Raw genomic sequence first — 230,686 nt, 5'->3', positions numbered from 1 at the left:
GAACTGCACAAAAGTTTTAGCCCGCTGTTCCGTCCGGATACGCCGGAAGAGTACAAAACCATTGCTCGTGCGCAGCTGGAGAAAAAGTATCAGCAGGTGAATGAGGCGTTGCAGGATAAACAGTGGCTGCTGGGATTACGCTTTACCGTTGCCGATGTGTATCTGTTCGTGGTGACGCGCTGGGCTAAAGCCATCAAGCTGGATTCAGCGGGGCTGGATGCGCTGGAAGCCTGGTTTAATCGGGTTGCAGAGCGCCCAGCGGTGCAAGCGGCATTGAAGGCGGAAGGTTTGGTTTAATCCGGCGCTATTCTTCGTCGGGTCGCTATCAGTGCGTACGCCCCAGATCGTTGGATCGTCATTCATGGTGAGCTGAATGGCAGGTGCGCAGGACTGCGCACCTCACGGGGAATTTACAGCTTTTCAGCGGCGAAATGCTGTGTCGGCTTGGCAATCGCATCCTGCGCGGCCACCAACTGCAATTCGTACTCGCCCATTTCGTGGGTTTTCAGCATCACTTCATAAACCGCCGCGGTGATGTGCTCGAGCGCATCCTGCAGCGACTTGCCGTGCAGCAGATCGACCAGCAGCAGACCGCTGGTGAGATCGCCCACGCCAACCGGCTGACGCACGCCAAAGTCCACCAGCGGACGGCTGATGTGCCAGCACTCATCGGCGGTCAACAGCAGCATCTCAAAACGATCGCTACGACGTCCGGCACGCGCCAGATGTTTCACCAGCACCACTTTCGGGCCTTTGCTAATCAGTTCTCGTGCCGCAACCACCGCTTGCTCGACGTTGGCCACTTCATGGCCGCTGAGCATCTCCAGCTCCAGCAGGTTCGGGGCGATGATGTCACTGGCGGGCAACGCCATTTTACAGTGAAACTCCGCCACGCCCGGCGCCACGATGCAGCCTTTCTCCGGATGGCCCATCACCGGATCGCAGAAGAACCACGCATGCGGATTGGCTTCTTTCACCAGACGCACGATCTCCAGAATCTGTTCGCCCTGCTCTGCCGATCCCAAATAGCCGCTCAGCACCGCATCACAGGTTTTCAGGCGGTCAACTGCCGCAATGCCTTTAACGATGTCGGTCAAATGCGTGGCGGGCATTACGGTGCCGGTCCAGTGTCCATATTGGGTGTGATTAGAAAATTGCACGGTATTCAGCGGCCAAACGTTTGCGCCCATGCGGCGCATCGGGAATTCGGCAGCGCTGTTACCGGCGTGTCCGTAAACAACGTGAGATTGAATTGCGAGAATATTTTTCATTTTGCCCTGTACTGCTGTCTTGCCATAAAAAAGGGCCGGAAGCCGGCCCTGAACGCTTACTGCCAGTTAATCAGGCAGTAATGTTTTTTACCGCGACGCAACAACGTGAAACGTCCAAACAGTTTATCGCTGTCGCTGAAACGGTACTCCGCATCTGACTGTTTTTCGCCATTCAGCGATACCGCGTTAGAACCGATCATGGTGCGTGCCTGGCCGCGTGATGGCACCAGCTCAGCGGCCACCAGCGCCTGCTGCAGATCGTCTTCTGCCGTCAGCGTGATAGTTGGCATGCCGTCCTGCGCCAGCTGCTCGAAGTCCGCTTCGGTCATCGCGCTCAGGCTGCCGGAGAACAGGCTCTCGGTGATGCGTTTTGCCGCAGTCAAGCCGCTTTCGCCGTGCACCAGACGCGTCACCTGCTCAGCCAGCACGTATTGCGCGCGGGGCGCTGTGCCGCTGTTTTTGTCTTCTTCTTCCAGCGCATTGATCTCTTCAATGCTCATGAAGGTGAAGAACTTCAGGAAGCGATATACGTCGGCATCCGCAGTGTTGATCCAGAACTGGTAGAACTTGTATGGACTGGTTTTCTTCGCATCCAGCCACACTGCGCCACCTTCAGTTTTACCGAACTTGGTGCCGTCAGACTTGGTGATCAGCGGTACGGTCAAGCCCCACGCCTGCTGCTGATGCAGACGACGCGTCAGATCGATACCGGAGGTGATGTTGCCCCACTGATCGGAACCGCCAATCTGTAACACCACATCGTGACGCTTGTTCAGCTCCGCAAAGTCATAACCCTGCAGCAGGTTGTAGGAGAACTCAGTGTAAGAGATGCCCTGATCTTCGCGGTTCAGACGCTGTTTCACCGCTTCGCGGTTGATCATCTGATTCACAGAGAAGTGCTTACCGATGTCGCGCAGGAAGGTCAGCACGTTCATGCCGCCAAACCAGTCGTAGTTGTTCGCGGCAATCGCGCTGTTGTCGCCGCAATCGAAGCTGAGGAAAGGCGCGACCTGGTTGCGGATCTTATCCACCCACTCGCCAACGGTTTCAGCGGTGTTAAGTTTACGTTCTGCTGCTTTAAAGCTGGGATCGCCAATCAGACCGGTGGCACCACCCACCAGCGCGACCGGCTTGTGTCCGGCATCCTGAAAACGTTTCAGGCAGAGCAGCGGCACCAGATGGCCCAAATGCAAGCTATCAGCGGTAGGATCGAAGCCGCAATAGAGTGCAATTGGCCCTTGCGCCAGTCGCTCTGCTAACGCTTCTTCATCCGTTACCTGGGCGACTAAGCCCCTTTCTTGCAATTGTTGTATCAGGTTACTGCTGGTCATCACTGACTCCAAATTGATCAGACTGCACCTAGGCTGGTACACAGCTTTCCGCTGACGTGCGGAGACGAAAAAAATGAGGGCTATAGCATAAAGCGCTGACGCCAACTGCGCCAGCGTTGAAAGGGGATAAAACGCAGTTTTACGGGGCTAAACGGTCAATCGACCAGCCATTGTCATTACGCTGGTAGAGGAAGCGATCGTGCAGACGATGTTCGCCGCCCTGCCAGAACTCCACGGTGTGGAATCTGACACGGTAGCCGCCCCAGAAACTCGGCAGCGGCACGTCGCCCTGCTGGAATTTCTGTTTGAGTTCGAGGAACTTGCCTTCCAGCACGCCGCGCGCCGAGATGCGGCTTGATTGCTTCGACACCCATGCGCCAATCTGGCTATCACGCGGGCGGCTGCTGAAGTACTTCAGTACCTCCAGCGGCGACAGTTTTTCCACTTCGCCCAGCACCATCACCTGACGCTCAAGGAAGTGCCATGGAAAGTGCAGCGAAATACGCGGATTCTCTGCCAGCTGCAGCGCCTTGCGGCTGCCGAGATTGGTATAGAACACCATGCCTTGCTCGTCGTAATGCTTCAGCAGCACGATGCGCTGATAAGGTTGGCCGCTGCTGTCAACGGTGGCGACCGTCATTGCCGTCGGATCCGGCAACTGCGCGGTGCAGGCCTGCTGCAGCCACTGCTCAAACAGCGCCAAAGGGTTATCGGGCAGATCTTTACGTCGCAGCCCGCCGCGGGTGTATTCACGACGCAGATGGGCAATATGTTGCAAGCTGTCACTGTCGCTCATGCTGTTTCTCTTTCTCACGTTTACTGAACGGAGGTATCCGCGTTCTGCAATTCACAATCATTAATCACGATTTTGTTATTACGTTCAACAAAAGCGCCATTGCCTTTTGACCAGAAGACGTAAGTGCCGTCGCTGTAGCGCGCGCCAGAGGCCGACACCGTTTGTGCCAGCGTCAGGGGCTTACCATCCAGAATAAAGCTCACCTGCTGCTTCGCGTTATCCTGAGTGACCGTCAGCGGCAAAGTCCCGCACTGATAGCGCAGCTGTTGCGGTGCCTCTTCCTGCTTATGCATCATGCCGCAGCCACTTAATAGCGCCACGCTGCTCAGTATCATCATTATGTTTTTCATTTTTACCTCTTAACGACCAAGTCGGGGATTGGCGGGGTAAATTGCGCCCAATACGCTCATGTCCCGCGCGCCCGTTACCGCCGGCAGGTTGCCCGGTAACCCATTTAATGTGCGAAACGCCAGCCACGCAAAGGCCAGCGCTTCCATATCATCACCGCTGATGCCCGCTTCGTCGGTGGTACCGACTTCCGTTCCCGACAGATGCGTGGCCAGCCGCGCCATCAGCAGTGGATTTCGGCTGCCTCCGCCGCAGACCAACAGACGATCGCAACCGTCGTTGAGCTGCACCTGCTGCGCAATGGTTAACGCCGTCAGCTCGGTCAGCGTGGCCTGTACATCCTGTGGTGCCAGCGCCGGGAAGCGCTGCAGCTGCTGCTCGATCCAGCTGAGATTAAAATATTCGCGCCCGGTGCTTTTTGGCGGCGGCAGGGCAAACCACGGATCGCTGAGCATCAACTCCAGTAGCGCTGGAACCACCTGACCGCTGCGCGCCCAGGCAGCATCTTTGTCGTACGGCAAACCTTTATTGCGCCAAATCCACGCATCGATCAGCATATTGCCCGGCCCGGTATCAAAACCGCGTACCGGCTGGCCGGGGATCAGCAGTGACAGATTAGCGATGCCGCCGATGTTCAGCACCATGCGGCGCTCAACGCTGTCCATCAACAGCGCCTGATGGAAAGCCGGCACCAGCGGCGCGCCCTGGCCGCCGAGCGCCATGTCGCGGCGTCGAAAGTCCCCAATCACCGTGACGCCGGTTGCCGCCGCGATCTGGTTGTTATCGCCAATTTGCAGTGTATTCGGCGCATCACTTTGCGGCTCATGCCACACCGTTTGTCCGTGGCAGCCAATCGCCATGATGTCGCTGGCCTCCAGCGACTGCTGGTGCATCAAGGTTAAAACCGCCTCGGCGAACAGCTTGCCCAGCCGCGTATCCAGGTGCCCGAGCTGCGACAGCGTCAAGGTTTGCCCCTGACAAATGGCCAGCACCTGCTGGCGCAATTCCTGCGGGATGGGATGACAATAGCTGGCCTGCTGCGCCACCATTTGACCATCAATGGCCGCCAGTACCACGTCCACGCCATCAAGGCTGGTGCCGGACATCACGCCAATATAGCGTCCTGATTTCATAGCGGTTCACTCCCTTAACATCGTCTGGCTTAAGCCTGGCAAATTACCGGGTCTAATTCTATGATAAAATTCCGCTTTTCAGCGTCACTGCACAGTGCATTCCAGCTCAGCAATATTTTCGTTGGGCGATTGAATTTTTGTTGAGGGACGATGGTCTATGCTTCGCCCCAGCCGCGTTTTATACGGACTTAGCGTCATTTGCCAGTTTTCTGTCTTATACTCTGTGCAGTACAGGATGAGAAATATGGCGTTTTTTTGCATTAAGGAGCGTTCTGATGATTAAGCGTTTTGTAGCCGTGGCGTTGACCGGCTTAACTCTGGCAGGTTGTGCCAACGACAGCACCCTTTCCGGTGACGTTTACAGCGCCAGCGAAGCTAAACAAGTACAAAGTGTTTCCTATGGCACGCTGGTTTCTGTTCGTCCGGTGAAAATCCAGGGCGGCGATGAAAACAACGTGATTGGCGCAATTGGTGGTGCAGTACTGGGCGGTTTCCTCGGTAACACCATTGGCGGCGGCAGCGGTCGCAGTCTGGCAACCGCTGGCGGTGCGGTACTCGGTGGCGTAGCCGGTCAGGGCGTTCAGGGTGCGGTCAACAAATCTGACGGTGTCGAGCTGGAAATCCGCAAGGATGATGGTAACACCATCATGGTGGTGCAGAAGCAAGCTGCCACCCGCTACTCGGTTGGCCAGCGCGTCGTGATGGCGTCAAACGGCAGCCAGGTTACCGTTTCGCCTCGTTAAGCGGACAGATAAAAAAAACCGACGCCTGGCGTCGGTTTTTTTATTTCTCGCGGTTATGAAACTCAAGAATGTTTTTTTCCAGCCGCGCAATCAGCGTCACCATCTGATTGATCTCCTCCAGGCTGATGCCGGAAAGGATGTCATCGCGCGTGGCATCAATCACATTCTCAACCTGCTCGATAATCGGCTCAGCCTGCTTGGTCAACTTGATGCGCTTGGCGCGACGATCGTTGGCGCAGGTCGCGCGGGTGATCAATCCTTTCTCTTCCAGCTGATCCAGCGTGCGCACCAATGAAGGCTGCTCAATGCCGATCGCTTTGGCCAGCTGAATTTGAGACTGCTCTGGCGGGAGTTGATGAATATTGTGTAGCGTCACCCAGTGTGTTTGTGTCAACTCAAGCGGTTTCAAGCGCTGATCGATTAACGCGCGCCAAATGCGCACCAGACGAGACAGATCGGTTCCCAAGGGCGTATCCATTGCATCTCCTTATAATTAGCTTGCTAGCTATTAAGCCAGATTTTACACTATTCTGCGAGTTTACCTGGCAAATTACAAATACCAGGCCTGCATATACGCTTGCCGTCTACGCGCTATTTAGATGATTCCCGGTCAAAAAGGATGATGACACGTGTCCCTAACCGCCTTTTCCCCCAGCGCCCCGCTTACCGACCTGGTGTTCGGTGCGTCGCTGTTTTTTCCGCCGCTGTTTAAAGCGGTGTTACTCGGTTTCTTTTTCTGGTTGTTGATTCACCCGCTGATACGCGGCTGGATCTACTCTGGCGATGTCTGGCATCCCACCTTGATGGACCTTTCCCTGTTTGTACTGTGCGTCGCTGGCGCATTGTGGTTACTGAGCCTCGGATAAATCACTATGAAATTCAACCCTTTTAAATATTTTTCAACCCTGGTGATTTTTGCGCTGGCCCTGCTTGCCGGAGGGTGGATGTGGAATTACTACATGCAATCGCCATGGACGCGTGACGGCAAAGTGCGCGCCGAGCTGGTGGATATCACGCCGGAAGTGTCCGGTCGCATCATCGCTCTGGAAGTGCGCGACAATCAGTTTGTGCATAAAGGCGACGTGCTGCTGAAGCTCGATCCGGTGCCGTGGCAAATTGCGCAGGCCAATGCCGAAGCCCAACTGGCTAAAGCGCAGGCCGATCTGGCCAAAGCGCAGCATGAAGCCAATCGCCGCGCCAGCCTGCCGCGCAACGTTATTTCAGCGGAAGATATGGATGCCGCCCGCTTAACCGCCAATGCCGCCGCAGCGACGGCAAAAGCGGCGCAGGCTAGCCTCGATCAGGCACGCTGGAATCTTGAGCAAACCACCATTACCGCGCCCACCGATGGCTGGATCAGCAACCTGACGCTGCGCACCGGCAACTATGCCAGCGCCGGTACGCCGCTGTTTGCCCTGGTCGACAGCCACTCTTATTACGTGATGGGCTATTTCGAAGAGACCAAGCTGCGCCATATTCAGCCCGGCGCTGCCGCGCAAATTGTGTTGTACAGCAACGGCGCGCACTTGCAGGGTTCAGTGGAAAGTATCGGACGCGCCATTTATGACCAAAGCGTCGCCAGCGATGGCGGGCTGGTGCCCGATATCAAGCCTAACGTGCCTTGGGTGCGCCTGGCGCAGCGCGTGCCGGTGCGTATTCGCTTAGACGCGTTGCCGGAAGGTGTGCCGCTGGTGGCAGGCACCACCTGCACCATCTCCATCGCCCACTGAGGTTGTGATGAATTTTCAGTGGCTGGCCTGGCAAAATCTGCCGTGGATAAAAGCAAGTTGGGGCGAGTGGCGCTACGCGCTGCGTAATGGCATCGCGATGTGTCTCGCCTTGACCATCGCCTATGCGCTGCAACTCGATCAACCTTACTGGGCCATGACCTCGGCGGCGGTGGTGAGTTTTCCCACCGTCGGCGGCGCCATCAGTAAAAGTCTGGGGCGCATCGTTGGCAGTTTGCTCGGTGCCAGCGCCGCGCTGCTGATCGCCGGACACACGCTGAACGAACCCTGGCTGTTTGCCTTTTTCATGGCCGGGTGGCTGGCGTTCTGTACCTGGATCGCCAATCACTACCAAAATAACGTGGCCTACGCGTTTTCGCTGGCGGGTTATACCGCCGCCATCATCGCTTTTAGCAGCGTCAACATCACCGATGTCACTCAGCTGTGGGATATCGCCCAGGCGCGCGTGTGCGAAGTGATCTCCGGCATCCTGTGTGCCGGATTGATGATGATGATTCTGCCCAGCACCTCAGATGGCAACGCGCTGATGAGTTCACTGCGTCAGATGCACGCGCGTTTGCTGGATCATGCGGTGTTATTACTGCAGCAAAGCAGCACTGATAACGTGCGCACCGCCCATGAGAATGTCATTAGCCAGATTCTCACCATGAACCTGCTGCGCATTCAGGCATTCTGGAGCCACTATCGCTTCCGCCGCCAGAACAACGTGCTGAACTATGTGCTGCACCAGCAGCTGCGTCTCACCAGCGTACTCTCCAGCCTGCGCCGCATGTTGCTGAACTGGCCCGATGCGCCACCCGAACTTTACGACGCCATGGCCAAACTGTTGCAGGAACTGGCGCAGCCGCAGTGCGACAAATACCGTTTGGCGCTGATTATGCGTGGCATCACGCCATCAGCAACCGGTGATTACCGTCAACGCGCCTTCGTCCAGCGACTGCGTTATTTCTGCTGGGTGTATCTCAATGTGAATCGCTGGATTCGCCTGATTGAACGCGCCGATGCCGATACCCGTTTTCAGCCGCCATATGCGCCCTCGCTGGCGCGCGAAAGCGACAGTGCTGAAGCCGGCTGGAGCGCGCTGCGCACCTTCAGCGTCATCATGCTGGGCTGCGCCTTTTGGATCACCACGCAATGGGATTCCGGTGCCGCCGCCCTGACGCTTACCGCCATCGCCTGCGTGCTATACTCCTCCGCGCCCTCGCCCAGTGGCAGCGTCTCGCTGTTGCTGAAAACCTTGCTGTGGCTGTCGCTGTTTAGCTTTGTGCTGCAGTTTGGTTTGATGGTGCAAATCAGCGCGCTGTGGCAGTTTTTACTGGTGCTATTCCCGCTGCTGCTCACCTTGCAGTTGTTCAAACTGCAGCAGAAGAAACGCGCCGGGATGTGGGGGCAATTCATTGTTTTTATGGGATCCTTTATCGCCGTCACCAATCCGCCGGACTGGGATTATCAAAGCTTCCTCAATGATAATATCGCCAAGGTGTGCGGCGTAATGCTAGCGTGGCTGGCGTTTCAGGTGCTGCGTCCCAGTTCCGATGCGCGTCGCAGTCGTCGGCATATTCGTGCCCTGCGCCATGCGTTTCTCGATCAGCTTCGCCGCCATCCGCGCCTGAGTGAAAGCCACTTTGAATCGCAGATTTATCATCACATCAGTCAGCTCAGTAACAGTCGTGACGAGCAGGCGCGTGTCTGGCTGCTGCGCTGGGGCGTGGTGTTACTGAACTGTTCCCACATTGTCTGGCAGCTGCGCGAATGGCAGCCGACGTCGGCTACGCTCAGGCAAATGCGTGATAGCAGCCTGCAGGATCTGCAACGAATTATAAGTCTGCGCGGCGTGCATCACACCGCGCTGCAGGCCACGCTGGATGAGCTGGAAACCCTGATTGAGCAACTGCAGCAACAGGAGAGCGAAGCCAATACGCTGGCGGGCATTTTGTGGCGCCTGCGCTGCTCACTGGCCCAGTTAGTACAGGCGGTACCGGATTGATTACTGACAATATTGCGTGGTCTGACGATTAAAATCATCCTGCAACTGCTGCAGCGATTTCTGTCCTTCAAAGCGGGTTTTATCCTGATCGGACATCGGTTCAATCACCAGCGCCTTCTCCTCTGAAGAGTAGATAAAGCGGCGAGACAAAGTGGTGCCGGTGAAACTTTTGCCCTGAATACCGCCGCACACCACTGTCATCGCATGACGATAAGTTTCGCTGTGGGTGAAGTTGGTTTCGGTGGCGCTGCGCAAAACATTTTCGCAGCCATTGGCTTCGAGCCGATGAAGGGTGTGCTGGGTCAGCCATTCACGGCCACGCGCAATCTTCTCACAGCCGACGCGCAGCGGATTGGTATCAATGGTGCGTTGCAGTTGTCGACTGGCATCTAAACGCAGCTGTGTGTCGTTGGGTTGATCGCATCCCACCAGCAATAAACATAACAACATCATCCCACGCGCTTTCATTTCTGCCCCTGAAGGTTTTATTCCTGAATCAATATCATAGGATGGAAAAACCGCGGAGAGTAGCAAGAAAATGGGTCAACTTTTTTCAGCGTGAGGAAAGGGGGGCGACAAGCTGCTGCCGCCCAAAGCATTAAATTACGCCGCAGGCAAAACGCGCCCCGCCGCCGCCAAGCGGTTGCGGATGGTCGGCATGATTATCGCCGCCCACATGCACCATCAAGGCTTTACCTTTGATTTCACTCAGGGATTTGATGCGTGGCGCAACGACCGGATACGTCGCCTTGCCATCTTCTGTGACAAACAGCGCGGGTAAGTCGCCAAGGTGACCATCGGCATACGGGCCAAGATGCTTGCCGGTTTTTTGCGGATCGAGATGTCCGCCCGCCGCACCGGCCGCCACCGTTTTACCGTCCGACTCGCCCGGTTCACAGCTGCCTTTAGCATGGACGTGGAAACCATGAATGCCGGGTTTCAGGCCGCTTAACGCTGGGGTAAATTGCACACCGTATGGCGTTTCGCTAAGCGTGACGGTGCCAATCGCTGCCCCGATGCCTTGCGCCGTGGTTTCATGCAACGTGACTTCTTCTGACGCCGCCTGCGCACCCGCCGCGCAGGCCAGAGCCAGCATAACAATGAGGGTTTTCTTCATAACGTCTCCTTACGGTTAGATTCCCTCTAAGCCTGGACTGCTTTCATCCAGGCTGCCGTAATTTGACGCAGCTTTACGCTTTAGGGCACATCGTAGCCGATGGCGGCTTTACGGATGCGGAACCATTGCTGGCGATCCAGCGTCAATTGGCACGCGCCAACCGCCTCTTTAACACGTTCGATTTTACCTGATCCAATAATCGGCAGCGGACGGCTTGGCAGTTTCATCACCCATGCATACACCACCTGCTCGATATTGCTGGCGCCGATCTCCTGCTTAACCTGCTCCAGCTCATCGCGCAGCGGCTGATAATGCGGATCGTTAAACAGGCGACCGCCGCCGAGGCATGACCACGCCATTGGGCGAATGCGATTTTGCTGGCACTGATCGAGTGAGCCATCCAGCAGCGACGTTTGCTCCAGCGGAGAGATCTCCAGTTGATTGGTGACCAGACTGAACGGCAAACGCGATTGCAGCAGCGTGAACTGCGAGGCGGTGAAGTTGGAGACGCCAAAATGGCGTACTTTGCCGCTCTGATGCAGCGCCGTAAAGGCTTCGGCAATCTCATCCGCGTCCATCAACGGATCCGGGCGATGAATCAATAGCAAATCGAGGTAATCGGTATGGAAATGGCGCAGCGAATTTTCGGCGCTGTGCAGAATATGGCTGGCTTCGGTGATGTAGTGACCAATGCGGTGTTCAGGCTTTGCGCGCGTCGCAATGCCGCATTTGGTGACGATTTGCAGCTTCTCACGCAACCCTGGCGCGAGGCGCAGCGCGGCACCAAAGGCGGCTTCACATTGGTAATCGCCGTAGATGTCGGCGTGATCGACGGTGGTGATGCCCAGCGCTAAATGGTGCTCAATAAATTGCACCACTTGCTGCGGCGTCATGCCCCACTCCATTAAACGCCAGTAACCGGCGATCAGCGGTGAAAATGAGGGTCCCTGCGGTGCAATAGCCTGCGCTTGTAACATGGTTAAACTCCCAAAACACGGTTCCAGATGACGAAAGCGGGAGTATAACGGAAAGGCAAATCATCGTTTTCTTAAAACAGTTCCGGTTGTTGTGGATCATGATCTTCATCCACTTTTTGCTGCCGCTGCAGGCGCAAAAAGCGTTGCCGGCACAAGCGCAGCACATCGCGCTTTTGCGCATCGCTGAATTTCATCCAGTTAAAGCGCTCTTCCCGGCTACGTAAACAGCCACGACAATAGCCACGCGCGTCACTCTGGCAAATACCACGACACGGGCTGGGAACGGGGAAGAACTCAAGTTGCTCGGCCACATCCACTCCGCAATTAACATCTCATATCATATTGATAACAGCTTAATGACATTGTGCAAAGCGTAGACGCCCATTGTGCATAATCAAGCCATTACGCTGTCTGGTTACGCCTGTTTACCAAATAGCCAGCATTTATCGGATTTGGATGGTTTATGTTTACTCTTGGTTAAGGTTTTCCTCAGCTTGTCTTCATACGATTGTCACACGACTTCTTACCGTTGAGTTTTCATGAGATTCCCGACCACCCTGCAGTGCGGCACCAGCGGATTTAACCTTATCGCAGCGCTGTTCTTCACATTAGTTTTGAATGCCCTGTTCTTGCTGCGTGCCTGGGAAATGATTCCTTACGATCATCCCCACGATTATCTGTTCGCCGCCAGTATTCCGCTGGTGCTGGCCTCGGCTTTCTATTTTATTTTCTCACTTGCTGCCTGGCCTTATCTGCGCAAGCCGTTGCTGATTGTGCTGGTGTTCGTCAGCGCCGCCGCCAATTACTTCATGCACAGTTTTGGCACGGTGATCGACACCAATATGATGCAAAACGTCTTCGAATCCGACCCGCAGGAAGCCTCAGCGTTGTTTAGCAGCCGCTATCTACTCTGGATGCTATTGATGGGAATGGTGCCGGTGGCGTTGATTTGCGGCGTGCGTATTCGTCGTGGACCGCGCTGGTGGTGGAATCTGCTGCAACGCCTGACGGGCGCACTGGGCGCAATATTGGTGATACTGCTGATGGCGGCGCTGTTTTACAAAGATTACGCCTCGCTGATTCGCAATAATAAAAACCTGATCAAGATGATTACTCCGGCCAATATCGTCAGCGGCACCGGCCACTATGTCGATCAACGCTATCTGCAAGGTAGCCAGGCGCTGGTGAAAATCGGTGAAGATGCTCATAAAGGTGCGTTAATCTCCGCCGCAACCCGTAAAACGCTGGTGGTGTTAGTGGTAGGCGAAACGGCGCGCGCCGAGAACTTCTCGTTGGGTGGTTACGCGCGAGATACCAATCCAGAACTAAAAAAACAGCAGGTGATTTACTATCCCAACGCCAGTTCCTGTGGCACAGAAACCGCCATCTCGGTGCCCTGTATGTTCTCGAATATGCCTCGCATGCATTACGACGCCAATCTGGCGCACCACCAGGAAGGCGTACTCGACATCCTCGCCCATGCGGGCGTAAGCGTACTGTGGCGCGAAAATGATGGTGGCTGTAAAGGCGCCTGTGACCGCGTGCCGCACACCGATATGACGCAGTGGAAACTGCCGCAATATTGTCACGATGGTTTTTGCCAGGATGAGGTGTTGCTGCATCGTCTTGATAACTATGTTGCCAGCCTGCACAACGACGGCATTATCGTGCTGCATCAGATGGGCAGCCACGGCCCAGCCTATTATCAGCGTTATCCGGCTGAGTTCCGCCGTTTCACGCCCACCTGCGACAGCAAGCAGATTCAGGATTGCGATCATCAGGCGCTGGTGAATACTTACGATAACTCGCTGCTGTATAGCGACGACATGCTGAGCCGCACCATCGATAAGCTTAAAGGCCTAAGCGATCGCTTCAATGTGGCGCTGGTTTATCTCTCCGATCACGGCGAATCGCTTGGCGAGCGCGGGATGTATCTGCACGGCGCGCCTTACCTGTTTGCGCCTGCGCAGCAAACACACATTCCTCTGCTGATGTGGATGTCACCTGGATACGCGGCGGCGTACCACATCAATGATACCTGTTTACGCCAGCAAGCGGCTGACGCCAAGGTTTCGCAAGATAATCTTTTCCATACGGTTTTAGGCATGTTCAATATCCAGACGCAGCAGTATCAGCCGCAGCTAGACATGATCAGATCGTGCCAAACTGCCGCCTGAGGGTTGCGTTAGACTGACTGGTCTAATAACCTGCCCCCCATGAATAAGACTCTGCAACGCAACGATACCCGTGAACACCTGCTCGCTATTGGCGAGCAGGTTTGTTTACAGCGCGGCTTTACCGGCATGGGTTTGATCGAGATGCTGGCGCTGGCGGAAGTCACTAAAGGCTCGTTCTACCACTATTTTGGTTCAAAAGAGGCCTTTGGTGTGGCGCTGATTGAGCGCTACTTCAGCCATTTCCAGCAGCAGATTGATCAGCAGTTGAGTCTGCCCGATTTAACGCCGACCGAGCGCCTGTTAGCGCATTTCCGCTATGGCGAACGGCTGTTTATCGAGCAAGGTCATATTGTTGGCTGTCTTGGCGTAAAGTTGTCAGCCGAAGTGTGCGATCTCTCTGAGCCGATGCGCGATGCACTGCAACAGGGTGCCAACGCCATTATCGCTGCCTACACGCGCTGTTTGAATGAGGTGGCGGCTGAGCAGCCGCTGCCGTTTGGGCAAACGCCGCAGCAGCTGGCGCAGCGCTGCTACTTGCTGTGGCTCGGAGCCAGTTTGCAGAGCAAAATTTCCCGAGAGCCGGGCCCGATTAGCCTGGCACTCGACACCATCGAACAGTGGCTGATAAGTCACTGATTTTTAAAACCCCATTGACTAGACGACCGGTCTTCCTGGAGCAATCAATATGGCGAGTAAGCAGCTGTTCTCCCCACTTAAAGTGGGCGCGATTACCGTACCGAACCGCATTTTCATGGCCCCGTTGACGCGTCTGCGCAGCATTGAGCCGGGCGATATCCCTACGCCGCTGATGGCAGAATATTATCAACAGCGCGCCAGTGCCGGTTTGATCATCACCGAAGCCACCCAGATCTCTTTCCAGGCGAAAGGCTATGCCGGTGCGCCGGGTCTGCACACACAGCAGCAAATTGCCGCGTGGAAAGTGATTAACGAAGGCATTCATGCCGCCAACGGTCACAGCGCTGTACAACTGTGGCACACCGGCCGCATATCTCATAACAGCGTGCAGCCCGAAGGCAAAGCGCCGGTCGCCCCATCCCCACTGGCGGCAGGTACGCGCACGTCCCTGCGCGCCGCGGATGGTTCTGTTTATCGTGAAGACACCTCCGTGCCACGCGAGTTGTCAGTGGCTGAAATTCAGCAAATCGTAAAAGATTTTGGTCAGGCCGCCGCCAATGCGCGCGAAGCCGATTTCGACCTGCTGGAGCTGCACTCCGCGCACGGCTATCTGATGCACCAGTTCCTCGCACCAGGTTCAAACCAGCGTACCGATGAGTACGGCGGTTCGATTGAAAAGCGTGGCCGTTTCGCGCTGGAAGTGGTGGATGCGGCGATTGCCAACTGGTCTGCCGATCGTATTGGTATCCGCGTTTCGCCAATCGGTGCTTTCCAGAATCTGGACAATGGCCCGGAAGAAGAAAAAGCGGCGCTGTGGTATATCGCCGAGCTGGGCAAACGCAGCATCGCCTATCTGCACCTTTCTGAGCCAGACTGGGCGGGCGGACAGCCTTACAGCGATGCATTCCGTGAAAAAGTGCGTGCCCTGTTCCCAGGCGTGATCATCGGTGCCGGTGCTTACACCGTTGAGAAAGCCGACGATCTGATTGCGCGTGGCCTGATTGACGCCGTAGCCTTTGGTCGCGACTTTATCGCCAACCCGGATCTGGTTGCCCGTCTGCAGCAGGATGCGCCACTCAATCCGCAGCGTCCTGAGAGTTTTTACGGTGGCGGCGCGGAAGGTTATACCGATTATCCAACCCTGTAAGAAAATGGCTGCCGCGGCGGATAGGCGGCAGCGTTATTTCATCAGTGTGTATACTAAGTTGCTTGTCATGCACTGATGACGTTTTAAAAAAAGAGGATGTTATGCGTTTACTTCACACCATGTTACGCGTTGGCGATTTACAACGTTCAATCGATTTCTACACCCGCGTGCTCGGCATGCGCGTACTGCGTCAAAGCGAAAACACCGAGTATAAGTACACCCTGGCATTCGTTGGCTACACCGAAGAGAGCGAGGGCGCGGTGATTGAGCTGACTTACAACTGGGGCGTGGATAAATACGATCTCGGCAACGCTTACGGCCATATCGCGCTGGGCGTGGACAATGTCGCTGACACCTGCGAACGCATTCGCAGCGCGGGCGGCAACGTAACGCGTGAAGCGGGCCCGGTAAAAGGCGGTTCGACTATTATTGCGTTTGTTGAAGATCCAGACGGTTACAAAATCGAGCTGATTGAAAACAAACATGCCGGTCACGGCTTAGGCAACTAAGGTTGCCCGTCAGCCTGCTATTTGCAGGCTGACTTCCCTCTCCTGCTGCACCCTCCTGCGATTTTTGCCATAATGCGCGCTGCCCTATTTATTGCCATGAGATCCTGATGTCTGAATCGAACGCTTTAAACGCTCTCCACCAACGCTTCCGCGGTTTTTATCCTGTTGTGATCGACGTTGAAACCGCGGGTTTCAATGCACAAACCGATGCACTGCTGGAAATTGCAGCCACCACGCTGAAAATGGATGAAGACGGCTGGTTGCACCGTGATGAAACGCTGCACTTCCATGTGGAACCGTTTGAAGGCGCCATTCTGAATCCTGCGGCGCTGGCGTTTACCGGCATCGATCCCACCAATCCGCTGCGCGGTGCGGTAAGCGAATATGAAGCCCTGCATGCGATTTTTAAAATGGTGCGCAAAGGCACCAAAGATAGCGGCTGCAATCGTGCCATTATCGTGGCGCACAATGCCACTTTCGATCTCAACTTCGTGATGGCGGCCGCCGAGCGCACCAGCCTGAAGCGCAATCCGTTTCACCCGTTTGCCACTTTTGATACCGCGGCACTGAGCGGTTTAGTGCTGGGGCAAACCGTGTTGGCGAAAGCCTGTAAAGCGGCGGGAATGGAGTTTGATAGCACGCAGGCGCATTCGGCACTGTATGACACCGAGCAAACCGCGACGCTGTTCTGTGAGTTGGTGAACCGCTGGAAACGCCTGGGCGGCTGGCCGCTGGCTTTCAGTGAAAAATCCGCAGACGAGGCGTCTGCCGGGTAACTAAAGAAAAGGCCGACATGTGTCGGCCTTCTGCATTATTCCGCTTCTTTATACTTCTCAGCGGTCTCTTTCAGCAGTGGCTGAAGTTCACCGCGCTGGAACATCTCAACGATGATGTCGCAGCCGCCGACCAGTTCACCGTCGACCCACAGCTGCGGGAAGGTTGGCCAGTTAGCGTATTTTGGCATTTCAGCGCGAATATCCGGGTTCTGCAGAATGTCCACGTAAGCGAAACGCTCGCCACACGCAGAAAGCGCCTGCACGGCTTGCGCCGAGAAACCGCAGCTTGGCAGCTTCGGCGAACCTTTCATGTACAGCAGAATCGGGTTTTCTGCGATCTGACGCTGAATTTTTTCAACAGTACTCATTATTGCCTTCCTTAATCTTCTACTTCGTGTTTGTTTATTGTAGCGATTTCGCTCCCGGACTGAAAACGGGATTTTGCCTTTGCACTGGCTAATCGCCATGTTTGTTAAGTTAACGCATGACAAATAACATTTTCATATCATTAATTGGCATTAATAAATTAATAATTAGCAATAATTTCGCTGTGTTAACCAGCTGAAATCGCTCATTTTTGCTACAGAATCAATCTGGTAACATATTAATAGAAAAAGGCCTTACCTTTTGTAAAAAAAGTGGATTAGAATTGCCTCGGCGCTGGTCACTTGATCAGATTTCTCTCACTTTTACGCAGTCTGCTTTGATTCAGCCTGCTTAACCTGTAACCGGATTATGCGTCTACTAATTACGCTTTTCATACTGGCTTTTGCCCAACTGTTCTTTAATGTGGCCGCTGCATCTCCGCATGCGCCCGTTAACGCCAGTTCGCTTAAAGCAGAGAAAAAGAGCGCACGTGAAGACGAGCGCCGCAAACGACGTCCGGTAAAAACCACCACCACCAAAAAATCGCGTCTGACCGCTGTTCAAAAATTCAAACTCAAAAAACAGAGCAAAACAGACATCGCGCTGCACAAAACCACCAGCAAAAAATCCCCACTGAAACTCTCTGCTAAGAAATACGGTCATCAACGTTTAGCGAAGAAAACGCCCGAGATCGCCGTCGATGATGAAGCGTTAGCGCTGACCGGCATCAAAATGAGTAAAGCGCACCGTCAGCGTTATCAAAAAGCGCGTGAAACGGCGATGACCAAATTAATGGGTCAACTCGGCAAACCTTATCAGTGGGGCGGCGCTTCGCCACACACCGGTTTCGATTGCAGCGGCCTGGTGTGGTACGCCTATAAAGATCTGGTGAAATTCAAACTGCCACGCACCGCCAATGAGATGTATCACCTGCGTGATGCGGCACCGATTAAGCGTGAAATGCTGGAGAAAGGCGATCTGGTGTTCTTCCGCATCAACAATCGCGGTACCGCCGACCATGTGGGCGTTTATCTTGGCAATGGCAAATTCATTCAGTCGCCGCGTACCGGCAAAGATATTCAGATTAGCGCATTGGGTGAGGATTACTGGCAGAAACACTATGTGGGCGCGCGTCGTATGATGACGCCAAAAACCATTCGCTAGTTGTTGCGCAACAGACATGAAAAAGCCGGATGCTGTTCTCAGCTCCGGCTTTTTTGTTAATGCATGATCGCGGTAAAGCTGAAGGCGATAATCATCAACAGTGCGCCAACAGTGGTCATTAGCGCCAGCTTCAGGTCGGTATTCATCACAACTCCTTAGTCACACAATTATTAGGGTTAAGACGATTTTCGCATAGCAATAGGCAAAAATCTCGTGTTATCCGCGCCAGCTTGCTAGAATCGCCGCCTTTCGTTGCGCAACAGATTTTGCGCAGGCTGTATTTACAGCGTGATGAAGTGATTTTGCCTGCTTGAACATGCCGTTTTGCCCGCTTTTTTGGGCTGTAAAAGCATTAGCAGACGCAAACGTTTAACAATATACTTATCAGTAAGTTGCGATAAGCCCAGGAGCACCATTTTCATGGCAACAATTAAAGATGTCGCAAAACGCGCGGGGGTCTCAACCACCACGGTTTCGCATGTCATCAACAAAACGCGTTTCGTTGCGGAAGAGACGCGTAACGCCGTATGGGAAGCGATCAAAGAATTACACTACTCGCCAAGTGCCGTGGCGCGTAGTCTTAAAGTTAATCACACCAAAACCTTGGGTCTGCTGGCGACCTCCAGCGAAGCGCCCTACTTCGCTGAAATTATCGAAGCGGTGGAGAACCGCTGCTTCGAACGCGGCTATACGCTGATTCTCGGCAATGCGCACAACGATCTGCAAAAGCAGCGCGCTTACCTGTCAATGATGGCGCAAAAGCGCGTCGATGGTCTGCTGGTGATGTGTTCGGAATATCCAGACGATTTGCTGCAGATGCTGGAAGAGAACCGCAATATCCCCATGGTGGTGATGGATTGGGGCGCGTCACGCGGTGATTTCACCGATACCGTGCAGGACAATGCATTTCAGGGCGGCTATCTCGCCGGGCGTTATCTGATTGAACGTGGCCATCGCGATATCGGTGCCATTCCTGGCCAAATGGAGCGCAACACCGGCGGTGGACGTCATGCTGGCTTCCTGCAGGCAATGAACGAAGCGGGCATTACAGTGCGTCCGGAGTGGGTGGTTCAGGGCGACTTTGAGCCTGAATCGGGCTATCAGGCGATGCAACAGATCTTAAATCAGAAACAGCGTCCAACCGCGGTGTTCTGCGGTGGCGATATCATGGCGATGGGCGCGATTTGCGCTGCTGATGAGATGGGTTTGCGCGTACCGCAGGATATCTCGGTGATTGGCTACGATAACGTGCGCAACGCGCGCTATTTCACACCAGCGCTCACCACCGTGCACCAGCCGAAAGCTGAACTGGGTGAAAAAGCGCTGGAAATGCTGCTGGATCGCATCACCAGCAAGCGCGAAGATCCGCAAACTATCGAAGTCCAGCCAACGCTGATTGAACGCCGTTCGGTGGCGTACGGTCCGTTCCGCGACTACCGCCGCTAAGCCGACACTTCGCTGAGCCATTCGTGGTTCAGCGTTTCCGCATCCCCGAGATAAGCCAGTAACCACGCCAGCGCCGGTGACGCGCGCTGTTCTGACCAGCTGACGCAGCACGGACTGTCCGGAAACGCCTGCGGTAGCGCCAGCTCGACCAGTTTTTGGCTGTCCAGCAGTGGACGCGCCAAATGGCCAGGCACCATGCCGACGCATAATCCTGCCAGCAAACAATCCATCCCGGTTTCCCACTCTGGCACCACCAACCGCCGCTGATTATCCAGCGTCCATGTCATACGGCGCGGCAACGCACGCGAGGTATCTTCCAGCACCAGCGATGGCCACGCCCGCAAGGTTTCATCATCCAGCTCCTTGCTGTTAACCAGCGGATGATCGGGACTCACCACACAACGCCAGTTCAGCGCGCCCATATCCTGAAAGGCAAAACGTCCGCCCACCGGGATGGCCTGAGTTGCGCCAATCGCCACATCCACCCGACCATCAGCCAACGCATCCCACACGCCGTTGAACACTTCGTAGCTGATAATCAGCTCCATGTCGGGAAAATGGCGGTAGAAGTCTTTCACTAACTGTCGCGTACGCTGCGGTTTTACAATGCAGTCGACCGCGATGCTCAACTCGCCGCGCCAGCCATTTGCCAGTTGCTGACACTGTCGGCGAGTTGCCAGCATTTTTTTGATAACAGAACGGCCTTCCCGCACAAAATGCTCGCCCGCCGCTGTCATCACCACTTCCCGATGCTGGCGCTCAAACAGCGGCACCGCCAGCCAGTTTTCCAGCTGGCGCACAGTGTAACTGACGGCAGAGGGCACGCGATGCAGCTCCTGCGCTGCCGCGCTAAAACTGCCGGTGCGCGCTACTGCATCCACCACTTCAAGCGCATATTCTGACCACATAATTTTGCCTTCAAAAATTTTAACAGCATCATGCAAATATTAGCGTTTCACAAAGCGCGCTGCATCCTTTTACACTCCCCGGCGTTTACCCTGCCCAAAAGAGAATCAACATGTTGTCGTCTAAAGCATTTATGCCTTATCTCGCCGTGCTCAGCATGCTCGGCTTTCTTGCCACGGATATGTATTTACCCGCCTTTGGCGATATGCAGCGTGATTTTGCTAGCGCACCCGGCACCATCAGCGCCAGCCTGAGTCTGTTTCTCGGCGGTTTTGCCTGTGCCCAGGTATTTTGGGGACCGCTATCAGATCGTTATGGACGTAAGCCGATTTTGCTGGCGGGCCTGGCCATCTTCGCCCTCGGTTGTCTGGGAATGCTGTGGGTGACCGATGTCCGCCTGATGCTGGCGCTGCGTTTTGTGCAGGCGATTGGCGTGTGTGCGGCTGCCGTAAGCTGGCAGGCGCTGGTGGTGGATCACTATCCAAAAGCAAAAGCTAATAAAGTGTTTGCAACGATTATGCCGCTGGTTGCGCTGTCTCCGGCGCTGGCACCGCTGCTCGGCGCCTGGCTGATCGGCCACTTCCACTGGCGCAGCATCTTTATCACGCTGACGCTGGTTGCCGTGGTGTTGCTGATCGGTACGCTGCAGTTAACCTCACCTAAGCGCGAGAAAGTCGCCTCAGGCAAACAACCCGGCTGGTTGACTTTGCTAGGCACCCGCGTCTACAGCGGTAACGTCTTAATCTATTCGGCATGTTCGGCGAGCTTTTTCGCGTGGCTGACGGGCTCACCTTTCATTCTCGCCGCAGCTGGCCTGACGCCGGGCGATATTGGCCTGAGCTATATTCCGCAGACCATTGCGTTTCTGATTGGCGGCTTTGGCTGCCGCGCGCTGTTAAATCGTTATCAGGGCGCGCAACTGCTGCCGTGGTTGCTGGTGCTGTATAGTCTGAGCATCCTAAGTCTGTTTGTCATCGCCCTGATGCCTTCAGCGCCGCTGTTTGTGCTGCTGATGCCCTTCTGCGGCATGGCGCTGGCCAATGGCGCGATCTATCCGATTGTGGTGGCCAGCGCATTAGCGCCCTTCCCGCACGCCACCGGTAAAGCGGCAGGATTACAGAATTTATTCCAGTTAGGATTGTGCTTTGTCGCCAGCCTGCTGGTCTCCGCCGGCCTTGACCAGGCGCTGTTCAACACCACATTAGTGATGGTGGTCACCGTGGTACTGGCGTGGGCGGGCTTTGTCTGCCAGCGATCGGCAAACGCACAAAGTGATATTGCCCACACTTCCCGTCCCTGCGAAGATAATCTCTAAGCCAACGCTTTTCGTTAGCAAACTAACGATAACCCGTTGAATATTGACCCACGTGAGCATATACTCAGTGGGTCAGTAATTCTGTATTAAATCAATAATATAAATGTAATACCTTTAGCGACTCTGTCGCGGGATGGCGTCTGCACGGTACTCCAGTGTTGCGTCCAACTTTTCTATTCAAATTCATGCCTCTGTAAAACGTCGGATTTCTGGCGCACGGATTTTCCGTGAGTTCTCTCACAGGTCTTGGGAAATTGGCTATTCTTTTTCTCAGGTTCAGATCGGAAGGTGATGGAGAAGCTATGAGTTCATCTGTTATAGAAGAAGTGAGCCTTGAAGAAAACCACTGGTTTCGGATCGTCAATGAACTGCTAGAGCGTGCTGATATTGCAGTTAATGGCACTCGTCCCTGGGATATTCAGGTAAAGCATCCAGATTTTTTTAAACGCGTGCTCGAGGAAGGATCGCTCGGATTAGGTGAAAGTTACATGGATGGTTGGTGGGAGTGCGAACAGCTTGATATGTTCTTCCATCGCGTTTTAAAACACCATCTGGATAAACAATTACCGCGGCATTTTAAAGATACGTTGCGAATCGCCGCCGCGCGTCTTACTAATTTGCAATCGAAAAAACGCGCCTGGATTGTGGGTAAAGAGCATTACGACCTGGGTAATGATCTATTCTCACTGATGCTTGACCCCTATATGCAATATTCCTGCGGCTACTGGAAAGATGCTGATACGTTGGAAAGCGCGCAGCAGGCCAAACTGGATATGATTTGCCGCAAGTTACAACTTGAACCGGGCTTGACGCTGTTGGATATCGGTTGTGGCTGGGGCGGACTGGCGGAATATGCCGCACGCCATTATGGCGTCACGGTGCATGGCGTCACTATTTCTGCAGAGCAACAAAAACTGGCACAACAACGCTGTGAAGGACTGGATGTCACTATTTTACTGCAGGACTATCGCGACCTGAATAATCAATATGATCGCATTGTTTCTGTCGGAATGTTTGAACATGTCGGGCCGAAAAACTATGCCACTTATTTTGATGTTGCTGACCGCAATCTCAAACCAGACGGCATATTTTTACTGCACACCATTGGTGCCCTCACAACGGATATGAATGTCGATCCGTGGATTGATAAATATATCTTCCCGAACGGTTGTCTGCCGTCGGTCCGTCAAATCGCTGATGCCAGTGAGCCACATTTCGTCATGGAAGATTGGCACAACTTTGGCGCAGATTACGATACGACGTTAATGGCATGGTATGAACGTTTTCAGGCGGCGTGGCCGCAGCTGGCTGAGAAATATGGCGAACGTTTTAAACGAATGTTCGACTATTATCTCAACGCCTGCGCCGGTGCGTTTCGCGCCCGTGATATTCAGCTGTGGCAGGTGGTATTCAGTCGTGGCAAGGATGGCGGATTACGCGTAGCGCGTTAATGAGCTTGCAGAAATAAATCAAGGCGCCGCAGGGCGCCTTTTTTAGCGCCATTATTCTGCGCTGGCAATCTGCGCCAGTGCAGCGGCTTCACGCTGCGCTAATACGCGTTCAACGGTTTCCACAATGGCCTGCGTATGAGGATCAATCTCAATATTGACCTTCTGACCAAACTTCTTCGCGCCTAACGTGGTGCGCTCGAGGGTTTCCGGAATCAGATGCACACAGAACTTGCTTTTGGTAACGTCGCCAACGGTCAAACTAATTCCGTCGATACCCACAAAACCTTTATGCAGAATATATTTGATCTGCGTGGCATCCTGTAATTTAAACCAGATTTCGCGGTTGTTTTCTGACTGGATGATTTTGCAGATTTCCGCCGTGGTCATAATATGGCCAGACATCAAATGGCCGCCAATTTCATCACAGAACTTCGCTGCACGCTCAATATTCACCACATCCCCGACCTGTAATTCACCCAGGTTGGTAATGCGCAATGTTTCTTTAATCAAATCGAAGCTAACCCGATCGCCATTAATCTCAGTCACAGTCAGGCAGCAGCCGTTGTGGGCTACCGATGCGCCTAGCGCCAGTCCCGGTAACAGCTCATCCGGTAAGCGCACAATATGGGTACGAAACAGATCTTTCTCTTCAATGCCGACAATTTCTGCCGTGCCTTGCACAATTCCAGTAAACATAATCTTAGCCTCTGCAAAGTTTGCGTCAGTTTATCACAGCTTGTCGGCGGCAGCTTAATTTGGCGGAGTTCAAACTTTACACAAATTGCTAAACAAAATGCGATCAACGTTTGGCGGAAGCCAGCGCTGCCGCTACACTGTGCGCGCATTCTTTGGGGATTTCGCCCCGCTCTCTTCATTAATTAAGCAGGTGTAACGTGCAGAAGTATTTTACCGAAGCGCGTCAATTGCTGGCCCTCGCGATCCCGGTCATCCTTGCTCAGGTGGCCCAGACTGCGATGGGATTTGTAGATACTGTTATGGCCGGTGCGGTAAGCGCCACGGATATGGCCGCCGTCGCTGTCGGCACCTCTATCTGGCTTCCCGCCATTCTGTTTGGTCATGGTCTTCTACTGGCTTTGACGCCTACCGTTGCGCAACTCAACGGTTCAGGACGACGCGAACGTATCGCGGAACAAGTGCGCCAGGGATACTGGATGGCAATCGGTGTTGCACTCCTGATTATGGTGGTGCTGTGGAACGCCGGTTATCTGATTAACACCATGCATGATATCGATCCTGAATTGGCCGCCAAAGCTGAAGGATACCTGCATGCATTGCTGTGGGGCGCACCGGGTTACCTGCTGTTCCAGGTGATGCGCAACCAATGCGAAGGTTTGTCGAAAACCAAACCGGCGATGCTGCTCGGCTTCCTCGGCCTGATGGTGAATATTCCGCTCAACTATGTGTTCATTTACGGCCATTTTGGTATGCCGGCCTTAGGCGGCGTCGGCTGCGGCGTGGCGACGGCATCGGTCTATTGGGTGATGTTCCTGGTGATGCGCTTCTGGGTGAAACGAATGGCAAGCATGCGCGACATCCGTATGAAAACGCGCTGGTCTGCACCGTCACGTACGATTTTGTCACGCCTGTTCACGCTGGGTTTGCCGGTGGCATTGGCGCTGTTCTTTGAGGTGACGCTGTTTGCCGTGGTGGCGCTGTTGGTATCACCGCTCGGTATCGTGAAAGTGGCCGGACACCAGATTGCACTCAACTTCAGCTCGCTGATGTTCGTGTTGCCGCTGTCGCTCGGCGTCGCCACTACCATTCGCGTTGGCTATCGGCTGGGACAAGGTTCGGCCGAACAAGCGCGCGTTGCTGCGTGGACCGGGCAAGGCGTCGGCATCAGCATGGCGGCCATCACCGCACTGTTTACCGTGATTTTCCGTCACGATATCGCCGGCCTGTACACGGCAAATCCAGAAGTCATTACCCTTGCGGCACAGCTGATGTTGCTGGCGGCGATTTATCAGTTCTCAGATTCGATTCAGGTGATCGGCAGCGGTATCTTGCGCGGTTATAAAGACACGCGCTCGATCTTCTTCATCACCTTTATCGCCTACTGGGTGCTGGGTTTGCCGGTGGGTTATGTACTGGCGATGACGGATTGGGTCTTGCCGAAGTTGGGTCCCGCCGGCTTCTGGTGTGGCTTTATTATCGGCCTGACCTCCGCAGCGGTGATGATGATTTGGCGCATCCGTCGTTTGCAGCGCCTGCCTGCGCAGGTCATCCTGGCGCGCGCCGCGCGCTAAGTGGCTGGTAACGGCGAAAAAAACGACGCATAGCACAGTTGCTGGTCAGTCGTAGGGTAAAAACACTTTTTCCCCTTGCCAGCATCACGGCCTGCCGTTAATATTCGTCCCCGCTGTCGCCCTGACAGCGTGTTGCGCTCTTAGCTCAGTTGGTTAGAGCACCACCTTGACATGGTGGGGGTCGATGGTTCGAGTCCATTAGAGCGCACCAAGTGCGTCCGTAGCTCAGTTGGTTAGAGCACCACCTTGACATGGTGGGGGTCGGTGGTTCGAGTCCACTCGGACGCACCAATTTGTGAATTTCCTCAATGCGCTCTTAGCTCAGTTGGTTAGAGCACCACCTTGACATGGTGGGGGTCGATGGTTCGAGTCCATTAGAGCGCACCACTTTGGTTTTGTCTCCTTGCGCAACACCTTTTTCTTGATCTGCATCGTCTATATCGCGCCGCTTTTATATTGGTTTTCGCATACTTAGCGACTATACTATGCCGCGTTGTTCCACCTGAAAGGTTTCAGCGCTAACGTGCCTATGCAAACAACTCCAATGATTTGCGCAACACTGATCACTCAGTTCCCTCGCGTACTGCATAACTTCTCTGCACGCTTTGCTTTCGTCTCCTATTCTTATTTCTGTGAAATCCGATCCAACACCATAAATATTCTCACTTCGGTGCCGTGCGCATCGAATCCCGACCTTTATCATCCATCACAACTTATAGAAAACCTGACATGAAAAAGACCAAAATCGTTTGTACTATCGGTCCAAAAACCGAATCCGAAGAAATGCTGACCCAACTGCTGGAAGCGGGCATGAACGTGATGCGCCTTAACTTCTCGCACGGGGATTACGCTGAACATGGCCAACGCATTACCAACATGCGTGCCGTTATGGAAAAAACCGGTCGTCAGGCCGCTATTCTGCTGGACACCAAAGGTCCGGAAATTCGTACCATGAAACTGGAAGGCGGCAACGATGTGTCGTTGAAAGCCGGCCAGACCTTCACCTTCACCACCGATCAGTCAGTCATTGGTAACAGTGAACGCGTTGCTGTGACTTATGCCGGTTTCACTGAAGACCTGAAAATCGGTAATACCGTTCTGGTCGACGATGGTTTGATCGGTATGCAAGTGACTGAAGTCACCGAAAACAGCGTGGTATGTAACGTACTGAACAATGGTGACCTGGGCGAGAACAAAGGCGTTAACCTGCCAGGTGTCTCCATTCAGCTTCCAGCACTGGCCGAAAAAGATAAGCGCGACCTGATCTTTGGTTGCGAGCAGAACGTTGATTTCGTCGCCGCTTCGTTTATCCGTAAGCGTTCTGACGTGCTGGAAATCCGTGAGCACCTGAAAGCGCATGGCGGCGAGCATATTCAGATCATCTCGAAAATCGAGAACCAGGAAGGCCTGAACAACTTCGACGAGATCCTCGAAGCCTCAGACGGCATCATGGTTGCTCGTGGCGACCTCGGCGTTGAGATCCCGGTTGAGGAAGTGATCTTCGCGCAGAAGATGATGATTAAGAAATGTAATAAAGCACGCAAAGTGGTCATCACCGCGACGCAGATGCTGGATTCCATGATCAAGAACCCACGCCCTACCCGCGCGGAAGCCGGCGACGTGGCGAACGCCATCCTCGATGGTACCGATGCGGTCATGCTGTCTGGTGAGAGTGCTAAAGGTCGTTATCCACTGGAGTCGGTCACCATCATGGCGACCATCTGTGAGCGTACCGATCGCGTGATGAAATCGCGCATTGACTCGCTGCAGGACTCACGCAAGCTGCGCATCACCGAAGCGGTATGCCGCGGTGCCGTTGAGACTGCAGAGAAGCTGGAAGCACCACTGATTGTTGTAGCCACCGAAGGTGGTAAATCTGCTAAAGCTATCCGTAAGTATTTCCCGGATGCCACCATTCTGGCGCTCACCACCAACGAAACCACCGCTCGTCAGCTGATTCTGAGCAAAGGTATCGAAACTCATCTGGTGAGAGAAATTGCCTCAACTGATGATTTCTACCGCATTGGTAAAGAAATGGCGCTGGAAAGCGGATATGCGCAGAAAGGCGATGTGGTGGTAATGGTTTCAGGTGCATTAGTACCAAGCGGAACGACAAACACCGCGTCTGTACATGTAATCTGATTAGCAACTGAATTTTTATTTAAAAGCGCCTTTTAAAGGCGCTTTTTTTATTGCAGAGGTAATACAAAAGCCAGAAATTTCCAATCGAAATTAACTATTCAAAATCTCGTATGATTAAGGTTAGTCCGATTAAATCTCTCTGTTTTAGCTAATTATTTTCATCATCTTCTGTTAAATGCTGTTTCTTTGAGCGAACGATCAAATTTAAGCATGTTCTCATCAAAAATTTATTCTCAACTCAAAAAGCTTTGTGTAATACTTGTAACGCTACATGGAGATTAACTCAATCTAGAGGGTATAAAGAATGAATCGCACTAAACTGGTACTGGGCGCTGTAATCCTGGCTTCAACTATGCTGGCTGGTTGCTCAAGCAACGCTAAAATCGACCAACTGTCTTCAGACGTTCAGACTCTGAACGCTAAAGTTGATCAGCTGAGCAACGACGTGAACGCAATCCGTTCTGACGTTCAGGCTGCTAAAGATGACGCAGCTCGTGCTAACCAGCGTCTGGACAACCAGGCTCACTCTTACCGTAAGTAAGAGTTCTGGTTTGAAAAATGGTGCCCATGTGGCACCATTTTTTTTGTCCTGATTCTGCGATTCTCTGGTCCGAATTCAGGGCTGCGCTACAGCTTCACCACGCTGCTCCGTTGGTACTGCGCTTTCATCTGTAACCGGCTCACCGCTGCTCACTAATACCGGCATCCCGGAACGTCGGGCTATCGCTTCCTTGATCAACGCCGTATCACTCTTCTCGCTCTTCGAGAAGGCTTTCAGCTGCGCTGACTGCGCAATCGGCATGGTTTGCGGATCGTCCTTATCATTACGTGATAACGGCTGATGCACTTCAACGTAGCGCTTACCGTCGGGTTCAATCGCATATTTGATGGGCTGATTGATCACCTGCACCCGCGTCCCTTTCGGCACGCTATTGAACAGCGCTTCAATATCATCCGGTCGCAGGCGAATGCAGCCGGAACTCACGCGCATGCCAATACCAAAGTCAGCATTGGTGCCGTGAATCAAATACTGACCGGTCCCACGCGCCAGACGCATCGCAAACAGCCCCATTGGGTTATCAGGCCCGGCTGGCACCACGCCCGGCAAGGTAATGCCCTCTTTGGCGTAGCGCTTGCGGATATTGGTGGTTGGCGTCCAGGTAGGATTCGGGATTTTCTGGCTGATGCTGGTGACCATGGTTGGCGTCATGGCGCCTAACTGACCGATCCCGATCGGATAGACGACCACACGATCTTCACCTTTCGGATAATAGTAAAGTCGCAGTTCCGCGAGGTTGATCACGATACCTTCCCGTGGCGCATCGGGTAGCAGCATCTGCAGTGGCACGGTTAATTGTGTGCCAGCCTTGGGCAGCCAGGGATCAACGCCTGGATTAGCTTCAAGCATGCCGAGCATGCCTATCTTATAACGTGCGGCAATGCTCTCCAGCGGCCGCTTGTCATCCGGCACGGTGGTCAGGGTATTTTCGCCAATCAAACGGCTGTTATCGGCCGGTAGGGGATATTCCGTAGCAAATGCAGGTGCAGAGAGTCCGCAACAGGACAACAGCAATGCACCGGCTAAACGTAAGGCTGGTTTCATGCAATTTTCTCTTTGTCGGATAGAACAGACCCCGGTCAAGCCGGGGTCTGGAGAGTGTAACTTAGCTGAGGGTCTGAGCGTTATGCCGGATCGCGCGAATCATCGCTTCCAGCCCCTGCGAACGCGAGGGAGTGAGATGTGAGGTCAGCGCCAATTCGCCGAACCAGTGACGCACATCGAGATCGAGAATCTCTGACGCCTTAAGCCCTTGATACAGGCTAAATACCACTGCAATCAACCCTTTAACGATGGCGGCATCGCTGTCGCCTTCGAGGGTGATGGTGCCATCGGCCTGCGGGGTCATGCGTATCCACACCTGGCTCTGACAACCTGAAATCACGTGTTCCGGCTGCTGTAAGCTTTCGGAGGATTCTGGTAATTTCCCACCGAGTTCAATGATGTAGAGGTACTTCTCTTCCCAGTTTGCGCAACGATTGAAGTTACGCACTAATCTCTCTTTATCTGGCAAATTCGCCATGAATCACTCCTGAAGTCTGCTCAACCGCCCAGCAGACGATGAATACGGGTCAAACCTGCGGCCAGACGATCGGCTTCTTCTTCGGTGTTGTACAGTGCGAAGGAGGCACGACACATGGCCGGCACCGCATAATGACGCATCAGCGGCATCGCACAGTGATGGCCGGTGCGGATCGCAATACCGTATTGATCAAGGAAACTACCGACATCAAAGGCGTGATGGTTGCCGAGGTTGAAGGCCACCACGCCGCTGCGGCTTTCCGGACCGTAAATCACCAGATCCGGCACCGAAGCCAGTTTGTCCAGCGCATAACGCATCAGCATCGATTCGCGCTGATGAATCACGTCCAGGCCCAGTTCGCTGATCCACGTTAACGCCGCACCCAAACCAATGATGCCGCCGGTATTCGGCGTGCCCGCTTCGAAACGCCATGGCGTAGTGTTAAAGGTGGTGCCGGTTGGCAGCACAACCTCCGAAATCATCGAACCGCCGCCTTCCCAGGGTGGCATGATCTCCTGCAACGCTTTACGCGCATACAGCACACCAATGCCAGTTGGACCATAAATTTTATGGCCAGAGAAAGCGTAGAAGTCGCAGTTGATATCCTGCACATCCACCGTGTGATGCATCACCGCCTGCGCGCCATCCACCAACGTAATCACACCAGCGGCTTTCGCTTGAGCCACGATAGCTTTTACGGGATTGACGGTGCCGAGCACGTTAGAAACGTGGGTGACCGCCAGCAAACGGGTGCGGCTATCGATCAAACCACTCAGCTGTTCCAGCGCCAGCTCGCCCTGCGCATTCAGCGGCAAAACGCGAATTTCTGCGCCAGTGCGCTGCGCCACCATCTGCCACGGCACGATGTTAGCGTGATGCTCCATCTCGGTGACGATGATGTTGTCGCCCGGCTGCAACTGACTGCCGCCCCAACTGTTCGCCACCAGATTGATGGCTTCCGTGGTGCCTTTGACGAAAATAATCTCTTCTGGCGAAGCGGCGTTAAGAAAACGCGCGGCCTGATGACGTACGTTCTCCATGTCGGTGGTCGCCTGCGCGCTCAACGAATGGATACCACGGTGCACGGCCGCATAGCCGTGCTGGTAGAAATAACTTTCCGCATTGATGACCGCGAGCGGGCGCTGTGCGCTGGCCGCGCTATCAAGGTAGGCCAGCGGATGTCCGTTGACCTCACGTTTCAGAATCGGAAATTCCGCTCTGATGCGTTCGAGATCGAAACTCATGACTCAACTCCCGGGATACGCGCGGCAATGCGCTGCAGCACCACCTGACGCAGTACCGGATTCTCCAGCGTTTCGGTGAGTTCAGCGGCAAAGGCATGGATGATCATACGCTGTGCGGCAGTCTCATCGATGCCGCGTGAGCGCAGGTAGAACATCTGCTCTTCATCAATACGACCAATGGTCGCACCGTGGCTGCACTTCACGTCATCCGCATAGATTTCCAGCTGCGGCTTGGTGTCCACTTCAGCCAGACGGCCCAGCAACAGGTTGTTGTTGGTCATCTGTCCGTCGGTTTTCAGCGCGTGCTGCGCCACTTTGATCATGCCGTTGAACACCGCACGACCTTTATCGCGCGCGATGACTTTATGCATCTGACGGCTGGTGCAGTAGCCTTTGTTGTGTTCCAGATAGCTGCGGGTATCGCACACTTCCTGATTCACCGGCAACGACAAGCTGTTGATCGCCAGATTGGTATTTTCGCCATTCAGCTGCGCGCTGGTGTTATGACGCGATAAGCCCGCACCCAGCAGGAAGCTGGTAGTGGCCACATTTGCATCGCGGCCCATCACCACATCATTGTGCGCGAAGTGGTAAGCCTTCTCGCTCTCAAATGACAGTTTGATGTGCTGCAGTTTGGCATTGTCGGCCACGTCGAAAGTGAAACGCGCGCCGGTAAAGTGCGCCACGTCATTCAGCGTGACATAGTGCTCAATCACTTCCGCTTCTGCGCTGGCTTCCAGCTGCAGATGGTGGCGATGGTGCACGGTGTTGGTGCCCGCATCCTGACCGCTGGTGATGTGCAACAGATAAAGCGGTTTAGCCGCTGATTTGCCACGCGCCAGACGAATTGTCGTGGCTTCTTCTGCCAGACTTTCAGTCAGATGCAGGAACACTTCTGGCTGAATCGGTGCCGGTAGCGGACGACGCTCAGAAGCCTGCGCATGCTGAATTTCAAACAGGCCGGTATCACGGCTGCTCAATTCAGCCTGAAAACGGCCGTCAACAAACACCAGACGCACCGCATCAACCGGCAGCGCCAGCGCTTCAACTTGTTCCGCGCTCACTTCCTGCGGCTGCGGCAGCACAAACTGCTGCGCCAACAGGCCATCAAGCGGCGTGTATTTCCAGTTTTCATGCTTACGCGTCGGCAGGCCGACACGCATCAGTTGCTGCCAGTGCTGCTGCGCCTGCAAAGAACGCACGTCACCGCGCGATTCAAACAGATGATGCCACTGCTGCAGGGCGTTATCACTCTTGGTCGGTAAGCCAGCCATAGCCTTGCTCCTCCAACTGTTTCACCAACGAGAAGTCGCCAGATTTAACGATCTTGCCCTGATACAGCACATGTACGTGGTCCGGCTTGATGTAATCCAGAATACGCTGGTAGTGCGTCACGATGATGAATGAACGCTTACCGTCGCGCAGGCTGTTTACGCCTTCTGCCACGATTTTCAGCGCATCGATATCCAGACCGGAGTCGGTTTCATCAAGGATGCACAGCTCAGGTTCCAGTGCCGCCATCTGCAGGATGTCGTTACGCTTCTTCTCACCACCGGAGAAGCCCACGTTCACTGAACGGGTCAGCAAATCTTCTGGCATCTTCAGCAGCTGGATTTTATCTTCGATGAAATCCTGGAAGTCGAAACGGTCCAGCGGCTCCTGCTCACGGTATTTACGTACCGCGTTGACCGAGGTCTGCAGGAAAAACTGGTTGCTGACGCCCGGAATTTCTACCGGATACTGGAACGCCATGAAAATGCCTTCACCGGCACGCTCTTCTGGCTCAAGCTCCAGCAGGTCTTTGCCCTTAAAGGTGACAGAACCGCCAGTGACTTCGTAATCTTCACGACCAGCCAGCGTTGCAGACAGGGTACTTTTACCTGAACCATTCGGTCCCATGATGGCGTGGACTTCGCCCGGTTTCACTTCAAGGTTCAGACCGCGCAAAATCTCTTTGTCTTCAACGCTAACCTGCAAATCTTTAATGCTTAACATACTCTTTCCTTCACATTGCTTCCGGCAACGGGCATCAGCCCACACTGTGCTCAAGGCTGATAGCTAACAATTTTTGCGCTTCCACGGCGAATTCCAGTGGCAGCTCGGAGAAAACGTCTTTGCAGAAGCCGTTGACGATCATTGAGATCGCATCTTCTTCGCTGATGCCACGCTGCAGGCAGTAGAACATCTGATCTTCACCGATGCGCGAGGTGGTGGCTTCGTGCTCCAGATGGGCGGTGTTGTTGCGCGTTTCCACATACGGGAAGGTGTGCGCACCGCACTCGGCACCAATCAGCATCGAGTCACACTGGGTGAAGTTACGCGCGTTGGTCGCGGTTGGCATAATTTTCACCAGGCCACGATAGGTGTTCTGACTCTTACCGGCAGAGATACCTTTGGAGATGATGGTCGACTTGGTGTTTTTACCAATGTGAATCATCTTGGTACCGGTATCCGCCTGCTGGCGGCCTGCGGTCAGTGCGACCGAGTAGAACTCACCGATCGAGTAATCACCGCGCAGAATGCAGCTTGGATATTTCCAGGTGATCGCCGAACCGGTCTCAGACTGCGTCCAGGACATCTTGCTGTGATCGCCTTCGCACAGGGCACGTTTGGTCACGAAGTTGAGGATACCGCCCTCGCCTTCGCCGCCTGGGAACCAGTTCTGTACAGTGGAATATTTCACTTCAGCGTTTTTATGGATGATCACTTCTACCACTGCGGCGTGCAGCTGATAGGTGTCACGCACAGGCGCAGAGCAACCTTCGATGTAGCTGACGTAGCTGTCTTCATCGGCGATCAAAATGGTGCGCTCGAACTGACCGGTTTTTGCCGCGTTGATGCGGAAATAGGTCGACAGCTCCATCGGGCAACGTACGCCTTTCGGGATATAAACGAAGGTACCGTCAGAGGCCACAGCGGAGTTCAGCGCAGCGAAGAAGTTATCGTTTGGCGGCACGACGGTGCCGAGATACTTCTGCACCAGCTCAGGGTGATCGTGAATCGCTTCGCCGAACGAGCAGAAGATGATGCCCTGCTCCGCCAGCTTGCCGCGATAGGTGGTTGAAACGGAGACGGAGTCGAAAATCGCATCCACCGCCACTTCACGACCTTCACGCACCGGAACGCCTAACTGGTTGAACGCGTCTTCCACTTCCTTCGTCAGGTAGTCACTGGACGCGACGCTGCCGGAGGTTTGCGTGGCACCGGGTTCAGAAGCACAGCTGTCATCACAGTTGCCGCAGGACGGCGCGGAATAGTAGCTGTAATCCTGATAATCCAGTTTCTCGTAATGCGCTTTCAGCCAGTGCGGCTCTTCCATTTGCTCCCAGGCGCGGAACGCCTTGAGACGGAATTCAAGCATCCATTCAGGTTCGTTACGTTTAGCCGAAATGGCGCGCACCACATCTTCATTGATGCCGTGGGCAAATTCTTCAGTTTGTAACTGGGTAAAGAAGCCCTCTTTATAGTTGAGCTTACCTTCCCACATTTGTACATCGTCAGATGCTTCGCTGTGTCGTGACATATTTCACTTACTCGACGCCAAAGCTTTCACCGCACCCGCAGGCGTGTTGAGCTTTAGGGTTGTTGAATTTAAAAATCTGGTTAAGACCTTCGCGGACATAATCCAGCTCGGTACCGTCAACAAACGGCATCGCCTGAAGTGGCACAAACAGTTTTGCGCCGAATTGCTCAAACTGCAGGTCGTCATCGGCAGGATCTTTCACCAGGTCCATAACGTACCCAAAACCGGCACAGCCGGACGTTTTCACACCCAGTTTCAAGCCCTTGACTTCAGGGTCTTGTTCTACCAGGTTAAGAATCTGTTTCGCTGCCGATTCGGTCAGCGTGAGCCCTTTCCAGACGAAATCTTCGGGTGAAAAAGAGTCGGCATTTACTGATGACATTGTGCTACCTCGTATGTCTGGGCCTTTTCAGGCTATCCCCCTATGGTAGTGATATCAGATATCACTTCAACCTCTTGTTTTGCAGGGATAATCATCTCGTGCTGTTTTTTACTGCTGCTTTATTAAGCATAGTCGCTTCAAAGCAGATTGACGGCTGCATTCCCGTGCGCGCCTGACCAACGTAACCCGTTAAATTGTCGTAAAATTTCCAAAATCAATTTTACGTTTCCATCCTGATTGATAGGTTACGCCTTTCCACTATGTAAAGAAATTGTTATTACCGATTTTAGTAACAGGCAGAGGAAATCAATAAAATTTCACAGCGGGAATTGCATTCCTGACGCGGTTTAATATGATAATGATTATCATTAACCTAAAAAGGTGGCGATATGACGCTTACCGTCTCAGCCTGGTTACAACATAAAATCGATGAATATAAGTTTTCGGTGCGTGATATCACCGTTGACTTCTACATGGCTCAGGCAAAGCTCAACCGCACTGATTGCACGCTCGACCAACTGCGTCGCTTTAACGACACCTGCCTGGATATGGCAGAAATCTGCGAACTCAACGGCGACGATCACAGCTTTCTGCATGCCATGGGCAAGCTCCATCACCGCTTAGTGCAGGAGATGGGCAATGCCGATCGTGACCGTTTGTTCCGGATTCAGGCCTATCAACTGGCGCGCCTGTCATTAACACGCTTGTGTCATCAACTGGCGCTCAGCGGCGAGTGGGATCAAGCCACCCGCCTGCAGAGTGATTTTGTTCGCCACGCAGGCTGGATATTCTAATCCAGCTTTGTGACGTCTCCTACAATTTGTTTACATCATTTCCAGTAATGCTTGCAGTGGATGACGCATGCCATTGCCTTCTGCGCGTTTTACCTGACTACGACACGAAAAACCGGTTGCCAGACAGCGCTGACGCGGCAGCTTTTGCAATTGCGGATGCCAGGACAGCTCATAAATCCCCAGCGAATTTTCCAGGTTTACGCTTTCGTGGCCGTAGGTTCCCGCCATTCCGCAGCAGCCCACATTGACGTTTTCCAGCTTCGCACCAAAGCGCGCAAAAATGCTCTGCCACTGATTCGGCGTGGACGGTAGCGCGGTCACTTCGGTGCAGTGCGCAAACAGATACCAGGCTTCGCCGCTGGCGGTTTGCTCCGCACGTGCCGACAAGGCGGTTTGCAGCCACTCATGCACCAGCTGCACGTTAAACTCGCCGCGCTGCTCGCCCAGCACCTGATGGTACTCATCGCGGTAACAGAGCACGGTCGCCGGATCGACACCGACCATCGGCATGCTCAGTTTTGCCACGCGATTGAGAAAATCAGCGGTTTTGCTGGCGGTGCGCGCAAAGCGCTGCAGGAAGCCTTTCACATGCTGCGCCTTGCCATTCGGTGAGAACGGCAGCAGCACCGGACGATAACCGAGTTTCTCAATCAGCTTGACGAAATCGGTGACCAGCTGTGCCTCGTAATAGCTGGTAAAGGGATCTTGTACCACCAGCACGCAGTTTTCGCGTTGCGCCGCATCCAGCGCTTCTAACTGCTCCAGCGTCAGGTTCATCGCCGGATGGCCGCCTAACTGCTGCTTGAGGCTCGGCGATGACAGCAGCGGCAAATCCACCATGCCGATATGCTTTTTGCTCAGCTCGCGCATCCACGGCTGCTTGAGGAAAAAGTTGAACACCTTAGGCGCTTTGGCCATCAGCGGCGCGTAACTCTCCACGGTGGCTACCAGATGATCGCTCATCGGGCGCAGATAGCGGGTGTGATACAGCTGCAGGAAGCGTGAACGGAAGTTCGGCACATCGATCTTGATTGGGCACTGCGTCGAGCAGGCTTTACACGCCAGGCAGCCCGACATCGCCTCTTTCACTTCGTGCGAGAAGTCATATTCGCCCTGATTTGCGTGCCAGGTATTACGCGTGCGCTGAATCAGCGTACGCAAGCTGGCGCCCTGTTTCGGCAGCGCCTGCTCAAGTTGGGTAGGATCCACGCCCTGCTCGGAGAGCAAACGCAGCCATTCACGCGTGAGTGTGGCGCGCCCTTTCGGCGAGTGAATGCGGTTGCGGGTAATTTTCATCGACGGGCACATTGGGCTACGTGCATCGAAGTTGAAGCACAAACCGTTGCCATTACACTCCATCGCACCGCGCCACTCGTTGCGCACCGTAACCGGAATCTGCCGATCGTAGGTGCCGCGTTTCACCGCATCAACCTGCATCATCGGTTCATCACTGCCGAGCGGCGTACAGATTTTGCCGGGATTCATGCGGTTGTCAGGATCGAACGCGGCTTTGATGCGGCGCAGCTCATTGAATAACGTTTCGCCAAAGAACTCCGGGCTGTACTGCGCGCGGAAACCTTTGCCGTGCTCGCCCCACAATAAACCGCCGTAGCGTGCGGTCAGCGCCACCACTTCATCAGAGATCTGCTTCATCAGCAGCTCCTGCTGCGGATCGCACATATCCAGCGCCGGACGCACATGCAGCACGCCAGCATCCACGTGCCCAAACATGCCGTAGCTCAGGCCGTGACTGTCGAGCAGCGCGCGAAAATCGACGATGTAATCCGCCAGCTGTTCTGGCGGCACCGCGGTGTCTTCCACAAACGGAATCGGCTTGGCGCGCCCTTTGGCGTTCCCCAGCAGGCCAACCGCTTTTTTGCGCATATTATAGATGCGCTCGATACCGCCTAAATCGTCACACAGTTGATAGCCGATGACGCCGCCCATCTGCTGCTGCATCAGCTCATCTAAGCGCTGACATAGCGTGCTAATCTGCTGCTCAATCACTTCGCCATCATCACCGGCAAACTCCACGATGTTGAGCCCCAGCATCTCTGTATCCGGCACATCGGTAATCAATTCATTTACCGAATGCCAGACGATATCTTCTCGCGCCAGATTCAAGACTTTTGAGTCAACGGTTTCCACCGAAAGCGCTTTGGCTTCCACCATTAAAGGGGCGTTACGCAGGGCCGAGTCGAATGAATCGTATTTGATGTTGACCAGACGGCGCACTTTAGGGATGGGCGTGATGTCGAGGCGTGCTTCGGTAATAAAGGCCAATGTGCCTTCCGCGCCGCACAGCAAACGCGTCAAATCAAACGTCTGCAAATCGTCGCTGAACACATGACGCAGATCGTAGCCGGTCAGGAAGCGATTGAGCTTGGGGAATTTCTCCAGAATCAGATCGCGCTGTTCGCGGCAGCGACTCAACACCTGCTGGTAAATGCGCCCTTCTGCGGTCGGCGTGCTGGCCAGCTGTTCCGCCAATTCAGTCGGCATGGCGCGCGTATCAAGGATGTCACCACCCAGCAGCACCGCGCGCAGGCCTTCAACGTGATCGGAGGTTTTGCCATACACCAGCGAACCCTGGCCCGAAGCATCGGTGTTGATCATGCCGCCGAGCGTGGCGCGATTGCTGGTGGAGAGCTCCGGCGAGAAGAAGAAGCCATACGGCTTGAGCCACGCATTGAGTTGATCTTTCACCACGCCCGCTTCAACCCGCACCCAACCTTGCTCGGTGTTGATTTCCAGGATGCGGTTCATGTAGCGCGACATATCCACCACGATACCCTGATTCAGCGACTGTCCGTTGGTGCCGGTGCCGCCACCGCGTGGCGTAAACACCAGGCTGGTAAAACGGGTTTCACCGGCAAGGCGCGCAATCAACGCCACATCCGCCGTCGAGCGCGGAAACAGCGCCGCATCAGGCAGCAGCTGATAAATACTGTTGTCGGTGGCAAGCGAGAGGCGATCGGCATAGCTGGTGGCGGTATCGCCGGTAAAGCCTTGCTCTTTCAAGGACTGCAGGAATGTCAGCACCAGTTGAACGAGGCCCGGTGCCTGAGAAATCTGTGGGATCATTATTGAGTGACCGAGATGTTGTAAACGTTTGCGTCGTGATTTTTTTCAGCCCTTGGTTTTATCATACTTTTCTGCTGGCTGCTGTTTTTTCAGGAAAGCGCGCCGCCGTCGCTGCTTTTCCTGTTTAATTTTCAGGAAATAGATCATCATTAATCAGGGCTGTTCAGCCCCACTCTGAAGGATTCAATCGAGGTTAACCGTTGTGATGAAAGACCTGCAACGCGGTATGGATTTACCGCAAATGCTGTTTTCACTGATGTTCATTCTAATCATGATCATCGCCAGTCTGTGGGTGGTGCAGCCCTTTATTCTTGGCTTCGCCTGGGCCAGCATGGTGGTGATCGCCACCTGGCCGTTGATGATTCGTCTACAGCACATGTTGTGGGGACGCCGCTCGCTGGCGGTGATCGCCATGACCATATTGCTATTACTGCTGTTTATTATTCCTATCGCCCTGCTGGTCAGCAGCCTGATTGATAACAGTGCGCCGGTGATCGCCTGGGCAACGCAGCGCCATCTGGTGATGCCTGACTTCGATTGGTTGCGACAGATTCCCTACGTCGGCAGGAAACTCTACTCGAGCTACCACAAATTAGTGGATGGCGGCGGCGCGGCGATGCTGAATCAGGTGCAGCCTTATATTGGTCGCACCACCGGCTTCTTTGTGGCGCAGGCCGGCCACTTCGGCCGCTTTATGATGCACCTCATCGTGATGCTGTTGTTCAGCGTGCTGCTCTACTGGCGCGGCGAGCAGGTGGGCCACGGCATTCGTCATTTTGCCTATCGCATGAGTGGACGCCGTGGCGATGCCGCAGTGCTGCTGGCCGGTCAGGCGATTCGTGCTGTGGCGCTAGGCGTGGTGGTCACCGCGCTGGTTCAGGGCGTGCTCGGCGGTATTGGTTTAGCCATTTCCGGCATTCCTTACGCCACGCTGTTAACCGTGTTAATGATTCTGACCTGCCTGGTACAGCTCGGGCCGCTGATAGTGTTAGTGCCAGCGATTATCTGGCTGTACTGGAGCGGCGATACCACGTGGGGCACGGTGCTGCTGGTGTGGAGTTGCGTGGTGGGTACGCTGGACAGCGTGTTGCGTCCGGTGTTGATTCGCATGGGTGCCGATTTACCGATGATCTTGATTCTTTCCGGCGTTATTGGCGGATTGATTGCTTTCGGTATGATTGGGCTGTTTATCGGTCCGGTGGTCCTGGCGGTTTCTTATCGTCTGGTTTCAGTGTGGATGCATGAAGCGCCCGAACCGGATGACGATGTGCAGACCGCCATCGAAGCATTGGCCGATCACGAAGAAGAACTACATTAAGCCTTCCCCGCCGGGTCGCCGTTCATGGCGACCTCATTCACATTAACGCCCACTCAACGAAGATGCACGTTCTCTCAGTTTTACACTGGCCTTACTTTAACCCGCCTAATGCCCCAACCTCGCCACCGCGCATTTCTTACTGATAATAAATTTTTTTCATAAGCGGTTTTTAAGAAAAAACGCAGTTTTAGGCGCTTTAGGCGGAATTCTCTTACGGAATGATTATTTTTACAGCTGAATTGCCGCTTAGCAGGGAAGAAAAAGGCCACGAAAGGTTATCAGCTTTAAACTAATAAGAGGATTCTTAAAGACGCCAGCGAGCCTGATCAATAACATGTTTCCTATGTTTTGAATCAAGCTACTGATTTCTAAACAACCTTATTCCCCTGAGTAAAGTGAAGAATTGCTGTGTGTAGTCTTTGCCCATCCCCTGTGATGGGCTTTTTTTTGGCTTTTTTTCAGACAAAAAAACAAGGCCAGCAGCGCTGACCTTGATAATTACATTAATGACACGTCAAATTCTCATCTGATACATCAAATTACCGCCTGGTTAATGTTTGGATGCGTTCAGCTCTGCCAAACTCAACCAGGTTTCAACCACGGTATCCGGATTAAGCGACAGGCTATCAATGCCCTGCTCCATTAACCATGCCGCAAAGTCCTGATGATCCGACGGTCCCTGACCACAAATACCGACGTATTTGCCCTGTTTTTTCGCCGCTTTGATCGACATCGATAACAGCGCTTTCACGGCATCATTACGTTCATCAAACAGCGCGGACACCACGCCAGAGTCACGATCGAGGCCCAGCGCCAGCTGTGTCATGTCGTTAGAGCCGATGGAGAAGCCATCGAAGTGCTCGAGGAACTGCTCAGCCAGCAAGGCGTTGGACGGGATCTCACACATCATGATCACTTTCAGGCCATTCTCGCCGCGCTTCAGACCGTTTTTCGCCAGCTCGGCGACCACCGCTTCGGCTTGATCGACGGTACGCACGAACGGAATCATGATTTCAACGTTGGTCAGCCCCATTTCGTTACGCACGCGCTTCACCGCTTCGCACTCCAGCCTGAAGCAGTCGCGGAAGTTGTCAGCAACGTAGCGACCGGCGCCACGGAAACCGAGCATCGGGTTCTCTTCTTCCGGCTCATAACGCTCGCCACCCACCAGGTTGGCGTATTCGTTGGTTTTGAAATCGGAAAGACGAACAATCACGCGCTTCGGCGCAAATGCGGCACCCAGCGTCGCAATCCCTTCGGTCAGACGGCCGATGTAGAACTCAATCGGGTCATCAAAGCCTTTCATCATCTGACGAATCTGCTGCTGCAATTCCGGCGTTTGCTGATCAAACTCCAGCAACGCTTTGGGATGCACGCCAATCATACGGTTGATAATGAACTCCAGACGCGCCAGGCCAACACCTTCGTTCGGCAAGCAGGCGAAATCGAACGCACGATCCGGATTACCGATGTTCATCATGATCTTCAGCGGCAGTTCCGGCATGGTATCGACCTGCGAGCTGGTAACCTCGAAGTCCAGCAGTTCGTCATAGACATAACCGGTATCACCTTCGGCGCAGGAAACCGTGACTTTGTGGCCATCTTTCAGGTGATCGGTGGCATCGCCACAGCCCACCACCGCCGGAATGCCCAGCTCACGCGCGATGATCGCTGCATGGCAAGTACGACCGCCGCGATTGGTGACGATGGCTGAGGCTTTCTTCATGATCGGTTCCCAATCGGGATCGGTCATGTCGGTTACCAGCACATCGCCTTTTTCAATGCGATGCATCTCGCTGATGTCGTGGATGACTTTGACTTCACCGGCGCCGATGCGATGACCAATGGCGCGGCCTTCGACCACCACGTTGCCTTTGCCCTGAAGCGTATAACGTTCCATCACCTGACCGTTGGAGCGCACCGTTTCCGGACGCGCCTGCACGATGAACAGTTTGCCGGTGTGGCCATCTTTCGCCCATTCAATGTCCATTGGGCGTTTGTAGTGCTGCTCAATCAGCACCGCCTGACGCGCCAGCGCCTGCACTTCATCATCGGTTAAGCTGAAGCGATCGCGCTGTTCCTGCTCGACATCTTCAATTAGCACCTGCTCGCCATGCTCCTGCGAATCCGCATACACCATGCGCAGCTTTTTTGAGCCCATGGTGCGGCGCACAATCGCCGGACGATTGGCGGCCAGCGTTGGTTTGTGCACGTAGAACTCGTCGGGGTTCACCGCGCCCTGCACCACCATTTCGCCCAAACCAAAGGCGGAGGTGATAAACACCACTTGATCAAAGCCAGATTCGGTATCAATGGTAAACATCACGCCCGACGAGGCGAGGTCCGATCGCACCATGCGTTGAATACCCGCCGAGAGCGCCACGCCGCGATGGTCGTAGCCCTGATGCACACGGTAGGAGATGGCACGATCGTTAAATAAGGAGGCATAAACGTGCTTCACCGCGATGATGACCGCGTCATAACCCTGCACGTTAAGGAAAGTCTCCTGCTGACCGGCAAACGAGGCGTCGGGCATATCCTCGGCGGTGGCTGACGAGCGCACCGCAAAGGAGGCGTCGGCATCATCAGCAGAGAGTTGTTCGTAGGCGCTACGAATTGCCGCTTCCAGTTCAGGCTGGAATGGCGTATCGATCACCCATTGACGAATCTGTTTACCCGCTTGCGCGAGCTCAGCAACATCATCAACATCCGTTTTATCCAGCAAATCATAGATCCGCTGGTTCAGTCCACTTTGATCGAGGAACAGATTAAACGCGTAAGATGTGGTCGCATAACCGTTTGGTACGGAAACACCCAGCGACGACAAATTCGTAATCATTTCTCCAAGGGAAGCATTCTTGCCTCCCACCCGATCAACATCATGCATGCCAAGCTGGTTGTACCAGAGCACTAGCGACTGTTGGTCTTGATTGGACATTGAGATTATCCTTTTAAATGATGTGAACACACATGGAACATTTTGCTATTCGCCAAACCAGCCTGGCACAACCGATTAATAAAGACTAAGTGTTGAATCGTTAAAGCAGGAAAAGAAAGAAAAAATCGGATTAGTACTTAGAATTAATTGTGTTGCGCAACCGCCCTATTTCACGCTAATAGATTGCTGTAACGATATTTTTCCCCTTTTCAGAGGGTTAGCGATTGATTTTTGTTGCGCAACGCCTTCACACTTTATTTCATGCGCGAAAAGGAAAATGCGCGAAAATAATGCTTTTCAAAACAGCATTTCATCTAATATTGATTATTCGCTGATTCATCTTTGTGAGCGCAATAGCGGACAATATGGATATTTCATTTTATTATTATTTAAAATGAAATATTACCATCGACAATTTGGGCATTGCCAGGCAAGAGGATATTTGCACTATGAACACTGAACGCAGCGTATTTTACATCTCTGATGGCACCGCCATTACCGCCGAAGTGCTGGGCCATGCGGTGTTATCCCAGTTCCCGGTGATGACCCACAGCGTGACGCTGCCATTTGTCGAGAATGTGCAACGCGCTCAGGCGGTTAAAGCGCAGATCAACGCGCTCTACCAGCAGAGCGGCGTGCGCCCGCTGGTGTTCTTCTCCATCGTCACACCCGACGTCCGTGAAATTATTCTCGAAAGCGAAGGCTTTTGTCAGGACATCGTGCAGGCGCTGGTAGCACCGTTGCAGAGCGAACTCGGCGTGGCGTCAATGCCGGTGGCGCACCGCACGCACGGTTTGACCGCCAGCAACCTCGGCAAATATGACGCGCGCATCGCCGCCATCGATTACACCCTTGCGCATGATGATGGCATTTCCCTGCGCGGCCTCGAAGATGCGCAGGTGATTCTGCTCGGCGTGTCGCGCTGCGGGAAGACGCCCACCAGCTTGTATCTGGCAATGCAGTTTGGCGTGCGTGCCGCTAACTATCCGTTTATCGCCGATGATATGGATAACCTGAAACTGCCGCCGGCGCTGCGTGCACATCAGCATAAGTTGTTTGGTTTAACCATCGACCCGGAACGCCTGGCGGCGATTCGCCAGGAGCGCGCGGAAAATACCCGCTACGCTTCGTTGCGCCAGTGCCGTCTCGAAGTAGGCGAAGTGGAAGCGCTATTCCGTACCAACCAGATTCGTTATCTCAACAGCACCAACTATTCGGTGGAAGAGATCGCCACCAAAATCCTCGATATCATGGGTCTGAGCCGCAGCATGTATTAGGTTTCTCTGCCGGTCGCCATAAATGGCGACCTCCCGCCACATACCTGGCTGTATTGCAATCGTAAAGTCTGGCTTCCGTCTGGTTTTAAGACCTTTGTTTTTAGCAGGTTGAATTCGCAGGCTATTAGTTTATTGTGATCACCATCACTTCCCGGTATTTCACCGCTGCGAAGAACAAATTTTTGAGAATCTCAATGAACAAGACTGATGAACTGCGTACCGCGCGCATCGGTAGCCTGCTGACTCCGGCTGCGCTCGCGCATGAACACCCTATTTCGGCAGAGATTGCCGCCAACGTCACCGCTTCCCGCCAGCGCATCGCACGCATTCTGACCGGTGAAGATCCGCGTCTGCTGGTGATTATTGGCCCTTGCTCGCTGCACGATCCTAAAGCGGCGATTGAGTATGCTGAACGTCTGAACGTGCTGCGTGAGCGCCATAAAGATCGTCTGGAAATCGTGATGCGTGCCTATTTCGAAAAACCGCGCACCGTGATTGGCTGGAAAGGCCTGATCTCCGATCCCGATCTGGATGGCAGCTACGATGTAAACCGCGGCATCGCCATTGCGCGCAAACTGCTGCTGGATATCAACGCGCTGGGCTTGCCAACCGCCACTGAATTCCTCGATATGGTGATCGGCCAGTTTATTGCCGACCTGATCAGCTGGGGCGCGATTGGCGCGCGTACCACCGAAAGCCAGATTCATCGTGAAATGGCGTCAGCGCTCTCCTGTCCGGTCGGTTTCAAAAACGGCACCGACGGCAACGTGCAAATTGCGGTCGATGCGATTCGCGCCGCGCGTGCCAGCCACATGTTCCTGTCACCGGATAAAAACGGTCAGATGACCATCTATCAAACCAGCGGTAATCCGCATGGTCACGTGATCCTGCGCGGCGGTCGACAGCCGAACTATCACGCCGAAGATGTGGCGGCGGCAGCGGCCAATCTGCGCGACTTCAATCTGCCGGAGCAATTGGTGATCGACTTCAGCCACGGCAACTGCCTGAAGCAGCACGGTCGTCAGCGTGACGTTGCCGATGATGTGGCGGCGCAAATCCGTGCCGGATCGCGCGCGGTTGCGGGCGTGATGATCGAGAGTTTCCTGCAGGAAGGGAATCAGAAAGTGGTGAGCGGTGCGGCGCTGACCTATGGTCAGTCAATCACCGATCCGTGCCTCGGCTGGGAAGACAGCGCCGAGGTGCTGGCAAAACTGGCTGCCGCGGTCGACAGCCGTTTTTAATGCTGATCTAGCTGGAACAACTCACTTCAAGCGTTTTGCCCCACTCAGGTGGCCGTTGGCGCAACTCTGCGCTGACGGCCGCATCGCTAAACGGTTGCTGTAACGCGCTATGCAGCTTCGCTAACGCCGTGGTCTCGCCGTTCTCGACCTCTTCAATCACCTGCTGTGCCAGATAGTTGCGTAACACCAGCGCCGGATTCGCCGCTTTCATCACCGCCTGACGCTGCGCATCGCTGGCGTGGTCTTGCAACAAACGCTGGCGATAATCGCTGTACCAGCGATCAAAGGCCTCACGATCGATAAACTCATCACGCAACGGCGAACGGCTTTCATCTTGCTGCGTGTCGCTCAGCATGCGGAAGGTCAGCGTGTAATCACTGTGTTCCGCCGTCATCATCGACAGCAAGCCAGTCAGAAGCGTGTTGTCATTGGCATCCGCCGTCAGCAAGCCGAGTTTGGCACGCATTTTCTCCCCCCAAACGCGCATCAGTTCACCTTCATAATGACCCAGCGCCTGCTTAAGCTGCTCGGTGGTCATCAAGCCAGACAAGGCATGCGCCAGGCGATTAAGGTTCCACAAGCCAATCATCGGCTGATTTTCGAAAGCGTAGCGGCCCTGATAGTCACTGTGATTGCAAATGTAATCCGGCTGATAGTCGTCGAGGAAACCGTAAGGGCCGTAATCCAGCGTTAAGCCCAGAATCGACATGTTATCGGTGTTCATCACGCCGTGCGCAAAGCCAACGCTCTGCCAATGGGCGATCAGGCTCGCCGTGCGTTTAACGATATCGGTGAACCACAGCAGGTAACGATCCGCTTCATCCTTGAGCTGCGGCCAGTGATGGCGAATGGCGTAATCCGCCAGCTGGCGCACTTTGTCTTGTTCACCGCCGTAATAGAAATGCTCAAAATGACCGAAACGCAGATGGCTGTCGGCAATGCGCATCAGCATCGCACCGCGTTCCTGGGTTTCGCGTAGCACCGGTTCATCGCCAATGGCTAACGCCAGCGCGCGCGTGGTGGGAATGCCAAGATGGTGCAGCGCTTCAGACGCGAGGAATTCGCGTACGCTGGAGCGGATCACCGCGCGACCGTCACCCATGCGCGAATAGGGCGTTAATCCGGCCCCTTTTAAGTGCCAGTCGAGCTTGCGACCGTTGGCCAGCTGCTGTTCACCCAGCAGAATGCCGCGCCCATCGCCCAGCTGTCCGGCCCAGACGCCAAACTGATGGCCACTATAAACCTGCGCCAGCGGCGACATGCCGGGCAGCATTTCGCGTCCTGACCACACGCCATGCCCGCTGCCGGCGAACAGCGCATCATCTAAACCCATCTCTTGTGCCAGCGGCGCATTGTGATAAAACAGCCGCCCACCCGCTAATGGCGTTGGGTCCAGCGCGGTATAGAATCCGGGTAATTCTTGCTGCCAGCTATTGGTAAATTGCATCGACACTCCGGAAGGTGCGCTTAAATCAGGCACCCGCAATAAGTTATAAGATAACAGAGAGTGTAACGCCGACGCGGCGCGGAAGACAGGCGAAAGGGTTACTGCTGCGAAGGCGTGTGTAAATTCAGGTCGGAATAGATGAGATCGTCAAGACGTTCAGCTTTCACCACCGGGAACAGGCTGCCCTGTAGCTGCGCACCACTCAACGTGGTCATCTTTTCCATCATGTGGTTATCGTCAATACCACAAATAATGATCTGGTCCGCAAAATCGGAAAAATTATTGATAACTGTCTGAATAAAAGGCGTAAACGAGGCGCGCTTGGCCAGGTTGTGAATAAAGGCTTTATCCAGTTTTAGCACGCTAAACAGATTATCGTACACCGCGGTTGCCGGTGCTTTTCCTGCGCCAAATTGTGAAAGCGATAAACGAAATTCACTTTGTAATGCTGCGAGCAATGGATGGGATTTACCCAAAGATAATTGCGGAAACGTTTCGCTGATATCTAAAACAATAAAAGGGATTTGTCGGAATTTCCTTAACAGAAATTCGCTGGCTAAAAGTGTATTGGCCATAGAATCATCAATACGTACCAACGCGGTAATTTGATTAATCTCAAAAAAGTCGCGGTACTTTTCCAGCAATGAAAGCTGGCTCTGCAGCAAACGTAATTGCTGCGCATCGTCCAATTGCGGCAACAGCAAATCCTGCGGCAGCGTAATAGGTGCGCTGTCGTGGACAAATTGCGTCACCAGCTCGACCGCAGTCAGCTGGCCCGCCAGAGAGTAAACTGGATAAAACCAGGTTTCCGACTGATAGTCGGCAGACAAATGGACTTTCATTTTTCAAGCCAGAAGCAATGGCAATTGGCGCATCGTATATCAACGAATATCACCAGGCAATAGGACCAAACGTTTGAAGAGGTGCCGTTTTAGGTCTTATTACTCTGATTTAAACCGCAAATAATACTTAAGCCAAATAAGCCGGGGTTAATGTCCATACCAATTAAATAAATTTAGCTTTATTATTAGTATTAAATCGATGGCGGGTAAAGTGCCATTCTAAATGATAGTTAAATATCGGCAGAATTCAGATTTAATTCAGGGGGAGATACCCGTTCTTTTTTCGCGTCTTTATTAAGCGATAACAACGCTATTTAGATGCGACGCGCCTGCCAAAATACTTTACGCCAGTAAACATTATCCAGCGACGAGCGGATCACACCCTGGCTGGTCGAGGCGTGAATAAAGGTGTTGTCGGTATCGTAAATACCGACGTGCAAACCGTTTTCTCCGCTGCCGGTTTTGAAGAACACCAGATCGCCAGGCAGCAGATCGCCCTTGTCGATGCGCGTACCAATGTCGGTTTGATCAATGGTCGAGCGTGGCAGCTGCATATCGAATTTATCGCGGAAGGTGAGATAGACGAAGCCGGAACAATCTACGCCACCGCGGCTTAATCCGCCATAGCGATACGGCGTTCCCCGCCAGCGGCTCAGCTGATCGTTGAGTTGGGCAATCACGGTGATAGAGTCAGACAAACGGCCATTCGGCGGAGGTGCATGATGGCTACAGCCCGCCAGCAACAGTGCCAAAATCAAAATTGTCAGCCGCATCCGCCTTTCCCTTTCTCCCTTGTCCGGCAGACACTGTAGCGGCAAAGCGCTACGGCACGCAATCCTCTGTCAGGGAATAAACAGCAGCGGACCTTGTGCGGTATCAATTTGTTCAAACGGGGTTTGGTAAAGCGGGGCTAAATGCGCAGCGGTCAGCACCTCGCTGGCCCTGCCCTGACGGACAACCGTGCCTTGATGCATTAACCACACGCGATCGGCATGGCGCAGGCTGTGGTTGAGGTCGTGCCCGCTGGCAACAATCGCCAGACCGCTGTAACACAGTTCGGCCAGCAGCTTATCGACCGCACGTTGCTGCGCCACGTCGAGTGCACTCATCGGCTCATCCAGTAGCAGCAGTTTGCCGCGTGGATTGATCGCCGGATGAACCTGCAACACCACGGCAGCCAACCGCACGCGTTGCCATTCGCCACCAGAAAGCTGCGTAAGACTGCGCGTCAGTTTGTCCTGCAGCGCTAACTGCGCGAGCACCTCTTGTAAGACGCAGTCTGTTTCCGCCGTTTGTGTGGTGACATGCATGCGTAAGTAATGCCACACCGGCATTTGTCCCGGCGCCATCTGCTGTTGCGGCAGCCAGCCGCGCAGCGGGGCCAATGCCGCACCGTTTAACGTGGACAGCGGCGCGCCATCCAGCAGAATGCTGCCCTGACTCGGCAACAAACCGGACAGCGCGTTGAGCAAGGTACTTTTGCCAGCGCCGTTCGGCCCCACCAGATGCACTAACTCACCGGCGTTAACGCTAAGTTCAACGGGAGCCAGCCGCCCTGTGACGCTGACTCCCTGACACTGCAATAGCATTTATTCGGCCAGCGCCTGCTCTACACTTTTCAGGATGATGGGATCGTCTGGCGTCATATCCGGTGAGAAGCGCGCAATGACTTTGCCCTGCTTATTAATAAGGAATTTTTCGAAGTTCCACAGGATATCGCCTGGCGCTTTCGGCGCGCGCCCTTTGCTCTCCATGCGTTCGAGAAAACCGCTGCCTTCCGGGCGTTGCGCCACCGGCTGCGCCGCCGTCAGCTGCGCATAGAGAGGGTGACGATGCTCGCCGTTGACATCGGTTTTATCGAACATCGGGAAAGTGACGCCGTAAGTGGTGCTGCAAAAGGTTTTGATCTCTTCGTTACTGCCCGGCTCTTGCTCGAGGAACTGATTGCATGGGAAGCCAAGCACGCTGAACGGCTTATCCTGCCAGGCTTTCTGCAGCGATTCTAACTGCTCATACTGCGCCGTCAGGCCACATTTGGATGCCACATTGACTACCAGTAGCACCTTGCCCTCATAGGCCGCCAGCGTGGTTTTTTCACCGTCCAGCGTAACCAGTTCTGTCTGATAAATGCTCATAGTCGATTCCTGTTGTTGATAACACGTTGCCAGCCAAAGCTAGCGCGAAGACTTCACTAATAACATGATAAATAGCGGCGCGCCGAGCGTGGCCGTTACCACGCCAATCGGCAGTTCGGCAGAGGTTAACACCAGCCGCGCAATAATATCCGCGCCAAGCAGCACTGCGGCACCGGCTAACGCCGCCGCAGGCAACAAATAACGATGATCGCTAAAACCGCTGAGACGCAATAGATGCGGGATAACCAGACCAATAAAACCGATCGCACCCGCCATCGCTACGCTCACGCCCACCAGCCAGCCCATCGCCAGCACCAGCAGGTTGCGCCACAGCAGCAGCGGTAATCCGAGCTGACGTGCCGAGGTTTCGCCCAGCGCCAGCAAATTCAACGTGCGTGCGGTGGCGATCAGCAGCAGCGTTACCGGCAGCAGCGCCAACATCATCCAGCCATAGCGCCAGTCGATGCCGCTAAAGCCGCCCATCATCCAGTACATCAGCTGACGCAGATCGAGGCTGGTGCTAAAGTACACTGCCCACGTCATGATGGCGCTACAGATAATGCCAAGCGCTACGCCGGTCAGCAGTAAGCGGCTCACTGAGAGTTGTTTGTGAGCGAAGTGCAGCAGCATCAGCGTGATCAGCAGCGCACCGGCCATGGCCGCCAGCGCTAAGCTCCATAGCGAACCGTTACCGAGCATCACGCCTAATACCAGACCAATCCCCGCCCCATTAGACACGCCAAGTAAGCCGGGTTCCGCCAGCGGATTGTTGAACAGCGCCTGCATTACCACGCCGCACACCGCCAGCGCCGCACCCACCAGCAGCACCGCCAGCGTGCGCGGCATGCGCAGCTGCCAGACGAACAGATCGCCTTCCGCCGAAAACCATTGTGTGGGGGAGATCCAGCTGTCGCCGGCGCACAGGCTAAGCCCGATGAGCAGCAATAGCAGCGCAATGAGTGCGATGAGCCAGCGCTGGCTGCGGCGATTTGCCTGGGAAGCAAGCTGATCCAGCAGAGTCATAGATAAGATTGGCTGAGAAAACAGAGAATTGATTGTAGTGGGATTACAGCAAAAAGAAAGCGGCGCTGTGGAGGCGCCGCTGGAGAAGCCTTACTGATGCGGAGGGAGCGGCTGACCGTGATTATCACGCTTCTGCTGATTGTCACGCTGGTCGTGATGCTGCGGTTGCGGCTGACGTTTGTCGTCGCGGTGCGGTCCATTACCCGGATGCTGCGCCTGCCAGCCGTTACCGTTCCAATAACCGTGCGGACCTTTGATGCCAATGCGCTGGTTGTGGTGCTGTTTCCACCACGTTGGCGCGCGCCAGTCGTAGCCATCCCAATAGTAGCCACGTTTATCCTGATCGCCGATATGCACCGAAACGCCCGGCGTGTTGATGCTGACGGAAACATTGGCGCTAGCCAGCAGCGGCATGCCTAACAAGACACTTAATAAAATTGCTGTCTTTTTCATTATTCAGACCTTTTGCTCTGTGATGGCGCTGTTATAACAAAAGTGTTGATGCCGTCACTATCGGTGAGGACCGATTTTCGCCTTATTTTCCGGATACTTACTAAATCCTTACATCGTGAATAAATCGTGAGGAGCGGCCAGATTTAAGACAAAAAAAAAGGCCGCTAAGCGGCCTTTTTGTCGTACTGAAATTAGTCAGCATCCTTGGGTGTCGCGTTCTCGACGCGACTTTTCAACTTCTGTCCCGGACGGAATGTCACCACTCGGCGCGCGGTGATAGGAATATCTTCCCCCGTCTTCGGGTTACGGCCCGGACGCTGGTTTTTGTCACGCAGATCAAAATTACCAAATCCGGACAGTTTTACCTGTTCTCCGTTTTCCAACGCGCGGCGAACCTCTTCAAAAAAAAGTTCTACCAACTCTTTGGCATCGCGTTTGCTCAACCCGAGTTTTTCAAACAGGTACTCTGACATTTCAGCTTTTGTAAGCGCCATAGGTTCAATCCCTCAAGGTTGCCTGGAATCGCTCTTTTAATGCCGCAACGCATTTGGCAACGGTCGCGGCAATCTCCTCTTCTTCGAGTGTCCGGCTGGTATCCTGCAAAATCAGGCTAATCGCTAGGCTCTTTTCACCTTCGTTTACGCCCTTACCACGGTACACGTCAAACAAGTTTACGCCAACTACCTGATTTACGCCAACTTTCTTACACTCCGCAATGATATCTGCTGCAGGCACATTTTCAGCCACCACAACGGCGATATCACGACGGTTTGCCGGGAAGCGAGAAATCTCGCGCGCATCAGGCAGGACGCGGTCTGCGACCTTATTCCAAAGCAGTTCAAACACTAAGGTGCGACCATTCAGATCCAGCTTACGTTCCAGCTCTGGATGAACCACCCCGATAAATCCGATTCGTTCGCCGCGTAAATAAATTGCGGCGCTTTGTCCTGGATGCAGCGCCGGATTGGCTTCCGCACGGAAGGAAATCTCATCAAGTTTACCGGTCAAATCCAGCAGCGATTCTAAATCGCCTTTCAAATCATAGAAGTCAACCGTCTGACGCGCCAGATCCCAATGCTCTTCATAGCGATTGCCGCTTAAAACGCCGGCCAGCATAAGATCCTGGCGGATACCCAGATCGGCCTGTGTATCAGGAACAAAGCGTAAACCGCTTTCAAACAGGCGTACGCGGCCCTGCTGACGGTTTTGGTTATACACCACCGCGCCCAGCAAACCGGTCCACAGCGACAGGCGCATTGCCGACATATCGCTGGAGATTGGGCTGGGCAGGATCAGCGCCTCTTCGCCCGGATGCAGCAACTGCTGCAGTTTGGGATCAACGAAGCTGTAGGTAATCGCTTCCTGATAACCTTTATCTACCAACAGATTTTTCGCACGCTTCAGCGACAGGTCGGCTTCACGATGCTGCGTCATGATCAGGCTGGCTTTCACCGGCACATCAGGGATGTTGTTATAGCCGTAAACGCGCGCCACTTCTTCGACCAGATCTTCTTCGATAGCCATATCGAAACGCCAGCTTGGCGCAACGGCTTGCCACTCTCCTGCACTCACTTTCACTTCGCAACCCAAACGCGTCAGGATGTCAGTAACCTGTTCGTCAGCAATGACATGGCCAATCAAACGATCGAGCTTTTCACGGCGCAGCGTGATGGTGGCGCGTGGCGGCAGCGCGCTCGCGTCAGTTTGGTCAATGACCGGGCCCGCTTCGCCGCCACAGATGTCGAGCAACAGTTGCGTCGCGCGTTCAATCGCTTTGTGCTGCAACGCTGGATCGACGCCACGCTCGTAACGATGTGACGCGTCGGTATGCAGGCCCTGACGGCGAGCGCGGCCGGTGATCGCCAGCGGATCAAAGTAGGCGCATTCGAACAGCACATTTTGCGTCTCTTCATTGACACCGGAATGCTCGCCACCAAAGATGCCGCCCATCGCCAGCGCTTTGTGGTGATCGGCAATCACCAGCGTGTCGCTGCTGAGTTTAGCTTCGGTACCATCCAGCAGCGTCAGCACTTCGCCCTCTTCTGCCATACGCACCACGATGCCGCCGTCGATGCGGTCGAGATCGAAGGCATGCATCGGCTGACCAAGCTCCAGCAGTACAAAGTTGGTGATATCGACCACCGGATCGATTGAGCGAATACCGCAACGACGTAGCTTCTCACGCATCCACAATGGCGTAGCGGCTTTAACGTTGACACCTTTCACCACGCGGCCAAGGTAGCGCGGGCACGCGGCGGTGGCATCAACACGAATCGGGAAGGTATCGTTGATGGTGGCTTTTACCGGCTCAATTGCGGGTGCCGTCAGCGGCAAACCGTTCAATACTGCTACATCACGCGCAATCCCGATGATGCCCAGACAATCGGCGCGGTTTGGCGTGACGCTGATTTCAATGGTGTTGTCATCCAGCTGCAGATAACTGCGGATATCGGTGCCAATTGGCGCATCGGCTGGTAGCTCGATGATGCCGTTGTGATCGTCGGAAATACCCAGCTCAGAGAAGGAGCACAGCATGCCTTCAGACGGCTCGCCACGCAGTTTTGCTGCTTTGATTTTGAAATCGCCCGGCAGCACAGCGCCAACGGTCGCCACCGCCACTTTCAGGCCCTGACGGCAGTTTGGCGCGCCGCAGACGATATCCAACAGGCGCTCGCCACCGACGTTGATTTTGGTGACGCGCAGTTTGTCGGCGTTCGGATGCTGGCCGCACTCAACCACTTCACCCACCACAACACCGTGGAACGCACCGGCAACCGGATCCACGCCGTCCACTTCAAGGCCGGCCATGGTGATTTGCTCAGACAGCGCAGCGCTGTCCAGGGCTGGATTTACCCATTCGCGTAACCAGAGTTCACTGAATTTCATTGGATAACCTGCCCTTATTTAAATTGTTTGAGGAAACGTAAATCATTTTCGAAGAAGGCGCGCAGATCGGTCACACCGTAGCGCAGCATGGTGAGACGCTCCATGCCCATGCCAAACGCAAAGCCCGAATAAATTTCCGGATCGATGCCAACATTGCGCAATACGTTCGGGTGCACCATGCCGCAACCCAGCACTTCCAACCACTTGCCGTTTTTACCCATCACGTCCACTTCTGCGGACGGTTCGGTGAACGGGAAGTAAGAAGGACGGAAGCGAATTTGCAGATTCTCTTCGAAGAAATTGTTCAGGAAATCGTGCAGTGTGCCTTTCAGGTTGGTAAAGCTGATGTCTTTATCGACAATCAAACCTTCCATCTGGTGGAACATTGGCGTGTGCGTCTGATCGTAATCGTTCCGATAAACACGGCCTGGCGCGATGATGCGGATTGGCGGGTGCTGGTTTTTCATGGTACGGATCTGCACGCCTGAAGTTTGGGTGCGCAGCAGACGCGTGGCATCAAACCAGAACGTGTCGTGATCGGCACGCGCCGGGTGATGGCCGGGAATGTTCAGCGCATCAAAGTTGTGGTAATCGTCTTCAATTTCCGGACCTGTTACCACCGCGAAACCCAGTTCGCCGAAGAAGGTTTCGATACGATCGATAGTGCGGGTCACCGGATGCAAGCCACCATTCTCAACGCGGCGGCCAGGCAGCGACACGTCGATGGTTTCCGCAGCCAGACGCGCATTCAGCTCCGCACTCTCCAGCGTCTCTTTGCGCGCGGTAAGGCGGTCCTGCACTTGCTGTTTGGCCTCGTTGATGACCGCACCCGCAGCCGGGCGCTCTTCTGCCGGCAGTTCACGCAGGGTGGTCATTTGCAGCGTCAGATGCCCTTTCTTACCCAGAAATTCGACGCGCACGGCGTCCAGAGCAGCGATATCCGCCGCCTCGTCGATGGCGGCCGTGGCACGAGCCACCAGGTCTGCGAGTTGGGACATGATTTCCTCTTCTTCCAGCCGGGCTGGTCAGTTCTCGTTGGGATCAGATGATCCGATTAAGTGTCGCCAGAAACAAAAAAGCCTCCACGAGGGAGGCTTTCAGCGCGATTTTTCGTTTCTTTTCTTATGCGCAAAAGCCCCTGATGTTCAGGCGCTAAAGTAAAAAAAGAAACGGAAAATAGCAGCATTCATGCTTGCGTTACCTTGTCATATTTAGAAACCGCACTATTGAAATGCGCAGCGGCCAAAATGTCAATCTTTTGCGTGAGTTGCGGGTAATAAAAAAGGGAGCAAGCTCCCTTTTTCAACTGACTTACGCCAGAGCTGATTTTGCTTTTTCAACAAGTGCAGTAAATGTCACTTTGTCGAATACAGCGATGTCAGCCAGAATCTTACGGTCGATTTCAATAGAGGCTTTTTTCAGGCCATTGATGAAACGGCTGTAAGAGATACCGTTCTGACGAGCCGCAGCGTTGATACGCGCGATCCACAGTTGACGGAACTGACGCTTACGTTGACGACGGTCACGGTAAGCATACTGACCAGCTTTGATAACAGCCTGGAAGGCAACGCGGTATACACGTGAACGTGCACCATAGTAGCCTTTAGCTTGTTTTAAGATTTTCTTGTGACGTGCGCGAGCAATTACACCACGTTTAACGCGAGCCATGTGAGCTCTCCTATATCATATTCTGTGATTTCCCTTCATCTTTCGTGCCGCAGCGGCGGTGGCTGTCTTCATTCATCCCAGTCACTTACTGATGTAAGTTCAGGGATTCATTCAGTTTCCGCCTTGCTGCAACCCGAAATCTTTCGGGGAATTAAACTAAAAAAAATTTACTTATGCGTACGGCAGGCAGGCAATAACCAGACCCAGATCGCCTTTAGACACCATGCCTTTCGGACGCAGGTGACGTTTACGCTTAGTAGACTTTTTAGTCAGAATATGACGCAGGTTCGCGTGCTTACGCTTGAAGCCGCCAGAAGCGGTCTTCTTGAAGCGCTTAGCGGCGCCACGTACAGTTTTAATCTTTGGCATTTTTACAAATATCCACTTCGCATTGTTAATAAAATGAATCAGACAGGCGAATAAAAATCCGCACAACGCAAGCGCTGCGCGGCTTTATTACTTGAAGGCCTACTGTTTCTTCTTAGGAGCGAGCACCATGATCATCTGACGACCTTCGATCTTCGAAGGGAAGGATTCGACAATCGCCAGATCCATGTCTTCACACAGATCTTTACGGACGCGGTTAAGCACTTCCATACCGATCTGCTGGTGCGCCATCTCACGACCGCGGAAACGCAGCGTGATTTTGGCTTTATCACCCTCTTCCAGAAAGCGAATCAGGTTGCGTAGTTTGACCTGATAGTCGCCATCATCGGTACCAGGACGGAATTTGATTTCCTTAACCTGGATAACTTTCTGCTTCTTCTTCTGTTCCTTAGAAGACTTGCTTTTTTCATAAAGGAACTTGCCGTAATCCATGATACGGCAAACCGGCGGTTCGGCGTTCGGGCTGATTTCAACTAAATCTACGCCGGCTTCTTCAGCTTTCTCAATGGCTTCACGCAGGGTGACAATGCCAAGTTGCTCGCCGTCTACGCCAGTTAAGCGCACTTCGGTGGCACGGATTTCGCCGTTGATACGGTTCGGACGTGTTGGTTGTACTCGTTTTCCGCCTTTAATAACCTGTTTCCTCTAATTGGTGAAGATGTCGGCTGCGAATCTCTTGTTGCAGCTTCTCAACAAACACATCTACGTCCATGCTCCCAAGGTCTTTACCACGGCGGGTGCGCACGGCAACTTTGCCTGCTTCCACCTCTTTGTCACCGCAAACCAGCATATAAGGGACGCGACGTAATGTGTGCTCGCGGATTTTAAAGCCTATCTTCTCGTTTCTCAAGTCTGCTTTGACACGAATGCCAGCATTCTGCAATTTCTTCGTCAATTCACTGACGTATTCTGACTGACTGTCGGTGATATTCATCACCACAGCCTGCACCGGCGCCAGCCAACTCGGGAAGAATCCAGCGAATTCTTCGGTCAGGATGCCGATAAAGCGCTCCATTGAACCGAGAATTGCGCGATGGATCATTACCGGTGTCTGGCGGTCGTTGTTTTCGCCGACAAAAGTCGCGTCCAGACGCTTCGGCAGGGAGAAGTCTAGCTGAACGGTACCACACTGCCAGGCGCGGTCGAGACAATCGTACAGGGTAAACTCAATTTTAGGGCCGTAGAAGGCACCTTCTCCCGGCTGATATTCGAATGGAATATCATTCTCTTTCAGCGCTTCTGCCAAATCCACTTCCGCACGATCCCACATTTCGTCGGTACCGATACGTTTTTCCGGACGGGTCGACAGCTTCACCACGATTTTTTCAAAACCGAAGGTGCTGTACATGTCGTATACCATGCGGATACAGCTGTTCACCTCATCACGTACCTGATCTTCGGTACAGAAGACGTGAGCATCATCCTGGGTAAAGCCGCGCACGCGCATCAGACCATGCAAGGCACCTGATGGCTCGTTACGATGGCAGCTACCAAACTCCGCCATACGCAGCGGCAGGTCGCGGTAGGATTTCAGACCCTGATTAAAGATCTGAACGTGGCCTGGGCAGTTCATCGGCTTGATGCAATATTCACGGTTCTCTGAAGAGGTGGTGAACATGGCTTCTTTATAGTTCTCCCAGTGCCCGGTTTTCTCCCACAGCACGCGGTCCATCATGAACGGACCTTTCACTTCCTGATAGTCGTACTCTTTCAGCTTGGTACGCACAAACACTTCCAGCTCGCGGAAGATGGTCCAGCCGTCATTGTGCCAGAACACCATGCCCGGTGCTTCTTCCTGCATGTGGTAGAGATCAAGCTGCTTACCGATTTTACGGTGATCGCGCTTCGCCGCTTCTTCCAGACGCTGCAGATAGGCAGCCAGCTGCTTTTTATCCGCCCAGGCCGTACCGTAAATACGCTGCAGCATTTTGTTGTCGCTGTTGCCGCGCCAGTAAGCCCCGGAGATTTTCTGCAGTTTGAAGTGATGGCAGAAACGCATATTCGGCACGTGCGGACCGCGGCACATGTCGATGTATTCTTCATGTTGATACAGGCCAGGACGATCGTCGTGGCTGATGTTCTCGTCAAGAATGGTGGTTTTATAGCTTTCGCCACGCTCAGCAAACACGTCACGTGCTTCCTGCCAGCTCACCTTTTTCTTCACCACATCGTAGTTGGTTTCAGCCAGCTGGTGCATACGCTTTTCCAGCAGCTCAAGATCTTCCTGGGTTAAGGTATGTTCCAGGTCAACGTCATAATAGAAACCGTTATCAATCACCGGGCCGATCGCCATTTTGGTGTTTGGCCACAGCTGCTTAATCGCATGCCCTAACAGGTGCGCGCAAGAGTGACGAATGATTTCTAAACCGGCGTCGTCTTTAGCGGTAATAATCGCGACCTGAGCGTCCTCGGTGATCGGATCAACCGCATCAACCAATTCGCCATTCACGCGACCCGCGATGCAGGCTTTCGCCAAACCCGGTCCAATATCCAACGCAATATCCATCACGCTGACCGGACGGTCAAAGCTGCGCTGGCTGCCATCAGGAAGAGTAATTACTGGCATTTCATATCCTTAATTGCAGTGGTAAGCCACACGAAAGCCTACATGCAAAAATGAGTTTCGTAGTGTGTAACCCGGCGTGATGTCAGACCCACGTTGTCGGAATGACGCCAGGAATGTAAAGCGGCGATGATAATAGCAGCTTTCGCCGCCGATCAAAACCCGTGCAGAGTTTCGCTGAGCTAAAGAGAAATAAAAAAAACCGCTGCGAGGCACAGGCCTGGCAGCGGTGATTCACATCCGTCTCGCTTACATTGAGTATGAGAGCTGGATCGTGGTTTTGGTATCGGTACGATCCGGCGCAGATTCTGGCGGATTATTGTTCCAGGTCACGTTGTAGCCTAGCTTCAGCGCGAAATGGGCATTGATGGCCACCTGCAGCGCGGTTTCTGAGTTCAGCGTGGTGTCTTCACCGAAGCTGCTTAACACAGAAACACCCTGGATAAATTTGGTGGTATCTGTTAGCTGCCATTGATAGCTCACTGCACCATAACCCAATGCTTTGGTTTCATGGCCGCCATCATGGAAATCGTCGTAACGCACACCCGGACCGAATTCAGCACGCAGTGAGTGAACCGGGCCGCTGAGGATCTGGCGACCGTAACCGGCGGTCAGCACATCGCGTGAGTCATAACCGTTGAAACGGTCGCTTAGCCAGCTTGCCTGACCAAACAGGTAGTCAGCGCTGTTGAGGTTATAACGGCTACGGCCACCAATGTTGTAAGTCTCAGATGAACGCTCATCGTTTGAGGAGTTGTTTGCGGCGTTGCCCCATAGACTCAATGCGGTATTGGTTTGATACCACGTCATATTGGTAGACGCACTCAGCGAAGAACTGGTGGTGTTTCCAGTTTGAGCCAGGTAACCCGCTGACGCGCTGCCTTCAAACGGCTTTTTCGCCGTTGCAGGGTCATCCATGGAGGTGAAAACGGCGTTATCTGCAAAGGCCTGGTGACAAAATGCTCCAGCAGAGAGCAATAAAACAGCGGACAGCTTGTTAAAGGCTTTCATTAAAAGTAACCCGTACGACAGTTTAAAAAACGAAGAGTCTGAAGCGTTTCTCCGGCCAATCAATGCAATTTACCGTAAGTTTTGTAAAAAAGTATGTATCCGCATAAAAAACCAGGAAAGCCGCTGGACCGCTCTTTTAATGGGACTTTTCCCATTTTCGCTGCGCATTATAGGGGGCAATTACTCAAATAGCAGCCTGAAGGCTACAAGATTTTTCTGAACTCTTTTGACAAAGCTTTACCTGCTATTTTCACTAATGAATTGGCTAAAATTCGCTCTATACTGCGCGCTGGTCTACGCTGAAATCTGTTCGATAACAATGAGGTGAATAATGAGTGACCATGATGTCAAACGTTACATTGTCACGTTGAAATATCAGGAAAGTGGACTCGGCGACGTGCAGTCAGTGACCAGTGCCATGATCAATGGCGGTTACAGCACCACCTTCAGCGATGATGAAGGTCATCCGCATGAGTTGGGCACCAATAGCTTCGGCATTGTCAGCGCGTTAGAGGAGCATGAAATAGCAGAGCAAGCCGCGGGATATGCCCAAATCGCGCTCGATCATAAACCTGAGGTCACCGTCATCACGTTAGAGGCATTTCTGAAACAACAATCCTGACGCAGTGCAAAAAACGGCATCGACGCCAGGTTTGCTCAGGTTTTGCGCGTTACAATCGAACTCACGCAGCGAACAAAGAGGATTACCCGATGTGGTCAGCCATTAGTCGTCTGTTAAGCGAGTACGCCGGTGATGCCGAAATCACCGACCGTCAGGAACTTCCCGGTGGCGATGTCCATCCCGCCTGGCGCATCCGCTATGGCGAGTTGGATGTGTTCGTCAAATGTAACACCCGCGATATGCTCACCTTGTTCAGCTGGGAAGCCGATCAACTCGACCTGCTGGCGCGCACGCAAACTGTTCGCGTCCCGAAAGTGTATGGCGTTGGCAATGATCGTGATACCAGCTTCCTGCTGCTGGAATATATTCCGCCTCATCCCTTTACCGCACAGAGCGCTTTCCAGCTCGGCCAGCAGTTGGCGCATCTACACCAATGGAGCGAGCAACCGCAATTTGGTCTCGATTTCGACAACAACATCACCACCTCACCTCAGCCGAATAGCTGGTTACGCCGCTGGTCAGTGTTCTTCGCTGAGCAGCGCATCGGCTGGCAGCTGCAACTGGCCGCAGAAAAAGGCGTGCACTATGGCGATACCGAACTGATTGTTGATTGTGTGCAGCGTACGTTAGCCAACCACCATCCGCAACCTTCTTTATTACACGGCGATTTGTGGCCCGCCAACTGCGCCGGCAGCGCAGAGGGTCCGTGGTTGTTTGATCCCGCCTGCTATTGGGGTGATCGCGAGTGCGATTTAGCGATGCTGAGTTACTACGCCGATTTGCCGCGCCAGATCTATGATGGCTACCAGGCGGTTTGGCCGCTGGAAGACGGATTCTCGCAGCGTCAGCCGGTGTATCAGCTCTATTACCTGCTGAATCGCGCCAATGTTTTCGGTGGCAACTGGACGGGCGAAGCGCAGTTCGCCATCGGCCAGTTGTTAGATGAAGATGTGTTGGGCGGACGTCAGGCCAGACCGGCCTGACGTGTTACAGCATGCCGAGCAGTTTCAGCACAAAGTAGCCCGCGATAGCGATAATGATCGGCAGGATATAGAGCGGGAAAATCTGCAAGAAAATGGTGTGACGCGGGATGTGGATTTTCTCTTCCACCTGCGCTCGCGTGCGCCCTTCACTGCCTTTGGCCTGTTCCATGATCAGCTGATCTTCAATTCCCTCTTTAATATGGCGCGACTGACGCCACATGCGCGCACCTGAAGCCTGCAGCGCAATGCCGATAAAGATCAGGATGTAGATCAGCCAAAACCCAATATTCGCGCCACCGTTAAATTCCGGCACCGGAGAGTTCTGCCAAAACACATTAAGAAACGGCGTATTGAACTTCACCATGTCGACCATGACATGCACAAAATCGAGCATCACGGCATCAATGCCTGGCTGCTTTTCACTGTGCTTAAACATAAAGCCCAGCAGCGAAATCATCGTGGATAACAATGCGGGTATAAAAATCACCCAGCCAGCCACTCGCTTAAGGATGGCGATGCGGCCAGCCTGTTGGTAAGTCATGGTGTCTCCCTGAACCAAAAATAGTTTTGCCTAAGTCTACCTGCACTACTGCAATTTTTCCTAAAAAATGCGTGGCCTGCCGCAAGTCGGCTTTATCCGGCTCTCGTGCTATGGTAAGCCAAATTTCTAAGGGAGCAGTTATATGTCATATCGTCGTCCTGTATTGGCCGCCATCTTTGATATGGATGGATTATTGATCGACTCAGAACCGCTGTGGGATCGCGCGGAACTGGATATTTTCGCCAGCCTTGGCGTGGATATCACCCGCCGCCACGAGTTGCCCGATACGCTGGGTCTGCGCATCGATCAAACCGTGCGCATGTGGTTTGAAGCGCTGCCATGGAGCGGCCCGGATCAACAGGAAGTGACGCAACGCATCATCGCCCGCGCGCTGGCGCTGGTGGAAGAGACGCGTCCGCTGCTGCCTGGCGTGGAGCAGGCGCTGCAACTGTGCCAGCAGCAAGGTTTGAAAATCGGCCTCGCCTCCGCCTCGCCGCTGCACATGCTGGAGCGCGTGCTGGAGATGTTTGACCTACGCAAATACTTTGATGTGCTGGCGTCCGCGGAAGCGCTGCCGTACAGCAAGCCGCATCCGCAGGTCTATCTCGACGCCGCAGCCAAACTGGGTATCGATCCGCTTAACTGCGTCACGCTGGAAGATTCTTTCAACGGCATGATCGCCACCAAAGCCGCACGCATGCGTTCAATTGTGGTGCCAGCGGCCGAGCATCGTGAAGATGCGCGTTGGGCGCTGGCCAATGTGATTCTTGATGATTTAACCCAGCTCAAACCCGAACATCTGCACGGTTAATCGCAGCCCGCTTAACGCGGGCTTTTTTATGCAACTTGATCGCGCACGCAAATAAATAAAACATCGTTTCATTTTTATTGAATTCACATCTCATCCTGCCTAAGATGCCCAAAGACCCGCATCGGGACCACTTCCTTTGACTCTTGAGAGGCCTGAGATGGACATTCGTCAAAGCATTCATAGCGAGCATGCCAAAACCCTGGACACGGACGGCTTACGCCGTGAGTTTCTGATCGACAAGATTTTCGACGCCGACAATTACACCCTCACTTACAGCCATATCGATCGCATCATTATCGGCGGCGTGATGCCGGTGCAGAAACCGGTGACTATCGGCCATGAAGTGGGTAAGCAGCTGGGCGTCAGTTACTTCCTCGAACGCCGCGAACTCGGCGTAATCAACGTCGGTGGACCCGGGCTGATTGAAGTGGATGGCAAAACCTGGGAGATTGATCAGCAGGAAGCGTTGTATGTCGGACAAGGCGCGCAGAGCGTGATTTTCCGCAGCAGCGATGCCAGCCGCCCGGCGAAGTTTTACTACAACAGCGCGCCGGCACACACCCATTATCCAGACAAAAAAATCACCCTCGACGAAGCAGTGAAAGCCACGCTCGGCGATGCGGCCACCTCGAACCGCCGCACCATTAACAAATTCATCGTGCCCGACGTGTTGCCAACCTGCCAGTTAACCATGGGATTAACCCGCCTTGATGACGGCAACTTGTGGAACACCATGCCGTGTCACACCCACGAACGTCGCATGGAAGTCTATTTCTATTTCGATATGGCCGACGACAGCGCCGTGTTCCACATGATGGGCCAGCCGCAGGAGACGCGTCATCTATTGGTCCATAACGAGCAAGCGGTGATTTCACCGAGCTGGTCGATTCACGCGGGCGTGGGAACGCAGCGCTATACCTTTATCTGGGGCATGGTGGGCGAAAACCAGGTATTTGATGACATGGACCACGTCAACATCAGCGCACTGCGCTAACAAGGAGCGAATCATGATACTCAACGCATTTAATCTTGCAGGCAAAATCGCGCTGGTCACCGGCTGCAATACCGGTTTAGGACAAGGTATGGCGCTGGGTCTGGCGCAGGCGGGATGTGACATTATTGGCGTTAACCGCGCCGGACCGGATGATACGCAGGCCAAAGTTGAGGCGTTAGGCCGCCGTTTTTGGTCAATTCAGGCCGATCTGACCAAGCCATCCATCGTGCCGCAAATTGTTGAACAGGCGGTGGCGCTTGCCGGTCGCATTGATATCCTGGTGAATAACGCCGGCATCATTCGCCGCGAAGATGCGCTCAACTTCAGCGAGCAGGATTGGGATGATGTGATGAACATCAACAGCAAAAGCCTGTTCTTCCTGTCACAGCAGGTCGCCCGGCAGTTTATCGCGCAAGGCAATGGCGGCAAGATCATCAATATCGCCTCGATGCTGTCGTTCCAGGGCGGCATTCGCGTGCCTTCTTATACCGCATCAAAAAGCGCAGTGATGGGGTTAACCCGTTTGATGGCCAACGAATGGGCGAAGCACGGCATCAACGTTAACGCCATTGCACCGGGCTACATGGCCACCAATAACACGGAACAGCTGCGCAGCGATGAGTCACGCAACGAGGAGATTTTAGGACGCATTCCATCAGGTCGCTGGGGTATCCCGGACGACATGATGGGCCCGATTGTGTTCCTCGCCTCCAGCGCCTCCGACTATGTGCAAGGTTATACGTTGGCCGTCGACGGCGGATGGTTAGCGCGCTAGGCTAACCTGTTCTTTTCCCGCGTCATTGTGACGCGGGAAAGTGAAAAATATTAACGCTTCGTTACAGCGTCACCATTCTCATTCACTGGATAAATCCCTATACTGGATGCATCGACAGTTTTATGCAGCCAGGTTTCATCATGACGGCCGAAGGCCATATCATTTTTGCCATTGCCAGCGCCATTTTTGCCAAGCGCGCGGAGCTGACGCCAGTATTGGCCAGCGCCGACTGGTGGCATTTAGTGCCTGCTGCGCTGTTAACCTGCCTGCTGCCCGATATCGATCACCCTAAATCCGTGCTTGGCCAGCGCTTAAGGTGGCTATCGCATCCCATCGCCCGCATCTTTGGTCATCGCGGTTTTACCCACAGTTTGCTGGCGGTGGCGGTGAGTTTGTGGCTATTCCAGATCAATGTGCCCGCCGACTGGTTTCTTCCCGCCGACGTGCTGCAAGGCATGACGCTCGGCTATCTCAGCCATATTGTCGCCGATATGCTCACGCCCGCCGGCGTGCCGCTGCTGTGGCCCTGCCGCTGGCGCTTCCGTTTGCCCATCCTGAATAGTCAAAAAGGTAACCAGCTGGAGCGCGCACTTTGTCTGGCGCTGGTCGGTTATGCGTTGTGGTTCCCGCCCGGCATGCCCTCTTTTGGTGCCAACGGCTGGCCGGAGCAACTGTTCAATACGCTACAAAATGGCGTCGGTCGGTTGGTTAATGGTCAAAACGGTCAATAAGCAGTCGAATCAAGCGTTAAAGTTATAAAGCATTCTTTTTGGGTATAAGCCCGCCCCACGCTGAACTGATAACATTCCAAATATTCCCTAACCGGGACTTACTGTTTTTCGTGCCATCCCAGGATGGCGCGTCACACTCTGGAGTTGAGCATGGATTTTCCCCTCATTATTAATATCGTGGCGTTTATCGCACTACTGATTCTGCTGAATCGGATTGGCAACCAAAGCTGGAGCCTGTCCAAACGCGTGCTGACCGGTTTGGTTTTCGGTGTGGCCTTTGGTCTGGCGCTGCAAACCATCTATGGCGAAAACAGCCCAACCGTGAAAGCGTCAATTGGCTGGTTCAATATCGTCGGTAACGGCTACGTGCAATTGTTGCAGATGATCGTGATGCCGCTGGTGTTCGCCTCGATCCTGAGCGCGGTCGCACGTCTGCACAATGCCTCATCGTTGGGTAAAATTAGCGTGCTGACCATTGGCGTGCTGCTGTTTACCACCGCAATCTCCGCGCTGGTCGGCGTGCTGGTGACCGGCCTGTTTGGCCTTAGCGCTGAAGGTCTGGTGCAAGGTGCGCAGGAAACCGCGCGTCTGAGCGCGATTCAGAGCAACTACGTGGGCAAAGTGGCTGATCTCAGCACGCCACAGCTGCTGCTCTCCTTCATTCCGAAAAACCCGTTTGCCGATCTGGCGGGCGCCAACCCCACCTCGATCATCAGCGTAGTGATTTTCGCCGCCTTCCTTGGTGTGGCGGCGCTGCAACTGCTGAAAGATGACAAGGTAAAAGGCGAGCGCGTGCTGGTAGCGATCGATACCCTGCAATCCTGGGTCATGAAGCTGGTGCGTTTGATCATGAAGCTGACGCCGTACGGTGTGCTGGCGCTGATGACCAAAGTAGTAGCCGGTTCCAACCTGCAGGACATCATTAAGCTGGGTGGCTTTGTGGTGGCCTCTTATCTCGGTCTGGCGATCATGTTTGCCGTACACGCGCTGCTGCTGTCGGTTAACGGCATCAATCCAATGCGCTTCTTCCGTAAAGTATGGCCGGTGATCACCTTCGCCTTCACCAGCCGCTCCAGCGCCGCCAGTATTCCACTGAACGTGGAGACTCAAACGCGTCGCCTGGGCGTGCCAGAATCGATCGCCAGCTTCTCGGCGTCATTCGGTGCCACCATCGGTCAGAACGGCTGTGCCGGTCTCTATCCCACCATGCTGGCGGTGATGGTTGCGCCAACCGTGGGCATCAACCCGTTTGATCCAATGTGGATTGCAACGCTGGTAGGTATCGTGACGCTGAGTTCTGCCGGTGTGGCCGGCGTCGGCGGCGGCGCCACCTTCGCCGCGCTGATCGTGCTGCCAGCGATGGGCCTGCCGGTCACGCTGGTCGCGCTGCTGATTTCCATCGAACCGCTGATCGATATGGGGCGTACCGCGCTCAACGTTAATGGTTCAATGACCGCCGGTTCACTCACCAGCCGCTGGCTCGGATTGACCGACAAGAAAGTGCTGGAGAGCGACGAGCACGCCGAACTGGCACACCGCTAAATTGATGAGTTGCAACAACGGCAGATCGCAAGGTCTGCCGTTTTTTTATGCCTGCGCGATATGCCCCGTAAGGTCGCCGTTTATGACATGAAACCACTCATTACCGAGAGCACACATTGTAGCGGCGCAATTCATTGCGCGATAAATCGCGCCGCTACGGAAGGTGCGGTGATTTGATACGGCGCTTAACTGATCGGCATCACGCCGTTTATGACGACCTTACCCGCTTTCCTCCCCAATTCAACCCAATCATGGCGCTAGCGTCAGGAAAGCGTTAAGCATGGTAAACAGAGGAAAAATCAGCCGCTTTTCGCTTGAGTTTTCGCTCAGTAAAGCCAATTCTGCAGTTAATCACAGCAGGAGAATCACCGATGAAAACAGTTATCGCCTCGGTGCTGGCGTTAACCTTATTAACACCAGCCATCAGTTTTGCCCATCCCGGCGGTTGGGGCCCCGGCCCAGGCCCGCATTGGGGTGGAGGTCCACGTTGGGGCGGTCCCGGCCCGCTGCGTTTCCTACCCGAAGCAGCAACCGCCGTTTTGCTGGGCGGTCTGACCTATTACATGCTGAACGGTAACTACTATCAGCGTCAGGGCGACACCTATGTAGTGGTGCAGCCGCCTGAAGCCCCGCCGGGCGGCGGTATGCGCGTGCTGGATTTCAACGGCAAGCGTTATTACGTGCAGGAAGGCCATTACTACCAGCGCGAGATCGGCGGCGAGTATATCGAAGTGCCGCGTCCTTACGGTTTATAAGCGCCACAACGAAAAACGGCCCGTCAATGACGGGCCGTTTCTTATTCTGCTGCGATTACTGAGCCGCTTGCGGATCGGTATCGTAGTCTTTACAGCTCTGGAAACCGTAGTTCATGACGCGACCGGTATCGTTATAGCTCACGAAGTAGGTCTGCGGTTTGCCGTCGCGCTCGCCAATCACGTAAGTCTGGCAAGTGCCGCGAGCGTGAACCATGGTGATTTCAGTAGACGCTGGGCCGGCAATCTGGCGAACCTGATCGCGCGTCATGCCTTTCTTAACATCCTTCACTACCGGCTTGGTTACGTAGCTTTCGGCTTTGTCATAAGTCGTACAACCAGACAGGGCTGCCAGCGTCATAGCTGCAGCGATACATCCCATCACTTTATTCATGTTGTTGTTCCTCGTTTTTTTGTCCGTGTGAAATTAGCCTGGAACATAAATCCAGATTTATCAACTTTATGGGATAAATTTAGCTAAATTCCGAAGCGTTAGGATTTGGTAAAAATGCTGTGTTGATGCGCTACGGTTCGTATAATCACCCGCGAAAAAATACCTATAGCAATGAATAAAGACAGAGGATTAATGACACCTGCACCTTCTCATCGGCTGGTTTATGCCATCACGCTGGGCCTGCTCGCTGCGCTCGGGCCACTTTGTATCGACCTTTACCTGCCGGCGCTGCCGGAGCTGGCGCGCGATCTGCACACCGAAACCGCCACAGCGCAGCTGAGCCTCACCGCTGGCTTGCTGGGTTTGGGTGCGGGTCAATTGCTGTTTGGGCCAATGAGCGACAAGTTTGGTCGCCTCCGTCCGCTGCTGTTATCGCTGGTGCTGCTGTTTATTGCCTCGATTGGCTGTGCGCTGGCAAAAGACATCCACTCGCTGCTGGTGGCGCGTCTGTTTGAAGGTTTGGCAGGCGCCGGCGGCGCGGTGCTGTCGCGTGCCATTGCCCGAGATATGTATAGCGGCCATGAGCTGACGCGTTTCTTTGCACTGCTGATGCTGGTCAACGGTTTAGCGCCGATTGGTGCGCCGGTGCTGGGCGGCGCCTTGATGACGGTGCTTAACTGGCGCGGCATTTTCGTGGTGCTCGGCTGCATCGCCGTCGTGCTGATCTTCCTTGCCCGCTGGAAATTGCACGAAACTTTACCGCCAGCGCGCCGCAGTCAGGGCTCGATCTTTTCCGCCTGGGCGGCGCTCGGCCAGGTCGTCACGCATCGGCAGTTTATGGGCTTCTGCCTGACGCAAGGTTTTATGATGTCCGGCATGTTTGCCTATATCGGCGCCTCGCCGTTTGTACTGCAACAGCTGTATGGCCTGACGCCGCAAGCCTTTAGCTTCTGCTTCGCTGCCAACGGCTTCGGCCTGATTATTGCATCACAAACCAGTGCGCGCCTCTGTCCACTATGGGGTGAATATCGCGTACTGAAAGGCGGCCTGACGCTGGCGTTTGTTGCGTCGAGCTGCTTGCTGCTGGCGGGACTTACCGGCGCAGCGCTGCCAGTTCTGCTGGTCGCGCTGTTCTTCACCATCGCCAGTAATGGCGTGATCGCCACCACCGCTTCTTCGCTGGCGATGCAGAGCCAGGGCCAGCGCGCGGGCAGCGCCTCGGCAGTGATTGGCGTCGGCATGTTCACCTTTGGTGCCATCAGCGTACCCATTACCGGGCTGGGCGGCACCTCGGTCGCGAGCATGACCGGCACCATCTTTGGCTGCTTTATGCTGGCGATTGTGTCGTTCAATCTGCTGGTGCAGAAGGCAAAAAACGTCTGATTTGCCAGCAAATAACCTGAACAACCAGCCGTGCGGCTTGTTGTTTGTGGGGAGAGGCGTTAGCTTTAGCAGATGATTCGCATTGTGCCGTCAGGCTACTGACTTGAGGAGAGGTTCATGTCACTGCAACAGGAAATCATTGAAGCCCTTGGTGTAAAACCGGTTATCGACCCGCAGCAGGAGATCCGCGTCAGCGTTGATTTTCTGAAGTCTTACTTGAAAGCCCATCCCTTTTTGAAAACGCTGGTACTCGGCATCAGCGGCGGCCAGGATTCGACACTGACCGGCATTTTGTCGCAAACCGCGATTCGCGAACTGCGTGAAGAGAGGGGCGATAACGATTACACCTTTATTGCCGTGCGTTTGCCGTATGGCGTGCAGGCCGATGAGCAGGATTGTCAGGATGCGCTGGCATTTATCCAACCCGATCGCACGCTGGTGGTAAACATCAAAGAAGCGATCCTGGCCAGCGAACGTGCCTTGAAAGATGCGGGTATTACGGTGTCGGATTTCGTGCGCGGCAATGAAAAAGCGCGTGAGCGCATGAAAGCGCAGTACAGCATCGCCGGCATGACCAAAGGCGTGGTGGTCGGTACTGACCATGCGGCAGAGGCAATCACTGGTTTCTTCACCAAGTACGGTGACGGCGGCAGCGACATCAACCCGATCTTCCGCCTGCATAAAGGCCAGGGCAAACAGCTGCTGAAAACGCTGGGCTGCCCGGAACACCTCTATCTCAAGCATCCTACTGCCGATTTGGAAGATGATCGTCCTGGCTTGCAGGATGAAGTGGCACTCGGCGTGACTTATCAGCAAATCGATGCCTATCTGGAAGGCAAGACCATCGATGCCGCCGCAGCAAAAACCATCGAAGGCTGGTATCTGAAAACTGAGCACAAACGTCGTCCGCCGATCACCGTGTTCGACGACTTCTGGAAGAAGTAAGTGCATGGCGTTTCCCGCCGTCCGGGCGGGAAACTTTCTCATCGCCGCTGACTGGCGAGAAAAAGCACAGTTTGATACACTGGATGAACAACCAGTAATTGGAGTGTGCTTTGGTCAGACGTGCAGCCAGCCACCGCCTCGATTTCGATGCGGCAGCCATCTATCAATATCCCGAACATCTACGTCAGTGGCTGGAAGGTTTACCCAACCAGCCGGGCGTCTATACCTTTCACGGTGAAAGCGAAAATCTGCCGCTGTATATCGGCAAAAGCGTCAACCTGCGCAGTCGGGTGATGGCGCATTTCCGGGCGCCGGATGAAGCCAAAATGCTGCGTCAGGCGCGGCGCGTCACCTGGATCCCCACCGCTGGCGATGTCGGCGCTCAGCTGCTGGAAGCGCAGATGATCAAAACGCAACAGCCGCTGTTTAATAAGCGCCTGCGTAAGAACCGCCAGCTCTGTTCGCTGCAGCTGGGCGACGGTGCGCCGCAGGTGGTGTATGCAAAGGATCTCGACTTCTCCCGCTCGCCCAATCTTTATGGCCTGTTTCGCAGTCGCTTTGCCGCGCTGGAGAAGCTAAAAGCCATCGCCGATGAGCAGCGCTTGTGCCACGGCTTGCTTGGGCTGGAGTCGTTGCGTCCGGGACGCGGCTGTTTTCGCGCTGCACTAAAACGCTGCGCCGGTGCCTGCTGTGGTAACGAGTCGGTTGCTGAGCATCAGCAGCGCCTGCATGCGGCATTAGAGCAGATGCGCATTCAATGCTGGCCGTGGCAAGGCCCGGTTGGCATGGTGGAAACGGGGACAAACATTACGCAAATCCATGTGATCGATCACTGGTTCTGGCTGGGATCGGTCAGCAGCGAGGCCGAAGCGCGCCAGCTGCAGCGCGCCTCGCACGGCTTCGATCATGACGGCTATAAAATTCTCTGCCGTCCGCTGCTTTCTGGCGTGTTCCCGCTGATCGAGCTGTAAAAACAAAACCGCCGAGGTTGCCCAAAGCATCAGATGCGATGGACAACCCCGGCGGTCTCTATTCCGTTAGCGAAAGAACTTATTCAGCATCAGCCGGCGGTGGTGGCGTTTTGCCATCGTGCGGGCCTTTCTCGGTTAAGCGCTTCTCAAAGTTCGCGTTGTACTGTTTCTTCTGCTCTGGTGTCAGCACGTTGTAGATCTTGTTCTGGGTTTCCATCATCTGCAGCGCACGATCTTTGGCATTCGCCGTCATCTTCTCAGCCTGCGCTTCGGCTTTCGCACGGTCAAAGGTATCGGAAGCGATGATGGCATGGTCAGCACGACGCTCTTCCAGCGACGGGCGTTTCATCTCTTTGTGGCCATCACGAAGAATCGTTTTGATCTGCGCTTTCTGCGCATCGGTCAGGTTCAGACCTTTAAACATCATCTCCATACCGTGATGACGCATCGGCGGCTTGTGCATCGGTTTTTCGCTGCCTGCTGGCGGCGGAGTCAGGTTGTCTGCCGCTGCATGGACGATATTTGCAGCACCAAAAGCCATTGCGGTAGCCAGGAACACAGAAGTTAATTTACGCATAATATTGTCCTTACTTATCAGTTTAATGACGACAGCCTGTGTCGCGTCTTCGGAAACAAGCATACGACGCTGAACGTCAACTACTCAGAGGCTGAGTAAAGCCCTGAAAGCATAAAAGACAGAGATCAGGCAATCATGGAGAGAAAGAGAAGAAATGCGTGAGGAATTGAAAAATTTTATGACAATCAAGGGAAAAACGCAGGAATTAAGGAGGAGTGTAACGGTATTGTCGGTTTTCAGGAAGGGAAATGTCGGCGCGTTGATGCCCTCACCCTGGCCCTCTCCCACCGGAAGAGGGAAACGCTGCCACATGTAACTCAATACAAATATTCGCGCGATCGGTTCCCTCTCCCGCCTGCGGGAGAGGGTTAGGGTGAGGGAAAATCACAACGCCAGCGCCTGCGTCTGTTCATTCTCCTCCACCAGCATCAGCCCCGCGCGCAATCCTGGCGCGACATTCGGATTGGGAAACAGCACATACTCGCGCGCCTGCTGCACGTAGTAACGCCGGTCACCCTCCTCCGCCAGCAGCGTGCCCTGCGGGAAAGCGGTGAAGTTCAGCGTCTCCGGCCCCATGTGCAACACAAACTTATCGCCGTGCCGGGTCAGCTGTTGCGCCACGCGATAATGGCGTGGCTGTTCACGCACCTCCGGTAAGGCATCGCCATACAGCAACGCCGCCAGCGCCCGCTGCACGCCGGCAAACTGACTTAAATCGTTCTCACCAAACGGCAAAGCCTTGCCCAGCTCCAGCGTGCAGCTCGCCGCATTATGGTGCTCGCAGCTGTAATGGGTGAAGGTGCCGCCCGGTGAACGATGGAACACCAGCGCCTCCATTTCTGCCGCCGCCAGCCAGTGCATAAACGCCTCGGGCCACGGATTGGGATTCAGCGGCATCACGCCAAAACGCGCATGATACGAGCCGCGAATCGCGGTATGCAGATCGAGGTGCCAGCGCACTTCATGATCGAGACAGGCGCGCCAGAAACTCTCCAGCTCCTGCTCCAGCTGCAGCACGCGCTGCGCTTCGGGTACATCGGCCACCTGCTGCCAGCGTCCACCAAACAGGCGATTGATATCATGTTGCTGATAGCGCTTGCCGCTGCGCAACGCGGCGGGATTACCCAAAATCACCAGCAAGCGCACTGCCAGCGGCTTCTCGCCTTTTAAGAGTGGCGTCAGCAACAGATTGAGAATCTCAACCGGCGCGGTTTCATTGCCGTGAATGCCCGCAGAGAGCACCAGCGCCTGCTGTGTGGGCGTATGCGGCGTGAGGGACATCAGTCCCTCGTTGTGCCATTGCCAACTGAGATGATCGTTGCTGCCCTCTCTTTGCTGTGGCGGCTCACCAGACAAGGTCTGCTGTAAAAAATCCTGCATGTTCACTCCTTTTTAACGACGTGGGGCGAACCTCTCACCCCGGCGTTAACGCTGAAACGCGTAGACACTGCCTAAGTCTAGCAGCTTCGTCAGCTCATCCAGCGCGGTGCGCCCTTCACGCAGCAGTTGCGGGTCGGCTAAATCGGCCTGAGTTAAGCGATCGCGGTAGTGGCGATCCACCCAATTGTTGAGCGTGGCAAACAGGCGATCGTTCATCAGTACCGCCGGATTCAGCGCCTGACGCTCGGTTTCGGTTAACACCACGCGCAGACGCAAACAGGCCGGACCGCCACCGTTAAACATGCTTTCACGCAGATCGAAAACTTTCAGTTCACGGATTGGCCCGCCGCTCTCCACCAGCTCAGTGAGATAACGCCACACGCCCGTATGCTGGCGTGACTCTTCTGGCAGCACCAGCAGCATACCGCCGTCGGCGCGCTGCAACAGCTGGCTGTTAAACAGATAGGTATTGACCGCATCGGTTACCGATACTTTATCGCGCGGCACTTCAATCGGCTGGAAACCGCTAACGCGGGCGGCGATGTCACTCAACAATTGCGGCTGGTTCACAAAGGCATCCTGATGGCAGAACAGCACCTGCTGGTTGCTCACCGCAATCACATCGTTATGGAACACGCCCTGATCAATCACCGCTGGATTTTGCTGAGCAAACAGCGTGCGTTGCGCATCGAGCTGATGCAACCGCGCCACCGCTTCGCTGGCTTCCCGCGTTTGACGCGCTGGATAACGTGTTGGCGTTGCGCCCTGCTGCTGACCATCACGGCCATAAATAAACAGCTGCACGCCCGCACCACCGTAATCACTGCCGAAACGATTGTGATTGGCCGCGCCCTCATCACCGAACTGCGCCACCTGCGGCAGCGCATCGTGCACGCAGAAGTGCTGCGGATGACGGAAAATCGCGCGCAGCAGATCGGCAGTTTCCGGCGCCTCAATGGCGCGATGGAATTTGTTATTCAGATTGGCGACGGTGAAATGCACGCGACCATCGGCGCTATCCGCCGACGGCGACACCGTGGCGGCATTCGCCACCCACATCGCCGAGGCTGAGCTGGCCGCCGACAGCAGCTGTGGCGCGTGCTTCGCCGCCTGCGCCAGCACCTGCTCATCGCTGCCGCCAAAGCCGAGCTGGCGCAGCAGCGGCAGATTAGGACGTTCGTGCGGCGGGATTACACCCTGCACGTAGCCCATATCCGCCAGCGCTTTCATCTTCAGCAAACCCTGCTTCGCCGCCAGACGCGGATTCGAGGGCTGCAGCTGATTGCGCGTCGAGGCTTCGTTACCAAACGACAATCCCGCGTAATGATGTGTCAGGCCGACCAGCCCATCAAAGTTCGCTTCAAATGCTTGCATTATTTCGCTCCCTGCGCGGAGAAATCGAGGCCCGGCGCTAAGCTGCCCGGCAGCGCCAGGCTTGGGCTCTCCAGCGACGCCATTGGCCATGCACAGTAATCGGCGGCGTACCACGCGCTGGCACGATGATTCCCGGATGCGCCAATGCCACCAAAGGGGGCGGTGCTGGCCGCGCCGGTCAGCGGTTTGTTCCAGTTAACGATACCGGCGCGCGCCTCGAGCAACAGCTGATCAAACTGCGCGCGCTGCGGCGAAATCAGACCGCACGACAAGCCATAGCGGGTATTATTGGCGATAGCAATCGCCTGCTCGAAACTGTCGTAACGAATCACCTGCAGCAACGGACCAAAGACTTCTTCATCCGCTAAATCTTTCACTTCGGTCACATCAATGATGCCCGGCGTGATGATGGCGCTGTCGCGATCCGGCCAATGCATGCCGAGCAACACTTTCCCGCCCTTTTCCACCTGCTGCTGCCAGGCGGCAAAAATATGTCCAGCGGCGGCAGGGGAAATCACGCTGCCCATAAACGGCTGCGGTTCGGCATTCCACGCGCCAGGCTGCAAGCGCGCACTGACCTCAACCAAACGCTGCAGGAAGGCATCGCCCGCCGCACCGCGCTTCACCAGCAGACGACGCGCACAGGTGCAGCGCTGTCCGGCGGTAATAAAGGCCGACTGAATAGCGATATGTACCGCACCATCAAGATCCGCAGGATCTTCAACAATCAACGCATTGTTGCCGCCCATCTCCAGCGCCAGCATTTTTTCTGGCTGCCCGGCAAACTGACGATGCAGGTGATAGCCGGTGGCGGCGCTGCCGGTAAACAGCAGGCCATCAATTTGCGACGCATTGGCCAGCGCCTGGCCGGTTTCACGACCGCCCTGCAGCAGCGCCATTACGCCCGCCGGTAAACCCGCTTGCTGCCACAGCTGCACGGTTTTCTCCGCCGTCAACGGCGTCAGCTCGCTCGGCTTAAACACCACGCAGTTACCCGCCAGCAGAGCTGGCACGATATGGCCGTTCGGCAGATGGCCAGGAAAATTATACGGACCAAACACCGCCAACACGCCGTGCGGACGATGGCGCAGCGAGCTCTCTCCATCGGCCTGTTCGCCGGTGCGGCTGTGATAGGCCTTAATCGAGATGGCGATTTTGTTGATCATCGCCTGCACTTCGGTCAGCGTTTCCCAGCGCGGCTTGCCCGTTTCCTGGGCGATGGTTTCCGCCAGCGCGTTTTTGTGGCTTTCAAGCAGACGTGCAAACCCTTCCACCAGCGCCTGACGCTCCGCAAACGGTTTTCTCGCCCACTGCGGGAACGCCGCGCGCGCCGCTTCGCAGGCCGCAGCCACTTGTGCTGCCGATGCCGCTTTGCCCTGCCACAGCGTTTCGCCGGTTACCGGATTGTGTTTGCTCAGGGCGTCAGCGCCGCCGGTCACCCATTGACCTTGAATAAAATGCATCATGCTTTTTTCTCCTCGCGACACAGCGTGACCACACGCAGTTGATCGCCAATGTTGCAATGCAGCGCCGCGCGCTGGCTTTCAGTCAGTTTTACCGTGCCGGATGCCATATCCACCGGCAGCAGCGCCACGCGGAAATGCTGGTAATCCGCGTTGGCCACCAGACACAGCGGCCAGCTTTCATCGGCTGCACCGCTCTCAGCGGTTAACTGGCGACTCTTGCGAATGGCACGAATGCGATCGATTTCGCACTCCAGCGTCGGGCCGCCGTCGAAGATGTCGACATAGTTGAGATAGCGGAAACCTTCCGCCTCCAGCACCGCACGCGCGGGCGCGGTTTTCGGATGGACTTCGCCAATCACTTTTTGTGCCGCTTCAGACAGGTAATGAATGTAGAGCGGATGTTTGGGCATCAGCTCGGCGATAAAGGCTTTCTGGCCGGTGCCGCTGAGGAAATCGGCTTTGCTGAACTCCATCGAGAAGAAGCGGCTGCCGACGCTGTCCCAGAATGGCGAGTGGCCATTGTCATCACTGACGCCACGCATCTCCGCCACCACATGTTGCATAAAGCGGTCGCGGAAGTTGGCCATAAACAGAAAGCGCGATTTCGACAGCAGATGGCCATTTTTGCCATCGCGGTAATCGGGATCGAGGAACAGCGTGCAGAGTTCGCTGCTGCCGGTGTGATCGTTGCTCAGCGACAGCGTCGGCAGGCTGGCATACACGTTCAGCTCTTTCGAGGCATGCACCTGCGTGCCAACGCGGAAATTGTACCAGGGATCCTGCAAACCTACCGCCGCTTCGATGGCGCAAATGCCGACGGCGCGATTATCCTTGCTGTCGGCCAGCACAAACACATAGCCTTGCTCAGCAGGCGGCAAGGCACCTTGCCAGGTGAGCAGCGAACGCTCAATACGGGCTTTAAGCGTTTCGCTATCCGCGGGCAGCGAGGTTAAGCCGCCCCCGGTTTTGCCCGCCAGCGACAACAACTGCGAGAGATCGTCACGTTCGACGGGGCGAATCACCATCATGATGTGGCTCCTTTGAGCACGCGTTCACAGGCACGTTCGAAGCGCGCCAAACCTTCTTTTACTTCGCGCTCGCTGATGTTCAGCGCTGGCGCGAAACGTACTACGTTGGCGCCCGCAATCAACACCATCACGCCCTCTTCGGCCGCCGTGAGATTGAACTGTTTGGCTTTACCGGCGAAATCGTCGTTAAGCACAGCGCCAATCAGCAGCCCCAACCCGCGCACTTCTTTAAATACCGGCAGACGCCTGTTCAGTTCCTGCAACGCCGTAACAAACCATTGATGACGCTCGGCCACGCCGGCCATAAATTCCGGCTGATTAATCAGTTCCATCACTTTTCCCGCGACTGCGCCCGCCAGCGGGTTACCGCCGTAGGTGGTGCCGTGCGTGCCCACGCCCATCACCTGCGCCAGATCTTCACGTGTCAGCATTGCGCCAATCGGGAAGCCGCCACCCAGCGCTTTGGCGGTGGTCAATACATCCGGCGTCACGCCGTAATGCATATAGGCATACAGCGAACCGGTGCGACCCACGCCGCTCTGCACTTCATCAAAAATCAGCAGCGCATGATGTTTATCGCAGAGTTCACGCAGTCCGCGCAGGAAAGCGGGATCGGCTGGCAGGACGCCGCCTTCACCCTGAATCGGCTCGACGATCACCGCGCAGGTTTGGTCATTGATCAGCGCGGCCGCCGAGGCCAGATCGTTGAAATTAGCGTGTTCGACCGCCGGTGGCAGCGGCGCGAAATCCCGGGAATAGGCAGGTTGTCCGCCCGCTGTCACGGTAAACAGCGTGCGACCGTGGAAAGCATTATTAAAAGCAACGATGCCATTTTTCTCAGCACCGAAACGGTCGTGTGCGGTTTTACGTGCCAGTTTCAGCGCCGCTTCATTCGCTTCAGCGCCGGAGTTACAGAAAAACACGCGATCGGCAAAAGTAGCATCAATCAACTGTTTGGCGAGACGCAGGATCGGTTCATTGGTGTAGCCGTTACCGGTATGCCACAGTTTGCCGGCCTGTTCGATCAGCGCCTGCTGCAACGCCGGATGCGCATGTCCCAATGCGTTAACCGCAATGCCACCGGCAAAATCGATATACTCTTTGCCTTGCTGATCCCACAGCGTTGAACCTTCCGCGCGGACCGGAACAAAAGCCGCGGGTGCATAAACTGGCATCATCCATTGATCGAAATTCTGACGTGAAACCTGCAGTGACATAGCCCTTTCTCCTGCTCCACACCCGGTGAAGCCTTTTGTTTTGAAATTGTTAAAAATGTTAAGTGGCAGCTCTACTGTATATTGCAGATAGCGTGCCAGCCAGCCGCAAAAATGCATAACCGTCTTACCACTACGGAATATCAATAACTTAACAGGTGGTGATATTCACTTTAATTGCATAAAAAGTGAATATCAGTCTGATGCAAGCTGAATAGCAGTAATTTATTTAGCGGATTTATGCATCGGCAAAATGAAATATTGCTTTTGTGATCGGGCAGGAAATATTTCGCCAAATTAATGCGATAAACGCACTTTTTTGGGGCGCAATGTGCCTGATTGGTGCAGGAAAGTGATAGCGCGATGCAAATTTAGCATGGCGCGAATTAATCGGGTTTTAACATTTCCCTCACTGAATTGAATATTATTTCGCCAGTTCATTGTTAAGCGAAAAGCTAAATAACATTTTGTGACCAAGGTTATTATCAGAACAGAAATAAAAGGACACAAAGCCATGAAGGCGATAATTACTCTGCTAATGATTAGCTGGATTCAGATATTTGCTATTGAACAATAATGCATAGGCTTGTGCTATTTCACGAACAAGCTACTGATTTTATTTACGCATCTTTAAATTTAAAGTTATTCAATAAAATCATACAGATAAATATTAAAATCATCATTACACATGTTGTCTTATGGATAAGTTTAACCAATACAAAATTCCACATAATGGAATTTAAGATTAAAAATCACACAAAAAGTTAACAAGAAATATTTAGTTACATATATTGCACTGTCGATCTTGAACCTTTTGTGTCATTTTCTTTTCACCCCGCAGATGGGGACAAAATTAAAAAATATCACAGGGTAAAAATTAAATGATGAAGCGCTCCTTACTGGCAGCAGTGATGCCTTTACTGCTGGGACTTTCTTCGGCTCAGGCCGCCGAAATCTATAACAAAGATGGCAACAAGCTGGACCTGACTGGCAAAATTAACGTCTCGCATCTGTTCTCCGATAACGAAGGGTCAAATGGTGATACCTCGTCTTATACCCGTATTGGTTTTAAAGGCGAAACCAAGATCAACGACCAGCTGACCGGCTACGGTCAGTGGCAGTACCAGTACAGCCTGAGCAACTCCGAAGGCAGCGATGCCAACAGCGGTAACAGAACCCGTCTGGGCTTTGCTGGCCTGAAGTTTGGTCAGTTCGGCTCGATCGATTACGGTCGTAACTACGGACTGATTTATGACGTGCTGGGTTACACCGATATGCTGCCCTTCTTTGGTGGCGATCAAGGTTACTCTGATGGGTTCCTGTCCAGCCGCTCAGGTGGCGTGTTGACCTGGCGCAACAAAGATTTCTTCGGTCTGGTGAAAGGCTGGAACGTTGCTGCACAGTATGAAGGGAAAAACGATCGTAGCGATGCAAACATTGCAGTACGCCGTTCGAATGGTGATGGCTTCGCGCTCTCCACTTCTTATGATTTCGATTTCGGTCTGAGCCTGGTTGGCGCTTACGCGAGCCTGGATCGTACCAATACGCAGAACCAGGCCTTACGTGGCGAAGGCGAGAAAGCACAGCACTGGACTGCGGGCCTGAAATACGATGCGAACCAGATTTACCTGGCAACCATGTACGGCGAAACGCTCAACGCAACCCCAATCACTGGTGGTTTTGCTAACAAAGCCGTTAACTTTGAAGCCGTTGCGCAGTATCAGTTCATTAACGGACTGCGTCCTTCAATCGGCTATGTTTCATCGAAAGGCAAAGAGATTGAAAATATTGGTGATGTCGATCTCACCAAATACGTCGCTGTCGGTGGAACCTACTACTTCAACAAAAACATGTCCGTGTACGCTGAATACAAGATCAACCTGTTGAAAGATAACAATGCATTGGGCATCGCTTCTGATGATGTCACCGCTGTGGGTCTGATTTACCAGTTCTAAGTGGCAATACCCTCATGGCTGTTCGGCTAGTGTCGGCTGAATATGCGCAAAGGGCAGCGAAAGCTGCCCTTTTTTATTGGTGCGAGGCGATTACGGCGCCATCAAATCAAAGCGATCATCATCGCCCTGATCCAGTGAGAACGGTGGCTGCAATTGCAGGACGATTTCGTTCGAAGTGACGCGATTCTGTTTGCTGTCTTCTAACACCACCGACAAGCGATAGCTGTTATGCGCACCCGGCGAGCTATCCCACGCGGGCAGGATCACACTCCAGCCCTGTGGATCGTTGGGATTGGCACCCGGCGTCAGGCTCAGCGCCTGGGTATCGCCCTGCCACATCACTTTAGCGATCGGATTGGTGCTACGGATTTGCAGTTTCAGCGGCAAACTTTCTCCGCCATTCAGCTGCCACGGCGGCGTAGCGAGAAACACCGACAGCGTTTTACGCTGGCGATATTCCAGCACCGGCGTATAGCTGCGCGTCACGTTATCGTAGCGACTGCCGCGCAGTGAGTGCGCAGCCGCTACGTTATCCGGACTCAGCTGCTGGCTGAGCGCCACGCCAAAGCGATAGTTGAGGCGCAAGCCGAGCTGATCCTGGCTCTCACCGCTGTCGCTGGTTTTGTGGCTGGCGGATAAGGTCACCAGCGGCACCGGCGTGTAGGTGACGCCAAAGGTCAACGCCGATGGGTTGTGGTAGCGATTGCCGGAGCTAAACAGATCGACGTTATCACCCAGATATTGCTGCCAGCTTACTGACGCACCGAGTTGACGATAGTGCGGCAGATAGCCTTGCGTGGTGAAATCATAGCCGCGCGCCATGCGCTGCTGCTGGAAGGGATTGCGATCCTGCCAGCCCGACAGCGGCGTATAGTAGTTGGCGGAGAAGCGCAGATAATCGCCCCATGCTTCGGTCCCCAGCGAAGCGCGCTGTAGGCCACTGCTGAACATGCGATCGACAAAACCGTTATAGCCCAGCAGCCATTTTCCTGCCACCCAACGTTGCCCGAGGCCAGCATTGCCGACCAGCCCATCATCAGTTTGATGAAAGCCGACCTGACTGAAGGTCAGATAGCGATAGTTATCCGCCCAGGGTGTCAGCAGCGACGCTCCGCTGCCGGCAAAATTGCCCTCCATATCCACATTGAAATCGATTTGAGCATTGCCATACGGTGACAACAGCGACTGACCTTCATCAACCAGTCGATTGCCCACTTCATCGCGGAAATGGTTAAAGGCCCACAGCCCAGCCTGCTGGCCAAGGGCATTGTCGTCCGTACTGTTCTGGCTGGCTTCACCAATGCTTTTGGCAATGGTCGCCAGTTTTTTGTTGAACGCTTCCGTTTCATCCTGGTAACCCAATGCAGGCAACTGATCGGCCATTTTCTGGAAACGTGTGGGATCGCTAAACGGCGCATCGGCGAGTTTAGTGTCAGAGATCAACGCCAGCGCAGGCGCGGATGCGGCAAGTAGTGAAAAACCAGAGAGATAACGCACGCTTTTGGATGATAACAAAGTAAATAACATAGCTAAAAATTGGGTTCGACCCGGTTCAGAATTAGAGGTGGCTCACAAAACTGCATAAGTCTACCCTAGCATATTCTGATGCAAGTGCCGGACATGTCTGGTTTCGATTAAGGCAGAAAACGAAAAATCAGAATGTAGGTAAGCAGGCGACGCAATGTGTTGTGCCCTGCTTGCCCATCAAGAGATAACCTCTCAAATCATTGAGCGCGCACATTGTAGCGGCGCAATGCATTGCGCGATAAATCGCGCCGCTACGGAAGGTACGGAGATTTGATACAGCGCTTAACTGATCGGCATTACGCAATTCACTGCGCGATGAATCACGCCGCTACGGAATGTGCGGTCATGAGGCTTAGTGTTTAGCATTACGCCATCAATGGCGACCCAACAGCGAACTATCAGGAGAAAATCAAACCGCCATCCACATTGATGGTCTGCCCGGTGATATAGCGCGCATCGTCAGAGGCGAGGAAAGCCACCAAGCCAGCGACATCTTCCGGCTGCCCTGCGCGTTTAAGCGGGATGTTTTCCACCCATTCGGCCATCAGTTCGCCTTTGCCATACTGCTTTTTATCGCTGCTGAGGATCTCGCCCCACACGCGATCGTTATAGTCCCACATTTCACTCTCGATAATGCCCGGACAGAAGGCATTCACCGTGATATGCCACGGCGCCAACTCCAGCGCCAGGCTTTGAGTAATACCGATCACGCCCATCTTGCTGGCGGCATAGTGCGGCGTATAAATGAAACCCTGCCGTCCCTGACCGGACGAGGTGTTGATCAGGCTGCCGCTGCCCTGTTTCACCATATATTTCGCCGCTTCCCGGCAGCACAGCCACACGCCCGTGGTGTTCACCGCAAGGATCTTCTCGAAGTCACTTTTGGGCATCGCATCGAAACGATCGATGGTAATCACCCCCGCATTCTGAATCGATACATCAATGCTGCCAAAGCGCTCAGCCGCCTGCTGATAAAGCTGCTGCACCTCCGTTTCATCGGTAACATCGACCTGCAGCGCCAGAATCTCACTGCCAAACTGCTGTTCAATGGCCTGCGCGGTACTGAAGACGCGTTCCGAATTCGACACCATCACCAAACGCGCCCCGTCGCGGGCAAAGCGCGCTGCAATGCCCGCGCCAATGCCGCGGCAGGCGCCGGTAATCACCACCGTCTTTCCACTAAAATCGCGTGTCATATTGCCTCCTGTTATCCATGTGTCGCTTCAGGCAGGGCGGCCGATTGCTGCTTTTTTTCATGTCTGCGCAGCAGCACCACCTTACTTTGTAATTTTTGCTGGAACTGATCGATCACCACCGCAGTGACAATCACTAAGCCTTTAATCACCATTTGCCAGAAATCGCTGACGCCCATCATCACCATGCCATCGGCGAGGAACACGATGACAAAAGCACCGATAATCGAGCCTGAAACGCGACCGCGTCCGCCCGCCAGCGCCGTGCCGCCCAGCACCGTGGCACCGATGGCGTCCATCTCGAACATGTTGCCGGTCATCGGGTGCGCGGTTTGCAGCTGCGACGCCACAATCAAACCGACCAGCGCGGCGCACAAGCCGGAAAAGGCGTAGACAAACACTTTGACCTTGATAATCGGCACACCCGCCAGGCGCGCCGCCGATTCGTTGCCACCGGTGGCATAGATGTAACGACCCAGCGGTGTTTTACGCGTCAGATACAACCCCAGCAGCAGGAAGCCGAGCATCATCCATATCGGGATATACACGCCCAATATCGAACCCGAACCGAGCAGGGCGAAGCCGGTATTACCCAGTGCAGGCGTGCCGACAAGGTTGGCGTAGGTGCTGCCATCGTTGAACAGCAGCGCGGCGCCGCGTGCCACGTACATCATGCCGAGCGTACAGATAAACGGCGCTACGCCGAGTCGCGTCACCACCGCGCCATTAATCAATCCCAGCGCCACGCCAAACAGCGCCACCACCAGAATCACTTCAGGCACGTTGAAGAACAGTACGTTGCCGCCCCACAGCGGTACGCCGTTGGTGAGCAGCGCACCCGCCACCATGCCGCATATGCCCGCCACCGCCCCGACCGAAAGATCGATGCCGCCAGTCAAAATCACCAGCGTCATGCCAATCGCCAGCAAGCCGGTGATCGCCACATGCTGCGTCATGATCAGCAGGTTTGAGGTGGTGAGAAAGTTAGGCACCATAAAGCTGAAGAAACTCACCACGATCAGCAAGGCAATAAAGGTACGCGCCTTAAGCAGGTACATATAGATCAGGTATTTTTGATTCATCGTTTTACTCTCCAGCGGGCTCAATCATGTGGCGTTGAGGCGCTAATCAGGGCTTCGCGCGTGGCCGCCGCGCGCGGTAAATCGGCGGTGATGCGACCATCCGCCATCACCAGAATACGGTCAGCCAGCGCCATCACTTCATCCAGTTCGGACGAGGAGAACATTACCGCCAATCCCTGCTGCGCCAGGTTGCCAATCAGGTGATAAACGTCGGTTTTTGCCCCCACATCAATGCCGCGCGTGGGCTCATCCAGCAGCACCACCTGCGGCCCGGTCATCAGGGCTTTACCCAGCACCACTTTTTGCTGATTGCCGCCGCTTAAGGAGGTGATCGGCAGCTCGGGATCGCTGACCTTGATGGCGAGATGGCCAATCATTTCATCCACACGGCGCTGCTCGTTGTGCGGATTGAGCTTGCGCCAGCAGCGGCGGAAACCCCGCAGGCTGAGATCGCTGAGCGTCATGTTGGCGGTGATCGACATCAGCTGTACCACGCCTTCGGTTTGCCGATCTTCCGGCACCAGCGTGATGCCTTTTTTCAGTCGCTGCTGGAAACTGCGCTTCTCCAGCGCTTCGCCGTTCAGACTGACGCTGCCCGACTGACAGTGCATCATGCCAATCAACCCTTTGAACAACTCGGTGCGCCCGGCGCCCAGCAAACCGTAGATGCCAATCACTTCACCTTTTCGCAGCGAGAAAGAGACATCATTGAGCTTGTAACCGCCGTTTTGATGCAGCGCGGTCAGCCCGTTGACGCTAAGTACCGTTTCACCCTGCGTCGCTGGTTGGTAATCGAAGTGTTTCTTCTTGTCGCCCACCATCTGCTCAATGATCCACGGAACCGAGGCGTCACGGACTTCGCGTTCGCTGATGAAGCGTCCGTCGCGGAAGATGGTGATGTGATCGCCAATCTCCATCAGCTCTTCCAGCCGATGTGAGATATAGATAATGGTGACGCCGCGCCGTTTAAGCTGGTCGATGACGTTGAACAGCACTTTCACTTCTGACTGGCTGAGCGCGCTGGTCGGTTCATCCATGATCAGCACGCGCGTGTCCTTGGACAGCGCGCGGGCGATCTCCACCAGCTGCTGATGGCCGATACCGAGTTCAGCCAGCGGCGCGTAGGGATCGACATCCAGCTCCAGCCGTTCCAGCAGCGCTTTGGCGAGCGAATATTGATACTTCTCGTTGATCACGCCGCGCTGGAAAAACTCATTGGCCATGAAGATGTTGTCCATCACGTTCATATTGGGAAACAGGTTCAGCTCCTGAAAAATAATGCTGATGCCCTGCTTTTCCGCCTGATGCGTGGAGCTCAGCGACACCGCTGCGCCGTCCAGCAGAATCTCGCCGGATGACGGGATCTCCACGCCCGCCAGCATTTTCATCATGGTGGATTTGCCCGCGCCGTTTTCGCCAATCAGCACGTTAACTTTGTTGCGATAAACGCGATAATTGACCTGATCCAGCGCGGTGACGCCGGGATAGATGCGCGACACGTTGCGGGTTTCAATAATCACGTCATGTTGAGGCTGTTGCATATCCGCTCCTTACTGACGTGTAATCGCCGCTGGTGTCACATTCGGCACCTGCTCCGGCGTATCAAAGCTGCTAAACACGCCAGCCAACTGCACCTTGTCACCCACTTTGGGCTTGAAAGCACTCATCATGTTCGCCGCTTGCTGATTGATCGCGCGACTGTAATCGCCGAACAGCACCTGATCGTTAAAGTCCTGATAGCTGGCACCTTTGTAGGCATCACGCAACACCGTGCCGGGAAAAATCGGGCCAACCTGCACCGTGACAGTGTCACCGGACACATCTTTCACTGTCATCCGACCGTTACGCGACGTGGTGTTAACCGCCGTGATTTCACCGCTCACGTTGACACTGAACACGCACGGGTTCTCTTCCTGACTGCGATAGCCGTAGGTTTTACAAGCGCTGTCAAAATCTTTGGCGGATTTCAGCGCATTCAACAACTCAGCCACCGGCTTCGCATCATGTTGAACTTGCGGTACCAGTTTCTGTTGCCACGTTTGGGCAATATTGCCCATTTTGGGATTGGGAGGATTTTTCAGGTCGGCCAGCTCCTGCTGCGACACAATGCGGCAACCGCTAAGGATCACGACAGGAAGCAGTAACCAGAGTCGTCTGTGCATCACATTCTCCTGGGCGCCCGATCTACGGGCGCACCGCATTGATTACGACTTGAAGTTAAAGTCCTGCACGCCTTTGGCGTTGTCTGGCATAATGAGAATGCCGCGGAACATCACGCGCTGCTTCTCAGGCTTGGTGCCTTTCTGAATAAAGTTGTCGAGGTCGGTCACGCCCTGTGCGGCGATGGCTTGTGCCTGCAGCATCACCGTGGCTTTCAGATCCCCTTTTTCCACCGCGTCACGTTCATCATTGCTGCCGTCAATGCCGACCACGATGACGTCGTTACGGCCTGCCGCTTTCAGAGCTGCAATCGCGCCCAGCGCCACGGGGCCGTTACCGCAGATCACGCCTTTCACATCCGGATGCGCCTGCAAAATGCTGTCCATGATGCGTTTGCCGTCAATCAGCGTGCCTTTGGCATCCTGACGCGCCACGCTTTTCATATCGGGATATTGGTCGAGCACCTGATGGAAGGATTTGGAGCGTGTGACGCAGTTGTTGTCAGCAAGGTTACAGGTGAGTTCCGCGTAGCTGCCCTTTTCCCCCATCTTCTCCACAAACACGTTTGCCACGTCGGAGCCGGCCTGGAAGTTGTTGTGGGTGATCTGCGCCAGCGCCACGTCATCCACCGGGATTTCGCGGTTGATCAGCACCACCGGAATGCCGGCATCTTTGGCTTTTTTAATCGCGGCGACGCTGGCGGTGGAGTCGGCGTTATCCAGCACGATGCCCTGCACCTTTTTGCCGATGGCGGCATCAATCAGTTCACTTTGCTTTTTCACATCTTCGCCATGCGACAGCACGCTGGTTTTATAGCCCAGCTCCTGCGCTTTGAGGTTGGCACCTTTGGCTTCGGAGGCGTAATACGGGTTATCCAGCGAGTTCACCAGAATCATGATGGTGCCTTTATCGGCAGCGAAACTGGCTTGGGAGATCAGGCAACTGGCAATAGCAGTTAACAGCAGGGTACGTTTTTTCATGGTGAGGTTCTCTCATTGTTATAGTGGGTCACGCAGGGTCAGCCGTTCTGGTGTTGGCGCGGCTTACCAGATGGTAAAGCCACCGTCGATCATTAAATCTGCGCCGGTGATCATGTCGCTGCCGTTGCTGGCGAAGAACAGCACCGCGGCGGCGATTTCGTCGGTATAGGCAAAGCGTCCCAGCGGGATCAGCTTTTTCATCTGCTCGCCCTTCTCACCGCGCCAGGCTTTTTCACCCATCGGCGTCAGTACCACGGTGGGCGATAAGGTATTGACGTTAATGCGATAGGGAGCGAACTCTTTGGCCATCACTTTGGTCATGCCGAGCAGACCGGCTTTGGCGGAGGTGTAAGCAACGTGGTTGTCGATAGCAATGGAGGCGGCCTGCGACGCAATGTTGATGATTTTGCCGCCGTTACCGGCGCGCACCATGCGTTTACCGGCCGCCTGCGAACAGAGGAAAGGACCGGTGAGATTGACGTCGATCTGCTTCTGCCACTCGGCAAAATCGGTTTCTAACACCGGTTGCAGCATCACGTAGCCCGCGCAGTTCACCAGGATATCAATCTGACCGTAATGCTGTTCGACGCGATCAAATGCCGCTTCAACCGAGGCCGGATCGGTCACGTCGCAGCACACCAGCAGCACGCGATCGGCAGCAAATTGATCCTGCACGCCCGCCACTTTGTCACTTTCGAAGGGCGGATAAAGCAGCGCCAGCCGTGCGCCCTTCTCCAGCAGCATGGCATTACTGGCCATCGCAATCCCGCCCAGCCCGCCGGTGACTACCGCCACTTTGCCGGTTAAATCCTGCTCAATGTTCACGCCGTAGCGCAGGTTAACGTCATATTCCCCACTCATCGTCTCTCTCCATAATGGTGTACGGCGGCGCTGGTTATTGCTGGCCGGGTTATCGTTTTTACAAATATCATTTTCGAACAAAAATATAAGCTATCGTTTAATAATGGTTTGTGGAGGAGATCAAATTTCATACAAATTGCAGTAATAAAAATTATCTTGCTGATTTTGTTGAATTTGCACCATTCACCGCATTCAGGACATGGAGCGAGCTGCTGACGGCTTTCTGCGAAATCAATCGCATAGCAAATGATGATTTTCATTCGAAAACGAATGTTTCTGGAAGCCACCTCGCAAATGGCCAAATCGCAGAGTAAAATCAGCTCGGGTTTCCTTATTGGCGAAACCCGACCGTGATTGGAAAGAGGGAGCATTTCGATTGAAAAGCAAAACTGAGCAGCTGGCAGATATGCAGCAGCGCCGTGAGAAGATTCTGGAGATGATCCGCGAAGACGGTACCGTCACGGTTAAAGCGCTAACCGATACCTTCGGTCTGACCGAAGCCACCATTCGCACCGACTTGCGCATGTTGCAGCAAGAGGGGCACGTACAGCGTTATCACGGCGGCGCCACGCTGATGACCGGCAAGCAGAATACCGGCGCGATGTTGCTGGAGCGTCAAACACATCTGGAAGAAAAACAGGCGATTGGCCGCCTTGCCGCTCAGCATGTGGAAAATGGCGACACGGTGATTTTCGATTCCGGTACCACCACCACGGCGATTGCCGAGGCGATCAGCCATATTCGTCGTTTATCGGTAATTACCACGGCGGTGAATATCGCGCTGAAGCTGGGCGGCGAGCCGGGTATCAATATTTTGCTGACCGGCGGCACTTTTAAGTTCCCGACGCTTTCGACTTCGGGTGAGAAAGCCGCCTCGTTTTTCGAAAACGTGCTGGCGGAGAAGCTGTTTCTTGCCACGGCCTGTATCTCGCCGCGTCTCGGTTTGAGCTTTCCCAGCGAGACCGATATCAAGGTGAAAATGGCGATGATCAATTCAGCCAACAGCGTGTATGTGGTGGCGGATTCCAGCAAGATCGATAAGGTGTCGATGTTCGCACTGCCGTGCGACTGGAGCCATATTCACTATCTGATTACCGATAGCGGCATTTCGCCGGCGCAGGTCGCGGCGTTTGAGGCGTTAGGTGTGCAGGTGTTGGTGGCGCAGTCGGCGTTGGCGCAGAAGCGCGCAGTGTAAGGTGCGGTGCGCGCTGTCCCTCACCCCGGCCTCTCCCGCAAGCGGGCGAGGGAGACGCTGCCATATCCAGGCCCGAACGGTTCCCTCTCCCACCTGTGGGAGAGGGTTAGGGTGAGGGCAAACGTGTTTAAAACCCTAAGCTATCCAGCAGGTCATCAACCTGATCCTGGTTCGCCACCACGCCGGGTGCATTGGCGTGGATCTGCGGACCGTTCAGCAGGCTGTTGCCCTCTTTACGCGCCGCGGCGTTGGCTTCTGGCATATTCTCCAGTAGCACCATCAACAGCTGACGCTCGATCTCCTGGATCACATCCATCATGCGCTTGATCACCTGACCGGTCAGGTCCTGGAAATCCTGTGCCATCATGATTTCGAGCAACTGCTTATTGGTGTACGACGTGTGTCCCGGAACGTCAGTCAGGAACTGGCGCGTATCCGAAACCAACTCGCGCGCATCTGTCAGTTCAATCGGATTTTCAAACCACGCATCCCAACGGCCTTTCAGCTGGTTGGCGCCGGCTTCCATTTGGTCCTGGTGTGGCTGCGCTGCTTCAACGCAGTTCAACGCACGTTCTGCCGCTTGCGCCGTCATTTGCACAACATAATCCAGACGATCGCGCGCATCAGGAATCGCTTCCGCCGCTTCAGCAATTGCCTGGTCTAACCCCAGCTCACGCAAACTGTCACGCAACATGCGCGTCAGTGAGCCGATGCGGGTAATAATGTCGTGTGCCGAGGCTTCTTCGGTTGATTTCGGAAGGTCGCTCATCACATCTCCTTACATACCCAGTTTTTCGAATATTTTGCCTAACTTCTCTTCCAGCGTGGCCGCCGTGAACGGCTTCACCACGTAGCCGCTGGCGCCCGCCTGCGCGGCCGCGATGATATTCTCTTTCTTCGCTTCCGCGGTCACCATCAGCACCGGCAGTTTGTTCAGTGTGGCGTCAGCACGGATGGTTTGCAGCAGCTCCAGACCGTCCATGTTCGGCATGTTCCAGTCGGAAACCACGAAATCAAAGCCACCGGCACGCAGTTTGGTCAGCGCATCGACGCCATCTTCTGCTTCTTCAACGTTATTGAATCCAAGCTCTTTCAGCAGGTTACGGACAATACGACGCATCGTATTGAAGTCATCCACCACCAAAAAGCGCATATTTTTATCAGCCATATCTACTCCCGTGTTGTCTCGTCCAGCAGGACGGGCTCGTTAAATTCGCAATGCCTGTCCGGCGCTAATTTTCGCCAGCATGTGCTGACTGATGTGGCCTAAATCGACCACTTCACTGGTGCCGCCCATCGCAATCGCTTCGCGCGGCATACCAAATACCACGCAGCTGGCTTCATCCTGCGCGATGGTCCAGGCGCCCGCGCGATGCATTTCCAGCATCCCGGCCGCGCCGTCGTTACCCATCCCGGTCAGAATCACACCCACCGCATTTCGTCCTGCGTGCACCGCCACCGAACGGAACAGCACATCCACCGATGGCTTGTGTCGGTTCACTGGCGGACCGTCATTCAGTTTCACCACATAGTTGGCCCCGCTGCGGCCCAGCTCCATGTGCATGGCGCCCGGCGCGATATAGGCGTGGCCGGGCAGAATACGCTCGCCGTCTTCCGCTTCTTTCACGGTGATTTGGCACAATTTATTCAGACGCTCGGCAAACGAACGCGTAAAGCCTGGCGGCATATGCTGGGTAATCAGCAGCGCCGGGCTGGTCGCCGGCAGCGGCTGCAGCACATGGCGAATCGCCTCGGTGCCGCCGGTGGACGAGCCGATGGCAATCAGCTTTTCACTGCTCAGCAACGGGCCGGCTTTCAGCGTGACCGGCATCGGCGTGGAGGCACGCACATGCAGCTTGGCGCGCGCGGCGGCGCGGATCTTGTCAGCAATCATCTGGCTATACGCCAGCATGCCTTCGCGGATGCCGAGCTGTGGCTTGGTGACAAAATCCACCGCACCCAACTCCAGCGCGCGCAGCGTCACTTCTGAACCTTTACCGGTCAGCGAGGAGACCATCACCACCGGCATCGGACGCAGGCGCATCAGCTTCTCGAGGAAATCGAGGCCATCCATGCGCGGCATCTCCACATCCAGCGTCAATACCTGCGGGTTGTACTGTTTGATTAAATCCCGCGCCACCAGCGGATCGGGCGCACTCGCGACCATCTCCATATCGGGATGGCTGTTGATGATTTCTGTCATCAACTGTCGCATCAGCGCAGAGTCATCCACGCACATCACGGTGATTTTGCTCATCGTCTTTCCTTGCTCAGTCCATAGACTGTCTGTCCACGCAGCCAGAACTCTTTGCTGATCTGACTAAAGTTCTCTGAATGCCCGGCAAACAGCAGACCGCCGGGTTTCAGCAGAGGCACGAAACGGCGCAGAATCTGTTCCTGCGTCTCTTTATCGAAATAGATCATCACGTTGCGACAGAAAATAGCGTCGAACGGACCCGGCAACGCCCAGTCGTGTGCCAGTAAATTCAGTTGCGTATAGTTCACCATGTTGGCGAGGTCGGAACGCACGCGCACCATGCCTTCATGCGGACCGGTGCCGCGCAGGAAAAAGCGCTGCAGCTGCGACTGCGATAGCGTACGTAGCTCTTCCTGGCGATACACGCCGGCCACGGCTTTCTCGAGCACCTGCGTATCGATATCGCTGGCGTGGACCTGGAATTTACCCGGACCGGTGCCCAGCGTTTCCGCCAGCGTCATGGCGATGGAGTACGGCTCTTCGCCGGTTGAGGCGGCGGTGCTCCACACGCTGTAGTTACCCGTGCGCTTACGCGCATGATCCGCGAGGATCGGAAAGTGATGCGCCTCGCGGAAGAAAGAGGTCAGATTGGTGGTCAGCGCGTTAATAAACGCCTGCCACTCCGCACTGTTTTGGTCTTGCTCCAGCAGCGCCAGATAGCGGCCAAAGTCATCAATATTCAGCATGCGCAGACGACGCACTAAACGGTTGTAAACCATCTCGCGTTTGTGGTCGGCCAGCACAATGCCCGCGCGCTGATAGATCAGCTGGCTAATGCGACGAAAATGCGTATCTGAGAGCGGTAACCGCTGCACCATTTGCGAGAGCAGCGTGGTCGCTTCACTTTGATCCAATAACGTCGATTTCTTCATTTCAGGTCACCCGGCAACAAACTGTTTAAATTGTGATACTGCGGTTGCTACTGTGCTGCCAGTCGCGCCATTCTCATGGGCCGCCTTGCGGCGGCCACAAGGATTAAAAGGTTTCCCAGTTATCGTCAGTGCTACGTGCGCCTGCCGGTGCCAGTGCTTTTGGCGTGCCGGAACGCAAATTTTTTGCCGCTGTAGATACGTTAACGGCCTGAACGACAAATTCTTTACCGATATTGAACACCGCAACCGACTGTTTCAGTCGGCTGGCCTGATCTTCCAGCGCGGCCGCCGCCGTCGCCGACTCTTCGACCAGCGCGGCGTTCTGCTGCGTCACGCGATCCATCTCGTTCACCGCCAGACCGACCTGATCGATACCACGGCTCTGCTCGTCCGACGCCGAGGCAATTTCGCCCATGATGTCGGTGACGCGCGTGACCGCATTCACGATGTTGGTCATGGTTTCCCCGGCGCTCTCTACCAGCACGGAACCGGTGTTGACGCGGCTGACCGAATCCTCGATCAATCCTTTAATCTCTTTCGCCGCCTGCGCGCTGCGCTGTGCCAGACTGCGCACCTCGCCCGCTACCACGGCAAATCCACGTCCCTGCTCACCGGCGCGTGCTGCTTCTACCGCAGCGTTCAGTGCGAGGATATTGGTCTGGAAGGCAATGCCGTCGATCACGCTGATGATGTCAGCGATTTTCTTCGAGCTGCCGGTGATCTCTTTCATGGTAGTCACCACGCCATCCACCACTTTGCCGCCCTGCTGCGCGGTCTCCGAGGCGGTGAGCGCCAGCTGTGACGCCTGACGGGCATTTTCGGCGTTCTGCTTCACCGTGGCGGTTAACTGCTCCATGCTGGCAGCGGTCTCTTCCAGCGAAGCCGCTTGCTGCTCGGTACGCGAGGAGAGATCGTTGTTGCCCATGGCGATTTCACTCGCACCGGTGTAGATCGCATCGGAACCGTCACGCACGGTACGCACCGTCCGCGCCAGCTCTTGCTGCATCTCTTGCACCGAGGTGAGCAGCTCGCCCATCTCGTTGCGCACCGTGATCTCCACCTGCTGCGTCAAATCGCCACGCGCGATGTGACGAATGTGCTCGATGCTGTGCTTTAGCGGACGGATCAGCACCGTACGCATGCCGCTCCACACCAGCGCAATCACCAGCAAGGTCACCAGCAGCGTGCCGACCACCAGCATGATGGATTGGTTATACGCCGCCTCATTGGCTGCAATGCCCTGATTGGCGAGCACAATGTTGTAGCTCAACCATTCGTTGTAATCCTTAGCAAACTTGTCCTGGAATCCCTGCGTCGGCTGATCGACAAATCCTTTGAAATTTCCACTACTGAGGAAATCGATCAACTCACCCAATGCTCCGCGATAGGCGTTGTAGTTGGCCTGTAGCGTCAGCACGTTCTCGGCCTTTTTGCCCTTTTCAGACAGGTTGGCGTTAAATTCGGCAAAACCCTCATCAGCGTGCTTCAACTCCTCACTCGCCAGCGCCACCAGATCTTTCACGGTTGCGCCTGAGCCAGCCTGCTGACTGTCCAGCAGGTAACGGATCCCCGCACGGTTCAGCGTGTTACGCGCCTGAACCAGCGATACCCATGAGGTGCCCATTGCCCGCTGCAGCGTGCTAAGACGCTGGTTATAGGCAAAATTTTCTTTATCGGCTTTGACCGTGGAGTAGAACACTCCACCGGAGAACAGCTGCAGTAAGGCAAACAGCGCCAGCACGCACAGCAGGCCGGATACAACACGAATACGACTAAACATAAACACCTCATTGGTTGGCGGATCGCCTCTGTTATCGGCTTTTCTGAGGGGATCTTTATGTGTGTTCGCAGGGGTTGGACCAGCGGGGGGGATGGGTGCTCGCTGTCCCTCACCCCGGCCCTCTCCCGCAGGCGGGAGAGGGAGATGCTGCCACATGCAGGCTCGATCGGTTCCCTCTCCCACTTGTGGGAGAGGGTTAGGGTGAGGGGCAAACAACTCAGAACTTAAAACGTCTCCCAGTTACCCTCACTCACCGGCGCGGCAGCCGCTTTGCGCGGTGCGCTGGCGATCTGGCGCAACGTGCTCGCCTTCGGTTGCGCCTGTGCGGCGCGCGGAATGCGGAACACCGATACCGACTGGCTCAGGCGGCTCGCCTGCTCTTCCAGTGATGCGGCGGCGGCGGCGGACTCTTCCACCAGCGAGGCGTTCTGCTGGGTGACGCGGTCCATCTCGGTCACCGCTTGTCCCACCTGATCGATACCACGGCTCTGCTCATCCGATGCCGAGGCGATTTCGCCCATAATATCGGTGACGCGCGTAACGGCGCCGACGATATCGTTCATGGTTTCTCCGGCGGTGCCGACCAGCTGCGAGCCGTTGTTGACGCGGTTCACCGAGTCTTCGATCAAGCCTTTAATCTCTTTCGCCGCCTGCGCACTGCGCTGCGCCAGGTTACGCACTTCACCGGCCACCACAGCAAATCCACGGCCCTGTTCACCGGCACGCGCCGCTTCTACCGCCGCGTTCAGCGCCAGGATATTGGTCTGGAAGGCGATGCCATCGATCACGCTGATAATGTCGGCGATCTTCTTCGAGCTGCCGGCGATATCCTGCATGGTACGCACCACGCCATCGACCACCTCGCCACCTTTGCGTGCGGTATCCGACGCGCTGAGTGCCAGCTGCGACGCCTGACGCGCATTCTCGGCATTCTGTTTCACCGTCGCGGTGAGCTGCTCCATGCTGGCCGCCGTCTGCTCCAGCGAGGCGGCCTGCTCTTCGGTACGCGCCGACAGATCGTTATTCCCGGCGGCGATTTCGCTGGCGCCGGTGAAAATCGCATCGGAACCGTCACGTACATTGCCCACGGTGCTGACCAGCGACTGCTGCATTTCATGCAGGCTTCCCGCCAGCTGGCTCATTTCGTTGCGCCCTTCCACCACGATATTTTGCGTGAGATCGCCCGCGGCAATATGGCGAATATGCGCCAGCAGCTGATGCAGCGGCTGAATCAGCACGCTACGCAGGCCGAACCAGCAGCCAATGATCACCGCAATCACCACCAGCGCCACCGACGCCAGCAGCCACATCATGGTGTGGAAGGCGCGCTGATTCTGCGCCACGCCTTCTGCCGCCAATATGCTTTGCTCCGTCCGCCACTCTTCGTAAGTGGCTTTCATCGCGACCTGTTTAGCTTCGATGTTCTGCGCAAACATGCCTTGCAGATCGTTGGCTTTCAGGCGATCCAGCATCGCTTTCAACCCGTCGTTGAAAGCGGCGTAGTTCGCTTCCAGCTTATCGCGCAACGCGTCTGGCAAGCCCGGCGTGGCTGGCAAGTCGTAGTAGCGTTGATAGTGGCCGGCAGCCACATTGAGCTGTTTTTCGGTCTGGGCGATTAAGGCACTCAGCTGGCCGCCATTCGACTGCGCGGCCATGGTGCCCTGCATACGCAACATGGCGCGGTTGAGTACGGTGCGGGTTTGGTTCAGTTCAATCCAGGCGTCTGACATCGCGCCAACGTTGTTGGAAGAGATCTGCGCTACCGCAAACGCCTCTTTATCTTTTTGTAAGGCGGACCAGAACAGGCCACCCGACAGTAATTGTAAAGCGCCAAACACCAGTAATACGGCGATTAAACTGGTCACTACATTGATTCGTTTTAACATGGGATCTCCAGGGATGCGTTTCGGCTCCCCCAGTTATCGACCGGCAATCTGAATTTTTCAGGGTGCTTAAGCTACTTTACGAATTAAAACTCTGCGTTTGCGCATGATTGCAGTGTTTTATAACTAAAGAAATTAACAGTAAAAAAAATGCGTCTTTATCGGCTGAGCGATGAAGGCGCATTGGGTATTGTGCGGGTTGTCCCTCACCCCGGCCCTCTCCCGCCTGCGGGAGAGGGAGACGCTGCCACATGCTAGCTCGGACAGTTCCCTCTCCCACGAGTGGGAGAGGGTTAGGGTGAGGGACCGACCACTCCGAAACTTAAAACGTTTCCCAGTTGCTGTCCCCAGCCGCGGCGGTCAGCGCTTTACGCGGTGTGCCGAGCGTGGGGAGTGCGATCTGCGGATGACGCACGCCGCTTCTGGCCTGCGGCTGCGTTTGCGCCGCGCGCGGTACGCGGAACACCGCCACCGACTGGCTCAGGCGACTGGCCTGCTCTTCCAGCGAGGCCGCCGCCGCCGCAGACTCTTCCACCAGCGAGGCGTTCTGCTGCGTCACGCGATCCATCTCCGTCACCGCCTGGCCGACCTGATCGATACCACGGCTCTGCTCATCCGATGCCGAGGCAATTTCGCCCATGATGTCGGTGACGCGCGTTACCGCATTAACGATATCGCTCATGGTCTCACCAGCGGTGCCCACCAGTTCAGATCCGCTGTTCACGCGGCTGACGGAGTCTTCAATCAACCCTTTAATCTCTTTCGCCGCCTGCGCGCTGCGCTGGGCCAGATTACGGACTTCACCCGCGACCACCGCAAAGCCACGGCCTTGCTCACCGGCGCGCGCCGCTTCTACCGCCGCGTTCAACGCCAGAATATTGGTCTGGAAGGCAATGCCATCGATAACGCTGGTGATGTCGGCGATCTTCTTCGAACTGCCGGCGATGTCGCTCATGGTGCGCACCACGCCTTGCACCACGTCACCGCCCTTCTGCGCGGTTTCGGAGGCACTCAACGCCAGCTGCGACGCCTGACGCGCGTTTTCGGCGTTCTGCTTCACGGTGGCGGTCAGCTGTTCCATGCTGGCGGCGGTCTGCTCCAGTGAAGCCGCCTGCTCTTCGGTACGTGCCGAGAGATCGTTGTTGCCCGCAGAGATTTCGCTCGCTCCGGTAAAGATGGCATCCGAACCGTCACGCACATCACTCACCGTGCGCACCAGCGACTGCTGCATCTCATGCAGGCTTTCCGCCAGCTGGCTCATTTCGTTGCGTCCTTCGACCGCGATGCGCTGCGTCAAATCGCCCTGCGCAATGTGCTGAATATGCTGGATGTTGTCATTAAGCGGCTTGATGAGGATTTTGCGCATGCCAAACCAGCACAGCACAATCACCGCCACCACAATCGCCAGCACCGCGCCTAACAGCCAGATCATGTGATCGTAGGCTGAGCTGTTGGCTTCGACGCCCGCCGCAGTCAGGCGATCCTGATCGGCACGCCATTGGCGGTACTCTTTCAGGAAGGCGTTTTGGCTTGGCGCAACCGGCGCTTTGGCTGCCTGATCGAGATCTTTTGCGACCAACGCGTCCTGCAACTGGCTTAGCGCGCTGGCATAGGCGGTATAGGTTTGATCGAGACGTTTGTTGAGCGCGGCATCCTGTCCCGGCGTGTCCGGCGTCGCTTTAAACAGCTGGTAGTTATCGGCGGCCTCTTTCTGGAAGGCTTTGCTGTCGCCGTACAAACCGGCGATATCCGCTTCGGTACCGGTCAGTTTGCTGGTTGCCATGCGCAGCTGAATGCGAGTTAACACCACACGGCTCTGATTGAGGCTCATGTAGGCGTCGTTGATGGCGGCGGTGTTTTTGCTCGCCAGTTGTGAAACGTTAAAATTGTTTTTGTCATCGCTTAGCGCTTTAAAAAACAGTGAGCCGGATGCCAGCTGTAAAAAGCCAAACACTAACAACACCAGCAATAAGCTGGTGACAACGCGGATTCTCGTAAACATAGTTTGCCCTGGAAAATGAAGGAAAAAATCGTACCGATCGGTTATCGACCAGGGGCGGAGAAGATTGAGGGATATTACAGCGATTTTTTGCGGATTTATTGTTGATTTGTAAGGAATTAATTAATGTGTGTAATGATAACGGGCCGCAGCAGCGCGGCCCGTTACGGGAACTATGCAGTACGCAGGTTATCCACCAGCGCCATCTCTTCGCTGCTCAGCAGCTTTTCGATATCGACCAGAATCAGCATACGTTCACCCAGCGCGCCCAGACCGGTCAGGTACTCGGTGGACATGGTGACCGCGAACTCCGGTGAAGGACGAATCTGCTCTTGCGTCAGCGACAGCACATCAGAAACGCCATCCACCACGATGCCCACCACGCGATGCTCAAGATTCAGCACGATCACCACGGTGTTCTCGTTGTACACCACATCCGGCTGCGAGAACTTCACACGCAGGTCGATGATCGGCACGATCACGCCGCGCAGGTTGGTGACGCCTTTGATGAATTCCGGCGTGTTGGCGATGCGGGTTACCTGATCGTAACCGCGAATCTCCTGCACTTTCAGAATGTCGATGCCGTACTCTTCGTCACCCAGTGTGAAAACTAAGAATTCCTGGCCCACGGTTTCGCCAGCGATTTTGGTCACGGTTGCCATGTCAGTCATTTTTTTACCCTTTCGTTATCTATTACGCTGCGGCACCGGCCACACGCTTTTCACGGTTCAACGATTGCAGTGCTGAGACATCCACAATCAGCGCCACGCTACCATCGCCTAAAATGGTGGCGGCAGAGATGCCCGGCACTTTGCGATAGTTGCTTTCAAGGTTTTTCACTACCACCTGATGCTGACCAATCAGCTGATCGACCAGCAGCGCATAGCGACGGCCTGCGCTTTGCAGAATCACCACAATGCCTTGCGTGGCGTCGGTTTTGGCGTTCTGCACCTCAAACACATTCCACAGTTCCACCAGCGGCAGATATTCGCCACGCACTTCCAGCACGCGCTCGCCACCGGCCAGCGGTTTCAGCTCTTCTGCGGTCGGCTGCAGCGATTCCATCACCGCGTTGAGCGGCAAAATGAACACTTCGTTAGCGACGCGTACTGACATGCCGTCGAGGATCGCCAGCGTCAGCGGCAGCAGGATGCGAATGGTGGTGCCTTTGCCCTGCTTCGAGGAGATTTCGACGTGACCGCCCATCTCCTGAATATTCCTTTTCACCACGTCCATGCCCACGCCACGGCCCGACACGTCGGTGACCTGCTCAGCGGTGGAGAAGCCCGGCGCGAAGATCAGCATGCCGACTTCTTCATCGCTCATGCTGTCGCTGACCGGCAGGCCAGACGACAGCGCTTTAGCCAGAATACGTTCGCGGTTCAGACCGGCACCGTCATCGATCACTTCGATGCAGATGTTGCCGCCCTGATGTTCCGCCGACAGCGTCAGGTTGCCGACGGCGGTTTTATTCGCGGCCAGACGTTTTTCCGGGGTTTCGATACCGTGATCGAGGCTGTTACGCACCAGGTGCGTTAACGGATCGATGATACGTTCAATCAGGCTCTTATCCAGCTCGGTTGAGCTGCCGAGCAGCGTCAGCTCCACTTCTTTGCCCAGCTTGCTGGCCAAATCGCGGACCAGACGCGGGAAGCGGCTGAAGACGTACTCCATCGGCATCATACGAATCGACATCACCGATTCCTGCAGATCGCGGGCGTTACGCTCCAGCTGACCCATGCTGTTGAGCAGGTCGCCGTGCGCCACCGGATCCAGCGCACCGGAGCGCTGTGCCAGCATCGATTGGGTGATCACCAGTTCGCCAACCAGGTTAATCAGCTGGTCCACTTTCTCGACGGCAACACGGATGCTGCTGGATTCGCTGCCTTTAGCCGGTGCGGCGGCACGTTTAGGTTCGCGCTTCACCGCTGGCGTGATATCGGTGACGGTGGCGGTTTGCACCGGTTCAGCAGCCACTTCAGCAACCGGGGCGTCGGCAACGGCCGCCGCGCCTGTCGGGAAGTGAATCTGTGCTTCATCCAGCACAAAACAGAGCACCGCGACGATGTCATCTTTGCCGACGCCATCAATGGTAACGTCCAGCGAATTGGCTCCTTTCACCACGTTGCTGACGGTACCGAGATTGCCGAGCTCCTCCAGCATCAGCTCCGGCTCTTTCTCTTTCAGGTCAACCAGTTGCAGGCGCAGACCTGCGGCCGCAACTGGTGCTGCGATCTCAACCACTTCGGCGACTTTGGGCGCTTCAGGCGCAATGCCTTTCGCTTCCAGTGCCAGCTGACGCAGCGCTTCGCAGATGTATTTAAAGCTTTCTGCATTCGGCTCCTGCGCCGTTTTATAGGCATCGAGCTGTTCTTGCATAATATCTTTGGTTTCCAAAAACAGGTTGATGATATCGGTGCTGAGCTGCATCTCGCCGCGGCGCGCACCATCCAGAATGTTTTCCAGGATGTGGGTGGTTTCCTGTAAAACCGTAAAGCCAAACGTACCGGCTCCGCCCTTGATGGAGTGGGCGGCGCGGAAGATGGCATTCAACTGCTCGGAATCGGGCTCCTGGGGATCAAGTCCCAACAGGTGTTGCTCCATATCCGCTAACAGCTCATCGGCTTCATCGAAAAACGTCTGGTAAAAATCGCTGATGTCCATGCTCACGGGATCACCTCGGCTGTGAGGGTTGGTCTGGTGTCACCGCGCTCGCCGTGGGCGTCGCCGCTGCCGCAGGGGCCGTTGCAGCAGTCGGCGCAGCCGGTGTTGCAATGGAACCTGTTGGAGCAGTCGACGCAGCCGGTACAGCGGGTGCGGTAATGTTGGGAATCATTTGCGCCGGGTCGCTCACCTGAACGGCATCGCTCTCGGCATTCTCTTTTTCAATCGCCGCTTCGGTGTCGTGATTCAACACCAGCAGGCTAATGCGGCGGTTGACTGCATCATTAGCACCACGGTTTTTCAGCTTCATGGTGTCGGCCATACCGACCACACGCAGCATTTTGGCGCCGTCGAGGCCACCAATCACCAGCTCGCGCCGTGAGGCATTGGCACGATCCGCCGACAGTTCCCAGTTGCTGTAGCCACGATCGCCGTTGGCATACTGAAAATCATCGGTGTGACCCGCGAGGCTGATTTTGTTCGGAATATCATTCAGCACCGGCGCGATAGTGCGCAGGATGTCGCGCATGTAAGGCTCCACGTCCGCGCTGCCGGTTTTAAACATCGGGCGGTTCTGGCTATCGATAATCTGAATGCGCAGTCCCTCTTCGACCATGTTGATGATCAGATGCGGACGCAGCGCTTTCAGACGCGGGTCGGCTTCAATCAGCTGGTCGAGCTTTTCACGCAGGCGATTCAGGCGGATCTCCTCCAGCTTCTTCTTCTGCGCATCCATATCGACAATCTTCTTCACTTCACCCTTCTGCTGCGTCGGATCATCGCCGCCGCCGGGGATCGGACTTTCGCTGTCGCTGCTGCGCTGACCGCCGGTCAACGCCACTTTCAGCGGCGTTTTAAAGTATTCCGCAATCTGGACCAACTCTTTGGGGCTGGAGATGGAGAGCAACCACATCACCATAAAGAACGCCATCATCGCCGTCATAAAGTCGGCATAGGCAATCTTCCACGAACCGTGGCTCCCATGGTGACCTTTATGTTTGCGCTTTTTAACCAGCACAATGGGGCGATTGCCTGCTTTCATGAATTCTCATCCGAAGTTTGTTTCGCCGGGTTCTTGGCGTTACGCACGTGCTCTTCCAGCTCCGAGAACGACGGACGTTCAGCGGAGTAAAGCGTTTTACGACCAAATTCCACCGCGATTTGCGGGGCGTAACCGTTGAGGCTGGAGAGCAACGTCACCTTCACGCACTGCATCATCTTGGTGGTTTCGGCACATTTCTGACGCAGCACCGACGCCAGCGGAGAGATAAAGCCGTAGGCCAGTAAAATTCCGAGGAAGGTACCGACCATCGCATGGGCCACTAACGCACCCAGTTCGGCCGCCGGACGGTCGGCTGACGCCAGTGCGTGCACCACGCCCATTACCGCCGCGACAATACCGAAAGCCGGTAAGCCATCACCCACCGCCGAGATACTTTGCGCGGGGACTTCACACTCGTGCTCGTAGGTCTCAATCTCTTCATCCATCAACGCTTCAATTTCGAAGGCGTTCATATTTCCGCTGACCATCAAACGCAAATAATCGGTAATAAAATCGACTAACTGTTTATCGGACAAAATACGCGGATAGTTAGCGAAAATTTCACTCTGGCTGGGATCTTCAATGTCACGTTCTAATGACAACATGCCTTGCTGACGGGATTTCGCCATCAGGCGATAAAGCAGCGCCATTAAATCCATGTATACGGCTTTGTTATATTTCGAGCCGCGCATTAACAATGGCAGCGCTTTTAATGTTTTCTTAATCGATTTGCCATTATTGCCGACTAAAAAGGCACCAATACCGGCACCGCCGATAATGATCAGCTCCGCCGGTTGATAAAGCGCGCCTAAATGTCCGCCGACCATCGCGTAGCCGCCCAACACGGAGCCGACGACCACGATATAACCCAGAATTATCAGCACAAAAAATCCTTACGTCCGTAACGTGTTGATGGAAGTTAAGCCAGAGAGCCGCAGGTGTTATTCGTTGATCGCAGGCAAAAAAAAAGCAGCGGTATTAACCGCTGCTGGATGTTTTCCACGATGCGAACAAACTTAAACGGCGCGTTTAACCTGTTCATCCAGCAGTTGTGGAAAGGTATCGGCAGAATCTGCAGAAAGTTTACGTCTTTTTACGGCACGTGATGGCGGCTGGCACAGGCTGCAGACAAAGCTGCCGATGGGCTGATGAGCGTGGTTAATAAAGCTGCCACCACAGCACTTACAGTCAGACAGTTCCAGCATGCCACTTTCAACGAATCGCACCAGGGTCCATGCACGCGTTAGCGCCAACAGCGGGCCCTCGTCCGATTGCGGACACTGCTCAAGATACAAGCGATAAGCTTTGATTACCGCTTCAACGCCACTGTTCAAGCCGGTTTTCAGCAGGAACTGCCAGGCGTTACAGAACATAGAAGAGTGGATATTTTGTTCCCAGGTCATGAACCAATCGGTAGAGAATGGCAGCATACCTTTCGGTGGTGGCGCACCACGCAACTCTTTATAGAGTTTAATCAGGCGACCACGGCTCAGCTGAGTTTCACTCTCCAGCATTTGCAGTCGTGCGCCCAATGTAATCAGCTCCATGGCCAGCTGAATATCACGCGCTTCCTGAACAATACTTTTTTCGCTCATTAAACGGCCCTCTTCTTCGCAGAGACGTCATCTTTAGACGCATTTCGCAGGAGACGGCTGGATAATAAAATACCGGTGTGGATTTGCTGTAACTCATCCACACGTGACTCTTGAGTCAGGCGATTAATATGGTTGTGATCGGTAAATCGGAACTGGCAAACCAGTTGGTTGGTTTCCGCTAATTTTACCATCTCAGGTAAAGTTAATTGCGACAATGCATCAGCCATCGATTCATCGATGCCTAAACGAAACATTGCTGAAGCTTTTTCCTGGTTAATTAAACGCTGAGCAAGGAGCAAATATGACAGATTGATGTCATATATATGTTTTAGTAATTCTGATGTACCCATTTTTTTCCATCCTGATAGACGCGACACATATACGGCCACAGAATTAAATTGTTCTATGGTTCGGGCTGCTGGTTGGTAAATCTAAAGATGGCAAAAAATAATCAGGCTTGAGCCAACGTGCTCCTGACTGTTGCACTTTTCGTCAGGACACTGATCTGTAGTAATCAAAACTCCAGGCCATTCTTTGCTTGAGTTGTAACCATCTTCCGTGACGTCTGCTTACAGTTTTTTAAGACTAATCTGAAAACAAGGCAAATCTATATTGTCTGATTTCGACATACAACGTGAGTGGCGCGAAATTTTAGATAAAGTGTGATCTACGTCACACTTTTAAGGCAAATTTTTTCTCTAAACCTTCAGCAGCGCTTTTCTGTTGTCCATTTTTTGCGCGATTTCTGATTATTTCCTTAATATTTTGCTGAAGTAAGGCGGATTTTAGGCTGTGCGGAAGATTGTCATTACAACGCGATCAGTTATCTGCTCTATGGGAATTAGGGTGCTATAACACGCCATATAAAGGATTATATGCAGCATAATACTCTGAATTAGCATGAAACTATTCGCTTCTAAATTAATCACTTACAGGGAATATTGCCCATGTGCCGTAAAGCGAGACGCTAGCGAAGCGTGAAGTCTGGGCGCAGAGCGCCAGGGAACTGTTAGTGGATTGTAGGGAGTGTTTAGCGCACGGCAGGGAATGTAACAGGGCGTTACATTAGAGAAATGAATGAATAGGCATTTTTCGGTTTGCTCCGCGATGACTATCGGCCTGCCACCTGAGATCTTTAGGGTTGCGAGGAAAAAAAGCTCTTTTTGCCTTTCGATTGTATGCTTTTTAACCAAATCGTGCGCTTTTTGCTGATGAGTCAGCGCATTAGCGCTTTAAGAAATGAAATCGATTTCGTGAAGTTACAGTGGCGCATGAAAACGCTGTGCAGCGGAGCGTAAATTCAAAGAGGCGCGATAAATCGCGCCGCTACGGAAGTGTGCAATAAGTGAGCAAAGCACCCAATGTTAGCATTTACCGTAGCGGCGCAATGTATTGTGCAATTAAGCGTTACGCTAATTTCGGAAAGGTAGCGACTTTATTTACCGTACCGTGATCATCACTGCGTACCGGCAAAGTATTTAAATCTTTCAGGAAGCTTTCACGCCAGTGTGAAATATCCTGTTTGCGCAACACCGCCATCATGTCGTTATAACGCGAGATGCGTTCGGTACGCGGCATGGTCAACGCGCGATCGAGCGCCGCCGCCACGTCATCACGATCGTACGGATTGACGATCAGCGCAGAAGTCAGCTCATTGGCCGCACCAGCAAAGCGGGACAACACCAACACGCCAGGGTTATCCGGGTCCTGCGCTGCTACATACTCTTTCGCCACCAGATTCATGCCGTCACGCAGCGGCGTAATCAAGCCGACGTTGGTGAGACGGAAGATCTTCATTAACAGACGACGATCAAAGTGCTGATTGAGGTAATAGAGCGGCGTCCAGCCCAGCGTGCCGTATTTACCGTTGATGCGCCCCGCTTCCGTTTCCAGCTGGTGACGGATGTCCTGATAAGCCTGCACATCGCCGCGCGAGGTGGGCGCAATTTGCGAGTAGCGAATTTTGCCGCGGTGCTGCGGGAAATTCTCCAGCAGGGCTTCGAAGGCCAGGAAACGCTCCGGCAATCCTTTAGAGTAATCCAGGCGCTCACAGGCGATGATATTCTGCAGATCGCCCAAATCGCGTTTCATCGCCGCCATTTTCGGTGGCAGCGGTCCTTCCGCCATCTCTTTAATGGTGTCCGGCTCAATACCAATCGGATAGACCTCAGTCATAAAGGTGTTACCGAAGGCACGATGCTTCTTCTCTCCTTTATTCTGCAGCTGCGTCAGCTGGCTCAGGCTATCAAGGAAAGCTACGCGGTCAGATTCTGTCTGGAAGCCCAGCAGATCGTAGTCGCACAGCATCTCCAACAGCTCCTGATGCGGCGGCAGAGCATTGAAGATCTCTGGCGTCGGGAACGGGATATGCAGGAAGAATCCGATGCGGTTATTAATGCCCTGTTTGCGCAGCTCGGCGGCAAACGGCAGCAGATGATAATCGTGGATCCACAGAATATCGTCGGGCTTCAGCAGCGGTTTAAGGCGCTGCGCCAGCAAAGTATTGACGCGGCAGTAGCCATCCCAGGCTTCGCGCTGATACTGCACCAGATCGAGGCGATAGTGGAACGCCGGCCAAATCACGGTATTGGAGAACTGGAGATAATATTGATCATAATCGTTTTGATTAAGCGGCAGTGACGCATAGGTGATGCCGTCTTTTTCGATCTGCGTAAGTTCTTCATCCTCTTCTTCACCCGAGAATTCGCTGATCTCTCCGTTCCAGCCAAACCATAATCCACCGGTATCTCGCAGTGCATCTAAAATACCGACAGCAAGCCCGCCTGCGCTGGCCTTGCTACCATCGGGGATCGCGATACGGTTAGATACGACGACTAAACGACTCATAACCTAAACTCCTTACCAACATTGTCATGTTCTAGTTGTAATAATAGTTGTTCAAGCCAGTGCCATACGGCCTCAACGCTGTTGAGGCGATAGCGTGCATGGCTGGCCCCTTCACCGACTTTGACAGAGATCCCCTGCATGGCATTTACCACGAGGAATCCTTTTTCATCTGTCAGGTCGTCTCCCACAAATACCGGAATGCGTCCGGCAAAGGGTGCTTCCTGCATAAACTCACGTACGGCAGCGCCTTTATCGATGCCTTGCGGCTTCAGTTCCACCACGCATTTACCTGGCTGAAGCGCCAGCTCGGGAAAGCGTGCAACGGCGTCTTCGGCCAGCTGCATAATGGCGTTTTCGTACTGCGGCGCATTGCGATAGTGCAGCGCAAATGCCATGCCTTTCACTTCTAATAGCGTATCGGGCCACTGATCCAGCGTCTGCTGCAGTTCAGTTTGCAGTGTTTGCGCAATATCCCCCGGCAAGCTGTGGCGATGCACGCGGCCCGCCGCATCGCGGCGTTCTGCACCGTGTACGCCCGCGGCGGGGGCTTCGAGTGGCGCGACTAAGGCGTCGAGTTGCGCAATCGGACGGCCGGAAACCAGCGCTAAGGCGCCGTGGCTAAGACTGGAAATGTGTTGCAGCAGCTGGCGTACCGGAGCGGGAATGGAGACCGACTCGGGCTGCGACTGAATCGCTGCCAGCGTGCCGTCGACATCAAAAAAGAAGGCGTAGAGTCCGCCACTTAATGACGGCAAGGTGCTGTTGTGATTAACCGCGGAGGTCACGACTCTTCTCCTGTCTTGTGAAATTTGTCATTACAGGATGTTCGGAGGCTGGCTGGGTGATCGAGGCGGTTACTACCGCAGAAGTGTGTGCGAGGAGGTTTTGCAGATAACACGGAATTTCGATAGATAACTCTCCACAAACAAACATCATTTAAACTCACTCGCCAGGCTGACTGCGAACATCGTCAGAATTAAGTGTAGACGCAGATCACGATATTGCCAGATACGCGCGGCCTGGCTATAGGATAAGTGGCCGTTTTAAGCCTTATGCCGCAAAAGAATTGCCTCAGCGCTTTTCAGCCGCTTCGCTTAATTTTTAGCGTTGATGACGCCCTTCTCCCGCCTCAATTCCCGGATTATGCCGACTTGCATCCGCCGCGAGGATTATCATATGGTGCGTTTACCGTGCGGCTACAGCGCGGAAATAGCGCCCTGATCGGCATTGATCACGGCTGTTAGACCCATTCAGGCAGGAATCCGGATAATGGAAAACCGATCGACATCACATTTTTCACTTGTCGCGGCAGGTGAGCGAAGATGATCCCGCAAAGCTACAGCCAACGCGTTCACTTCTATTACTGCATTCTGGTCGCCCTGAAAATCAACGCCAAAACGAAGAAGTCTGGCGGCGTGCGCGGCAAGAATAACTTCCTGCTGAAATGGCTGCGTAATGCGCAGAACAACACCATTTTCCCGCCGGATATCACCAGCGAGATTGAGTGGCTGCGCGCCAAGATCATCAGCTCCGGGCCCGACACCGACCTGGAACCGATGCTGCAATATGTCTACGACACGGCGAAGCGTGCCGAGACGATGCGTTTAGGTTCATGATTCCTTCCATTTATTCGACTCAATGGAAACCGCGATTTTATTGAGGCAACGCAATATCTGTATCGTCATTACCACGTAAATCTGGATACGGTTAAATCTTCTTATCTTGATGAATTTAATCGAAAAATATTAAATCTGGCATCTACGTGAAGGTAATTAATATGATTAACAGAATGATCCTCAATGAGACCGCCTATTTCGGTGCGGGCGCGATTAATTCTATTGTCGATGAGATTCACAAACGCGGTTTTAACAAAGCGTTGGTGGTGACCGACAAGGATTTGATCAAGTTTTCTGTCGCCACCCGCATCACCGATCTGCTGGCGCAGCACGACCTCAGTTTCGCCATCTATGATGAGGTGATCCCCAATCCTACCGTTGAGGTGGTGCATGCGGGCGTCGAGGCTTTTCGTCGTTCGGGTGCCGATTATCTGATCGCGGTGGGCGGCGGCTCGCCGCAGGATACCTGTAAAGCCATCGGCATGATGATTGCCAATCCCGAGTTCAGTGACGTGCGCATGCTGGAAGGCGGCGCCGCCACGCGCAATCCCTCCGTACCGATCATTGCGGTGCCGACCACTTCCGGCACCGCAGCGGAAGTGACCATCAATTACGTCATCACCGATGAAGAGAAGAAGCGCAAGTTCGTCTGCTACGACCCGCACGATATCCCGGCAATTGCCATTATCGATCCCGACATGATGGCCAGCATGCCTGCCAGCCTGAAAGCGGCGACCGGCGTCGATGCGCTGACGCACGCCATTGAAGGTTACATCACGCGCGGCGCGTGGGAACTGACCGACATGTTCCATCTCAAAGCGATTGAAATTATTGGCCGCTCGCTGCGTGATTCGGTTAAAGGCGTGCCTGCGGGCGTGGCGGATATGGCGCTCGGTCAGTACATCGCCGGAATGGGCTTCTCGAATGTTGGCTTGGGTCTGGTGCACGGTATGGCGCATCCGCTGGGCGCGTTTTATGGCACGCCGCACGGCATCGCCAATGCCGTCCTGCTGCCGCATATCATGGCGTTCAATGCCGAGCATACCGGCGAGAAGTACCGCGATATCGCCCATGCGCTGGGCATGGAAGGTGCCTATAGCTGTTCATTAGCCGATGCCCGTGCGCTGGCGATTGATGCGGTGATCACCCTAAACCACGATATCGGTATTCCGCTCAGACTACGTGATATCGGCATGCAGGAGCAGGATGTGGATGCGCTTGCCACTGCAGCTTTCGCCGATGTGTGTACGCCGGGCAATCCGCGGGAGTGCAGCGTGACGATGATCGCTGCGCTGTATCGTGAGTTGTTCTGATTAGGCGTTAACCAGGTCACCATTAATGGCGACCGACGTGTTTTGTAGGTGCGCATTTATGCGCACCAGAACGACGCGCTTATTTAATTCATGCCAATATTCACCCTTTAAAATAATATTTATCTCGCGGCTTAAAATAAAATTAATTTAACCCGGTGCGCTTGCAGCAATGGGATGCCCGCTTAGTATTAATGAGGCGGCATGCAGTTGATGAGTACAAGGCTAAATTCACTCCTTCCCTCCTCCATTTCTTATCGTTAATTATTTTTAAACATCAGAATTAATTCTCTTTCTTCGTTTATTTTATTTTTTGAGGGCAGCGAAGAGCAAGGCGATCTTTATCGCTCCATCACCGGCGCGGGCAATGACAGCCATCTGACATCGATTCTGTACGGCGGCGGCCCGGCATTAACCAACTCCGCGGGCGTGCCCTGGACAGCGGCTTACATTGATACCATTGGCGAAGTGACAGCGGATCTGCGCTCCAACATCGCGGCCGAAGCGCGCGCCAAAATCCTCTACGAACGCCTGATCAACCTCACCGATGACGTGGGCGTAAAAGATGCGTTAGGCTTCCTGATGACGCGCGAAGTGGCGCATCAGCTGTCGTTTGAAAAAGCGCTCTACTCCATCCACAACAACTTCCCACCGGGCAAACTGCCGCCGATCGAGAAGTATGCGCACACCTACTACAACATGTCTCAGGGTGACGATATTCGCGGTAGCTGGAATTCGGATGAGAACTTCGACTATAACGGCGACCTGACAGATTAATCCGGAAAACGCCCTTTCATTTCAGTTACCCGGCTAGGTTGTTGAGGGATGTGCCATAGTTGACGCTGGCATAAATAATAAGGATGGCTTGATGATGTTTGGTTTTTTAACTTCCCTGTTCGGTAGCCCGGAGTCATTAGTGCAAGTCATGACGCGCCAGGACATTCAGGAATCGATTGAGGAAGGCGACAGAATTATTATTGATGAAGATGGTAACGCTTCGGTTAATGCTTTGAGTCCTGAAGTGCAGCGCGATTTTGCCCACCATGTCAGCACATTAAAGGATATTTAAATGGGCACAGCGATATTTATGGTGATGATGGTGTGCGGCTATTGGTATACCAGCCGCGACATGTCGAGCCGTTTAAAAATTAAGCGCTCCTTTGGCTGGGATGTCTATTTTCTTATTGCGCTGTATGGCTGCATATTTGTGCTGCAAGGCGTGCTGGCGACCGCGATTATCTGGCTGATTCTGCTGGCCGCATCGGGCGTGAATAATGCGTTTGCGCTGACCTCGGCGGAGAATGTGCACTGGAACGTCGATTTCATGACGTGGAGCTTTTTAGGCATTCAGGCGCCGGTGGTGCTGATGCTGGCCTTTGCCATCCTGTTCTGTATGTATCGCTCCAACTGGGCGGTCAGCGCCCGGCTCAACGCCGGTGGACGCAAGGAGTTGTATCAACGCCTTTCCCGCTCCAACGGCATTGAACAGTTGCTATTGCAATGTATGGAAGAAGGCGAGCTGGCGTGGGTCACACTGAAATCGCGCCGTATCTATATCGGCATGATTCACGCGGCGACCTTTGAATATCCAAATACCGCCAACATTGTGTTGATCCCGATGCTGAGCGGCTATCGTGATTCACGCACGCTCAATCTGGCGATCGAGCATAATTACAGTCTGTGGTACCACAATCACAACATTGATTTCTCGTCCGCACCTAAAAGTGCCCTTGAGTTTCGTAAAGTGATTATGGTGCATCAAATAGAGAGTTTGTCGCTGTTTGATCCGGCCAGCGCCAGCGCATTAGCGATGGATAAGCAAAGCGGTAATAAACGTAAATGGATGCGAAAATCCACGCCCAAACGCGACTATCCCTGAATTTACTATTCAAAGATGCTGGCTTAATCGTGCAATTGCTTTATGTTGCACGGAGCCAGCAACATTCCATAATAAGTCAAAATAATAAGGGCATCATGATGGACTTTAAAAAGTTCGAGGACACTTTACAGCTGTGGGGGAATTTACACTTCACGGGAATTGAACTGCAACAGCGTGATAATAAAAGCGAAATTTACGCGACCGGCACTAATAATCATACCCAAAGCCAGCTGTATATTTGCACGCTTTCAACTGATGTCGCTTCACACGTCCAGTTAAAAAAGTTTCGCACCTGGTTGCACAGAATTAATATTGGCAAAGCGAAGCGCCGATTAGCTCTCGCCAGAAAGGATTAATTCATTGTCCCCGCGTGGGGGACAGAGAGGAATATCAGGCGTCGTCAGGCGTGTAACCCACCACAATTTCCAGTGTTTTGCGCAGCACATCAGCTTCAGCGTCACCTTCTGCGGTTTCCAGCGCCATAATCAAACAGAGAATAATTGATTTATTACTGACGCGCCCTTCCGTGGCCAGCACGTGGCGGATAACCCTATCCAATACGGCAGCTTCGTTTCTTAACGTACTGTCTGCATTGCGAAAATGCTCTGCCAGTTCGGTGTCAGGCAGTGCAGCGTAGAGGTTGTGATTTTCCGACATGATTCCAGTCCCGTGATTGTATCTACGCTCGAATTTACAGTGCCTAAATGCGAGCCAATCGGTCAATGTTTACGATTGTTACCAGACTGTTGGTTGTTACCAAACAGCTGAAGAACGTTGTCGCTTTGCGGCTGCTCTTCGCGCAGCTTTTTTCCCGCCGAAATACTGTTACGTACGTCGGTGATGGCGGCAGTAATCGCTGCACGCTGCTCTTCATCATTGCTTTGCTGCTTCATCAGCATCAGCTGATTCAACAGCGCTTGCGTATTGACCGGGCCCGTACGCTGCAACAGCGCTAGCGCCGCTTCGCCAATAATTTCATCGATTATTTTCTGATGTTCACTTCTATTCATAACGAATTTTCATAACGAATCTCTGATCGCCGCTTCGCCCCGGAGCGGGGCGAAGCCAGTGTGGGAGCGTATTCAGAGTAAAATTGTAATACTTGTACAAGTTTGACGTCTGACTGACTCTCAGCTTTCACGTTCAAATAACAAGCCAATCAGCTGATGATAGTGATGCTCTTCTTCAGCATTGGCGGCCAGTTCCAGTCTGCGCAGCAGCTTGGTGCATAGCGATTTGCGGTTGAGGTTACGGCCTTCGCGTAAGATTTCAACCACGATCTGACCCAAGGTTTCCTGCTGCGATGGCAGCGACGCTTTGCTGAAATAGTTGGCAATGGCCTCGACTGAACTCGGCGTGTATCCGTTCTGACGCATAATTGACCCCAATAAATGAAAAAGTTAGATCATTTGACCTAAGTAAAGTTGTACAGATAGCAAAAAGCTGTACAAGAAGCTTACTCAAGTTATCAGGCAGGTTTTGTTGCAAAAAGTGCTAAGAAGTGTGAATTAGGACAATTAGAAAGCTTTTATTTCCAAATCTGTGCGCTCCGCGCCGAAAGTCATCGACGCGTGAGCCGGTTGGGATGGTCAATTGTCGTCGGCATCGGCCGAAGGCATTCTGACACTGCCTTCCTGGCGACTCAATCCGCGCAATGCTGAATGGACGCGATTATCGCTGCCCGCCGGTTGACGGTGCGTGAGCAACCATTGCTGCGCCTGGGTAATACGCTGCTGCTGTTGACTGTTTTGCTCTTTTCTCGCCATGCGCGCGAGCTCTGCCAGCAGTGAGGAAACGCTGACTTCCTCACGGCGTACCAGTAATGCATAGGCCGCTTCGCCGATAATTTTAGGTTGCGAATCTGACATCTTCTACCTCCTGAGAATATGGGCTTACGCTTGCTTCTCACTCTTCATTATAGATCATCGGCCTGGCACCTTGTTAACAGACAGCTCTGGTTATCTTGGGTTTTTGTTACTAACACGTTATGGTAACTGCCCTTCGGTGGCCTCTGCTCGCACCGACGACGTGATTAATAACAAGCATTAAGCAAGGAAATCTGGCATGGAGTTCACCATACGCAAAGCCACGGCAGAGGATGCAGAGCTGCTGCACCTGCTGGGCCGCATGACCTACAGTGCGCATTTCAAACATATGTGGGTTTCCGCAGACGAACTGGATGCCTTTATCGACAAGGAATACGGTCTGGCAGAGCTCAATAGCAGCCTCGCGGCGCCCAATGAGAGCTGGCTGATCGCCGAGACCGACAAGCCGATTGGCTTCGCCAAAGTCACCTGGAACACGCCAGTGCCGGATTCCGGCATGAGCGGCGCGTTGCTCAACAAGCTCTACCTCAATCCAGAAGAAACCGGCAAAAACTACGGCCGCTGGATGTTCGAGAGCATCATCAATGAGGCGCGCGACAAGCGTGAAGGCTACCTGTGGCTGGAAGTGTTAGGCGATAACGTGCGTGCACGTAAGTTCTACGAAGCCTTTGGTATGCAGCACATCAAAGACATTCCGTTTATCACCGCTTCACAGCAGAGCACCCTGCAGATCATGGGGATGATGATTTAAGCGCAGCGGTAAGCCCTTTGGCACAAAATAAATTTCCTTTGTTGCCAACTGTTTTGCAAATCATTACGGGTTCTGGCTTGATCAAACTGCCTATTCGACATTACTGTATACATATACAGTGACGATTTGAGATCGCAGCCATGCAGTTTTATCAGCCCGCGGAAATCCGCGCTATTCTCGCCTTACCTTTGTTCATCAGCCGCGTGCCCTGCGGCTTTCCGTCCCCGGCGCAGGACTACGTTGAACAACGTATCGACCTCAACGACTTTTTAGTCGATCACCCCAGCTCAACCTATTTCATTAGAGTCAGCGGTGACTCAATGATCGACATCGGTATCAATGAGGGTGACATGCTGGTGGTGGACAGCTCGCTCAAACCCAAACACGGTGACATTGTGGTGGCTTCGCTTTCCGGCGAGTTCACCGTGAAACAGCTGATGTTACAGCCTTACCTGCATCTCAAACCGATGAATACCGCGCATCCGGTGATCGCCATTCCTGACGCCGATGAGTTCGAAGTCTTCGGCATCGTTAAACACGTGATTAAAACCATAGGCCGCTGATGTTTGCCCTGGTGGATGTGAATTCGTTTTACGCCAGCTGTGAAACGGTGTTTCGCCCGGATCTGCGCGGCAAGCCGATTGTGGTGCTGTCGAACAACGACGGCTGCATTATTTCGCTAAGCAGAGAAGCCAAGGCGCTGGGCATTAAGATGGGCGCGCCCTACTTCAAACATCGGGAAGAGTTGATGCGCCACAAAGTGGTGGTGTTCTCGTCTAACTATGCGTTGTATGGCGATATGTCGCGCCGCGTGATGGAGACGCTGGCGCTGATCTCCACGCGCGTGGATGAGTATTCCATTGACGAAGCCTTCGTTGACGTCACCGGCATCAACGCCTGCATGACATTCGAACAGTTAGGCCGCGACATTCGCGACCGTATTTATCAGGACACCCATTTGCGCGTGGGTGTCGGCATTGCGCCGACCAAAACCCTCGCCAAGCTCGCCAACTGGGCCGCCAAACGCTGGACCAAAGCCGAGAACGTGATGGATCTCTCTTTGCCCCACCGTCAGCGCGAGTTGATGAAACTGGTCAAGGTTGAAGAGGTGTGGGGCGTGGGCCGGCGCTTATCGAAAAAGCTCAACCTGATGGGCATTACCACCGCGCTGCAATTGGCTGAAACCCCGACCGCGCTGATCCGTAAACACTTTGGCGTGGTGCTGGAGCGTACGGTGCGTGAATTATGTGGCGAGTCTTGTCTGGCGTTTGAAGAGGTGATTCCCAACCGGCAAAATATCCTCTGCTCGCGCTCGTTTGGCGATCGCATTACCGAATATCAGGATATGCGCGAAGCCATTGCCAGTTACGCGGCGCGTGCCGCAGAGAAGTTACGCAGTGAGCGGCAATATTGCCGTCATATCGGGACGTTTATTCGTACCAGTCCGCACGATCCGCATCATCCTTATTATGCCAATGCGGCCAGCCAAACCTTGATTACGCCCACTGCTGACAGCCGCGATATTATTCAGGCCACGCTCAACTGTTTAGATCGCATCTGGGTGCCCGGTAAGCGTTATATGAAAGGCGGCGTCATGCTGGGCGATTTCTTTAGCGATGGCGTGGCGCAGTTTGATCTGTTTGCGGAATATCAGCCGCGTCACAATAGTGACCAGTTAATGGCCCTGATCGACAAGATGAATGCCCACCAGCGCGGTGCGTTATGGTTTGCCGGACAAGGCATTCAGAAACCCTGGTCGATGAAGCGCGAGATGCTGTCCCCGGCCTACACCACCCGGCTGGCGGATCTACCGGTGGCGAAGTAACCGCTTCGCGCTTGAATTACACACATATCAATACACTCTTCAGTCCCTGACACAGCGTCATCACGACCGCAGAACCGGGTTCGTCTAAAGGTGTCTGAACCGACCAAAGAAAAACCGCGCCAGCCAGCGCGGTTTTGTACAGGTAACTGGCGTGGGTGCGTTACTTCGCTGCCCTGTGCGCCTCAGAAGCGGCATTCATACCTGGATGCAGATTGACACCGGAAACGTCCGTGGTTTCTCGTGCCTTGTGCAGGTCACATGCCGCCTGCATTGATAACCACAGGCGCGCCGCAATACCCAGCCCCGCCTCAAGCCGCACCGCCATTTCAGGGCTGACCGATGCTTTACCGCTGGCGACTTTACTCAGCGCTGAAGCTGATACGCCAAGCTCTTTCGCCAGTACGCGCAAGCCAATATTGTTATCTTCGATGTATTCGGTGATCAGACCGCCCGGATGCGGGGGATTGAACATTGCCATCAGTGGTAGTCCTCCAGGTTAAGAATATAGGCATCGCCGTCGGTGAATTCGAAGGTGATACGCCAGTTAGCCCTGACCGTTAATGAAAACAGGTTTTTCCTGTCCCCTTTCAGGGGATGAAAACGAAACCCCGGATAGTTTCTGAATTCATCCGTGGAGAGCGCTTCATCAATGACCAGAAGGCGAAGCCGAATGCGTTCCGCGTCCTGCGCCTTGACACCGCTGATATCACCTTTCTCAAACAACTTTTGTAATCCCTTATGCTTCCAGCTTTTAATCACATCACGCCTCCGCGTTTCCTGTTGAGAAACATCATATCATATGTTTCTCAACAGGAAACAGGTCTGGCTTTTTATTTTTCGCAGCGCGTCACAGACTCAAGCCCTGAGCGGATCTACCGGTAGCGAAGTAAGTGCTTCACGCTTGAATTACACGCATGCGAATGCGATATTCAGCCCCTGATACGGTCACAGCTTAATAACATCCGGAGAACCTATGTCGAATGAAGAACGCGTAAACGAGCTGGAAGCAACGGTAAACCAGCTGCAGATTGAAGTCGCTGCCTTGCGCGAGTTAATGATTAAGCAGGTGGCGGTAAATAACATCACCTTCAAAGGGAAATATGATGAGGTGATTATTCAACTGGCGAAAGAATATGAAGAGCGCGGCTTAGAGGACGAAAGGAATAGCCAGATGCACGAGGCGCTGCGTCAATATATCAAATACCAGCTGCCCGCCGTGGAATAAGCCAATTACGCTTGCGATTCATCTATATTAATCCCTTTCACATCATCACGCCCTTCACGCTTTGCCCGGTACAAGGCGTGATCGGCGTACTCCAGCAGTTTTACCGCACTGAGGGTGGCAGACGTCGCAGTGGTGGCGCAGCCGGCACTGATCGTCACCCGCCCTTTGGGCGAAGAAATATGCGCAAGCTGCCTGATCCGCACCGCCTCAACCACCCGATGCGCAATCGTCATGCCCTCATCGAATGGGGTATCAGGCAGGATCAGCGCAAACTCCTCGCCGCCATAGCGCGCGGCGATATCGGAGCGCCGCGCCACCACGGAAGCGAGCACCGCAGCGATCGCTTTCAGGCACTTATCCCCGGCGATATGGCCGTAAGTGTCGTTGTAATGCTTGAAGAAATCGATATCCATCATGATCAGCGTGAGCGGTTTACCGCTGGCGGCGGCGTGGGCCAGCGCTTGATGCAGGAAACGATCAAACTCCCTTCGATTCGCCAGACCGGTTAAACCATCAACGTGCGCGAGTTGATTCAGGGCGAGGTTGGCGCTGTGCAGTTCGTCGCGCAGCTGAGTCAATTCCTGCTGATAGCGCAACACGCTACGCGCCTGACGCAGCTGGAAGACGCCGAGCAGCAAGATGGTCAGCAGCAGGATAATGCTGAGCAGAATATCCTGCGCCCGACGGTTAACCCACACATGGAACAGATCGTCACTGTTGTAACCGGCGGCGACGATAATCGGATAGCGATCGGAACGCGCAAAACCAAAGATCCGCGCCTGGCCATCCAGCACCGATTTCCACTGCCCGCTGCCGCGATCCATTTTCGCCAGCATCTCCTGAAACAGCGGGCTGGCTGAGAGATTTTTGCCGATGTAACTGTCAGGCATCGGACGCGCGTACAGCACCGTGCTGTCAGCCAGCATCAACACCAGCACATCGCGCGCACCGAGCTCGTAATAGCTGTAGAAGCGACGGAAAAAATCGACCTTGATGGTGGCCAGCAGCACGCCCTTAAAGCCACCGCTGGCATCACTGACGCGCAGGGAAACGGGGATCACCAAATCACCGGTGCTGCGGCTGTTGATCACCGGGCCGATATGCACGCTGTTGCGCCGGTTATGGCGCTGAAAAGTGAAGTATTCACGATCGGAATTATTGATATTGTTGGGTGCGCGTTGGGCGGAGGTGGCGATCCACTTGCCATCTTGATCGTAGTAGAACAAGCCGTGTAACTGCGGTAAGCGGCGCTGTAATTCGCGCATGGTATTACTCAGGTCAGCGCCCTGAATGCGTGTTGCCAGCTGTAGCTGCAGATCACGCTGTACCTGGCGTAGCGACAGCTCGGTCTGCAGGAAGGTGTCTTCCGCCTGACGCGATTGTGATAACGCCAGATTCATCGCGGATTCCTGAGTCTGACGCACGGTCGCCAGCCAGTCTTCACGCAAGGTCCAGATACTCATACTGGCTACGGTGATCAACAGCAGCAGTCCAGAGAGCACAATGCTTTTCAGTAAACCGCCGTCAGAAGAAACCGGCTTATCCATTTTTCTTTTAAACTGCATGTTGTCCTCTGTCTTCCCCACCAACAGAGTTAAGCAGGTAAACCACGCATCAGTGGACGAATGCGGTTATTTTTCGGGCCATCGATAACTCCTATGACCAGTTGCGAAATATTACTGTAGTCTGGTTCCACCACATTAAGTGGCAGCAACACACAGTACGCGTTTACACGATCACTTTGGTATGCATCTCGACCAGCCCGCTACGAGCGGGCTTTTTTTTGCCTAAGATGCAGGGAAAACGGGGCGGAGCAATCAACTCCGCCCCGCGCATTAGGCTGCGACGGTCAGCGCTTTTTTGCTGCGCGACCAGACACGATGGGATGCCATTACAGAGAGGAAGTCCGCCATAAAGGTGCCCTCGGCTTTCACATCTTCCACCAGCCCTTCCTCGACCTCATTGTCCTGCACGTTGAACTGCGCCTTAAACCGGCGTGCATCACCGCTCAGACCGATGGCTTTGAGATGCTTATAGGCTTCCAGCAGGAAGTAGCGCGCATCACCGCTCAGCAGCAACGCATCGATATTGCCATCCGGCACAATCACCGCATCAAAGGTCAGCGAAGGAAGACCGGTAAAGGTGGCATCAACCGGCAGCACCGATCCATCATCCGCCAGCACTTGTCCCATGTGCGCTGCCAGAATTTTGGCATGCACGCCCTGCGCTTTCAGCGCCTGCAGAATCGCCAGCACGTCGGCGGCTTTCACACCGTCACTCAGCAGTAACGCCACCTGACGGCCTTTGATATCGCCACTCGGTTGTGCATACAGACTCAGGCTGTCATCTTTTTTCAGGCCGTTGACATCTTTCGGCGGAACGGTGTTGAGCTGCTCATCACTCAGCTTCAGCCCCAGATTGGTGGCCACAGCCTGCGCCAGCGTGACGTCAATCTGCAGCAGATGATCGACCACGCGTTCGCGGATGTAAGGACGCGCTACCTTGCTGAGCTCAAACGAATAAGCGCCGATGATATGCTGCTGCTCTTCCGCGGTCTGGCTCAGCCAAAACAGCCGTGGCTGCGAGTAATATTCGCCAAACGATGGGCTACGCTCGCGCACCTTGCTGCCTTCCACCCGCTCCTGATAGCTCTCGAATCCGCCCTCTTTTGCCGCTGGCGGCACTTCACGTGGCCAGTTGTTGTTGATGGAGTTCGGTTCGTAGTTGGCCGGATTGGTATCGATTTCCGTGCGATGCATGCCCTGACGCTGGAAATTGTGGTACGGGCAAACCGGACGGTTGATCGGGATCTCATGGAAGTTCGGCCCACCCAAACGGCTGATTTGCGTATCGGTGTAGGAGAACAAACGGCCCTGCAACAGCGGATCGTTGGTGAAATCCAGCCCCGGCACGATGTGGCCCGGATGGAACGCCACCTGTTCGGTCTCGGCAAAGAAGTTGTCCGGATTACGGTTGAGCACCATTTTGCCGACCAGTTCGACCGGCACCAGCTCTTCGGGGATCAGTTTGGTGGCATCGAGAATGTCGAAATCGAATTTGAACTCGTCCTCTTCCGGGATCAGCTGCAGGCCGAGCTCATATTCCGGGAAATCGCCGGCTTCAATCGCTTCCCACAGATCGCGACGGTGGAAATCGGGATCGCGGCCGGTCAGCTTCTGTGCTTCATCCCACAGCAGCGAGGCTTTGCCCGCCACCGGTTTCCAGTGGAAACGCACGAAGGTGGCTTTACCCTCGGCGTTAATCAGGCGGAAAGTATGGATGCCAAAGCCCTCCATGGTGCGGTAGCTACGCGGAATGCCGCGATCCGACATCGCCCAGATGACGTTATGCAGCGTTTCAGGTTGTAGCGACACATAATCCCAGAAGGTGTCGTGCGCGCTCTGCCCCTGCGGAATTTCGTTGTGCGGCTCGGGTTTCACCGCATGCACGAAGTCCGGGAATTTATGCGCATCCTGAATGAAAAACACTGGCGTGTTGTTGCCGACTAAATCAAAAACGCCCTCATCGGTATAGAACTTGGTGGCGAATCCACGGATATCGCGCACGGTGTCAGCCGATCCTGCGCCACCCTGCACGGTGGAGAAACGCACGAAGACGGGTGTGATTTTTTCGGCATCGCTGAGGAAACCTGCTTTGGTCAGTTTTTCCAGCGAGCGGTAAGGCTGGAAATAGCCGTGCGCCGCCGAACCGCGCGCATGCACGATACGCTCAGGAATGCGTTCGTGGTCAAAATGCGTGATTTTTTCACGCATGATGAAGTCTTCAAGCAACGTGGGCCCGCGCGAACCGGCACGCAGCGAGTTCTGATCGTTGGCGATGCGGGTGCCCTGATTGGTGGTCAGGTCGGCGTTTTCACCATTTTTACGATACTCATCGAGCTGCTCAAGTTTGCTGTTTTGCGTGGCGGGCGCTTTCAGGCTGCCGGGCGCGGTAGGCTGCTTGCCCGGCGGCGTCGGTTCAGCGGCAGGTTTATGTCCACCGCCTTGCGGTGCTAAATCACCTAATCCTGGCTCAGAGGTTTCTGGCCCTTTATGCGGCGCGGTATGGGTTAAATTCTGTTCTTTTTTATCTTTCGACATGTGACATGCTCCTCCAGTTAAGACCCTATTAACTGTAGAGCATAAAAACGTTTATATTTCGCCTGGTTTAGAAATGATGTTTAAAGAGATTAATGAGGAGAATGTAAAGCGAGGATATTTTAACCGAAGGGTAGCTTTAATGGTTTATTAATAAGATTAATCCTGATAAATACCGTTGCGCTTTATTTTAATTATTTTCGCACCCTCCACAGGGTCGCCATTAATGGCGACCAAAAATATCATGCGGCGAAACAGGCGCTATGAATGCGTTAAGGTTTCAAAATCACCTTGGTCCAGCCCGCATCACGATCGTCGAAATGGCGGTACGCTTCGGGGCCTTCGGCCAGCGACAGTCGATGAGAAATAATGCTCGCCGGATGCGCTTTGTCGGTGGCAATCAATCGCGCGAGCTGGCGGTTATAGGCTTTGACGTTGGCCTGGCCGGTACGGATCGACTGCCCTTTAAACCAGAAGCTGCCGAAATCGAACGGCATTTTACCCACTTTGGCTAACTCGCTGGCCGCGCCGGGATCCTGCGGGATAAACACGCCCACCACGCCAATGCCGCCGGTGGCTTTGGTGGAGGCGACCAGACTGTTCATGGTGGCGCTGTTATCTTCGTGTCCATGCTGATTACAACATTGATAACCTACGCATTCACAACCGCAATCCGTGCCGCGTCCATCCGTCAGATCAAGGATTTGCTGCACCGCTGCGTCGCCCACGGCATTGATGCCCGTTGCGCCCATCTGCTCCGCCAACGCCAGGCGATCGGGATGCGTATCCACCACAAACACCTGCGACGCGCCTTTGATGATCGCCGAATGCGCGGCCATCAAGCCTACCGGGCCCGCACCGTAGATGGCGACGCTATCGCCCGGTCGCAGGCCTGCCAGTTCGGTCGCATGCCAGCCGGTGGGGAAAATGTCTGACAGCATCACATAATCTTCCTCTTTCTCCACCGCATCCGGTGGCAGCAGCAAACAGTTAAAATCGGCAAACGGCACGCGCAGCAGCTCGGCCTGACCGCCTTCCCACTCACCCATTTCAGCAAAACCGTAGGCCGCACCTGCGGTGCCGGGATTGGCTGTCAGACAGAAACCGGTTAACCCTCTCTCACAATTTTCACAGAAACCACAGCCGACGTTGAACGGCATACATACGTAATCGCCAACCTTAAGTCGCTCGACGCCACTCCCCACCTCCACCACTTCGCCAAGGTTTTCATGACCAAAGATGCGCCCCTGTTCAAAGCTGGTGCGCCCCTCGTACATATGTAAATCGGAACCGCAAATATTGGTGGTGGTAATACGAATAAGCGCATCGGTAGGACGCACAATTTTTGCATCAGGAACATTTTTAACCGAGACATCAAAGGGCCCGTTATAGACGATAGCTTTCATGATTTATTTTCCTGAGTGGCTAGCACTCTTAATTCGAATGAGCAGATAAGCACGGCGCTAATTTAACGTCGCGCTTAGCCAAAGAAATAAAAACCGCGTCTACATACCCTGGCATAAATAAGTCAGTTGTGCTTTTTTCAATTACCGCTGCGTTTGTCGTGCAGTCGCGCATATTTGTGCCAGACTTAACACCGTGTCAGCAGGAAAATCTATGGAGAGCGTATGAAACAGGTTGTTTTAGCTTCAGTAATCATGATGTTCAGCGTTGGCGTGAGCGCAGCGGAAGGCGGATACCAATCTGGTGAAACAGCACCGCCGCAGAAGAATCAGGATGCCGGTTATAAAGGATCGGAAGACACCGCACAAACCCCGATTTCACGTATTCGTGATTTCCGTCAGGGCGGCTATGTCACGCTCGAAGGCCATATTATTGAAAAGCTGAAAGGTGATAGCTACAAATTCCGCGATGATACCGGCACGATTATCATTAATGCTGAGAAGCCGGCCTTCAAAGAGAAAACCTATTCAGCCAGTGATAAAGTCCGCGTGAGTGGAAAAGTGTATGGGCGTGGCGAACAAACCACCTTGAGGGTATCGCGGATTGATGAACCTTAAGGTTACGCATTTATTACCTTAAGAATAGCGGGTGAGTGCATGGTTTTTCATCCTCACCCTTTTTAGGCCTAACAGCGCAGCAGATAATCACATTCACATATCCGTTTTTCGCCATTCCTTCAGCACTATTTTGTGGGTATATTAGCGCGCATGTAGTGAATAGAATTCGTAAGAGTCTGAATGAGTTTTTATGGATAGAACGATTTATATTGTTGACGATGACCCCGCTGTCATCAACGCGCTGCAAAATCTTCTGAACTCAGAAGGCTACCTGATTTCGACCTTTACCTCCCCCGCTGAATTTTTACATCAGCCGCATTACCGCACCCCGAGCTGTTTAATTGTCGATATGAATATGCCGGGCCTCGACGGCTTTGATGTCTCGCAGGATCTCACCGCACGCGGATACACCATTCCCACCATTTTCCTCACCGGCTTTGGCACCATTCCTCTGACAGTCCGCGCGATGAAGGCTGGCGCATTTGAGTTTCTCACCAAGCCGGTGATGCCGGATGACCTGATACAAGTGGTATCCGCTGCCATGGCGCTGGCCGAAAAAAGCGCAGCACTTGCACAGGAAAGAGTTGTACTCACCGGGCGTTATCACTCTTTAACGCCACGGGAAATGGAATTGATGCTGCTTGTCATTCGCGGTTTATTAAATAAGCAGATTGCCGCCGAAATGGGCATCAGTGAAATTACGGCAAAAGTGCATAAACGCCGCGTAATGGAAAAAATGGCGGTGCGTTCAGTATCAGAATTAGTCAGAGCTGCTGAGAAACTTCATTTACTGCAAGATGAATAAGGCGCGCGTTATAGTGATAACGGTCCGATTTTCCTCCCGCGAAATAGCGCGGGAGGATCAGATGAACTATTTCCCCAGATTTAATGGCAGGGTAAAGCTAAATACGCTGCCACCCTGTGGGCGGTTTTCCGCACTCAGCACACCACCATGACGTTTGATGATTTCATTACTGATGGTCAGGCCCATTCCCATTCCTTCCGCTTTGGTGGTGTAGAAAGAGTCGAATATCTTGCCGATAACCTCTGCCGATAATCCGCTGCCGTTGTCGGCCACCGCTATACGAATATGATTCGCGTCAGGATTGCAGGATGAGAGCCGCAGAATACGCGCTCCGGCATTATCTGCCATCGCCTCAATGGCATTAATCACCAGATTCAGCAGCACCTGCTGAATCTGTACGCGCTCGCAAAACACCTCATCCCATGGCGCTTGAATATCCAGTTCAATTGCCACCGAGCGGCGCTCAAGTTCCAGACGCGACAAGGTTAAAATATCGCGCGCCAGCAGATGCAGCCTGGCCGATGCATACTCCGCAACATTATTGCGCGTCAGTGACTGCAGGCCGCGAATAATTTCGCCTGCGCGCCGCCCTTCGTTAATGATCTCCTCAATGCTTTCACTGGCTTTCTCCAACTGAGCCGGATCGCGTTTCAACCAGCGCAGGCTGGCGCCAGCATTGGCCACAATCGACATCAGCGGCTGATTGATTTCATGGGCGATCGATGAGGTCAGCTGTCCTACCGTGGTGGCGCGCGCCACGCGAGCCAGCTCGGCCTGGGCAATTCTGGCGGCATCTTCGGACTGACGCTGCGCGGTGATATCCGTCAGCGTGCCGAAATATTCGGCAACATCCGGCCAGTTCTCCACCGGCTCACCAATGCCTTTGATATAACGGCATTCGCCGTCATCACGGATGATACGAAATTCAGCCTGCATGCTCACGCCATGCACCACGCTGGATTCAATCAGCGCTTTCAGGCACTGAAGATCGTCTGGATGCACCCGCCGCTGAAACTCGGCCATCGAGGTGCTCACCTGCCCGGCGGGCAGCCCCATGATGCGTTTATATTCGTCCGATACCAGCTGGATATCCGGCTCAAGATGCCAGTGCCAGGTACCGGTATTACTGATTTTTTCACCCAGCATCAGGGATGTCTGGCTGGCGCGCAGCTGTTTTTCAATTTTCCGCCGCTGGATGTTCTCCTCCACTAGCTCGGCATACAGCCGCGCCGTTTCCAGAGAAACCGCGGCCTGCGCGCCTAACATCGAGACAATGCGCGAGTGCTCCGCGGTGAAAACGTCCGGCATCAGCCGGTTTTCCAGATAGAGCACGCCCACCATTTGCGCCTGGCGGAACATCGGCACACACATCACTGCCGCGCCAGAGGCAACCAGATAGTTATCCTGACTAAACGGGCTAAACACTTCCGGCCGACCGGTACGGATTTCCTGTCCGGTGCGGATCACCGCCGAGAGAATCGACAGCGGCAAATCGGTCGCCACCGGCAGTTCATTAACGATTTTGACTCTGACGCCCTCCACCGTGGAGGAGGCGCGCGCCTGAATTTCCGGCACATTGCCGTCGATGAGGCGGATCAAAATACAGTGCTGCGCGCCGGCGCGCTCCACCAACATCATCATCAAAATATGGATCAGCCGATCAAGATTGATCTCTTCGGTCAATGCGCGCATCGCCGTGACGAGGCTTTGCAGGTCGCTGATCACCGCGCTCTGCTCAAAGGTCACGGTGTTTAACGCGCTCTGCGGCGGGTGCGCCGCCAGATGCGGATAGTGCATTTCAAGCTGGCGCACCTTGGCGCCCGCGCCCCAGCGATCCCAGGCGGCAAGCGCGCCTTTGATGTAGCCCTCGGCGGCGAACGCCATGCCGCGCGCACTGGCGCAGCGCGCGGCCAGTTCGCATGCCAGACCGTTGATCGGATGAAACTGCCCTTTGCGCGACAGCTCAATGGCTTTTTCAAACTGCTCCAGCGCCGCGCCGCTGTTATCCTCCAGCCTGAGCAGTTCGGCGCGCAGTAGCGCCTCTTTGTCGGCGAAGGTGCCGGGGTTCTCCGTTGCCCAGGTGATGATTCTTTCAAGATGGCGCTGCAGTTGCTGCCGCTGCGTGGCATCAAGCTTATTCGGTTGCAGCGGTATGCTGAGTGAAAGCGCACTGTAGAGATGGAAATCCAGCATATGCACATGGCCGGGAATCACGTCTGTGAGCGGCGCAGCGTCGCTGAACTGGCGCTGAGCGGCGGCATACTCACCGGCAAAGAAGTGCGCCATGCCTTTATACAGCCGCGTCCAGAACTGCATCAAAAACAGCGGTTCAATGGCGTATTCGGGTTGCACCACATTTAGCGCGGGCGCAGGGAAATCATCGCCGGACAAGGTCTCACCGGCTGGCTTACGCAGGAACATCACGTAATCCAGCTGCATGCCGAGTATCACTTCCACATCGCGATACTGCGCTTTGCGCACATAGACCATGCCGCGCATGATCGAAGTATGCACGCCATCAAGATGGTCACCGCGCGCCAGGCAATTCATGGTGAGATGACGCAGTGCCAGACACGCCGACGTGCGATCGCCGATATCAACCGCTACATCAAAGGTCGCTTTAGCGCACTCGATGGCGTAACTGAGCGGCATGGTCCAGACGCTCACCTGATCCAGCGGCATCAGCGTGCGCGCTTTGTAGCTAACGAAGTCGTGCTTATACACCAGCTCGCGGGCCAGCAGCGCGCTGGCAAATCCTCGGCTGTATTCGTTGAACTGATCGCCACACACCACGCCGTACCAGGCCAGCGCCAGCGTGGAGGCACCGCTAATGCCCTTCTCCATCGTCAGATGCAGAAGTTTGCACAGGATAATGAACTGCAGCCGTGGGCTGATAAAAGCGGCGAAGGTGCTGGCGCTGGCCATCAGGTTCATCACCGCTTCGGTTTTATGGCAGGTCACTCGCGGCAGGGAACGGAAGCGCGTGTAGGGATTTTTGCCAACCTCTTTTTTCAACCGTTGCCTGGCGACATCGCACTCGGCTTTATCCGGATAGCGCTGCAGATGAATGTCAAACACCGCCAGCCAGGCCAGCGCGGTTTCCAGCGCCAGCTGGCTGTCGGACTGACGCATATGAATTTCAGCAATCAGCGTCGCCGCTTCGGCTTTATCGGTGACCACACCGGGCGTGGCGAGAATCTCAGAGCTCAACGCCAGCGCGCCCGATAAGTTGCCGTTTAAAAACTCACACTCCGCTTGCTCAAACAAAAACGGGCCGCTCTCCTCCGCGCCTGACGCTGCGTTAAGCGCTCGGGCAGCGTGTAAGAAACGCAGCGCGGAAGCGTAATCGCCCATAATTTTCGCGCGTCGGGTGGCGTTTAATAACAGCAGACTAAACGCAGCGGCATCAGGCGCTAAAAGTGCGCGGTTTTGCAACGTGATGGTGTGATGCGCGGCACTGAACAGCAGCGCATGCGCGTTATCCTGGCGCGCGGCCTGCATGTAATAGCGCGCAGCGGCAAAGTGAAAATCATCTTTTGCCGCCGACGAAAGCAACTTCAGCGCGGCCTCATGCATGCTGTCATGCATAAAGGTGTAGCTGTCATCGGTCAGCGAGATAAGCCGGGCCTCAGCCGCAGGGCGCAGCGTGGCGCGAAGGGCGCTAAGCGCCGTATCGAGGATGCCGGCCAACACCGGCAGATCGCCGCTACTGCCGATGCAGGCCAATCGGCCCAGCAGCTGGCGCAGCGGCAGCGCGAGCAACTGCAGCTGTTGCAGCACGCTGGCGGCAACGTTCGCGGTGTAATGGCAGTTTCTCAGCGCGTGCGGATTGTAGGTCCATTTATGGGATGCAGCGTGTGTGATGTGGTGATCGCGCACCGCCTGGCGGTAAAACTCACGCGTGGCGAGCGGATTCCCGGCGGTTTTTTCATGGATGATCTGCGCCAGCTCGGTGGTCTCCGCGCTGCGCGTGTGAAAAATGCCGCCCAGCCAGCTGGCGATATTTTTCACCGACAGCGGCTCGGGCGTGATATCCACAATGCGCGTGGCCGCCGCACGAATGCGCTTCAGGCTGGCATCCACCGTCGGACAGGGCAACGAGGCGCGATCGCGATGAGAAATCACCAGCAATAAGGGAATATCGTCGCTGGAGCGCAGCAAATTCTGTAGCAGCTGCAAGGTCGCCTGATCGGCCCAGTGCACGTCATCAATCAGCAGGATCAGCGGCCGCCCCGGCACCGTAAAGGCTTTCACCAGGCTGCAGGCCACCAGATTCAGGCGATTGCGTGCATCCAACGAGCGTGCATCCGCCTGCACGCTGGCTTTGTGGTTGAGCAAGATGCCCAGCTCGGGCACCAGATTAACGGCCAGCCCAACATAATTCCCCAGTTGACGCGTGATGTGTGTTTTCCAGCGCGCCAGCTCTTCGGCGGGCAACCCGAGCAGATGCAGCGTCAGCGATCGAAACGCCGAGGTAAATACCGCGTAGGGCAAAATGGGCGAGTGCTGGTCGGCTTTGGTCACCGTCAGCAGCGCGTTTTTTTCCCGCAGAATTTTAAGCGCCGAGGCCATCAGCGCCGATTTTCCGGCACCGGACGCACCGCTAATCGCCACCATGGAGTGTTTCCCGCTGCTGCACACCTCATCAAACGCCGCCAGCATCTCGCTGGCCTGAGCATGGTCGCTGTACAGCACATCGGATAACAGCGTTGTGGTTGGCACATCCTGTAAGCCCAGCGCGAAGGATTCAACTACGCCGTCAGGCATCAGGTTGGATTCACAGCGGCGCAGATCGGCCAGCACGCCTTCGACGGTTTGATAACGCTGCTCCGGCGATTTGGTTAGCAGGCGTAAAATGAGGGATGAGAGTACCAGCGGCACATCTTTGCGCAGCCGGTGCGGCGGCAGCGCTTCGGAGGCAATGTGATGGTGCACCCATTCAGCCGCGCCACCTTCAGCGCTGCCATAGGGAAGCTTGCCGGTGAGTAATTCGTAAAGCACGATGCCCAGACTGTAGAGATCGCTGACCCGGCTGACCGCGTGCGCGGTGCGCGAGGTATGCTCGGGCGACATGTAGGCCAGCGTGCCGCCGGTCACAGAGGCGCGCAGCGGCTGCTGTGAGTCCGCTTCGATAAACGCCAGGCCAAAGCCGCCCAGCACCACGTCGCCTTGATCGGTAAAGAAGAAATTGGCCGGTTTAATGTCGCCGTGCACCAAACCTTGCTGATGCAGCTTGCTGAGCGCATTACACAGCAGCACGGCGCAGCTGATGAACTTCTGAATTTTACCCGCTGGCAGGCGCAGATAATCCGCCAGGGTTTGGTAGCGAAACGCGGGATAAATCAGGGCGTAGCGCCCCTGATATAAGGTGTGACGCAGCGGTTTTAGCGCCCAGCTTTCTGCTAATAAGGCGCGCAGCGCATACTCATTTTTCAGCAGTTGCGTTACCGGAAACTCCGCCTCTTCGGCCGCAGCCGTGGCCAGCACGAAGCGTTCATCGGAGATCGGGTGACGGCATTCAATCCACTCAACCTGCCCTTCCTGCGCCAGCGGGGTGAAAACGATGTCATCCGCCAGCACCAGCGCCGCGTCATCCGCGATATTTAACGACAGGAAAAGCGTGCTCATTGGCGCGCTGCCTGGGAGGAAAACGCCAAACGGATATGTTCAAACAGCAGGTCGATATCAATGGGCTTTCGCATAAAGGTGATCGCGCCTAGATGGATGGCATACCAGAGCATATTCTCATCGCCCTTGCCGGAGATGATAATTCCGGATGGGTTCTCGCGACGCTGTACCAGCGCACGGAACAACTCAAAGCCCGACATGCCTTTGAGCTCAACATCAATAATAAACAGCGCAGCGTCATTTAGCGCCGTCTCGTCCGCTAATAGCGCTTCAGCCGACTCAAATGCCTGCGTTGCGTAACCTTCCGACTGAAGCAGATTGCTCAAACCACTGCGAACCGATCGTTCATCATCAACAACGACAATGCGCTGCGACAGCTGCATGCTGTGTTCCTTCATTATTATTCACTGCCTGCGGCGCGTCCTCAGGAGTTTTTGTCACTCGATGGCGGCGTGCCGCTGATTTTAGGCACACACTCATGACGAAACCAGGCCAGCGTGACCGGTTGACGGTTTATCAGGCGCTTACACAGCGGGATAATCTGTTCGCCGACCAGCATACCAAACAGACCAAGCAGCGCAATCACGGGCGGCGCTGGGGAATTGACGTCGATAACGGCATAAATGATGCCGACTAAAATACCGACCGAGAGCGATATCGCATAGGTTTTCAGCATGTTCAAGCCGCCTGTTTTGCGGTGAGCGTGGCGGGAGGTAGCGGCCTGTCAGCGGCCATCGCGCGTGAGGTTTTATCGACGGGCGCTACGGGATGCGTCAATTTTCCACCCAGCGAACTGCCCACAATCATGCCCAGCAAGCCCACCAGCGCCACGGCGGGCGGCGCCGGCGATCGCACGTTGAGCAAGGCGTAAATCAGGCCGATAAACACGCCCGCCGCCAGAGAAATCAGTAAAGGACTCACCGGTCCTCCTTGAAAAAGAAAGGCGAGCCCGTAAGCGCTCGCCTGGGTGACGATTTAGCGAACGGGCGCAGCAACCGGTGCCAGCGTGCGATGCTCGCTCTTCTGACGCGATGGCGCTTTGTGCACCATGGTGTAAGCGTAATCAACGCCGATGCCGTAAGCACCGGAGTGCTCTTTCGCGATATCCATCACCGCGTTGTAGGTCTCTTTGTGTGCCCAGTCGCGCTGCCACTCCAGCATCACCTGCTGCCAGGTCACTGGGATCACACCCGCCTGAATCATGCGCTGCATGGCATAGTCGTGCGCTTCTTTGGTGGTGCCGCCGGAGGCGTCAGCCACCATGTAGATCTCATAATCACCTTCCAGCATGGCGCACAGCGCGAAGGTGTTGTTACACACTTCGGTCCACAGACCGGAAACCACAATTTTCTTCTTACCGTTGGCCGCCAGCGCATCACGCACTTTCTGGTCATCCCACGAGTTCATCGAGGTACGCTCAAGAATGTCCTGGCCGGGGAACACATCCAGCAGCTCCGGGAAGGTGTTACCTGAGAAGCTCTCGGTCTCCACCGTGGTCAGTACGGTAGGAATGTTGAACACCTTCGCCGCTTTTGCCAACGCGACCACGTTATTTTTCAATACCTGACGGTCGATGGACTGCACGCCAAATGCCATTTGCGGCTGCTGGTCAATGAAGATGATCTGGCAGTTGTGCGGTGTCAGTACTTCTAATTTACTGGTTGTCATTTTTGTATGCCCATTGAGGTGAATGTCTGGGCGCAGTGTAAGAACCTTTGGGCGCACGAACTATTATCTATAGGTATAACTATACGAAGGTATACCTATCCTTTTGTATAACTAGACGCTTTCCGCACCGCCTGAACATAATCCCACCCAGTATTTCACCTGCGAAATTGGCAGGACCTCTTATTCAGGAGCTTTTATGGTTACGTTAGGCAAAGCAGACATCATTTTGACCAATGGGCGATTTCATACCGTCGATCGCGGCAACCCGATTGCCGAGGCCGTGGCGATGCGCGATGGCAAATTTCTCGAAGTGGGTAGCCTGGCCGACGTGATGCAGCATCACTGCGAAGGCACCAAAGTGATTGACCTCAAAGGCCATACCGCCATTCCCGGCCTGAATGATTCCCACCTGCACCTGATCCGCGGCGGACTGAATTACAACCTCGAACTGCGCTGGGAAGGCGTGCCCTCGATCGCCGATGCATTGCGGATGCTGAGAGAACAGGCGCTGCGCACGCCGTCGCCCCAGTGGGTGCGCGTGGTAGGCGGCTGGACCGAGTTTCAGTTTGCCGAGCGTCGCATGCCGACGCTGGATGAGATCAACGAAGCCGCGCCCGATACGCCAGTGTTTATCCTGCATCTGTACGATCGCGCCCTGCTCAATCGCGCCGCGTTGAAGGTCGTCGGCTACACCAAAGACACGCCCAATCCGCCGGGCGGCGAGATCCAGCGTGACAGCAATGGCAACCCGACCGGCATGCTGATTGCGCGCCCGAACGCCATGATCCTTTACGCCACGCTGGCGAAAGGGCCAAAACTGCCGCTGGAGCAGCAGGTCAATTCCACCCGCCAGTTTATGCGCGAGTTGAACCGTCTGGGCCTGACCAGCGCGATTGATGCAGGCGGCGGTTTCCAGAACTATCCCGAAGATTACGAAGTCATTGCCGAGCTGCATGAGAAAAAGCAGATGACGCTGCGTATCGCCTACAACCTGTTTACCCAACGTCCGGGCCACGAGCTGGAAGATTTCGAGAAGTGGACCGACATGCTGACGCCGGGCCAGGGCAGCGACTATTTCCGTCACAACGGTGCCGGTGAAATGCTGGTGTTTTCCGCCGCCGATTTTGAAGATTTCCTCGAACCGCGTCCGGATCTGGCGCCCGGCATGGAAGATGAGCTGGAGCGTGTGGTGCGTCATCTGGTGGAGCATCGCTGGCCGTTCCGCCTGCACGCCACTTACGATGAATCGATCAGCCGCATGCTGGATGTGTTTGAAAAAGTGAACCGCGACATTCCGTTCAACGGCCTGCACTGGTTCTTCGATCACGCCGAAACCGTGACGCAGCGTAACCTTGACCGCATCAAAGAGCTGGGCGGCGGCATTGCCGTACAGCACCGTATGGCGTTTCAGGGCGAATACTTTGCCGAGCGTTACGGCATTGAGGCCACTCGCCATACGCCGCCGGTGGCGCGCATGCTGGAGACCGGCGTGCCGGTGGGTTTAGGAACCGATGCGACGCGCGTGGCCAGTTATAACCCGTGGACCGCGCTTTACTGGCTGGTCTCGGGACGCACCGTGGGCGGCATGCAGATGTACGACGTCAACGCGCGCCTCGATCGTGATACGGCGCTGATGTTGTGGACGCAGGGCAGCGCCTGGTTCTCCAGCGAGCAAGGTAAAAAAGGCCAGATTAAAGTCGGTCAGCTGGCCGATATGGTGGTGCTGAGCAAAGACTACTTCAGCGTGCCTGAAGAGGAGATCAAAGGCATTGAGTCGGTGCTGACGGTGGTGGACGGAAATATCGTTTATGCCGCCGGCGCTTTCAGCTCGGAAGCGCCGCCCCTCATTCCGGTGCTGCCGGAGTGGTCGCCGGTGGTCAAGGTTCCCGGCCACTATCGCAGTGCGCCGCCAACCGCCACCACACGCGTGGGCATGATGCAGCAAGCGCATCACTGCAGCGGCCCGTGCGGCGTGCATACGCATTCCCACGAGATTGCGCGCGGCGCCAACCTGCCGGTTTCGGAAGAGAACGCCTTCTGGGGCGCGCTCGGCTGCAGCTGCTTCGCCTTCTAAACCATGAAACATTCACTCTCACAGCCGCCTCGCATTGATGCGGGGCTGTTCTTCCTGCGCCTTACCGGCTGGCTGCTGCTGATCATCTTCACCACGCTGGCGCTGACCGGCCCCGGTCGCTGGCGCGTGTTTGGCGGCGTTTCGGAGGTTGTTCATGGCGCAGGTTAATGACATTCATGACATCCCCGAGGCGGATCTGCCGCCCGTTTCGCAGACGGTTTCACCATGGCAGCCGCTGCGTCAGCGCGTGTTCCGCATGCTGTGGATCGCTACCGTGGTATCCAATGTCGGTTCATGGATGAACGACGTAGGCGTTAACTGGACCATGCTGACACTGAGCGCCGATCCGCTCTCGGTGGCGCTGGTGCAGGCCGCCAGCAGCTTACCGATGTTTCTGTTTGCACTGCCGTCTGGCGTGATGGCGGATATCGTTGACCGGCGTAAATACCTGCTGTTCTCGCAAATCTGGGTGTTTATTGCCGCCGCGAGCCTGACATTCCTTTCCTGGGCAGACCTGGTCACACCGATGGTGCTGCTGATTGCGGCGTTCCTGCTGAGTACCGGCGCGGCCATGAGTTCTCCGCCCTTCCAGGCCATCGTGCCGGATTTGGTCAGTAAGGAGGAGCTCGGCCCGGCGATTGCGCTCAACTCGCTCGGCATAAACATCAGTCGCGCTATCGGCCCGGCGCTCGGCGGCCTGATTCTGTCGTTTGCCGGTCCGTGGATGGTGTTTCTGCTGAATGCGCTTTCGGTACTCGGCGTGTTTCTGGTGCTGTATGCGTGGCAAGCACAGCCCAGCGTGCAGCGTTTACCGCCGGAGCACTTCTTCCCGGCGGTGCGCGCCGGCGTGCGCTATGTGCATGCTGCGCCGGTACTGCGCAATGTGCTGGTGCGCACCATCGCTTTCTTTGTGTTTGGCAGTGCCGGTTGGGCGTTGTTACCGCTGGTGGCTCGACGCGAATTGGGCCTTGGGCCCGGCGGCTACGGCATTATGCTGGGTTGCATCGGCATCGGCGCGATTTGCGGCGCGCTGCTGTTGCCGCGTATGCGTAAACGCTTTAATCCCGATCAACTGATGGTGCTGGCGAGCCTGATGTTTGCCATCACTCTGCTGGCGCTGGCGTTTATTCGTCACCTCTGGTTGCTGAATGCGTTCGAGTTCTTTACCGGCTTTGCGTGGATTGCCGTGCTTTCCACCCTCAATCTTGGCGCGCAGCGCAGTGCCGCCAAATGGGTGAAAGCCCGGGCGCTGGCGGTCTATCTGACGGTGTTTTTTGGCTCGATGACGTTAGGCAGCGCCATTTGGGGACAGCTGGCATCGACATTCAGCATTCCATTGTCACTGACTGTCGCCACTGTCGGCATGCTGCTGGCGAGCCTGACGGTGCTGCGCTGGCGGCTGGATCAGGATCCGGATCTGAACCTCGATCTCAGCACGGTCAGCGATCCCTTGCCCGTGCTGGAGATTCGTCACGATCGCGGGCCGGTGATGGTCAGCTATCATTATCAGATCAACCGCAGTGATGCGCATTCCTTTGCGGTGTGCATGCAGGATATGCGTCGCGTCAGACGGCGTGGCGGCGCGCTGAACTGGTCTCTGTATGAGGACATGCTGCAACCCGACATGTTTGTCGAGACCTTTGTGGTTGGCTCATGGATGGAGCATCTGCGTCAGCGCGAGCGCTACACCATGAACGATCAAAAGATTCAGAACCGCGTGCTGGCATTCCATCAAGGCACTGCAGCTCCGGAAGTTCGTTATCTCGTGGCGCCTGAATAAGGCGCTCTCATTCATCGACATTAATAAGGCCGAAACATGAGCACATTTAAGACGCAGGATGGTACGCAGATCTATTTCAAAGATTGGGGTACCGGCAAGCCGGTGCTATTCAGTCACGGCTGGCCGCTCGACGGGGATATGTGGGACAGCCAGCTGAATTTCCTGGCGGAGAAAGGCTATCGCGTTATCGCTTTTGACCGCCGCGGCTTTGGCCGTTCCGATCAACCGTGGGAAGGCTACAACTACGATACTTTTGCATCGGATATTAACGACCTGATTAGCCATCTGGATCTGCAAAACGTGACGCTGGTGGGCTTCTCAATGGGTGGCGGCGATGTGGCGCGCTACATCAACAATTACGGCACAGCGCGCGTGGATAGCTTAGTGCTGTTGGGCGCGGTGACACCGATCTTCGGCAAGGCCGATGATTATCCGGCAGGCGTCGATTTGTCGGTGTTCGAAGGCATTCGTCAGGGCTTACGTAAAGATCGCGCGCAGTTCATCAGTGATTTTGCGACACCGTTTTACGGCACCAACGCCGGTCAAACGGTTTCAGAAGGCGCGCTGACGCAGACGTTGAATATTGCGCTGCTGGCGTCACTAAAAGGGACAATTGATTGTGTTACCGCGTTCTCGGAAACCGACTTCCGTCCTGATATGGCAAAAATCGACGTGCCGACGCTGGTGATTCACGGCAGCAACGACCAGGTCGTGCCGTTCGAAACCACCGGGAAAGTCGCCGCCGAAATGATCGCTGGCGCGCAGCTGAAAGTGTATGACAACGCACCGCACGGCTTTGCGGTGACGCATACCGATCAGCTTAACGCCGATCTGCTGACGTTCCTGCAATCGCTTTAACGGGAATAACATTAATCGGCCGGTTTGGCCTAATACTTGTCAGTTATGAAAGAATTTGGCTTTAAGGCTGCATTAATCGTGCGGGCTCTGACACATCTGCTGCGTCACGCACTGAAGCGTCGAAGCGGGCCGGGGGCAATTTTGGGCCGGCAATTCGCAGCGCTGAACGAAGCGAGGAAGCCAGGAGAGCCCGCAGGACGCGGGCGAAAGGCGAAGCCGGGACAGGGAAGTCCCGTCTTCGCCGGTCCGTTAGGCTGACGAGCGAAGTGAAGGAACCGCGTTAGCGGCGCGAGGACAGCCGGCCCAAAAGTGCCACCGGCCTGCACACTCGTCGTTGGCCTGGCTGACATGAGCATTAGGCCATTTTGGCGGGCCTTTTGTGGCAGAGAACTATTGCGGCGTGGCGGCAGCAAATTTCTCTAATGCCGCCCCGTCGAGCCGATAACGCACCCACTCATTTAACGGCAGCGCATCAATACTGAGATAGAACTCTCTGGCCGACTGATCCCAATCTAACGCACTCCACTCAATGCGGTTGCACTGATGATTGACCGCGTGCTGCGCGACATATTGCAGCAGCGCTTTGCCTGCACCGAGGCCGCGAAAATTGGGCGAGAAGTACAAGTCTTCCATATAGAGTCCGCGACGCCCCAGCCACGCCGAATAGCTGCGGGTAATCACTGCATACCCGGCGGTTATGCCATCAATCTCGCACATCAACGCCTCGCTATGGCTTTCGGGATTGAATAGCGTCGATCTGATCTCTTCCACGGTAGTTGGTGACTGCTGTAATCCATGTTCATAAACCGACAACTCAGCAATCATGTCGTAAATGGCGTCCGCGTCTTCAGGATTGGCTGGCCGAATAGTCATCTTCATGCATTATTTTCTTATTTAATCAGATTGATGCTGCCCAGCATAATGGGTATTGTTCGATGAAATAAGTGCAATAAAATCAATGATAGGTGAATTTCATGCATCATGTGCTGCGTCGACTGGACTTGAATCTCCTCCCCGTTTTCGACGCAGTTTTCAGACATCGTTCGGTCAGGCTGGCGGCGATTGAGCTCAGTTTGAGTACTTCCGCGTTAAGCCACGCGCTGTCCCGATTACGTGAGTTTTTTAAAGATCCGCTGTTCTACCGCGAAGGCCACAAAATGTGTCCCAGCGTCTATGCCTGCCAGCTGGCGCCCTATATTGCCGAAACGCTAACCGGATTAAATCGGCATCTCAGCCCGCTGCAGCCTTTTGATCCGCTGACCAGTGATGACTGTTTTAGAATTGCGGTAACGGATTACACCGCTTTTTGTGTCTTTCCGCGGCTGATGCATGCGCTGACTGATACGGCACCCAACCTGAGTTTTGAACTCTGCCATTTGCCGCATAATCCGGCGCTGATTGAATTACTGGCGGGTGAAATCGATATGGCGCTGAGTTTTAGCGAGCCGGATGGCATGCATCATCCCGATCTCGACGAGACCGATTTATTCAGTGATGAATTTATGGTGATTGCCAATGCGCGACGCAGCAGTCTGAATCTTGACGACTATCTTGCCGCCGGGCATCTGGTGGTTACGCCGTGGAATGAAAAGCAGGGATTACTGGATTCCCATCTTGCGCGCATTGGCCTTAAACGCCGCATCGCCATCAGAACGCCGTCAATGCTGAGTGCGCCCTTTATTATCGCGGAAAGTGAATTGCTGATGGCGATCCCGTCTTTCGTTGCCAGTAAAATCAAACAGGCCGCCGATGTGACCTCATTCAGGTTGCCGTTTCCCGCACCAAGATTCACCGTGAAAATCTATTCACACAAACGCAGCGGTAAACGGGAACCTACGGAATGGATTAAAACCATGATGGCCAACAGCATTATGGAGAAAGCCTACCGCTTTGATGATTAATGGGCGGCGAACATTACGCCGCCTGCCACTCCTTCACCAGCGTTTTGACCAATTCAGCGGCCGGCATTTCCCGCGCCAGCATGGCGCCCTGCCCGGCCCACTGCGCGCCAAAGCCATGCGCGCCTTTGGCGGCGGCGGCAGCAGCGAGCGCTTTGCCCAGCGCGTAGGTGAGTGGATAAGGGGGAATGGCATCCTGCGCGAACTCGCGCGCCAGCTGGCAAAAATCGTTGGTGAGACATCTTGCCGATCGGCCAGAAATGGCGGCAATCATCTCGGTGCTGTTGGCCTGCGCGCTTTTCAGCGCCTGACGATATGCCGCGTTGGCGGCGGATTCCGGGCACAGAATAAACGCGGTACCCAGCTGTACACCCGCCGCGCCCAGCTTGAGCATCGCAGCCATGCCCGCGCCATCCATCACGCCGCCGGCGGCAATCACCGGCAGCCGCGACGCCCGGCGAATCGCCTGCACCAGCGTAAAGGTGCTGAGCTGCTGGTCGTCATTTTCTGGATGGAATATCCCGCGATGCCCGCCCGCCTCAATACCCTGCGCCACAATAAAATCGATGTCAGCGGCTTCGATGGCACCTGCTTCAGCAACGCTGGTGGCGCTCGCCAGTGTGATAATGCCGCGACGTTTCAAGCGCTGCACAACAGCGGCGGACGGCAAGCCAAAGTGGAAACTCACTGCGGCGGGCGCGGTGTCAAGCAGGACCTCCAGCATCGCGTGGTTATCCACAAACGTTTGATAAATTTCTGACAGCGCATCGGGCGGTGTCGCTTCATAGCGAGCAAAAACCGGCTTGAAACGTGCGATCCACGCCTGTTCTAACTGAGGATTGCGCTGCACCGGCGCGTGGCAGAAGACGTTGACGTTGATGGGCGCGGCTGTCAGGGCGAGCGTTGTGCGGATCATGCTATCCGCCTGTTGCGGCGTTGAAGCGCCCACGCTGATCGAACCCAGCGCCCCGCTGGTGCTCACCGCCGCCGCCAGTTCCGGCGTCGAGACGCCTGCCATCGGCGCCTGAACGATCGGATAGCGAAGGTTAAGGGTCTGACACAGGATGTTGTTCATATTATTGGCCTGTTGGTAAGAGGTAGCCGATAACATGCCGCGATTTTTCGGCTCGGTAAAGGCTGGCATCTACACTTAATGTGTCTGTACCTACAACAGGAGAATCCCGATGCATAAAATCGACTTTCCGGTAAGCAAAGCGCGGAAGTATCTGGAGCCGGGTCCGGTGGTGGTGCTGAGTTCCCAGTTTGAGGATCATCGCGACATCATGACGCTCGGCTGGCACACCATTCTGGAGTTCTCGCCGTCGCTGGTTGGCTGCATGATTGCCGGCGGCAATTACAGCCATGAACTGATTCGCCAGAGCGGCCAGTGCGTGATTAACGTGCCGTCGGCCAATCTGGTGGACAGCGTGGTGGCGATCGGTAACAGCCACGGCGATCGTCTCGATAAGTTTGATGCCTTCAATCTGACGCCCGAACCGGCCAGCGTGGTCAATGCGCCGTTAATCGGCGATTGCTTTGCCAGCTTTGAGTGCCAGCTGTATGACGATTCCATGGTAGATAACTACAACTTCTTTATCTTTGAGATCGTTAAAGCGCATGTAGCTGAAACGCCGGAGTTTCCGCCGACGCTGCACTACACTGGCGAAGGACGCTTCAGCGTGATGAGCAATTTGCGGCTCGACAAGCGCGGCGACTTTAAGCCTGAAATGTTAATTTAACTGCTTGAATTGATATGGGCTTGCCCCCATTTTGATTCTTTCGCCCTGACAGGAGTAGATATAATGGCAACCGAATATGCGGTGATCGCAGGTGGCTGTTTCTGGTGTACTGAAGCAGTGTTTAAAGATGTGATTGGCGTGGAGTCAGTCGACAGTGGATATACCGGCGGCGCACGCCCGAATCCAACCTACGAGCAGGTGTGCACCGGTGCGACCGGCCACGCAGAAGCGATTCGCATCGGTTTCGATCCAGAGCAGGTGAAGTACGGCGATCTGCTGGATATCAGCTTTGCCACCCACGATCCCACTACGCTGAACCGCCAGGGCAACGATGTTGGCACCCAATATCGCTCTGCGATTTTCCCGGCGAATGCTGAGCAGGAAGCCGAAGCGATTGCCGCGATTGCGCGCGCGCAGGAGAACCTGAGCGATCCGGTGGTGACCACCATCGAGCCGCTGAAAGAGTGGTATGCGGCAGAAGGTTATCATCAGGATTATTGGCAAGGCGCAGGTCAGCGCAACGGCTACTGCATGGCGGTAATCCCACCGAAACTGCAAAAGCTGCGTAAGAGTTTTGCGAATCGCGTCAAATAAAATTGATTGTATGCGGTGCATTTAAAATGCACCGCTTTAAAAGCCTTTTCTTCAAGCACTCTGTTTAGCGTTATAATGCCTATGTTGAATTTTTTTTCCTTATTAATATGGTATTCACCACAACTGAAAATTGAGCCGCGCTCATTTACCGCGTGGCGATTATATCCATAATAAAAGTAAAATCCAATGGGTTCGCCAACTCAATACCCTAAGCACGTTAACCCGCCGGTACAATATCCAAGTTACTTTCCCGGTCAAAATTAAAGCTATAAAACTTGATAACACCAACGTATATTAGGCCATATTATGTCAGACTTCCCACTAATAATCTTCAGAAAGTCTTAGATGCTATGGGATGTTAGCGGTGTATCTTATGATGCACCGCTAACATTCATGATGACAATCTGAAAATAACATTCAAAAAATCATACCAGATCGTTATCTCTTCCGGAAAATTGAAATGCGACTTAAATATTTGCATTTTCAAATCAGAAGTAATTAACAATAACAATACTATTAAATACTCTTGGTCCAATAGGAACGCCCGTTGACTGATGCACTATGTTGACATTAGTTCCCCAATAACCATTGATTTTAAAAGGATCATGGAAGACTAATTCCTCTGGCATATCAGTAAATTGCGCGGTAATAGTTTCGAATCCGGGAAATGGTTCTACTTCTTCAAAAGGAGCACCGCCATAAAATGCAATATCACCTGAGGGTACAAACTGGACATAAGCCTCTGGCCCATTACAGCGAATGGAGAAAGTGGTATTCCCAGAGCGATAAGTTGAAGAATATTCACCCTCGCTATGCACATTGCCAAGATCAACAACATCAGGGGAAAATTGAGCATCACAACTTTGTTGCGGTGGAGGTGGCGTTGTAATCTGCAAACATGATTCGGGGACTATTGCCCTACTATTTAATGACAGGCAAAATTCTGCTGGACGTTGATGACTATCAATTTTCGTCATATGAATAACAGAGCAGGTAGTCTGAGAATGATTATCATCACACCTTACGTCAATTTTTATACCTGTCTCTATACCATCAATGTGAACATACACAGCTGTCGGAGGATACACCCCAGGAAAGGAATAAAACGTACCCGTATATACATTAGGCAACAGCACCGGCTCACCTCGCTCCATTACTATCTTATTTATCTGTACATCTATGGCTTGCGCATTCAGCGAAGACAGGAGTAAAAATATACTTAACAGTCGTTTCATTTCCTTCTCTCAAATACTATTTTTTTTATAATGTTAAATAATCTCAATCACTAACATTGCTGTAGCAGTAAAATCTCCCGGCAGAAGTATTTGATTATTATCCTTAACAAGCACTGCATTCAATGCCGGCACACTAAAAAAGCTATAATCGAGCCAATTATTTAGCGGAAGGGCATGACCATCAGGCCTTAGAAAACGGATGCCTAAGGCATCATTGCTGGTTTTTAAAAGCTCACCATCAAAAGGGCTTCCTACGCCCTGAAACTTCAGACGCATTGTGTTAACGTAGCCTTTGCAATCAATATTGGCAGGTATGGGTTGTTTATAGTTTATGCCATCTATCTCAGTGGTAACTACTTGTGCGCCAAAATCGATGTCTATTTGTTGACCATTGTTGACGGTGCATTCCGGAGGAATAATGTTAATCATTACCGTCAGAGGTGCAGTATCTGTCTGGGCATAACCTCCCCATGACTGCATCACTAAACCCAGAATAAACAAACGAAGAAGTGACAATCTCATACTCATAGATTCCTGACAGCCCAATTACCTGGCATAGATTCTAAATGCGAAAATAACGACCAACCATAAGGCCACTCCCAAAAACCAGAAAGAAAATAAGCTTAATCGCCACAGACCAAAGAATTTTTTTTAAGGGAGCATCTTCAGGCGAGGAAAGCGTAGAGTGATATTTTTTAATATCCTCATATGATGACGACCCCATAAAATTTTATACACTCACACATTTTTTAACGAGATTTATTAGTCGATACCCTGCGCTCAATTAACTGCATCATCGTTAGCATCCAGTAATCTAAATCAATCGTAATTTAGATTAAAAATAACATTTTGCTGATAAACACCTGACATAGGATTGTCCAAATACCAACGCACTTTCATAGCCCCATTCAGTAAATCTGTATTCAGTTTTGTATTGGGACAAATACCCTCGATGGTAATAACCACGCCATCTGGCGCAATCGGTTGGTCCGTGCAATTGTCGGCACTGAGCCCCATCCATTGCGCTCCCTGAATATCTAAGCGAAGTGTTGCAACGCCATTACAGCTGACGTCGAATGAGTGCCCGCCAGTGCTTTCAGCGACGGTTTTTTGATTAGGGCCTTTATTCTCAACTTCACCCAAGTCAATAAGTGTAGGTTGCCTTACATCACAAGTAAGTGTGGGTCGCGAAGAGGATTCAATTGTGGTACAGGCCCACGCAGGATTTGAAGTAGGCCCGCTCTTCGGATTTAAAATCATACAAATTCGATCCCCAAAGAATGCTGAGTCTGGAATTTCCATTGAAGAAATAAGAGGAGTGCACCGCGCTAACGTTCCAGTAACATCACACCTTGTGGGAAGATCAATTACCCACAAATCACTTCGTGAACGATTAACTAGCCTTAAAACATCTTGATCTGAAAGGGTCACATTCCCTTTACCGAGGAAGATATTGTTATCTGTTGAAAAATCTAATCTACCAGATAGATCATCTTTTGGTAATTTAGTAAATAAGATTTCTTTAACTTGAAACTCCTCAGCATTTGAAGGTCTAATTACAGATAAAAAAATTCCCAAAATTAATGATAATGTTTTCAGGAACATTATGTGGTTGTTAATTATAAATTTAACAATTAACATTTATAACATTTTCATTAATAAAGTCACCGAACTACTAAAACCGCCAGTGGCTGGCAACAATGAGGGATTTTTAAACAGCACTGCGCTTATTTCGGGCGTGCCGGGATAAGTGAAATCTAACCAATGATTAATCGCTAATTCAGAGCCGTCTTTTAAACGAAACTGGATACCAAGATCATTATTAGTCGTTTTTAAAAGACCACTATTAAAATTGCTGCTGCTACCCTGGAATTGCAAACGTATGGAAACGGGATATCCTTGCTGGCAGTCGAGCTGTATTGGGATGATTTTTTGGTACTTAACTCCATCAATTTCTGTTATTACGAGGTCATCACCAAAATTTATATCCGTCGTCTGATTATTATTTATGGTGCAGACTGGCTCACGAACAGTGACTTTTACCACCATCGTTCCACCACCCACCCCGCCTGCAAAAACCCAAAAAGGCAGGATTAAAGAACAGACTGTGGTTATCATTCTGGAAAATAGCTTCATTACACCCTCCATCTTTACTGGTAATCTATTTCCAGTGTCGCCACTGCGTTAAATGCCCCAGGTTTTAATTCACTATCTACACGTTTTACCGGCACCGCACTCATCGCAGGCGGTACACCAACAAATGGCAGCCAACTATTGAGCGGCAGCTTGGTTCCCTGGGCACGTAATTCAATACCCAGGTCTGTATGATTAGTATCTAATACATCCTGATCAAAGCTGGCACCAATGCCGGTAAAACGCAGTTTCAAACTATCCACCGGTGCAGCGCTGCAATCGAGCTGAGCATCAATAGGTTGTTCATAACGGCTGCCATGAATATCGTTATGCAGCAGGTTGTCACCGAAATCGACATGAATAGGATCGACATTGAAAATGCACGGCTGCGGGTAAAATAATTGGCCTGATATCGTTATATCCGTTGCTGCGGTTTGTGCCTGAATCGGCAAGGATATGAATTGAAACGTAACGACTAACGCCAGCGCTGTTTTCACTGATATGCCATAGCCAAACATCTTTATTGATACTCAATTTGCAGCGTCGCCAAGGCCGTTATTGCACCGGGGGTCAGCACGGCCGAGCTCTCTTTCACCGGCACCACACGCAATACCGGAATCGCATTGCGGTCAAAGTTATGCCAGCTGTTTAAATCCAATTTCGTGTTTCCTGTGCCCTGGCTAAATTGCATGGCAAAGCCGTTCACATTGGTTTGCAATAACGTCGCGTCGGAGGCAGGCAATCCTGTGAAACGCAAACGCAACTGATCGTTAGCTGCATTGGTGCAATCCATCCCCGGATCGATGTCAACGCGATAGTTACTACCATCAATTTCAGTGGTCACCATATCGCCGAGATCAACATCCAACTGGGCAGAATTAAAGGTACATGGAACGGGGTAGACCAACGTCCCCGAGAAGTTGATCTGCGCAGAAGCAGATGACGCATTCGCCGGGCTGTGGGTCAGCAATACACAGGCTAAACCCAAGCCAGCACCTGAAAATAAAGCCGATAGTTGCATCCTGCTTCCCTCACTCTTAAGCCAAATAGCCATTATTTCGCGATTGATGATTTCACTACGCACTGCTGCGCCTGGCAGCCGAAAATGAGCTGTGGCTGACCGCCATAATCGTTGATATAGGTCAGCACCGGAGCATTACCTAATGCGGCAGCAGAACCTCCCAGTGTGATATGACTGTTCGGTGCCAGCATTACTGCTTCAAACCCACTGACTGACTTCTCTCCCGCTTTCGCGCTGGCACCAATTAAGGTGACGTAATACGGCGTTGGGTTGTTAACCTGATAACGATCGCCCTTTTTGCTGAGGGTGATTTTTTCCTGGAAAGGCGCGTTCTGTTTGTCCGACGCCTGAGCCGCTAGCAGCGCCGGACGATAAAACAGCTTGATACGCGTTTGTAACGCAATTTGCAGCACGTTGGATTTTTCTGACTTAGGCGGAATTTCACGCATATTGAAATAGAACAGTGATTCACGATCCTGCGGCAGTTTAGCAGTCAACGCATTAGACTGGATCTTCACCTGGCCTTTACCTTTCGGTTCCACACGCTGAATAGGCGGCAGCACCATCAATGGCGAGGTGTTCCCCTCCATCTTTTTACCCTGCTCATCTTCCAGCCACGCCTGAGCCAAATAGGGCAATTTCGCATTATTGTTGTTTACACTGAGACTGATAGATTTTTCACCGCCGTTATACACTACGCGAGTACGGTCCAGACCAATCGCAGCCTGAACAGATGTATGGCTAAAGATACCGATGCTGGCCACAAACAGGCCGGCTAATGCATTTAATTTCATCATTACACCTTTTAATTAACTTTGTGGTTCCGCCGTGCGCTCGCAAGGCAGGAACAAGATTTCGCTCATATCAGCCGGTAATTTATGCGGCATGGTCATATGGCACTGAATGTCTCCATTCCAGCGGACCGACATCGTACCGCCTTGCTGGATACCACTGAGGTAAACGTTCCCCTCATCATTCACTATCCCTGTTTCCTGCTGTTTTTGATTCTGCACTGTCGCGCCAAAGGGCGGGAATGAACCATCAGCCAGCCGGATAATCGCCATTGCTTTTTCACCGGCAATGACATCAAAACGTCGGAAGCCAATAGCTCCCTCGGTCAACGTTGTTTGGGCAACCGATCGTATGGCTTCAACGTTGTCATTCAGCTTATCCACATCAATCTTGACGCTGGTGCGGTAATAATTGCTGAGATCGCTCACCACAGCTTTACCAAACAGGTTGGTGCGAGTTGCTCGTGAACCATTCCCCACCGGCACATCGGCAATGCCATCAGTATCCACTAACACACGTGTGCCACCCATCTGCGTTGCACGATGCAGTGCTCCACCCTGAGTGGTCAAAGTCATGCCGCCCTGCAGCGACAGGCCAAGCGCGGAATAGCGACCTTCACGGTGGCTTCCGCTCGCTTTCACATTGGCGAGAGCGCCATCCAGCGTGTAATAACCACTCATTTCAGAACCATGGTCAGAACTGCCAGCGCTCACCTGATAACTACTGTTATCGCCAAGGCGATCGTAATAGCTCAGGTTGTTACGCGTATCACTACTGCTGGTGGCGCCGTTGTAACTAACACGCCCAGATTGCCCCCATGGAATGGAGAGCGATAAATACGCCCCTTCATCCTGTCCGCTACGGGTATTGGAACGGTACCCGGTTAATGAAAGTGAAAGATTGCGCCAGTTGCCCAGCGAGAAAGCGCTCGACAACGTTAGGTTATAGTAATCACTATCTGGCGCATCCCAGTAAGTCTGATGGCTGTAATTGAAGTAAGCATGCAGCCCAAGTGATTCAATCTGTTGATTGAATGTTGCGGTGTACATCTCTTTGCTTCGACCACGTCGATTCCAAGTACGGTTAGCTTGCATATCCAGAAAATCGTTCATATTCAGGAAGTCGCTTTCTGCAAAGCGGTAACCTGCAAACGTCAGGTTGCTGCCGGTGTCGAGAAAACGCTTGGAGTAACTCAAGCGATAAGAGCGTCCTCGCAGCATGGGCTGATTGGCAAAGCGAGCAGATGATTGCGTAATATCAGCCGAGATCGCGCCAAATCCGAGGAGATCACGCCCAATACCTGCAGCTATGGCTTGATAATTATCATTGCCTAAGACTCCGCCATACAATGACCAGCCATTACTGACCCCCCATGAGAACTCACCCGTGGCAAAAGGAGAACCGCTGCGACGGCGATCGTAATCACTTGCCTGCCCTACTGCGGTTTTGAAACGTACCATGCCCGGACGGGTTAAATACGGAATGGAAGCCGTATCCACCTGGAACTCATGTACTTGCCCATCCTGTTCTTCAACACGAACATCCAGCAGACCCGATACCGCGCTGCTGAGATCCTGAATACGGAACGGCCCAGCAGCAACCTGTGTTTCCTGAATGACACGACCTTGCTGACTGATCACCACTTTGGCATTAGTTTGCGCTACACCGGCCACTTCCGGCGCATAGCCGCGGAGATTAGGCGGCAACATTTGATCGTCAGAAACCAGGCTGCCGCCGACGAAACGGAAGTTGTCAAAAATTGCCGAGTTGAGATAATCCTCACCTACCGTAAGTTTTGCCTGGTACTCTTTCAAAGCGCGAAACGCATAGATGCGATTCCATTCAACATTTTTAGAATGCGACTGATAGTTTTTGCGCCAGTCATGGCGTGCCTGCCAGTCGGCACGCAGACGCCATGCACCCACATTAGCACCGGCTGTTCCATTACCGGTTAGATAGCTGCCACTCTCACCTGAAGCATTGTTTTGCCGCTGATTCTGTAAATTCAGGTTGTAATCAAGAATCAGACCTGGAATACCATTTTCCCAGCGTGAAGGTGGATCCCAATCGGCATGCTGATATTCGAGATAGGCTTGTGGAATGCTCAAATAGAGTGTGCTGCTCCCAAGATCGGTGCGGGCTTCCATACCTGCCAGGCTGGATAATTGCAGACACTCATTTTCATGCCACCACTGCAGCCCAGAATTCAGAGAAGGCTTGAGTCCTAGCTGCGCGACTATTTCCGGTGTTAAGCAAACCTGACTGCCTTCTGGCTCATCATCTGGTGCGTAATAGGCCAAACTTTGCTCAGGCAACGTGGCATCATTTATTTTTATCGCCAGAGAGTAATCGCCCGGCATAATATAACCCTTGCGGGAGAATTGACTTAAATCAATATTATCGCGGTCTTTCAAATCGAGGATTGCGGTATTAAACGCAACATCCTGTGCCTGAATCGTAACGGGCAGTGTTAAAATCAGACTGGTGCGCAGCGCGATCTGACAAAAAAGACTTAACGCCGATCGTTGAAATATTCGCATCTGACACCTCAATAGTAATCAATTCCTAACCGCAATGACGAATGGGAGCGTCCAGACTCGCCCTCTTCTTTTTCACTCAGGATATTGAGATGAAAGAAATGCTCTTGTTTTGTTGACGAAAATGAAGTGGTATGGCCTGAAAACATGGGTTGATAAATTATTTTTGAATTAACGTGTTTCAAACCGTTTAGGAACCGGACACTTCGAGATACCTGTGCATACGATGCGGGTTCGAAACTAAACTGAGCATGATGATGCTCCGTTTGAGGTGTGGCGCATCCAATTAACTTAACGCTAATATGATAGTTATCCCCGCTCGCTGTAACTGCATTTTTCTCTACCACAATTTGTTGATAATCATCATCTAAATCGATAGTACAGGCAGAATGAAGGATCTCCCCGCTCATATTTACGCGAGCATTTAGTACACCATCAGAAAAGGCTTTCGGCGCAACGGACATTAATATAAGCATCAGAAGTTTTGGGATGCTTTTTCTGAATAAATAGACCCGCATGTTTTCACCTGCCATTAAGCAGGTAATTTCCTGCTTTAGCCAGGAAATTACCTGGTGCTTATTTACTGATAGTTCAGCTGGAAACCAGCAACAGATGAATAACTGCCTGGCACCACTGTAGCTGAAGCACCACCGCCCTTCAGGCGAGCAGAGAACTGCAAACGGTTTTGTCCGTCAACCAACGTTTGGGTACTGGTCGCCGTATTCAGTTTTACTTTCTGACCACTTGCATCAGTAATCAGAATATACGCCCCCTCAGCACTGCCGTTCAGCGCCAGACTATCAGCGTCGTACTGAGAAGCACCACCGGTGAAGATTACATCAACACTATCTTTGGTTGTAATAATGCAATTATCCAATTGAATATCAAAACTAACCGGAGAGGATTCACCAGTATTATTGTTTGCCATCAGTCCGGCATTAGCCACCTGCCCAAGATCAACAGTTTGATCATCTTCACCTGGTGCAATAGAGCATGGTGCATCAATAATCAAACCTTCAAATGTCACAGTGCCACTATTCGCGCTTGGCGCATTAGTACTAATGGCTGCATGCGCAGTGGTTGCCGTTGCCGCAGAGAAAGCCATTGCAATAATTGCTTTTTTAAAAATCATTTAATAACTCCGAATTAATTGAAATGAACTCGATATTAATTCAAGCTCTTCACAACGGCTGAGATTGGATTAATTCAAGTTTCGCCATTATAAATACTAACCTAATGTAACTATATGAGAGCACTCTCAAATTATTGATTGCGTAAGAATTGAAATGTAGTTAAAAGCGCCAATAATTAAGGACTAATAATATATTAATAACCATTCATCAAAGTAATTCCGCACCGATTTATGCCTCTCATATTTCATCTTGCCAATAGTTGGCATTCAAAAAACACTACTTATATTAAAAAATAGTGCCGCTTCCAGTCTCGAGTCAGTTGGTCTTCCGTCATCTGTAAATACTTTATCAATGTAATTCTTTAGATCAGCATAAAGCTGACCAGGCTCTCCAGTCCACTTATAAAGCCCTACATTGGGGTCATAAAAATAGCATCTATTTCTCTTCTTATATAATGCGACAACATGTGAAGATTCGTCTCCTATCTCAAAGACTAATAAAGACAGCCCCTTACTAAAACTAAATCTCGAGCTAGTAGAAACATAATTTTTAATATCAAATTGAGCACTTACTTGGGAGTTATACTTTTTTACAGTAAAACTTCCACCCTTAGCCTGCCACTTGAGTTGCATGCCTAATATGTCCAGTCTTTTCTCAATATCAGGCAAATCTCGGCGTTCTCCTGATATAACATGGTAAAACCTTGCCATACGAATAGAAGGATAAGTGTCAGGAAAAATAGTTTTGTCAGAGCCGGATGTCGCCACATCCATTAACCAGATGGCACTCATTCCAAGACAAATACCGCCATCTATCTCCTTATCAACCATGTAGTTATAATAATTTTTTAGCTCTTTCTTTAATTTTAAAGGCATAAAAACTCCATTAGATAAAAAAACCAGCCGATCATCTATGTTTTTTTAATGATTAAATCACCATTATTAAACGATAGAAGCCAGTAAACTACATAACAAAAACTCAGTTATCGCCAAGAGCACTCTCAATTTTAACGCTTTTCAAAATAATAATTTAAGGTTTTATGATATTTACGGGCTTGCGTAGAGCGAGCATTGATAAATTGCATAAATTCCTTCTCTCGTTAATCATCGAAAAGAAATCATTAACACCTGATAAGTCTCTAGCAAAACGTAATAAACCATAAACAGGATCATAGACAAAAAGAGATTTTTTATCACAGGCATATGCCATTGCGTGATCACGGAGATGAATGGTTCCTGCTGGAAAAGTTGAAGTTGCAAAATCAGTTAATAACTCTGTCTTGATTTCTGCAGCCTCAAAAGGTGTAGTGGAGTACCACTTAAATCCATCACATGAAGAAGAATAAAAATTAATCAAATTCAGCGTATCCAGTTTATTTATTTCTGGATTACTTAAATCATTTGATGTTTTGTCATTACAATAACGCCTATGTAGCAAATTCATCTCCGTAATATTAAAGTAATTAACATTTATCGACTCCTTTTTTAATACTTTAGTGATAAAATAGAAGGCTGAACCACGACAAATTTGCAAACAATCGTAGCGTTCCCTGTATTTACGTGCATCTCCCCAACCAAATTTCTCTCGAAATGTAAGGTTACTCATTTTAATCTCCATTGGTTATTTTATTTGTTTTAAAATTCAAAAAATGAATCATCAGTAAGAATTGTTTCATGCAACAAACTATTTATGTTGCTTTCTATTTCTTTATATATATCCTGCCTATGATGAACACTCATATTTTTATTATCTAACGATTTGATTAGCACCGCTGGTGGCGTTCCAACCTGTAATAATGCGCGTCGCAGTGAATACACTTCCGTCTTCAACTCAGAAATGGTCATATGTTTGCGCTGCTTCCTTTCTGAATCGAGTAATCGCTGATCCAGCGCATCTAATCGCTGATGAATTTCCTGCCAGCTTTGCGTCACGTCGTTAATAGTCGAACCCTTTGAAAGCTGGCTATACCAGTTTTTTACTGCCGGGTTATTCGGTTGCAAATTATTGAGATGTCGCACAAGTTGATTTCCCTCGTGTAGCAGCCAACCAGCGGGACGCAAGGCTAATTGTTGCAGCTGAGTATCGATCTCATTCCATTGTGGTTCAGTGAGGGGCTGTCGACTGGACCTTGCCGACTGAAACGCCGCGTCCAGTTTTTGTAACATTACAAAAGGGGCTAAATGCGGTGATAACGCGGGGGGCTGCAACTTTAGCCACAATATAGCGATCAACAATCCCATGGCAGTTGCACCGCCCACAGCGCCCAACGCCAGCCATCGCCAATATGTCGGCCCACGCTTGACAAGAGGTACTAATGGCGTCACTGCTCTCTGTTCTTCAACAGGCTGCTCTTCTATAGTTACAGATTCAATCTCAGGCGTTTTGCAAACCACCTGCGCGGGTTGCGCAGCATCCCATTCCAGCACAATGTTTTGTGGTGAGCGCGCGCGCACTTCCAGGAAATAGCAGAGATTACTCAACAACTCATGGCCACGCGCTCCACGGTTTTTCGCCATCCTGCTCAACACTTGCAGCGCTGCTGCGGCGCGCACCAGATCATCACTTTCTGGGGCGCCCGGTGCCAGGGTATAAACCGGCGTCACCAAATGTGTGGCGCACCAGGTAAGGACTTCGCGCTGAAGTGCAGGATCTCCCGGCTGCGATTTCTCTACGCTCATCGCGGAGCTGAGTAACGTCAAGCCTTCAGCCAGTCCATGCCAGCCGTGTAAACGTAATGAGATTAGAATGAACCAACTGCCGGTTTGTAGATCATAATCATGCGCACGAAATACTCGCTGGCACAGGCGCTCCAGCGCTGACCAGTCAGTGTTACTATGAGGTTGCCGTGCCAGCTTCGCCATTTCACTGCTAAGTAACAGAAACGCCGTATGCTGACGGGGTGGAACAGGATTGAAGCGCAAGGTTTCTCCGCTCAGCCCCCCTTTCATGCCAGCTCCTTATGGCGCTTATTTACCAGAGTCAGGCGGCCTTTCGTCACGCTTAAATTCAGGGTTTGCAATTCATCTGTCGCACAGCCCAGCAACATATCCGCCAGCAGTGGCATTACCAGACGGTTGATTGCTGCATCAACATCACGTGCACCGCTCTGTGCTGTCTGGCAAGACTCCGCCAGCAGCGTCACAACAGTGTTGCTGTAGCGTAAAGTGTGTTTTTGTCCGACTAATGCCAATCGCGCAACCAGTTTGTCCAACTTAAGCCGAATAATCTGATGAAGGGTCGCCGGTTGCAGAGGGCGATAAGGAATTAACTGCATACGCCCCATCAGCGCAGGTCGGAAAACGCGTTCAAAATCGGGACGAATAAGATCACAAAGGCCTGTTGTATCCTGCTGCTTTGCATCCATCAGTTTTTCACTGGCAAGGTTACTGGTGAGAATAATCAGCGTGTTGCGGAAATTGATGCGCTGCCCTTCAGCATCGTCCATCCAGCCTTTATCAAATACCTGATAGAACAGCTCCATGACATCCGGGTGCGCCTTCTCCACTTCATCAAGCAGCACTACGCTGTAAGGCTGGCGACGAACAGCTTCCGTTAACACCCCGCCTTGTCCGTAACCCACATATCCGGGTGGCGATCCTTTCAGGCCGGATACGCTGTGTGCTTCCTGATACTCCGACATGTTGATGGTGATTAAACCGCGTTCACCGCCACACACCAATTCAGCCAGCGCCAGCGCAGTTTCCGTTTTACCCACGCCAGAAGGTCCCGCCAGCATAAATACGCCCGTCGGTTTGTGCGGATCGTTAATGCCTGCCTGGGCAATGCGCACCTGCTGCGCGATAGCCGCCAGCGCCTCATCCTGGCCAATAACCCGCTGCTGCAAACGTGGCAGCAACTCGTCTGCTTGTTCTGCTCTTTTTTCCAGCATTCGTCCCAGTGGAATGCCGGTCCAGCCAGCCAGTACATCAGCAATACAAACTTCATCGACACAATCAAACACCAGCGCCAGTTGCTGTTGTGCTGACTTAAGCTGCGCACGTAGCGCCAGACGTTGCTGAGCATCATCACACTGGTGAATTTGCTGCACGAGCGCCTGTTGTTGATGCCATTGTGGTTCCAGCCGGGCCAAATCGGTTAGCAACGCCGCTTCACGCTCCGCTATCCATGCCAGTCGTATTTCGTGGCCGCCTTCCGCCTGTAAACCCAGTTGTTCTGTTCGTAAGTTGTTCAGTAATACATGGAGATCTTCAATCTCTTTTGGCTGATGAGATTGTGATACGGCTACCCGCGCGCATGCGGTATCGAGTAATGAAACGGCTTTATCGGGTAACTGACGTCCTGCAATGTAGCGTGAAGACAAACGGACCGCGGCTGTTAAAGCCTGTTGCTGAATAGTGACCTGATGGTGATGCGCCATCATCGGCGCCATGGCGCGCAGCATCGCTATCGCCGTCTCTTCATCGGGTTCAGCGACACCAACCACCTGGAAGCGACGTGTTAGTGCGGCATCTTTTTCGAAATATTTTTTATATTCTGCCCAGGTTGTTGCTGCCACCACGCGCAATTCGCCACGCGCCAGTGCGGGCTTCAACAAGTTCGCGGCATCATTTTGTCCGGCACTGCCTCCCGCACCAATCAAGGTATGCGCTTCATCGATAAACAGGATGATGGGTTGGGGATAGCGCTGAATCTCTTTAAGCAAATTTTGCAAGCGCTGCTCAAATTCACCTTTAACGCTTGCGCCTGCCTGCAGTAAGCCCATATCCAGGGTGAAAATTTCGGTAGTAAGCAGCGCGGGCGGCACCGCACCACTGATAACGCGTTGAGCAAGCCCTTCCGCCAGCGCAGTTTTACCTACGCCAGGTTCGCCGGTCAGCACGGGATTGTTTTGTCGACGACGTAGCAGCACATCGATCATCTGGCGAATTTCATGTTCGCGCCCTAAAACCGGATCAAGCTTTCCCTGACGCGCCTGTTCGGTGAGATGATGAGTGAATTTAGCCAGCGCACTATTACTCTCGACTTTATCCCGGTTGCAGTTATTAGCCACCTCAGGGGGTTGCTGGCATAGCCATGCATCGGCTACGTTGACATCACAATCAAGAGCTTGTTGAAGTGAAGGGATGAATGTTGATCGCTGTTGCAACATTCCCGCCAGTAACGCGGCAGGCGAGATAACGGGTTGCAACCAGTTAACACTGGCGTGTAACCATGTGGCCTCAAGAAAATTCACCAGAGTCGGCGAAAAAACCGGGCCTCGTGTATTGCCGCTTCGACAGTGATCGAGGCTGCTGCGTGCGTTAATCAGCAAACTATCGGCGGCAAGACCACTTTCAAGCACCAGAGAATGCAGAAGCTCAGAATGATCGCTAATGAGCGCGACGATCAAATGCTCGACTTCGATTTCATGGTGAGTGCGTGCTACGGCCTGAGCAATCGCGTTATCCAATGATTTACGCGCTGCTGGCGTCAGTAACTGAACGATGTTTTTTAAATTACTCTGCATAAATGCTCCTTAATTGCTACACATTGCTATTGAAGTCGGCAAGGCAGTCAGTTTTCCCTGGAAATGGCCTGTTTGCTGACGCGCCTTTTGTCGTGCTGCCAGCTCGTCTCGTTCGTTCTGTAGTTGATCAATTTCATCATTGAGGTTTTGCCACTGCTGCCAGCGCGCTATTACCGCCTCAGCACCCTGCACGCGGTAACGCACCAGAACCTGCGGGATGTTGAGATCGCGCAGTGTTGCGAGGTTGTCGGCCGAGAATTCATCCAACTTGAACAAGCGTTCTCCGGTAGAGAAATCACTCAAAAAATCACTCCATGCGCTGTCGCCGACGTAGCGATGCTTCAGTTCCACGCCGGGAAAGCGCACGGTTAAACTCACGGCATTACATTGGTTAGGCGTCCAATTAAAAACGGCTTTATCCTGCAAGTTATTGCTTTCCAACTGCGCGGATTGGCGGGCGCAATGTAATTCCACACGCGTGCCAACAGGCAGCAATCTCGCACCGCCGGGCACGGTGGCTGGCAGGCTGGTGATTTCGACATTTAACGACTTTTGCTCAAGCGCTGTGCGCTGTTTCTCGTGGCGAGCAAGCTGCTCACTGATATGTGTTATGGCATCGTGATCGCGGGTGACCTCGCGTTCGGGTGTAGAGAGTAAATCGTCAGGATCTAAGATGTGATTGACCATCTGCATAAAATCCGGAGTGACAGGCAAAGATTGACCTAACAGGCTTAGCGGTCTGATCCCCGCCGGCGTGCTAATGAGTAAAGGGGCAGCGGCACTTTGTGTAAAGTCAGCCAGATAGTGACGCACTTTCTCCTGCTGCTGTGCTGCATTACGCATTTTTGCCTGTTTGCCCAGTGGCGCGATGACTCTGCTCTGCCACTGATCTTCCAGCCAGCATGCCGAACTGGCTAATGCGTGGGTAGTGAGCGTAGTGAGTTGGCGTTCCAGTAATGTCCAGACTGCCCCCTGCCCGGCGTCACTCCCCCTGTTCGCCAGACGATCGCGTAACTGCAGCCAACGATGTTGCAGTTGCATCATCGCTTGCCCTTGCTCATTAATCTGATCGCCAGAACGGGTACGTGCGATAAATGGAGCATGTCCAGCATCCGACACCGCGCGATTGATCATCTGCGCCAATGCCTCACGCCACTGGTGCCAATGATCAATGTCGTCCGTGTTAATGCTGGCATCACGCGGAGAGCGCAAAATGGCGCGGCGTAAGGCGCTTCGCAATTGCTGTTCACGATCATTTAGCTTTTGTAGCAGCGGTAATGCCGACGGCGCTCGCTGCAATCCCGCCACACGACGCAACTCCACCAGCCAGGATTTCGCCTGTTTTTTATTGATATCCGCTAGTGCTGCATCAAGCTGCTGCACTAACTTGCTGGCGGAATCCTCACCTTTAGCCAGAGCCATCAACTCTGAGGTACGCGCTTTTTGTCCTGGCTGGAGCGCATTAGCACGGCTCATCTCAAGCAAAAACATTAACCATGCATCCTGGCGTAATGCGGGATAGTGCTGCCAGAACGCCTGAAAAACCGGCAAAGTCGCCTCTTCACCGGACGCTTGCTGAATTTGCTCCACCACGGATTCTAAAAAAGGAGTTCCTGCTGGCAGCCAGATTCCATTCAGCGAGGCTGAACCTAAATTCTCTGGCATAAATTGCTGGAGTGTGAGGGGTTGCAGTTTTTCATTCGGCGCAATAAGCCAGCGCCATTGGCTATCGCTGCTGACCAGTTCAACCAACAGTTGTTGCATTGCCTGGATCTCCGGCTTGACGCGCCCTGTGCGCAGAGAAGCACGCTCCAGCGCCAGCACTGTTAATTCCTGCATACCAGCTTGCGCCTTGATCAACACCAAGCCTTCAGGCGTCGCGGGACGCTGCGCCAACTCGCTGAGGGATTCGCCCTGTAACATCGACTGACGAAGTCTGATGGTTTGTGCCAGTTGTAAAATCATTTGCCGTTGCTGTGCCGGTTCAGCTTCAAGAAACGCAGCTCGCCATCTCTTCATTTGCATTCGCGCGTTATTGAAGGTGACACTACTGGCTTTCATTAACGCCTCTTCCAGCGCGCTATGGCGGCTACGCAACAGCGGTAAATAAGGCATGTAGCGGAACGGATGCGCCATCCAGCGCTCATTAACCTCCAGACGCTGCGTCAACGTCTCCACATCATGACTGTTCGTTGACACCATCAGCGGCAAGCTTAACCCCGCAGTGAGAAGCATCCAGCTAGCAAGCAGGCCGGCAATCAGTGGCTTACGCCACTCCATCAGCCACTGCTTGTGCGCCCTTAATGCCTGATGCTGCTGCTGTTGATGGCAAACGGGCAGCACTTCAACCAAAAGCTCCTGAACAAAAAGACTTTCCAGTGCCTGTGAAGCGGGATGTTGCTGCGCAGTAAGCCAGATACCCGTCAACTGGCCGCCAGGGAATAGCGCATCCGGTTCATTTAATGCCGCAAGCCAGCCGTGCAATGCAGGTTGTAACTGGAGAAGATGCTGCTGAAAATCCAATATGGTTGCGGTGTTATTGTCGGGGATCGCACCCTGCAACATGCTGACGTGACTGAGTTCAATCCCCTGCTGCAGTCTTGCAAATAAAGGTTCAAGCAGCATTTCATCCTGGCGATCCACCACCGGCGCATAAGACCAACGATAACCCAGTGCTTGCTGACGTTGTGCAGATGAAAGCTGATTCGCCCACGCAAGGAGACCCGGAATTTCGTCGCCACGCGTCATGATAATAAATATCGGTAATTTGCGACCACACTCCACCATCAGCGATTCCAGATGAGTGCGTAATTTGCGTGCTTGCTGATGCAATTGTAATGGGGAAAGATGCATCAGATCATGGCATGAGATACCCACGACAATTCCGGATGGCGCTGTTAAGCGTCCACTCCAGTTAACCAATTTTTTCCAGGCAGCTTGCGCCGCCGGTTTACCAGAGACCAGATTACTCGCCACATCAACCAGAGCCAGCTGGCGAAAGAACCACCATCTCAAGGTGCGTGTCGGAACGATAGTCTCGGTTCCTGACTGGCGAAATGAAGTCGGTAAGCCGGCATTCGCCAACAACGTGGTTTTACCGCAGCGCTCGCCAATGCAAACGAACCACGGTAAAGCACGACGTTTACGGCTCAGTCGTCGAATAATGTTGGCACCACTTCGCCAGTGCTCAAATAAAACATGTTCTGCCCGTGTAAAATGCAGGGGCGCATAAAGATGGCGTAGATATTCCTTTCGCCAGACTTTTGCAATACCACTCCAGATAATACGAAACAGAAAAACAGTGGCAATTAACGCTAGCCAGATGACAATAGCCAGCCAGAGATTTTCGTCAAACCAGATGGTAATGAGCACAGCCAGAATTAACAGCGCGCTAAGTAATAACGTCCATCCAGCAAAGCAGAGTAACTTCTTAAACATTTTTTATTCAACTAAAGCTAAGTAATAAACCACTCATGGCATAGCAGATGCCGGGAATGATTATCAGGGAGTATTTATTTCTCAGCAGACGGCGATAACCCTCAAAGATGTTATTGTCGTTGCGATCATTTAATGGGGTGATAGCAGCATTATTTGGCCAGTCTGACCATTCAGCAGGTAAGAACTGGCGTTCATTACGGATTCTCTCAACCAGTTGGCTGGCATCCTGATAATGATATTTACCGTGGAATCCCATTAACAGACAGTACAAATAAACCATCCGCACGTTTTTTTGCTTTTCGGTAAGCCCATCGAGACGAGAAAAAAATTCCTCACCACCAATGACTGTGTTGTACCACTGTGTTTGCAGTAACGTATTGCGCCACTGCTGCTTAACGGTTAAAGATGAACGCAATACCATCTCATCAAACCACACCACCATGGCAAATCGCGCGTTGTCTAAATCCTCATCGCCGAGGCCTGATTCATGAGCAGTGCAGAGTGCATCAGCAAAATGCGCTTCGGTTTGCTGGCGAAACGTTGCAAATTCAAGTGCCATCACCTCTGGCTGATTAAATTGACAAACCCAACGCACCAGGGGTTGATAACTGTTAATCAGATGCATCATTTGGCCACCTTACAGACTAGCTGTACCTGCAGATCGGTGGGTGCCTGCGACCAGAAAAAACCCAACTGACGCTCTACTACGATGCGGTGCCATAGCTCACTTTGACATTCGATGAGTAAATAGCGCGAATCTGCCCGTTTTGGCATGCCGCGTGGCGGCTGATGACACAAGGTCAATTTAACACCAGGTAATGCATGCTGGATCAACGCTTCCAGGGTAGATCGTGATGCCAGCTTCATGGCTTGCACTGCTGCGGAAATATCGCTGTTAGCTCCCCATTGCGGTGAACGCACCAGTAAGTAGAGTGCTTCAGCCTGTTCAATTTGCTGACGATCCAGTGGCGAGCAATACACTTCCTGCTCGTCACGTTGCAGCGGGATGTAAGCATTTTCCTCCAGTGCCAGACTATCGAGCAATGCCATCAATACACGTCGGACGCTGTCAAAACAGCCCGCTAAATCCTGATGATCATAGGATCGTAATGCATCATCACCGTGACTCCATTCGCCACTAAAGTTACAGTCGTCATTAAAGGAAGAGAGCTCGCCAATCAGTTGCGCAAGTTGTGCATACACTTGCGAAGGATGAATGCGCGGAGCCTGTCGATAGAGTGCCAGCAGGGGTAAAACCCGATTGAGTGAACGCATCACCAGTAATTGAACGAGCGATTCAGATCGTTCCTCGCTGCCGACTAAGCGCTCGGTACGTTTAAACTCTTCGAGGCTACGCGCTCTATTGCTCAGCTCATAATAGAGGTGATCAATGCGCTTACGCAGCGCGGAAGCCCCATCCAATGTCACTGAGGCGGGGATAAAATCACCATCATGCATCACACTTTGACCATCAAAATGGAAACGAGCTAAAGGAAAACATTGGTAATCAACCGCTTCCTGCTGCTCCTCATCCCACATCAGGCGGAGATTATACGTGATGTGCGGCACGCTGGTTTCTGGCCCCTGGTGATACACATCCTTCATCATGTGTTCATCACGGCAATTTACCCAACGGGTGGCGGCGGGCTGGTCATCGGTTGCCATGCTTACATTTTGTCGTTGTGGTTCAAATTTGCGCAGCGCCAGCCATAACGCAAAGGGACGATCGCGATATTTCCATGCTTGACGAAAATTTCTTTTTTCAATCTGGCAATTCCCTGGATATTCCAGATAAGTTCCATCAGGCAGGATAATGCGTAGCTGATTAATTTCTGCGGTAAAGTCAATTAATGCATCGTCATTGAGACGATAATCGATGACGCCTTCGTTCCAGGCGTTCGCCAAAGTAAAATGACGGCTATGCTGCCAACCTTGATATAACTCAGCAGCCTGAAAATGCTGCGGTTGTAAATAGAGTCCTGAATACCAGTAAATAGCTTGCTGTTCCGGTAGCATTTAATTTCCCCTAGTCGTCTCTGGTGCTTTTTTATTTAAATTTTCCGCACCATTGATTCTCACAATACTGCTTTTACCCAAAGTGATTGAAAGTGATAACGGTGACAATGTTGCCTGCCAGTCAGAGCGCCACCAGAATGGTTGTGTTGCATCCACGGGAATTGCAAATCGTGCGATATGTCCTTCAGATGGGAAGGGGTAATATCCGGCGATAATAGCGACCTGGCGAACCTTTTCTGCCCTGTCGATATGCAGTGTGTGTTGCTGCCCTGGCATCAAGGTATAACGGTCCGTTTTTATGAGATGCGGATGTGCAGCAGCACCATGAAATAATGCGCGTATCTCACTGCTACTCTGGAGCACTGCCTCTAACTGGCTGCTGGACGCGGCCTGAATGACTATCACCGTGACGCTATTGGGCATCTCCTGCCACGCGTTCATCTGCGGTTCAGCGATGAGATGCAGACTAATGGCGCCTTCCGCATAAGATGAAGGCACGTTTACAATGGCTTGTTCTTTGGCTTGCGGGTCGTGGCTGCAGCCCGAAATCAATAGAACTAATAGCGTTGCGGCTAATACCCAAAGGGTTTTGCTTCTCATCGTGACGGTCCATGTAAAACAAAATTGATCTCCTGCAGGCTTCTTTCATCGCCTACCATCTCTACGAGCCATTCGCTTAACGGCATATTTGCCCAGCGCGCTGCGCGCTCCATTAACATCGGCACGGGGCTGGATGGCTCGGTTTGACGGAAGAAATGTGCAATCGTCAACATTTGAGTAATGGCTAAATCGCGGGACATCACTTGTGGCTGCCTGAAGGATTGTGGCTCTGTTGAGGCCGGATCGCTCAGCACATTCAGGGTCATGACTTCATCCTGTTGTGAACTGGTATGGCTATGAAGGCGCATAAGAAAATCATACACGTCGCCTAATATCTCGTGACTCTGCGCAAATAATGCCCCCTCAGACTCAGGCTGAAGGGCGGTGTAACTGTGCTCAACCAGCACAATTAATTGCTGACTGGCTTCCACATCAGCCATAACGCGCGCAACTTCACAGGCATCCTGCTTACTGGCCCATTGGATAAAGGCAGCCATGCTGTAATCTTCTTGCTGCTCATCCTCCACAGACTGATGCCCCTGATGCTCGAAACTGAGTACCTGCTGCCACCATAAGAGGCTGCTTGGCATCGCATGGAGCCAGGGCTTAAGTTTCAGTATCTGACTTAGGTCACGATCAAGACGGATCAACATGCCGTGGCGAAACGTGGCGCCATCTTCGGTTAATGCGGGCCATGACTGGGGCCAGCACTGACGTAGAAAACCGTTGATCAATTCCAGACCCGCGCGCAAACCTTCACTCTGATGTAAATGAACCCAGGCTTCCGCCAGCCAACAAGCGATCTGTAAATCCTTACTTCGATTAATCAGCACCTCTTCACTGAGTCTGGCGACTAAGCCCCAATCGGCTTTACGAGGTGCGCTGGACCACTCATCCTGCGGCAGAAAATCCGGATCGCTAATGCGTGCCTGACGAATTCGCTCATAAATCATCTCATTTTCGAGCTCTTCACCTGCAGCGTTGGTACCGGCAATGGGTTGCAATAGCGCTTCAATATTAAATTTTATCTCTCTGTTCATTGCTTGTTATCCAATTAAAACCTTTGGGCATCCCGCCACAATAGAACCGCCGTGAGCACACAAATCCCCCATACGGGCGGCGGGCTTGCCACCAATCAACACTTTGCTGCTGCCTTTAGCGACAGTGTCGGGCGGGCCGCTACAAATAGCCATATCACCGACCGTGGCGGCGGGTAGGCCGCCAATCAACACCTTCGCGATGCCAGGCCCACTGATAGGCCCACCAATATGAGGAACCGGGACCGGGCCAGGAATCATCATTGGGCAGACATGCATATCGCCGACTCTTGCTGCAGGCTGGCTCATCTTCTTATCCCTCACAAGCCAATTTTGACCAAACCACCATCAATGGTGACCATGGCGTTTCCTTTAACATCCACTTTGGCACCTGCCACCTTAACTTCCGCCTGTGCCTGTAGCGCCAGTGTGGCTGCTTTTAGATTAACCTCAGAGGCAGTGAGTGACATTTCCGTGCCGCCCACTTTGAGGGTGATGCCCGACGACGTTAAGGCAATTTCATTACTGCCTACTTTGAACGTAATCGACTCACCGGATTCGATTACACAAGCCTTATCTGCCTTAAATTGACTACCGCCTCCGGTAATCGTGGTTTTCTGATCGCCCGCTTTCACCGTAATGGTTTGGTTTCCCTTCACGTTGCAGGCATAGTCGCCGTCACTGAGGGAGAGCCGATAATTCCCCTTCTCAAGCAGTTCTTCACGATTCCCCTCTTTCAGCGTCAGAAGATCATTACCTTTGGTAATTTCGCTGCGTCGGTTTGCGGCAACCGTTAACGTGAGATCGTTACCAATCTCTGTTTCGCTATCGTTTAATACCTTCAGATGCCAATCTTTTTGCGAGCTAACAATTAGCTTTTCCGCATCCTTTTTGTCGTCAAATACAATGCGATGTCCTTCGGTAATCTCTCCTTTCGGACTGCTGCGGGAAACAAAGCCGCTGTGCAATTTCTCATCGGGTAAGGCAAAGGGCAGCGGATTGAGATCGCTATAGACTGAGCCGATGACAATGGGATAGTCAGGATGTCCCTGCAGGAAACTCACCAACACTTCACTGCCAATACGTGGTAGAAACATGGCACCATACTTGCTTCCAGCCCAAGGTTGGGCAATGCGAATCCAACATGAGCTACTGTCATCGCGGCCATTTTCCTCATCCCATGGGAACTGAATTTTGATACGGCCTTGTTCATCGGTATGCACCTCTTCAGAATCAGGGCCAACAACCGTGGCGGTTAACATGCCGGTAATTGAAGGCACTGATGTCACTTTTGCTGGTCGCAATCGCTGTGACAGTGGCCAACAAACAACTGAGCAGGTGAACTCACTCGTTGACGTCAGATTACTGGATGCGCTGAGATTGATGCGTTGGATGCCATAGCGAGCACTGGCTGTAGGATGTGCACTCAGGTCGAAATGCTCACCCGCCGCTAGCCAGAACGCATTCATCTCACCTTTGAAGGTTTTTTGGTTGAGTTCGCTACGTTGCTGGTGTAATTGGCCCAGCTGTTGTTGCCGCGCTTCTTCTTGCTCACCGTTGGCATCCAAGTGAGAGAATCCCGCGATCGGCCATTGCGCTGCATTACTCAAAGGGGATGTTACCGGCGTGGTAACGCTCTGTTGTACCGTCCAGCCACTCACGCCGGCATGTTCTTGCACGCCTGCCACTGGATGGAACGGCAGTGTGGCGACAGCGGAGACGGGCCAGGCTTTTTCGTGATCGGCCAGGACCAACTGGTGCTTGTCTTTCTGATGCACAAAGAAGTAACTGATTCCCGCGCTTTCCAATAGACGATGGATAAAGTCGAAGTCACTTTCGCGGTATTGAATGAAATACTCCTGTTCCGGATAGCTGTCACTCAAACTCAAACTTACATCGGTAATTTCATGTTCTTTCAACAATGTCTGTACCAAATCAGGTACGTTAGTTCGCTGAAATACACGCATATTCTGACAGTGTCGGGTTCGGACCAGTTGCGGTTCAATTGTGGCGCGAAAATAGTGCTTACCATCACGATCGTGCTGCTGCTCCAGATGCATCAACACGCCATGAACAAAGCGCTGGGTATCGTCTTCACCAATGCGGCAGGCAATTGTTTTACCTAACCAGGCAGCTGGATCAATACCTGCCGGCGTCGTGAAGCAAGCGTGCCAGCAAAAGGGTTCGGAAATCGCCTCTTCACCTTCCAGAGAGATTAAAACCCACTCATTAGCCACCGGCCCTTCCCAACCGATAAAGCGTTTTTGTTGATTCATTAATCTAGACAACGGGTTAACTCCTTGGGAATACACAAGCGACGTACATCCGGGCCTGGCTTATCTCCCAGGCAGGCATTACGCCCTAATTGACTGTTATTTAGTTGGGTCGCGCGGCTTTCGTTCTGGGTTATTTCAAGTTCAATATCAAACTCCAGTCCTGGGCCGAGGTAGGTATGTACTAAGTTACTCAAGGTGACGAGCTCACGCTCACCTGGGAAAAAGCGCATTGCCTGATTTGCGTTCAATGGCCCGAGCTGCAGCCGAAAAGTATTTTGCTGCTCCCAACACTGCTGGCCGAGCATAGGGGCATCCGCCAACGAACGTTCAACATTACCAAGCTGACAACATTCGTTAATATCGACATGACGCCACTGGCGCTGGAAAGGAGTAATTCTCACTGGCACTGCAAAGGCATGCTTGAGTAACGCCTCCAGATTAACCATCGAGCGGACAGCCGGTGCCAGTAGCGAGGCGTAGCGGCCATTGCTGAGCACTGAGGGTTCATGCAATACGCCACAAAGTGCCTGTGTTGCCTCAGCCAAAGGCATCGCTTCACGTAATTCGGCAAAAGCGTAATAGTGATATTTCTCCCAGGCCAGATAGCGCAGACACTGCAAGCGATGGGTAAACATATCGAAAAAAGCCTTGCCCGCGCGATCACCATAACGGTAGTGACGCTCGGTTAGCCATTCCGTATACACCGCTGGTAACGCACCAACGGCGCCAGTTAGCCCCTGCGTCATCACCTCAACTTCCAGGCGACCATCTTGCCGCACAGTAAGACTGCCAATATCCTCGACCGGCGCATCGAGTGACAACGGCGAAATAAAGCTCATGGCTTCATCAAGTAGTTGCGCTTTGTTTGACGGCATTGTCAGCGCGCGCTGTTTTAGCAGGGCTCTGACCTGCTGATAAAAATCCTGTTGGTGCGCATGGCGATTCAAATCCATGAAAGCCTCCCCGCTCGTACCGGCCAGACACAACGCGTGCTCTGTTCACTGCTGATTTGTGTTACCAGCCGTGAAAAGCTATTCACTGGAGCATAGAGGCCGAGAAAATGGTCAAGAAAACGGCAAAACAGGAAGTATTCACTCTCAGTGGCTGCATCGGCGGCAAAAGTCAGCTCAATTTCAATGCCACGAGCAAGCGAGTGCGGATCGCTGGCCACCAGGCGCGCATTTACCGTGTTCACTTCTAACGAGCAAATATGATTAACCAAAGGTTCCATCGCCCGGTTATGGCTGAAGTCATACAGCGCCAGCGTCTCTTTCAACACCTTGCAACCTTGTGGTCCGCTTAAGGTGATGTGATTAAGCGTCAATTGAGACAATAAACGCCAACGCAGGCTAGAGTGGCCAGGAGCCGCAAGTTGATGAGTGGGTCGTGTTAATGCATGTATTGTCACGCCCGCTAACGGTAATTCGGCAGTAAAATCCCCGCGCGGATCACCATTTGCCATTTGACATGGGAGATTGCCGTTATGGCAGGTGACGTCCAAGAGTGCAACGTCGCCTTCAGGTAACAAGGTATCTCCACCACGATCGGCAAAGGCAATGCGGCACTGCTGCCTGCTTACCTCAAGGTTACTAGCCTCATGCTGCAGTTGTTGCCAAAACAAACCGTTTTGAGCATCAACATTTGCCTGATCCAATCCTAATAAGGCATAAACGGGTATCGAAGTGGTCTGATGGTTTTGAGTACGCTGGATGTAAACCCGATCAATCGACCAGGTGAAACTCGCGCCCTGCTCTCGCACATCCACAACCACCGGATATTCTGCAATGTGCGGATGCAGGTTGATTGGCTCCGCACGACGTGAATAGAGATTAATGGCAGGAGTACAGTTGAGGCGAAAGAAATCCTGACGGACTGGCATACAAAGTTCGTCAAGTTTTTGCGTCAAGGTACAACGATTAAATTGCAGGTGAAGGGTAAACGGCGTTTCAGCCGTGGCGGTAAACCCCTCAGGTAATAAGATATCGATGAAGTGAAACTTCGCAGGAAACACCAAATAGTCGTGCAGCAGACTGTGTGTGGCAGCAACTCGAGAATCGCGATTAAATAGAGCCTCATCATCAGCAAACCCTACTTCGCGTACCATCTTTACCGGCAGATCAATATGCTGACCATTATGTATGACTGTGAGTTGGCGTAGTTCAGAACCAATAAGGGCATACATTGTGTTGACATGATTGGCGCTACCATGCAAATGCAGACGCACTGCCTTGTCTTCGACTGTAGCACCTGGCCAGACTGAAAAATGCAGCGATAATTCCCACCAGGAATCGTTAGCATCCATTGCGAGCTCCGCGCTAGTCAAATCCGCAGGCCAAAGCGTAACGGGATAAAGCGTTTCAAACTGACACACCTGACCATCGATGGGATGTGAGGAGAGCGCTAACCTTGCTTTGAGACTTTTTACGGCACTCATCCCACTGGCTTTACGTTGTGGTTGCAACTGAACAATACAAACCGATGGAAAAGTGCGTGCCAGTTGTGGCGCCAGCGTTTGCATTAATCCATGCGTGACTTGCTGCATATCATCATCAAGTCGTTGATGAATTTGCGCAGTCAATAACGCGAATGACTCGATCAAGCGCTCAATGTGCGGATCTTCAGTTCGGCCTTCAGAAAACCCAAGCCGACGTGCCACTTTCGGGAATAGCTGACTAAATGCCTTGCCATGCTCGCGTAGCGTTTCGAGTTCCTTCTGATAATAAGAGAGCAATTTTCTCATCATGATAAATATCAGGCCATTTCGTTCAGATAAAAAATGCTCATCGCATCATCCCAGACAAGCAGGTATTTCAATGTTTCATGTTGCCATTTTGCCTGAATAACAAACTCTACCTGTGGAGAGTGGGTCGATTTGATGTGAACAGAAACATCAGAAAGTCGATTTTCAAAACGCTCTATTAACTCCTGAATACGCTGTTGCATCATTTCTATCTTGTTTTTCTTTTCATCGCAAACAAGTGTGCTCTCATCAAGGCCATAATTTAATATAGTACCCTTGAATATGTTATTGTCTTTGGCAACTGACATGCGAGGACGGGAATCAAAAAGCATCCGGAGTTCATCGAATATCCAGTTGCTTTGTATTTCCCATACTGCATCAGGTTGCTCAGGAATGTCATCTGCCAAGCGTTGCAATAATGATTTCATATTTTAATAAACGAGGCACAGCGAACTGTGCCTATAAGGTGGAATTAAAGTTTAGTATTTTCTACGTTACTCCATGACATTTCACCGTCTTTATTGTTCTTAGCATCGACAGGCACTGACACTTTATAATGCACTGAGTCATATGCCATACTAAGGTCTTCAGAAGGAACACCACCATTATTTTTCACTGAAATATTTTGCGCAACAAACAGACATTTTTTAAAGGTCCAGCGTACCAATTCTTTATCTTCGCTGCCTAGCTTCGTCATAACCTTGATGACCACTTCTTCTATTTCTGTTGCTTCAGCGATTTTAGCCGTCATGGCAGGTGTACGCTCATCCACACGCTTTGTCATTGGAATATTTTCAAAATGTGGAGCGCCATCATTACTAACTTTACCACTGCTGCCATCAATACGAGCGGAGCTAAATACGTTCATTGAAGCTCCTTCAAGTGGCATCCACTCTTTAATATCTTTCGGCGGTGTGTTGCCAGTGAAACCCTTGATATGTAAAAAAAGTGTATTAGTCGACATAAAAATAACTCCTTATTATAAAATTAAGCGCCGGTTGATGCAGGCAATTCTGCCACCAGACGTAAAGAAAGGGTCAGGCCCTCTAACTGGAAATGAGGTTTCAAATAAGCGACTGCACGATAATTACCAGGAGCGCCTGGAATTTCAAATACATCAACGCGCGCTTCGCGTAGTGGTTTTTTGGCTTTAGTTGCCGGTCCCACATCATCAGAAGCCGTGACATATTGACTAATCCATTTTTGCAAATAGCGCTGGCACTCATCTTTCGACATAAAACTACCAATTTTGTCACGCACAATAGCTTTAAGATAATGAGCAAAGCGCGAGGTAGTCATAATATATTGTAACTGGCTCGATAAGCGTGCATTAGCGTTAGCTAAATCTGAATCATATTTGCGTGGCTTGTTAACGGATTGCACGGCAAAAAATGCTGCATAGTCGGTGCCCTTGCAATAAATAAGTGGAATAAAGCCCAGTTCCGCGAGCTCTTTTTCACGCCGGTCTGAAATAGCGACTTCTGTCGGACACTGCAAAACACTCTCACCATTCATGGCACGGTAGCTATGAGCAGGCAGTGATTTAACTAAACCTCCACCCTCAACGCCACGAATGGCAGCACACCAGCCATACTCTTCAAAGGCTTCGACCATACGGCCTGCCAGCTCATAGGCAGCATTTACCCAGAGATAGCTTTCATTGATATTTTTTTCGTTATGCGTTTCTTCGAAGTTAAAACTATCGATAGTGATGGTTTTGGCACCGTATGGCAGACGGCCAATCACTCGTGGCAGCGTTAATCCAACATAGCGTGAATCATCAGTTTGGCGGAATGATTTCCAGCGTGCGTAATCTGAAGTCTCAAATAACTTACTTAAATCGCGCGGCCTTGGCATTTCATTGTAACTATTCATACCGAAGAGGCCTGGATTTGCCGCACTGAGGAAGGGGGCATGTGCTGCCGCAGCCACATGTGATATTTGCTCCAGCAACATAATATCTTCAGCTGTATTATCGAACTCAAAATCACCAACAAAGGCAGAGTAAGGCAATCCACCAAAGGTACCATACTCACTTTCGTAGACGGCTTTGAATAGTACAGACTGATCAAAATCAGCTGCTGATTTAAAGTCCTTTAATAACTCTTTTTTATTGCAATTGAACAATCTGACATGTGTATTTTCTGTTACGCTGCTTTGTACTAACTTATGCAACCCACGCCATGAAGATTCTAGCTTTTGAAACTCTGGCGCATGCATAATATGACTAACTTGTTTAGAGAGTAACTCATCAATAGCAGCAATACGTTGTTCAATGCTCCCAACCAGATCGTGGGATATCACAACAGCGCCGGTTGCAACTTCAGCCAGAAAACTATCTAATTGGCTTTTAACCTTCGGACGATCAGTCTCTTTCCGAATGGCATTAGTATTATCAATAATGGCATCAAGATAATCCGAAGATATTGCGGTGCTGCGATCATCTGCAGCGAGAAGCATTTCACTCATTCCGCACCTCCTGTATTTAAATCTACTTTCTCAGCTTGCTGATTGAGTAAATCAACTAATTGCTCTTTGAGTCGTTCATTGCTGGCTGCTCGATTGCGCAAATCGCTTAATTGTTCTCTTAGTGCAAGTAGTTTACGAAGAGGCTCGACCTGAGAAACAATATTGTCCGGCGAGAAATCTTCCAGGGAGTTAAACGTTAGCTCAATTGCCAATTTACCCTCATTTTCAGGCAAAACGCTTTCTACCAACATTTCCGTTTTTGGTGACATACCTTTCATCACCTCATTAAAGTTGTCCTTATCAACTTTAGTAAATTGACGATCGCGTAACGGAGTATCAGCTTGTGAAAACTCTCCCATTACACCTATAACCAGCGGCAACTCTTTACTTTCTTGTGCACCGCCCGTCTCCACATCGTAGCTAATTTGCACCCTTGGTGGGCGAGCTTTCGATAATTTATTCTGAGTGTTACTCATCCATTAGCACCTAATTTCTTAACTGTTTAATTTTGATGAATAGTTTTCAAATTAAGCGACAACCCCTTTCTTTTAATTCATCATCTTGTTCAGGCGAGAACGGTTATGACGCTTCAAAGAAAGCATTAAAGCTATTATTGGATATATTAATGACTACAAAAATGGGGTTAACACTGCAAATTGAAATTTGTCATTTATCCGTAAACTACTATCCATCTCCTGAATTAGTTGACAGAAAATAACAGTACCACCCGTTCAAACCTACAAGAGCACTCTCAATAACCTTTACGTACGATTTTTTATGCTATGAGAATCCATTTACTTCTTCAGTCGCTTAGCCATAATATTCACCTCCATTTATCCTCAGGTTCGTTATGACCCCACCAAAGCAAACGTCTCCGGCGCGCAAGCAGCCGATGAAGCTCAATACGCTGGTCACCCTGATGCTCAGCGCAGTGATTGTGCTGGTGCTGCTCAGCGTGCATATGTTCTATTTCTTCCAGATTGGCGCAGCGACCCGCGCGCAGCTGGAAGATAAAGCCATGGCGGTGGCGCGCACGCTGGCCGACTCACCGGAAATCCAGCGTGCATTGGCGTTCCCGCCGGATGGCACGCGCATCCAGCCGATCGCCAAAGCGGTGGAAGAGACCAATAATTTGCTGTTCATTACTGTCACCAACATGGACGGCATCCGCTATTCGCATCGCAATCCTGAACTGATTGGCAAACACTTCATCGGTGACGACCTGGAGCCCGCGCTGCGCGGCCATGAAAACGTCTCGGTGAATAAAGGTTCTCTGGCGAAAGCGCTGCGCGTGTTTACGCCGGTGTACAACAATCAGCATCAGCAGATTGGCGTGGTGGCGATTGGTATCTCACTGGATGCCGTTTCGGTGCAGATCAACGAGAGCCGCTGGAGCATCCTGTGGACCATCTTTATTGGCACGCTGGCCGGCGCCATCGGTACTTTTGTACTGGTTCGTGTGTTGAAGCGCATCTTGTTTGGCCTCGAACCCTACGAAATTTCTACCCTGTTTGAACAGCGTCAGGCGATTCTCAACTCGCTAAAAGAAGGCGTGGTGGCGATGGATGATCAGGCGCAGGTGACGCTGGTGAATCAGGCGGCGCGATCGCTGCTGAACGATTCGATGGGCACCATCAGCGGCGACCGTATCTACGATGCCTCAGTGATTAACGATCATTTGCGGGATGTGCTAAACAGTGGGCGGGCGCGGCGTGATGAAGAGTTGAATGTGAATGGCCGCGTGTTGCTAAGCAATACCGTGCCGGTGCGCACGCAGGGACGGATTATCGGCGCGGTCTGCACCTTCAGGGACAAGACTGAAATCAGTCAACTGATGCAGCGTCTGACGGGCATGGTAAACTACGTCGATGCGCTGCGTGAGCGCTCGCACGAATTTATGAACAAGCTGCATGTGATCCTCGGCCTGCTGCACATGAAAAACTACACGCAGGTGGAAAGCTACATTCTCAAAACCGCCAATAATTACCAGACGGAGATTGGTTTCCTGCTCGATAAGATTAAGTCGCCGGTGATTGCTGGTTTCTTGCTGAGCAAAATCAACCGCGCGTCGGATTGCGGCCATCGCCTGACCATCAGCGATGCCAGCTTCCTGCCCGACAGCGGCAATGAGCAGCAGATGGCGGCGCTGATTACGGTGATCGGCAATCTGATTGAGAATGCGCTGGATGCGATGAGCGAGCAGGTAGAAGGCGAGATTCACGTGATGCTGCACTACCAAAACGGTTGGCTGACCTGTGAAGTGAGTGATGATGGTCCGGGCATTGAAGCCGATCATCTCAGCACCATTTTCGAAAAAGGCTTCTCCACCAAAGGTGAAAACCGCGGTGTCGGGCTGTTTCTGCTGCAGCAGCAAACCGAAAATATCGGTGGCAGCGTGAGTGTGGAGTCAGAACCCGGCGTGTTTACCCAATTTTTAGTCCAACTTCCCTGGGATGGAGGAAACCAATCCGCATGATCAATGTGTTAGTGGTCGATGATGACGCCATGGTCGCCGAGCTTAATCGCGCGTATATCGGCCAAATTCAGGGCTTTCACTGTTGTGGCACCGCCTCAACCTTGAAGCAGGCGAAAGAGATCCTGTTCAATAGCGATACTGCGGTCGATCTGGTGCTGCTGGATATCTATATGCAGCAGGAGAATGGCCTCGATCTGTTGCCGGAACTGCGCACGGCGCAGAGCGCGGTGGAAGTGATCATCATTTCGTCGGCGGCCGATGCGGAGAATATCAAAACCTCGCTGCACTACGGCGTGGTGGATTACCTGATCAAACCGTTCCAGTTCCCACGTTTTGAAGAGGCGCTGACCGGCTGGCGGCAGAAGAAATCGCTGATGGACAATCAGCATTATTATCAGCAAGCGGATGTGGATCTGCTGATTCACGGCAGCCCGGCGACGCAGCACGACAATAAGCGCCTGCCAAAAGGCTTAACGCCGCAAACGCTGCGCACGCTGTGTCAGTGGATTGATGCGCATCCGGGGCATGAATTTTCGACTGACGAACTGGCAGCTGAAGTGAACATCTCGCGCGTGTCGTGTCGTAAATACCTGATTTGGCTGGCGCAGATTAATATTCTGTTCACCAGCATTCACTATGGCGCGACCGGCCGTCCGGTGTACCGCTATCGCTTGCAGCCGGAATACCATTCGCTGTTGCAGCAATATTGTCAGTAACGTAGCTGCCAGTCGACATCGAGCTGCTGGAAGAGAAAGTGCTGCGGTGAGGAGCAGATGATCTGCCGATCGCGCGTGACAAACACCGCGTCAATGTCGGGCTGGTCAGCGAGATAAGCCAGCCCTTGCTCCACGCCCATGCCAAAGAGCAGCGTGGTGTAGATATCGCCATCAATCGAGCGATCGGAAATCACCGTCACGCTCAGCAGTTCGTTATCAAGCGGATAGCCGGTTTGCGGATCAAAAATATGATGCCAGCAGCGGCCGTCCAGTTCGAAGTAGCGCTCATAAATCCCCGACGTCACCACCGATTTGCCCTGCACCTGCAGCACGCCTAACAGCTCATCATCTCGACCAAACGGCTTTTTCAGGCCAATGCCCCAACCCTGCGGCTCGTGCGGCGGCGAACCCAGCGTTTGCACATTGCCGCCCAGATTGATCAGCGCCTGCTGCACGCCCTGCTGGCGTAAAAACGCCTGCACGCGATCGGCGATGTAGCCTTTGGCGATGGCGCCGAGATCGATCTCCATGCCTGGCTGTTGCAAAAACACTGAGCGATCGGCGGGATTGAGCACGACCTGATGCGGATCGGTCAGCTTTAGCAGGAATGCGATTTCTGGCGCAGGCGGCACCGCACGTCCCTGAAAACCAATTTTCCAGCGCTTCACAATCGGCCCAATGGTGAAATTGAAGGCGCTGTCCGGCAGTAAACTCACGGCGTGTGCCACGCTAATTAACGCAAACACCGCTTCGCTGACGATCACCGGATGGTGGCCTGCGGCGTGGTTGACCGACATCACTTCGGATTCAGCGCGGTTAACGGTGAACAGGTTTTCCTGCTGTTTAATCAGTTGAAATACGTGGCGGGCAAGCGTGGGATTGTCATCAAACAATTTGAGCAGAATGGGCGAACCCATCAGAACGGCAGAGTAAGAAAAGACGCCAGCGGTCATTGCATGCCTCTAAAGAAAACGATGCCCGCACAAGGCGGGCATCTTTACAGCTTAGTGTCCTAACGCCAGTTTAGCCGCGTTGTGACCGGCTTTGATACCGAAGATGATGATATCGGCCACCGCATTGCCGCCGATGCGGTTGGCGCCGTGGATGCCGCCGACCACTTCACCGGCCGCCCATGCGCCTGGAATCACCTCTTTCTGCGCATCCAGCACCGCGGTATCGGTGTTGATGGTCACGCCGCCCATGGTGTGATGCACGCCCGGTGCGATACGAATCGCAAAGTACGGACCTTTATTCAGTGGGTGACGCAGCGCGGTTTTACGACCGAAGTCCTCGTCATCCTGCTTCGCCACGAACTCGTTGTAACGACCGAGCGTGGTTTGCAGCGCTTCCTGATCCATGTTGAGTTTCACCGCCAGCTCGTGTGGCGTTGGCGCGCTGATGACAAAGCCTTTAGCGATGTATTCGTCAGCCGCTTTGTTGTTGGCGCGTACCTGCTCGTCAAACACAATCCACGCACTCTTCTCAGGCAACGCGATGATCTCAGCGGACACTTTGTCACGGGTTTCCATTTCATTGTAGAAACGCTTGCCTGCCTGGCTCACCAGAATCGCCCCGCCGCCGCGCATTGCTTCGGAAATCAGGTACGATGTGGTTTGCTCAACCGTTGGGTGAATCTGGATTTCACCCATATCCACGGTATCCGCACCGATGTGTTGCAGCATGGCGATGCCGCTGCCGGTGGCGCCTTTATGGTTGGTGGTGACGAAACCGTCCAGCTCAGGGCGATATTTCACCACCATTTCGCGGTTGGCACTGAAGCCGCCGGTCGCCACAATCACGCTTTTAGCGTTAATAATGCGGCTGTCGTTATACTCATCCACCACTTTCACGCCGGTGACCGCACCGTTTTCCACTAAAATTTCGGCCACTGAGGTTTCCAGCAACACTTCGATATTGCGCAGATTAACGTTTTTCACCAGCCCGCTGATCAGGAAGCCGCCGACTGCCGAACGATCTTCCGGACGGTGCGTACGATCGATGCTCATGCCGCCAGTGATGGTGATGTCGCACAGCTCAATGTCTTTGGCGGCCAGCCACTCAATCGCTTCGGGCGCCTGCTCAACAAATTCGCGCAGCAGCACCGGATTGTTTTTGAATTTGCCGCCTTTCAGCGTCTCTTCATAGAACAGCTCTTTGCTGTCTTCGATGCCTTTCAACTTCTGATAACGGGTTTCCGCCGCGTTCATACCGACCGAGGCTTTGATGGTGTTACCGCCGATGGTGGGCATCTTCTCGATGATCACCACGCGTGCGCCATCGTCATGCGCCTGAATCGCCGCCGCCAGACCGGCACCGCCGGTGCCCACTACCACCACATCGTAATTCACCGGTGCGTTCGGGTTACCGCCCTCTTCAATCACATACTCTTTGCTTGAGGTGGTCATGGCACGCGATACCGCTTTTTTCAGCGCTTCACTCTGCGTGGTGGCGCCAGTGATGGCGTCAACGTGCGGGCTGTTCGCCACCAGAATGCGTTCACGCAGACTTTCGAAGGTGCTGGTGAAGTCGACGTCGAGGCTCGGATCCGGCACCAGCGAGATGTCGGTAATACGGTCGGTGTCGAGGGTAACGTTGATTTTCAGCTTCAGCGCTTCGGCTTCGACTTTCGCCTGATAAACGCCCGCTTTGTATTTACGGCCGGTATCGCTGACGTCGCGGATCATCGCATCCACCAGCGAGAAGCGCCACAGCGGTTCCGGGATAGTCAACTCTTCGCGCTTGGTGCTGTCGATATACAGCTCCATGTGCTGATTCTTGATGACGCGATCGGTCCAGTCTGGATAGGCGATACAGGCTTTGCCCACCGCCACCAAGTCGAAACCGTGCTCCAGCGCATTCTCGGCATCTTCTTTATTGACGACGCCGCCGACGCCGATGACCGGCACTTTCGCCAGGTTAGGCGAGCGCTGTGCCAGATATTTGGTGATCAGTGGCGTTGGGTCCTGAGTATCAACAATTGATGGACGCAGCAGTTGACCAACCGAGAAGTGCACGTAATCGAGACCGCGTTCTGCCAGTTTCTCCAGCAGATAGAGCGTGTCATCCCAGCGGATGCCCGGCACTTCCAGTTCTTCCGGTGAGAAGCGATAGCCGATGATGAAGTCTGCCGCAGCGAAGCGGTCAGCCATTTTGTGGGTGATTTCCAGCACTTCCAGTGGGAAACGCGCGCGATTATCGCGACTGCCGCCCCATTTGTCGTCGCGCTGGTTGGAGTTTGGCGAGTAGAACTGCTGGATAAGATAGGTGTTGGCGCCGTGAATCTCCACGCCGTCGAAGCCAGCTTTGATCGCGCGGTTCACCGCATCACCAAACTTGGTGATCATCACATCTACTTCTTCTGCAGTCAGCGCCTGAGGTTGAGTGGCACCGTCACGCGGTGCGGCGATGGCGCTCGGCGCGACCGGGGTTTTACCGCCGATCAGCGCCGGTTCAACCATGCGGCCGCCGTGATAAATCTGCAGAATCGCTTTGGAGCCTTGCGACTTGATGGCGTGGGCGATTTTCGCCAGACCTGGGATTTTGTTGTCGCTGTCGATACCGAGCGCGCCTGGAAACGCAGGGCCGCGGTTATCAATAAAGCAGCACTCGACAATCACGGTACCGATGCTGCCGGCGCGCACGCGATAATATTCGACAAGGTCACTGGTAACACCGCCATCGTAATAACCGGTACAGGTGGTCATCGGTGCCATAACCAGTCGGTTTTTAAGCACCGCACCTTTCGGTAACGTAAGCGGATTAAGAATCGGGGTGAGCGTATTCATGATGAGCAACTCCAGAATTAAGAAACTTGGTATTCAATTCTTTGGCGGTTCGGAGAATTTTATAATTATTTGAGTGGTCCGATTTCATGGCGTAAATATAGCATTTTATTTACTTACATAACCTTATTCGTTAGTTATATAAGTTTTACGCATGAAAATAATAATTGAGGCTTATTGCTAAAAGCTGCGCTCCGCTAAGTTTTAACCAAGACTTGACAAAAATCAACTTTTTCCTTACATTTAAAACAAATCTAGTCTTATCATAAAGATAAATCGTCTCCTTTCTCTGTTTTTTGCTTGATTTGTGCCGTTTTATTCATCTCACACAGTTAATTTTCACCTAATGGTTCGTTAATTAAGGCGCACAGGTTTAAAGCAAAAAAATCACCAATAAATTTTATTGATCTAGATCAAAATAGATATTTTAATTAATCGCATCATAAGCGCATACATTAGATAATTCGCGCATCGAATTTTGTAAATGGCGATTTATTAAGACTCAGTTTTAAATGTCACGACTAATCTGTTAAAAGGGTTTTGTAACTAAAAAAACCAGCTTGGTTCGGGGCGTATATCCGCATTCTCCATAACTTGCAGACAAAACTATGAACACACAAACAACCCAGAGTGAATCCCTCACCGCGCCTCCCGCGGCACCAGGGAAAAAAAAGAACCGCCTGATAATGTTGTGCCTGCCAATTATTGTGGCTGTGCTGTTGCTGCTGGTGCCGACTCCTGCGGGATTGGAACCTTACGCCTGGCACTTCTTCGCCATTTTTGTCGGGGTTATTGTGGGACTGATTTTCGAGCCGCTGCCGGGTGCCGTTATCGGGTTAACCGGCGTGGTGGTGATTGCGCTGTTCAGTCAGTGGGTGCTGTTTAGCCCGGCAGAACTGGCGGATCCCAAGTTCAAAACCGCGGCGCAGTCGTTCAAATGGGCGGTGAGTGGCTTCGGCAACTCCACGGTCTGGCTGATCTTCGGTGCCTTCATGTTCGCCGCAGGCTACGATAAAACCCAGTTCGGTCGCCGCCTGGCGCTGATTCTGGTGAAATATCTGGGCCGTCGTAGCCTGACGCTGGGTTACGCCATTACCTTCGCTGACCTGTTGCTGGCGCCGTTTACGCCATCCAACACCGCGCGCAGCGGCGGTACCATCTATCCCATTATTGCTAACCTGCCGCCGCTCTATGGTTCAAAACCGAACGATCCTAGCGCACGTAAGATTGGTTCATACCTGATGTGGGTTGCCATCACCGCCGCCTGTATCACCAGTTCGATGTTCCTTTCTGCGCTGGCACCAAACCTGCTGGCGCTGGCGCTGGTAAAAAGCGTGGTGGGCTTTGATATCTCATGGGGCATGTGGTTCCTTGCCTTCCTGCCGCTGGGCGTGCTGCTGATTCTCACCATGCCGCTGCTGGCTTACTGGCTCTATCCGCCAGAAGTGAAAGTGAACGATGAAGTACCGCGCTGGGCCACCGCTGAGCTGGCCAAACTCGGTAAACTGAAACGTAACGAAATCCTGCTGCTGGGCTTCGTGGTTGCGGCGCTGATGATGTGGATCTTCGCCACCGCCTGGATTGAGCCCGCAATGGCCGCACTGTTAGTCATCGTGCTGATGCTGTGGACCGGCGTACTCAACTGGAATGACATCACCAGCAATAAAGCCGCCTGGAACACCTTCGCCTGGTTCGCCACGCTGGTCGCGCTGGCGGATGGTTTAGCGCGCGTTGGCTTCATCGCGTGGCTGGGTAAAGAAGGCGCAATGCTGTTGCAAGGCTATGACCCGCAGGTTTCTGCCGTCGTCCTTCTGGTCGCCTTCTACCTGCTGCATTACCTGTTCGCCAGTACCACCGCGCACACCACCGCGCTGCTGCCCGCGATGCTGACCATCGCCGCATCCATTCCGGGCATCAACATGCCGGTGTTCTGCCTGATGATGTGTGTTTCTCTGGGTGTGATGGGCATTATCACCCCGTACGGCACCGGCCCAAGCCCGATTTATTACGGTAGCGGCTATCTGCCAACCAAAGATTACTGGCGCCTGGGCACCATCTTCGGCGCGCTGTTCCTGGTTCTTCTGATGGTTGTCGCCTATCCATGGATGGTGATGATGTTCTGATGATGTTGCTTCGATGTTAAAAACGGAGCCGCGCATTACCGTGAAAATGTTATGATACTCGCCAGTCAGCCCCTGCGGAGGGCTGGCGAGAGAAAATCGAATAACAAACTGCCTAATTTGTCGCCCGTCATGCTGGCGGGCCACACGAAGCTAAGTGAGCCAACATGTCGAACAAACCCTTCTATTATCAGGATCCCTTTCCTCTCGCCAAAGATGATACCGAATACTATCTGCTGAGCCGCGATTACGTCTCGGTGGCCAACTTCGATGGCGAAGAAGTCCTGAAAGTCGATCCCAAAGCGCTGACGCTGCTGGCGAAGCAGGCATTCCACGATGCTTCCTTCATGCTGCGCGCCTCGCATCAGGCGCAGGTCGCGTCCATTCTTGCCGACGATGAAGCCAGCAAGAACGACAAATACGTCGCCCTGCAGTTCCTGCGCAACTCCGAAATTGCCGCCAAAGGCGTGCTGCCAACCTGTCAGGATACTGGCACCGCCATCATCATGGGCAAAAAAGGCCAGCGTGTCTGGACCGGTGGCGGCGATGAAGCCGCACTGTCGCAAGGCGTCTACAACACCTTTATTGAAGATAACCTGCGCTATTCACAGAATGCCGCGCTGGATATGTATAAAGAGGTGAATACCGGCACCAACCTGCCGGCGCAGATCGACCTCTACAGCGTTGATGGCGACGAATACAAATTCCTGTGCATCGCTAAAGGTGGCGGTTCCGCCAACAAAACCTATCTGTATCAGGAAACCAAAGCGCTGATTACGCCCGCCAAATTGAAGAACTACCTGATCGATAAAATGATGTCGCTGGGTACCGCGGCCTGTCCGCCGTACCATATCGCGTTTGTGATTGGCGGGACTTCAGCCGAAGCTACGCTGAAAACCGTCAAACTGGCCTCAACCCACTATTACGATTCGCTGCCGACTGAAGGCAACGAGCATGGTCAGGCGTTCCGCGACATTCAGCTGGAAGAAGAACTGCTGAAAGCCTCGCAGGAGCTGGGCCTCGGCGCGCAGTTCGGCGGTAAATATTTTGCGCATGATATCCGCGTGGTGCGTCTGCCGCGTCACGGCGCATCCTGCCCGGTGGGTATGGGCGTGTCATGTTCCGCAGACCGAAATATCAAGGCCAAGATCAACCGTGAAGGCATCTGGATTGAGAAGTTGGAAGACAATCCAGGCCGCTATATTCCGGAAGCGCTGCGTCAGCAGGGTGAAGGCGAAGTGGTGCATGTCGATCTCAACCAGCCGATGAGCGAAATTCTGGCGCTGCTGTCGGCTTATCCGGTCTCAACCCGCTTGTCGCTTAACGGCACCATTATCGTGGCGCGCGACATTGCGCACGCCAAGCTGAAAGAGCGCATCGATAACGGCGAAGGCCTGCCGCAGTATATCAAGGACCATCCGGTCTATTACGCGGGTCCAGCGAAGACGCCAGAAGGTTATGCCTCCGGTTCACTCGGCCCAACCACTGCAGGTCGTATGGATTCCTATGTTGATCTGCTGCAGGCCAATGGCGGCAGCATGGTGATGCTGGCGAAGGGCAACCGTAGCAAACAGGTTACCGATGCGTGTCAAAAACACGGCGGCTTCTACCTGGGCAGCATCGGCGGCCCGGCTGCGGTGCTGGCACAGCAGAGCATTAAGAGTCTGGAATGCGTGGAGTATGCCGAACTCGGCATGGAAGCGATCTGGAAGATTGAAGTGGAAAACTTCCCGGCATTCATTTTGGTGGATGACAAAGGAAACGACTTCTTCCAGCAGATTCACAATAACTGTGCCGCCTGCGTGAAGTAATCTGCGCATCGCACCACAAAAAAGCCGTTATCTTGTGATAGCGGCTTTTTTATTGCGATATTTCTGACGAATTGATCATCGAATGAGGCAAAACAGAAAGGTTAAAAACGGAATTGGCTCTCCAGTTGACGCAATGTTTCCATGCGCTGTGCCGTGGCGATTTCGCGCGCTTTCACTTCCAGCAGCAGGTCGGCATCGTTCTGGCCAATCACATACACCGCCTGACGCCCAGGCAGGTTAACGGTAATAATATTTTGCTCCACACCGTCCAGCATCTCATCATGCTGTTCCAGGTAGTTATACAACGTGTTCATGAAATCTCCTTGAAAATAGGTGGGCTATTCTGCCCAATCGCCTCCTTTAAACACACAAGACCTGGCTTAAAGATGCCACCTTGATCAGAAAATTCTGGCGAAGTGAATATCCTGCAGCGGCAAGATGACGAAGAGATGAAAAGGCAGCGAGATTGCCCCGCCGCCGTATTCAATCAGAAGAAACCCAGCGGTTGCGTGCTGTAACTCACCAGCAGGTTTTTCGTTTGCTGATAATGATCGAGCATCATTTTGTGGGTTTCGCGACCAATACCCGATTTCTTATAGCCGCCAAACGCTGCGTGCGCCGGATAGAGGTGATAACAGTTAGTCCACACGCGACCGGCTTTGATGGCGCGGCCCATGCGATAGGCGCGATTGATGTCGCGCGTCCAGACGCCCGCGCCAAGTCCGTAAATCGAATCATTGGCGATTGCCAGCGCTTCCGCTTCATCTTTGAAGGTCAGCACACCAACCACCGGGCCGAATATCTCCTCCTGGAACACGCGCATGCTGTTATCGCCTTTCAACAGCGTCGGCTGAATGTAGTAGCCGCTGGCAAACTCTTCGCCCACTTTCTCTACGCCGCCGCCGTGCAGCACCTGCGCGCCCTCTTGCTGCGCAATTTCCAGATAAGAGAGGATTTTGTCGAACTGCTGCTGCGACGCCTGCGCGCCAATCATGGTTTCGGTATCCAGCGGATCGCCTCGTTTAATGGTTTTGATGCGCTTCATCACCGCCGCCATAAACGGCTCAAAGATCGATTCCTGCACTAGCGCGCGCGACGGACAGGTACAAACTTCACCCTGATTAAGGAAGCCCAGCACCACGCCTTCTGCCGCTTTCTCAATGAAACTCTCTTCGGCATCCATGATGTCTTCAAAGAAGATGTTCGGTGACTTGCCGCCCAGTTCAACGGTGAACGGGATCAGGCTTTTCGCCGCCAGCTCCAGAATATGGCCGCCAGTGGCAGTGGATCCGGTGAAGGCGATTTTGGCGATGCCCGGATGGGATGCCAGCGCTTCGCCTGCCTCTTTGCCGTAACCATGTACCACGTTGATCACACCCGGCGGCAGCAGATCTTTGATCACGTCCATAAACAGCGTAATCGACAGCGGCGTTTGCTCGGCCGGTTTCAACACCACGCAGTTACCTGCGCCGAGCGCCGGCGCCAGTTTCCATGCCGCCATCAGCAGCGGGAAGTTCCACGGAATGATTTGCCCGACCACGCCCAGCGGTTCGTGGAAGTGATAGGCGGCGGTGAACTCATCGATTTCAGCGGCGGTGCCTTCCTGCGCACGCACGCAGCCAGCGAAATAGCGGAAGTGATCGACCGCCAGCGGCAGATCCGCCGCCAGCGTTTCACGCACCGGCTTACCGTTATCCCAGGTTTCGTTGACCGCGATATATTCCAGATTCTCTTCCAGCCGATCGGCAATTTTCAGCAGCACCAGCGAGCGTGCCTGCGGCGAGGTTTTGCCCCACGCATCGGCAGCGGCATGGGCGGCAGCCACGGCGTTATCGATATCGGCGCGGTCTGAACGGGGAAATTCGCCAATGGTAGAAGCATTGATCGGTGAAGTGTTGACGAAGTAGTTACCGTTCACCGGCGCAACAAATTCGCCGTTGATAAAGTTGCCATAACGCGATTGCAGAGTAATGAGAGAACCTTGTTCTCCCGGAGCAGCGTAACGCATGGTGTTTCTCCTTGCGGGACAGAGTGGCGATTAACAACTATGAAACCTGTTATTAACATTGGGCGATCCACGCCAGCCTGTCAGATCGTAAAAGGGGAAACTGTGACCGCACCGAAGGAAATGTGGCGTGCGCAGGCCGCTACAGATAATTCCGAGTTTTCCCGCTTATGCCGCAAAAAGCGGAACATGGGCGAAATATGTGGTCAATATGAAGCAGGATACTAACCAGGAGAAACAGATGTTGGCTTCAGCCCTGACGTTAATGCGCGCCAAAGCGAACTTTGTTCAGCAATTTATCCGCAACCCGCGCAAAATGGGCAGCATCACGCCCTCTTCCGCCGCGCTCTGCCGCACCATGTGCGATGCGGTGAACTGGGATAACAGCCTGCGTATCGCCGAACTGGGCGCCGGTGATGGCGTGCTCACACGCCACGTGCTGGCGCGCATGTCACCGCAAGCACAGCTTGATGTGTTCGAAATCTGCCCGGAACTGGTGAAAAGCCTGCGTGGATTGCCTGATGCGCGCATGCAGGTACGCGCCTGTTCGGCGGAATATCTCGCCGGGGAATATGATGTGATTTTTTCTGGCCTGCCGCTGCTGTCATTACCGCCCGCCACGCGCGATAACATCCTCAGTGCGGTGCATGATGCGCTGGGTCCACGCGGCGTATTCGTGCAGTTTCAATACACCTCGTTCACCCAGCCAAATTTGTCACGCTACTTCACCTGGGAACGCCAGCGGGTGCTGAAAAATATGCCACCTGCATGGGTTTATCGCTGCACGCGCAACTACGCGCCCTGAGCCTGCACGCGCGGCTGCGGCCGCGATTGTAGCCAGAAGCTGCGCAACAGTTCGCGCGACCAATCTTCGCCTGAAAGAACCGTGCCATCGTCACTGACGCCCGCCGGTAAACAGGCGGTCATAATCTCGCGGGTAAATTCCGGATGGAACTGCACCGACAGCGCCTGCGGCGAATAACGCAAAATCTGACAACCATCCTGCGCCGAGCTCGCCAGCACCTGCGCATGCTGCGGCGGCGTTAACACCGATTGCCGATGTGACAACCACGCCTGAAACTCGCCCGGTAGATCGGCCAGCCAGGGATCATTGTGCGCCTGCGCATTGCGCGTCAGCGGTTTCAGTCCACGCTCCCAGCCGTGCGGGTTATCACCCACTTTGCCACCCAGCGCATACGCCATCAGTTGATGCCCGTAACAGACGCCCAGCAGCGGCAGCTCCGCCTCCAGCGCGCCACGAATCCAGGCGGCGGTGCGTTCGCTCCAGTCAGCGTGATCGGTGACCATCGCCCAGGAACCGCTGAGGATCGCGCCACTGACGCGGTCAAAGGCCGGTAAATCATCGCCCAGATGCGGACGCACAATCACATAGTCATCGGGCTGCAATTGCAGCGCGTCGATAAACCAGCGGGGTTGTTCACCAATTTGCGCCACAACCTGCGGCGGCGGGACTTCGAGTTGAATCAGAGCAAGAGGTAAAGCGCGGGTGTGTGTCATGCCGAATACGGTCCTCGTTATGGTCGCCTTTCGGACATCCACTTTGACAGTAAATCAGCGACATGTCTTATTTTTTCCTGCATAAGCTAATGCTTAAGCGAAAAAAATGTTGCCCGAAATGCCCGAAGTCCGCACCTTCATGCCATCATTAGCCGGTGATCATCTTTGTACAGCGTGAAGGAAGACCTCGTGGCAGTGCGGCATTTTTTAATGGTTCTGATGGTGGTTTCCATCTGGGCTTTCAACAACGTGGCGGTGAAGTGGGGATTACTGGAACTTCCGCCGCTGTTTCTCACCTGGATGCGCTTTGTGGTGGTAGCGATTGTGCTGGTGCCATTCTGCCGCATTACGCGCGCGCAACTGCCGTGGCTGCTGACGCTGGCATTCACCTTCGGTTTTATGCACTTCTCGCTGCTGTTTGTCGGCATGCGCTACACCGATGCCGGCACCGGCGCCATCGTGGTTCAGCTCGGTACGCCGATTGCCATGCTGCTGGCGATGGTGATTCTCAAAGAGAAATTGCGGCTGGTGCAGCTGTTTGGTATCGCCATTTCGCTGAGCGGCGTGGCGGTGCTGTCGGGCAGTCCGACCATTCCGGCCTGGTGGGTGCTGTGTATTCTGTTGTGCAGCGCGTTTGGCTGGGCGATCAGCAATATGATTGTGAAAAAATCGCCGCCGATACAACCGCTGACGCTCACCGGCTGGATCTCCTTCCTTGCGGTGCCGATTGTCGGTGCCGCTTCGTGGCTGACCGAATCCCATCAGTTTTACGCGCTGAGCCACGCCGGCTGGCGCGGCTGGTTTGGCATTCTGTATAGCGCGCTCGCCTCGTCGATTGTCGCCTATACGCTGTGGTACGCGCTGCTGAAGAAATACAACGTCAACCTGATCATGCCCTATTCGCTGCTGACGCCGGTGCTGGCGGTGTTGATGGGCGTTTTCGTCTTGGGTGACAGCATGAACAGCTTTAAGATCCTCGGTGCGTCACTGGTGGTGCTGGGCACCGCGATTGCGGTGATCAACCTGCGTAACCTGCGGATGCATGCGCGTTTTCCGCGCTTACGCCGCCGTTAATCCGCTCTGCTATGCTTGAGTCTCGCGCGTTTTCCGGAGACTCAACATGGATTCTCAACGTGCTGCCGCACTGTGGCAGCAAATGTGGCAGGGATTGCGAGGCGCAGACCCGCTTCCCTCGCCGACTTTTCTCCAGCCCGACACTTTTTCCTCTGCCTTTGCCGTCAGCGAATTGGCGGCCACCAGCATCGGCCTCGCCAGCCAGGCGCTAAGCGATCTGCTCGGCCAATCCGCGCCGGTCAGCGTTAATGTCCGTCTCGCCTCGCGTTGGTTTCAGCACAGCCTGATCCCGCTCAATCGACCGCCTGCTGCGCTGTGGGATGAATTCGCCGGTGATTACGCCAGCGCCGACGGCTGGATCCGCCTGCACACCAACGCGGCACATCATCGTGCGGCGATGGAGCGCGTGCTCGGCCAGCATGCCGATCGTGCCGCGCTGGCCGATGCGGTGGCCCGCTGGCCCGCCGCCACGCTGGAACAGGCGGTGATTGATGCCGGCGGCTGCGCCGCGCAGATGCGCAGCGAAGCGCAATGGCTGCAGCATCCGCAAGGCAGCGCCGTGCAGCAGGAAGCGCTGATTGCACAACAGGCCACCGACGCCGCTCCGCCGCCCGCCTGGTTACTGTCACCCGCGCGGCCGCTGCTCGGCGTGCGCGTACTGGATCTCACGCGCATCATTGCCGGACCGGTGGCGACGCGTTTTCTCGCCAGCCTCGGCGCGCAGGTGCTGCGCATCGATCCGCCCGACTGGAACGAACCCACGCTGGAAGAGGAGATCACCTGCGGTAAACGCTGTGCGCGGCTTGATATCAAATCCCGCGCCGGGCGCGAGCAGCTGCGCCAGCTGTTGCAGCACAGCGATGTGCTGGTACACGGTTATCGCGCTGATGCGCTGGAAAAACTCGGGCTGGATGCCGATACGCGCCGCCAACTCGCGCCGGGCCTGGTGGATGTCAGCCTCAATGCGTGGGGCTGGAGCGGGCCGTGGCGCAACCGGCGCGGCTTCGACAGTCTGGTACAGATGGGCTGCGGCATCGCCGAACAAGGCATGCGCTGGAGCGGCAATAATCAACCAACGCCGCTGCCGGTGCAGGCGCTCGATCACGCCACCGGTTATCTGATGGCCGCCGCGGTGCTGGAAGGTTTGCGTCAGCGCTTGACCAACGGCGTTGGCTGGCAGGCGCGCTTATCGCTGGCACGCACCGCGCGGCTGTTGCAGCAGTTCGGTGCCGCGCCGCAGAATGCGCAAAACGGTATCCACGCGCAGCACGATGACGCGCTGAGCGCGATAGAGATCAATCAGTGGGGAATTGCAGAGAGATTGCGTGCCGCAGCGTATTTGCCCGGCACGCCAATGATCTGCGCAACGCCAGGCGTGAAGCTCGGCAGCAGCGCAGCAAGCTGGTAACGATTACGCCTCGTCGCCCTGCTCTTCGTTCAGTTCGTCGTACATCGCCTGCATCGCCTCACGGCTCAGCACCGCCAGCGTGCGGTAAAATGCCGTGGTGGCATGCGCTTCCACTTTGCCGAGGAACGCGCCGCACCACGGCAGCAGATACTCATCAAACAGCGCCAGCTGCGCGGCAGATTCATCCTCTGCCGACTGATCTTCCAGCCAGGATGCCGCCAGCAGCAGCACGCCAAAGTGATCGGCGTGCGCTTCGCTCAGCGGCATGCCGCGCGCGCTGAGAAACGCACGCACGTCTGCTTCAGCAACACCGTTTGGCCACTGTGATGCGTACGGCGGCACGCTGCACTCGCTGCCGACAAACAGCGCATTGTAGTCAGCGGCTAGCGCCTGCGGATCGCTATTCTGCTGCAGGCGAGTCAACAGTTCGTCCTGCTCCAGCGGCCACTGCTGTTGCAGTTTACCTTCACGCAGCAGAGTGAACAGCGGCACCAGCAGCGGATCCTGCGGCTGGCGATTAAACAGCGAGCCGATGACGCGGCAGAGTATGGAAAACTCATTCATGCAACAGAATTCCTTGAGGTAAAAAAGTTAAAAATCAGCAAATTCGGGAATCGTTTTGCCGGTACGCAACGCGAGGAAGTCGAGCAGGCGACGCGGCGTGACATTTAACACGCGATCTTCGGGAAAATCCACTTCGCTGGTGATGCGCAGGCAGTGTTCGAAATTGCCCAGCGTAAACGCGGTATGCGAATCGGAACCAAACGCCAGACGTCCACCGGCATCACGCACCGCTTCGGCAATGGCGCGACAGTTCGGTTCGCTGCCCGGACGCGAATGGGTAAAGGAGGAGTTGTTGATCTCCAGCGCCACATCGTAATGCGCGGCGGCTTCGGCAATTGCGCGAATATCTACCGGGAACTTCGGGTTGCCCGGATGCGAAATGATATGCACCAAACCGCCCGCCATCGCCGCAATCATCGCTTCAGTGTGATGTGCTTTGTCACGCGGCGCATAAACCGGTTCGTGGAAGCCCGCGACGATCAGATCCAGCGCATCCAGCATCGGGCCGCTGCAATCGATCTCGCCCTGCTGATTTTTGATGTTGGCTTCGATACCGCGCAGCACGCCAACGCCATCAATCACGCGCGGCCAAATGCGCATGTTGACGAAGTGCCAATAGTGCGGCGCATCGGCCATATCCGGGCCGTGATCGGTAATCGCGAACAGCTTCAGGCCGTTCTGTTTCGCCTGCGCCACATAATCATGCAGCGTGCTATAAGCGTGCGTGCTGGCAACGGTGTGCATATGTAAATCAACGGGATACATCTTCATCTCCTGACCCAATGGGAATTAATAACCACGCTGGCGATCGACCAAACCACCCGGCTGTTGACCTTGCTCCAGAGCAAGTATGGCATCCGCAATGTAATCCATCGCCTCGCCTGGCAAGGTAATCGCCGCAGTATGTGGCGTGATTGTGACATGCGGATGAGACCACAACGGATGATCCTGCGGCAGCGGCTCGCGCTGGAACACATCCAGCGCGGCGGCGGCCAGCTGACCGCTGTTGAGCGCCGCCAGCAGATCGGCTTCTACCACATGAGCACCGCGCGCCAGGTTGAGGAAGCAGGCGCCGTGCGGCAATGCGTTAAGCAGTTGGCTATCAATCAGGTTGGTGGTTTCCGGCGTGGTCGGCAGCAGATCGATCAGCACCTGCGTGCCCGCCAGGAAAGCATTGAGCTGTTCGCGGCCATGGAAGCTTTGCACACCGTCGATCTGCTTCGGCGAACGGCTCCAGCTGCGTAACGGAAAGCCCCACTGACGCAAACTCTCCAGCACGCTACGGCCTAATACGCCCGCGCCGAGCACGCCAATGGTGAAGTTTCCGCGATCGAAACCGTCCAGCTCCTGCCAGCAAGCCTGCTGCTGCAGTTGACGATAGTCGGCAAAACGGCGGAACCAGCCCAGCACGCACCAGTTGGCGTACTCCTGCATCTGGCGCGCCATGCCGGTATCTTCCAGGCGGAATAACGGCACGGTGTCGGCCAGCATCTGTGGATTGTCACGCAGCTGTTTGAGGATCTCGTCGACGCCCGCGCCCATGGCAAACACACCTTTCAGCTGACGCCCCGCCAGCATCTCGACCGGCGGAGAACGCACTACCGCATAATCGGCCGGCGCGTTGTCGCCCGGCTGCCAGTCACGCACGCGCGCCTCCGGTAAACGCTGACGCAAACCCTCCAGCCAACCTTGCGGCGCCAGCGACGGGTGATACCAGATTATCTCCATACGACTCTCCTTTTTTTGCTTCAGCCTCAGGCAAATAGCCGTACAGGGCAAGCAAAAACCTTAGCCTTGAGGCAATTTCTCACGTGATTAATTCCGGGCGCTTCACATTTCCACCGCTGTGCGAGGCTAAGCGGCGCGATTACGACTAAAGTTGTTTGGGTGGTCAATGCGTTAGCACACCACCTTTTCGGACAAGGAGAAAAACCGATGATAAAAAATGCCGTATTCACGCCCGCGCGTCTGACCTTTTTACTTAGCGCCGCGTTGCTGGCCGGTGCCAGCGCCGCACACGCCGACGATCAAAGCCGCATGCTCAGCAACCAACCGCAGCCACCGGATGTGCGCCTGGGACCGTTGTTCAATGCGGTACAACAGGCTAAATTTTATCCGGATCAGAAAACCTTCGCCGATGCGGTGCCGAAATCCAATCCTTCGTCGATTCTGGCCGACTGGCAGATGCAAAAAAACCAGCGCAACTTCGATCTCAAGCATTTTGTCGACAGCAACTTCACGCTGCCTAAAGAGGGTGACAAATATGTGCCGCCCGCCGGGCAAAGCCTGCGTGAGCACATCAACGGTTTATGGCCGGTGCTGACGCGTACCGCGCAAAGTGCCAGTCAGTACGATTCGCTGCTGCCGCTGCCCAAACCTTACGTGGTGCCTGGCGGACGCTTCCGCGAGGTGTATTACTGGGACAGCTACTTCACCATGCTTGGCCTGGCGGAGAGCGGGCACTGGGATCGCGTGCAGGATATGGTGGATAACTTCGCCACCGAGCTGGACAAATATGGCCATATTCCCAACGGCAACCGCAGCTACTATCTCAGCCGCTCGCAGCCGCCGTTCTTCAGCTTGATGGTCGACCTGCTGGCAACGCACAAAGGCGACGACGTCTATCGCCAATATCTGCCGCAGCTGCAGAAAGAGTACGATTACTGGATGGCGGACAGCGACAAAGTGGCGGCCGGCCAGGCCAGCAAACGGGTGATTAAACTCAGCGACGGCACGCTGCTTAACCGTTACTGGGACGATCGCGATGCGCCGCGTACCGAATCCTGGCTCGATGACGTCAACACCGCGAATAAAGCGCCGGAGCGCAATAAGCAGCAGGTCTATCGCGATCTGCGTGCGGGCGCGGCTTCGGGCTGGGATTTCAGTTCGCGCTGGTTCACCGATGCGCACAATCTGGCGTCCATCCGTACCACGCAGCTGGCACCGGTTGATCTTAACAGCCTGATTTTCCACCTTGAACAAACATTGTCCAAAGCCGCCAAACTGGATAAGCAGGATGACAAAGCCAAACAGTTCGCGGCGGATGCTGAGAAACGTCAGGCGGCGATCAATCGCTACCTTTGGGATGACAAAAAAGGCTGGTACGCCGATTACGATTTCCAGAAGAAGCAGGTGCATTCACAGCTGACCGCTGCAACGCTATTCCCGCTCTATATGCAGCTCGCGAGCGATAAGCAAGCTGAACGCACCGCTTCCGCAGTTGAAAAACAACTGCTGAAACCCGGCGGACTGGTGACCACCACGGTGAATAACGGCCAGCAATGGGATGCACCAAACGGTTGGGCGCCGCTGCAATGGGTGGCGGTGGAAGGTCTGGAGCATTACAAGCAGCCGAAGTTGGCGCAACAGATTGGTCAGCGCTTCCTGCAGAACGTGCAGGCGACCTACGACAAGGAACATAAGCTGGTCGAGAAATACGTGGTTGAAGGCGCGCAGCTGGGCGGTGGTGGCGGCGGTGAATATCCGCTACAGGACGGCTTCGGCTGGACCAATGGCGTGACGCTGAAGCTGCTGGATAAATACTGCCCGAAAGACAAAACCTGTAATAACGCTGGCGATATTCCGAATATGCCGGTTTTAAGTAGCGCGAAGTAATTACCTCTATTCTGCCGGGCGAATAAGCCCGGCAACGGCACATTACTGTAGCGGCGCAATTTATTGCGCGACCCGAACCTGGGTAAGGTTTCGCCAGTGCAATGCGCGATAAATCGCGCCGCTACGGCTCGTGCCTGTCATCTGTGCATTTTCCTCACATTCCTCTAGCAACAAACTCACATCTTGAAACATCCACTACAAAAGATAATAATTCTCAATCTGATATCGATAGCTATTCCCATTAAAATAACAGGAACCTCTCATGACCTCGTTGTTTACCCTTAAACGTGGCCGCGTACTGTGCGCGCTTGCGCTGGCTTTACCCGCGGCAAGCTTCGCTGAAGAGTCGATTGTCGTGACAGCGCAACCGCAAGAGAGCGCCACCTCGCCGACGCAGGGCTATCTCGCCACGCGCAGCAGCGGTGCCAGCAAAAGCGATCAGCCGCTGATCACTACCCCGCAGTCAATTTCGGTGGTGACGCGTCAGCAGATGGAAGATCAGGGCGCGCAGGATCTCAATCAGGCGCTGGGTTACACGCCGGGCGTCTTCACCAACTTTGGCGGCGCGGCCACGCGTTATGACACCATCGCGCTGCGTGGTTTCCACGGCGGCGATGTCGATAACACCTTCCTCGATGGCCTGCGCGTGATGAGTGACGGCGGCAGCTTTAACATTCTGCAGGTGGATAACTGGTTCCTCGACCGCATCGATGTGATTAAAGGTCCCTCTTCCGCGCTCTACGGCCAAACGGTGCCGGGCGGATTGGTGAATATGGTGAGCAAGCGCCCGCAGTTTGCTGAAGAGGGCCACTTCCGCCTGGCGACCGGCACCAACGCCACCAATAACGCCGCCTTTGATTACACCAACGCCATCAACGATCAGTGGGCATTTCGCTTAACCGGCATTACGCGCAACAGCGATACCCAATACGATCACACCCGCGAAGAGAAATATGCGATTTCGCCACAGCTGATGTGGCAGCCAAGTGAAGATACCAACTTAGTGCTGCGCGCCTACCTGCAGAAAGATCCGTCCGGCGGCTATCACGGCTCGGTACCGGCGGAAGGCACGCTCTATAGCCATAATGGCCGCAAATTGAGCGACAGTTTCTATGAAGGTGACACTGCGCTCGATCAGTTCAAACGTCGCGAGCAGATTTACAGCTATGACTTCTCGCATCGCTTCAACGATGTGTGGTCGGTGTACTCCACCGGCAGCTACAGCCACTCCAATACCGAGCTCGATCAGGTTTATCAGATTGGCTGGAACGCAACGAATCCAGACCTGCTGAACCGCTACTACTCCGGTGAGCGTTCATCGCTGAGCGCGTGGGCCAACGACAACCGCTTGCAGGCTGATTTCGCTACCGGCGCGGTTCAGCATCGCGTGACGCTGGGCGCGGAATACCATCGCTATAAAAACGACATCACCGAAGCCAGCGGTGCCGCCAGCGCGCTGAATGCGTGGAACGGCGAAGAAGTGGGCATCATGCCGGACTTCGACTGGACATCGCAGACGCGCCGCTACTATCAAACCGGTTTGTATCTGCAGGATGAATTGCAGCTTGATCGCTGGCATCTGGATTTGTCGGGACGCTACGATCGCATCGTGTCGGAAAACGGCACCAGCCGTCGTCAGGACGATCACATCAGCGGCCGCGCTGCGCTGTTATATGCCTTCGAGAACGGCATCTCGCCTTATGTCAGCTGGAGCCAGGCAATAACGCCGGCTTCGTTGACCGATCCTTTCGGCAATCAGCTAAAACCGACTACGTCTGAGCAGTATGAAGCGGGCGTGAAATATCAGCCGCTGGGCACGCGCGATATGTACTCAATCGCGGTGTACGATTTGACCCAGGACGATGTCGCCAACCGTAACGTGCTGGACGGCACTTACACGCCGTCGGGCAAAGTGCATTCGCAGGGGATTGAACTTGAGGCGCGTAATCAGCTGACGTCGCGTTTTAGCACCATCGCCGGCTACACGCTAAATCATCTGCGCTTTAAAGATTCGGTGGACGGTAACGATGGACATACGCCGTATGTGACGCCGAACAGCATGGCATCGTTGTGGGGACATTATCAGTTTGACTACGGCTTGAGCGCCGGTGCGGGTGTGCGCTATATCGGTAAACAGTGGGCGGATAACGAGAACACCACGCGTCTGCCATCGGTAACGCTGTTTGATGCGTCGGTTCGCGCCGATCTTGGCGCATGGAACTCACAGCTGAAAGGCGCCTGGCTGCAGGTGAATGCCAACAACCTGACCGATAAGACGTATCTGGCCGCCTGTTACGGCACCGGTTACTGCTATCGCGGTGCCGAGCGCACGGTTATGGCCACGGTGGGCTACGACTTTTAATCAGGCATAAAAAAATCCGCCATCCTTATGCGAGATGGCGGATTTCATCAAATCCTGGCGCGATTAACTTCGCACTTTACGGTAGATCCACAGCACCACAATGGCACCAATCACTGCCACCACAAAGCTGCCAAAGTTGAAACCGTCAACTTTACCGAAACCAAACAGGGTACTGATCCAGCCACCGACAACCGCACCCACCACACCCAGAACCACGGTGATGATAAAGCCGCCGCCATCTTTACCCGGCATAATCCACTTAGCGATAATCCCGGCAATCAGACCAAAAATAATCCATGAAAGAATACCCATGTACTGCTCCTTACGTTATTAATCAATGTGTTCACCGCCTCTAGTATAGACGGGATTTTATGATCTGCATCCCAACTTGCCGCCGTAAATAGCCGTTAGCTGACTAAAGGTTAGCGCAGCGACGCCGATAACTGACGAACAGCATTGTCAGTCGTGAAAATAACAATCGGATAAGTGGAGCAGGACGTGGGAGAAGCCGATAAAGAACAATACCTCAAGCGAGGCACGTTAGCGGTTTTGGGCGTGATGAAGGACCTGTTGCGTTTTCAAACCCCGTTGATGGTGAATTTTTCGCGCGGTCAGTTTATCAGTCGCTTGCTGTCAGCCGATGAAGATCAGGTGATCTTTGACCTCGGCAGCAACGCGCTGGATAACGATTTAGCGCTGCAAGGTGGCGAAGTGAATATTGCCGCCGAAACGCACGGTGCCAAAGTCGAATTTGGCTTAACCGGTTTACAGCGGGTTGAATTCGAAGGCTTACCCGCTTTTGCTGCGTCGCTGCCGGAACTGGTGTGGCAGATTCAACGTCGTGAATTCTTTCGCGTCAATGCGCCGCTGGAACCGGTTTTTTATTGCCACAGCCAGTGGCCTGATGGGCGTACCGCGCGTTTCCGCCTGCAGGATCTGTCACTGGGCGGCGTCGGCGTGCTGCTGGACGAAGCGCTACCGGAAGGGCTCAATCGCGGCGATACCTTTAAAAACCTGCGCGTGGATTTAGCTGAGTATGGTCACTTTGAGGTGACAGCACAGCTGCTGCACATTGGTGAACGCACCGTAGTGACCAGCAAGAATGAAACCCGCGCCACACCGCGCCTCAGCTTCCGCTTTACCGCCATCGAACCGATTCAGGAACGCCAGCTACAGCAGGTGATTTTTGCGCTGGAACGTCTGGCGCGTGATAAAGCCAACCGTTTCCAGTAGCGCTGGACGTTTATCACCGTACAACATCGTAGCGGCACAATTGGTTGCGCTATGTGGCATGAGATACACGTCTAAAAAGCGCGATAAATCGCGCCGCTACGAAGCGTGCGCGATTTAAATAACGGTAATCAATGCGGCTGATAACGGCAACGCGCCACCGCATCCAGCCAGCCGTGATAATTCTCTTGCATGCTTTTCGCCTGATCCTCACGCGGCGTGATCACGCTACCGCCCTGTAACGCCTGCATCTCACTGCCCTGCTGCCACCAGCCTAAGGTGCGGCCCGCTAATAGCGCGGCGCCCAGCGCAGAAACTTCTGCCGTGGGTACGCGTTTCAGTGGCCGCTGCAAGACATCGGCCTGCATCTGCATCAACCAGCTATTTTCCGTGGCGCTGCCATCCACGCACAGCGCAGGAAGTTGCACGCCACTGGCCTGCTCCATGGCAAAAAACACATCGGCGATCTGGAAGGTGATCGACTCCAGCGCCACGCGCGCCAGCACCTCCGGCGTCGCCGCATCGGTCAAGCCACATACCATGCCGCGCGCTTTCAAATCCCACCAGGGCGCGCCAAGACCGGAAAGCGCCGGCACAAAATAGATGCCCTGATTGTGTTCGCTTTGCTGCGCCAGCGCAGTGAGTTCTCGCGGATCATGAATGCCCAGCATGCGGCCCAGCCACGCCGCGCCGGAACCGGTGTGGGTAATGTTGCCTTCAAAGGCATAGCGCAGCGTGCCGTCGTGCCACGCCACAGTGGTGCTGAGGCCATTTTCCGTCAGCAACGGCGTCGCCATCGACATCATCAGTGATGAACCGGTGCCGTAAGTGGCTTTCACCACCTCTTCGCTGCCGTTGCGCTGCGCTTGCAGCGCAGCGTGCGAATCGCCGATGCGTGACAAAATCGGCGTGCCGGGCGCTAAACCGGGAATATCGTTGCGTGTCACCACGCCTTGCGCGCTGGCCGAGGGCACAATCTGCGGCAGAGCCGCGCGGGGAATATGGAACAGCGCCAGCAATTCATCATCCCAGTCGCCGCTGTGCAGGTTGTAGAGTTGGGTGCGTGCCGCATTGGCATGATCGGTGACGAAGCTTTCGCCGCCGCTCAGCTGCCAGCTCAGCCAGCTATCCACGGTGCCGATACAGAGTTCACCGGCCTGCGCGCGCGCAAATCCATTCGGCAACGCAGCCAGCATGCCGGTAAGTTTACCGGCCGGGAACATCGGATCCACCGCCAACCCGGTGAGTCCGGTGATGCGCGGTGCTTTACCCGCCACGCGCAGATCGCGGCAAAACGCCTCCGAGCGGCGATCCTGCCAGCTGACCAACGGCGTCAACGGCTGACCGTTATGTCGCTGCCAGATCAGCACCGATTCGCGCTGGTTGCTGATCGCCACCGCCGCAACCTGCGCCCCCGCACACTGCGCCAGACAAGCGCTCACTGCCTGTTTCACCGCCTGCCATATCGCCAGCGGATCCTGCTCCGCCAGACCCGGCTGCGGATGTTCCAGCGTCAGCGGCTGACTGCCGCGTGCCACCACATTGCCGGCACGATCGACCGCAATCGCTTTCGCGTTGGTGGTGCCTTCATCAATTGCCAGTATCAACGAACCTGCCATCTTTACGCTCCTGCACAGATGCGCGCTGCACTCTTCACTACGCTGGCGGCATCAATACCATGTCGGGCACGGGTGGAGGCGCGATCGCCGGCAATCGCGTATTCGCCGTCGGGGATGCCCAAACGCAGTAGCGGGATGCCACAACCGCCTTCCGCCAGCACTTCTGCCACCAGGCTGCCGACGCCGCCGTTGACGTTGTGTTCTTCCACGGTAATGACCGCTGGATAGTGATTTAACAGCTCGCGCAGCTGTTGGGTATCACAAGGTCGAATCGATGGAATGCTGATCACACCTGCTGTAATGCCTTGCTCATGCAGTTGCTCGGCGGCGTGAACCACCTCGTGAACCGTCGAGCCCATCGCCACCAGCACAATGTCATGACCTTCACGTAACACGTCGATTTGGCCAGGACGGAATTGATAGTTTTCATCGTGCAGCTGCGGCAGATCTTTACCGTCCAGACGGATATACACCGGCCCGACATGCGCCAGCGCATACTCAATAATCTGGCGGCACTCCAGCGGGCAGGATGGCGCATAGATTTCGATGTTGCCGAAGCCGCGCATCACCGCAATGTCGTCGATGCTGTGATGGGTGCTGGCCAGTGGGCCGTAGCTGGCACCGGCATTCAGGCCAAACAGTTTAACGTTGGTGTTGTTGTAGCAGACGTCGACTTTAACCTGCTCATTGGCGCGGGAAACCAGGAACGGCGCGGCGTTGCAGGTCACGGCCACTTTGCCGCCAATTGCCAGACCGGCGGCGGTGCCCACCAGCGTTTGCTCCGCGATACCCACGTTGATCAGGCGATCGGGGAATGCTTTGATAAAGGGCGCAATTTTCGCGGTTGAGGTGGAATCGGCCACCACCGGCACTAAATCGACACCGCGATTAACCGCATCAATAAATGCCTCAACCATTACCGTCGCCAAATGTTTTGCATTACTCATCTTTTAATTCCTCCAGTGCCAACGCAATCTCTTCCCCTTTCGGCACACGGTGATGCCACTCCGGTTTGCCCTGAATAAAGGAGATGCCGAAGCCTTTTTCGGTATGCGCCACAATCACCTGTGGCTTGCCGCTGTTGCGCGGCAGGTTTTCGATGGCGTCCACCACCGCCGCCATGTCATTGCCGTTGCACTCGCTCACCTCCAGGCCAAAGGCGCACCATTTTTCCGGCAGCGGATCGGTATTCATGATGTCGCGCGTATGCCCCGCCAGCTGCAGCTTGTTCTTGTCATTGATGATCACCAGGTTATCGAGGCCGTAATGCGCCGCCACCAGCGCCGCTTCCCAGTTGCTGCCTTCCGCCAGCTCACCGTCACCGGTGACGACAAAAATGCGTCGGTCGCTGTTATCTTTCTTCGCCGCCAGCGCAATGCCGACCGCCACCGGTAAACCGTGACCCAGCGCGCCGGTGTTCAGCTCAACGCCCGGCGTTTTTTGCCGCACCGGATGGCCCGGCAGATGCGAATCGGAATGCTGATAAGTCGGCAGCCATTCGGTGGGGAAATAACCGGCTTCTGCCAGCACGCAGTAATAACCGCCCACCGCATGGCCTTTCGACTGGATATAGATGTCGCGCTGCGGATCGTTGGTGCGATCTGGCGCGCAGTTCAGGATGCGGAAATAGAGCGCGGTAAGGATCTCAACCTGTGAGAGATCGGCACCGGTGTGACCGCCCGCCGGGCTGCCCGCATTAAGCTGGATGATGCGGCGGCGCACGGCGCGCGCTTTCGCTGCCAGATCCGCTACCGAGTATTTGAAAGGATTCATAGACACCTCTGAATTTTAAAGCATGGATGAATATTTATTCGTGATGAAGAAAAAAAGGTGCAGACAATCAGCGCCTGCACCCAACCGATTAACTTTTTGCCGGGCTACCGCCCTCCTCAATCAGCGCTTTCTGCGCCACCACCGCCGCTTTCTGCTGCATGCGGCTCTGCATTTGGTCGATGATCACCGCCACGATAATCACGATGCCTTTGATCACCATTTGCCAGAACTCGCTCACACCCATCATGATCAAACCGTCGGCGAGGAAGCCGATCACAAAGGCACCAATCAGCGTGCCAAGAATGGTGCCGCGTCCACCCGCCAGCGAGGTACCGCCCAGCACCACTGCGGCAATCGCGTTCATTTCAAAGGAGGTTCCGTTCGCCGGATGGCTGGCCACCAGCTGCGACGAGACCACGATGCCAGCAATTGCCGCGCAAAAACCGGAGATGGCATAGACCCAGATTTTCACCGACTTCACTTTCACGCCCGAGAGTTCAGCGGCGCGTTCGTTATCGCCAATCGCGTAAACCTGACGGCCAAACGGCAGGCGGCGCGCCACGTAGGCAATCACCAGCGCCAGCAGCACCATCATCCAGATGGCCCACGGCAAACCAAGGAAATAGCCAGCGCCAATCTTGTCGAATCCGGTATTCCCCAGCATTTCATTGCCCTGCAAACCGGGGAAGGTTTCGCCGCCCGAGGTGAGCATCGCCGTGCCGCGCAGGATGTACATGGTGCCGAGCGTGCAGATGAACGGCGCCACGTTATAGCGGGTAATGATCCAGCCATTGACCGCGCCAATCAGCCCGCCAATCAGCAATACAATCGGCACGATTAGCCACACGCTGGGAAAGATAGCGATGCCAAACATCGGCAACACAATGCCTTTGGTAATCAGCCAGCCGGCGATCATGCCGCACAGGCCGAGCGTGGCGCCGATAGAGAGATCGATGCCCGCCGTGATAATGACAAACGTGATGCCGAGCGCGAGGAAGGCGTTAATAGCGATGTGTTTCACCATGATCACCATGCTGCCCACCGCGAGGAAATCGGGCACCGTGATAGCGAAGAAGCCGACAATGAGAAACAGCGCAATAAAGGTGCGCAGTTTGAGCAGCAGCAAAATCAGGCTTTCGCGTGAGTTGAACGCTTTGACAGGCGATGCGAGCGCGAGCGCGCCATTGTTTTTCATATCAGAACCCTTGTGCGCTTGCTTTAACCAGCGCCGCCTCTTCCGCTTCAGCGCGCGGCAGGTCAGCAGTCAATTTGCCGCCGGACATCACAATGATGCGATCGGCTACGGCCATGATCTCTTTCAAATCTGAGGTGGAGAACACCACCGCAATGCCCTGCTCCGACAGCTTCACCATCATGCGGAACACTTCGCCTTTGGCACCGACGTCGATGCCGCGACTCGGTTCATCCAGCAGCAGCAAGCGCGGATTGGTCAGCAGCGATCGGCCAATCACCACCTTTTGCTGATTGCCGCCGCTCAGTGCGCTAATGGCGACATCCGGCGAGGAGATTTTGATTGCCAGATTGCCGACGGTGCTGGTCACCACTTCGCGTTCCGCCTGCTCTGAAATCACGGTGCGATGCGACAGACGCCGCCACAGGCTGGCGATGGTGAGATTACTCGCCACCGATGAGATGGGAAAAATGCCCGAGCGTTTGCGATCCTCCGGCACCAGACTCATGCCCATACGAATGCGTTCAGCGGTCGGCAGACGCGTCGGCAGCGGTTTGCTGTCGAGCCACAGCTTGCCGAGATAGTTACGCTGCGTGCCAAGCAAACACTCAAACAGTTCGGTGCGCCCGGCGCCCATCAACCCGTAAATGCCGACGATCTCTCCGGAACGCACCTGAAAACTGACATCATCCACCAGCGTGTTGCCGTTCGGGCTGACGCAGGTGATGTGTTCGGCTTCCAGCACCGGCGCACCGAACTGGCGATCCGGCGGCAGGAAAGTGCCGACCGGTTCACTGCCCAGCATTTCGCGCACGATCCACGGCACGTCGATATCGCTGACCTGCGCTTCGGCTTGAAAACGCCCGTCGCGCAGAATGGTGATCACATCACCAATCGCCATCAGCTCCTCGAGCCGATGCGAGATATAGATGATGGAGACGCCCTGACGCGTCAGTTCGCGGATCACCCGAAACAGGATCTCCACTTCAGTTTTGCTCAGCGCCGAGGTCGGTTCGTCGAGGATCAGAATGTCGGCGTCCTCCGCCAGCGCTTTGGCGATCTCCACCAATTGCTGCTGGCCAACCTTCAGGCTGCCGACCTTCTCATCCGGTGAAATTGGCTGATCGAGGCGCTGCATCAGCGCGGCGGTGCGGCGTTTCTGCTCGGCTTCATTGATGGGCCGAATGCCGCTTTGGATTTCCCGGCCAAGGAAAATGTTCTCCGCTACGCTGAGGTTCTCAAACAGGTTGAGCTCCTGATGCACCATGCCGATGCCGTGACGCGCGGCGTCTCGCGTGCTGTGAAACGCCACTTTGTTACCGTTCAGGAACATCTCACCGCTGGTCGGTTGCTGCACGCCGGCGAGAATCTTCATCAGCGTCGATTTTCCCGCGCCGTTTTCGCCGATGATGACGTTGACTTTGCCGCGCCACACGCGGTAATCCACGCGATCCAGCGCTAAGGTGCCAGGGAATAGCATCGACATCTGATTAGCTTGCAGAATGATCTCGTCGCTCATTATGGATTCCCCTGCTGCAGCTGCACCGCAACCACCTCATCCACTGTGCCCGCGCCCATGCTGACGGCCAGCAGCGCCTGCGCCGGTTTGCCCACCCAGCTGGCATCCACTGCGGGCAGCTGTTTCACCGCGTGGCGATTGAGTGCTTTGGTGAGCTGCGCGTATTGCACCTGATTAGTAAACTCTTCAAAGCGGAAACCGGCTGCATCGCGAATCGCGTTGCCGCGCAGCACCGGACCAATCAACACTTTCACCGGCTTGCCGTTGATGGTCATGGTGAGACTGCGTTCCCGCTCGTTGCTGTTATCAAACGCCGTTACCATACCTACCGCGCGCACAAACACGCTTTCGCTGCCGCCCGCTTTGACGGTGTGGCTTTTGGTTTCCATATCCGCCCAGCTCAGCGCCTGCTTCTCAGCTGGCTGCTGCACGCGGCTGGCCCAGCTTGACTCCGCAATCTGCTGCGGCGTTTGATCGCTGTAGCCCGGTTTAGCGTTAGGATCTTTCGGCATGATGGGTTTGCCGTTGGCATCGAGATCCACCACGGTGCAGGCGGCTAACATCAGCGTCAGCAACGCCACCAGCGTGCCGCTCAGCGCTTTCCCCTTCATGCCGACCTCCATCTTATTGCGCCAGCTTGAAGGTTTTCAGCTTCGCGGCATTGCTGTCGTCAATCAGCACGCAATCCATCAGCTGCTTCTCCTCTTTCTGCGCTTTGCCGTTTTTCAGGTAGTAATCCACCTGCTCGACGGCCATCTGCGCCTGATCCCAGCCCGGCTGCAGCACCGTCGCTTTGATGTTGCCTTTATTGAGGATGGAGTCGCGGGTGTAATCGCTGCCGTCGAAGCCGACCACGATCACATTGGTTTTGCCCGCCGCTTTCAGCGCCGCTTCCGCACCGAGCGCCATGGTGTCGTTACCGGAGATCACGCCAACGATATTCGGGTTCTTCTGCAGGATGGTTTCCATGCGGCTGAAGGCTTCGGTTTGGCTCCAGTTGGCACTCTGCTGCGCCACCATTTTCAGATCGGGATAATCATCCAGCACGTCGTGATATCCCTGCGAACGTACACCCGCATTGGTATCTGACTCTTTGCCCAGCAGCTCGACATAATCCCCTTTGCCGTTCAGCAGTTTGGCGAACTTCTCGGCGCCGAGCTGTGCGCCCTGATAGTTGTTGGAGACGATTTGCGCCACGGCGATGCCGGTTTTATTGATTTCGCGGTCAATCAGGAAGGTAGGAATGCCGGCATCTTTGGCTTTTTGCACCGGGCCAACGGTGGCATCCGCACCGGCGTTATCAAGGATGATGGCTTTGGCTTTGCGCGCGATGGCGGTTTCAATCAGCTGATTTTGTTTATTCACGTCATCATCGTGTGAGGCCACCAGCGTGGTGTAACCGAGGGCTTTGGCTTTCTCCTGCGCGCCGTCGGCTTCGGCCTTAAAGAACGGGTTGTCATGTGATGGCGTAATAATAGCCAGCAACCCCTTATCCGCCGCCAGCGACGCCGCCGAGATCATCATGATTGAAGCAAGTAGAGAGACTTTGAGGACAGAGGCTTTCATTTGTTATCTCCGATTGAATATATATTCAATTGCGATTTTATATGCATAATGACTATGCGCTGGCTTTCTGAGCACGTCCATTGCCCGATCCTCAAAAAGCGAAAACGATCACAAAATGTTCTGCGTTGTTATTTATGACAGGCTGATTAACAATACCAGGCAGGTTAAGAGAGAGAAAAAACCATGGCAAAACAGGATGAACAGCGGCTGATGGTGAAAATCGCCACGCTTTATTATGTGGAAGGCAGGAAGCAGTCCGACATTGCGCAGCTGTTGAAGCTGTCGCAATCTTTTGTGTCGCGCATCCTTAATCGCAGCGTGAAAGAAGGTGTGGTGAAGATCAGCGTGGTGCCGCCGGCCAATGTGTTCCCTGAGCTGGAAAAAGCCATTGAGCAGCTGTATCAACTGCCGCAGGTGATTGTGGTGGATGTGCCGGATCAGGCTTCGGCGTTGCAGATCAAACAGGCGATCGGTTCCGCCGCCGCGCACTATCTGGAAACGCGGGTGCGTGCCGATGAGCTGATTGGCATTTCCTCCTGGAGCGGCACCATTCGCGCCATGGTCGATGCGCTGCATCCGCTCAGCGCGCCGTGCCAAGGCGTCATTCAGCTGCTGGGCGGCGTGGGCGCTAACGGCAATGTGCAGGCCACGATTCTGACGCAGAATCTCGCGGCGCTGCTGGGTTGTCCGGCGTGGCTACTGCCGTCGCAATCAATCGAACACTCGGTAAAGGATCGCCAGCGTTTATCGGTTAATCCCGATGTCGCGGTGGTACTGGAAAAGTTTGATCAGGTGGACCTGGCGATTGTCGGCATCGGCGATCTCGAGCCGTCCGCCCTGCTGCGTAATTCCGGCAACTATTACGACGGTGAGATGCTGCAAACGCTGGCCGAACGCGGCGCGGTGGGCGATATCTGCCTGCACTATTTCGATGCTGATGGTCAGCCGGTGCTGAGCGCAGAGGAAGATCCGGTAATTGGCATGGAGTTGGCGCAGGTGAAACGCTGTCCGCAGGTGGTGGCGTTAGCGGGCGGCAAAGAGAAAGCGCAGGCGATTCGCGGGGCGTTGCGCGGCGGTTATGTGCAGGTGTTGATTGTGGATTATCCGACGGCGCGATTGTTGGTGTAGCGGCGCAATTCATTGCGTCATAAATCGCGCCGCAACAGATAGGTGTACAGCATCAACCGATGGTGCGGTAGGCGGTGGTGACTTTCCATAAATAACGCGGGGCCTGCGCCGCCGGATGCTTATTCTGTACGTGCTGGTAAAACTCGTCCGGCGTCATGGAATTGATCATCGCAATAGCACGCTCGCGGTCACGCGAGAAAGTACGCAGCAAGGCACCGGCACCGTTGGCGTAGGAGACAATGGTGGCGTAACGCAGGGTCAGCGGATCGCGAATTCCGGCTAAGGCGGAATCCTGCAGAATTTTCAGGTAAGCCGCGCCAATATCGATGTTCTTCGCCGGATCGCGCAGCTCGGACGAGGATGGCTGACCATGACGGCCCTGGGTGCGATAGACTTCGCGGCCCGCGGTCGAGGCCTTAATTTGCATCAGACCAACCGCATTGGAACGGCTCACCACGGTGGGATTGCCTCCGGATTCGACACTAATAATGGCGCTGATTAACTTCTCATCAACGCCATAATGACTGGCGGCATCTTCGGTAAACATTGACCATGCATCATTCACTTTCGACGGCGGTGCCTGAGTTAACGGCGTATTCTTCTCGGGCAGTGCCGGTTTTTCCGGCTCGCTGGAACAGCCAGCAAGCAGCAGAGCAGAAAGCATAAGTAGTCGAATTTTCACTGATTTTTGGTTCCGCAATAGGGTTGGCGCAAGCTATCATACCTGGCGCAGCGCGATGCAAAATTACCGTTTATCCTAAATCGGTAAAAAACCTTATGCTACCGTGACTTCGATAACGCATTTCGTCATCATCAGCAGGCCACTCTACAGCAGGATGGAAGTTATGGTTACTCCCCGCACGCTACGTCTCATCGCCCCTTCCGGTTATTGCCACAATCAGGACGCCGCCCAGCGCGCGGTGAGTCGTTTACAGGCTGCTGGCCATCATCTTGACAATCTATCGGCGATCACCCGCCGCTTTCAACGCTTTGCCGGCGATGATGCGCAGCGGCTGAATGATATCAATGCGCTGGCCACGCTGGAGGCGCTGCCCGATATCGTGTTGGCGGTGCGTGGCGGCTACGGCGCTTCACGTTTGCTGGATAAGATCGATTACGTTGGCCTGCAACGTCGATTGCTCAATCAACCGGTGGCGCTGTGCGGCCATAGCGATTTCACCGCGCTACAACTGGCGTTACTGGCACAAATCGGGCTGATCTCCTTTAGCGGGCCGATGTTGGCCGGTAACTTCGGCGCCGAGGCATTATCTGATTTTACCGAATCGCACTTTTGGCAAACGCTGACATCACCTACAGTCAATCTAAGCTGGCGCAGCACCAGCCCGGATCACGGCCGCTGGCAAGGCACGTTATGGGGCGGCAATTTAGCGATGATTTGCTCGCTGATTGGTACGCCGTGGATGCCGCAAATTGAAGGCGGCATTCTGGTGATCGAAGATGTGAACGAACATCCGTTCCGTATCGAGCGCATGCTGGTTCAGCTGCAGCAGAGTGGCATTTTGTCGCGCCAGCAAGCGATTATTACCGGCAGCTTTACCAGCACATCGCTGTCGGCGTATGACAACGGTTTTGATTTTGCCACCGTATGGCAGCGCATTCGTGACGAGTTTCAGATTCCAGTGATTAGCGATCTGGCTTTTGGACACGATGCCGATACCGTGACGCTGCCGCTGGGCGCTAGCGCCACGTTGCAGATTGAGAATGGAGAAGCACAGTTCGCCTTCACCGGCCACCCGACATTGCGCTAACGTGTTGCCGCAGGAGACCGACAATGAAGCCACTGTACGACGATTTGTGGATCTCCACGCCAGAATTCCCCGCCGAAGAGACGGCGAGTGACTTAATGATGCATGGCTTTATGCTGTGCCACCCACGCGGCAATTTATTGATTGGTCGCGTGGAGCATCCGCTCGACCATGAGTTCCTTAACGATGCCGGCGGCGTCATTCGCCACTATTTAACTCACTGGCACGAAGCCGCGCCGGGAGCGATCGCCATTCAGCAGCGCTTTAACAGCGCGCTCTATTGCCACAGTCGTTCGCTCGGGCCGGTTAGTTTGGTGATTGAGCCCGACGAAACCTTTACACAGCAAGAGACGCACTTCGGCGATTTTCACCTGCTGCCGACGCCCGGACACACGCCCGGCAGCAGCAGCTATCTCTATCACTCGCCGCTCGGACACACTTATCTGTTTGTCGGCGATACGCTGACCCGCGATTACAACCGCTGGATCAGCGTGCTGATGCCTGAAAGCAATCCCACCGAACTGCAGCAGTCGCTGGAGTTGTATCGCTCGTTACGCCCGGATGTCGTGCTGATGAGCACCACGCGCGGACATCTTTCGTGGGCTAAGGTGAATTTGCAGAGCTGGCTGGCAGCCATTGATGAGGCGGAACAGTCGCCGCTGGATTTGCGCCAGCGGCAACTCATCAAACCGGGCTATTAACTCACGAGTTTGGACGCGCGCTGTCGTCGTAGCGTTCCAGCGACAGAATCTGCGCATCGCGCTTATCGGTGCGGCTGCAGGGCAACAACTTGTTGCTGTTGGCGTAGACGAAGAAAGTTTCATCGTTCTTTTTATTCACGATTAACTGATCGCCATTACGAAAACGGGTGATGGCGACTTTGTCGCCCCCTTTCAGGCTGGTGCGCTGCTGCCCGGCAGCAATCTGGAAGTGGCGCGTTGGCCACATTAACGTACTCAAACCATACTCGGCACGCGATACCGTCATAGTTGGACGGCCGGGACAGGTGATTTGGTATTCGGTTTCGCTCCAGGCGGGCGCTATCTGACAAGCCAGCACGCCAACGGCCATGACTAATGCCTTCATTGGGTTCTCCGCTGAGGTTAAATGATGATTTCGTGGAGGGATTGGCCTTGCTGCTGCATTCCATAAACTTCATCCAACAACAGCAAAGCCTGGTACATCAAGCGCAATGAGATTCTGCGGGAGCAGGCACTACTCAGCGGCCACTTGCGCCGCGACCAACATCAATGCCAGTCCGGCTTCTTCGGCTTCAAAACGCTGCATCACTTCCTGAATGGCCGCTACGCAGTTCATTACCTGCTTCTTTTTGTCGGCTTCTAATTTGTCGATCGCGTGCTGAAGAATCATTAAACTCGCTTCTTCTTCTTTCATTAATTTACCCTTGTTTTGCTTACCTGGTGCGCAACGCTGGCAAGAATACCGTTTCTCCGCCAGGAAAGTCACCCCTTTACATTCCTTCCGCTTAACGATTATACAAATGACAAATAGGAAGCAGCGTCAGACCTGCTATGATCCAGTTATCAGTACGCATAGGCGTGCCATGGCAAACCAGGGAATGAAGCAGGTGCTCATGTGGCGAATCACGGTTGTACTCACCCTTTTAATGTTAGCTGGCTGCAGTTCCGCACCGAAAGGTGTCGACTGTCCGGGCGAAGTGTCGACGATTTATGGACAATCGATGGGCAACACGCAGGCGCGAATCTTTGATTTGGTGAGCGCCTTCGCCGTATCGCGCGATGGCGTGAAGGTGCAAAGCGGTACGCTGCACTCCACCGATCGCTTTCAGTACGTGCCATCGGCCATCACCGCAGAGGGCTTCTACGCGCAACGCCTGTCTGATAAACAGTTCCGCCTGATCAATCCTTATCAGAACACCATGATTACCTGGACGTGCCCATAAGCCGTGCGTCGCAGCGTGAGATGGTTTATTGTCTGCCCACCGCACGCTACGGACCTGCATGATGGAAAAGAGTCTGGATAACAACGGCTATATCGATTTCCCCTTTCCGGCCAGCACCAATGCGGATGGCTCGATGAATCCCTGTGGATTTGACCTCACGCTGGAAACCGATCGTATTGATGAGATCACCGCCGGTAAACACTCCGAAAATATGCGGCGCCTGCTGGAAGAAGTGAATCTGCAGGATGGCTTATTTATGACCCTGGCCTGCGACTGGCAGCAACGTGACGATGGCGTGTGCGGATTTATCGATGTGGCATTTCGTCCGACGGTGGCAGGCTTCAATACGGAAGAGACGCAAAGCCTCGATCAGGCGTTTGAAATCTACCTCAGCCGTCAGGAGAAGCAGCACAACATGCAGAGTGGCACGCTAATCAACTACGCGCGTGCCGTGCTTGATTGGAGCTGGTCTCCGCTGCAGCAGCGCCACATGCGCTACGAAAAAGTGACTTTGCGCTATTACTGCCAGCAGGCCGACGATGCCGAATGGAGTTTTGACCACCTGCGTCACTTTCTGGTGAGCTGGTATCCGGCTTATCGCGGTCAGCGCTAACTTCAGGTTTTCGCTTTCCCACTTCGCTGGCATGCGCAGAATTTTTGCGTACTGCAAACTGCTGTTACAACCTTTACCGCTGCGTCATTTGCTGCCTGCAGTTTCTCTGACTACGCTTTACAGGACATTCACCACGATCAGGGAGTCATTATGAGCGACAAAGCGGAAGCAAAATTGAATGAAGCGGCGGGTGCCGTCCAGGAAAAATTTGGTCAATTCACCGGTTCACGCCGTCATGAAGCCAAAGGCGCGGCGCGTCGTTATCCGGCTCAGGCCAGCTATGCGGTTCAGGATGCAGCGGATTGTGTGGTGAAATCGGTACGCGATAACCCCGCGACCGGCCTGGCAGTTGCAGCCAGCATTGGTGTGATTGTCGGTTTTCTGCTCGGACGTAAGTAATCCGTTAAAACGGGGCCTCAAGGCCCCGATTTTAATGGTGCTGACCCACCTCATATATTCCTTCTTTGATGTGTTCATCCGGCGTTTCAGCCACATCTGCGGTGCTGTTTTCCATCTTCAAATGACGATCGTGCTGCAGGGTTAACGTTATTAAGCTTGAAGGCTGTGCGCAAGCGACCACAGACAGCAGCAGAAAAAACCACGCAGCGACAACTTTCTTTCCCATCGTTCTTTTTCCAGCAAGCTGAGATATGTCGGCTCAGATTGCCCGAGTAAATGAAAATGAGCGTCAATTTGCCGCAAAGCTCTGTAGTCAGTTGTGTACAACTACACCTGCGCGCGCCGTGCTTTGTATCGCGCAACCATGGTCATCAGCGCCTGGTAAATTAATCCCGCATACAAGCTCATCACGATCACCATGCCGATCTCTTTGCCCTGCGCCTGCCACGAAACAAACCACATAAAGATGCCCCACAACAGCGAAAACAGCAGCCAGCCTTTAACGAACTTGATTACACCTTGCATACCACCTCCTGAATCGTAAGCGCTGAAGATAACGGTTTAGTCTTTAATGCACACTGCCATCAGCATGTAAATGTTAACTGTTTCAAAGTTCTGCGAAAGGGAATGTAAACCCACGATGGTGTAGACTAATGCGCACGCGTCGCATATCGCCATCGACGCGATTATGTTTGAATTCCCGCCAACACTGTCCGGCATGTGGTTGAAATGAATTATTTAAGTAAGATACAAAGTTTTATTGAGGGTAACACGGTGCTGTCGGCCGCTTTCAGCCTGGTGTTATTGATGTTTGCCGGCATGATCGCCCATCTGATCTGTAAATTCTTTATCGTTAAGGTGGTCAGAAAGGTGTTCTTCAGCACGCACAAAAATCAGGTGCCGCTGGATAAGGACGTCAGGCTGTCGGAGAAGCTCTCTAACTTTATCCCGGTGATCACGGTCTATTATCTGCTGCAGTTTATGCCAGATTTACCCGAGCATCTGTTGATCGCAATTAAGACCATCTGCGGCATTCTGTTCTTCGTCTATTTATCGCTGTTCTTTACCGAAGTGCTGGAGATCGTTAATAACTCCTATTCGAAAAAAGCCAAGCGCAAAAATCACTCGATCAAGGGTTATATCCAGGTCGGCAAGATTCTGGTGCACATTATTTCGGCGATTATGATTCTGGCGATTATGTCGAATAAATCGCCGGTGATTATTATCTCCAGTTTGGGTGCCGTAGCGGCGGTATTGATGTTGGTGTTCCAGCATACGCTGATGTCGCTGGTGGCCAATATTCAGGTGTCATCGAACGATGTGCTGCAACTCGGCGACTGGATTGAGATGCCGGATAACGGCATCAGCGGCGAAGTGATCGATATCGCGCTGCATACCATCACCATTCGCAACTGGGACAATACGCTGTCGCGTATCCCCACCAAAAACTTCCTCACCGAAACCTACACCAACTGGCAGGCGATGTTCTCCTCCGGCGCGCGCCGCATTATGCGCAGTTTCCATCTTGATCAGATGTCGATACGCTTTCTCGATCACGAGATGGTGCAGCAAATGAGCCAAATCCGCGGCGTCAGTGAGCAACTTTCAGCACTGATGGATGGCCGCGATAGCAATGCGGTGGGCGAACGCTGGTTTGCAGAAAACGGCATTACCAATCTAACGGTGTTTCGTAAATACCTGACGGCGTGGCTGTCGCAGCGCGACGATATCAAAAAGGATATGTATATCGTGGTACGCGCCATGAAGCCTTCGCCCGAGGGCTTGCCGGTGGAAGTTTATTGCTTCACCTCGTCAGTGTTGTGGGTAGATTACGAGGATTCTCAGTCGGCCATTTTTGAGTATATCTATGCAATTGTCGGTCACTTCTCGCTGCGGATGTATCAGCAACCGGGCGGTAGCGATTTCTGGCGACTGTCGCAGGAGCGCGCTCAAATCGCCAAAACCAATGAGCAGCAAGTCGATTAATGCATTAAAAAAACGGAAGCGATTAACTTCCGTTTTTTTCTGATGATGAGTGAATAGCCTGCGCTTGTGACATACCGGTGAGGACGCTGATTTTTCAACTTTATTTATTGTACCCCTGCATGTAAAATTCGCATCTATTTTGCAAATAATGATGTCGTCATGGCTAATATTTCACTATGTTGAAATTATTCTCACGTTTTTTATCAGTTGGCATCATTAACACCCTGATTCATTGGATGGTGTTTGCAGCCCTGTATTCTCTTAATACCCGCCAATGGCTGGCTAATCTGTTGGCTTTCATTGTCGCGGTAACATTTTCATTTTTTGCCAATGCACGCTGGACGTTTAAAACCGAAGCGACAACTTTTCGCTATGTCATCTTCGTGGCCTTTATGGGCATAATGGCCGCCGGCATCGGCAGTTTCGCCGATCATACGCATATTAATCCGATTATCACGCTTATTTCATTTTCTATAATAAGCCTGGTATTCGGCTTCATCTATTCAAACTTTATTGTTTTTAAGGTGAAAAAGTGAAAATTTCTCTGGTCGTTCCCGTCTTCAATGAAGAAGATGCAATCCCGATATTCTATCGTACCGTCAAAGAAAAACTCTCTTCTTACCCTCTCGAAATTGTCTTCATTAATGATGGCAGTACTGATAAAACCGAGCAGATTATTAAGTCGCTGCGGGATGATGACGAATCTGTAATAGTCATTAACTTTATTCGTAACTTTGGTAAAGAAACCGCGCTGCTTGCCGGACTTGAACATGCTACCGGTGATGCAGTCATTCCGGTTGACGTTGATCTTCAGGATCCCATCGAAGTGATTCCCTTGCTCATAAGCAAATGGCAAGAGGGATGGCCGATTGTGCTGGCAAAACGCAGTGACCGCAGTAGCGATAGTCATTTTAAGCGTAAAACGGCTGCATGGTTTTATAAACTGCATAATAAGATCAGCTCACCAAAGCTAGAAGAAAATGTTGGGGACTTTCGTTTACTTTCGCGCGCGACTGTCGAAAACATAAAGCAATTGCAGGAACGCAATCTATTTATGAAAGGCATCCTGAGTTGGGTGGAGGGTGATGCTGCCATCGTGGAATATAGCCGTTCAGCGCGCGTTGCGGGAGAGGCAAAGTTTAACGGATGGCGACTTTGGAATTTAGCGCTTGAAGGGCTGACCAGTTTCTCAACCTTTCCGCTCAGAGTGTGGACCTATATTGGTTTTTTTGTCGCATTCCTGTCGTTCGTTTATGGCGCGTGGATGATCATTGATAAAATAATATGGGGTAACCCGGTAGCAGGTTATCCATCACTACTGGTATCAATACTGTTTTTAGGTGGAATTCAATTAATTGGGATAGGTGTGTTAGGTGAATATATTGGCAGGATATATATTGAAACCAAGCACAGACCTCGATATATTAAAAAGGAATCAGATGACAAACATAGCTTGTAATAACTTTAAAGTTTATCTTTTTTTAGCTGCGTCATTATTGGTTTGCTATAGCCCTGTCTTTCTCTCAAGCTATGCCTTTTCGGATGATTGGTACTATCTGTTCAGCGCCCAAACTGATCCTGCCAGCATTCTCAAGTGGGACGTCCTTTCTGGAAGGCCAGCCTATGGCGCTTTGCGCTATGTTTTCTCTTTCCTGATATCCAGCCTGGGCTCATTGATACTGATAAGAGTGCTATCCGTGGCCTCTCTCATATTACTAAGCTGTTACTTTTACAAATTTATCTCTGAGAGAGATATCCTTAAAAATCCACTGCAGAGGGTTATATTCTCTTTAGTGATTTGTTTACTGCCCTCTTTTCAGGTATTCAACGCCTGGTCAGTATGTTTTCCTTTTGTGACGTCTATTCTGCTTGCAGGATGGAGTTACTCAGCGTTAACCCGATTGCGCGGTATCAAGGGAGTCATCTTGTCAGCCTTGCTGATTACGCTCTCTTTCGCTATTTACCAGCCCACTGCGATGTGTTTTCTTTTTTTTGCGTTTATGGACACTTGCCTGACTTCACGTAAAGTCGATAAAAAGGAACTCATTCGTACATTGTTAATGATTTTCTTTGGCATGCTGATGGCATTAATATTAGCCAAAGTCATCCCGCTCCTGTTATTCGGCGAGACACTTTCAAGAAGTAACATTACCATCGATCTCATGGGAAAAATAAAATGGTTCTTTGTAGAGCCATTGAAAAATGCCATCTGTAATTTTGACACTGGCAGAAAAGCACTATCGGTTATCATCTCTCTGTTATTCATCTTTATTGGGCTGAAAAAAATTAGCGGGAATGGCAAAGAGAAAGTGTTTTTATCTTTACTGTTCGCTGTTGCAGCAGTGACACCAAACTTATTGGTGACAGAGAGTTGGGCGGCTTACCGAACAATCAGTGCGCTCTCGCTGATTACCACGTCTTGCTTCCTTATCGGGCTATTCGTGGTGATCGATAAGACAAAATACTCACGATTCCTTTATCTATTGCTACCTCTCGCTGCCGGATGGCTTGCAGCCAACAATATTAAAGCGGGTTTTTCTTCACCTCAGCAAAAAGAGTATGCCCTTTTAAAAGGCGAAATAACTAAAGTGGTCGCAAAAGATTTCGATGGCGCCCTTTACTACCGCTTAAATAGTGAGAATTTGCCAAAAATTGCAAAATCATCGAAATATGATGAGTTTGGTTCTTTATCTTTAGGCATGCCGTGGACGTTTGCCGGTATGGCATTTACCGTAAAAAAAGAAGCGGGTATGCATTACACTCTAACCAAATCGCCAGTGATCAACGGCAATGAGATCTGCTCAGGGAAATGCATAATTATTGATGCTCAGGCGGTGCTGGCAAGGCAATAAACTTAGCTGGCATATCTGCCAAATTGAAATAAAAAAAACGGGAGCCATCGGCTCCCGTTATGCTTTCTGCCCGAGTGGCAAATTACATGTTGCTAATGATCGCGTCACCAAACTCTGAACATTTCAGCAGTTTAGCGCCGTCCATCAGACGTTCGAAATCGTAGGTCACGGTTTTGTTAGCGATTGCGCCTTCAACACCTTTAACGATTAAGTCAGCCGCTTCGAACCACTCCAGATGACGCAGCATCATTTCAGCTGACAGGATCACTGAACCTGGGTTCACTTTATCCTGACCTGCATACTTCGGTGCTGTACCGTGCGTCGCTTCGAACAGGGCGCATTCGTCACCGATGTTGGCGCCTGGTGCGATACCGATACCGCCAACCTGTGCCGCCAGGGCATCAGAGATGTAATCACCGTTCAGGTTCATACAGGCGATCACGTCGTACTCCGCCGGACGCAGCAGGATCTGCTGCAGGAAGGCATCGGCGATCACGTCTTTAACGATGATCTCTTTACCGCTGTTCGGGTTCTTGAACTTCATCCACGGGCCGCCATCGATCAGCTCGCCGCCGAACTCTTCTTTCACTAACTGGTAACCCCAGTCTTTGAAAGAACCTTCGGTGAACTTCATGATGTTGCCTTTGTGAACCAGGGTCAGAGAATCACGGTCGTTGGTGATGGTGTATTCAACCGCTGCGCGCACCAGACGTTTAGTGCCCTCTTCCGAGCATGGCTTAACGCCGATACCACACTGCTCAGGGAAGCGAATTTTCTTCACGCCCATCTCTTCGCGCAGGAACTTGATCACTTTATCCGCTTCTGGCGTGCCCGCTTTCCACTCGATACCGGCATAGATATCTTCTGAGTTTTCACGGAAGATCACCATGTCGGTCTCTTCTGGACGCTTAACCGGGCTTGGCGTGCCTTTGTAGTAGCGAACCGGACGCAGACAAACGTACAGATCCAGCTCCTGACGCAGCGCAACGTTCAGAGAACGAATACCGCCACCAACTGGAGTAGTCAGCGGGCCTTTGATGGCAACGCGATATTCTTTGATTAAATCGAGGGTTTCCTGCGGCAGCCAGACGTCCTGGCCGTAGAGTTCTACTGATTTTTCGCCGGTATAAATTTCCATCCAGGAAATTTTTCGCTCGCCGTTGTAGGCTTTCTTCACAGCGGCATCAACCACTTTCAACATTACCGGGGAAACATCAACGCCGATACCGTCACCTTCAATGTAAGGAATAATCGGGTTATTCGGAACATTCAGTTTTCCCTGATCCAGGGTGATTTTTTGACCTTCCGCCGGAACAACTACTTTGCTTTCCATCAACCTCTCCTTCGAGCGATTTTTTGTTAATGATTTGTAAGATGCGGGTCAATACTACTTGATTATTTCCGCTACGCCAATCACCGTAGTTTCGCGCTATAATGCGCCGAATGTTTCCGACTGCAAAGCCCATGCGAAAAACTTCTCAACGAATTCACCAGGATAAGCGCGCAAGCGCCCCGGCACGTAAGCCCGTGCGCCGCGATACCCGTCCGAAAGGCCCAAGACGCGTCATACTCTTTAACAAACCATTCGATGTTTTGCCGCAATTCAGTGACGAAGCCGGACGCCGCACGCTGAAGGATTTTGTGCCGGTGAGCGACGTCTACGCCGCTGGCAGACTCGATCGCGACAGCGAAGGATTGATGATTTTGACCAACGATGGCGCGCTGCAGGCCGCGCTGACGCAGCCCGGCAAACGCACCGGAAAGGTCTATTTTGTGCAGGTGGAAGGTGCGCCGCAGGAATCAGATTTATCCCTGTTACGCAGCGGCGTGACGCTGAACGATGGCCCCACTTTGCCGGCAGGGATTGAGTTAGTGGGCGAGCCAGAGTGGCTATGGCCGCGCCAGCCGCCGATTCGTGAACGCAAAGCGATTCCCACCAGCTGGCTGAAAATCACCTTGTTTGAGGGACGAAATCGCCAGGTGCGCCGCATGACGGCACACATCGGCTTTCCGACATTGCGCCTGATTCGCTTTGCGATGGGCGAACATCAGTTAGGCGATTTGCCCCCGGGTGAATGGCGCGATATCAGTGTAGCCATTTAATAACTTTTAGTTAACAATTTCGGAGGAAGGATGTTTAAACCTCATGTAACAGTCGCCTGTATTGTGCAGGCACAGGGACATTTGCTGGTGGTTGAAGAGCGCGTGCACGGTCGTATTACCTGGAACCAGCCCGCCGGGCATCTTGAGGCCAATGAGACCCTTCTCGAAGCCGCCCAGCGTGAACTGTTTGAAGAGACCGGCATTGAAGCCAAACCTGAATATTTCCTCGGCGTGCAGCAGTGGATTGCGCCGGACGATACACCTTTTGTGCGTTTCCTTTTTGGCCTCGATCTGGCCGAAAAAGTCGATACCTCGCCGCACGATCGCGACATCGACTGCTGCTGGTGGCTGCCGCCAGAGCAGATTCTGACGGCCAATCGCCTGCGTTCGCCGTTAGTGGCAGAGAGCGTGCGACTGTGGCAGCAAGGCGAGCGTTATCCGCTGCATCTGGTCGCGCCGTTCCAGTGGCCGTTTCATGAGGGTGCGCGCCCCGCTTCTGCATGATAGAATGCGCCGCCTGTTTTTATCGTAATTTAAGAGTGCGTCATGTCTGACAACAGCCAGAAAAAAGTGATCGTCGGAATGTCCGGCGGCGTCGATTCTTCCGTTTCCGCCTGGTTACTGCAGCAGCAGGGCTACCAGGTTGAAGGCCTGTTCATGAAGAACTGGGAGGAAGACGATGGCGAGGAGTATTGTACCGCCGCCGATGATCTGGCTGACGCACAAGCCGTGTGTGACAAACTCGGCATCAAACTGCACAAAATCAACTTCGCCGCTGAGTACTGGGATAACGTGTTCGAGCACTTCCTGGAAGAGTACAAAGCCGGCCGCACGCCTAATCCTGACATCCTGTGCAACAAAGAGATCAAGTTCAAAGCCTTCCTCGAATTCGCGGCGGATGATCTTGGCGCAGACTTCATCGCCACCGGCCACTACGTGCGCCGTCAGGATGTGGATGGTCAAAGCCGCCTGCTGCGCGGCCTCGACGGCAACAAAGATCAGAGCTATTTCCTCTACACGCTCAGCCACCAGCAGATCGCGCAAAGCCTGTTCCCGGTTGGCGAACTGGATAAGCCAGAAGTGCGCCGCATCGCTGAGCAGCTGGATCTGATCACCGCGAAGAAGAAAGATTCCACCGGCATTTGCTTTATCGGTGAGCGCAAGTTCCGTGACTTCCTTGGTCGTTATCTGCCTGCGCAGCCGGGCGAAATCGAAACCGTTGACGGCGAAATCGTCGGTGAACATCAGGGCTTGATGTACCACACGCTCGGCCAGCGTAAAGGTCTGGGCATCGGCGGCCGTAAAGAGAGCAACGACGATCCCTGGTATGTGGTCGACAAAGATGTGGCGCGCAACCGCCTGATTGTGGCGCAAGGCGGCGAGCATCCGCGCCTGATGTCCGTGGGGTTGATTGCGCAACAGCTGCACTGGGTTGATCGCCAGCCAATAACCGCGCCGCTGCGCTGCACGGTGAAAACCCGCTATCGCCAGACCGACATTCCGTGTGAAATTATTCCGCACGGCGATGACCGTATTGAAGTCCGTTTTGACGAGCCGGTTGCGGCCGTCACGCCAGGCCAATCCGCCGTGTTCTATCTCGGTGAAGTGTGCCTCGGCGGCGGCATTATCGAACAACGCCTGCCTCTGGCAGAAGCCTAAGGTCGGCGCTGCCCGACGCGATGACAGGAGTTAAGCGTGGCTAAGAACTATTATGAGATTACGCTGGCGCTGGCGGGCGTATGCCAGGCCGCCCATGTGGTGCAACAGCTCGCGCAGCAGGGAAATTGCAATAACGCGGCACTGAATGTGTCGCTGCGCAGCCTGATCGATCTCAATCCCGGTTCGACGCTGGCAGTGTTTGGCAACGACGAAGCCAATTTAAAGGTTGGATTAGAGACCTTGATGGCGGTGCTCAACAGCAGCAATCGTCAGGGTGCCAGCGCTGAACTGACCCGTTATACCTTAAGCATGATGGTGCTGGAGCGTAAGCTGCATGGCAACAAAACCGCGATGAACACGCTGGCACAACGCATCGGCCAGCTCGACCGCCAGCTGGCGCATTACGAGCTGGAATCGGACACCATCATCAGCGCAATGGCCGGCATTTATGTGGATGTAATTAGCCCGCTGGGCCCGCGCATTCAGGTGACCGGTTCACCGCAGGTGCTACAGAATTCACAAGTGCAGAGTAAAGTGCGCGCCGCCCTGCTGGCCGGCATTCGCTCTGCGGTGTTATGGCAGCAGGTTGGCGGTGGCCGTCTGCAGCTGATGTTCTCGCGCCAGCGCTTGCTGAGCGAAGCTAAAACCATTTTATCCCGCCTGGGCCCGGCGTATTAAGCGCCGCCCCGGCATAATTGTTAAACGATTCAGGAGTTGCACTGATGGAATTATCCTCTCTGACCGCCGTTTCACCTGTCGATGGTCGTTACGGCGATAAAGTCAGCCCACTGCGCGCCATTTTCAGCGAGTTCGGTTTGCTGAAATTCCGCGTTGAGGTTGAGGTTCGCTGGTTACAAAAATTGGCCACGACTGTCGAGATCAAGGAAGTTCCTGCATTTGATGCCGACGCAAACGCTTTCCTTGATGCCATTGTCGCCAATTTCAGCGAAGAAGACGCGGCACGCATCAAAACCATCGAGCGCACCACCAACCACGACGTCAAAGCCGTGGAGTATTTCCTGAAAGAGAAAGTGGTCGATGTACCCGCGCTGCATGCGGTGTCTGAATTCATCCACTTCGCCTGTACCTCCGAAGACATCAACAACCTGTCGCATGCGCTGATGCTGGACACCGCTCGTCGTGATGTGATCGTGCCGTTCTGGAACCAACTGATCGATGCTGTTAAAGGCCTGGCGCACGAATACCGTGACATTCCGCTGCTGTCGCGCACTCACGGCCAGCCGGCAACGCCGTCAACCATGGGTAAAGAGATGGCGAACGTGGCGTACCGTCTCGAGCGCCAGTTGCGTCAGCTGAGCAAAATTGACGTGCTGGGTAAAATCAACGGTGCGGTCGGTAACTATAACGCCCACATCTCCGCCTACCCGGAAGTGGATTGGCACCAGTTGAGCGAGCAGTTTGTAACCTCCTTAGGTCTCACCTGGAACCCCTACACCACGCAGATCGAGCCGCACGATTACATCGCAGAACTGTTTGATTGCATCGCGCGCTTCAACACCATTCTGATCGACTTTGATCGTGATATCTGGGGCTACGTCGCGCTCAATCACTTCAAGCAGAAAACCATCGCCGGTGAAATCGGTTCGTCCACCATGCCGCACAAAGTGAACCCGATTGACTTCGAAAACTCCGAAGGCAACCTCGGCCTGGCTAACGCCATGATGCAGCATCTGGCGAGCAAACTGCCGGTGTCACGCTGGCAGCGCGACCTGACCGATTCCACCGTGCTGCGTAACCTTGGCGTGGGCATCGGTTATGCGCTGATCGCTTATCAAGCCACACTGAAAGGCATCTCTAAACTGGAAGTGAACCGCGATCGTCTGCTGGACGAGCTGGATCACAACTGGGAAGTACTGGCTGAGCCGATCCAAACCGTGATGCGTCGTTACGGTATCGAAAAACCGTACGAGAAGCTGAAAGAGCTGACGCGCGGTAAACGCGTTGATGCCGCCGGTATGCAAACCTTTATCGATAGCCTCGAACTGCCGGAAGAGGAAAAAGTGCGTCTGAAGCAGATGACGCCAGCCAACTACCTCGGCCGTGCGATTCAGATGGTTGATGATTTGAAGTAATGCGGTGGCCAGGCGCGTTTCGCGCGCCTGGTTGTTCTCTGGTTTAGCTGGCTTTGCGTATACTCTCCTCATCATCACTACGTTCGAAGCTAAGGAAATACTATGCGTGTTCTGGTTGTGGAAGATAATGCGCTGCTACGCCATCACCTCGCCGTGCAATTGCGTGAAATGGGCCATCAGGTCGACGCCGCAGAAGATGCCAAAGAAGCGGATTATTTCCTGCAAGAACATGTCCCCGACATCGCGCTGGTCGATCTCGGTTTGCCCGATGAAGATGGCATGTCGCTGATTCGCCGCTGGCGCACCGATGCGGTACGTCAACCGATTCTGGTCTTAACCGCGCGCGAAGGCTGGCAGGCCAAGGTGGAAGCGCTGGAAGCGGGTGCCGACGACTATGTCACCAAGCCGTTCCACATTGAAGAAGTGGCTGCACGCTTGCAGGCGCTGATGCGTCGCAACAGCGGACACGCGTCGCAAATTATCTCTATGCCGCCGTTCCAGGTCGATCTCTCTCGCCGCGAACTGACGGTGCAAGATGAACCGGTAAAATTGACCGCTTTCGAATACACCATCGTCGAAACCCTGATTCGCAACGCGGGTAAAGTGGTGAGCAAAGATTCGCTGATGCTGCAGCTCTATCCGGATGCCGAACTGCGCGAAAGTCACACCATCGACGTGTTGATGGGCCGTCTGCGTAAAAAAATTCTCTCACTCTATCCAACCGAAGTGATCAACACCGTACGCGGCCAGGGCTATCGCTTTGATCTCTGATTTATGACGTGGTTCCGGCGTTTACGCCCCTTCTCTCTCCGCGCTCGTTTTCTGCTGGCGACCGCGGCGATCGTGTTGTTTTTGTCACTCTCCTACGGCATGGTCGCGGTGGTTGGCTATGTCGTCAGCTTCGATAAAAATACCTATCGCGTGATGCGCGGTGAGAGCAATCTGTTCTTCACGCTGGCGCAGTGGCACGACAATCAGCTCACTATTGGCCAGCCGGAGCGCATGACGCTCAATTTCCCCACGCTGGTCTTTATCTACGATGAACGCGGCAAACTGCTGTGGCAGCAGCGCGATGTGCCCGAAATCCGCAAAAAGATCCATCGTGAATGGCTGCTCAAGCCCGATTTCTACGAAATCGATACCAGCAATCGCACCAGCATGGCGGCGATGGGCAACAACCCGCAGGCGAAAGAGCGGCTGCACGCGCTGGATAGCGACAGCAGTGACACCTTCACCCACTCTGTCGCGGTCAATCGCTACGATGCCACCACCAACTTACCGGCGCTGACCATTGTGGTGGTCGACTCAATTCCGCAAGAGTTGCAGCATTCCGATGTGGTGTGGTCGTGGTTTAGCTATGTGCTGGCGGCCAATCTGCTGCTGGTGATCCCGCTGCTGTGGCTGGCGGCGCACTGGAGTTTGCGGCCGATTGGCGATCTCACTTCGCAGGTGCGCGAGCTGGAAACCGGTCAGCGCGAGAATCTTGATGACAATCCGCCGCAAGAGTTACGCAGTCTGGTGCGCAATCTTAACCTGCTGCTGACCAACGAACGTCAACGCTACACGCGCTATCGCACCACCTTGTCGGATGTCACCCATAGCCTGAAAACCCCGCTGGCAGTGCTGCAAAGTACGCTGCGATCGTTACGAAATGGTAAAGAGTTAACCATTGAACAGGCCGAACCGGTGATGCTGGAGCAGATCAGCCGCATCTCGCAGCAGATTGGTTATTACCTGCATCGCGCCAGCATGCAGGCCGATCACAATCCTCTGCAGCGCGATTTGCATTCGGTTTCGGCGCTGCTCGATAGCCTGTGCTCGGCACTGAATAAAGTCTATCAACGCAAGGGCGTGGCGATCACGTTGGATATCTCGCCGGAGCTGACCTTTATCGGCGATAAGAATGACTTTATGGAAGTGCTTGGCAACGTGCTGGATAACGCCTGCAAATATTGCCTCGAATTTATTGAAGTCACCGCACGACAAACTGACAACACTTTGCATCTGTTTATTGATGATGACGGCCCCGGCATCCCGGAGAGCAAACGCGATCTGATCTTCGTGCGCGGTCAACGTGCCGACACCTTGCGTCCCGGCCAGGGATTAGGTTTAGCCGTGGTGCGCGACATCCTCGAACAGTACGCCGGTCAGGTGATCGCCACCACCAGCCCGCTCGGCGGCGCGCGCATGGAAGTGATTTTCCAGCGCCAGGAAGTCGAGCATCACCGCGAGTAGAAAGGGACGCGGGCTGTTATACTTGCCATCATTCTTTGCAGCAAACGGACTCCTCATATGGACTATCAGCTCGATATCAACTGGCCCGACTTTATTCAACGCTACTGGCAGAAACGCCCGGTGGTGCTTAAACGTGGATTTAAAAACTTCGTCGATCCTATTTCTCCTGACGAGCTGGCCGGTCTGGCGATGGAAAATGAGGTGGATAGCCGCCTTGTCAGCCATAACGAGGGCAAATGGCAAGTCAGCCACGGCCCGTTTGAAAGCTACGATCATCTCGGTGAGAGCAACTGGTCGCTGCTGGTTCAGGCGGTCAACCATTGGCATGAACCTTCTGCCGCACTGATGCGTCCGTTCCGTTTTCTGCCCGACTGGCGTGTTGACGACCTGATGATCTCGTTTGCCGTGCCGGGAGGCGGCGTCGGTCCGCATTTCGATCAGTACGATGTGTTTATCATTCAGGGCACTGGCCGCCGTCGCTGGCGCGTGGGTGAAAAAGTGCCGTTGAAACAGCACTGCCCGCATCCGGATCTGCTGCAGGTTGAGCCTTTCGACGCCATCATTGATGAAGAGATGGAGCCCGGCGATATTCTCTATATTCCGCCAGGATTCCCGCACGAAGGCTATTCGCTGGAAAACGCCATCAACTATTCGGTCGGCTTCCGCGCACCGAACGGTCGCGAGCTGATCAGCGGTTTTGCCGATCACATGCTGGCCAACGAATTGGGCAGCTACCGCTACAGCGATCCCGATGTGCCATCGCGCGATTGCCCATCGCAAATTCTGCCGTCAGAACTGGAAGGCATCCGCAAAGTCATGATGGATGTAATTAACCAGCCGGAGCAGTTTAATCAGTGGTTTGGCGAGTTTATTTCTCAGTCGCGTCATGAGCTGGACGTCGCACCGCCGGAGCCGCCGTATCAACCGGACGAAATCTACGATGCATTGCAGCAAGGCGATGCGCTGACGCGGCTCGGCGGCCTGCGCGTATTGACCATTGGCGATGTGGTGTTTGTGAACGGTGAATCGATCACCAGCAGCCATCCGCATGTGATGGCAGCATTGGCGCACAATCACGTGCTGACGCTGGAAGATTTCGGCGATGCGCTGGATGACCCTTCACTGCTGGCGCAGCTGGCGGCGTTGGTGAATAGCGGGTATTGGTTCTTCGGCGAGTAAGTTTCAGTCTGTCTCGGGGTTTCTAAAACTCGGACGGTGCTCGGTGGGTGCTCGCTGTCCCCCTCCTCGGTGGGTGCTCGGTGGGTGCTCGGTGGGTGCTGGCTGTCCCCCTCCTCGGTCCTCCCCCATAAATGGGGGAGGAAGATGCTGCAATGTGTGAGTAGGGAGTTGCATGTGGCAGCGTCTCCTTCCCCCATTTATGGGGGAAGGCCGGGATGGGGGACAACCCGCACTATGCAATCACCATCACCCCTTCTTCTGCCCCGCCAGCTCAGCCAAACGCACAATCACATCCACCGACTGCGCCATCACATTGAGTGAGGCGAACTCGTGCTTGCCGTGATAGTTGTAGCCGCCGGTGAACAGGTTCGGGCATGGCAATCCTTTCCACGACAGCGCAGAGCCGTCGGTGCCGCCGCGAATCGGTTTGACGTTCGGTTCGATGCCGCAATCGCGCATCGCCTGCAGCGCCAACTCAATAATGTGCGGATGCGGTTCGACTTTCTCGCGCATGTTGCGATAGCTGTCGCTGATCTCCACTTTCACCGAACATTCGCTTTGCAGCCCTTTGCTGACGCGCTGACCAATCTCTTCCAGCAGCTGTTTACGCTGTTCATAGCTGTCGGCATCAAAATCGCGGATCAAATACATCAGCTCGGCGTGCTCAACCGTGCCTTTGATGGTGTGCAGATGGAAGAAGCCTTCATAGCCGTCGGTATACTGCGGCTTCTCTTTGGCTGGCAGTTCCGCGTGGAAGCGCATCGCCAGATCCAGCGCATTGACCATCACATTTTTAGCGCTGCCTGGATGCACGTTGTTGCCGGTGATTTTAACCATCGCGGTAGCGGCATTGAAGTTCTCGAACTCGAACTCGCCGAGATCGCTGCCATCAACGGTATACGCCCAATCGGCGGCAAAGCCTTCGACGTCGAAGTGCGACGCGCCGCGACCAATCTCTTCATCCGGTGTAAAAGCCACGCGAATCGCACCGTGTGGCGTATCCCCTTTTGCCAGACGCGCCATCGCGGTCATGATCTCGGCGATACCGGCTTTATCATCCGCACCGAGCAGCGTTTTGCCATCGGTGGTGATCAGCGTATGACCGATCAGCTTATGCAGAACCGGGAACATCACCGGTGACAGAATTTCATCACCGTTACCGAGTGCGATATCGCCACCGCGATAGTTTTCAATAATCTGCGGATTGACGTTTTTGGCGGTAAAATCCGGCGAGGTGTCCATATGCGAAATAAAGCCGATTACCGGCGTGGCCCAATCAACGTTAGCCGGTAAGGTGCCCATCACACAGCAGTGATCGCTCAGAGAGACATCAACAAAGCCCAGCGCGATAAGTTCTTCCTGTAATTGACGCGCCAGCGTCCACTGCCCTTCGCTGCTTGGCACCTGTCGTGCCTGAGGTTTTGACTGAGTTTCTACTGCAACATAACTGAGAAAACGCTCAAGTAATTGATCCATCTGTCATCCCTCTAAAGAACCTGCGTCATTATCATGGTGGCCGTATGGCACCATGTTGCGTCACATCATTATCCTTCAGGTTAGCTCTCTCAACGTGACTTGCGTTGAAAATTCGCTCACTCGCGCCTGTCCGACTTATCCGTTACGCATACTCCGGCATTTTTCAGAGTTTTCAAGGTAAATCCGTGGCAAAACATGGCATTGACACATTTTTGCGGTATCATCGCGCCCTTCATCACAGCAAGCGGCCACCAGCGGCTATGCTGTAACCTGATTCACCATCAGACTGAGTGACTAAAATGACGCAAACACGCGCGCCTGCGCTGGTTACGCTTTCTGGCATCAGTAAAGCTTTCGACGGCAAAACCATCATCTCTGACTTTGACCTGACCATCCGTCACGGCGAGTTCATCACGCTGCTTGGCCCTTCCGGCTGCGGAAAAACCACCATTTTACGCCTGATTGCCGGGCTGGAAGCGGCCGATCGCGGTCATATCACTCTTGATGACAACGACATCACCGATCTGCCCGCCGAGCATCGCCACATTAATACCGTGTTTCAGAGCTACGCGCTGTTCCCGCACATGTCGGTGTTTGAGAACGTCGCCTTTGGCCTGCGCATGCAGAAAATCCCGGCGGCGGAGATCACCACGCGCGTTAACGATGCGCTGGCGATGGTACAGCTGGAGAATTTTGCCGATCGCCGTCCGCATCAGCTTTCGGGCGGTCAGCAGCAGCGCGTGGCGATTGCGCGCGCGGTGGTCAATCGCCCGAAAGTGCTGCTGCTGGACGAGTCGCTGTCGGCGCTGGATTACAAGCTGCGGCGCCAGATGCAAAACGAGCTCAAAGCGCTACAGCGTAAGCTTGGCATCACCTTTGTGTTTGTGACGCACGATCAGGAAGAGGCGCTGACCATGTCCGATCGTATCGTGGTAATGCGCGATGGCCGCATCGAACAGGACGGCACGCCACGCGAGATTTACGAAGAGCCCGCCAACCTGTTTGTGGCGCGCTTTATTGGCGAGATTAACGTGTTCGATGCCGAGGTGCTGAACAGCGAACATGCGCCTACAATCCGCGCGCGTGTGGAAGGCCTTGAATGCACGCTGCAATGTGATTTCCCGGTGAGCGCCGGCGATAAACTGCACGTGCTGCTGCGCCCGGAAGATCTGCGCGTTGAAGAGATCGATCACGACAGCCGCAGCGACAACCTGATCGGCTACGTGCGCGAGCGCAACTATAAAGGCATGACGCTGGAATCCACCGTTGAGCTGGAGAACGGCAAGCTGCTGACGGTGAGCGAGTTCTTTAATGAAGACGATCCCGATTTTGATCACTCGCTGAACCAGAAAATGGCCGTCAGCTGGGTCGCCAACTGGGAGGTGGTGTTGCCGTATGAAGTTGATGCGTAACCGCCTGCAGAAAGTCATTGTTGCCCTGATCGTCAGCTGGCTCACGCTGTTTGTGCTGCTGCCTAACCTGATGATTTTCGCCACCAGCTTCCTGACGCGCGATGATGCGCATTTTGTCAGTATGGCCTTCACCCTCAATAACTACACGCGGCTGCTCGATCCGCTCTACGCTGATGTGCTGCTGCATTCGCTGAATATGGCGTTGATCGCCACGCTGTGCTGCCTGCTGCTCGGTTATCCGTTCGCCTGGTGTCTGACGAAACTGCCGGCGCGCCTGCGTCCGCTGATGCTGTTCCTGCTGATTGTGCCGTTCTGGACCAACTCGCTGATCCGTATCTATGGTCTGAAAATCTTCCTCAGCACGCGCGGCTGGCTGAATGAATTTTTGCTGTGGCTTGGGGTGATCGATAAACCGTTTCGCATCATGTACACCTCGGAAGCGGTGATTCTGGGGCTGATCTACATTCTGCTGCCGTTTATGGTGCTACCGCTCTACTCCAGCCTGGAAAAGCTGGATAAATCCTGCCTCGAAGCGGCGCGCGATCTTGGCGCGAATAAAGTGAAAACCTTTTTACGCATCATTCTGCCACTTACCATGCCGGGCATTGTCGCCGGTTGCTTGCTGGTGTTTATCCCGGCGATGGGCTTGTTCTTTGTAGCGGATTTGCTGGGCGGCGCGAAAAACCTGTTAATTGGCAACGTGATCAAGAGCCAGTTCTTGAATATCCGTGACTGGCCGTTCGGCGCTGCCACCAGCATTGTGATGACGCTGCTGATGGGGCTGATGCTGCTGGCTTACTGGCGCGCAGCGCGTATGCTGAACAGCAAGGTGGAACTGCAATGATGGCGCGCTGGTTACGTGGCGGCTTCATGGCCGTGATTTATGCCTGGTTTTATATCCCGATCATCATTCTGATCGTCAACTCCTTCAACCGTTCGCGTTTCGGCATTAACTGGCAGGGCTACAGCACGCAGTGGTATCGCCTGCTGATGAATAACGACAGCCTGATTCAGGCGGCACAACATTCATTGCTGATGGGCGTGCTCTCTGCCAGCTGCGCCACGATTATCGGCTCGCTGACCGCCGTCGCGCTCTATCGCTATCGTTTCCGTGGTAAACCGTTCGTCAGCGGCATGCTGTTTGTGGTGATGATGTCGCCGGATATCGTGATGGCGATTTCGCTGCTGGTGCTGTTTATGCTGCTGGGTATTTCGCTGGGCTTCTGGTCGCTGCTGTTCTCGCATATCACCTTCTGTCTGCCGTTTGTGGTGATCACCGTCTATTCGCGCCTGAAAGGGTTTGATGTGCGCATGCTGGAAGCCGCCAAAGATCTTGGTGCCAGCGAAGTCACCATTTTGCGCAAAATTCTGCTGCCGCTGGCGCTGCCGGCGGTCGCAGCGGGTTGGCTGCTGAGCTTTACGCTGTCGATGGACGATGTCGTGGTATCGTCGTTCGTCACCGGCCCGAGCTTCGAAATTTTGCCGTTAAAAATCTATTCGATGGTGAAAGTTGGCGTGTCACCGGAAGTGAACGCGCTGGCGACAATTTTGCTGCTGCTGTCGCTGCTGTTGGTGGCGCTCAGTCAGCTGTTGCTCCGTGATAAAACCAAATAGAGGATAATCGATGAAAAAGTGGTCTCACTGGCTGGCGGCTGGGGCGCTGGCATTGGGCATGCAGAGCGCGCAGGCGGATGCCGGCAAAACGCTCTACTTCTATAACTGGACCGAATACGTGCCGCCTGGACTGCTGGAGCAGTTCACCAAAGAGACCGGCATCAAGGTGATTTACTCCACCTACGAATCCAATGAAAGCATGTATGCCAAGCTGAAGACCTGGAAAGATGGCGCCTACGATTTGGTGGTGCCTTCAACCTACTTCGTCGCCAAAATGCGTAATGAAGGCATGCTGCAAAAGATCGATAAAACCCAGCTCAGCAACTTCAAAAACCTCGATCCTAACCTGCTCAACAAGCCGTTCGATCCTAACAACGATTACTCGATTCCCTATATCTGGGGCGCGACCGCCATTGGCATCAACACCGACGAAGTGGATGCCAAAAGCATTACCCGCTGGGCCGATTTGTGGAAGCCTGAGTATAAGCAAAGCCTGCTGCTGACCGACGATGCGCGTGAAGTATTCCAGATGGCGCTGCGTAAGCTGGGCTATTCGGGCAACACCCGCGATCCTAAGCAGATCGAAGCCGCTTATGAAGAGTTGAAAAAGCTGATGCCGAACGTGCTGGCGTTTAACTCCGATAATCCAGGAAATCCGTTTATGGAAGGCGAAGTGAACGTTGGGATGATCTGGAACGGTTCCGCCTACGTGGCGCGCCAGGCAGGCACGCCGCTGCAGATTATCTGGCCGCAGGAAGGCGGGATTTTCTGGATGGATAACCTGGCGATTCCGGCCAATGCGAAAAACCGTGAAGGCGCGCTGAAGCTGATTAATTTCCTGCTGCGTCCGGATGTGGCGGCACAGGTGGCGGAAACCATCGGCTATCCCACGCCAAACCTGGCAGCGAAGAAGTTACTGCCACAGGAAGTGGCCAGCGATCCTTCGCTTTATCCTGCTGAGGATGTGATCAAAAACGGTGAGTGGCAGAACGATGTCGGTGACGCCAGCGTGCAGTATGAGACGTTGTTCCAGAAGCTGAAGGCGGGACGTTAACTCTCTGCGGCTTCCCCTCACTCTGCCCTCTCTCGCAAGCGCGAGAGGGTTCCGTCTAGCCCCTTCTCCCTCTGGGAGAAGGTTGGGATGAGGGAAAGCGCGCACAAACCTACTTATACAACCCACGCAAAAACGTATGCACAAACTCCGGCACCACTTCGCTTGCTAAGCCGTAATGACGCTCGGCAAACTCATTGCCGACCTGACTCGGTTCCAGATTCAGCTCCACAGTATGCGCGCCCTGCAGTTTCGCTTCGTGGACAAAACCGGCGGCGGGATAGACATGGCCCGACGTGCCAATGGCGATAAACAGATTCGCCTGCTCAATCGCCTGATAAATCTCTTCCATCCCCAGCGGCATTTCGCCGAACCACACGATGTGCGGGCGCAGCATGGCCGGGAACTGGCAGCAGGTGCAGCGATCGTCCGCGGTTAAATCTTCGGTCCAGTCCAGCACTTGTCCACTGCTGACGCAGCGCACTTTCAGCAGTTCACCGTGCATATGCAGCACGCGCTGGCTGCCGGCGCGTTCGTGCAGGTTATCGATATTCTGCGTCACCAGCAGGAAGTTATCGCCCAGCACCTGCTCCAGTTCCGCCAGCGCTTTGTGCGCGGCATTGGGCTGAATTTCTGGCTGCTGCAGCTGTTGACGCCGCGCGTTGTAAAACGCCTGCACCAGCGCCGGATTGCGTTGAAAACCTTCCGGCGTGGCGACATCTTCTACGCGATGCTCTTCCCACAAGCCATCGGCGGCGCGGAAAGTGCGAATACCGGATTCGGCGGAGATCCCCGCGCCAGTCAGCACCACCACGCGCGGTTGCGGATGCGCGGCCAGTTCAGCTTTGCGATCGCGCTCGAAGATGCGCTGGCGAAAGCGCTGATGCACCTTGCGGCGGTTTTTTTTGTCGCGGGCGAGTCGTAGGCGGCGGCGCGGTATGCGCATAAAAGCTCCTTATCTGCGGCGTTTATTGCCGCGCATCGGGGATTTTTCGGGCTACTCTGCCCGATAATAGCAGCCGCACAGCGGCTGCGTTTTATCTTTACTGACCGCTGAGTACGCGGGCCGGATCGATACGGCTGGCGCGTCGTGCCGGATACCAGCTGGCAATCAGGCTCAGAACAATCGCGGTGGCCAGCACCGAAATCACATCAATCCAGTGCAGTTCGGACGGCAGGAAATCGATAAAGTAGATATCGCCTGCCAGCAGCTGATGCCCGGTCAGGTGCTCAAACACGCGCATCACCGGCGTGAGATTGAGCGCTACCAGCACGCCGACCACCACGCCGCTGACGCTGCCGAGCAGGCCCGCCAGCAAGCCGTACCAGATAAAGATGGCGCGGATCAAACCATCTTTGGCCCCCAGCGTACGCAGCACCGCGATGTCGCTGCTCTTGTCTTTCACCGCCATCACCAGCGTCGAAACGATGTTGAAGCAGGCCACGCCAATCACCAGCACCATGGCTAAATACATAATGGCGCGAATCATCTGGATGTCACGGTACATGTAGCCGTAAGTGCCAATCCAGCTCTTGATGTAGACGTAAGAGTGCGTCACTTCACCGGCATCTCGTACCAGCTTCTGCGCCTGGAAGGGGTCATTCATCTTCAGCGCAATCCCGCTAACGCTGTCGCCCATATCCAGATATTTCTGCGCATCGGCCAGCGGCACCAGCGCCAGGCTGTGATCGAGCATGCCGCTCAGTTGCAGTACGCCGCTGACCTGCAGACGAATACGTTTCGGCTGCAGCAGCTTATTTTCGCCATCATTATTGGGGATCATGATGGTGATCCAGTCGCCCTGTTTCACATTGAGCGATTTAGCGATGCCGCCACCCAGAATGATTTGCTGTTTACCAGCCGCGAACTGCGACCATGCATCTCCGGCCACAAAGCTCGGCAAGGCGCTAAGACGCGCTTCCTGCTGCGGATCGACGCCTTTCACCTGCAGCGCCTGCAGCTTTGCGCCGCTCTCAATCAGCCCGGTGAAGTTGATATAGGGCGCTGCGGCGGCAATGCCGGCCACCTGCTCAATCGGCGCGATCATCGGTTGCCAGTTACGGAACGGCTGATTCACCGGCTCGATTTCACCGTGCGGTACCACCGCCAGAATGCGGTTATTCAGCTCACGCTCAAAGCCGTTCATGGCGCTCAGGCCGATGATCAGCACCGCCACGCCCAGCGCAATGCCGATGGTGGAGATGATGGAGATCAGCGAGACCATGCCACCACGCCGCCGACCGCGGCTAAAACGCAGCCCGAGCAGCAGGGATAATGACGAAGCCATCAGATCACTCCCAGCGTCAGTTGGTCGCTCAGCTCACCGTCGCGCATTTCCATCTGGCGGCTCAGGCGTTTCGCCAGCTGCAGATCGTGCGTCACTACCAGAAAAGCGGTGCCCTGTTTAACGTTCAGCTCGCCGAGCAGTTCAAAAATCGCGTCGGCGTTACGCGCATCGAGGTTACCGGTAGGTTCATCGGCCATCACCAGCCGCGGACGATTCACCAGCGCGCGGGCAATCGCCACACGCTGACGTTCACCGCCCGACAGCTCAGAAGGCCGGTGCGCAGCACGTTTTTCCAGCCCGACCGCCGCCAGCATTTCACGCGCGCGTGATTCCGCTTCCGCTTTGCCGATTTTGCCAATCAGCAGCGGCATCGCCACGTTCTCCAGCGCGCTAAAATCCGGCAGTAGATGGTGGAACTGATAAATAAAGCCCAGCTCGCGGTTGCGCAGCTCGGCTTTCGCGGCTGACGACATCGCATTCAGCGATTTACCATCAAAAATCACATCGCCTGACGTCGGCGCATCCAGGCCGCCGAGCAGATGCAGTAAGGTACTTTTACCCGAACCGGAGCTGCCGACAATCGCCGTCAGTTCACCCGGCTGCAGGCTGAAAGCCACATTGCGCAGCACATCGGTCTGCACGCTGCCTTCCTGATAGCGTTTGCAGAGGTCACGACACTGCAACAAAGGAGTATTACTCATAACGTAAAGCCTCAGCGGGTTGAACGGCGGCAGCGCGCCACGACGGATAAAGGGTAGAAAGCAGCGCGACGGCCATTGAGACCAGCGCAATGGTGATCACCTGCCACACATTGATGTCGACCGGCAGCGCCGCGCCATCAAGGAACAGACCAATCACCGGCATCAAATTATTCAGCTGGCTGGCAAGCAGCACGCCAAGCACGGTGCCCAGCAGCGCGCCAATAATGCCCGCGCTGGCGCCCTGCACCATAAACACCGCGACAATCTGGCGGCGGGTTAAACCCAGCGTTTGCAAAATGGCCACTTCGCCCTGCTTCTCCATGATCAGCAGGCCCAGCGAGGTAATGATATTAAAAGCCGCCACCGCGATGATCAGGCTCAGCAGCAGCCCCATCATGTTTTTTTCCATGCGTACCGCCTGGAACAGATCGCCTTTGCGTTCGCGCCAGTCTTTCCACGTCAGGCCCTCCGGCAGTTTCTGCTGGCTGAGCGCATCAACGCTTAACGGCTTATCCAGCCACAAACGCCAGCCGGTGATGTTGCCGAGCGGATAGCGCATCACGCGTGACGCATCCTGCTGATTGACCAGAATTTGATAGCCATCCACTTCGCTGTTGGCGGCATAGGTGCCAGCCACGGTGAAAATACGCTGGCTCGGCAAACGTCCTACCGGCGTGAACTGGCTGACCGATGGCACCATCAGACGCAGCTGATCGCCGCGCTTCACGCCCAGCTGTGCAGCCAGCTGTTCACCGAGGATGACGTTGTACTGGCCCGGCTGCAGCACGCTTTGTTGGGTGTTGACGAGGAATGGCGTCAGCGGATCCTGTTCGTCGGGATTGATGCCGAGCATCACGCCGACCGAGACGTTACGCGCGCTCTGCAGCACTACATCGGCGGTGGTCAGCGGTGCGATGCGCTTAACCCCTTGCAGTTTGAGATTA

Annotated in this window: 222 protein-coding genes, 3 tRNA genes, 1 other RNA gene, 2 pseudogenes and 1 other annotated feature (2 of these 229 only partly in view); of the genes and pseudogenes, 89 read left to right on the top strand and 139 right to left on the bottom strand. The window is 53.9% G+C overall.

What is annotated here, in order from left to right:
- Window positions 1–297: the 3' end of a glutathione transferase GstA gene (gstA, locus tag FCN45_RS08865; protein WP_210421281.1), read on the top strand. It extends 309 nt beyond the left edge of the window; the window shows 297 of its 606 coding nt (coding positions 310–606); its start codon lies off the left edge, out of view; its stop codon occupies window positions 295–297.
- A gap of 113 nt (window positions 298–410) precedes the next feature.
- On the opposite strand, the gene pdxY is transcribed toward gstA, so the two are convergent.
- From pdxY to anmK, 5 genes are all read right to left on the bottom strand, one after another.
- Entirely contained in the window at window positions 411–1,271 is an 861-nt protein-coding gene (gene pdxY / locus FCN45_RS08860; RefSeq protein WP_137385690.1) for a pyridoxal kinase PdxY, read from the bottom strand.
- Between the two features lie 56 nt (window positions 1,272–1,327).
- The gene (gene tyrS, locus FCN45_RS08855) at window positions 1,328–2,602 is read right to left on the bottom strand and encodes a tyrosine--tRNA ligase (protein ID WP_008110275.1); all 1,275 of its coding nucleotides are present in this window, start codon (window positions 2,600–2,602) and stop codon (window positions 1,328–1,330) included.
- Window positions 2,603–2,741: 139 nt separating this feature from the next.
- Window positions 2,742–3,398 (bottom strand): pyridoxamine 5'-phosphate oxidase, encoded by a 657-nt coding sequence (pdxH, locus tag FCN45_RS08850; RefSeq protein WP_101764536.1) that lies wholly within the window; start codon window positions 3,396–3,398, stop codon window positions 2,742–2,744.
- A 20-nt stretch (window positions 3,399–3,418) separates the two neighbouring features.
- Complete coding sequence (locus FCN45_RS08845; protein ID WP_110866045.1) at window positions 3,419–3,748, bottom strand: MliC family protein; 330 nt, start codon at window positions 3,746–3,748, stop codon at window positions 3,419–3,421.
- Between the two features lie 9 nt (window positions 3,749–3,757).
- Window positions 3,758–4,879, bottom strand: coding sequence for an anhydro-N-acetylmuramic acid kinase (anmK, locus tag FCN45_RS08840; RefSeq protein WP_137385689.1), 1,122 nt, complete (start codon window positions 4,877–4,879; stop codon window positions 3,758–3,760).
- A 275-nt stretch (window positions 4,880–5,154) separates the two neighbouring features.
- Here anmK and slyB point away from each other — a divergent pair, with 275 nt between their 5' ends.
- Window positions 5,155–5,622, top strand: coding sequence for an outer membrane lipoprotein SlyB (gene slyB, locus FCN45_RS08835; protein ID WP_008110282.1), 468 nt, complete (start codon window positions 5,155–5,157; stop codon window positions 5,620–5,622).
- Between the two features lie 40 nt (window positions 5,623–5,662).
- Here slyB and slyA read toward each other — a convergent pair whose 3' ends face one another.
- Window positions 5,663–6,100 carry a transcriptional regulator SlyA gene (slyA, locus tag FCN45_RS08830; RefSeq protein WP_007892783.1) on the bottom strand — a complete coding sequence of 146 codons (438 nt, stop codon included), beginning with the start codon at window positions 6,098–6,100 and terminating at the stop codon, window positions 5,663–5,665.
- A 151-nt stretch (window positions 6,101–6,251) separates the two neighbouring features.
- On the opposite strand from slyA, the gene FCN45_RS08825 reads away from it, so the two are divergent.
- Genes FCN45_RS08825 through FCN45_RS08815 form a run of 3 tightly spaced genes read left to right on the top strand, consistent with a single transcriptional unit; the run spans window position 6,252 to window position 9,357 of the window.
- Window positions 6,252–6,488, top strand: coding sequence for a DUF1656 domain-containing protein (locus tag FCN45_RS08825; protein WP_008110284.1), 237 nt, complete (start codon window positions 6,252–6,254; stop codon window positions 6,486–6,488).
- Between the two features lie 6 nt (window positions 6,489–6,494).
- Window positions 6,495–7,352 carry an HlyD family secretion protein gene (locus tag FCN45_RS08820; RefSeq protein WP_137385688.1) on the top strand — a complete coding sequence of 286 codons (858 nt, stop codon included), beginning with the start codon at window positions 6,495–6,497 and terminating at the stop codon, window positions 7,350–7,352.
- A gap of 7 nt (window positions 7,353–7,359) precedes the next feature.
- Entirely contained in the window at window positions 7,360–9,357 is a 1,998-nt protein-coding gene (locus tag FCN45_RS08815) for an FUSC family protein (protein ID WP_137385687.1), read from the top strand.
- Here the strand turns inward: FCN45_RS08815 and FCN45_RS08810 are convergent, their stop codons facing one another.
- From FCN45_RS08810 to FCN45_RS08795, 4 genes are all read right to left on the bottom strand, one after another.
- A complete protein-coding gene (locus FCN45_RS08810; RefSeq protein WP_137385686.1) occupies window positions 9,358–9,825 on the bottom strand; it encodes a hypothetical protein in 468 nt (155 codons plus the stop codon).
- A gap of 130 nt (window positions 9,826–9,955) precedes the next feature.
- A complete protein-coding gene (gene sodC, locus FCN45_RS08805) occupies window positions 9,956–10,474 on the bottom strand; it encodes a superoxide dismutase family protein (protein ID WP_101764542.1) in 519 nt (172 codons plus the stop codon).
- Window positions 10,475–10,554: 80 nt separating this feature from the next.
- The gene (locus FCN45_RS08800) at window positions 10,555–11,451 is read right to left on the bottom strand and encodes an aldo/keto reductase family oxidoreductase (RefSeq protein ID WP_137385685.1); all 897 of its coding nucleotides are present in this window, start codon (window positions 11,449–11,451) and stop codon (window positions 10,555–10,557) included.
- Window positions 11,452–11,522: 71 nt separating this feature from the next.
- Window positions 11,523–11,762 carry a DUF1289 domain-containing protein gene (locus tag FCN45_RS08795; RefSeq protein ID WP_008110296.1) on the bottom strand — a complete coding sequence of 80 codons (240 nt, stop codon included), beginning with the start codon at window positions 11,760–11,762 and terminating at the stop codon, window positions 11,523–11,525.
- Window positions 11,763–11,990: 228 nt separating this feature from the next.
- Between FCN45_RS08795 and eptA the strand changes: the two genes are divergently transcribed.
- From eptA to rnt, 5 genes are all read left to right on the top strand, one after another.
- Entirely contained in the window at window positions 11,991–13,628 is a 1,638-nt protein-coding gene (gene eptA, locus FCN45_RS08790) for a phosphoethanolamine transferase EptA (RefSeq protein WP_137385684.1), read from the top strand.
- A 39-nt stretch (window positions 13,629–13,667) separates the two neighbouring features.
- Window positions 13,668–14,264 carry a TetR/AcrR family transcriptional regulator gene (locus FCN45_RS08785; protein ID WP_137385683.1) on the top strand — a complete coding sequence of 199 codons (597 nt, stop codon included), beginning with the start codon at window positions 13,668–13,670 and terminating at the stop codon, window positions 14,262–14,264.
- Between the two features lie 49 nt (window positions 14,265–14,313).
- Window positions 14,314–15,411: an alkene reductase gene (locus FCN45_RS08780; RefSeq protein WP_137385682.1), complete on the top strand. Its 1,098-nt coding sequence runs from the start codon at window positions 14,314–14,316 to the stop codon at window positions 15,409–15,411.
- Between the two features lie 101 nt (window positions 15,412–15,512).
- Window positions 15,513–15,920: a lactoylglutathione lyase gene (gene gloA / locus FCN45_RS08775; protein WP_007892766.1), complete on the top strand. Its 408-nt coding sequence runs from the start codon at window positions 15,513–15,515 to the stop codon at window positions 15,918–15,920.
- A gap of 107 nt (window positions 15,921–16,027) precedes the next feature.
- The gene (gene rnt, locus FCN45_RS08770; protein WP_137385681.1) at window positions 16,028–16,696 is read left to right on the top strand and encodes a ribonuclease T; all 669 of its coding nucleotides are present in this window, start codon (window positions 16,028–16,030) and stop codon (window positions 16,694–16,696) included.
- Between the two features lie 35 nt (window positions 16,697–16,731).
- Here the strand turns inward: rnt and FCN45_RS08765 are convergent, their stop codons facing one another.
- On the bottom strand, window positions 16,732–17,067 hold the full coding sequence (locus FCN45_RS08765; protein WP_175501675.1) for a Grx4 family monothiol glutaredoxin: 336 nt from the start codon (window positions 17,065–17,067) through the stop codon (window positions 16,732–16,734).
- A 364-nt stretch (window positions 17,068–17,431) separates the two neighbouring features.
- On the opposite strand from FCN45_RS08765, the gene FCN45_RS08760 reads away from it, so the two are divergent.
- Window positions 17,432–18,226, top strand: coding sequence for a C40 family peptidase (locus FCN45_RS08760; protein ID WP_137385680.1), 795 nt, complete (start codon window positions 17,432–17,434; stop codon window positions 18,224–18,226).
- Between the two features lie 56 nt (window positions 18,227–18,282).
- On the opposite strand, the gene FCN45_RS08755 is transcribed toward FCN45_RS08760, so the two are convergent.
- A complete protein-coding gene (locus FCN45_RS08755; RefSeq protein WP_007892756.1) occupies window positions 18,283–18,372 on the bottom strand; it encodes a YnhF family membrane protein in 90 nt (29 codons plus the stop codon).
- A gap of 274 nt (window positions 18,373–18,646) precedes the next feature.
- Between FCN45_RS08755 and purR the strand changes: the two genes are divergently transcribed.
- Window positions 18,647–19,672 carry an HTH-type transcriptional repressor PurR gene (gene purR, locus FCN45_RS08750; RefSeq protein WP_008110309.1) on the top strand — a complete coding sequence of 342 codons (1,026 nt, stop codon included), beginning with the start codon at window positions 18,647–18,649 and terminating at the stop codon, window positions 19,670–19,672.
- Here the strand turns inward: purR and punR are convergent.
- Window positions 19,669–20,580 (bottom strand): DNA-binding transcriptional activator PunR, encoded by a 912-nt coding sequence (gene punR, locus FCN45_RS08745; RefSeq protein ID WP_137385679.1) that lies wholly within the window; start codon window positions 20,578–20,580, stop codon window positions 19,669–19,671. The genes purR and punR overlap by 4 nt on opposite strands.
- Before the next feature lie 110 nt (window positions 20,581–20,690).
- Between punR and punC the strand changes: the two genes are divergently transcribed.
- Entirely contained in the window at window positions 20,691–21,893 is a 1,203-nt protein-coding gene (punC, locus tag FCN45_RS08740) for a purine nucleoside transporter PunC (protein ID WP_137385678.1), read from the top strand.
- Window positions 21,894–22,195: 302 nt separating this feature from the next.
- Complete coding sequence (cfa, locus tag FCN45_RS08735) at window positions 22,196–23,344, top strand: cyclopropane fatty acyl phospholipid synthase (protein WP_137385677.1); 1,149 nt, start codon at window positions 22,196–22,198, stop codon at window positions 23,342–23,344.
- 51 nt (window positions 23,345–23,395) lie between these two features.
- Here the strand turns inward: cfa and FCN45_RS08730 are convergent, their stop codons facing one another.
- Complete coding sequence (locus FCN45_RS08730) at window positions 23,396–24,040, bottom strand: riboflavin synthase subunit alpha (RefSeq protein WP_137385676.1); 645 nt, start codon at window positions 24,038–24,040, stop codon at window positions 23,396–23,398.
- Between the two features lie 197 nt (window positions 24,041–24,237).
- Between FCN45_RS08730 and FCN45_RS08725 the strand changes: the two genes are divergently transcribed.
- From FCN45_RS08725 to FCN45_RS08700, 6 genes are all read left to right on the top strand, one after another.
- Window positions 24,238–25,611: an MATE family efflux transporter gene (locus tag FCN45_RS08725; RefSeq protein ID WP_137385675.1), complete on the top strand. Its 1,374-nt coding sequence runs from the start codon at window positions 24,238–24,240 to the stop codon at window positions 25,609–25,611.
- 134 nt (window positions 25,612–25,745) lie between these two features.
- Window positions 25,746–25,822: transfer RNA gene (locus FCN45_RS08720), tRNA-Val, on the top strand.
- A gap of 3 nt (window positions 25,823–25,825) precedes the next feature.
- Window positions 25,826–25,902 (top strand) — tRNA-Val (locus tag FCN45_RS08715).
- 19 nt (window positions 25,903–25,921) lie between these two features.
- A tRNA-Val gene (locus FCN45_RS08710) sits at window positions 25,922–25,998 on the top strand.
- Between the two features lie 342 nt (window positions 25,999–26,340).
- Window positions 26,341–27,753 carry a pyruvate kinase PykF gene (pykF, locus tag FCN45_RS08705; protein WP_137385674.1) on the top strand — a complete coding sequence of 471 codons (1,413 nt, stop codon included), beginning with the start codon at window positions 26,341–26,343 and terminating at the stop codon, window positions 27,751–27,753.
- A 304-nt stretch (window positions 27,754–28,057) separates the two neighbouring features.
- Window positions 28,058–28,294, top strand: coding sequence for a major outer membrane lipoprotein (locus FCN45_RS08700; RefSeq protein ID WP_007892735.1), 237 nt, complete (start codon window positions 28,058–28,060; stop codon window positions 28,292–28,294).
- A gap of 75 nt (window positions 28,295–28,369) precedes the next feature.
- Here FCN45_RS08700 and FCN45_RS08695 read toward each other — a convergent pair whose 3' ends face one another.
- From FCN45_RS08695 to sufA, 7 genes are all read right to left on the bottom strand, one after another.
- The gene (locus FCN45_RS08695) at window positions 28,370–29,356 is read right to left on the bottom strand and encodes a L,D-transpeptidase family protein (protein ID WP_137385673.1); all 987 of its coding nucleotides are present in this window, start codon (window positions 29,354–29,356) and stop codon (window positions 28,370–28,372) included.
- Window positions 29,357–29,417: 61 nt separating this feature from the next.
- Window positions 29,418–29,834 (bottom strand): cysteine desulfuration protein SufE, encoded by a 417-nt coding sequence (gene sufE / locus FCN45_RS08690; RefSeq protein WP_137385672.1) that lies wholly within the window; start codon window positions 29,832–29,834, stop codon window positions 29,418–29,420.
- A 20-nt stretch (window positions 29,835–29,854) separates the two neighbouring features.
- The gene (sufS, locus tag FCN45_RS08685) at window positions 29,855–31,078 is read right to left on the bottom strand and encodes a cysteine desulfurase SufS (RefSeq protein ID WP_137385671.1); all 1,224 of its coding nucleotides are present in this window, start codon (window positions 31,076–31,078) and stop codon (window positions 29,855–29,857) included.
- Window positions 31,075–32,352, bottom strand: coding sequence for a Fe-S cluster assembly protein SufD (gene sufD, locus FCN45_RS08680; RefSeq protein ID WP_110866026.1), 1,278 nt, complete (start codon window positions 32,350–32,352; stop codon window positions 31,075–31,077). Before sufD ends, sufS begins: the two co-directional genes overlap by 4 nt.
- A complete protein-coding gene (gene sufC / locus FCN45_RS08675; RefSeq protein ID WP_008102973.1) occupies window positions 32,327–33,073 on the bottom strand; it encodes a Fe-S cluster assembly ATPase SufC in 747 nt (248 codons plus the stop codon). The genes sufD and sufC overlap by 26 nt, the downstream gene beginning before the upstream one ends.
- 34 nt (window positions 33,074–33,107) lie before the next feature.
- A complete protein-coding gene (gene sufB, locus FCN45_RS08670) occupies window positions 33,108–34,601 on the bottom strand; it encodes a Fe-S cluster assembly protein SufB (protein ID WP_101764559.1) in 1,494 nt (497 codons plus the stop codon).
- A 7-nt stretch (window positions 34,602–34,608) separates the two neighbouring features.
- Window positions 34,609–34,983 (bottom strand): Fe-S cluster assembly scaffold SufA, encoded by a 375-nt coding sequence (sufA, locus tag FCN45_RS08665; RefSeq protein WP_007892717.1) that lies wholly within the window; start codon window positions 34,981–34,983, stop codon window positions 34,609–34,611.
- Between the two features lie 389 nt (window positions 34,984–35,372).
- On the opposite strand from sufA, the gene FCN45_RS08660 reads away from it, so the two are divergent.
- Window positions 35,373–35,777, top strand: coding sequence for a hypothetical protein (locus FCN45_RS08660; protein ID WP_008102969.1), 405 nt, complete (start codon window positions 35,373–35,375; stop codon window positions 35,775–35,777).
- 30 nt (window positions 35,778–35,807) lie between these two features.
- On the opposite strand, the gene FCN45_RS08655 is transcribed toward FCN45_RS08660, so the two are convergent.
- Window positions 35,808–38,861 carry an FAD-binding and (Fe-S)-binding domain-containing protein gene (locus FCN45_RS08655; RefSeq protein WP_137385670.1) on the bottom strand — a complete coding sequence of 1,018 codons (3,054 nt, stop codon included), beginning with the start codon at window positions 38,859–38,861 and terminating at the stop codon, window positions 35,808–35,810.
- Window positions 38,862–39,066: 205 nt separating this feature from the next.
- Between FCN45_RS08655 and ydiK the strand changes: the two genes are divergently transcribed.
- The gene (ydiK, locus tag FCN45_RS08650; RefSeq protein WP_137385669.1) at window positions 39,067–40,179 is read left to right on the top strand and encodes an AI-2E family transporter YdiK; all 1,113 of its coding nucleotides are present in this window, start codon (window positions 39,067–39,069) and stop codon (window positions 40,177–40,179) included.
- Between the two features lie 343 nt (window positions 40,180–40,522).
- Window positions 40,523–40,630: antisense sRNA RprA (gene rprA, locus FCN45_RS08645), an RNA gene on the top strand.
- A gap of 99 nt (window positions 40,631–40,729) precedes the next feature.
- Here rprA and ppsA read toward each other — a convergent pair.
- The gene (ppsA, locus tag FCN45_RS08640) at window positions 40,730–43,117 is read right to left on the bottom strand and encodes a phosphoenolpyruvate synthase (RefSeq protein WP_137385668.1); all 2,388 of its coding nucleotides are present in this window, start codon (window positions 43,115–43,117) and stop codon (window positions 40,730–40,732) included.
- Between the two features lie 449 nt (window positions 43,118–43,566).
- On the opposite strand from ppsA, the gene FCN45_RS08635 reads away from it, so the two are divergent.
- Both FCN45_RS08635 and FCN45_RS08630 read left to right on the top strand, forming a co-directional pair.
- Window positions 43,567–44,394: a pyruvate, water dikinase regulatory protein gene (locus tag FCN45_RS08635; protein WP_101764564.1), complete on the top strand. Its 828-nt coding sequence runs from the start codon at window positions 43,567–43,569 to the stop codon at window positions 44,392–44,394.
- 194 nt (window positions 44,395–44,588) lie between these two features.
- Complete coding sequence (locus tag FCN45_RS08630; protein WP_137385667.1) at window positions 44,589–45,635, top strand: 3-deoxy-7-phosphoheptulonate synthase; 1,047 nt, start codon at window positions 44,589–44,591, stop codon at window positions 45,633–45,635.
- A 7-nt stretch (window positions 45,636–45,642) separates the two neighbouring features.
- Here the strand turns inward: FCN45_RS08630 and FCN45_RS08625 are convergent, their stop codons facing one another.
- From FCN45_RS08625 to FCN45_RS08550, 16 genes are all read right to left on the bottom strand, one after another.
- Window positions 45,643–47,082 (bottom strand): YdiU family protein, encoded by a 1,440-nt coding sequence (locus tag FCN45_RS08625; RefSeq protein ID WP_137385666.1) that lies wholly within the window; start codon window positions 47,080–47,082, stop codon window positions 45,643–45,645.
- Between the two features lie 98 nt (window positions 47,083–47,180).
- Window positions 47,181–47,924 (bottom strand): EAL domain-containing protein, encoded by a 744-nt coding sequence (locus tag FCN45_RS08620; RefSeq protein ID WP_101764567.1) that lies wholly within the window; start codon window positions 47,922–47,924, stop codon window positions 47,181–47,183.
- Between the two features lie 314 nt (window positions 47,925–48,238).
- Window positions 48,239–48,697, bottom strand: coding sequence for an NlpC/P60 family protein (locus FCN45_RS08615; protein ID WP_101764568.1), 459 nt, complete (start codon window positions 48,695–48,697; stop codon window positions 48,239–48,241).
- A gap of 69 nt (window positions 48,698–48,766) precedes the next feature.
- Complete coding sequence (gene btuD / locus FCN45_RS08610; protein ID WP_137385665.1) at window positions 48,767–49,513, bottom strand: vitamin B12 ABC transporter ATP-binding protein BtuD; 747 nt, start codon at window positions 49,511–49,513, stop codon at window positions 48,767–48,769.
- The gene (locus FCN45_RS08605) at window positions 49,514–50,059 is read right to left on the bottom strand and encodes a glutathione peroxidase (protein ID WP_110866017.1); all 546 of its coding nucleotides are present in this window, start codon (window positions 50,057–50,059) and stop codon (window positions 49,514–49,516) included.
- A 39-nt stretch (window positions 50,060–50,098) separates the two neighbouring features.
- Window positions 50,099–51,082 (bottom strand): vitamin B12 ABC transporter permease BtuC, encoded by a 984-nt coding sequence (gene btuC, locus FCN45_RS08600; RefSeq protein WP_101764571.1) that lies wholly within the window; start codon window positions 51,080–51,082, stop codon window positions 50,099–50,101.
- A gap of 90 nt (window positions 51,083–51,172) precedes the next feature.
- Window positions 51,173–51,535, bottom strand: coding sequence for a DUF2502 domain-containing protein (locus FCN45_RS08595; RefSeq protein WP_137385664.1), 363 nt, complete (start codon window positions 51,533–51,535; stop codon window positions 51,173–51,175).
- 191 nt (window positions 51,536–51,726) lie between these two features.
- Window positions 51,727–52,029: an integration host factor subunit alpha gene (gene ihfA, locus FCN45_RS08590; RefSeq protein WP_007892687.1), complete on the bottom strand. Its 303-nt coding sequence runs from the start codon at window positions 52,027–52,029 to the stop codon at window positions 51,727–51,729.
- A 4-nt stretch (window positions 52,030–52,033) separates the two neighbouring features.
- Entirely contained in the window at window positions 52,034–54,421 is a 2,388-nt protein-coding gene (pheT, locus tag FCN45_RS08585) for a phenylalanine--tRNA ligase subunit beta (protein WP_137385663.1), read from the bottom strand.
- Window positions 54,422–54,435: 14 nt separating this feature from the next.
- The gene (gene pheS / locus FCN45_RS08580) at window positions 54,436–55,419 is read right to left on the bottom strand and encodes a phenylalanine--tRNA ligase subunit alpha (RefSeq protein WP_137385662.1); all 984 of its coding nucleotides are present in this window, start codon (window positions 55,417–55,419) and stop codon (window positions 54,436–54,438) included.
- Window positions 55,420–55,490: 71 nt separating this feature from the next.
- Window positions 55,491–55,616 (bottom strand) — a sequence feature (Phe leader region).
- The gene (gene pheM / locus FCN45_RS08575) at window positions 55,567–55,611 is read right to left on the bottom strand and encodes a pheST operon leader peptide PheM (RefSeq protein ID WP_106120997.1); all 45 of its coding nucleotides are present in this window, start codon (window positions 55,609–55,611) and stop codon (window positions 55,567–55,569) included. It overlaps the preceding feature by 45 nt.
- A gap of 116 nt (window positions 55,617–55,732) precedes the next feature.
- Complete coding sequence (gene rplT, locus FCN45_RS08570) at window positions 55,733–56,089, bottom strand: 50S ribosomal protein L20 (protein WP_007892678.1); 357 nt, start codon at window positions 56,087–56,089, stop codon at window positions 55,733–55,735.
- A 171-nt stretch (window positions 56,090–56,260) separates the two neighbouring features.
- Window positions 56,261–56,458, bottom strand: a complete 198-nt coding sequence (rpmI, locus tag FCN45_RS08565) for a 50S ribosomal protein L35 (protein WP_004157374.1) — start codon at window positions 56,456–56,458, stop codon at window positions 56,261–56,263.
- Window positions 56,459–56,557: 99 nt separating this feature from the next.
- Complete coding sequence (infC, locus tag FCN45_RS08560; protein ID WP_036621995.1) at window positions 56,558–57,109, bottom strand: translation initiation factor IF-3; 552 nt, start codon at window positions 57,107–57,109, stop codon at window positions 56,558–56,560.
- Entirely contained in the window at window positions 57,105–59,042 is a 1,938-nt protein-coding gene (thrS, locus tag FCN45_RS08555; protein ID WP_101764575.1) for a threonine--tRNA ligase, read from the bottom strand. The genes infC and thrS overlap by 5 nt, the downstream gene beginning before the upstream one ends.
- A gap of 246 nt (window positions 59,043–59,288) precedes the next feature.
- Complete coding sequence (locus FCN45_RS08550; RefSeq protein WP_101764576.1) at window positions 59,289–60,050, bottom strand: YdiY family protein; 762 nt, start codon at window positions 60,048–60,050, stop codon at window positions 59,289–59,291.
- 331 nt (window positions 60,051–60,381) lie between these two features.
- Between FCN45_RS08550 and ghoS the strand changes: the two genes are divergently transcribed.
- Window positions 60,382–60,672 carry a type V toxin-antitoxin system endoribonuclease antitoxin GhoS gene (gene ghoS, locus FCN45_RS08545; RefSeq protein ID WP_137385661.1) on the top strand — a complete coding sequence of 97 codons (291 nt, stop codon included), beginning with the start codon at window positions 60,382–60,384 and terminating at the stop codon, window positions 60,670–60,672.
- Between the two features lie 89 nt (window positions 60,673–60,761).
- Window positions 60,762–61,655: a fructosamine kinase family protein gene (locus FCN45_RS08540; protein WP_101764578.1), complete on the top strand. Its 894-nt coding sequence runs from the start codon at window positions 60,762–60,764 to the stop codon at window positions 61,653–61,655.
- A 4-nt stretch (window positions 61,656–61,659) separates the two neighbouring features.
- Here the strand turns inward: FCN45_RS08540 and FCN45_RS08535 are convergent, their stop codons facing one another.
- Window positions 61,660–62,196 carry a YniB family protein gene (locus FCN45_RS08535; protein WP_137385660.1) on the bottom strand — a complete coding sequence of 179 codons (537 nt, stop codon included), beginning with the start codon at window positions 62,194–62,196 and terminating at the stop codon, window positions 61,660–61,662.
- A 142-nt stretch (window positions 62,197–62,338) separates the two neighbouring features.
- Between FCN45_RS08535 and hxpB the strand changes: the two genes are divergently transcribed.
- The 6 genes from hxpB (at window position 62,339) to FCN45_RS08505 (ending at window position 67,804) form a co-directional block, all read left to right on the top strand.
- Window positions 62,339–63,007 (top strand): hexitol phosphatase HxpB, encoded by a 669-nt coding sequence (gene hxpB, locus FCN45_RS08530; RefSeq protein WP_101764580.1) that lies wholly within the window; start codon window positions 62,339–62,341, stop codon window positions 63,005–63,007.
- Between the two features lie 157 nt (window positions 63,008–63,164).
- Window positions 63,165–64,001 (top strand): 5-dehydro-4-deoxy-D-glucuronate isomerase, encoded by an 837-nt coding sequence (gene kduI, locus FCN45_RS08525; protein WP_137385659.1) that lies wholly within the window; start codon window positions 63,165–63,167, stop codon window positions 63,999–64,001.
- 13 nt (window positions 64,002–64,014) lie between these two features.
- Complete coding sequence (gene kduD / locus FCN45_RS08520; RefSeq protein ID WP_101764582.1) at window positions 64,015–64,776, top strand: 2-dehydro-3-deoxy-D-gluconate 5-dehydrogenase KduD; 762 nt, start codon at window positions 64,015–64,017, stop codon at window positions 64,774–64,776.
- Window positions 64,777–64,916: 140 nt separating this feature from the next.
- Window positions 64,917–65,507, top strand: a complete 591-nt coding sequence (locus FCN45_RS08515; RefSeq protein WP_110866437.1) for a metal-dependent hydrolase — start codon at window positions 64,917–64,919, stop codon at window positions 65,505–65,507.
- A 150-nt stretch (window positions 65,508–65,657) separates the two neighbouring features.
- A complete protein-coding gene (locus tag FCN45_RS08510) occupies window positions 65,658–67,049 on the top strand; it encodes an L-cystine transporter (RefSeq protein WP_008102914.1) in 1,392 nt (463 codons plus the stop codon).
- A 371-nt stretch (window positions 67,050–67,420) separates the two neighbouring features.
- Entirely contained in the window at window positions 67,421–67,804 is a 384-nt protein-coding gene (locus tag FCN45_RS08505; protein WP_101764583.1) for a DUF6515 family protein, read from the top strand.
- Between the two features lie 55 nt (window positions 67,805–67,859).
- Here FCN45_RS08505 and osmE read toward each other — a convergent pair whose 3' ends face one another.
- On the bottom strand, window positions 67,860–68,195 hold the full coding sequence (gene osmE / locus FCN45_RS08500; RefSeq protein WP_007892614.1) for an osmotically-inducible lipoprotein OsmE: 336 nt from the start codon (window positions 68,193–68,195) through the stop codon (window positions 67,860–67,862).
- A gap of 192 nt (window positions 68,196–68,387) precedes the next feature.
- Here osmE and FCN45_RS08495 point away from each other — a divergent pair, with 192 nt between their 5' ends.
- The 3 genes from FCN45_RS08495 (at window position 68,388) to cho (ending at window position 71,494) form a co-directional block, all read left to right on the top strand.
- Entirely contained in the window at window positions 68,388–69,578 is a 1,191-nt protein-coding gene (locus tag FCN45_RS08495) for a multidrug effflux MFS transporter (protein WP_110866007.1), read from the top strand.
- 117 nt (window positions 69,579–69,695) lie between these two features.
- Window positions 69,696–70,523, top strand: coding sequence for an ammonia-dependent NAD(+) synthetase (gene nadE, locus FCN45_RS08490; RefSeq protein ID WP_137385658.1), 828 nt, complete (start codon window positions 69,696–69,698; stop codon window positions 70,521–70,523).
- A 110-nt stretch (window positions 70,524–70,633) separates the two neighbouring features.
- Window positions 70,634–71,494 (top strand): excinuclease Cho, encoded by an 861-nt coding sequence (gene cho, locus FCN45_RS08485; RefSeq protein ID WP_101764586.1) that lies wholly within the window; start codon window positions 70,634–70,636, stop codon window positions 71,492–71,494.
- A 79-nt stretch (window positions 71,495–71,573) separates the two neighbouring features.
- Here cho and spy read toward each other — a convergent pair whose 3' ends face one another.
- From spy to FCN45_RS08455, 6 genes are all read right to left on the bottom strand, one after another.
- A complete protein-coding gene (gene spy, locus FCN45_RS08480; protein WP_137385657.1) occupies window positions 71,574–72,071 on the bottom strand; it encodes an ATP-independent periplasmic protein-refolding chaperone Spy in 498 nt (165 codons plus the stop codon).
- Window positions 72,072–72,455: 384 nt separating this feature from the next.
- Complete coding sequence (gene astE / locus FCN45_RS08475; protein WP_101764588.1) at window positions 72,456–73,451, bottom strand: succinylglutamate desuccinylase; 996 nt, start codon at window positions 73,449–73,451, stop codon at window positions 72,456–72,458.
- 45 nt (window positions 73,452–73,496) lie between these two features.
- Window positions 73,497–74,825, bottom strand: coding sequence for an N-succinylarginine dihydrolase (astB, locus tag FCN45_RS08470; protein ID WP_137385656.1), 1,329 nt, complete (start codon window positions 74,823–74,825; stop codon window positions 73,497–73,499).
- Complete coding sequence (gene astD, locus FCN45_RS08465) at window positions 74,825–76,291, bottom strand: succinylglutamate-semialdehyde dehydrogenase (RefSeq protein ID WP_137385655.1); 1,467 nt, start codon at window positions 76,289–76,291, stop codon at window positions 74,825–74,827. Before astD ends, astB begins: the two co-directional genes overlap by 1 nt.
- Window positions 76,288–77,319 (bottom strand): arginine N-succinyltransferase, encoded by a 1,032-nt coding sequence (gene astA / locus FCN45_RS08460; RefSeq protein WP_137385654.1) that lies wholly within the window; start codon window positions 77,317–77,319, stop codon window positions 76,288–76,290. Before astA ends, astD begins: the two co-directional genes overlap by 4 nt.
- Window positions 77,316–78,536, bottom strand: a complete 1,221-nt coding sequence (locus FCN45_RS08455) for an aspartate aminotransferase family protein (protein ID WP_101764592.1) — start codon at window positions 78,534–78,536, stop codon at window positions 77,316–77,318. The genes astA and FCN45_RS08455 overlap by 4 nt, the downstream gene beginning before the upstream one ends.
- A gap of 878 nt (window positions 78,537–79,414) precedes the next feature.
- Here FCN45_RS08455 and FCN45_RS08450 point away from each other — a divergent pair.
- Complete coding sequence (locus tag FCN45_RS08450) at window positions 79,415–80,488, top strand: porin (protein WP_137385653.1); 1,074 nt, start codon at window positions 79,415–79,417, stop codon at window positions 80,486–80,488.
- Between the two features lie 90 nt (window positions 80,489–80,578).
- Here the strand turns inward: FCN45_RS08450 and FCN45_RS08445 are convergent, their stop codons facing one another.
- From FCN45_RS08445 to FCN45_RS08415, 7 genes are all read right to left on the bottom strand, one after another.
- Entirely contained in the window at window positions 80,579–82,015 is a 1,437-nt protein-coding gene (locus FCN45_RS08445) for a YchO/YchP family invasin (protein WP_210421276.1), read from the bottom strand.
- Window positions 82,016–82,413: 398 nt separating this feature from the next.
- Window positions 82,414–83,211, bottom strand: a complete 798-nt coding sequence (locus FCN45_RS08440; RefSeq protein ID WP_137385652.1) for a glucose 1-dehydrogenase — start codon at window positions 83,209–83,211, stop codon at window positions 82,414–82,416.
- An 11-nt stretch (window positions 83,212–83,222) separates the two neighbouring features.
- Window positions 83,223–84,290, bottom strand: coding sequence for an ABC transporter permease (locus FCN45_RS08435; RefSeq protein WP_101764597.1), 1,068 nt, complete (start codon window positions 84,288–84,290; stop codon window positions 83,223–83,225).
- A 20-nt stretch (window positions 84,291–84,310) separates the two neighbouring features.
- Window positions 84,311–85,831, bottom strand: a complete 1,521-nt coding sequence (locus FCN45_RS08430) for a sugar ABC transporter ATP-binding protein (RefSeq protein WP_137385651.1) — start codon at window positions 85,829–85,831, stop codon at window positions 84,311–84,313.
- Between the two features lie 9 nt (window positions 85,832–85,840).
- A complete protein-coding gene (locus FCN45_RS08425; RefSeq protein ID WP_101764599.1) occupies window positions 85,841–86,452 on the bottom strand; it encodes a DUF2291 family protein in 612 nt (203 codons plus the stop codon).
- A 42-nt stretch (window positions 86,453–86,494) separates the two neighbouring features.
- Window positions 86,495–87,430, bottom strand: a complete 936-nt coding sequence (locus FCN45_RS08420) for a D-ribose ABC transporter substrate-binding protein (RefSeq protein ID WP_137385650.1) — start codon at window positions 87,428–87,430, stop codon at window positions 86,495–86,497.
- 63 nt (window positions 87,431–87,493) lie between these two features.
- Window positions 87,494–88,291: a GolD/DthD family dehydrogenase gene (locus FCN45_RS08415; RefSeq protein WP_101764601.1), complete on the bottom strand. Its 798-nt coding sequence runs from the start codon at window positions 88,289–88,291 to the stop codon at window positions 87,494–87,496.
- A gap of 376 nt (window positions 88,292–88,667) precedes the next feature.
- Between FCN45_RS08415 and FCN45_RS08410 the strand changes: the two genes are divergently transcribed.
- Window positions 88,668–89,486, top strand: coding sequence for a DeoR/GlpR family DNA-binding transcription regulator (locus tag FCN45_RS08410; protein ID WP_137385649.1), 819 nt, complete (start codon window positions 88,668–88,670; stop codon window positions 89,484–89,486).
- Between the two features lie 127 nt (window positions 89,487–89,613).
- Here the strand turns inward: FCN45_RS08410 and cheZ are convergent, their stop codons facing one another.
- The 15 genes from cheZ to otsB all read right to left on the bottom strand — a co-directional run bounded on the left by cheZ (window position 89,614) and on the right by otsB (window position 107,210).
- A complete protein-coding gene (gene cheZ / locus FCN45_RS08405; protein ID WP_101764603.1) occupies window positions 89,614–90,255 on the bottom strand; it encodes a protein phosphatase CheZ in 642 nt (213 codons plus the stop codon).
- Between the two features lie 9 nt (window positions 90,256–90,264).
- Entirely contained in the window at window positions 90,265–90,654 is a 390-nt protein-coding gene (gene cheY / locus FCN45_RS08400; RefSeq protein WP_008102871.1) for a chemotaxis response regulator CheY, read from the bottom strand.
- A gap of 39 nt (window positions 90,655–90,693) precedes the next feature.
- On the bottom strand, window positions 90,694–91,743 hold the full coding sequence (locus tag FCN45_RS08395; protein WP_008102868.1) for a chemotaxis response regulator protein-glutamate methylesterase: 1,050 nt from the start codon (window positions 91,741–91,743) through the stop codon (window positions 90,694–90,696).
- A complete protein-coding gene (gene cheR / locus FCN45_RS08390) occupies window positions 91,740–92,615 on the bottom strand; it encodes a protein-glutamate O-methyltransferase CheR (protein WP_101764604.1) in 876 nt (291 codons plus the stop codon). The genes FCN45_RS08395 and cheR overlap by 4 nt, the downstream gene beginning before the upstream one ends.
- A gap of 103 nt (window positions 92,616–92,718) precedes the next feature.
- The gene (locus FCN45_RS08385; protein ID WP_137385648.1) at window positions 92,719–94,395 is read right to left on the bottom strand and encodes a methyl-accepting chemotaxis protein; all 1,677 of its coding nucleotides are present in this window, start codon (window positions 94,393–94,395) and stop codon (window positions 92,719–92,721) included.
- 224 nt (window positions 94,396–94,619) lie between these two features.
- Window positions 94,620–96,281, bottom strand: coding sequence for a methyl-accepting chemotaxis protein (locus FCN45_RS08380; protein ID WP_137385647.1), 1,662 nt, complete (start codon window positions 96,279–96,281; stop codon window positions 94,620–94,622).
- A 319-nt stretch (window positions 96,282–96,600) separates the two neighbouring features.
- Window positions 96,601–98,280, bottom strand: coding sequence for a methyl-accepting chemotaxis protein (locus FCN45_RS08375; protein ID WP_137385646.1), 1,680 nt, complete (start codon window positions 98,278–98,280; stop codon window positions 96,601–96,603).
- A 170-nt stretch (window positions 98,281–98,450) separates the two neighbouring features.
- Window positions 98,451–98,948: a chemotaxis protein CheW gene (gene cheW / locus FCN45_RS08370; protein ID WP_008102858.1), complete on the bottom strand. Its 498-nt coding sequence runs from the start codon at window positions 98,946–98,948 to the stop codon at window positions 98,451–98,453.
- 22 nt (window positions 98,949–98,970) lie between these two features.
- Entirely contained in the window at window positions 98,971–100,941 is a 1,971-nt protein-coding gene (gene cheA / locus FCN45_RS08365) for a chemotaxis protein CheA (protein ID WP_192233597.1), read from the bottom strand.
- Between the two features lie 10 nt (window positions 100,942–100,951).
- On the bottom strand, window positions 100,952–101,983 hold the full coding sequence (motB, locus tag FCN45_RS08360) for a flagellar motor protein MotB (protein ID WP_137385645.1): 1,032 nt from the start codon (window positions 101,981–101,983) through the stop codon (window positions 100,952–100,954).
- On the bottom strand, window positions 101,980–102,867 hold the full coding sequence (gene motA / locus FCN45_RS08355; RefSeq protein WP_007891047.1) for a flagellar motor stator protein MotA: 888 nt from the start codon (window positions 102,865–102,867) through the stop codon (window positions 101,980–101,982). Before motA ends, motB begins: the two co-directional genes overlap by 4 nt.
- Window positions 102,868–102,999: 132 nt before the next feature.
- Window positions 103,000–103,578, bottom strand: coding sequence for a flagellar transcriptional regulator FlhC (gene flhC, locus FCN45_RS08350; RefSeq protein WP_101760736.1), 579 nt, complete (start codon window positions 103,576–103,578; stop codon window positions 103,000–103,002).
- A complete protein-coding gene (gene flhD / locus FCN45_RS08345) occupies window positions 103,578–103,928 on the bottom strand; it encodes a flagellar transcriptional regulator FlhD (RefSeq protein WP_137385644.1) in 351 nt (116 codons plus the stop codon). The genes flhC and flhD overlap by 1 nt, the downstream gene beginning before the upstream one ends.
- 1,057 nt (window positions 103,929–104,985) lie before the next feature.
- On the bottom strand, window positions 104,986–106,425 hold the full coding sequence (gene otsA / locus FCN45_RS08340) for an alpha,alpha-trehalose-phosphate synthase (RefSeq protein WP_101760737.1): 1,440 nt from the start codon (window positions 106,423–106,425) through the stop codon (window positions 104,986–104,988).
- Window positions 106,422–107,210, bottom strand: a complete 789-nt coding sequence (gene otsB, locus FCN45_RS08335) for a trehalose-phosphatase (RefSeq protein WP_137385643.1) — start codon at window positions 107,208–107,210, stop codon at window positions 106,422–106,424. The genes otsA and otsB overlap by 4 nt, the downstream gene beginning before the upstream one ends.
- A gap of 537 nt (window positions 107,211–107,747) precedes the next feature.
- Here otsB and FCN45_RS08330 point away from each other — a divergent pair.
- The 6 genes and pseudogenes from FCN45_RS08330 (at window position 107,748) to FCN45_RS08305 (ending at window position 111,586) form a co-directional block, all read left to right on the top strand.
- Window positions 107,748–108,041, top strand: a complete 294-nt coding sequence (locus FCN45_RS08330; RefSeq protein WP_218168224.1) for a hypothetical protein — start codon at window positions 107,748–107,750, stop codon at window positions 108,039–108,041.
- 161 nt (window positions 108,042–108,202) lie between these two features.
- A complete protein-coding gene (fucO, locus tag FCN45_RS08325) occupies window positions 108,203–109,354 on the top strand; it encodes a lactaldehyde reductase (protein ID WP_110865988.1) in 1,152 nt (383 codons plus the stop codon).
- A 330-nt stretch (window positions 109,355–109,684) separates the two neighbouring features.
- Window positions 109,685–110,116, top strand: a pseudogene (locus FCN45_RS08320) (manganese catalase family protein); the annotation flags it as partial.
- A gap of 106 nt (window positions 110,117–110,222) precedes the next feature.
- Window positions 110,223–110,420: a hypothetical protein gene (locus tag FCN45_RS08315; protein ID WP_101761030.1), complete on the top strand. Its 198-nt coding sequence runs from the start codon at window positions 110,223–110,225 to the stop codon at window positions 110,418–110,420.
- On the top strand, window positions 110,421–111,230 hold the full coding sequence (locus FCN45_RS08310; protein WP_137385642.1) for a hypothetical protein: 810 nt from the start codon (window positions 110,421–110,423) through the stop codon (window positions 111,228–111,230).
- Entirely contained in the window at window positions 111,191–111,586 is a 396-nt protein-coding gene (locus tag FCN45_RS08305; protein WP_246862558.1) for a hypothetical protein, read from the top strand. Before FCN45_RS08310 ends, FCN45_RS08305 begins: the two co-directional genes overlap by 40 nt.
- 34 nt (window positions 111,587–111,620) lie before the next feature.
- Here the strand turns inward: FCN45_RS08305 and FCN45_RS08300 are convergent, their stop codons facing one another.
- The 4 genes from FCN45_RS08300 to FCN45_RS08285 all read right to left on the bottom strand — a co-directional run bounded on the left by FCN45_RS08300 (window position 111,621) and on the right by FCN45_RS08285 (window position 113,098).
- Window positions 111,621–111,887, bottom strand: a complete 267-nt coding sequence (locus FCN45_RS08300) for a biofilm development regulator YmgB/AriR family protein (protein WP_101760743.1) — start codon at window positions 111,885–111,887, stop codon at window positions 111,621–111,623.
- Window positions 111,888–111,949: 62 nt separating this feature from the next.
- On the bottom strand, window positions 111,950–112,240 hold the full coding sequence (locus FCN45_RS08295) for a hypothetical protein (protein WP_101760744.1): 291 nt from the start codon (window positions 112,238–112,240) through the stop codon (window positions 111,950–111,952).
- 120 nt (window positions 112,241–112,360) lie between these two features.
- Window positions 112,361–112,606, bottom strand: coding sequence for a regulatory protein YcgZ (gene ycgZ / locus FCN45_RS08290; protein ID WP_007891089.1), 246 nt, complete (start codon window positions 112,604–112,606; stop codon window positions 112,361–112,363).
- A gap of 213 nt (window positions 112,607–112,819) precedes the next feature.
- Window positions 112,820–113,098 (bottom strand): hypothetical protein, encoded by a 279-nt coding sequence (locus FCN45_RS08285; protein ID WP_137385641.1) that lies wholly within the window; start codon window positions 113,096–113,098, stop codon window positions 112,820–112,822.
- A 196-nt stretch (window positions 113,099–113,294) separates the two neighbouring features.
- Between FCN45_RS08285 and FCN45_RS08280 the strand changes: the two genes are divergently transcribed.
- From FCN45_RS08280 to umuC, 3 genes are all read left to right on the top strand, one after another.
- A complete protein-coding gene (locus FCN45_RS08280) occupies window positions 113,295–113,807 on the top strand; it encodes a GNAT family N-acetyltransferase (protein WP_101760746.1) in 513 nt (170 codons plus the stop codon).
- A gap of 140 nt (window positions 113,808–113,947) precedes the next feature.
- Window positions 113,948–114,370 (top strand): translesion error-prone DNA polymerase V autoproteolytic subunit, encoded by a 423-nt coding sequence (umuD, locus tag FCN45_RS08275; protein WP_137385640.1) that lies wholly within the window; start codon window positions 113,948–113,950, stop codon window positions 114,368–114,370.
- A complete protein-coding gene (umuC, locus tag FCN45_RS08270; protein WP_137385639.1) occupies window positions 114,370–115,632 on the top strand; it encodes a translesion error-prone DNA polymerase V subunit UmuC in 1,263 nt (420 codons plus the stop codon). The genes umuD and umuC overlap by 1 nt, the downstream gene beginning before the upstream one ends.
- A gap of 160 nt (window positions 115,633–115,792) precedes the next feature.
- On the opposite strand, the gene FCN45_RS08265 is transcribed toward umuC, so the two are convergent.
- Window positions 115,793–116,110 (bottom strand): HigA family addiction module antitoxin, encoded by a 318-nt coding sequence (locus tag FCN45_RS08265; protein ID WP_137385638.1) that lies wholly within the window; start codon window positions 116,108–116,110, stop codon window positions 115,793–115,795.
- Entirely contained in the window at window positions 116,110–116,391 is a 282-nt protein-coding gene (locus FCN45_RS08260) for a type II toxin-antitoxin system RelE/ParE family toxin (protein WP_137385637.1), read from the bottom strand. The genes FCN45_RS08265 and FCN45_RS08260 overlap by 1 nt, the downstream gene beginning before the upstream one ends.
- 214 nt (window positions 116,392–116,605) lie before the next feature.
- On the opposite strand from FCN45_RS08260, the gene FCN45_RS08255 reads away from it, so the two are divergent.
- Window positions 116,606–116,857 (top strand): hypothetical protein, encoded by a 252-nt coding sequence (locus FCN45_RS08255; protein ID WP_101760749.1) that lies wholly within the window; start codon window positions 116,606–116,608, stop codon window positions 116,855–116,857.
- Between the two features lie 5 nt (window positions 116,858–116,862).
- Here FCN45_RS08255 and FCN45_RS08250 read toward each other — a convergent pair whose 3' ends face one another.
- The 3 genes from FCN45_RS08250 to FCN45_RS08240 all read right to left on the bottom strand — a co-directional run bounded on the left by FCN45_RS08250 (window position 116,863) and on the right by FCN45_RS08240 (window position 122,360).
- Window positions 116,863–118,422, bottom strand: coding sequence for a sensor domain-containing diguanylate cyclase (locus FCN45_RS08250; RefSeq protein ID WP_137385636.1), 1,560 nt, complete (start codon window positions 118,420–118,422; stop codon window positions 116,863–116,865).
- Between the two features lie 270 nt (window positions 118,423–118,692).
- Entirely contained in the window at window positions 118,693–120,957 is a 2,265-nt protein-coding gene (gene katE, locus FCN45_RS08245; RefSeq protein WP_101760751.1) for a catalase HPII, read from the bottom strand.
- A gap of 269 nt (window positions 120,958–121,226) precedes the next feature.
- A complete protein-coding gene (locus FCN45_RS08240) occupies window positions 121,227–122,360 on the bottom strand; it encodes a glutathione-independent formaldehyde dehydrogenase (protein WP_101760752.1) in 1,134 nt (377 codons plus the stop codon).
- A gap of 222 nt (window positions 122,361–122,582) precedes the next feature.
- Here FCN45_RS08240 and FCN45_RS08235 point away from each other — a divergent pair, with 222 nt between their 5' ends.
- Both FCN45_RS08235 and FCN45_RS08230 read left to right on the top strand, forming a co-directional pair.
- Window positions 122,583–122,975 carry a YgiW/YdeI family stress tolerance OB fold protein gene (locus tag FCN45_RS08235; RefSeq protein WP_137385635.1) on the top strand — a complete coding sequence of 131 codons (393 nt, stop codon included), beginning with the start codon at window positions 122,583–122,585 and terminating at the stop codon, window positions 122,973–122,975.
- Between the two features lie 190 nt (window positions 122,976–123,165).
- Entirely contained in the window at window positions 123,166–123,780 is a 615-nt protein-coding gene (locus FCN45_RS08230; protein ID WP_137385634.1) for a response regulator transcription factor, read from the top strand.
- Between the two features lie 66 nt (window positions 123,781–123,846).
- Here the strand turns inward: FCN45_RS08230 and FCN45_RS08225 are convergent, their stop codons facing one another.
- The 5 genes from FCN45_RS08225 to FCN45_RS08205 are packed head-to-tail and all read right to left on the bottom strand — an operon-like array spanning window position 123,847 to window position 131,076.
- Window positions 123,847–129,408 carry an ATP-binding sensor histidine kinase gene (locus FCN45_RS08225; protein ID WP_137385633.1) on the bottom strand — a complete coding sequence of 1,854 codons (5,562 nt, stop codon included), beginning with the start codon at window positions 129,406–129,408 and terminating at the stop codon, window positions 123,847–123,849.
- Complete coding sequence (locus FCN45_RS08220) at window positions 129,405–129,791, bottom strand: response regulator (protein WP_137385632.1); 387 nt, start codon at window positions 129,789–129,791, stop codon at window positions 129,405–129,407. The genes FCN45_RS08225 and FCN45_RS08220 overlap by 4 nt, the downstream gene beginning before the upstream one ends.
- 41 nt (window positions 129,792–129,832) lie before the next feature.
- Complete coding sequence (locus tag FCN45_RS08215) at window positions 129,833–130,084, bottom strand: XapX domain-containing protein (protein ID WP_137385631.1); 252 nt, start codon at window positions 130,082–130,084, stop codon at window positions 129,833–129,835.
- A gap of 2 nt (window positions 130,085–130,086) precedes the next feature.
- The gene (locus FCN45_RS08210) at window positions 130,087–130,329 is read right to left on the bottom strand and encodes a DUF1427 family protein (protein WP_137385630.1); all 243 of its coding nucleotides are present in this window, start codon (window positions 130,327–130,329) and stop codon (window positions 130,087–130,089) included.
- Window positions 130,330–130,383: 54 nt separating this feature from the next.
- Complete coding sequence (locus FCN45_RS08205) at window positions 130,384–131,076, bottom strand: hydrolase (protein ID WP_101760759.1); 693 nt, start codon at window positions 131,074–131,076, stop codon at window positions 130,384–130,386.
- A 196-nt stretch (window positions 131,077–131,272) separates the two neighbouring features.
- On the opposite strand from FCN45_RS08205, the gene FCN45_RS08200 reads away from it, so the two are divergent.
- The 4 genes and pseudogenes from FCN45_RS08200 to FCN45_RS08190 all read left to right on the top strand — a co-directional run bounded on the left by FCN45_RS08200 (window position 131,273) and on the right by FCN45_RS08190 (window position 135,788).
- Window positions 131,273–133,150: an amidohydrolase gene (locus FCN45_RS08200; protein ID WP_137385629.1), complete on the top strand. Its 1,878-nt coding sequence runs from the start codon at window positions 131,273–131,275 to the stop codon at window positions 133,148–133,150.
- A gap of 66 nt (window positions 133,151–133,216) precedes the next feature.
- Window positions 133,217–133,318, top strand: a pseudogene (locus FCN45_RS23880) (LysR family transcriptional regulator); the annotation flags it as partial.
- Window positions 133,305–134,930: an MFS transporter gene (locus FCN45_RS08195; protein ID WP_137385628.1), complete on the top strand. Its 1,626-nt coding sequence runs from the start codon at window positions 133,305–133,307 to the stop codon at window positions 134,928–134,930. The pseudogene FCN45_RS23880 and the gene FCN45_RS08195, both read left to right, overlap by 14 nt.
- A 36-nt stretch (window positions 134,931–134,966) precedes the next feature.
- Window positions 134,967–135,788 (top strand): alpha/beta fold hydrolase, encoded by an 822-nt coding sequence (locus tag FCN45_RS08190; RefSeq protein ID WP_101760762.1) that lies wholly within the window; start codon window positions 134,967–134,969, stop codon window positions 135,786–135,788.
- Window positions 135,789–136,178: 390 nt separating this feature from the next.
- Here the strand turns inward: FCN45_RS08190 and FCN45_RS08185 are convergent, their stop codons facing one another.
- Window positions 136,179–136,667 carry a GNAT family N-acetyltransferase gene (locus FCN45_RS08185; protein WP_137385627.1) on the bottom strand — a complete coding sequence of 163 codons (489 nt, stop codon included), beginning with the start codon at window positions 136,665–136,667 and terminating at the stop codon, window positions 136,179–136,181.
- A 95-nt stretch (window positions 136,668–136,762) separates the two neighbouring features.
- On the opposite strand from FCN45_RS08185, the gene FCN45_RS08180 reads away from it, so the two are divergent.
- Window positions 136,763–137,689 carry a LysR family transcriptional regulator gene (locus FCN45_RS08180; RefSeq protein ID WP_137385626.1) on the top strand — a complete coding sequence of 309 codons (927 nt, stop codon included), beginning with the start codon at window positions 136,763–136,765 and terminating at the stop codon, window positions 137,687–137,689.
- A 13-nt stretch (window positions 137,690–137,702) separates the two neighbouring features.
- Here the strand turns inward: FCN45_RS08180 and FCN45_RS08175 are convergent, their stop codons facing one another.
- Window positions 137,703–138,761: a nitronate monooxygenase family protein gene (locus FCN45_RS08175; protein ID WP_137386868.1), complete on the bottom strand. Its 1,059-nt coding sequence runs from the start codon at window positions 138,759–138,761 to the stop codon at window positions 137,703–137,705.
- Window positions 138,762–138,870: 109 nt separating this feature from the next.
- Between FCN45_RS08175 and FCN45_RS08170 the strand changes: the two genes are divergently transcribed.
- Window positions 138,871–139,425, top strand: a complete 555-nt coding sequence (locus tag FCN45_RS08170) for a flavin reductase family protein (protein WP_137385625.1) — start codon at window positions 138,871–138,873, stop codon at window positions 139,423–139,425.
- 63 nt (window positions 139,426–139,488) lie between these two features.
- Window positions 139,489–140,019: a peptide-methionine (S)-S-oxide reductase MsrA gene (gene msrA / locus FCN45_RS08165; protein WP_137385624.1), complete on the top strand. Its 531-nt coding sequence runs from the start codon at window positions 139,489–139,491 to the stop codon at window positions 140,017–140,019.
- A 488-nt stretch (window positions 140,020–140,507) separates the two neighbouring features.
- On the opposite strand, the gene FCN45_RS08160 is transcribed toward msrA, so the two are convergent.
- The 27 genes from FCN45_RS08160 to tssB all read right to left on the bottom strand — a co-directional run bounded on the left by FCN45_RS08160 (window position 140,508) and on the right by tssB (window position 169,389).
- Window positions 140,508–141,254 carry a hypothetical protein gene (locus FCN45_RS08160; protein WP_137385623.1) on the bottom strand — a complete coding sequence of 249 codons (747 nt, stop codon included), beginning with the start codon at window positions 141,252–141,254 and terminating at the stop codon, window positions 140,508–140,510.
- Window positions 141,255–141,287: 33 nt separating this feature from the next.
- Window positions 141,288–141,782, bottom strand: a complete 495-nt coding sequence (locus FCN45_RS08155; RefSeq protein ID WP_137385622.1) for a fimbrial protein — start codon at window positions 141,780–141,782, stop codon at window positions 141,288–141,290.
- Between the two features lie 291 nt (window positions 141,783–142,073).
- Entirely contained in the window at window positions 142,074–142,895 is an 822-nt protein-coding gene (locus tag FCN45_RS08150) for a hypothetical protein (protein ID WP_137385621.1), read from the bottom strand.
- Window positions 142,896–143,390, bottom strand: coding sequence for a fimbrial protein (locus FCN45_RS08145; protein ID WP_168197454.1), 495 nt, complete (start codon window positions 143,388–143,390; stop codon window positions 142,896–142,898).
- A 14-nt stretch (window positions 143,391–143,404) separates the two neighbouring features.
- A complete protein-coding gene (locus FCN45_RS08140; protein ID WP_168197453.1) occupies window positions 143,405–143,884 on the bottom strand; it encodes a fimbrial protein in 480 nt (159 codons plus the stop codon).
- Window positions 143,885–143,907: 23 nt separating this feature from the next.
- Complete coding sequence (locus tag FCN45_RS08135; RefSeq protein ID WP_137385618.1) at window positions 143,908–144,471, bottom strand: fimbrial protein; 564 nt, start codon at window positions 144,469–144,471, stop codon at window positions 143,908–143,910.
- The gene (locus FCN45_RS08130) at window positions 144,441–145,202 is read right to left on the bottom strand and encodes a fimbria/pilus periplasmic chaperone (protein ID WP_137386867.1); all 762 of its coding nucleotides are present in this window, start codon (window positions 145,200–145,202) and stop codon (window positions 144,441–144,443) included. The genes FCN45_RS08135 and FCN45_RS08130 overlap by 31 nt, the downstream gene beginning before the upstream one ends.
- A 15-nt stretch (window positions 145,203–145,217) precedes the next feature.
- Entirely contained in the window at window positions 145,218–147,740 is a 2,523-nt protein-coding gene (locus FCN45_RS08125) for an outer membrane usher protein (protein WP_137385617.1), read from the bottom strand.
- A gap of 8 nt (window positions 147,741–147,748) precedes the next feature.
- The gene (locus tag FCN45_RS08120; protein ID WP_137385616.1) at window positions 147,749–148,270 is read right to left on the bottom strand and encodes a type 1 fimbrial protein; all 522 of its coding nucleotides are present in this window, start codon (window positions 148,268–148,270) and stop codon (window positions 147,749–147,751) included.
- A 47-nt stretch (window positions 148,271–148,317) separates the two neighbouring features.
- Window positions 148,318–148,869, bottom strand: coding sequence for a fimbrial protein (locus tag FCN45_RS08115; RefSeq protein ID WP_246862557.1), 552 nt, complete (start codon window positions 148,867–148,869; stop codon window positions 148,318–148,320).
- Window positions 148,870–149,136: 267 nt separating this feature from the next.
- Window positions 149,137–149,745 carry a YopT-type cysteine protease domain-containing protein gene (locus FCN45_RS08110; protein ID WP_137385615.1) on the bottom strand — a complete coding sequence of 203 codons (609 nt, stop codon included), beginning with the start codon at window positions 149,743–149,745 and terminating at the stop codon, window positions 149,137–149,139.
- A gap of 154 nt (window positions 149,746–149,899) precedes the next feature.
- Window positions 149,900–150,475, bottom strand: a complete 576-nt coding sequence (locus FCN45_RS08105) for a hypothetical protein (protein WP_137385614.1) — start codon at window positions 150,473–150,475, stop codon at window positions 149,900–149,902.
- A 29-nt stretch (window positions 150,476–150,504) separates the two neighbouring features.
- Window positions 150,505–151,818, bottom strand: a complete 1,314-nt coding sequence (locus FCN45_RS08100) for a VasL domain-containing protein (RefSeq protein ID WP_137385613.1) — start codon at window positions 151,816–151,818, stop codon at window positions 150,505–150,507.
- On the bottom strand, window positions 151,815–154,337 hold the full coding sequence (gene tssH, locus FCN45_RS08095) for a type VI secretion system ATPase TssH (RefSeq protein WP_137385612.1): 2,523 nt from the start codon (window positions 154,335–154,337) through the stop codon (window positions 151,815–151,817). Before tssH ends, FCN45_RS08100 begins: the two co-directional genes overlap by 4 nt.
- Before the next feature lie 9 nt (window positions 154,338–154,346).
- Entirely contained in the window at window positions 154,347–157,709 is a 3,363-nt protein-coding gene (locus tag FCN45_RS08090) for a type VI secretion protein IcmF/TssM N-terminal domain-containing protein (protein ID WP_210421275.1), read from the bottom strand.
- Window positions 157,710–157,782: 73 nt separating this feature from the next.
- Window positions 157,783–158,403: a DotU family type IV/VI secretion system protein gene (locus FCN45_RS08085; RefSeq protein WP_137385610.1), complete on the bottom strand. Its 621-nt coding sequence runs from the start codon at window positions 158,401–158,403 to the stop codon at window positions 157,783–157,785.
- Window positions 158,400–159,791: a type VI secretion system baseplate subunit TssK gene (tssK, locus tag FCN45_RS08080; RefSeq protein WP_137385609.1), complete on the bottom strand. Its 1,392-nt coding sequence runs from the start codon at window positions 159,789–159,791 to the stop codon at window positions 158,400–158,402. The genes FCN45_RS08085 and tssK overlap by 4 nt, the downstream gene beginning before the upstream one ends.
- Window positions 159,792–160,391: a type VI secretion system lipoprotein TssJ gene (tssJ, locus tag FCN45_RS08075; RefSeq protein ID WP_137385608.1), complete on the bottom strand. Its 600-nt coding sequence runs from the start codon at window positions 160,389–160,391 to the stop codon at window positions 159,792–159,794.
- Window positions 160,388–161,431, bottom strand: coding sequence for a type VI secretion system protein TssA (tssA, locus tag FCN45_RS08070; protein ID WP_137385607.1), 1,044 nt, complete (start codon window positions 161,429–161,431; stop codon window positions 160,388–160,390). Before tssA ends, tssJ begins: the two co-directional genes overlap by 4 nt.
- Window positions 161,432–161,437: 6 nt before the next feature.
- Window positions 161,438–161,737 (bottom strand): PAAR domain-containing protein, encoded by a 300-nt coding sequence (locus FCN45_RS08065; protein WP_137385606.1) that lies wholly within the window; start codon window positions 161,735–161,737, stop codon window positions 161,438–161,440.
- 11 nt (window positions 161,738–161,748) lie between these two features.
- Window positions 161,749–163,704 carry a type VI secretion system Vgr family protein gene (locus FCN45_RS08060; RefSeq protein ID WP_137385605.1) on the bottom strand — a complete coding sequence of 652 codons (1,956 nt, stop codon included), beginning with the start codon at window positions 163,702–163,704 and terminating at the stop codon, window positions 161,749–161,751.
- Window positions 163,704–164,657, bottom strand: coding sequence for a type VI secretion system baseplate subunit TssG (tssG, locus tag FCN45_RS08055; protein ID WP_137385604.1), 954 nt, complete (start codon window positions 164,655–164,657; stop codon window positions 163,704–163,706). The genes FCN45_RS08060 and tssG overlap by 1 nt, the downstream gene beginning before the upstream one ends.
- The gene (tssF, locus tag FCN45_RS08050; protein ID WP_246862556.1) at window positions 164,648–166,447 is read right to left on the bottom strand and encodes a type VI secretion system baseplate subunit TssF; all 1,800 of its coding nucleotides are present in this window, start codon (window positions 166,445–166,447) and stop codon (window positions 164,648–164,650) included. Before tssF ends, tssG begins: the two co-directional genes overlap by 10 nt.
- Before the next feature lie 8 nt (window positions 166,448–166,455).
- Window positions 166,456–166,872: a GPW/gp25 family protein gene (locus FCN45_RS08045; RefSeq protein ID WP_137385602.1), complete on the bottom strand. Its 417-nt coding sequence runs from the start codon at window positions 166,870–166,872 to the stop codon at window positions 166,456–166,458.
- 44 nt (window positions 166,873–166,916) lie between these two features.
- Complete coding sequence (locus FCN45_RS08040) at window positions 166,917–167,408, bottom strand: type VI secretion system tube protein Hcp (protein WP_137385601.1); 492 nt, start codon at window positions 167,406–167,408, stop codon at window positions 166,917–166,919.
- 23 nt (window positions 167,409–167,431) lie between these two features.
- On the bottom strand, window positions 167,432–168,913 hold the full coding sequence (tssC, locus tag FCN45_RS08035) for a type VI secretion system contractile sheath large subunit (protein WP_246862555.1): 1,482 nt from the start codon (window positions 168,911–168,913) through the stop codon (window positions 167,432–167,434).
- Window positions 168,910–169,389 carry a type VI secretion system contractile sheath small subunit gene (gene tssB, locus FCN45_RS08030; protein ID WP_137385600.1) on the bottom strand — a complete coding sequence of 160 codons (480 nt, stop codon included), beginning with the start codon at window positions 169,387–169,389 and terminating at the stop codon, window positions 168,910–168,912. The genes tssC and tssB overlap by 4 nt, the downstream gene beginning before the upstream one ends.
- A 374-nt stretch (window positions 169,390–169,763) precedes the next feature.
- On the opposite strand from tssB, the gene FCN45_RS08025 reads away from it, so the two are divergent.
- The gene (locus tag FCN45_RS08025; protein ID WP_137385599.1) at window positions 169,764–171,389 is read left to right on the top strand and encodes a sensor histidine kinase; all 1,626 of its coding nucleotides are present in this window, start codon (window positions 169,764–169,766) and stop codon (window positions 171,387–171,389) included.
- Window positions 171,386–172,105: a two-component system response regulator DcuR gene (gene dcuR, locus FCN45_RS08020; RefSeq protein WP_008102769.1), complete on the top strand. Its 720-nt coding sequence runs from the start codon at window positions 171,386–171,388 to the stop codon at window positions 172,103–172,105. Before FCN45_RS08025 ends, dcuR begins: the two co-directional genes overlap by 4 nt.
- Here the strand turns inward: dcuR and FCN45_RS08015 are convergent.
- Together FCN45_RS08015 and FCN45_RS08010 are read right to left on the bottom strand one after the other, a co-directional pair.
- Window positions 172,099–173,058: an FAD:protein FMN transferase gene (locus FCN45_RS08015; protein ID WP_137385598.1), complete on the bottom strand. Its 960-nt coding sequence runs from the start codon at window positions 173,056–173,058 to the stop codon at window positions 172,099–172,101. The genes dcuR and FCN45_RS08015 overlap by 7 nt on opposite strands.
- Window positions 173,059–173,109: 51 nt before the next feature.
- Window positions 173,110–175,890 carry a flavocytochrome c gene (locus tag FCN45_RS08010; protein ID WP_137385597.1) on the bottom strand — a complete coding sequence of 927 codons (2,781 nt, stop codon included), beginning with the start codon at window positions 175,888–175,890 and terminating at the stop codon, window positions 173,110–173,112.
- A 605-nt stretch (window positions 175,891–176,495) separates the two neighbouring features.
- Here FCN45_RS08010 and FCN45_RS08005 point away from each other — a divergent pair.
- Both FCN45_RS08005 and fumA read left to right on the top strand, forming a co-directional pair.
- Window positions 176,496–178,010 (top strand): anion permease, encoded by a 1,515-nt coding sequence (locus FCN45_RS08005; RefSeq protein ID WP_137385596.1) that lies wholly within the window; start codon window positions 176,496–176,498, stop codon window positions 178,008–178,010.
- 164 nt (window positions 178,011–178,174) lie between these two features.
- On the top strand, window positions 178,175–179,818 hold the full coding sequence (gene fumA, locus FCN45_RS08000) for a class I fumarate hydratase FumA (RefSeq protein WP_137385595.1): 1,644 nt from the start codon (window positions 178,175–178,177) through the stop codon (window positions 179,816–179,818).
- A gap of 101 nt (window positions 179,819–179,919) precedes the next feature.
- On the opposite strand, the gene FCN45_RS07995 is transcribed toward fumA, so the two are convergent.
- Both FCN45_RS07995 and FCN45_RS07990 read right to left on the bottom strand, forming a co-directional pair.
- Window positions 179,920–180,132, bottom strand: coding sequence for a hypothetical protein (locus FCN45_RS07995; protein WP_110865967.1), 213 nt, complete (start codon window positions 180,130–180,132; stop codon window positions 179,920–179,922).
- Between the two features lie 173 nt (window positions 180,133–180,305).
- Window positions 180,306–181,826, bottom strand: coding sequence for an aldehyde dehydrogenase family protein (locus FCN45_RS07990; protein ID WP_137385594.1), 1,521 nt, complete (start codon window positions 181,824–181,826; stop codon window positions 180,306–180,308).
- 238 nt (window positions 181,827–182,064) lie between these two features.
- Here FCN45_RS07990 and FCN45_RS07985 point away from each other — a divergent pair, with 238 nt between their 5' ends.
- A complete protein-coding gene (locus tag FCN45_RS07985) occupies window positions 182,065–182,628 on the top strand; it encodes a class I SAM-dependent methyltransferase (RefSeq protein ID WP_137385593.1) in 564 nt (187 codons plus the stop codon).
- Here FCN45_RS07985 and FCN45_RS07980 read toward each other — a convergent pair.
- Window positions 182,616–183,341, bottom strand: coding sequence for a glutamine amidotransferase (locus FCN45_RS07980; protein ID WP_137385592.1), 726 nt, complete (start codon window positions 183,339–183,341; stop codon window positions 182,616–182,618). The genes FCN45_RS07985 and FCN45_RS07980 overlap by 13 nt on opposite strands.
- Before the next feature lie 189 nt (window positions 183,342–183,530).
- Between FCN45_RS07980 and FCN45_RS07975 the strand changes: the two genes are divergently transcribed.
- Window positions 183,531–184,415, top strand: a complete 885-nt coding sequence (locus tag FCN45_RS07975; RefSeq protein ID WP_101760776.1) for a DMT family transporter — start codon at window positions 183,531–183,533, stop codon at window positions 184,413–184,415.
- A gap of 46 nt (window positions 184,416–184,461) precedes the next feature.
- Complete coding sequence (locus FCN45_RS07970; protein ID WP_137385591.1) at window positions 184,462–185,823, top strand: CoA transferase; 1,362 nt, start codon at window positions 184,462–184,464, stop codon at window positions 185,821–185,823.
- A 3-nt stretch (window positions 185,824–185,826) separates the two neighbouring features.
- On the opposite strand, the gene FCN45_RS07965 is transcribed toward FCN45_RS07970, so the two are convergent.
- The 3 genes from FCN45_RS07965 to ghrA are packed head-to-tail and all read right to left on the bottom strand — an operon-like array spanning window position 185,827 to window position 188,115.
- Window positions 185,827–186,387, bottom strand: coding sequence for a molecular chaperone (locus tag FCN45_RS07965; protein ID WP_137385590.1), 561 nt, complete (start codon window positions 186,385–186,387; stop codon window positions 185,827–185,829).
- Between the two features lie 27 nt (window positions 186,388–186,414).
- On the bottom strand, window positions 186,415–187,152 hold the full coding sequence (locus FCN45_RS07960; protein ID WP_137385589.1) for a phosphatase: 738 nt from the start codon (window positions 187,150–187,152) through the stop codon (window positions 186,415–186,417).
- Window positions 187,153–187,176: 24 nt separating this feature from the next.
- Window positions 187,177–188,115 (bottom strand): glyoxylate/hydroxypyruvate reductase GhrA, encoded by a 939-nt coding sequence (ghrA, locus tag FCN45_RS07955; RefSeq protein WP_137385588.1) that lies wholly within the window; start codon window positions 188,113–188,115, stop codon window positions 187,177–187,179.
- 207 nt (window positions 188,116–188,322) lie between these two features.
- On the opposite strand from ghrA, the gene treA reads away from it, so the two are divergent.
- Entirely contained in the window at window positions 188,323–190,002 is a 1,680-nt protein-coding gene (gene treA, locus FCN45_RS07950) for an alpha,alpha-trehalase TreA (protein ID WP_101760781.1), read from the top strand.
- Between the two features lie 262 nt (window positions 190,003–190,264).
- On the top strand, window positions 190,265–192,364 hold the full coding sequence (locus tag FCN45_RS07945; RefSeq protein WP_137385587.1) for a TonB-dependent siderophore receptor: 2,100 nt from the start codon (window positions 190,265–190,267) through the stop codon (window positions 192,362–192,364).
- Between the two features lie 63 nt (window positions 192,365–192,427).
- Here FCN45_RS07945 and FCN45_RS07940 read toward each other — a convergent pair whose 3' ends face one another.
- Window positions 192,428–192,676 (bottom strand): GlsB/YeaQ/YmgE family stress response membrane protein, encoded by a 249-nt coding sequence (locus FCN45_RS07940; RefSeq protein WP_008102737.1) that lies wholly within the window; start codon window positions 192,674–192,676, stop codon window positions 192,428–192,430.
- Between the two features lie 186 nt (window positions 192,677–192,862).
- On the opposite strand from FCN45_RS07940, the gene FCN45_RS07935 reads away from it, so the two are divergent.
- Window positions 192,863–193,597: a flagellar brake protein gene (locus FCN45_RS07935; RefSeq protein ID WP_101760783.1), complete on the top strand. Its 735-nt coding sequence runs from the start codon at window positions 192,863–192,865 to the stop codon at window positions 193,595–193,597.
- 128 nt (window positions 193,598–193,725) lie between these two features.
- Here FCN45_RS07935 and FCN45_RS07930 read toward each other — a convergent pair whose 3' ends face one another.
- From FCN45_RS07930 to FCN45_RS07900, 7 genes are all read right to left on the bottom strand, one after another.
- The gene (locus tag FCN45_RS07930; protein ID WP_101760784.1) at window positions 193,726–195,213 is read right to left on the bottom strand and encodes an FGGY family carbohydrate kinase; all 1,488 of its coding nucleotides are present in this window, start codon (window positions 195,211–195,213) and stop codon (window positions 193,726–193,728) included.
- Between the two features lie 2 nt (window positions 195,214–195,215).
- Window positions 195,216–196,160, bottom strand: coding sequence for a transketolase family protein (locus FCN45_RS07925; RefSeq protein ID WP_101760785.1), 945 nt, complete (start codon window positions 196,158–196,160; stop codon window positions 195,216–195,218).
- Entirely contained in the window at window positions 196,153–196,986 is an 834-nt protein-coding gene (locus FCN45_RS07920; RefSeq protein WP_137385586.1) for a transketolase, read from the bottom strand. The genes FCN45_RS07925 and FCN45_RS07920 overlap by 8 nt, the downstream gene beginning before the upstream one ends.
- A gap of 88 nt (window positions 196,987–197,074) precedes the next feature.
- Window positions 197,075–198,181, bottom strand: coding sequence for an ABC transporter permease (locus FCN45_RS07915; RefSeq protein ID WP_101760787.1), 1,107 nt, complete (start codon window positions 198,179–198,181; stop codon window positions 197,075–197,077).
- Window position 198,182: 1 nt separating this feature from the next.
- The gene (locus tag FCN45_RS07910) at window positions 198,183–199,697 is read right to left on the bottom strand and encodes a sugar ABC transporter ATP-binding protein (protein WP_110865954.1); all 1,515 of its coding nucleotides are present in this window, start codon (window positions 199,695–199,697) and stop codon (window positions 198,183–198,185) included.
- Window positions 199,697–200,308: a DUF2291 family protein gene (locus tag FCN45_RS07905; RefSeq protein ID WP_137385585.1), complete on the bottom strand. Its 612-nt coding sequence runs from the start codon at window positions 200,306–200,308 to the stop codon at window positions 199,697–199,699. Before FCN45_RS07905 ends, FCN45_RS07910 begins: the two co-directional genes overlap by 1 nt.
- Before the next feature lie 13 nt (window positions 200,309–200,321).
- Window positions 200,322–201,263 (bottom strand): D-ribose ABC transporter substrate-binding protein, encoded by a 942-nt coding sequence (locus FCN45_RS07900; RefSeq protein ID WP_110865953.1) that lies wholly within the window; start codon window positions 201,261–201,263, stop codon window positions 200,322–200,324.
- A gap of 183 nt (window positions 201,264–201,446) precedes the next feature.
- Here FCN45_RS07900 and FCN45_RS07895 point away from each other — a divergent pair, with 183 nt between their 5' ends.
- The gene (locus FCN45_RS07895) at window positions 201,447–202,391 is read left to right on the top strand and encodes a sugar-binding transcriptional regulator (protein WP_137385584.1); all 945 of its coding nucleotides are present in this window, start codon (window positions 201,447–201,449) and stop codon (window positions 202,389–202,391) included.
- Between the two features lie 52 nt (window positions 202,392–202,443).
- Here FCN45_RS07895 and emtA read toward each other — a convergent pair whose 3' ends face one another.
- A complete protein-coding gene (gene emtA, locus FCN45_RS07890) occupies window positions 202,444–203,055 on the bottom strand; it encodes a membrane-bound lytic murein transglycosylase EmtA (RefSeq protein WP_240632861.1) in 612 nt (203 codons plus the stop codon).
- A 181-nt stretch (window positions 203,056–203,236) separates the two neighbouring features.
- On the opposite strand from emtA, the gene ldcA reads away from it, so the two are divergent.
- Both ldcA and FCN45_RS07880 read left to right on the top strand, forming a co-directional pair.
- Window positions 203,237–204,160 carry a muramoyltetrapeptide carboxypeptidase gene (ldcA, locus tag FCN45_RS07885; protein ID WP_137385583.1) on the top strand — a complete coding sequence of 308 codons (924 nt, stop codon included), beginning with the start codon at window positions 203,237–203,239 and terminating at the stop codon, window positions 204,158–204,160.
- 23 nt (window positions 204,161–204,183) lie between these two features.
- A complete protein-coding gene (locus tag FCN45_RS07880; protein ID WP_101760794.1) occupies window positions 204,184–204,858 on the top strand; it encodes an MBL fold metallo-hydrolase in 675 nt (224 codons plus the stop codon).
- A gap of 1 nt (window position 204,859) precedes the next feature.
- Here FCN45_RS07880 and FCN45_RS07875 read toward each other — a convergent pair whose 3' ends face one another.
- A complete protein-coding gene (locus FCN45_RS07875; RefSeq protein WP_101760796.1) occupies window positions 204,860–205,243 on the bottom strand; it encodes a hypothetical protein in 384 nt (127 codons plus the stop codon).
- A gap of 129 nt (window positions 205,244–205,372) precedes the next feature.
- Window positions 205,373–205,552 (bottom strand): hypothetical protein, encoded by a 180-nt coding sequence (locus tag FCN45_RS07870; protein WP_008108187.1) that lies wholly within the window; start codon window positions 205,550–205,552, stop codon window positions 205,373–205,375.
- A gap of 199 nt (window positions 205,553–205,751) precedes the next feature.
- Between FCN45_RS07870 and FCN45_RS07865 the strand changes: the two genes are divergently transcribed.
- The 3 genes from FCN45_RS07865 (at window position 205,752) to FCN45_RS07855 (ending at window position 207,093) form a co-directional block, all read left to right on the top strand.
- A complete protein-coding gene (locus FCN45_RS07865; protein ID WP_101761034.1) occupies window positions 205,752–206,081 on the top strand; it encodes a hypothetical protein in 330 nt (109 codons plus the stop codon).
- A 61-nt stretch (window positions 206,082–206,142) separates the two neighbouring features.
- Window positions 206,143–206,694 carry a hypothetical protein gene (locus tag FCN45_RS07860; RefSeq protein WP_137386864.1) on the top strand — a complete coding sequence of 184 codons (552 nt, stop codon included), beginning with the start codon at window positions 206,143–206,145 and terminating at the stop codon, window positions 206,692–206,694.
- A 150-nt stretch (window positions 206,695–206,844) separates the two neighbouring features.
- Window positions 206,845–207,093, top strand: a complete 249-nt coding sequence (locus FCN45_RS07855) for a DUF883 family protein (RefSeq protein WP_101760797.1) — start codon at window positions 206,845–206,847, stop codon at window positions 207,091–207,093.
- Window positions 207,094–207,124: 31 nt separating this feature from the next.
- Here the strand turns inward: FCN45_RS07855 and FCN45_RS07850 are convergent, their stop codons facing one another.
- On the bottom strand, window positions 207,125–207,319 hold the full coding sequence (locus FCN45_RS07850) for a hypothetical protein (protein WP_137385582.1): 195 nt from the start codon (window positions 207,317–207,319) through the stop codon (window positions 207,125–207,127).
- Between the two features lie 101 nt (window positions 207,320–207,420).
- Window positions 207,421–207,618 (bottom strand): DUF6404 family protein, encoded by a 198-nt coding sequence (locus FCN45_RS07845; RefSeq protein ID WP_007891509.1) that lies wholly within the window; start codon window positions 207,616–207,618, stop codon window positions 207,421–207,423.
- Window positions 207,619–207,822: 204 nt separating this feature from the next.
- On the opposite strand from FCN45_RS07845, the gene FCN45_RS07840 reads away from it, so the two are divergent.
- From FCN45_RS07840 to FCN45_RS07825, 4 genes are all read left to right on the top strand, one after another.
- Window positions 207,823–209,079: a mechanosensitive ion channel family protein gene (locus FCN45_RS07840; RefSeq protein WP_137385581.1), complete on the top strand. Its 1,257-nt coding sequence runs from the start codon at window positions 207,823–207,825 to the stop codon at window positions 209,077–209,079.
- Between the two features lie 176 nt (window positions 209,080–209,255).
- Window positions 209,256–209,615 (top strand): GtrA family protein, encoded by a 360-nt coding sequence (locus tag FCN45_RS07835; RefSeq protein ID WP_137385580.1) that lies wholly within the window; start codon window positions 209,256–209,258, stop codon window positions 209,613–209,615.
- On the top strand, window positions 209,612–210,538 hold the full coding sequence (locus tag FCN45_RS07830) for a glycosyltransferase family 2 protein (protein WP_137385579.1): 927 nt from the start codon (window positions 209,612–209,614) through the stop codon (window positions 210,536–210,538). The genes FCN45_RS07835 and FCN45_RS07830 overlap by 4 nt, the downstream gene beginning before the upstream one ends.
- The gene (locus FCN45_RS07825) at window positions 210,519–211,931 is read left to right on the top strand and encodes a glucosyltransferase domain-containing protein (protein WP_137385578.1); all 1,413 of its coding nucleotides are present in this window, start codon (window positions 210,519–210,521) and stop codon (window positions 211,929–211,931) included. Before FCN45_RS07830 ends, FCN45_RS07825 begins: the two co-directional genes overlap by 20 nt.
- A gap of 82 nt (window positions 211,932–212,013) precedes the next feature.
- Here FCN45_RS07825 and icd read toward each other — a convergent pair whose 3' ends face one another.
- Window positions 212,014–213,264, bottom strand: a complete 1,251-nt coding sequence (icd, locus tag FCN45_RS07820) for an NADP-dependent isocitrate dehydrogenase (protein WP_137385577.1) — start codon at window positions 213,262–213,264, stop codon at window positions 212,014–212,016.
- Between the two features lie 131 nt (window positions 213,265–213,395).
- Between icd and rluE the strand changes: the two genes are divergently transcribed.
- The 8 genes from rluE to FCN45_RS07780 all read left to right on the top strand — a co-directional run bounded on the left by rluE (window position 213,396) and on the right by FCN45_RS07780 (window position 221,200).
- The gene (gene rluE / locus FCN45_RS07815; RefSeq protein WP_371419600.1) at window positions 213,396–214,034 is read left to right on the top strand and encodes a 23S rRNA pseudouridine(2457) synthase RluE; all 639 of its coding nucleotides are present in this window, start codon (window positions 213,396–213,398) and stop codon (window positions 214,032–214,034) included.
- A 30-nt stretch (window positions 214,035–214,064) separates the two neighbouring features.
- The gene (locus FCN45_RS07810) at window positions 214,065–214,538 is read left to right on the top strand and encodes an NUDIX domain-containing protein (RefSeq protein ID WP_101760804.1); all 474 of its coding nucleotides are present in this window, start codon (window positions 214,065–214,067) and stop codon (window positions 214,536–214,538) included.
- 42 nt (window positions 214,539–214,580) lie between these two features.
- Window positions 214,581–215,693, top strand: coding sequence for a tRNA 2-thiouridine(34) synthase MnmA (gene mnmA, locus FCN45_RS07805; RefSeq protein ID WP_008103001.1), 1,113 nt, complete (start codon window positions 214,581–214,583; stop codon window positions 215,691–215,693).
- A gap of 36 nt (window positions 215,694–215,729) precedes the next feature.
- Window positions 215,730–216,371: a high frequency lysogenization protein HflD gene (hflD, locus tag FCN45_RS07800; protein ID WP_101760806.1), complete on the top strand. Its 642-nt coding sequence runs from the start codon at window positions 215,730–215,732 to the stop codon at window positions 216,369–216,371.
- 44 nt (window positions 216,372–216,415) lie between these two features.
- Window positions 216,416–217,786, top strand: coding sequence for an adenylosuccinate lyase (purB, locus tag FCN45_RS07795; RefSeq protein ID WP_137385575.1), 1,371 nt, complete (start codon window positions 216,416–216,418; stop codon window positions 217,784–217,786).
- A 102-nt stretch (window positions 217,787–217,888) separates the two neighbouring features.
- Window positions 217,889–218,557: a two-component system response regulator PhoP gene (gene phoP / locus FCN45_RS07790; protein ID WP_101760808.1), complete on the top strand. Its 669-nt coding sequence runs from the start codon at window positions 217,889–217,891 to the stop codon at window positions 218,555–218,557.
- Between the two features lie 3 nt (window positions 218,558–218,560).
- On the top strand, window positions 218,561–220,021 hold the full coding sequence (gene phoQ / locus FCN45_RS07785) for a two-component system sensor histidine kinase PhoQ (RefSeq protein ID WP_101760810.1): 1,461 nt from the start codon (window positions 218,561–218,563) through the stop codon (window positions 220,019–220,021).
- Between the two features lie 57 nt (window positions 220,022–220,078).
- Window positions 220,079–221,200: a cupin domain-containing protein gene (locus FCN45_RS07780; RefSeq protein WP_137385574.1), complete on the top strand. Its 1,122-nt coding sequence runs from the start codon at window positions 220,079–220,081 to the stop codon at window positions 221,198–221,200.
- Window positions 221,201–221,446: 246 nt separating this feature from the next.
- On the opposite strand, the gene pepT is transcribed toward FCN45_RS07780, so the two are convergent.
- Window positions 221,447–222,676 carry a peptidase T gene (pepT, locus tag FCN45_RS07775; RefSeq protein WP_101760812.1) on the bottom strand — a complete coding sequence of 410 codons (1,230 nt, stop codon included), beginning with the start codon at window positions 222,674–222,676 and terminating at the stop codon, window positions 221,447–221,449.
- Between the two features lie 299 nt (window positions 222,677–222,975).
- Here pepT and potA point away from each other — a divergent pair, with 299 nt between their 5' ends.
- From potA to potD, 4 genes are read left to right on the top strand one after another with little or no spacing between them, the layout of a single operon-like run.
- A complete protein-coding gene (gene potA, locus FCN45_RS07770) occupies window positions 222,976–224,088 on the top strand; it encodes a spermidine/putrescine ABC transporter ATP-binding protein PotA (protein WP_137385573.1) in 1,113 nt (370 codons plus the stop codon).
- Complete coding sequence (potB, locus tag FCN45_RS07765; protein ID WP_101760814.1) at window positions 224,072–224,932, top strand: spermidine/putrescine ABC transporter permease PotB; 861 nt, start codon at window positions 224,072–224,074, stop codon at window positions 224,930–224,932. Before potA ends, potB begins: the two co-directional genes overlap by 17 nt.
- Window positions 224,929–225,702 carry a spermidine/putrescine ABC transporter permease PotC gene (gene potC / locus FCN45_RS07760; protein WP_137385572.1) on the top strand — a complete coding sequence of 258 codons (774 nt, stop codon included), beginning with the start codon at window positions 224,929–224,931 and terminating at the stop codon, window positions 225,700–225,702. The genes potB and potC overlap by 4 nt, the downstream gene beginning before the upstream one ends.
- A gap of 10 nt (window positions 225,703–225,712) precedes the next feature.
- On the top strand, window positions 225,713–226,756 hold the full coding sequence (gene potD, locus FCN45_RS07755; protein WP_101760815.1) for a spermidine/putrescine ABC transporter substrate-binding protein PotD: 1,044 nt from the start codon (window positions 225,713–225,715) through the stop codon (window positions 226,754–226,756).
- Between the two features lie 109 nt (window positions 226,757–226,865).
- Here potD and cobB read toward each other — a convergent pair whose 3' ends face one another.
- The 4 genes from cobB to lolC all read right to left on the bottom strand — a co-directional run.
- A complete protein-coding gene (gene cobB / locus FCN45_RS07750) occupies window positions 226,866–227,699 on the bottom strand; it encodes a Sir2 family NAD+-dependent deacetylase (RefSeq protein WP_101760816.1) in 834 nt (277 codons plus the stop codon).
- Window positions 227,700–227,796: 97 nt separating this feature from the next.
- Window positions 227,797–229,041 (bottom strand): lipoprotein-releasing ABC transporter permease subunit LolE, encoded by a 1,245-nt coding sequence (gene lolE, locus FCN45_RS07745; protein WP_137385571.1) that lies wholly within the window; start codon window positions 229,039–229,041, stop codon window positions 227,797–227,799.
- Window positions 229,041–229,742 (bottom strand): lipoprotein-releasing ABC transporter ATP-binding protein LolD, encoded by a 702-nt coding sequence (gene lolD / locus FCN45_RS07740; RefSeq protein ID WP_008103026.1) that lies wholly within the window; start codon window positions 229,740–229,742, stop codon window positions 229,041–229,043. The genes lolE and lolD overlap by 1 nt, the downstream gene beginning before the upstream one ends.
- A protein-coding gene (lolC, locus tag FCN45_RS07735) for a lipoprotein-releasing ABC transporter permease subunit LolC (RefSeq protein WP_137385570.1) crosses the window boundary here: on the bottom strand, window positions 229,735–230,686 show its 3' portion. It continues 248 nt past the right edge of the window; 952 of the gene's 1,200 nt are visible here — the last part of the coding sequence; its start codon lies off the right edge, out of view; its stop codon occupies window positions 229,735–229,737. Before lolC ends, lolD begins: the two co-directional genes overlap by 8 nt.

This window comes from Pantoea sp. SO10 (assembly GCF_005281435.1).
Lineage (GTDB): Bacteria > Pseudomonadota > Gammaproteobacteria > Enterobacterales > Enterobacteriaceae > Pantoea > Pantoea leporis.
The sequence above is the reverse complement of the archived record's forward strand: the minus strand, read 5'-3'. Positions and strand labels throughout refer to the sequence as shown.

Coding starts and splice junctions, on each gene's coding strand:
- pdxY (WP_137385690.1), bottom strand. CDS start 1,271: ATGAAAAATATTCTCGCAATTCAATCTCACGTTGTTTACGGACACGCC.
- tyrS (WP_008110275.1), bottom strand. CDS start 2,602: ATGACCAGCAGTAACCTGATACAACAATTGCAAGAAAGGGGCTTAGTC.
- pdxH (WP_101764536.1), bottom strand. CDS start 3,398: ATGAGCGACAGTGACAGCTTGCAACATATTGCCCATCTGCGTCGTGAA.
- FCN45_RS08845 (WP_110866045.1), bottom strand. CDS start 3,748: ATGAAAAACATAATGATGATACTGAGCAGCGTGGCGCTATTAAGTGGC.
- anmK (WP_137385689.1), bottom strand. CDS start 4,879: ATGAAATCAGGACGCTATATTGGCGTGATGTCCGGCACCAGCCTTGAT.
- slyB (WP_008110282.1), top strand. CDS start 5,155: ATGATTAAGCGTTTTGTAGCCGTGGCGTTGACCGGCTTAACTCTGGCA.
- slyA (WP_007892783.1), bottom strand. CDS start 6,100: ATGGATACGCCCTTGGGAACCGATCTGTCTCGTCTGGTGCGCATTTGG.
- FCN45_RS08820 (WP_137385688.1), top strand. CDS start 6,495: ATGAAATTCAACCCTTTTAAATATTTTTCAACCCTGGTGATTTTTGCG.
- FCN45_RS08815 (WP_137385687.1), top strand. CDS start 7,360: ATGAATTTTCAGTGGCTGGCCTGGCAAAATCTGCCGTGGATAAAAGCA.
- FCN45_RS08810 (WP_137385686.1), bottom strand. CDS start 9,825: ATGAAAGCGCGTGGGATGATGTTGTTATGTTTATTGCTGGTGGGATGC.
- sodC (WP_101764542.1), bottom strand. CDS start 10,474: ATGAAGAAAACCCTCATTGTTATGCTGGCTCTGGCCTGCGCGGCGGGT.
- FCN45_RS08800 (WP_137385685.1), bottom strand. CDS start 11,451: ATGTTACAAGCGCAGGCTATTGCACCGCAGGGACCCTCATTTTCACCG.
- eptA (WP_137385684.1), top strand. CDS start 11,991: ATGAGATTCCCGACCACCCTGCAGTGCGGCACCAGCGGATTTAACCTT.
- FCN45_RS08785 (WP_137385683.1), top strand. CDS start 13,668: ATGAATAAGACTCTGCAACGCAACGATACCCGTGAACACCTGCTCGCT.
- FCN45_RS08780 (WP_137385682.1), top strand. CDS start 14,314: ATGGCGAGTAAGCAGCTGTTCTCCCCACTTAAAGTGGGCGCGATTACC.
- gloA (WP_007892766.1), top strand. CDS start 15,513: ATGCGTTTACTTCACACCATGTTACGCGTTGGCGATTTACAACGTTCA.
- rnt (WP_137385681.1), top strand. CDS start 16,028: ATGTCTGAATCGAACGCTTTAAACGCTCTCCACCAACGCTTCCGCGGT.
- FCN45_RS08760 (WP_137385680.1), top strand. CDS start 17,432: ATGCGTCTACTAATTACGCTTTTCATACTGGCTTTTGCCCAACTGTTC.
- FCN45_RS08755 (WP_007892756.1), bottom strand. CDS start 18,372: ATGAATACCGACCTGAAGCTGGCGCTAATGACCACTGTTGGCGCACTG.
- purR (WP_008110309.1), top strand. CDS start 18,647: ATGGCAACAATTAAAGATGTCGCAAAACGCGCGGGGGTCTCAACCACC.
- punR (WP_137385679.1), bottom strand. CDS start 20,580: ATGTGGTCAGAATATGCGCTTGAAGTGGTGGATGCAGTAGCGCGCACC.
- punC (WP_137385678.1), top strand. CDS start 20,691: ATGTTGTCGTCTAAAGCATTTATGCCTTATCTCGCCGTGCTCAGCATG.
- cfa (WP_137385677.1), top strand. CDS start 22,196: ATGAGTTCATCTGTTATAGAAGAAGTGAGCCTTGAAGAAAACCACTGG.
- FCN45_RS08730 (WP_137385676.1), bottom strand. CDS start 24,040: ATGTTTACTGGAATTGTGCAAGGCACGGCAGAAATTGTCGGCATTGAA.
- pykF (WP_137385674.1), top strand. CDS start 26,341: ATGAAAAAGACCAAAATCGTTTGTACTATCGGTCCAAAAACCGAATCC.
- FCN45_RS08700 (WP_007892735.1), top strand. CDS start 28,058: ATGAATCGCACTAAACTGGTACTGGGCGCTGTAATCCTGGCTTCAACT.
- FCN45_RS08695 (WP_137385673.1), bottom strand. CDS start 29,356: ATGAAACCAGCCTTACGTTTAGCCGGTGCATTGCTGTTGTCCTGTTGC.
- sufE (WP_137385672.1), bottom strand. CDS start 29,834: ATGGCGAATTTGCCAGATAAAGAGAGATTAGTGCGTAACTTCAATCGT.
- sufS (WP_137385671.1), bottom strand. CDS start 31,078: ATGAGTTTCGATCTCGAACGCATCAGAGCGGAATTTCCGATTCTGAAA.
- sufD (WP_110866026.1), bottom strand. CDS start 32,352: ATGGCTGGCTTACCGACCAAGAGTGATAACGCCCTGCAGCAGTGGCAT.
- sufC (WP_008102973.1), bottom strand. CDS start 33,073: ATGTTAAGCATTAAAGATTTGCAGGTTAGCGTTGAAGACAAAGAGATT.
- sufB (WP_101764559.1), bottom strand. CDS start 34,601: ATGTCACGACACAGCGAAGCATCTGACGATGTACAAATGTGGGAAGGT.
- sufA (WP_007892717.1), bottom strand. CDS start 34,983: ATGTCATCAGTAAATGCCGACTCTTTTTCACCCGAAGATTTCGTCTGG.
- FCN45_RS08660 (WP_008102969.1), top strand. CDS start 35,373: ATGACGCTTACCGTCTCAGCCTGGTTACAACATAAAATCGATGAATAT.
- FCN45_RS08655 (WP_137385670.1), bottom strand. CDS start 38,861: ATGATCCCACAGATTTCTCAGGCACCGGGCCTCGTTCAACTGGTGCTG.
- ydiK (WP_137385669.1), top strand. CDS start 39,067: ATGAAAGACCTGCAACGCGGTATGGATTTACCGCAAATGCTGTTTTCA.
- ppsA (WP_137385668.1), bottom strand. CDS start 43,117: ATGTCCAATCAAGACCAACAGTCGCTAGTGCTCTGGTACAACCAGCTT.
- FCN45_RS08635 (WP_101764564.1), top strand. CDS start 43,567: ATGAACACTGAACGCAGCGTATTTTACATCTCTGATGGCACCGCCATT.
- FCN45_RS08630 (WP_137385667.1), top strand. CDS start 44,589: ATGAACAAGACTGATGAACTGCGTACCGCGCGCATCGGTAGCCTGCTG.
- FCN45_RS08625 (WP_137385666.1), bottom strand. CDS start 47,082: ATGCAATTTACCAATAGCTGGCAGCAAGAATTACCCGGATTCTATACC.
- FCN45_RS08620 (WP_101764567.1), bottom strand. CDS start 47,924: ATGAAAGTCCATTTGTCTGCCGACTATCAGTCGGAAACCTGGTTTTAT.
- FCN45_RS08615 (WP_101764568.1), bottom strand. CDS start 48,697: ATGCGGCTGACAATTTTGATTTTGGCACTGTTGCTGGCGGGCTGTAGC.
- btuD (WP_137385665.1), bottom strand. CDS start 49,513: ATGCTATTGCAGTGTCAGGGAGTCAGCGTCACAGGGCGGCTGGCTCCC.
- FCN45_RS08605 (WP_110866017.1), bottom strand. CDS start 50,059: ATGAGCATTTATCAGACAGAACTGGTTACGCTGGACGGTGAAAAAACC.
- btuC (WP_101764571.1), bottom strand. CDS start 51,082: ATGACTCTGCTGGATCAGCTTGCTTCCCAGGCAAATCGCCGCAGCCAG.
- FCN45_RS08595 (WP_137385664.1), bottom strand. CDS start 51,535: ATGAAAAAGACAGCAATTTTATTAAGTGTCTTGTTAGGCATGCCGCTG.
- ihfA (WP_007892687.1), bottom strand. CDS start 52,029: ATGGCGCTTACAAAAGCTGAAATGTCAGAGTACCTGTTTGAAAAACTC.
- pheT (WP_137385663.1), bottom strand. CDS start 54,421: ATGAAATTCAGTGAACTCTGGTTACGCGAATGGGTAAATCCAGCCCTG.
- pheS (WP_137385662.1), bottom strand. CDS start 55,419: ATGTCCCAACTCGCAGACCTGGTGGCTCGTGCCACGGCCGCCATCGAC.
- rplT (WP_007892678.1), bottom strand. CDS start 56,089: ATGGCTCGCGTTAAACGTGGTGTAATTGCTCGCGCACGTCACAAGAAA.
- rpmI (WP_004157374.1), bottom strand. CDS start 56,458: ATGCCAAAGATTAAAACTGTACGTGGCGCCGCTAAGCGCTTCAAGAAG.
- thrS (WP_101764575.1), bottom strand. CDS start 59,042: ATGCCAGTAATTACTCTTCCTGATGGCAGCCAGCGCAGCTTTGACCGT.
- FCN45_RS08550 (WP_101764576.1), bottom strand. CDS start 60,050: ATGAAAGCCTTTAACAAGCTGTCCGCTGTTTTATTGCTCTCTGCTGGA.
- ghoS (WP_137385661.1), top strand. CDS start 60,382: ATGAGTGACCATGATGTCAAACGTTACATTGTCACGTTGAAATATCAG.
- FCN45_RS08540 (WP_101764578.1), top strand. CDS start 60,762: ATGTGGTCAGCCATTAGTCGTCTGTTAAGCGAGTACGCCGGTGATGCC.
- FCN45_RS08535 (WP_137385660.1), bottom strand. CDS start 62,196: ATGACTTACCAACAGGCTGGCCGCATCGCCATCCTTAAGCGAGTGGCT.
- hxpB (WP_101764580.1), top strand. CDS start 62,339: ATGTCATATCGTCGTCCTGTATTGGCCGCCATCTTTGATATGGATGGA.
- kduI (WP_137385659.1), top strand. CDS start 63,165: ATGGACATTCGTCAAAGCATTCATAGCGAGCATGCCAAAACCCTGGAC.
- kduD (WP_101764582.1), top strand. CDS start 64,015: ATGATACTCAACGCATTTAATCTTGCAGGCAAAATCGCGCTGGTCACC.
- FCN45_RS08515 (WP_110866437.1), top strand. CDS start 64,917: ATGACGGCCGAAGGCCATATCATTTTTGCCATTGCCAGCGCCATTTTT.
- FCN45_RS08510 (WP_008102914.1), top strand. CDS start 65,658: ATGGATTTTCCCCTCATTATTAATATCGTGGCGTTTATCGCACTACTG.
- FCN45_RS08505 (WP_101764583.1), top strand. CDS start 67,421: ATGAAAACAGTTATCGCCTCGGTGCTGGCGTTAACCTTATTAACACCA.
- osmE (WP_007892614.1), bottom strand. CDS start 68,195: ATGAATAAAGTGATGGGATGTATCGCTGCAGCTATGACGCTGGCAGCC.
- FCN45_RS08495 (WP_110866007.1), top strand. CDS start 68,388: ATGACACCTGCACCTTCTCATCGGCTGGTTTATGCCATCACGCTGGGC.
- nadE (WP_137385658.1), top strand. CDS start 69,696: ATGTCACTGCAACAGGAAATCATTGAAGCCCTTGGTGTAAAACCGGTT.
- spy (WP_137385657.1), bottom strand. CDS start 72,071: ATGCGTAAATTAACTTCTGTGTTCCTGGCTACCGCAATGGCTTTTGGT.
- astE (WP_101764588.1), bottom strand. CDS start 73,451: ATGCAGGATTTTTTACAGCAGACCTTGTCTGGTGAGCCGCCACAGCAA.
- astB (WP_137385656.1), bottom strand. CDS start 74,825: ATGCAAGCATTTGAAGCGAACTTTGATGGGCTGGTCGGCCTGACACAT.
- astD (WP_137385655.1), bottom strand. CDS start 76,291: ATGATGCATTTTATTCAAGGTCAATGGGTGACCGGCGGCGCTGACGCC.
- astA (WP_137385654.1), bottom strand. CDS start 77,319: ATGATGGTGATTCGCCCCGTCGAACGTGACGATCTCTCGCAGTTGTTG.
- FCN45_RS08455 (WP_101764592.1), bottom strand. CDS start 78,536: ATGTCACTGCAGGTTTCACGTCAGAATTTCGATCAATGGATGATGCCA.
- FCN45_RS08450 (WP_137385653.1), top strand. CDS start 79,415: ATGATGAAGCGCTCCTTACTGGCAGCAGTGATGCCTTTACTGCTGGGA.
- FCN45_RS08445 (WP_210421276.1), bottom strand. CDS start 82,015: ATGTTATTTACTTTGTTATCATCCAAAAGCGTGCGTTATCTCTCTGGT.
- FCN45_RS08440 (WP_137385652.1), bottom strand. CDS start 83,211: ATGACACGCGATTTTAGTGGAAAGACGGTGGTGATTACCGGCGCCTGC.
- FCN45_RS08435 (WP_101764597.1), bottom strand. CDS start 84,290: ATGAATCAAAAATACCTGATCTATATGTACCTGCTTAAGGCGCGTACC.
- FCN45_RS08430 (WP_137385651.1), bottom strand. CDS start 85,831: ATGCAACAGCCTCAACATGACGTGATTATTGAAACCCGCAACGTGTCG.
- FCN45_RS08425 (WP_101764599.1), bottom strand. CDS start 86,452: ATGCACAGACGACTCTGGTTACTGCTTCCTGTCGTGATCCTTAGCGGT.
- FCN45_RS08420 (WP_137385650.1), bottom strand. CDS start 87,430: ATGAAAAAACGTACCCTGCTGTTAACTGCTATTGCCAGTTGCCTGATC.
- FCN45_RS08415 (WP_101764601.1), bottom strand. CDS start 88,291: ATGAGTGGGGAATATGACGTTAACCTGCGCTACGGCGTGAACATTGAG.
- cheZ (WP_101764603.1), bottom strand. CDS start 90,255: ATGAGCGACCTTCCGAAATCAACCGAAGAAGCCTCGGCACACGACATT.
- cheY (WP_008102871.1), bottom strand. CDS start 90,654: ATGGCTGATAAAAATATGCGCTTTTTGGTGGTGGATGACTTCAATACG.
- FCN45_RS08395 (WP_008102868.1), bottom strand. CDS start 91,743: ATGAGCAAAATCACCGTGATGTGCGTGGATGACTCTGCGCTGATGCGA.
- cheR (WP_101764604.1), bottom strand. CDS start 92,615: ATGAAGAAATCGACGTTATTGGATCAAAGTGAAGCGACCACGCTGCTC.
- FCN45_RS08385 (WP_137385648.1), bottom strand. CDS start 94,395: ATGTTTAGTCGTATTCGTGTTGTATCCGGCCTGCTGTGCGTGCTGGCG.
- FCN45_RS08380 (WP_137385647.1), bottom strand. CDS start 96,281: ATGTTAAAACGAATCAATGTAGTGACCAGTTTAATCGCCGTATTACTG.
- FCN45_RS08375 (WP_137385646.1), bottom strand. CDS start 98,280: ATGTTTACGAGAATCCGCGTTGTCACCAGCTTATTGCTGGTGTTGTTA.
- cheW (WP_008102858.1), bottom strand. CDS start 98,948: ATGACTGACATGGCAACCGTGACCAAAATCGCTGGCGAAACCGTGGGC.
- cheA (WP_192233597.1), bottom strand. CDS start 100,941: ATGGACATCAGCGATTTTTACCAGACGTTTTTCGATGAAGCCGATGAG.
- motB (WP_137385645.1), bottom strand. CDS start 101,983: ATGAAAGCAGGCAATCGCCCCATTGTGCTGGTTAAAAAGCGCAAACAT.
- flhC (WP_101760736.1), bottom strand. CDS start 103,578: ATGAGCGAAAAAAGTATTGTTCAGGAAGCGCGTGATATTCAGCTGGCC.
- flhD (WP_137385644.1), bottom strand. CDS start 103,928: ATGGGTACATCAGAATTACTAAAACATATATATGACATCAATCTGTCA.
- otsA (WP_101760737.1), bottom strand. CDS start 106,425: ATGAGTCGTTTAGTCGTCGTATCTAACCGTATCGCGATCCCCGATGGT.
- FCN45_RS08330 (WP_218168224.1), top strand. CDS start 107,748: ATGATCCCGCAAAGCTACAGCCAACGCGTTCACTTCTATTACTGCATT.
- fucO (WP_110865988.1), top strand. CDS start 108,203: ATGATTAACAGAATGATCCTCAATGAGACCGCCTATTTCGGTGCGGGC.
- FCN45_RS08315 (WP_101761030.1), top strand. CDS start 110,223: ATGTTTGGTTTTTTAACTTCCCTGTTCGGTAGCCCGGAGTCATTAGTG.
- FCN45_RS08310 (WP_137385642.1), top strand. CDS start 110,421: ATGGGCACAGCGATATTTATGGTGATGATGGTGTGCGGCTATTGGTAT.
- FCN45_RS08305 (WP_246862558.1), top strand. CDS start 111,191: ATGGATGCGAAAATCCACGCCCAAACGCGACTATCCCTGAATTTACTA.
- FCN45_RS08300 (WP_101760743.1), bottom strand. CDS start 111,887: ATGTCGGAAAATCACAACCTCTACGCTGCACTGCCTGACACCGAACTG.
- FCN45_RS08295 (WP_101760744.1), bottom strand. CDS start 112,240: ATGAATAGAAGTGAACATCAGAAAATAATCGATGAAATTATTGGCGAA.
- ycgZ (WP_007891089.1), bottom strand. CDS start 112,606: ATGCGTCAGAACGGATACACGCCGAGTTCAGTCGAGGCCATTGCCAAC.
- FCN45_RS08285 (WP_137385641.1), bottom strand. CDS start 113,098: ATGTCAGATTCGCAACCTAAAATTATCGGCGAAGCGGCCTATGCATTA.
- FCN45_RS08280 (WP_101760746.1), top strand. CDS start 113,295: ATGGAGTTCACCATACGCAAAGCCACGGCAGAGGATGCAGAGCTGCTG.
- umuD (WP_137385640.1), top strand. CDS start 113,948: ATGCAGTTTTATCAGCCCGCGGAAATCCGCGCTATTCTCGCCTTACCT.
- umuC (WP_137385639.1), top strand. CDS start 114,370: ATGTTTGCCCTGGTGGATGTGAATTCGTTTTACGCCAGCTGTGAAACG.
- FCN45_RS08265 (WP_137385638.1), bottom strand. CDS start 116,110: ATGGCAATGTTCAATCCCCCGCATCCGGGCGGTCTGATCACCGAATAC.
- FCN45_RS08255 (WP_101760749.1), top strand. CDS start 116,606: ATGTCGAATGAAGAACGCGTAAACGAGCTGGAAGCAACGGTAAACCAG.
- FCN45_RS08250 (WP_137385636.1), bottom strand. CDS start 118,422: ATGCAGTTTAAAAGAAAAATGGATAAGCCGGTTTCTTCTGACGGCGGT.
- katE (WP_101760751.1), bottom strand. CDS start 120,957: ATGTCGAAAGATAAAAAAGAACAGAATTTAACCCATACCGCGCCGCAT.
- FCN45_RS08240 (WP_101760752.1), bottom strand. CDS start 122,360: ATGAAAGCTATCGTCTATAACGGGCCCTTTGATGTCTCGGTTAAAAAT.
- FCN45_RS08235 (WP_137385635.1), top strand. CDS start 122,583: ATGAAACAGGTTGTTTTAGCTTCAGTAATCATGATGTTCAGCGTTGGC.
- FCN45_RS08230 (WP_137385634.1), top strand. CDS start 123,166: ATGGATAGAACGATTTATATTGTTGACGATGACCCCGCTGTCATCAAC.
- FCN45_RS08225 (WP_137385633.1), bottom strand. CDS start 129,408: ATGAGCACGCTTTTCCTGTCGTTAAATATCGCGGATGACGCGGCGCTG.
- FCN45_RS08220 (WP_137385632.1), bottom strand. CDS start 129,791: ATGCAGCTGTCGCAGCGCATTGTCGTTGTTGATGATGAACGATCGGTT.
- FCN45_RS08215 (WP_137385631.1), bottom strand. CDS start 130,084: ATGCTGAAAACCTATGCGATATCGCTCTCGGTCGGTATTTTAGTCGGC.
- FCN45_RS08205 (WP_101760759.1), bottom strand. CDS start 131,076: ATGACAACCAGTAAATTAGAAGTACTGACACCGCACAACTGCCAGATC.
- FCN45_RS08200 (WP_137385629.1), top strand. CDS start 131,273: ATGGTTACGTTAGGCAAAGCAGACATCATTTTGACCAATGGGCGATTT.
- FCN45_RS08195 (WP_137385628.1), top strand. CDS start 133,305: ATGGCGCAGGTTAATGACATTCATGACATCCCCGAGGCGGATCTGCCG.
- FCN45_RS08190 (WP_101760762.1), top strand. CDS start 134,967: ATGAGCACATTTAAGACGCAGGATGGTACGCAGATCTATTTCAAAGAT.
- FCN45_RS08185 (WP_137385627.1), bottom strand. CDS start 136,667: ATGAAGATGACTATTCGGCCAGCCAATCCTGAAGACGCGGACGCCATT.
- FCN45_RS08180 (WP_137385626.1), top strand. CDS start 136,763: ATGCATCATGTGCTGCGTCGACTGGACTTGAATCTCCTCCCCGTTTTC.
- FCN45_RS08175 (WP_137386868.1), bottom strand. CDS start 138,761: ATGAACAACATCCTGTGTCAGACCCTTAACCTTCGCTATCCGATCGTT.
- FCN45_RS08170 (WP_137385625.1), top strand. CDS start 138,871: ATGCATAAAATCGACTTTCCGGTAAGCAAAGCGCGGAAGTATCTGGAG.
- msrA (WP_137385624.1), top strand. CDS start 139,489: ATGGCAACCGAATATGCGGTGATCGCAGGTGGCTGTTTCTGGTGTACT.
- FCN45_RS08160 (WP_137385623.1), bottom strand. CDS start 141,254: ATGAAACGACTGTTAAGTATATTTTTACTCCTGTCTTCGCTGAATGCG.
- FCN45_RS08155 (WP_137385622.1), bottom strand. CDS start 141,782: ATGAGTATGAGATTGTCACTTCTTCGTTTGTTTATTCTGGGTTTAGTG.
- FCN45_RS08150 (WP_137385621.1), bottom strand. CDS start 142,895: ATGTTAATTGTTAAATTTATAATTAACAACCACATAATGTTCCTGAAA.
- FCN45_RS08145 (WP_168197454.1), bottom strand. CDS start 143,390: ATGAAGCTATTTTCCAGAATGATAACCACAGTCTGTTCTTTAATCCTG.
- FCN45_RS08130 (WP_137386867.1), bottom strand. CDS start 145,202: ATGAAATTAAATGCATTAGCCGGCCTGTTTGTGGCCAGCATCGGTATC.
- FCN45_RS08125 (WP_137385617.1), bottom strand. CDS start 147,740: ATGCGAATATTTCAACGATCGGCGTTAAGTCTTTTTTGTCAGATCGCG.
- FCN45_RS08120 (WP_137385616.1), bottom strand. CDS start 148,270: ATGGCAGGTGAAAACATGCGGGTCTATTTATTCAGAAAAAGCATCCCA.
- FCN45_RS08115 (WP_246862557.1), bottom strand. CDS start 148,869: ATGATTTTTAAAAAAGCAATTATTGCAATGGCTTTCTCTGCGGCAACG.
- FCN45_RS08110 (WP_137385615.1), bottom strand. CDS start 149,745: ATGCCTTTAAAATTAAAGAAAGAGCTAAAAAATTATTATAACTACATG.
- FCN45_RS08105 (WP_137385614.1), bottom strand. CDS start 150,475: ATGAGTAACCTTACATTTCGAGAGAAATTTGGTTGGGGAGATGCACGT.
- FCN45_RS08100 (WP_137385613.1), bottom strand. CDS start 151,818: ATGAAAGGGGGGCTGAGCGGAGAAACCTTGCGCTTCAATCCTGTTCCA.
- tssH (WP_137385612.1), bottom strand. CDS start 154,337: ATGCAGAGTAATTTAAAAAACATCGTTCAGTTACTGACGCCAGCAGCG.
- FCN45_RS08085 (WP_137385610.1), bottom strand. CDS start 158,403: ATGATGCATCTGATTAACAGTTATCAACCCCTGGTGCGTTGGGTTTGT.
- tssK (WP_137385609.1), bottom strand. CDS start 159,791: ATGCTACCGGAACAGCAAGCTATTTACTGGTATTCAGGACTCTATTTA.
- tssJ (WP_137385608.1), bottom strand. CDS start 160,391: ATGAGAAGCAAAACCCTTTGGGTATTAGCCGCAACGCTATTAGTTCTA.
- tssA (WP_137385607.1), bottom strand. CDS start 161,431: ATGAACAGAGAGATAAAATTTAATATTGAAGCGCTATTGCAACCCATT.
- FCN45_RS08065 (WP_137385606.1), bottom strand. CDS start 161,737: ATGAGCCAGCCTGCAGCAAGAGTCGGCGATATGCATGTCTGCCCAATG.
- FCN45_RS08060 (WP_137385605.1), bottom strand. CDS start 163,704: ATGAATCAACAAAAACGCTTTATCGGTTGGGAAGGGCCGGTGGCTAAT.
- tssG (WP_137385604.1), bottom strand. CDS start 164,657: ATGGATTTGAATCGCCATGCGCACCAACAGGATTTTTATCAGCAGGTC.
- tssF (WP_246862556.1), bottom strand. CDS start 166,447: ATGATGAGAAAATTGCTCTCTTATTATCAGAAGGAACTCGAAACGCTA.
- FCN45_RS08045 (WP_137385602.1), bottom strand. CDS start 166,872: ATGAAATCATTATTGCAACGCTTGGCAGATGACATTCCTGAGCAACCT.
- FCN45_RS08040 (WP_137385601.1), bottom strand. CDS start 167,408: ATGTCGACTAATACACTTTTTTTACATATCAAGGGTTTCACTGGCAAC.
- tssC (WP_246862555.1), bottom strand. CDS start 168,913: ATGAGTGAAATGCTTCTCGCTGCAGATGATCGCAGCACCGCAATATCT.
- tssB (WP_137385600.1), bottom strand. CDS start 169,389: ATGAGTAACACTCAGAATAAATTATCGAAAGCTCGCCCACCAAGGGTG.
- FCN45_RS08025 (WP_137385599.1), top strand. CDS start 169,764: ATGACCCCACCAAAGCAAACGTCTCCGGCGCGCAAGCAGCCGATGAAG.
- dcuR (WP_008102769.1), top strand. CDS start 171,386: ATGATCAATGTGTTAGTGGTCGATGATGACGCCATGGTCGCCGAGCTT.
- FCN45_RS08015 (WP_137385598.1), bottom strand. CDS start 173,058: ATGACCGCTGGCGTCTTTTCTTACTCTGCCGTTCTGATGGGTTCGCCC.
- FCN45_RS08010 (WP_137385597.1), bottom strand. CDS start 175,890: ATGAATACGCTCACCCCGATTCTTAATCCGCTTACGTTACCGAAAGGT.
- FCN45_RS08005 (WP_137385596.1), top strand. CDS start 176,496: ATGAACACACAAACAACCCAGAGTGAATCCCTCACCGCGCCTCCCGCG.
- fumA (WP_137385595.1), top strand. CDS start 178,175: ATGTCGAACAAACCCTTCTATTATCAGGATCCCTTTCCTCTCGCCAAA.
- FCN45_RS07995 (WP_110865967.1), bottom strand. CDS start 180,132: ATGAACACGTTGTATAACTACCTGGAACAGCATGATGAGATGCTGGAC.
- FCN45_RS07990 (WP_137385594.1), bottom strand. CDS start 181,826: ATGCGTTACGCTGCTCCGGGAGAACAAGGTTCTCTCATTACTCTGCAA.
- FCN45_RS07985 (WP_137385593.1), top strand. CDS start 182,065: ATGTTGGCTTCAGCCCTGACGTTAATGCGCGCCAAAGCGAACTTTGTT.
- FCN45_RS07980 (WP_137385592.1), bottom strand. CDS start 183,341: ATGACACACACCCGCGCTTTACCTCTTGCTCTGATTCAACTCGAAGTC.
- FCN45_RS07970 (WP_137385591.1), top strand. CDS start 184,462: ATGGATTCTCAACGTGCTGCCGCACTGTGGCAGCAAATGTGGCAGGGA.
- FCN45_RS07965 (WP_137385590.1), bottom strand. CDS start 186,387: ATGAATGAGTTTTCCATACTCTGCCGCGTCATCGGCTCGCTGTTTAAT.
- FCN45_RS07960 (WP_137385589.1), bottom strand. CDS start 187,152: ATGTATCCCGTTGATTTACATATGCACACCGTTGCCAGCACGCACGCT.
- ghrA (WP_137385588.1), bottom strand. CDS start 188,115: ATGGAGATAATCTGGTATCACCCGTCGCTGGCGCCGCAAGGTTGGCTG.
- treA (WP_101760781.1), top strand. CDS start 188,323: ATGATAAAAAATGCCGTATTCACGCCCGCGCGTCTGACCTTTTTACTT.
- FCN45_RS07945 (WP_137385587.1), top strand. CDS start 190,265: ATGACCTCGTTGTTTACCCTTAAACGTGGCCGCGTACTGTGCGCGCTT.
- FCN45_RS07940 (WP_008102737.1), bottom strand. CDS start 192,676: ATGGGTATTCTTTCATGGATTATTTTTGGTCTGATTGCCGGGATTATC.
- FCN45_RS07930 (WP_101760784.1), bottom strand. CDS start 195,213: ATGGCAGGTTCGTTGATACTGGCAATTGATGAAGGCACCACCAACGCG.
- FCN45_RS07925 (WP_101760785.1), bottom strand. CDS start 196,160: ATGAGTAATGCAAAACATTTGGCGACGGTAATGGTTGAGGCATTTATT.
- FCN45_RS07920 (WP_137385586.1), bottom strand. CDS start 196,986: ATGAATCCTTTCAAATACTCGGTAGCGGATCTGGCAGCGAAAGCGCGC.
- FCN45_RS07915 (WP_101760787.1), bottom strand. CDS start 198,181: ATGAAAAACAATGGCGCGCTCGCGCTCGCATCGCCTGTCAAAGCGTTC.
- FCN45_RS07910 (WP_110865954.1), bottom strand. CDS start 199,697: ATGAGCGACGAGATCATTCTGCAAGCTAATCAGATGTCGATGCTATTC.
- FCN45_RS07905 (WP_137385585.1), bottom strand. CDS start 200,308: ATGAAGGGGAAAGCGCTGAGCGGCACGCTGGTGGCGTTGCTGACGCTG.
- FCN45_RS07900 (WP_110865953.1), bottom strand. CDS start 201,263: ATGAAAGCCTCTGTCCTCAAAGTCTCTCTACTTGCTTCAATCATGATG.
- FCN45_RS07895 (WP_137385584.1), top strand. CDS start 201,447: ATGGCAAAACAGGATGAACAGCGGCTGATGGTGAAAATCGCCACGCTT.
- emtA (WP_240632861.1), bottom strand. CDS start 203,055: ATGCTTTCTGCTCTGCTGCTTGCTGGCTGTTCCAGCGAGCCGGAAAAA.
- ldcA (WP_137385583.1), top strand. CDS start 203,237: ATGGTTACTCCCCGCACGCTACGTCTCATCGCCCCTTCCGGTTATTGC.
- FCN45_RS07880 (WP_101760794.1), top strand. CDS start 204,184: ATGAAGCCACTGTACGACGATTTGTGGATCTCCACGCCAGAATTCCCC.
- FCN45_RS07875 (WP_101760796.1), bottom strand. CDS start 205,243: ATGAAGGCATTAGTCATGGCCGTTGGCGTGCTGGCTTGTCAGATAGCG.
- FCN45_RS07870 (WP_008108187.1), bottom strand. CDS start 205,552: ATGAAAGAAGAAGAAGCGAGTTTAATGATTCTTCAGCACGCGATCGAC.
- FCN45_RS07865 (WP_101761034.1), top strand. CDS start 205,752: ATGTGGCGAATCACGGTTGTACTCACCCTTTTAATGTTAGCTGGCTGC.
- FCN45_RS07860 (WP_137386864.1), top strand. CDS start 206,143: ATGGAAAAGAGTCTGGATAACAACGGCTATATCGATTTCCCCTTTCCG.
- FCN45_RS07855 (WP_101760797.1), top strand. CDS start 206,845: ATGAGCGACAAAGCGGAAGCAAAATTGAATGAAGCGGCGGGTGCCGTC.
- FCN45_RS07850 (WP_137385582.1), bottom strand. CDS start 207,319: ATGGGAAAGAAAGTTGTCGCTGCGTGGTTTTTTCTGCTGCTGTCTGTG.
- FCN45_RS07845 (WP_007891509.1), bottom strand. CDS start 207,618: ATGCAAGGTGTAATCAAGTTCGTTAAAGGCTGGCTGCTGTTTTCGCTG.
- FCN45_RS07840 (WP_137385581.1), top strand. CDS start 207,823: ATGAATTATTTAAGTAAGATACAAAGTTTTATTGAGGGTAACACGGTG.
- FCN45_RS07835 (WP_137385580.1), top strand. CDS start 209,256: ATGTTGAAATTATTCTCACGTTTTTTATCAGTTGGCATCATTAACACC.
- FCN45_RS07825 (WP_137385578.1), top strand. CDS start 210,519: ATGACAAACATAGCTTGTAATAACTTTAAAGTTTATCTTTTTTTAGCT.
- icd (WP_137385577.1), bottom strand. CDS start 213,264: ATGGAAAGCAAAGTAGTTGTTCCGGCGGAAGGTCAAAAAATCACCCTG.
- rluE (WP_371419600.1), top strand. CDS start 213,396: ATGCGAAAAACTTCTCAACGAATTCACCAGGATAAGCGCGCAAGCGCC.
- FCN45_RS07810 (WP_101760804.1), top strand. CDS start 214,065: ATGTTTAAACCTCATGTAACAGTCGCCTGTATTGTGCAGGCACAGGGA.
- mnmA (WP_008103001.1), top strand. CDS start 214,581: ATGTCTGACAACAGCCAGAAAAAAGTGATCGTCGGAATGTCCGGCGGC.
- purB (WP_137385575.1), top strand. CDS start 216,416: ATGGAATTATCCTCTCTGACCGCCGTTTCACCTGTCGATGGTCGTTAC.
- phoP (WP_101760808.1), top strand. CDS start 217,889: ATGCGTGTTCTGGTTGTGGAAGATAATGCGCTGCTACGCCATCACCTC.
- phoQ (WP_101760810.1), top strand. CDS start 218,561: ATGACGTGGTTCCGGCGTTTACGCCCCTTCTCTCTCCGCGCTCGTTTT.
- FCN45_RS07780 (WP_137385574.1), top strand. CDS start 220,079: ATGGACTATCAGCTCGATATCAACTGGCCCGACTTTATTCAACGCTAC.
- pepT (WP_101760812.1), bottom strand. CDS start 222,676: ATGGATCAATTACTTGAGCGTTTTCTCAGTTATGTTGCAGTAGAAACT.
- potA (WP_137385573.1), top strand. CDS start 222,976: ATGACGCAAACACGCGCGCCTGCGCTGGTTACGCTTTCTGGCATCAGT.
- potB (WP_101760814.1), top strand. CDS start 224,072: ATGAAGTTGATGCGTAACCGCCTGCAGAAAGTCATTGTTGCCCTGATC.
- potC (WP_137385572.1), top strand. CDS start 224,929: ATGATGGCGCGCTGGTTACGTGGCGGCTTCATGGCCGTGATTTATGCC.
- potD (WP_101760815.1), top strand. CDS start 225,713: ATGAAAAAGTGGTCTCACTGGCTGGCGGCTGGGGCGCTGGCATTGGGC.
- cobB (WP_101760816.1), bottom strand. CDS start 227,699: ATGCGCATACCGCGCCGCCGCCTACGACTCGCCCGCGACAAAAAAAAC.
- lolE (WP_137385571.1), bottom strand. CDS start 229,041: ATGGCTTCGTCATTATCCCTGCTGCTCGGGCTGCGTTTTAGCCGCGGT.
- lolD (WP_008103026.1), bottom strand. CDS start 229,742: ATGAGTAATACTCCTTTGTTGCAGTGTCGTGACCTCTGCAAACGCTAT.